The organism is Sphingobium sp. (assembly GCF_003248505.1).
Taxonomy (GTDB): Bacteria; Pseudomonadota; Alphaproteobacteria; order Sphingomonadales; family Sphingomonadaceae; genus Sphingobium.
Genome location: NZ_QFOA01000001.1, coordinates 57,672 through 245,567, shown reverse-complemented (window position 1 = coordinate 245,567; position 187,896 = coordinate 57,672). Strand labels below are relative to the sequence as shown.

Sequence of the window (187,896 nt, the reverse complement as noted above, 5' to 3'; positions counted from 1 at the left end):
ACCGCCGCCAGATGACCGTGGCGCGCCGCGTCGGGATGCCCGTCGAGGCGGTTGGGGTTGACGAGGGCGAAGCCTTCGGGAAGTTCGGTTGCGCATTTGTGATGATCGACCACCACGACATCGACGCCCACCGCCTTTGCCATGCCGAGCGCCTCGAACGCCTGCGCGCCGCAATCCACCGTTACGATGAGGGTCGCGCCCTCCCCCGCCAGCCGCACCAACGCTTCGCCCGAGGGACCGTAGCCTTCCATCAGGCGGTCGGGGATGTAGGGCTTGGCATCGAGGCCGAGATCGCGCAGCAACCGGATGAGCAGCGCCGCACTGGTCGCGCCGTCCACGTCATAGTCGCCGAAGATGCGAACCTGCTCCTTCCGCTGCACCGCGTCGGCAAGCCGCTCGGCCGCCGCGTCCATGTCGCGAAAGAGGCTGGGATCCGGCATGAAAGCGCGGATCGTGGGATGGCGATGCGCCTCTACCGCATCGCGCGCGCACCCCCGCGCCATCAGCAGCTGCGTCACCAGATCGTCGGGCAGATAGGCAGAATCGCGGCCATCGGCGGCCCCGCCGCGCCAGCGCCAGGGCTGCCCCGCGATGGACCGGGAAATGTTGAGAGCAAAGGTCATCCCCCCGCTCTACCCCTCCGCGAGTCGGGATGGAAGCGCGGGGAATCATGTCGCAGGCGGAACCGTGGCAACCCGTTGTGCGTATTGCTTCTTCGCCGGATATAGACAATGAGCACGGCACGAAGGGGGTCAAGCAGCGTGACGATGGGACGACCGGCATATCATGTCCGCCGCATGATGGCCCTTTTCCTGATTAGCGCGTCGCCTTTTCCCCTGATGGCGCAGACGCCTCCCCCCGCCACCGCGCCGGCTGGCGAGGCCGAAGAGCCGATCCTTCCAGACGACCAGTTCGACGCACGCCTGCCCAAAGTCGAGGGGACGGATGCCGGAGCGCCCCTTCCGTCCATGGACAACTGGATCGACCGGCAGATGCCGCAGCAGCCCTCCGCCGCGCCTGCCACGTTGCCACCGCCGATCGAGCCGGTCGAGGAACGGGAACTGGCGCAGCCGCTGCAACCGCTGGGCAGCGTCACCGTCCCGGACAACAGCATGTTGGGTGAAGATCCTGCCGAAAAACTGCCCGAAGTCCGCTATGCCACCAGCGTAGAGGGGTTCGGCAAGACGGAGCTGGAGGACGAATTCCGCGCCGAATCCGCCCTGATCGACGGAAAGGGCCGGGCCGAAACCGCTGCGATGGTACAAGCGCGCGCCGACGAGGACGAGAAGCTCGCCGTGCGGCTGCTCTATTCGGAGGGCTATTACGACGCGACCGCGATCGCCGGGCTCCATCAAGCCGGGGACGGCACGCTCAAAGCCGTTGTCACGGTGACGCCCGGCAAGCGGTACAAGATCGGCAATATCGTCATCGCCGCCGCGCCTACCGTGCCGCCGACGCTGGTGCGGGACAGCCTTCCGCTCAAGACCGGCGACTATATCGTTGCCGCCAACGTTGAGAGTGCGGAAGCCAATATCGGCGTCAAGCTGCCGGAAAACGGCTATCCTTTCGCCAAGGTGGGACAGCGCGACATCCTGCTCGATCCCGCGACCGTTACCGGCGACTATACCCTTCCCGTCGAAGTCGGGCCGCGTGCGTCCTTCCGCGCCATCGCAACGCGCGGCGAGAAGCAGGCGTTCGGCGCGGACCATATGGAAGTCATCCGGCGCTACAAGCCCGGCGAACTTTACGACAGCCGCAAGGTGGACGACCTGCGCAAGGCGCTGGTGGCGACCGGGCTGTTTTCCAGCGTCGGCGTGGAGCCGGTGCGGACCGGTGAGCCTGGACCGGACGGGACCGAATATGTCGACCTGATGGTCGATCAGGAAGCGGGACCGCCGCGCACGCTGGCGGGCGAGGCGGGCTATGGCACCGGGCAGGGTTTCCGGGCGGAAGGCACCTGGACGCACCGCAATCTCTTCCCGCCCGAAGGCGCGCTGATCGCGGGCGCGGTAATCGGCACACAGGAACAGGGCGTGTCAGGCACCTTCCGCCGGTCGAATGCCGGTAAGCGAGACCGCACGTTCCAGACCGGCATCACGCTCAACCACCAGAATTACAATGCCTATGAAGCCTTTACCGCCGGTGTGAACATCGGCTGGTCGCGCCAGTCGACGCCGATCTTCCAGAAACGATGGACCTACAGCTACGGCGCGGAAATCCTGGGCACCAACGAGCAAGTGGTGATCGATCCGGCGACGGCGGACAAGGTGCGGCGTACCTACCTGATCGCCGGGCTGCCGCTCCAGATCGGCTACGACCGGTCCAACGACCTGCTGAACCCGACCAAAGGGTTCCGCGCCAACCTGCGCGCCGAACCGGAAGGATCGTTGCAGGGCAATTTTTCTCCCTATCTGCGCGCGACGTTCGACCTGAGCGGCTATTTCCCGGTGAGCGACGGCATCGTCATCGCCGGGCGCACGCGACTGGGCACCATCAGCGGCGTGTCGCGCGACGACGTAGCGCCTTCGCGGCGCATCTATGCGGGCGGCGGCGGATCGGTGCGCGGCTTCGGCTTCCAGGAACTTGGCCCCAAGGACGCCAAAAACGATCCGATCGGCGGCCGGTCGGTCAACGAATTCGCGGTCGAAGGACGTTATCGTTTCGGCAATTACGGCGTGGTGGCCTTCGTCGATGCGGGGCAGGTCTATGACAGCCAGACCCCCAAATTCAGCGACATGCGGTATGGCGTGGGCATCGGCGGGCGCTTCTATACCAATTTCGGCCCATTCCGCGCCGATATCGCCATGCCGATCGACCGGCAGCCGGGCGAATCCAAATTCGCCGTCTATATCGGCATAGGACAGGCCTTCTGATGGCGCAGGACGATACCCCTCCCCCCGCAGAGGTCGTGACGGCGCGCGAAAAGCGTCCGCTGTGGCAGAAGATAGCCATCGGGATCGCAGGTGCGGTCATAGGATTGGTGCTGCTGGTGGGCGTCATGCTGCTCGGCCTCAATACCCAGCCGGGCAAGCGCTTCCTGATCGGGCAGATCGCCGCGCTCCAGCTGGAGTCGGGCATGAAGATCGAAGTCGGGCGGATCGACGGGTCGATCTACAGCGACATGGTGATCCACGACCTCGTGCTGCGCGATCCCAAGGGCGTGTTCGCCGTGTCGCCCCGCGTCCATGTCGTGTGGAAGCCTTTCCGCTATGCCAACAACCATCTGTCCGTCAGCCTGCTCGAAAGCCCCCTGATCGTGCTGGCGCGCAGTCCGCAGTTCAACCAGACCCCGACCGATCCCAACGCGCCGATCCTGCCCGACCTGGACATCGATGTGGACAGGTTGAAGATCGCCCGCTTCGTACTGGCGCGCCCGGTGATCGGGCAGAAGCGCGAGATTGCCATCGACGGCACCACCCATATCGCCGACGGACGCGCGCAATTGTCGGCCAGCGCCATCGTCGACAGCGGCGATCGCTTGCAGGCGAAGCTCGACGCTGTGCCCGCGCAGAATCGCCTGGCGATGAGCGGCACGCTGACTGCGCCCAAGGGCGGCGTCATCGCCGCGATGTCGGGGCTGACCGATGGGGTGACCGCGACGCTGGACGGGCGGGGAACGTGGCAGGCGTGGAACGGGAAGCTGATCGCGACCAGCCCCAAGGGCGAACTCGCCAACCTGTCGCTGGCCGCACGCAACGGCAATTTCGCAGTCAAGGGGCCGCTGCGTCCGGGGCTGGTGTTTGCGGGGACGGTCGATCGACTCACAGCGCCGCAGCTCGATGTCGATCTCCTCGCCGGGCTCAACGAACGACGCGTCAACCTCAAGGGCACGCTGCGCTCTCCCGCGCTGGCGGCCGATGCGCAGGGCCTGATCGACCTTGGCAAAAGTCAATTCAGCGCGCTGCGGATCAACGTCGCGCTCCTGACGCCCGGTGCGATCATGGATAAGGTGCGCGGGCGCGATGTGCGGGCGTCCGTGACCCTGGACGGGCCGATGGCCACGCCCTTCATCGACTATGATATCACGGCAAAGGCGCTGGCGTTCGATGCGACGGGCATCGAGAATTTGAAGGCCAGCGGACGCGCGGTGATCGACAGCGACCGCATCCGCATCCCGGTGAATGCGACCGCGAGCCGGGTCACCGGCCTCAACGCGGCGGCCGGCGGCCTGCTCACCCGGCTGCGCGTAAAGGGCGATTTCGCCTATGCCAGCGGCAAGCTCATCAGCGACAATCTGAAGATCGACAGCGACCGGGTGGATGCCACCGCCATCGTCCTCGCCGACCTTGATAAGGCCATTTATCGCGGTGCGCTCAAGGGCCGGGTCAACGACTATAAGATCGACGGGGTCGGTATCGTCAACCTCAACACCGACGTCGAACTGGTGCCGGGGCCGCGCGGCGGCTTCGGCCTTGCCGGGCGGTTCGGCGTGCGCACGGCGCGATGGGAGAATGCGTCCGTCCGCGATTTCCTCGGCGGCAATGCCGTTGCCAGCGGGCGAATCGGCATGACGCCCGAAGGCAAGTTCACGCTGACCGGGTTGAAAGGTGCGGCGCCCAATTTCACGATCCGTTCGGGATCGGGCAGCTACGATACGGATGGACGCATCGCCTTCGATGCGACCGCGTCTTCCAAACAATATGGTCCGCTCGCGCTGACGGTGCGCGGCACGATGGAGCGCCCGCAGGCCGTGCTGCGCGCGGCGCGGCCCAATGTCGGTGTGCAGCTTAACGATGTCGTTGCGAAGCTGAACGGAGAAGCGGCAGGTTATCGGTTGGAAGCGACAGGCGGCTCGCCCTATGGCCCCTTCTTCGCCAATGTGCTGATTCGCACCGCCAACGGCCCCCTGACGATCGACGTGACGAAAGCGCGCTTTGCCGGCGTAGACATGAACGGTCGCATTCAGCAGAGTGCCGCCGGGCCGTTCACAGGCCAGCTCGCCATGAACGGATCGGGCATTACGGGTCAGGTCCGGCTTGCGGCAGCGGGCAAGGTGCAGGGCGTCGACGTTAATGCCACCGCCAGCAACGCGAAGCTGCCGGGTGAGGCGGACATCGTCATCGGTCGTGCAATCGTCACCGCATCGGTGCTGCTGACCGAACAGCCGCAAATCCGCGCCGACGCGCAGATCGCGAATGCCGCTTATGGCGATTATGTCGTGCGCAAGGCGCGCGGGCGGATCGACTATCGCGGCGGACGCGGGCGCGCGCAGTTGGTTGCAGACGGATCGAGCGGCGTGCCCTTCTCCATCGCCGCCAACGCGGCGCTACGCCCAGACCTCTATGCCGTGGCATTGCAGGGGAGCGCCGCCAATATCGGTTTTCGCCTGGCGCAGCCTGCGATCGTCCGGATCGAACAGGGCGGCTATCGGCTGGAACCTGCGACGCTGGTGTTGCCGCAGGGCAAGGTCGACCTTGCCGGGCGTTTCGGCGGCACGACGGCGGTGCAGGCGCGGTTCAAGGATTTCGATCTTGCGATAGCCAACATCGCCGCGCCCGGCCTCGGCATCACCGGGCGGGCGACGGGCAGCCTCGACTATACGCAGCAGGGAAGCGCCTTCCCGACGGCGACCACCCGCATCGCTATCTCCGATTTCCGCCGGTCCAGTCTGACGGCGGTATCCAACCCCGTCTCGATGGCGATTGAGGGCAAGCTGTCTTCGGCAGGTGGCGACCTGCGCGGCCTGATCCGCCGTGGCAATGCGACGCTCGGGCGGTTCGTGGCGACGCTGGCGCCTCCGGGCGAAGGCGCAGGCTGGACGCAACGCTTGCAGAACGCACCGTTGAGCGGAGGCATCCGCTATTCCGGACCGGCGGACGTGCCCTTCTCCTTCGCCGGCCTTGCCGACCAGCAACTGCGCGGCGGCATCGCCATAGCGGCGGACTTCGGCGGGCGGCTGAATGCGCCGCAGCTCAACGGCCTCGTTCGCGCCAATGCGCTGACTTACGATAACGAAACGTTCGGCACGCGAGTGACGCAGATGCTGCTCGACGGACGCTTCACCAACGATCGTTTGGAAATCCGCAATTTTTCCGGGCGTGCCGGGGACGGCACCGTGCAAGCATCGGGCACGGTCGGGCTGGCTGCGGCAAGCGGCTTCCCCATCGACATTTCGGCCAAGCTGGATCGCGCACGGTTGGCGCGCAGCGAAGCGATCACCAGCGTGGTGAGCGGTACGCTATCCATCACCAACAGCGCGGCGAACGGCGGGCTCATCAAGGGCGATCTGCGTTTGCCGGAAACCCGCTATCGCGTGGCGTGGCAGGGCGGCACCGAAATTCGCCAGCTTACTGGCATCCGGCGCAAGGGCGATGTCGACGATCCGCTAGCGGCCCGCACCGCCTCCCGCCAGGCCGCCGCCGCGCCTGCCGTGTGGAAGCTCGACATCCGGGTGCGTGCGGACAACGAAATCTACGTGACCGGCATGGGGCTGGATTCGGAATGGAAGACCGACATGCGCGTCACCGGCACCACCGCCGCGCCGCGCGTCACGGGCCGACTTGAGGTGCTGCGCGGGCGCTACAGCTTCTCGGGCCATCAGTTCAATCTGGACGAGGGCGTCATCAACTTCAACGGGCCGATGACCAATCCGACGCTGAACATCGAAGCCACGACGCGGATCGATAGCGTGACGGCGGGCATTCGCGTCGCGGGCAGCGCGCAGCAGCCCGATATCAGCTTCATTTCCACGCCGACGCTGCCGCAGGACGAAATCCTGTCACGCATCCTGTTCGGCGACAATGTCGCCAACCTTTCGCCGCTTCAGGCGGTACAGCTCGCAGCGGCGCTGAACGGCTTGCGCGGCGGGGGCGGCGGGCTCAATCCGATGGGCAAATTGCAGGGTGCGTCAGGCATCGACCGCATCGGCATCGTCAGCGGGGACGAAGCGACCGGACGCGGTACGTCACTGGCAGTGGGCCAGCATATCTCCAACAACATCTATGTGGAGGTGGTGACCGATTCGCGCGGCTTTACCGCGACGCAGCTGGAAATCGCGCTGTCGCGGACGCTCAGCCTGCTGTCGAAGACGGGGACGAATGCCGGATCGTCGGCAAACCTGCGCTATTCGAAGGATTATTGAGGCCGAAGGAGCGACGGTTCAGGCGCGGGTGACAGTGATCGATTGCGCGTTCATCGTCGCATTGCCGAATGCCGTCATGAAAGCGATATCGGTAGCGTCGCGCCCCACCGCGATGCGGACCATCGATTCCACCGGCGCTAGACCGGTCGCGTCGACAATGTGCCAGGCTCCGTCGAGCCAGACTTCGACCACCGCATGGAAATCTGGCGGCGACAGGTCGAGCGCGTAGACGGACGCAAGCCGTGCCGGGATATCGCGCGAACGGATGAGCGCGGCGGTCAGATGAGCGTAGTCGCGACAGACGCCCTGCTGCGCGACGAACGTATCGGCAGCGGTCGTGCTGATGGTGGAGCTGCCCGGCACGTAAACGAGGTTTTCGCGAACCCAGTCGACCAACGCCTGCACCAGCGGTCCACCGTCGAGATTGCCGAAATGGCTGCACACGAAACTGACGAAACGGTCCGCCTCGCAGTAGCGGCTGGGCCAGATGAAGGGCAGCACGTCCTCCGGCAAGCTGGGCAGCGAGCTGCGCGACAGGCGCAAGAGGTCGATAGCGGATCGTTCGACATCGACGATCGCGTTGTAGCGGCTCACCATTCGTCCGACGCCCGTGCGAGTCCATGTGCGGCGACCGATGCCATTTCCGCCGAACTTGTTGGTGAGCGGCCCGGCATTGTCGATGACATGGGTCTGCTCGACGATGCGCTGGTCGGGAAGAGCCGCCGCCTCCACGGCGAGCAACACCTCGGTCTGCTCGGCGAAATCATAGTCGAGGATCGCTTCGATGGCGACGCGCATGGGGCAATGGTCCGGATGTCAGAGGAAGGCCGAATCGGCCAGATGAGCAGCTTCGGGCGGCAGCAAGCTGCTGGCAAGCGAGCAAACGCAAAGGCCGTCAGCCTGCGATAGTTTCACGTCATTTTCTATAGCGCCGCCGCCCACATCGTCGTTGCGAAGGGAGGCATGATCGGTAAAAGGCCCGCTGCGCACGGGAGCGCGGCGGGCCTTTTCGGGGTCGTGATGCGGCAGGCGAGCGAAGGCCCCATTCCTTGCCGGGTGATCCGTCCGGCAAGGAGACCGGGACTTATTCGCCGGCGTCCTCCGCATCGGGTCCGGCCATCATGCCTTCGGCGACTTCTTCGGTCTTGCCGCGAATCGCCTTTTCGAGCTTTTCCGCCATTTCGGGATGCTCGCGCAGGAAATTTTTGGAATTTTCGCGGCCCTGGCCGATGCGGACCGAGTCATAGGAGAACCACGCACCGGACTTTTCGACGATTCCGGCCTTCACGCCGATGTCGAGTAGTTCACCGATCTTGGAAATGCCCTCGCCATACATGATGTCGAATTCGACCTGCTTAAAGGGCGGGGCCACCTTGTTCTTGACCACCTTCACGCGGGTGGTGTTGCCTACGATATCGTCGCGATCCTTGATCTGGCCGGTGCGGCGAATGTCGAGGCGGACCGAAGCGTAGAATTTAAGCGCGTTGCCGCCCGTCGTCGTTTCCGGATTGCCATACATGACGCCGATCTTCATGCGCACCTGGTTGATGAAGATCACCATGCACTTGGAGCGGGAGATCGAGCCGGTCAGCTTACGCAGAGCCTGCGACATGAGGCGGGCCTGCAGGCCGACATGGCTGTCGCCCATCTCGCCCTCGATTTCGGCACGGGGCACAAGCGCCGCGACCGAGTCGATCACCAGCACGTCGATAGCGTTGGACCGCACGAGCGTGTCCACGATCTCCAGCGCCTGCTCGCCCGTATCGGGCTGAGACACGATCAGTTCGTCGATATCGACGCCCAGTTTCTTGGCATAGACGGGATCGAGCGCATGTTCGGCGTCCACGAAGGCCGCCGTGCCGCCATTCTTCTGCGCTTCGGCGATGGCATGCAGCGCCAGCGTCGTCTTCCCCGAGCTTTCCGGTCCATAGACTTCGATGATCCGCCCCTTGGGCAGGCCGCCGATGCCGAGCGCAATGTCGAGGCCGAGCGATCCGGTGGAGATCGCCTCGATCTCCATCTTGTCGCGACTGCCCAGCTTCATCGCGCTGCCCTTGCCGAAGGCGCGGTCGATCTGCGCCAAGGCCGCGTCCAATGCTTTCTGTCTGTCCATGTTTCCCGTCTTCTTGGAATCGATGAGTGAGAGCAGTGCTGTCATCGGTCGGTCCTTATGTCGGGCGAGCGTGCGAGTCGCCGTGTCGTACCGATGATGTATCCTTTTTGTTCTACTGGAACAAGAGGGGAACGGAAATTTCCTATTATCCCCTCTTCCCGGGCGCTTATTGGCTGAGAACCTTGTCCAGGGCCCGTTCCACCGCCCCGATGGTGAAAGGCTTGGCAAGCGTCGGGCGACCGGCATGGCTGGCGGGCAGATCGTCCGCCATGCCCCCTGTGGCGAATACGAAGGGGATGGCTTTTTCAGCGAGGATATCGGCGACGGGCCAGCTTTTCTCGCCTTGAAGGTTACAGTCGATCAGCGCCGCGTCGAACCCGCCCTCGCGCGCCTGGGCGCAGGCTTCCTCGACAGTGGCCGCAAGACCGTGGAGGCGATAGCCGAGCGCGTCGAGATAATCTTCCAGCATCATGCCGATCATCGCTTCGTCCTCGACGATCAAAATGCTCTTGCCGTCCGACATACCGTGTAATTTCCTTGATTAACCGAACGAATCGCTAGCGGATCGCAGGGCGCTTGGCGAGTGCCCATGGCTGCGCGACGGCAAGAAGCTGTCCTATTCAGCGACGGTGACCGCCCCCATCGCATCGCGCGCCGCCTCCGCCAGCTGGCTGACGGAGAAGGGCTTGGGCAGGAAAGCGACATTGGCGATGTCGATCGATTTGCGCAACTGCTCCTCGGCATAGCCGGACATGAAGAGCACGGGAAGGTGGGGATGCGTCTGCCGCGCCCGCGCCACCATCGACGGGCCGTCCATGTTGGGCATGACCACGTCCGAGATGAGGAGGTCGATAGTCCCCCCGCCATGCAGCACTTCAAGCCCCTGTTCGCCGTCGTTGGCGGTCAGCACCGTATATCCCTGCCGCGTCAGCGCGCGTTCGGCGACGGCGCGCACCATGTCCTCATCCTCCACCAGCAATATGGTGCCGGTGCCCCATGTTTCCGCCCGGCGCGGCGGTGTGGGGGCGGCGACAGGCGCTTCGGCATCGCCCCCGGTATAGACGGGCAGGTAGATGACGAAGCTCGCGCCGCGCCCCAATTCGGATTCGGCGAAGATATATCCGCCCGATTGCTTGACGATGCCGTAGACGGTGGAGAGGCCGAGGCCCGTGCCCTTTCCCAGTTCCTTGGTCGTGAAGAAGGGCTCGAAGATTTTAGCGAGGATATCCGGCGGAATGCCGAGGCCCGTGTCGGAGACGCGCAAAGCGGTATAGTCCCCGGCTGGCAGAATCTGCTGGCGCATTTCGCGCACCCTGACGGCGGGGACGGCATAGGTCTGGATGTTGAGCGTGCCGCCTTCGGGCATCGCGTCGCGAGCGTTGACCGCAAGGTTGACGATCACCTGCTCCAACTGGCCGGGGTCTGCGCGTACCGGGCCGAGATTGCGGCCATGCGTGACTTCCAACCGTACATTCTCGCCCAACAGGCGCTTCAACAGGTTGGAGACGTCGGCCACGATATCGGGCAGCTGGAGCGTCTGCGGGCGGAGCGTCTGCTGGCGGGAAAAAGCAAGCAGCTGGCGCGTCAGCCCGGCGGCGCGATTGCTGTTGGATTTGACCTGCTGGATATCGTCATAGTCGCTGTCGCCCGGCGTATGGCGCATCAGCATCAGGTCGCAATGGCCTATGATAGCGGTCAGGATGTTGTTGAAATCATGGGCGACGCCGCCCGCCAACTGGCCGATCGCCTGCATCTTCGTGGCCTGCGCCACCTGCCGCTTGAGCTTGCTTTCCTCGCTGTTGTCCTTGAGCGACAGCAGCACCGCCGCTTCGCCAAGTCCGCGCACGCCCGCAAGGCTAAGAGCGATGGGATCGTCGGGATTGTCGCGCATGCGCACGGCGATGTCGCCCGACATCTGCGGCCCCACGGCAAAGCGGCGCACCGCGTCGGCGACCGCCGCCTGGTCTTCCCGCACGACGAGATCGCCGGGATAGCTGGGCTTTTCCCCCGGCTTGATCCCGGCGGCGCGAGCGAAGGCGTTGTTGACGAAGAGGATGCGCCCGTCGCGGTCGGCCATGGCGAGACCGAAGGGCAGCAGCGACAGCAGCGTTTCGATGTAGGACAGGGCGGACGTGCCCCCACCGCCGCCCGGCTCGTCGATCAGGAGCAGGAGCATCGGACCGTCCTGCGCCGACGATTGCATCCCGTTGGGCTGGGCCGCGCGCTTGAGCGGCACCTGAAGCAGGCGCAGCGGCAGGCCGCCCTGCTCCTCGCGCGCCAGAAACAGGCGGCCCTTGTCGTCGACGCGCATCTGGGCGGCGAAATCGCGACCGGTGATGTTTGCGTCGATGCGGCCCGCGGCGCGCAGCAGGAATGCGCCGTTCGCCGCCCGGATACGCCCTTCCCCGCCGATCATCGCCGCCATGATGCCCGCTTCGCCCAGTTGGCGGCCCGCCTCCCCAGTCAGGAAGCGGTTGACGTCGTCGAGGGCGCTGGGCTGGCGGACGGGGGTGAAGCGCCAGAGGATATAATCTTCCGTCCGCCCGGTGCGCGCCGCTTCCACGTCGAGGCGGAGCGCGCCCTGCACCATTCCTTCATGCACGGCCTCGCCGTCGCGCCATGCGGCGCGAGCGACAGCGGATAGCGCTTCGGTCAAGCTGTGGTCGGCGGTGACGCCGGGCGGGGCGGGATAGCCGGGAAACCATTCGCCATAGAGGTCGCTGGCGCAAACCAGCCGACCGGTGCGGTCGGTGACGGCGATCGCCATATTGGATGCGTCCGCTGCCGCACGGGCGACGGTCCAGTCGGGCGTGGCTTCGGACGACAGCTCTGCGGCGGGAAAGAGATGCCGATACCACATCATCAGAGCGGCTGCGGTCAGGATCGTCGCGCCGAAACCGGCGGCAAGCGGCAAGCTGCCCGCAGCGTAGAAGACCAGGCCCGCCGAAGCCAACGCCGCCACGATCAGCAGCGGCAGCGCCCAGCGGGATCGCGGCGCGACCGCCCAGGCTTCTTCACCCCGTTTCAAACCCATAGCCTTGCAACCACCCGGACCCGGACCGCGCCGATGTTCAGACGCCCGCTTTCCCCAATGCGCTGCTTTGATGGACCTTGCCAATCCTCAATTTGCGCGCTTGCCATTTGCGGCCCATGCGGTGCCGCCAGAACCAGTCGGCGACGAAATAGCCGACAATCGCCGAAACGACCGAAATGAGGAACAGGCCCAGCAGCATCGCAGGCGCCGCTTCCGACAAAAGCCAGCTGGTCCACTGGCCGACGCTGGCATGGCCGTCGACAAGCGCCATGAAGCCGGAGGCGTCTGCGCTGCGCCCCAGCATCCAGTTGCCGAGCCACACGGAGGCCATGAGGATGAGCGGCGTCGTGGCCGGATTGGAAAGAAAGGTCATCGCGGCGGCAACCGGGATGTTCGCGCGAAAAGGCAAGGCCAGGAGCGCCGCGCCCGCCATCTGGACGCCGGGTATCAGCAGGAAAATTCCGACGAACAGGCCCAGTGCAACCCCGCGTGGCACCGAACGGCGCGTGAAGCGCCAGAGCGAGGGTTCGAGGACACGGTGCGCGACAGGCGCGAGAACCCGGCTTTGCTCAAGCGACTCGCGGGTCGGGCAGTTGGCATGCCACCAGCGGGTCAGCCTGCTCATCAGCCGTGGGCCTTCATGATGCGCTGTTGATCCCGCTTCCAGTCGCGTTCCTTGATCGTCTCACGCTTGTCGTGGGTCTTCTTGCCCTTGGCGAGCGCGAGTTCCACTTTCGCGCGGCCCCGGCTGTTGAAATAGATCGCCAGCGGCACCAGCGTCATGCCCTTGCGCTCCACCGCGCCGTGCATCCGCGCGATCTCGCGCTCGTGCAGCAACAGTTTGCGCGGACGCTTGGGCTCATGGTTGAAACGATTGCCGTGGCTGAATTCGGGAATGTTGCTGTTGACCAGCCACACCTGGTTCCCCTTCACCTCGGCATAGCTTTCGGCGATGTTGCCTTCGCCAAAGCGCAGCGACTTGACCTCCGTCCCTTGCAGCGCGATCCCGGCTTCGAACACATCCTCCAGGAAATATTCGAACTTCGCGCGCCGGTTTTCGGCGACGATCTTTTTCTTGTCGAAGGTTTCGGGACGGGGGCGGGCCATGACTGTCTAACTACTCACTTCACCATATGGGGACAGGCGACCCCGAAAAACAGCCCGATCAGACGAGACCCGCGATCTCCAGCGCCCGGTCGACCGCCGCCCGGCTCGATTCCGACGGCCAGGTGATGGGCAGGCGGACCTCGTCAGGCATGTCGGGTCGGACCCGGGTAAGCGCATATTTGACAGGGCCCGGTGAAGAATCGCTGAACAAGGCGTCGTGGAGAGGGTAAAGCCTGTCCTGTAGCGCCAGCGCGGCATCCCAGTCGCGCCGCGCGGACGCTGCCTGAAAATCGGCGCACAGACGTGGCGCGACGTTGGCGGTGACGGAAATGCACCCCCTGCCGCCCATCGCGTTGAACCCCAGCGCCGTTTCGTCATTCCCCGACAATTGGCAGAAATCGGAGCGGCAGGCGAGCCGCTGCGCGGTGACGCGCCCCAGATTTCCGGTGGCATCCTTGATACCGACCACGGATTGGAACTCTTCCGACAGGCGATGGATCACCGGCACGCCGATATCGGTAATGGTGCGGCTGGGCACATTGTAAAGCACGATGGGCAGGTCGCAACGTTCGGCGAGATAGGCGAAGTGGCGGTACACGCCGTCCTGGTTGGGCTTGTTGTAATAAGGCGCCACCACCAGCGCCGCGTCCGCACCCGCCGCCTGCGCCGCGTACATATGTTCAAGGGCGATGCGCGTGTCGTTGGACCCGCAACCCGCGATCACCGGCACTCGGCCAGCCGCCTGGTCGACGCAGATGGCGATGACGCGGTTATGCTCCTCCACCGTCATCGTCGCGCTTTCACCGGTGGTCCCGCAGGGCACCAGCGCGCTGGACCCCTCGGCGATCTGCCAGTCCACGAAGGCGCGAAATGCCGCCTCGTCCACCCGGCCGTCGCGAAACGGGGTCACCAGAGCCGGAATCGAGCCGGAAAACATCAATTTACTCCTTCAATTCTCCGGGCGGAGAAGGCATGATCGGCCAAGCGGGGCGCTATAGCGCGTCATTCAAGGCCTGATAAGGATGCAATGGGGATAATGTCCAGCATGCGCGCCTCATCCCATGTCGAAAGTTACCTGATACGCATGCCTATTATTGCTCTTCTGCTCATGACCGCCGGAGCCGGCGCCCAGACCGAAACCGTGCAGCGCATTCCGCCGGAATATGGCTCCACGGGCGGGGCGATGGTCCAGCCTTTGCCTGCGCAGAACAGCGGCCCTTCCCCCTGGCAACAGGCGCAAGGCCGCATCGGCATGGCGCAGGACGCAGGGATCGTCGGCACCATCAACCAGTGGCGCGCGCTGCAGCAGAGCGATGGCCTGGGCTTTTCGGCCTATTCCAGCTTCCTCGTCGCCAATCCCGGCTGGCCGGGCGAGGACCGGATGCGGCGGCTGGCCGAAACCGGGATCAATCCCGACAGCTTCGATCCGGCGCAGGTCGTCGCCTTCTTCGCCCGCTATCCCGCGCGCACGGCGACCGGCCATGCGCGCAACGCCGTCGCGCTGATGCAGATGGGACGCATGGGCGAGGCGCGGGTCGCGGCGCGCAATGCCTGGATCGGCGGCACGCTGTCGCCCACGGACGAAGCGCGGCTCCTGTCCCTGTTCGGCACCGGTTTCTCCGTCGCCGACCATGAGCAACGGGCGGACGCGCTGCTGTGGGCCAACGATGTGGCGGGCGCGACGCGTATGATCCCCTATGTCAGTCCCGCGCGCCAGCCGGTGTTCCAGGCGCGGATCGCCTTTCGCCGCAGAGCGCCCGAGGCTGCCGCACTGATCCCGACGACCGATCCCATCGGCGCGAGCGACGCAGGCTATGTCGCGGACAAGGCCATGTGGCTGCGCGACACCGGCAACTGGATCGGGGCGCGCCAATATCTGGCGAACCGCCCGGCGGCGGCCTATCGCCCCGCCAATGCCGAGAAATTCTACGAAGTTCTGCTGGGGCAGGCGCGCGCGTCGGCCAACGACAGCCAGTGGAGCTTCGCCTACGGGATCGCGAGCAAGATCGACGATGCCGTCGCTCCGGGCACGGACATGTCGAGCCAGCCGATCGGCGTGCGCGACGATTATACCAGCCTCGCCTGGCTGGCGGGCAGCACCGCTTTCTACAATCTTAACCGCCCGACCGACGCGGTGACGATGTTCCGCCGCTACGCCACCGGCGGCCAATCGCCGCAAGTCCGATCGAAGGGCTATTATTGGGCCGGACGAGCCGCGCTCCAGGCGGGCGATGCGGCCAGCGCGAACAGCTATTTTGCGCAGGCGGGCGCTTATCCCGACCAGTTTTACGGCCAACTCGCGCTCGAACGGCTGGGGCGACCCATTCCTGCTCCCTCCACAGTCGAGCGCGCCGTGCCGATCTCCGCTTCGGAACGCGCCGCGTTCGAGGGCCGGTCCGTCGTGCGCGCGGCCAGAGCGCTGGGGCAGATGGGCTATTGGGAGGAACAGAGCAAGTTCGCGCGCGCCATTGCAGGCAATGCCGACAGCGACGCCGATCATTATCTCGCCGTCGAACTGGCGCAAAGCCTGGGCCGCCCGGACATGGGCGTGATGGTGGGCCGCCGCGCGGTGTCGAGCGGCCTTACAGGCTATGGGGAAAGCGCCTTCCCGCGCGTGCCCGTGCCATCCGAAGCGCAGTATAACTGGACGATGGTCCATGCGATCGCACGGCAGGAAAGCCAGTTCGACAAGCAGATCGTCAGCCATGCAGGCGCGCGCGGTCTGATGCAGCTGATGCCCGGGACCGCGCGCGAGCAGGCGGGTAAGCTGGGAATGAGCTACAACCCCGCTTCGCTGAACGAGCCGAGTTACAACATCATGCTGGGATCGGCCTATTTCCAGCGGATGCTCGATTATTATGGCGGCAGCTATCCGCTGGCGGTGGCTGCCTACAATGCCGGGCCGGGCAACGTGAACAAGTGGATCGCCGCCAATGGCGACCCGCGCCTGCCGGGCACGGACATGCTGCGCTGGATCGAAAATATCCCGATCTTCGAAACGCGTAACTATGTCCAGCGGGTGCTGGAGAATGCGGTCGTCTATGAAGCGATGAACCCGGAACGCGCCAAATTCCGGGGCACGAACGCCGTGCTCAGCCGCTATCTGGGCAAGTCGACGCCGGGGTGAAAGCGCGATAGGGGACGGGAATGACCGTCCCCCATCCCAACTACATCACGCCCGAAGGCTTTGCGAAACTGCGTGCGGAATATGACCATCTGCTGGGCGTGGAACGGCCCCGGATCGTAGAGGTCGTCAGCTGGGCCGCGGGCAATGGCGACCGGAGCGAAAATGGCGACTATCTCTACGGTCGCAAGCGGATGCGGGAGATCGACGGGCAATTGAAGCGCCTGTCGAAGAAGATGAAGGACGCCAAGGTCGTCGATCCCCGGCAGCAACCGGATCGCAGCCGGGTCTATTTCGGCGCGACGGTCACCATCGTCGACGAGGATGACGCGTCACGCACGCTGACCATCGTCGGCAATGACGAAACCGATGTCGATGCCGGGCGCATCGGATGGGGATCGCCCATCGCCCGCGCGCTGCGAGGCGCGACCGTGGGCGACCTGCGTCGCGTCCGTCTGCCCGCGGGCGAAAAGGATTATGAGGTCATGGCGATCGCCTACCCCGACTGAGGGCTATTCGTGCGGGCGCAGAGCGCGATTGAGGCTTTCGAACACCGCGTCGATCGGTTCGGTCACGGTGACGCTGCGCCCTTCGCCGAAGCGGATGCGGGTGCCGTCATTGACCTGCGTGACGAAAGTGACCTGGGCGGGATTGATCGCGGTCTGGGTCCGGTCGGTGCCGACGAACATCACGAGCATGGCGTCCTCTCCTTGTCTTATGGTGCGCCAGCCTAGCGCGGTTGCAGCGGGACGCCAGCAAAGAATCGCGAGGCTGGTCAGGCCGCGCGCATCGCCGCAATGAAGCCGCCCGCGCGATGTTCCAGGCGGCGCGCTTCGCCTGCCAGCTGATCGGCGACATCGCGCATGTCGCGCGCGGTGGCGATGCGGGCCTGCGCATTGTCGCTGATCTGCGCCGCGCCCGCGCGGATATGCGTGCTGGCGGCCCCCGCCTCCGCCACATTTTCGGCAATCGAGCGACTGAAGGCCCCTTGCCGCCGTACCGCTTCGAACACGGCGGCGGACAGCCGGTCGGCGCGGGTCATCGTTGCGGTCATGTGCGCCTGTCCTTCGGCCACATCGGCGATGACCGCGCGCATATGGTCGATCCGCCCACCGATACCCGCCGCCGCATCGCGCGTCTGCTGGGCCAGCGCCTGCACTTCGGTCGCGACGACGGCGAAGCCCCGGCCCGCCTCGCCCGCCCGAGCCGCCTCGATGCCCGCGTTGAGGGCCAACATGCTGGTCGCGCGCGCTATGCTGTCGATAAGAGCGACGACTTCGCCGACCTGATCGGCTTCTGTCCGAAGCGCCTGGCTGCGGTGGAGGCCGGACCGGCTACGCTCGGCAGCTTCGGCGATGGCGACGCCTGCGTCCTGCGCTTCGCCCTCCATCGCGCGAAACAGCTGACCGAGGTCCGCGCCCGCCGCCGATAATTGCATCAGGCGTTCGGCGGTCTGGGCGGCGGCCACGGACATGGCCGCGCTGTCGGCATTGTCATCGTTCGCCCGCGTCGCAGCCTGCGTCGCGAGCGTTGCGAGCTGGTCCGCCATCGCCGCCATGCCGGTAATCATCGATGCGATATCCTGCCGGAAGTCCGCGCTTTCCCGTGTCACCCGCTCGGCCCTCTCGGCGCGTGCCAGTGCGACCCGCGCATCCCGCTCGGCGGTCAGGCGCAGCAGCACGGCGCTGCCCAGCACTCCGGCGTATCGGCCCGCGTCAGTCGCGATCAATCCCTCGCACGCCGAACCCTGCGCGGCATAGAGATCGACGAGCGCTTCGATACTCTCCGTGCGCTCGACCGTGGGACAGGGCCGCACATGATCGTCGAGTCGACCTCCGAAACTGGGATTACGCAGCAGGGCATGGCCGAAGGGGTTGAAGAGGATGCGCCGCATGTCGCGTTCGTAGATCGCCCCGGCAGGGCGCCCGTCATCGTCGACCACCGGCAGCAGGCGAAGCGTGGGGTCGTGCTGGAACCGGTCCACTGCCTCGCTGAGCGGCTGGCCGAGCTTCACCGCGGGGCAGGGATTCCCACGCGGCGCAGCCATAAGGGCATCGTCGGGACCGAGCGGGCGAGCGTTTGCGAACATGCCGCCCTCTTACTCACCCGATGGTAAATGCGGAGTTAGGATTTGATGACAGTTACGTGACAAACCCACATTTTCTGCGGCTTTCAGTCTTTGGCCGGTCGATAGTCGAAGGCTTTGCGGGCCAGGTCGACGACCGCAGGATCGGCAGCCGGAAAGTCCATAGGCACCGCCGCTTCCAACCTGTCGGCAACTTTTGTCAGCGCGGCGATCCGTCCCGCCTTGCGGTGATTATTGTCGATCACGTCCCACGGCGCGCGCTTGCTGTCGGTCTTTCTGAACATGGCGTGCATCGCGTCCAGATAGTCGGCGCGGCGAGCGCGGTTGCGATAGTCGTCCACGCCGGTCTTCCAGCGCTTCCACGGCGTGTCGAGCCGCTGGGCGAGTTGTTCGTCCTGCGTTTCCTGCGTGATGTGGACGAACAGCTTGACGATGTTGGTCCCGGCCTCGATCTGCTGCCGCTCGAAGGCGTTGATCTCGTCATAGGCGCGCTTCCATTCCTTTTTCGAACAGAAGCCCTCCACCCGTTCCACCAGCACGCGGCCATACCAGCTGCGGTCGAAGACCGCGATGTTGCGCCCGGCAGGCAGGCGCGTCCAGAAGCGCCAGAGGAAATGATGGTCGCGCTCGATAGGGGTAGGCGCGGAGATCGGATGGACCTGATAATAGCGCGGGTCCCAGTCGGCGGTCATCCGTTTGATGATGCCGCCCTTTCCCGCCGCGCCCCATCCTTCCAGCAGGACGACACTGCGCCTGTCGTGAAGAATGTGGGCGACCTGGATTTTCGCCAGCCGCTGCTGAAGCGCGGCGAGATCGGCGTCATAGTCGCCCTTGTATTTCGCCCCGGTTTCATAGTCGGCAAGTTCGATGGTCATGGGCGCGCGTCCTTTTTTCCTTTGCGCCATGCTGGACCGGCGGCCCGCCTGGCGCAAAGGGAAAAACTCACGCCTTGGCCTGGGGCTCCACGACTCGGATGTGAAGATCGCGCAGCTGCTTGAGTTCGGGCTGGCTGGGCGCGCCCATCAGCAGGTCTTCGGCACGCTGGTTCATCGGGAACAGCGTAATCTCCCGCAGGTTCTGCGCGCCGCACAGCAGCATCACGATGCGGTCGACGCCCGCCGCCATCCCGCCATGCGGCGGCGCGCCATATTGGAACGCGCGGTAAAGGCCGCCGAAGCGTTCCTCCACATCGGACTGGCTCAGGCCGACAAGTTCGAACGCCTTGACCATGGCTTCGGGCGACTGGTTGCGGATCGATCCCGACGCGATCTCATAGCCGTTGCAGACCATGTCGTACTGATACGCCTTGAGCGAGAGCGGATCGCCGCCGTTCAACGCTTCCAGACCGCCCTGCGGCATCGAGAAGGGGTTGTGCGCGAAATCGATCTTCTTTTCGTCCTCGTCATATTCGTAGAATGGGAAGTCGACGATCCAGCACAGCTCGAACCGGTCCTTGTCGATGAGGTCGAGCTGTTCGCCCACGCGGATGCGTGCAAGCCCGGCAAGCTTTGCCGCCTGGCTTTCCTTACCCGCCGCGAAGAACACGCCATCGTTGGGGCCAAGGCCGAGCGCGGCGATGAGCTTGGCTGTCGCTTCCTCGCCATGGTTCTTGGCGATGGGGCCGCCCGGCACGCCGTCCTTGATGTTGATGTAACCGAGGCCCGAATAGCCCTCGCCCCGCGCCCAGACGTTCATGTCGTCGAAGAATTTGCGGCTGCCGGCCCCTGCACCGGGTGCCGGGATCGCACGGATGACACTGCCGCTTTCGACAAGGCTGGCAAAGATGCCGAAGCCGCTGCCGTGAAAATGATCGGTTACGTCCTGGATCAGGATGGGGTTGCGCAGATCGGGCTTGTCGCTGCCATATTTCAGCATCGCTTCGGCATGGGGGATGCGCGGGAAGCTGCCTGCGGGCGTGACATGCTTGCCCTCTGCGAACGCTTCGAACACCTGGGCGATGACCGGCTCCATCGTGTTCCACACGTCTTCCTGCGTCACGAAGCTCATTTCGAGATCGAGCTGGTAGAATTCGCCGGGCAGGCGGTCGGCGCGCGGATCCTCGTCGCGGAAGCAGGGTGCGATCTGGAAATAGCGGTCGAAGCCCGCGACCATCAGCAACTGCTTATACTGTTGCGGGGCCTGCGGCAGGGCGTAGAACTTGCCCGCGTGGATGCGGCTGGGCACCAGAAAGTCGCGCGCGCCTTCCGGGCTGGAAGCTGTCAGGATCGGCGTCGAATATTCGGTGAAACCTGTGTCCTCCATCCGGCGGCGGATGTCGCGGATGATCTGCGTGCGCTTCACGATGTTCGCGTGCAGCGTTTCGCGCCGCAGGTCGAGGAAGCGGTAACGCAGGCGGATATCCTCGGGATATTCCTGTTCGCCAGCGACCGGGAGCGGCAGTTCGGCGGCGGTGGACAGCACGGTCACGCGGTCCGCCACGATTTCGATCTCGCCGGTCGGCATCCGCGGATTGATCGCCTCGGGCGCGCGGGCGACGACCTGGCCCTCGATCGTCACGACCGACTCCAGTCGCAAGGTTTCCAGCGTCTTGAGCGGCTCGCTGTCCGCCTTCGCCACGATCTGCGTGATGCCGTAATGATCGCGCAGATCGACGAACAGCACGCCGCCATGATCGCGCTTGCGATGCACCCAGCCCGATACGCGGACCGCGTTCCCGACGTCCGCGCTGGTCAGGACGCCGCAGGTGTGGGTGCGATAGGGATGCATGGCGTTTTGGTCTTTCGTGGACGTTTTACGGAAATGACAAATTGGCGCAGCCCCGCTATGGCCCGTCTGTCGACGTTTCGACGAGCCCGCCGGGGAGCGGGCCAGCCCATAATAAGATCGAAGACCATATGCAAATCCATCCGCTGATTACAGACAGCAAGACGCTTTCCGATTTCTGCGCGCGCATCGCCAAGTCGCCCTATATCGCCGTCGACACAGAGTTCATGCGCGAGAACAGCTACTGGCCCGAACTGTGCCTCGTACAGGTCGCTGACCCGAATGAGGCGGCGGCGATCGATCCCAAGGCACCGGGTCTCGACATGAAGCCCCTGCTCGACCTGCTGGTCGACAATGAGGATGTGCTCAAGGTCTTCCACGCGGGCGGTCAGGATATCGAGATCGTCCATAACCTGACCGGACGGACGCCCCACCCGATGTTCGATACCCAGATCGCCGCGATGGCGCTGGGGCTGGGCGAGCAGATCGGCTACGGCAATCTGGTCGACGCATGGATGGGCGTGCAGCTCGACAAGGGCGCGCGCTTCACCGACTGGGCCCGCCGGCCGCTCGACAAGCGGCAGATCGACTATGCCATCGGCGATGTCACCTACCTCATCCAGATTTTCCCCAAGATGCTGGACGAGTTGCGAAAAACGGGCCGCGGCGACTGGCTGGATCAGGAAATGGAACGGATCAGCGATCCGTCCAATTACGAAAACGACCCGCAGCAGGCATGGCAGCGCGTGCGCATCGCGAGCAAGAAGCCCGATGTGCTCGGTCGGCTGAAGGCGCTTGCCGCGTGGCGGGAAGTCGAAGCGCAGGACAAGAACCTGCCGCGCGGTCGCATCGTCAAGGACGAGACGTTGGCGGACATCGCCAGCCATCCGCCCCGCAGCCAGGAAGACCTTGGCAAGGTGCGCGGCCTGTCCGCCACGTGGAAGACCAACGATATCGGCGCGCGGCTGATGAACGCGCTGGCGCGGCACCAGCCCCTCGACCGGGACGAGATGCCCGATCGCGAGCCACGACGCCCCGGCCTGGGCAAAGACGGCGCGCTGGTCGCCGATCTTCTGAAACTGCTGCTCAAGATCCGCTCGCGCGACATCAACGTTGCCGCGCGGCTGATCGCGCGCACCGACGATATCGACGCGCTGGCGGCAGGTGTGCGGGAGGGGCTGTCGATCCTGGAGGGCTGGCGCTACGAACAGTTCGGGCGGGATGCCGTCGACCTGGTGGAGGGGCGTATGGCGTTCGCGGTAAAGAACGGGCGCCTGAAAATGACGCGCACCGAATGAGGAGAGCGGCGATGCGCGGAACGATGGCGATCGGATGCCTGCTGGCTTCGGCAGGATGCGTGGCGGGCAAAGGCCCGGCAACGCCGCCCGCCGCCGTCGAAGGCCCCTGCCGCAACGGTGGGCTGGACGGTTTCGTCGGACAGAAGGCCAGCGCCGAGACCGGCGCCGCGCTGTTGAAGGCTTCGGGCGCGCGGACGCTGCGCTGGGGCGGTCCCGGCATGGCCATGACGATGGACTATCGGCCCGACCGGCTGACCGTCAGCTATGACGAGAGGATGACCATCGTCTCGGCCCGTTGCGGATAGGCGTTCGCAGCGATGGCAGCATCGGCGGATATCGCCATCCGCATGGCGCGCGCGGCCTTTAACGCGGCCCTGGCACGGGGCGACCTGGCAGCCATCGGGCCGCTCCTCGCGCAGGACGTTGTCATGGTGACGGGCACGGACAGCGCCGTCATCGCCGGGCGCAAGGCACAGTTGATGGCCTGGAAGCGCGAGTTCGCGGCGAAGGATCGCATGGTCTATACGCGCACCCCCGACACCGTCGTTGCCTCAGCTGTCGAACCGATCGCGCTGGAGCATGGGCACTGGCAGGGCGTCATGGACGGGGCGGTGCAGGCGTCGGGCGATTATAGCGCCAAATGGCGGCTCGCAGGGGGTGCCTGGGTGATCGAAGCCGAAATCTACCTGACGATGACCTGACCGATCAGCGTTTCCAGCGTGCCCAGATGGCGGTAGGCAGCGCGATGCCGCGCGCTTCTTCACGCACCGCCAGTTCTCCGGCTTCGACGGTGCCGGGCAGGTCCGCAAACGCCTGACGCAGCAATTCGCCGATTGCGAGTGCCGACATGCGAACCGCATAGACGGTCAGGAACAGGAAACGGCTATCGGCATCCAGCAACGCGCGGCAGTGCGCGATAAGGCCGGGTAGATCCTCCTCCAGCCGCCAGACTTCGCCATCGGGGCCGCGCCCATATTTGGGCGGGTCGAGCAGGATGCCGTCATAGCGCCGACCGCGACGCCCTTCGCGCGCGACGAACTTGACGGCGTCCTCGACGATCCAGCGGACGGGCCTGTCCTCCATGCCGGAAAGCGCGGCGTTGGCCCGGGCCTGCGCCACCGACTTTTTCGACGCGTCGACATGGACCATCCGCGCCCCGCCCGCCGAAAGCGCCAGCGTACCGACGCCGGTATAGCCGAAGAGGTTCATCACCTCCGCATCGGGCTTGTCGGCGATGGCGGCGCGCAGGTCGTCCCAGACGGGTGCCATGTCAGGAAAGAAGCCGAGGTGACGGAACGGGGTGCAGCTGGACTGAAAAGTGACTTCCCGCCAGTGGAGCGGCCAGCCATCGGCAGGCACCGGTTCCTCATAAAACCAGCGACCGCCGCCGTCTTCGTCCGATCCCGGAATGAATTCGGCGGCAGCGCGCCAGTTCTGCGTCGCGGGCTGCCACATCGCCTGCGGTTCGGGGCGGATGAAGCGGTAGCGGCCATAGCGCTCCAGCTTGCGACCGTTGCCCGAATCGAGCAGGCCATAGTCCGCCCACGGTTCGCCGATGAGGGTTTTCAGTTCCAACGCCGCCCTCAGCCGCGCGGGGTCGCGCGTTCGGCGACATAGGCCGTCACCGCTTCGAACGTGCCGGGCAGCTTGGCATAGCTTTCCTCGCGGGCGAACAGATCGCCGACCCGCCCGGGGACCGGGGGCCGGATGCCGATGGCACGCTCGACCGCATCGCGGAACTTGGCGGGGTGCGCGGTGGCCAGTGTGACGACCGGGATCGTCGCGTCGATCTGCGCCTCGCGCGCCGCAGCGAGGCCGATGGCGCTGTGCGGGTCGATCACCTGCGCCGCCGCATCATAGGCCCACCGCATCGCCATCGTCATGCCGTCCGCATCCACTCGCGCCGATGCGAAGAGATGCGCCGCCCCCTCCCGCTGCGCATTGGTGAGGCGCATGGCACGGCTGGTTTCGAACCCGCGCATCTGATCCGCCAGCGCCGTTCCGTCACGCCCGCCGGCGTCGAACAGCAATCGCTCGAAATTGGAGCTGACCTGAATGTCCATGCTGGGGGTCGCGGTCGCCACCACCTTGCCCTGGCTGTAGTCGCCGTCGGACAGGGCGCGATGAAGAATGTCGTTGACGTTGGTCGCAACGATCAGCCGTGCGACAGGCAAGCCCATCTTGGCTGCGACATAGCCCGCAAAGACATCGCCGAAATTGCCGGTCGGCACAGAAAAGGCGACAGGCCGGTCCGGCGCGCCCAGCCGCACGGCGGCGTAGAAATAATAGACGACCTGCGCCATCAGCCGCGCCCAGTTGATGCTGTTCACCGCCGACAGGTTGAAACGGCGGGAAAAGTCCGCATCGTTGAACATCGCCTTCACCAGCGCCTGCGCATCGTCGAAGCTGCCGTCGATCGCGATATTATAGACGTTTGGCGCGCGCACCGTCGTCATCTGGCGACGTTGCACATCCGATACGCGGCCTTCGGGATGGAGCATGAAGATGTCGATCTTGGCCCGGCCCGCCACCGCGTCGATCGCCGCCGAACCGGTATCGCCCGATGTCGCGCCGACGATGGTGAGATGATCGTCCCGGCGCGAGAGGAACCGTTCGAACAACTGGCCGAGCAGTTGCAGCGCCACATCCTTGAACGCCAGCGTCGGCCCGTGAAACAGTTCGAGCAGCCAGTGTTGATGGTCGAGCTGCACCAGCGGCGTCACCGCGCCATGGCTGAAACGCCCATAGGCAGCCGTGCAAAGCTCGCGCAATTCGTCTTCGCCCAGCGCGCCTTCGACGAAGGGAGCCATCACCCGCACAGCCGTTTCCACATAGGAAAGGCCGTTCAGCGCGTGGATCTGGTCGAGTGTGAAAGCGGGCCATCGGGTCGGCAGATACAAGCCGCCATCGGACGCCAGCCCCGCCAGCGTCACATCCTCAAACCCGAGCGTCGGCGCGCTCCCCCTGGTGCTCTGATACTGCATGATGGGCAAGCGCGGTAACGCCCGCCACCGCCATGGGCAAGCAATTAAGGCTTTATCGGACCGACAGCGGAGATATTCCGACGCCGCAGCGCCAGGACATAGATGACGGCCGCGACGGCAGCGAAGAAGAACCACTGGACCGCATAGGCCAGATGATTGTTGGGGATATCGGCGACGCTGGGTGGCGCGAGCGGCTTGAGGCCCGATGGCGCGCTCGAAGCGATCAACATTGGCCTAAGCGGCGGCGCCTTCCCGATAAGGCGTGTCAGCAGCGCGCGATGATCGGGCTCTTCGCTGATCCAGCCCTGGACCAGCCCGCCGGTCCATTGAGGTTTGTCGTCGGGCTTCTGGCCGACGCCGATCGCCACCAGCACGCCCGGCCCCTCCGCCCCTGTCGCGCAATGGGCGATGTGCCGGTAGCCGGTCGAACCGTCCGCCGCCCGGCCCGCTTCCACCTGCCACTCCACCACGTTCAGGCAGTTGACCGAGGACGGGCGGAACAGGATGGCTGGATCGACCGGCGGCATGCGGGGGAAGGCGATGGCGGGATTGGCGGGATTGGACGCCGCCAGCGCAAGCGCGTGCGCCTTTTCCCCGCGGCGCTGCAACTGCCACACGCCAAGGCCGATCATGATCGCGATCGCGCACAGGACGACGATGGTGGCGAGGATGGGCACGGGTTTGCGAGTGGCGCTCATCCCTGTGTCCTAGCTTGCGCCGCCCCAAAAGAAAACGGCCGGAGCATCGCTGCGCCGACCGTTTGCAAAGAGGATGCGCGAAAGGCGATCAACCGGCGTGGATTTCCGCGCCCCAGCCACCCCAGACATAGATGGCGACGAAGAGGAACAGCCACACCACGTCGACGAAGTGCCAGTACCATGCCGCCGCTTCGAAACCGAAATGCTGACGCGGCGTGAAGTGCCCCTTGTAGGCGCGCACGAGGTTGACGATCAGGAAGATCGTGCCGACCAGTACGTGGAACCCATGGAAGCCGGTCGCCATGTAGAAGGCCGAACTGTAGGGGCTGCCGCCGAAGGGGAACGGTGCGTGGGCGTATTCGTAGGCCTGGATGCTGCTGAACAATGCGCCCAGCAGCACGGTGCACCACAGACCCCTGATAAGGCCGTCACGGTCGCCGTGGATCAGCGCGTGGTGCGCCCAGGTCACCGTCGTGCCGGAGCAAAGCAGGATCAGCGTGTTGAGCAGCGGCAGCTCGAACGCATTCATGACCTCTATCCCCTTGGACGGGAACAGGCCGTCGATGGGAGGCAGCGCACTGGGAAACAGGGAGAAATCGAAGAAGGCCCAGAACCAGCCGACGAAGAACATGACTTCGGATGCGATGAACAGGATCATGCCGTAGCGCAGATGCAACTGCACCACCGGCGTGTGATCGCCGGCATGGGCTTCGGCGATGACGTTGCCCCACCAGCTGTACATGGTGAACAACACACCCGCGACGCCGATCAGGAAGACCCAGCCGCCGCCCGGCCCCATGGCGTCGGGATGCATGTACATGATCGCGCCAAACGCCATCACCAACGCCGACATCGAACCGAACATCGGCCAGATGCTGGGCGGGAGAATATGATAATCGTGGGTCTTTGCGCCTGCCATGACCTGGTCTTCCCTGCTCCTGTTATCGTGCGTGCTTAGCTTGCCTTCTTATCCGGCTCAACAGGATAGAAAGTGTAGCTGAGCGTGATCTGTTGCGTGTCCCTGTTGTCCGGGTCGTCCAAAATTTTGGGATCGACATAATAAAGGACGGGCATCCGCACTTCCTGCCCCGGTTGCAGCGTCTGCTGGGTAAAACAGAAACACTGGATCTTGGTGAAATAGGCGCCGGCCTGAAGCGGCGTGACGTTGAACGCGGCGGTTCCCGTCACGGGCCGGTCGGACATGTTCTTCGCGATGAAGATCGCCATGGTTTTCGCCCCGACCGTGACGGTCTGGGTCGGCCGTTCGGGATGGAACTGCCACGGCATGCCGGGCGCGATGTTCGAATCGAACCGGATCGACATGCTGTGGCCGGTCGCGACCTTGACCTGCGTCGCGGCTTCGGCCCGCTGCGTGGTGCCGCCGAACCCTGTCTGTTCGCAAAATATGCGGTAGAGCGGCACCGACGCGAAACCCAGTGCCAGCATGCCGAGCCCCACCGTCGCGGCCGCCATCATCGTGCGGCGGTTGCGACGGTCGCGGTCGAAGGGGGACGGCGGAAGACTGGCCATCAGATCGCGTGGCTCGCACCGATCTTGGCCAGGGTGATGGCGAAGAAGAGGATGACGAGAAAGCCGAGCAGCAAGCCTGTGACGATCGCGCGGCTTTTCTGCCGGGCGCGGATCTGCTGCTGTTCCTCCGGCGTCATGCCAGTAGCCAGCGGTCGGCGACCACTGCCCCGAACAAGAGGAAAAGATAGAGGATCGAATATTTGAACAGACGCTTTTCCGGGCCCATCCGCGCAGGATCGCTTTCGCGGCGACGATAGACCTGAAAGGCGAAGACGGCGAACAGCGCCGTTCCCAACAACGCAGCCGTGCCATAGATGACGCCCGTCAGGCCCAGCACCACCGGCGCAAGCGCGGCCACCGCCATGATCGCGGTGTAGAACCAGATTTGGCGACGCGTTGCGACCTCACCCGAAACGACCGGCAGCATCGGGATTCCGGCGGCGGCGTAATCCGTCTTCACAAACAGCGCGAGCGCCCAGAAATGCGGCGGCGTCCAGAAAAAGATCAGCATGAAGAGCGAGACGGGAAGCGCGCTGACGTCGCCGGTCACCGCCGCCCAGCCGATTACCGGCGGAAAGGCCCCCGCCGCGCCGCCGATCACGATGTTCTGCGCGGTGCGCGGCTTGAGCCAGATGGTGTAGACGATGACGTAGAACAGGATCGAGACGGCCAGCACACCGGCGGCAAGCCAGTTGGTCGCCATCCCCATCAGGATGACCGAGAAGAAAGACAAACCGACGCCGAAATGCAGCGCCGCCTGTCGCTCCATCCGCCCGGCGGGAAGCGGGCGCGCGGCGGTACGCTTCATCTTCGCGTCGAGATCGGCTTCCCACCATTGATTGAGCGCGGCGGCCGCGCCCGCGCCAAGCGCGATGCAGAGGATCGCGGTGAAGGCCAGGACCGGGTGAATGCTACCGGGCGCCGCCAGCAGTCCGCATAGCCCTGTGAAGACGACCAGCGTCATCACCCGCGGCTTGGTCAACGCGACGAAGTCACGCCAGTGCGCGGGCATGGGCGCGGCGCGGGTTTCCGTCAGCATCGCGGCAGGCAGGATCGGCGAACTGGCCATGGTGTCCTCATCATATCAGCCGGCCTCGCGCGAGCGCGCCGGCCGATTGTAGCGATCGAGCAACTGGCCCCCTCCGACCGCTGCGCGATTGCGCGGATGCCCGGACGATCCGGGCATCCTCATTTCTCATTCGACGACCGGAAGGGTCTCGAACTGGTGGAACGGCGGCGGACTGGGCAGAGTCCACTCCAGCGTCGTCGCGCCCTCTCCCCAGGGATTGCCTTCCGCCTTGCGGCCCGCGACCAGCGACCAGATGACGTTCACCAGGAAGATAAGCACACCGGCGGCCATGATCTCATAGCCGAAGGAGGCGACCTTGTTCCAGTAGGCGAAGGCTTCCGGATAGTCCGGGTAGCGACGCGGCATGCCCGAAAGTCCCAGGAAGTGCATCGGGAAGAACAGCAGGTTCACGCCCACGAAGAACACCCAGAAATGCAGGTGGCCGAGAAACTCGTTGTACATGCGGCCCGACATCTTCGGAAACCAGTAGTAGAAGCCCGCGAAAAGAGAAAACACCGCACCCAGCGACAGGACGTAGTGGAAATGCGCGACGACATAATAGGTGTCGTGCAACACGTCGTCGACGCCGCCGTTCGCCAGAACGACGCCGGTGACGCCGCCCACGGTGAAAAGGAAGATGAAGCCCAGCGCCCACACCATCGGCGTCTTGAAGCTGATCGACCCGCCCCAGATGGTTGCGATCCACGAGAAGATCTTGATCCCTGTGGGCACCGCGATGACCATGGTGGCCGCAGTGAAATACATCTTCACGTTGACGCTCATGCCGGTCGTGAACATGTGGTGCGCCCAAACGACGAAGCCGACGACGCCGATCGCCACCATCGCGTAGGCCATGCCGAGATAGCCGAACACCGGCTTGCGGCTGAAGGTCGAAACGATCTGGCTGACGATGCCGAAGCCCGGCAGGATCATGATGTAGACTTCGGGATGGCCGAAGAACCAGAACAGATGCTGATAGAGTTCGGGATCGCCGCCGCCTGCCGCGTCGTAGAAGGTGGTGCCGAAATTGCGGTCGGTCAGCAGCATGGTGATGGCGGCGGCCAGAACCGGCAGCGCCAGCAGCAGCAGGAATGCGGTCACCAGCACCGACCATACGAACAGCGGCATCTTGTGCAGGGTCATGCCCGGCGCACGCATGTTGAGGATGGTGGTGATGAAGTTGATCGCACCCAGGATCGAGGATGCGCCCGCGATGTGCAGCGACAGGATCGCCATGTCGACCGCCGGGCCTGCCGAACCGCTGGTCGAAAGCGGCGCGTAGACGGTCCATCCCGTGCCGGCGCCGTTGCCTGTGCCGCCAGGCACGAAGCTGGAGCCGAGCAGCAGCAGGAAGGCCGGGATCAGCAACCAGAAGCTGATGTTGTTCATGCGCGGGAAGGCCATGTCCGGCGCACCGATCATGATAGGCACGAACCAGTTGCCGAAGCCGCCGATGATCGCGGGCATTACCATGAAGAAGACCATGATGAGACCGTGCGCGGTGATGAGCACGTTCCAGAGATGATAGGCCTGGTCCAGAGTCGCCTCCGGGCCGTCCATATATTGTGCCCAGGTGTGGAGATACTGGATGCCAGGCTGCGCCAGTTCTGCCCGCATCAGGCCGGAAATCGCACCGCCAATCAGCCCCGCCATGATCGCAAAGATCAGGTAGAGCGTGCCGATGTCCTTATGGTTGGTGGACATGAACCAGCGCTGGAAGAAGGCCGGCTTGTGATCGGCATCATGATGATCGTGCGCCCCGTGATCAGGCGCTCCGCCGTGATGATCGGCTGTGATGGTGGTCATGGCTTCCTACCCCTGGATCAGATCTTGGCCGGCGCGCCGGCGGGCGCGGCTTCGGCGGTCTTGGGCTGCGCTTTCACGGTGCCGCCCTGCGAGAGCAGCCACTGGTCGAATTGCGCGGGCGGCAGCGCCTCGATGGCGATCGGCATGAAGGCGTGACGCGCGCCGCACAGCTCCGAACATTGTCCGTAATAGACACCCGGCTTTTCGATCAGCACGCTCTTTTCGTTGAGACGGCCCGGCACGGCATCCATCTTGAGCCAGAGCGAGGGCACGGCGAAGCTGTGGATCACGTCCGCGCCGGTGATGATGAGCTTGATCGGACGACCGACCGGCAGCACGAGGCGATTGTCGGGTGCGAGCAGATAGGGCTCGCCATTCGCCTTTGCCTTGTCTTCGGGCAGCAGGTTCGACACGAACTCCGGCACGCCGTCGTCGGGATATTCATAACCCCAATACCACTGATAGCCGGTGACCTTGACGGTCAGCGCATCCTTGGGCGCGGGCTTGTACTGGTCGGCGAGCAGGCCGATCGAGGGCACAGCGATCGCCAGCAGGATGATGACCGGAACGACCGTCCAAAGCACTTCGATCAGCGTGTTGTGCGAGGTCTTCGACGGCACCGGATTGGCGCTGCGGCGAAAGCGGACCATGACATAAAGCATGAGACCCAGCACGAAGAGCGAGATGATGGTGATGATCGGCACCAGCATCTTGTCATGCAGCCAGCGGGCGGTGTGGCCGGTGGGACTGAACTGTTCCTGGAGGGTGATTTCGCCCGGACGCGGCATGCCGATGCCTTCGGTCGGCTTCATGCGCGGCGGGGCGGCAACCTTTGCGACGGGCGCCGCAGCGCTCGCGTTTGCGACGTTGGCATCCGCCGAATCGGCAGGCGCTCCCGGATCGGAGGATTTGGGATCGGCGTCCACGGGCGTCGCCAGCGCCGCACCGGCGGTGGCGGATTCATTGCCCTGCGCAAACGCCGCGCCATGCAGTCCCAGCGCGGGTGCGAAGGCCAATAACCCCGCAAGAACGAGCGATTTCACCTTGTTCATAGCGTCTTCGTACCCCTAACCCCTTGGCGCCGCTGCAACGAAGACACACCTGAGTGCGTATTGGTCCCTCGCCCGTACGGTTCTGCCGCGGCTTATAGGCACGCTTTTCCCATGCCTCAAGCATTGATGGAGCAGATTTTCTTCGCTGTTGCAACGCATGTCCACGCCGCCTATTCGGCAGTTCCGCGCACAGGGGCGCAATCATGGCGGGCGAAGGGCCGCACGCCATGGGGATTTTCAAGCGGCGAGGCAGCGACATCGCTGCCCTGCCCGGCATGGATGACAGGCGGCATGACTGACGAGGACGTATTGGCGGAATTCCGGGCGGCAGGGGCGCTGCTCGAAGGGCATTTCATCCTCTCGTCGGGGCGGCGCAGCGCCAATTACCTGCAATGCGCGCGCGTCCTTATGAATGCGGAACGCGCAGGGCGCCTTGCCCGCGCGATCGTCCAGAAGCTGCCCCGCGAATTGCGGCAGGACATCGACATGGTCGTGTCGCCCGCGATGGGCGGTCTCATCATCGGCCATGAAGTCGGACGGGCGCTGGGCAAGGACGCGGTGTTCCTCGAACGTCCCGAAGGCGTGTTCGAACTGCGTCGTGGCTTTGCTATTGCACCGGGGCAGAAGGTATTGATGGTGGAGGATGTCGTGACGACCGGCCTTTCGTCCCGCCAGGCGATCGAAGCGGTGGAAAAGGAGGGCGGGATCGTCGTCGCCGAAGCCGCACTGGTCGACCGGTCTGCAGGCGAAGTCGACCTGGGCGTTCCCTTCTACCCCCTCGTCTCGATCAATTTCCCGGTTTACGAAGCGGATGCCGTGCCGCCCGAACTCGCCGCGATCCCGGCCACCAAGCCGGGCAGCCGGAAGCAATAGGGCCATGGGCACGCCATTGCGCCTCGGGGTCAACATCGACCATGTCGCCACCATTCGCAACGCGCGCGGGGGCACCCATCCCGACCCGGTGAAAGCGGCGCTGCTGGCGGTCAAGGCGGGGGCCGACGGCATCACCGCGCACCTGCGGGAGGATCGCCGCCACATCCGCGACGAGGATATCGCGATGCTGATGGCGGCGCTCGACGTTCCGCTGAACCTGGAGATGGCGGCGACCCGCGAGATGCTGGACATCGCGTTGCGGCACAAGCCTCACGCCGCGTGCATCGTGCCGGAAAAGCGGGAGGAACGCACGACCGAGGGCGGCCTCGACGCCGCCGGCCATATCGACGCGCTGCGGCCCATCGTCGCGGCGCTGGGCGATGCGGGTATCCGCGTCAGCCTTTTCATCGAACCGGATGCCGCGCAGATCGAAGCGGCGATGCGCCTGGGCGCGCCGGTGGTGGAATTTCATACCGGGGCCTACGCGCATCTCGACGGATCGGCTCGAGCCGCCGAACTGCGCCGCATTGCCGATGCCGCAGCGCTCGCCACCAAGAACGGCATCGAACCCCATGCGGGCCACGGCCTCACCTTCGACAATGTCGCGCCGATCGCCGCCATTCCGCAGATCGCCGAGCTCAATATCGGCCATTTCCTGATCGGCGAAGCGATCTTCGGCGGTTTGGAATCGAGCATCCGCGAGATGCGGCGGCAGATGGACCTTGCCCGTTGATCGTCGGGCTGGGGTCCGACCTTTGCAATATCGAGCGGATCCAGAATTCGCTCGACCGGTTCGGCGACCGCTTCATCCAGCGTGTCTTCACGCCCGTCGAACAGGCCAAGGCGGCGCGCCGACCGCTGACGCGCGCGGGGACGCTCGCCAAGCGATTCGCGGCGAAGGAGGCATTCTCCAAGGCGGTCGGCACCGGCTTCAAGGCGGGCGTTTTCATGAAGGATATCGGCGTCGTCAACGCCGCTTCCGGTGCGCCCACGCTGAACCTCACGGGCGGGGCGAAGGCCCGGCTCGACGCGATGGTCCCGCCGGGGCATAAGGCAGTCGTTCACCTGACGCTCACCGACGATCATCCATGGGCACAGGCCTTCGTCATCATCGAGGCGCTGCCGCTTTGAGCGACCCGCGTCCTCCAGAAGAAAGCGCGCCCGTGACGGCCATCGACCAGCCTGAAAATCCGCCCGCCGCCGTCGGGCATGAGGCCAACCCGGACGGGAAGCGGATCAACTGGTGGCATGAGGTGCGCAGCATCACGCTTCTCATCCTTGCCGTGCTGGCGTTCCACAGCTTCGTCGCGAAACCCTTTTACATCCCGTCCGAATCGATGATGCCGGTGCTGCTCACCGGCGACCGGCTGGTCGTGAGTAAATTCCCCTATGGCTGGTCCTATGTATCGCCCAGCTTCCATCCGCTGCCTTTCCTGAAAGGTCGTTTGCTCGGCCGGCTGCCCGAACGAGGCGATGTCGTCATCGTGTCGCCGCAGAACCGGCGGGAAGATTATATAAAACGGGTCATCGGCCTGCCCGGCGATATCGTCGAGGTGCGCGGCGGTCAGGTGATCCTAAACGGTATGCCGGTGCGCCAGCGGATGCTGAAGCCGCTGCGCATTCCGGTCGACGGCAACGCACCCTGCCCGCCGATCCAGTTCCCCGGCGCGCTGGTGACGGATGCGTCGGGCAAAAGCTGGTGCGAATTGCCCGTGCGGCAGGAAATTCTGCCCAACGGTAAAAGCTACACCATCATCGATACCGGGCCGAGCGCGCTCGACTGGTACGGGCCGGTGCGCGTGCCTGCCGACCACGTGTTCCTGATGGGCGATAACCGCGACAACAGTGCAGACAGCCGCGCCCCGCTGGATGAAAACGGCCTTGGCGGACCGGTGCCCTGGGAAGCCATCGGCGGCAGGGCGGAGTTAATCACCTTCAGCCTGGACGGCGATGCGACATGGAATCCCATGAGTTGGCTCCATGCCTTCCGCAGCGGTCGTGCCGGGAACAGCCTGCGCCCGGAGAGCGTTACCCCGCCGAAATAATCGTCGACCGACGCAAGAGGGGGCTGCCATGACCGACACGCCAAGCCATGTCGAGGAGCCGGGCCCGAGCGACCTTCGCAGCCCGCTCGCCCAGCATGAAATGAAGCGCGCGGGCGTGTGGTTCGCCATCGCGGTCGCCATCGCGCTGGTCGTAGTGCTGGTGCAACCCCTGCTGCTGATCCTGGGCGCGCTGGTGCTGGCGACGATGATGGACGGGGGTGCGCGGCTGCTGGGCCGGGTGCTGCCGATTTCGCGGGGATGGCGGCTGACCATCGTGCTGGTCGGTGCGCTGCTCTTCCTCGCCTACACTTTCTATCTCACCGGATCGAGTCTGGCAGCCCAGGCGCAGGCGATGCGAACCATCGTCGAAACGCAGGTCGCGCGGATCGGCGGGTGGTTGCAGCAACTGGGAATCACCGCCACGCCAAGCGACCTCAAGGGCCTGGCGCAACAGGCCCTCGGGAGCGTCGGCCGAGTCACAAGGGCGGTGGGAACGGCGGTCGGCGCGATCACCGCCGGTGTCATGATGCTGGTCCTGGCGATCTTCATCGCCATCGAACCCAAACTCTACGAACGCGGCATCGCCTGGATGATGCCCATGGACCGTCGCACGCATTTCTATCGAATCGCCGACAAGATGGGCTGGACGCTTCGCCGCCTCATGTTCGGTCGGCTGATCGGCATGGCCGTGGAGGGGATCGGGACCTGGCTGCTGCTGTGGGCGGGCGGTGTGCCGATGGCCGGACTGCTCGGCATCCTCACGGGACTGCTCGCCTTCCTGCCCAATATCGGCGCTATCGTCTCGGGCGCGCTCATCGTGCTGGTGGGTTTTTCCGGCGGCACGAACACGGGCCTCTATGCGGTCGGCGTGTATCTCGCCGTGCAGATCGTCGATGGGTATCTGATCGTGCCGATGGTGGCGCGCCGGGCCGTGGACCTTGCGCCCGCACTGGTATTGGCGGCACAGATTCTAATGGGTGCCTTGTTCGGCATCCTCGGCCTGTTCCTTGCCGACCCGCTGGTGGCTATGATCAAGGTCTATCTGGAGGAACGCTCCCGCGCGCTCGACGCCGAGCATCGCGCAAAGATTTCAGGCGTGATCAAGGCCTGACCATCCGTTGCATGGTCGCGCTGCCGCCATGCGACGGAACGGGATGGAGTGCCGCGCGCTTTGTGGTAAACCGGAAAAAAGACGAGAGGAGCGACGTAGAGAAATGGCAATCGGGCTGGATCGGGAAAAGAAACTGCATTTCGACATGGCGAATGTGGGCCTGCGTGCCCATGCGACGGCGGCCGGCCTGCTGCAACTATGTCAGGAACTGCGCCGCGCTGGCATTCTGGACGAATCGGCGATCGAGCGGATCAAGACAGCCATCGCGTGCGACATCGAAGTATCGGCACCCCGGTCGGTCGCAACCGTCGGTTTCCGCCGTGACGTGAAAGCGCGGCTGGACCGGTTGTTCGCGGGGGAGGAAAAGCTGGGCTCCGCCGACGCACTGACCTTCGCTTCTTCGCCGGACGATCAAGACTGAAAAGGCATGAAAAAGGGGCCGTCGACGCGGCCCCTTTTTTTCGATCCGACGGCTTTGCCGATCAGTTGCCCGGCGGCGGCGCCATGCCCTGCTGCTGCATTTGCTGCTGGAGCTTTATGAGTTCCGCCTTGGACCGGAAGTCGTGCAGGGTCACGTCGAACACCAGCACCGACCCGGCGGGGATCGGACCGGCGGCCCGATCGCCATAGCCCAGCGCCGCAGGAATCCAGAGGCGATACTTGCCGCCCTTCTTCATCTTTTGAAGTCCCTCGGAGAAACCGGGGACCACGCCGTCGACCGGCATCGGGGCCTGCGGATTTTCGTCGAAGACGGTACCGTCGAGCAGCGTGCCCTTATAGCCGACCAAGGCGATATCCGACGTCGTCGGGCTGGCCCCCGTTCCTTCCTCCAGCACCTTGTACTGAAGGCCCGATTCGGTGGTGATCACACCCGAAGCGCGCGCGTTCTGAATCAGGAAAGCGGCCGGCGACGGCTCCACCCCCTGCTGCCCCGCCCAGGCGAGACCGCCCGCTGCCAGCGCGACCAGCGCCACGCCGATCCACAGGCGGGTCAGCGAACCCTTGGCGATGGGACGAAGGGGAACGGCCGTCGTGGACATGGGGTGTGCTCGCGATGAAGGGGCTGGGATCAGGCGAAACGCAAGCGGCAGGTGCGCCGCTTGCGTCAGAACAGCGTCTTAACGGACGCCGTCACGCTCGGCGCGCTTGCGCTCCATCTTGCGGGCGCGGCGAACGGCAGCGGCCTTTTCGCGGGCGCGCTTTTCCGACGGCTTCTCGTAATGACGACGCAGCTTCATTTCGCGATACACGCCCTCGCGCTGCAGCTTCTTCTTGAGCGCGCGAAGAGCCTGGTCGACATTGTTGTCGCGAACGATGATCTGCATAAGTCCGTCAATCTCCAATCGAAAACGGGCGGTTCGCCGGGATACCAACATCCTTCCCGACGGGCCGACCGAATAGCAAAGCCAGTGAGTCGTCGCAGGTCACCCTGCGCCATGTGCGGCGCGCCCTACCAGCGGTCCCCTGCAAATTCAACCCCCAAGGCCGCATTCTCGACTTAACCGTGCATCGTGGCATAGTACGCCCATAGATAAGGAGAGGATCGCCATGGCCACCGCCGCCACACATGCCGACATCAGCGTTGCCGAATGGGAGGCGCGCCAGCAGCTTGCCGCCTGCTACCGCATCTTCGACCATATGGGCTGGTCGGAACTCATCTACAACCACATCACGCTGCGCGTGCCGGGTGAGGACCACGCCTTCCTCATCAATCCGTTCGGCCTGACCTATGCCGAGGTGACGGCGTCTAACCTCGTCAAGATCGACATCGACGGCCATGTTCTGGACGGCAGCCCCCACCCCGTCAATCGCGCGGGCTTTACCCAGCACAGCGTCTTCCACCGACGGCTGCCCGACGCGCATTGCATCATCCATACGCACACGACCGCAGGCATGGCGGTGAGCGCCTGCGCCGAGGGGTTGCGCCCGATCAGCTTCTATGCCGCCGCTTTCATCGGGCAGATCGCACATCATGATTTCGAGGGGGTGACGATCCGGCCCGAAGAAGGCGAGCGCCTCATCGCCAACCTGGGGGCGAAGCGCGTGATGCTGCTGCGCAACCATGGAACGCTGGTCATGGCGTCGAGCATCCCCGAAGCCTTCCTCAAGCACTGGCTGCTCCAGCGTGCCTGCGAGATTCAGGTGGCGGCGGGCGCGGCGGGGACGCCGGTCGACATTCCGCCCGAAGTCATCGCCGTGCACCAGCGCGACCTTGCAGGGGTGCAACTGCCGGTCGGGCCGGGCGTGCCGGATTTCCAGGCGATGGTGCGGACCATCGACCGGATCGACCCCAGCTGGAGGAATTAGGAAGGCACTCCGAAGCCGCCGCCGCCGGGCGTTTCGATGACGAAGGCGTCCCCGGCCTGAAGATCGGCGGTGGCGGTGGGGCCAAGATGCTCCATCCGGCCGTCGGCACGCTCCACCCGGTTGCGACCGGGTGCGCCGGGCCGACCGCCGTCCAGGCCGAAGGGCGGAACGATACGCCGGTTGGAGAGAATGCCGGCCGTCATGTCTTCCAGAAAGCGGATGCGCCGTATCGCGCCGTCGCCGCCGCGATGCCGCCCCGCGCCCCCCGACCCGGCCCTGACCGAAAAGGATTCCAGCAGGACGGGGAAGCGGGTTTCGAGGATTTCGGGATCGGTAAGGCGGCTGTTGGTCATGTGCGTCTGAACGACGCTGGCCCCGTCGAAGTCGGGGCCAGCCCCCGCTCCGCCTGCAATCGTCTCATAATATTGATGGCGCGCATTGCCGAAAGTGAAATTGTTCATGGTCCCCTGCGCGCCCGCCATGACGCCCAGCGCGCCGAACAGCGCATCCGTCACCACCTGGCTCGTTTCCACATTGCCCGCGACCACGGCGGCGGGATGACGGGGGCGCAACATCGATCCTTCAGGCACGAGGATGGTGACCGGTTTGAGGCAACCGTCGTTCATCGGCACGGCTTCGTCGATCAGGGTGCGCACGACATAGAGCACGGCGGCACGAACGATGGAGGCGGGGGCATTGAAATTGTCGGGCTGCTGATCCGACGTGCCGGTGAAATCGATCGTCGCGGCGCGGGCTTCGCGATCGATCGAGACAGCGACGTGGACAGCTGAACCGTTATCCATCGCATAGGTGAACTGCCCTTCGCGCAGCGTGCCGATAAGGCGGCGAACGGCGGCTTCCGCCTGGTCCTGCACATGGCCCATATAAGCCGATATAGTTTCGATGCCGTAATTATCGCCGATGCGCCGCAGCTCGCTCGCGCCCTTGGCGCAGGCGGCGATCTGGGCGGCGAGGTCGGCGATATTCTGGTCGACATTGCGCGCAGGGAAAGGGCCGGACGCGAACAGCGCACGCGTTTCGGCTTCGCGCAGGCGGCCTTCCTCCACCAGCAGCCAGTTGTCGAGCAGGACGCCCTCCTGCTCCACGCTGGTGCTGCCGGGGGGCATGGAGCCGGGCGTGATGCCGCCGACATCGGCGTGATGCCCGCGCGCCGCGACGTAGAAGGCGGGCGCATCCTTCCCGACGAAGACGGGCATGACGACGGTGATGTCGGGAAGGTGCGTACCGCCGTCATAGGGCGCGTTGAGCGCGTAGACATCGCCCGGCTTCATGCCGCGCCCGTCGAGCGGAAGGCCGTCCGCGCCCGGTCCGCGCCGCCGCAGGATGGCGCGGATGCTCTCGCCCATGCTGCCCAGATGCACCGGCATATGCGGCGCGTTGGCGACCAGATGGCCGCCCGCGTCGAACAGCGCGCAGGAAAAGTCCAGCCGCTCGCGGATGTTGACCGAAGACGCGCTGTGCTGAAGCGCCGCGCCCATTTCCTCCGCGATGGCCATGAAAAGGCCGCCCATCACTTCGAGCCGGACGGGATCGACCGCGCCTGCCCCCACCGCTTGCCCATGCGGGCGCTCCCGGGGAAGATGGCGGTCGAGGATGAGGTTGCCGTGGCTGTCGAGCCGCGCGCGCCAGCCCGGTTCGACCACGGTGGTGGACACCGCGTCGACGATCAGAGCGGGACCGTCGATCCGGCTGTCGGGGCCAAGGCCAGAGCGGTCGTAAAGCGGGGCCGGCGCGCCCGCGATTTTCACCGTCGCGCGCGGCGGCGCGGCCTCCGCCGCGATGGCGACGAGGCCGGTCATGTCCTCATCCGTTTCGGCGATGGCCTCCACCCGCGCCATGTCGATGAGGATGCGCCCCTGCCCGTCGAACCCAAAGCGAGCGCGATGCTGCGCCAGAAAATCGGCGCGCATGGATGCGATGTCGGAAAGCGGCACGTCGAACAGGCTGTCGGTGCCCTCATGGCGCAGTTGCAGCAGCACCTCGACCCGGTCGGCGTCGGGAAGGTCCGCGCGCACCTGCACCGAAAGCGCCTCGACCGCGCGGGCGAGATCGTCGGTCGCGTCGAGCGGCAGCGCCAGCGTCCGCTCGCGCACCGCGCGCCGGTCGGCCAGGCCCATGCCATAGGCGGACAGCACCCCGCCCAGCGGATGGATCATCACCCGGTCCATGCCGAGCGCGTCGGCGACGAGGCAGGCATGTTGCCCGCCCGCTCCGCCGAAGCTCGCCAGCGTATAGCGTGCCACGTCATGCCCGCGTGCGACCGAGATGCGCTTGATTGCATTGGCCATGCTGGCGACCGCGACGGCGATGAAACCCTCCGCCGCCGCCCATGGCGCGATGGGCCGGCCCGTCTGCGCCTCCACCTGCGCACACAATTCGGCAAACCGCGCTTCCACGGCGGCGCGGTCGAGCGGCTGGTCGCCATGTGGGCCGAACAGGCTGGGAAAGACATCGGGCTGGATCTTGCCCAGCATCAGGTTGCAATCGGTGATGGTGAGCGGCCCGCCGCGCCGGTAGCAGGCGGGGCCGGGCACCGCGCCCGCGCTTTCCGGACCGACGCGGAACCGCCCATCTTCGAACGTGCAGACAGAGCCGCCGCCCGCCGCGATGGTATGGATGCGCATCATCGGCGCGCGCAGCCGCACGCCCGCCACCCGCGCCTCATTGTCGCGCTCGTAGCGCCCGGCATAATGGGACACATCGGTCGAGGTGCCGCCCATGTCGAAGCCGATGACATAATCGAAGCCCGCCTGCCGTGCGGTGCGGGCGAGGCCGACGATCCCGCCCGCCGGGCCGGAGAGCACCGCATCCTTGCCCCGGAACAGCGAGCCGCCGATGAGGCCGCCGCTCGACTGCATGAAGAGCATGTCGGCGCCGCCGCCCAGCGCTTCCTCCAGCCCGTCGACATAGGCACGCAGGACGGGCGAAAGATTGGCGTCGGCCAGCGTCGTGTCCCCGCGCCCGACCAGCTTGATGAGCGGGGCGACATCGTGGCTCATGCTGATCTGCGTGAAGCCGATCTCCGCCGCGATGGCACCCAGCCGCCGTTCATGGGCGGGATGGCGGTAGCTGTGCATCAGCACGATGGCGACCGCCCGTAACCCCCGGTCGAACGCGGCGCGGAGCGCGGCGCGCGCCCCCGCCTCGTCCAGCGCCACGCGTACCGTGCCGTCGGCCATGATCCGCTCGTCGATCTCGACCACGTCGGCATGAAGCGGCGGGGGCACGTCGATGGCGCGGGCGAACAGGTCCGGCCGTTCCTGCGTGCCGATGCGAATGGCGTCGCGAAAACCACGCGTGATCGCGAGCAGGGTCGGCTCGCCCTTGCGCTCCAGCAGCGCGTTGGTGGCGATGGTGGTGCCGATGCGCAGCGAACAGGGCGGGATCGCGCCGTCCGCCGCGCCGGTCAGCCGCCGCACCGCCTCCACCGCTGCGTCGGCGTAGCGTTCCGGGTCGCTCGACAGCAGCTTGGCGGTGTGCAGCCGCCCATCGGGGTCGCGCGCCACCACATCTGTGAAGGTGCCGCCGCGGTCGATCCAGAATTGCCATGTCATCGCCGCGTGATGAACGCCCCCGCCCGCCAAGGCAAGCGCCGCCCCTGTTCGTAGGGGCAATGTTGATCGAGATTGTGGACAGGGCGAGGACGAGAACCTATCGTGAACGCATGGCGCAGCTTTCCACCCGGCAGAAACTCGAAATCCTGGCGGACGCCGCCAAATATGACGCGTCCTGCGCATCGTCGGGGACGAGCAAGCGGGACAGCCGGGGCGGCAAGGGGATCGGATCGACCGAGGGCATGGGCATATGCCATGCCTATGCCCCGGACGGGCGATGTATTTCCCTGCTGAAGATCCTGCTGACCAACAGCTGCATCTTCGACTGCCATTACTGCATCAACCGGCGGTCGAGCGACGTGCGCCGCGCGCGCTTCACCGCGCAGGAAGTCGTCGATCTGACGCTCAGCTTCTATCGCCGCAACTATATCGAGGGGCTGTTCCTTTCATCGGGCATCATCAAGTCTTCCGACTATACGATGGAGCAATTGGTCGAAGTCGCACGGTCGCTGCGCGAGGACCATGATTTTCGAGGCTATATCCACCTTAAAACCATTCCCGACGCTGATCCGCAGTTGCTGAATCTGGCGGGCCTCTATGCCGACCGCCTGTCCATCAACGTCGAGCTGCCGACCGATGCGGGTCTGAAGCGGCTGGCCCCGGAAAAGGACGGCGGGCGGATCGAAGGCGCGATGGGGCAATTGAAGGGCGAGATCGAGGACAAGTCGGACGCACGACGCAAATATCGCAGCGCGCCGCGCTTCGCGCCTGCGGGCCAGTCGACGCAGATGATCGTGGGGGCCGACGCCGCCGACGACCGCGCGATCATCGCGCGGGCGAGCAGCCTCTATGACCGGCACAAGTTGCGCCGCGTCTATTACAGCGCCTTTTCCCCCATCCCTTCCCCCAGCGCGGTGCTGCCGCTCAAGCGCCCGCCGCTGATGCGGGAACACCGGCTTTACCAGTCCGACTGGATGATCCGCTTCTATGGCTATGACGCGGGCGAGATCGCGGCGGCGACGGATCGGGCGACGGGGTGCCTGCCGCTCGACATCGATCCCAAGCTTGCCTGGGCGCTCAACCACCGCGCCGCGTTCCCAGTGGACGTGAACCGCGCGCCGCGCGAAGCGCTGCTTCGGGTGCCGGGTCTGGGCGTCAAGGCGGTGAACCGCATCCTGATGAGCCGGCGACACCGGCGGCTGCGGCTCGACGATGTCGCGCGGCTGACCACGTCGATCAAGAAATTGCGCCCGTTCCTGATCGCGGCCGACTGGCGACCGTTGGCCCTGATCGACCGTATCGACCTCAAATCGCATCTGGTTGCCCCCGCGCAGCAGCTCGACCTGTTCACATAAGGGTTGATCGGCACGCCGACTCGTGGAATTCTGCGCGTCGACGGGATTTTCGGAGGAGCATGGGTCTTGGCGACCGTATTTGGCAACCGCACGCAGGCGCGTAAAGGCTTCGCCAAACGGATCAGCACGCATCTCGCTGCGGCGCTGGTGGTCTTCTGCCTGCTGCAAATCGGCATCGTCGCGAAGATGGGAGGATCGCTGGTCCTGCATCTGGGCGTCATCGTCGCCATCGGCGGCTATGCGCTCGCCGCGCGTGCGCTGGAGCATCGCTGGCAGATGCTGGAGCAGGGTGGCCTGTCGCAGAGCGGCCTTGCCCTGCGGTTCCGCCGCGACCTGGTGCAGCTGTGGGCGGCCAGCCTGATCGGCGCGCTGCTGTGGATTCCGGTGGCGATCATCTATCGCTTCCTCTTCGGGTAGTCCCGGACCCAAAAGCGTCGGCGGTCGTTCTTCTCTCCAAACCCCCGAGGAGAAACACCATGGCCGATGCCAGCATTTTCGACCGCCTGAAGCAGGACCACGACCAGCACCGCCAGCTTTTCGCCAAGATGGACGAGGCGAAGGACGATGCCGACCGGCTGGAAAAGCTGTTCGACCAGTTCAAGGTGGAGGTGAAGGCCCACGCCGCCGCCGAGGAAGAAACGCTTTACGCCACCATGCTCGCCAAGCCCGATCTGCGTGAGGACGCCCAGCACAGCGTGTCCGAGCATAAGGAGATCGAGGATTATCTGGAGGAGATGGAAGACCAGAAATTCAACGGCGACGAATGGCGCAAGACCTTTGCCCAGTTGAAGAAGCGCTACCTCCATCATATCGAGGAGGAAGAGGAAGAGATGTTCCCCGACGCCGCCAAGGATCTGTCCGACAAGGAAGAAAAGGCGCTGGGCGAGAAGTTCGCGGAGCGCAAGCCGGACGAGTTGGAGCGGGCGCAGGCCGAGGACTGATCCTCACCCGCGCTCACCTTCACCCCGATGTATCGTGTCGCTCTGCCCGCCCCCGACGATTTCGACGGTTGGCGGGCAGCGGCGCGGCGTCTGGCAACGGCGGGGGTAGACCCAGCCGATGTTGCATGGGACGACGGGGCGTCGCCCGGCGAGCTATTCTATGCCCAGCCGCTCCCCCCGGAGCCGTTGCGCGCGGCCTTTTCCGTTCCGCGCGCCTTTGTCGATTTGGCTGAAAAAGCGATCCTCCATAGCGATCCCGAGCGGTTCGCCTTGCTCTATGCCCTCCTCGTCCGGGTGCGCGACAAACCCGGTACGATGGAGGATAAAGCCGATCCGCTCCTGCGCCGGGTCGATGGGCTGGCCAAGGCGGTGCGACGCGATATCCACAAGATGCGCGCCTTCGTCCGTTTCCGCGAAGTCGAAGAGGATGGCGACACCCGCTTCGTCGCCTGGTTCGAACCGGACCATCATATCGTGCGCGCGAACGCCGGATTCTTCCTACGCCGCTTCGCCACCATGCGCTGGTCGATCCTGACACCGGCCATCAGCATTCATTGGGACGGCGAGACGCTGACCGAAGGGCCGGGGGCGAGCCGCGCCGACGCGCCCGACGGCGATCCGGTCGAAGCCTTGTGGAAAGGCTATTATGCCGCGATCTTCAACCCCGCCCGCCTCAAGACCGGGGCGATGCTGTCCGAAATGCCCAAGAAATACTGGCGCAACCTGCCCGAGGCCGCGCTTATCCCCGACCTTATCGCCGGGGCGCAGGCGCGAGAGGCTGCCATGATCGCGACCGCGCCGCTGCCCGAAAAGCCGCAAAAGAGGCAGGGCAATGCCGCGACCATATGGGCTGGCATCCGCGAAGCGGCGATGGGGTGCACCCGATGCGACCTGCACCGCGATGCGACGCAGACCGTGTTCGGCGAAGGGCCGCTCGACGCGCCGCTGCTCTTTATCGGCGAACAGCCGGGCGACCAGGAGGATATGGCGGGACGCCCTTTCGTCGGCCCCGCCGGGCAGCTGTTCGATCGGGCGCTGGGCGAGGCGGGCGTGGATCGTTCGCGCGCCTATGTCACCAACGCGGTCAAGCATTTCAAGTTCGTCCGGCAAGGCAAGCGCCGGTTGCACCAGTCCCCGGACGCAGGCGAAATCCAGGCGTGCCGCTGGTGGCTGGGGCAGGAGATCGACCTGATCCGCCCGCGCGTGATCGTCGCGCTGGGCGCTTCGGCGGCACGCGCCATGCTGGGCAAGGCGGTGACGATCGGTCGCACGCGCGGGAACGCCATCGCGTTGGAAAATGGCGCGGAAGGATGGGTGACGGTGCACCCGAGCTATCTGCTGCGCCTGCCTGACGAAGCGAAGCGGGCGGAGGAGCGCGCGCGCTTCGTCGAGGAACTGCGCGTGATCGGAGACCGGGTGAAGGCGCTGGCCTGAGGCGCTACCGCCGCAGCAGGAACACCGCATGTTCGGCAAACAGGTTCGCATTGGCGTGGGTCGTTTCCCTGTCGCCCTTCAAAAACCACTGGCCGTCGATATGCCAGCCCCGTTCCTTCACCAGCGCGCGGAAATCGTCGACCGTCACATGGTGGATGTTGAGCGTGTCGTACCATGTGTCGGGCAGCAGGCGCGTTACCGGCATCCGCCCGCCCCACATCAATGACAGCCGCCCGCGCCAGTGCGCGAAATTGGGAAAGGATACGAACGCCTGCGCCCCGATACGCAGCAGTTCCTCGACCACGAGGTCGGGCCGGCGCGTCGTCTGGAGCGTCTGGCTCAGGATCGCATAGTCGAAGCTTGCGTCGGGATAATAGGCAAGGTCGGTGTCGGCGTCGCCCTGCACCACCGACAGACCGCGCGCCACGGCGGCAGCGACATTGGACCCGTCGATCTCCAGCCCGCGCGCGTCCGCCCCCGCATTGTCGCGCAGCGCCGCCATGAGCGCACCGTCGCCGCATCCGACGTCCAGCACCCGCGCGCCCGGCCGCACGGTCCGCGCGATGAGGGAAAGGTCCGGGCGCAGCGCGCCGCTCATGCCCGTCCGCCCTTGAGGAAGCCGTCCACGACCCGATTCAATTCCGGGCTTTCCAAAAGGAAGGCATCGTGGCCGAACGGGCTCGACAGTTCGACGAAACTCGCCTGCGCGCCGCTGGCGTTGAGCGCGTGGACGATGATCCGCGATTCGGCGGTGGGGTAGAGCCAGTCGGTGTCGAAGCTGACGAGGCAAAAGCGCGCCTTCGTCGCCGTGAACGCCTTGGCCAGGCTGCCGCCATGATCCTCTGCAATATCGTAATAGTCCATCGCGCGGGTGATATAGAGATAGGAATTGGCGTCGAAGCGGTCGGTGAAGCTCAACCCCTGATGCCGCAGATAGGATTCGACCTGGAAATCGGCGTCGAAGCCGAATGTCTTGGCGTCGCGCCCCTGAAGACGCCGCCCGAATTTTTCGGTCAGGCCCGCTTCGGACAGATAGGTGATGTGCGCTGCCATCCGCGCCACGGCCAGCCCCGCCACCGGCGGCTGTCCATCGGCGTAATAATCGCCGCCGCGCCAGTTGGGGTCGGCCATGATCGCCTGCCGCCCCACTTCGTGGAAAGCGATGTTCTGCGCGCTGTGCCGGGCGGTGGAGGCGATGACGACGCAGCGCTCCACCCGGTCGGGGTAGAGCGTCGGCCACGTCAGAGCCTGCATCCCCCCCATCGATCCGCCGATCACCGCCGCCAGCCGATCCACCCCCAGATGATCGAGCAGCGCCGCCTGCGCGCGCACCATGTCGGCGATGGTGAGCACCGGGAACCGCATGGCGAAAGGTTCGCCAGTCGCCGGATCGATGCTGGCGGGGCCGGACGACCCCAGGCAGCTGCCGATGACGTTGGAGCAGACAATGAAATGGCGCGCGGGATCGATGGGCTTGCCCTCCCCCACCATGCGCCACCACCAGCCGGGCTTTCCCGTGACGGGATGTTCGGACGCCACATACTGGTCGCCGGTCAGCGCGTGGCAGAGAAGGATGACGTTGGATTTGTCCGCGTTCATCCGCCCGTAGGTTTCGTAGGCGATGTCCACCGGACCCAGCCGCGCTCCGCTCGACAGGGCAAGCGGTCCGGGCAGGCGTGCCTGCCGCCGCAGGCCGAAGCGGCTGTCGTCGCTGGAAGGAAGGCTGGCCATATGGCCGCGGGGCTAGGACCCGCGCGCGCGCCTGTCAATCTGGCGCGCGCGCGGCAACGCGACTAGAGCGAAGGGCATGACCCATCCCGATCGCCCCGATGTCGTCGCCTATGGCCCGCTCAACCCCTATCTCGATGCGGCACTGGCAGAGCGCTTTTGCGTCCATGCGGTGGCTGCCGATGCCGACCTGACTGAGTTGCCCGATGCGGCGCGGCGAGCACGGGCGCTGATAAGCTTCGGATCGGTGGGCGCGCCTGCCGCCGTCATGGACGCGCTTCCCGCGCTGGAGATGATCGCGCTGTTTTCCGTCGGCTATGACAAGGTCGATGTCGACCATGCCCGCGCGAAGGGCATCCGCCTCACCAACACGCCCGACGTGCTGACCGACGATACCGCCGACCTTGCCGTGGGGCTTCTTTACGCGACGGTGCGCAACATCGTCGCCAACGATGCGATGGTGCGGCGGGGCGACTGGGCGAGGGGCGAGAAGCCGCAATTGTCGGGCCGCGTGACGGGATCGCGGATCGGGATATTGGGGCTGGGCCGTATCGGTCGCGCCATCGCCGCGCGGCTGGAAGCGGCGGCGGGCGAAATCGTCTATCACAACCGCCGGGAAGCGCCCGGCGCGCCCTATCGCTACATCGCAGACCGGATCGCCTTCGCGCGGGAATGCGATATCGTCATGGTGGCGACATCGGGCGGGCCGGAAGCGGCGTGCCTGGTCGATGCCGCCATGCTCGACGCGCTGGGGCCGCAGGGGGTTATCGTCAACATCAGCCGGGGCAGCGTGATCGACGAGGACGCGCTGGTCGCGGCCTTGGCGCAGCGCCGCATCGCGGGTGCGGGCCTCGACGTGTTCGCGCACGAACCGCATGTGCCGCCCGCGCTGCTGACGATGGACCATGTCGTGCTCCAGCCCCATCAGGGCAGCGCGACCCGCCACAGCCGCCGGGCGATGGCCGACCTCGTCCTGGCCAATCTCGACGCGCATTTCGCGGGAGAACCGCTGCTGACGCCGGTGGTGTAGGCTTGGCCTTTCGACCTTCAGTCGCTACAGCGCGCGTCATGACAAAACCGCTTCCCAAGGACTGGATTCTCGGCATCTCCGCTTATGTGCCGGGCAAGTCGGCGGCTGACGATGGCCGCCCCCTCATCAAACTCAGCGCCAACGAGAACCCCCTCGGCACCGGCGAAGCCGCGCGCGCGGCCTTTCTGGCGGCGACGGCGGACATGGCCACCTATCCCGATCCGTCAGCGGCGAAGCTGCGCGAGGCGATCGGTGCGCATCACGGGCTGGATCCCGAACGGATCATCTACGGCACCGGATCGGACGAGCTGTTGCATCTCGCCGCCAGCGCCTATGCCGGGCCGGGGGACGAGGTGCTGTACGTTCGCTACGGCTTTTCGGTCTACGACATCGCCGCGCGGCGCGTGGGAGCGACGCCGGTGGTGGCGCCCGACCGCGACTATGCGACCGATGTGGACGCGCTGCTCGCCAGCGTGACGGATCGCACGAAGGTCGTCTTCCTCGCCAACCCCAACAACCCGACCGGCACGATGACCCCGCGCGCCGAGATCGCCCGGCTGCACGCGGGCCTGCGTCCCGACATCCTGTTCGTCCTCGACCAGGCCTATGCCGAATATCTGGAGGCCGGGGAGGACGATGGCGGGCTGGAACTGGCGAAGACCGCGTCGAACGTCCTTGTCACCCGCACCTTCTCCAAAATCTACGGCCTTGCCGCCGAACGGATCGGCTGGGGCTATGGCAGTGCGGAGGTGATCGACATCCTCCACCGCATCCGCGCGCCCTTCAACGTGACGACGGCGGGACAGGCCGCCGCCATTGCCGCCATCGCGGACACGGCGTGGGTAGACAAGAGCCGGGCGCACAACCGCCAGTGGCGCGAATGGCTGGCGGGCGAAATCGCCGCGCTATCCAATCACGGCCTGCGCGCGGTGCCCAGCCGCACCAACTTCCTCCTCATCCTGTTCGAAGGGGCGCTGAGCGCGGAAGCGGCGATGAAGGGCCTGTGGGACGAAGGCTATGCCACGCGCTGGCTGCCGGGACAGGGTCTGCCCAACGGCCTGCGCATCACCATCGGCACCGAAGAGCAGACCCGCGCCGTCGCGGCCAGGCTGCGCGCCATGGCGGAGGCCGCCTGAACGCGATGCTGCCCTTTTCCCGCATCACGATCGTCGGCCTGGGCCTCATCGGCTCTTCGCTGTGCCGCGCCATTCGAGCGGAGATGCCGACGGTGCGGGTGACGGGCCATGACGCCGACCCGGCGGTGCGGGACATCGCGCGGCGGATCGACCTGGCCGACGACGTCACCGACACGGCGGGCGCGGCGGTGACGGACGCCGACCTCGTCATCCTGTGCGTGCCGGTGCGCGCGATGGGCGCGGCGGCGGCGGAAATCGCCGACGACCTGCCCGCAGACTGCATCGTCAGCGACGTCGGGTCGTGCAAGGCAGACGTGCTCGCCCAGCTGAAACGCGCGCTGCCCGACCATGTCGTCATCCCCGCACACCCGGTCGCGGGGACGGAAAATAGCGGGCCGGAAGCCGGCTTTGCCACATTGTTCAAGGGCCGCTGGTCGATCGTCACCCCACCCGCCGGAGCGGACCCCGCCGCCGTCGAACGCGTGGCCGAACTGTGGCGGCGTCTGGGCGCGCAGGTCGAGACGATGGAACCGGCCCACCATGACCTGGTGCTGGCGGTCACGAGCCACCTCCCCCACCTCATCGCCTACACCATCGTCGGGACGGCCAGCGATCTGGAGGATGTGACGCAGAGCGAGGTCATCAAATATTCCGCGGGCGGCTTTCGCGACTTTACGCGGATCGCCGCGTCCGATCCGACGATGTGGCGCGACGTGTTCCTGGCGAACAAGGATGCGGTGCTGGAAATGCTCCAGCGCTTTTCGGAAGATCTGTCCGCGCTTCAGCGGGCGATCCGCTGGAACGACGGGGACGCGCTGTTCAACCTCTTCACCCGCACCCGCGCGATCCGCCGCTCGATCATCGAACAGGGACAGGACGACGCCAAGCCCGATTTCGGGCGCGCGCACTGACTAATTGAGCGCGTTGATGGCGGCGTGCACTTTCGCTTCCACGTCCTTGCGGTCGAGGCCGGGGGGGATCATCTCGCCGACCTTGTAGGTGATGATACCGGGCCGCTTGAGAAAGCGTCCGCGCGGCGACACGCGCCCGCTGTCGATGGCGATTGGCACCACAGGCAGGCCCAGCAGACCGTAGAGCCCGGCAAAACCCGACTTGAGCGGCGGCCGCTCCCCATGGGGCACGCGCGTGCCTTCGGGGAACAGGCAGATCGCCTTGCCCTTGGCCGTCGCTTCCCGCGCGGCGGCACGCAGCACGCGCAGGGCGCTGGCACCCGCGCTACGCTCGATGGGGATGAGGCCATAGCGGCGCGCGATATCGCCCCACAGCGGAATGTCGAACAGCTCGCGCTTCGCGCCGATGGCAGGTTTGTCGAACAGGCACAGCATGTCGATCGTCTCGAACATCGATTCATGCTTGCAGATGTAGAGGTAGGGACCGATCGGAAGATCGCCTTCGATCACCACTTTCTGTCCCAATATCCAGCGGGTGCAGCGGCGATGGAAACGGCTCCATGCCGTGGCGACGACCGGCACCGCCTCCGCGCGGAACATGCCCGCGAACATCGCGGCCAGCACGAAGATCAGGCTGCCGGGATAGAAGACCAGCATGAAGAGGAGAGAACGAAGCGCCGTCACGACCGGGCCTTTCAAATGCCGATCAGCGCGGCGAAACGCCGCAGCAGATATTTGTTATATTCCCGCAGCAGCATGGTGAGGCTGGGGCGGCTCGGCACGGCGTCATAGACGATGCTGATCCGCGCGGGCAGCGCCTGACGCAGTTCGAGCGCGGCCCGGCGCATGTGCCAGTCGGTGGTGATGAGGCGCACGGTTCGATAGCCCCGGCGTTCGAGCCAGCGCGCGGTCTCGATCCCGTTGGAGCGGGTGTCGATGGCTTCGCGGCCCAGCGTGATGCAGCAGGCGAACAGCGTTTCGGGCGTCTTATATTGCACGGCGAGTTCGGACGGGCGAACGGCGCGGTCGACGCCGGAAATCAGCATTCGCTTGGCCGCGCCTTCCTCCATCAGGGCAAGGCCCCGGTCGATCCGCCCCGCCCCGCCGGTCAGCACGACGATCGCGTCGGTCTCCCGCCCGTCGAGCGGTTGCGGCAGCAGGATCGCGAACCAGGCGAAACCCAGCATCCAGGCGAGCAGGACGAGCGCGGCGAAGCGGACGATCACAGCATCCGCCCCAGCGCGCGCAGGACGGTCCAGCGCGCGGTCAGCGTCGCCAGCGCGACACCCGCGACCGGAAGCAGCGCGAGGACGATCCAGTCCGCAGGCCCGATCCGCACGGTGGCGAGCAGGTCGGACCCCGCCGCCGTCAGGCGCAGGCCGATCAGCAGGATGACGAGCACCGCGAACGCGAAGCCCAGCGCGCTGCCGAGCAGGGCGTCGAGGCCGATGCGCCGCTGGAACAGACGCGCGATCTGCACGTCGGTCGACCCCATGAGATGCAATACGTCGATGGTGCCGCGATGGCTGTCATGCGCGCCGCGCGCCGCAAGCACCACCACCGCGCCCGTCGCCAGCGCCATCAGCAGGACGACCCCCAGCGCCAGCCAGCCGAGCGCGCCGAGCAACCCGGCCAATGGCGCGAGGAACGCCGCGTGCGGATCGATCCGCAGCGCGGGCGACAATGCCCGAAGCGAGCGGCGCAGGGCCGCCACCTTCGCGGCGGCATCGCCGGGTGTCAGCGTCACGTCGATGAGCGCGGGCACCGGCAGTTCCCCGCTGGTCGCCGCATCGCCGAGCCAGGGGCGCAACTGGTCGGCCAGTATCGCTGCGTCGACCGGCGTCGCGCTGCGCACCGCGCGTGAGGCGCGCAGGGCTCGCAGCGCTCGTTCCGCCAGCGCAGCGCGCGCCTGCGGATCGGCCTCCACCACCTGGACGCTGGCGCGCCCGGCAAGGTCGGCGCTCAAGGCCCGGACCGCCGCGCCGAGGCCGATCCCGGCGGCGGCGGACAGGACGGTGAGGAACATCATGATCGCGATGATCCACGGCATCGGGCCTGCCACCCGGCCTTCGGGCAGCAGCCGGCGTCGGGCGAGCGCCGCTGCCTTTCTCTGGGCACGCGGGATCATCCGTGCCGGTCCTGCGGACGCGGGGGATAGCGCAACATGCCGGTGGGATCGGCGAGCCGCCCCCGGTCGAGCCGCATCATCTGCGCGCCCTCCACCTGCGCGATCAGCGGCAGGTCGTGGGTCGCCACGACCAGCGTGGTGCCGAGGCGGTTGAGCGCTTCGAACAGCGTCAGGAGGCGGCGCGCCATGTCGGCGTCGACGTTGCCGGTCGGTTCGTCCGCGACCAGGATTTCGGGCCGCCCGATGACCGCGCGGGCGATAGCCACGCGCTGCTGCTCCCCGCCCGACAGCGTCGCCGGACGCGCCTGCCCCCGGTCGCCGAGCCCCACCCAGTCGAGCATTTCCGCAACCGGCGCCGCCACCTCGCTTTCCGCCATTCCGGCAACGCGCAGCGGCAGGGCGATATTGTCGTAGGCGGACAGATGGGGGACGAGGCGGAAATCCTGGAAGACGACGCCGATGCGACGGCGAAAGCCGGGAAGCCGCTGTCTGGGCAGCGTCACCACATCCTCCCCGAACAGGCGGATGACGCCGCGGCTGGGCCGCTGGGCGAGGTAGAGAAGTTTGAGCAGCGAGGTCTTGCCCGCGCCCGACGACCCGGTCAGGAAATAGAAGCCGCCGCTGGCCAGCGAAAAGCTGACGTCCGACAGGATCTCACTGTCCAGACCGTAGCGCAGCCCCACATTTTCGAACTGGACGATGGCGGACATGGCGTGAAATTGCGCGCGGCGGCGCTCCCTGGCTCCCAGAGAGACAAGCCATGGCACAGCCGCCCGCCTGCCGTAAAGCCCACCCGCGCAATCGCGCGAGTCGCGCGCCTCTTCTTGCCGCTTGCGCGCGAGTCCCTGCCATGCCTATGAAGCGTCATGATCCTGGTGTGCCCCAATTGCGCGACGCGTTATGTCGTGCCGGACAGCGCCGTCGGTGCGAACGGCCGCCAGGTCCGCTGCGCCTCCTGCAAGCATAGCTGGTTTCAGGAGCCTGCCGTGCTGCCGGACCGCGAAACCGTCGCGCAGGCGGCCCTCGCGCCCGCAGCGCCGCCGCCGCCCGAACCCGCTCCGCCGCCACCCGAGCCGGCGATCCCGCCACCGCCGCCCGCCCCGGTCGAGGAACCGGTCGCGGCGCAAGCGGCGTCCCCCGCCGAGGATCCGCCCGCCAACGCGCCCGTTGTCGCCGAAGCCCCCGCGCCGCCGCGCGACCATCGGTTCGACGATATCTACGCTGGCGCGCCCGCTCTTGCGGACGAAGAAGACTGGACCTTTCCCGCCGATCCGCAGGCAAAGCCGCGCCGCAATCGGCTGAAGCTGCTGACCTATGCGGCCGTGGCGTTCTTTGTCGTCGTCGGGAGCGCTGCGGGTGCGCTCAGCTATTTCGGGCCGCCCGGATGGATGGTGTCGATGGGCCTTTTCCCCGAAGAGGGCGATCCCGACCTGCTTTTCTACCTGTCCAAGCCTGCCGAGCGGCGCAAACTGCCTACGGGCGAGGAATATTTCGCGTTCGGTGCGCGGATCGTGAACAGCAGCGCGCAGACGCTGCCCGTGCCGCCGGTGCTGGTCCAGTTGCGCGACCGGCAGAACCGGCTGGTGTTCAGCTGGACGACGAAGGCGGACAAGATGCGCCTCAAGCCCGGTGAGGAAGCGTCGATCAACGAAAGCCGGATCGACATTCCCAAAAATGCCGAGAACCTGTCTCTGACCTTCGTCCAGTGACGGTCAGGGATAGCTGACCGTCTTGGGCCGCCCCTGCGGGATCGGGATGAATTCCCGGTCGTCGCCGGGGATGAGCGGGAAGCGCATAGCCTCCCAATCCTCGCGCGCCTGCATCAGCCGGTCGGGCCGCGACGACACGAAATTCCACCATACATGGCGCGGAGAGGCGAAGGCTTCGCCGCCGCACAGGACGATCCGACCGCCATCGACGCTCGCCAGCGTGGCCGCGGTGCCGGGGCGCAACACGTAAAGCGTCTGGGGCGTGAGCATCGTCCCGTCCAGCATGGCGTCGCCACCCGACACATAGAGCGCGCGTTCGTCCGCCGAAGCGTCGATGGCAATGCGCGCGCCGGGCATCAGCTGGATGTCGGCATAGATGGTGTGGGCGTAGGTGGTGACAGGCGACACGTGCCCCCAGAGCGATCCCATGATGATGCGGGCGCGCGCCCCGCCATCCTCGATCACGGGGAGCCCGCCCTCGCTCACATGCTCGAACGCGGGGTCCATTTCCTCGTCCCGGTCTGGCAGCGCCAGCCAGGTCTGGATCGCCGACAGTTTGGAAGGCTTCGCGCGATCCTCGTCGGGGGACCGTTCGGAATGGACGATGCCCTTGCCCGCCGTCATGAGGTTGACCGCGCCCGGTTCGATCAACTGCTCGGTCCCCAGCGAATCGCGATGCATGAACGCGCCGTCATACATGTAAGTCACGGTGGCGAGGTTGATGTGGGGATGTGGGCGCACGTCGATGCCATGCCCCGGGCCGATCTGCGCGGGGCCGGCCTGGTCGAAGAAGATGAACGGGCCGACCATCGTACGCCCCTTCACCGGCAACGAGCGATGGACCCGAAAGTCGCCCAGGTCGTGCGTCGTCGGCGTCACGGTCTGGAGGATGATATCGTCTGCGGTCATGGTGCGTCCAGTTCGGGATAGTGGCGGAAGATGTCGTCTTCGTTGAACGGCAGCCGCCGGTCGCTGCCGAGATAGTCCTGCAATTCGGGCAGTGCGGCAACCCTCTCGTACAATGCTGCGACACGCGGATAAGCGCTCGCCAGCGTCGCCATGCGCCGGGGGAAGGCGTAGCGCAGCCCGGCGATCAGATGGAACAGCGACAAATCGGCATAACTCCACAGGCTTCCCGCCAGCCAGTCGCCCTCCTGCGCCGCCAGCGCCCTTTCGAACCAGTCGAGATATTTGGGAATGCGCGCACTGCGAAACGCATCCGCGCGGCGCAGCGCCTCGGCCTTCTGATCCTCGTAGTAAAGGCCGACGCCGACCGGATGATGCACGTCATGCGCTTCGGCCACCATGTCCATGACGGTCATCTGCACCTGAAGCAGCCAGTAGCGTGCGCTCATCGACGAAGGCCCGCAATTGTGCCGTTCGCCAAGGTAGAAGAGGATGTTGGCGGTCTGCGCCACGGTGGTGCCGTCCATCGCCAGATAGGGCGGGGCGAAGGCCGGGCCGGCATCGTGCCCGGCCATGTCCGCGACGAGCGCCTCGGCACCGTCTTCGCGCGCGCAATCGCGATAGGGGATGCCGCACGCTTCCAGCATCAGGCGGACGAATTCGCCCCGCCCCGTTATGGTCGGCCAATACCAGAAATCGTAAGCCATGCGGGATCCTGCTCCTTTTCAGGCGACAACCCGCCAGCCCCCTTAAAGTCTCACGCTTCGCCCGGTGCCCGCGCCTTGATCGCGAGTGCGTGGATCTTGTCCCGCAACAGGTCGGCGAGCGCTGCGTTGACGAGGCGCTGACGCGCAACGCGATTCTGCCCCGCGAAGCGGTCGGACACGATCTCGACCGTGAAGTGGCTTTCGCCCGAGCCGTCATGGCCCGCATGGCCGCGATGCTTTTCGCTGTCGTCGACGACGGCGAGATGGACAGGAGAAAGGGCGGCGCGCAGCCGCGCTTCGATTTCCGTGGCGACAGGGCCTTTGAGGTCGGTGGTCATGGTCCCTATATAGACGCTTTGCCGTTATTTTCATCAGGACCGTCTTGTCTACCGACCCCTTTTCGACCCGCCGCTTCAACCGCTTCCACGGACGCGTGGAGAGCGACCGGCCCTGTGCGGTGGAGGGCTGCCCGGAACCCGGGGAATTCCGCGCCCCGCCGCTGGAGGGCGCGCGCGCCGCAGGCGAAGGGCCGCAATGGCGCTGGCTTTGCCTCGACCATGTGCGTGCGTTCAACCAGGGCTATAATTTCTTCACCGGCATGAGCCCGGACGAAATCGCCGCAGCGCAGCGCCCCTATGCCGGGTGGGAGCGGGAAACCCGCGCCTTTTCCTCCAACGCGGCCAGCCCGCCGCCGCGCTGGTCCGACTTTGCCGATCCGCTCGATGCCATCGGCGCCCGGTTCAAGGAGCGGGTCGCCAAGGCGCGTGAGGCAAACCGGATGCGGCAGGACGGAAAATTCCTGTCGGGCGAAGATCGCAAGCAACTGGACGTGATGGGCCTGCCCATCGACGCCGACCGCAAGGCGCTGCGCACCCGCTACACCGAATTGCTGCGGCGCTATCACCCCGACCACAATGGCGGCGACCGCAGCCACGAAAGCGCGTTACAGGGCGTGATCGAGGCCTATGGCCATTTGCGCAAGGCGCCCGCCTTCGCCTGATCAGAGCAGGAACCAGCCGATCAGTGCGCCTGCCTGAACGACGACGATCAGCCAGAGCCGGGTGGAGAACGGCTCCTTGCGCGTCTTGTGGCGGAAGATGCGCCGGGCCAGGAGTGCGCCCGGCGATCCGCCCAGCGCCGCAAGGGTGAGAAGGCGGCGTTCGGGAATCCGGCGCTGTCCCCGCGTCGCGAATCTCTTGTCCCATCCGAAACACAGGACGGTCCAGAGGTTGACGACCGACAGGGCCGCGACCCAGGCGAGGTTCGATGGGGTCATGCCACACCCTTAACCTACGCACGCACCGTGTCGAGCGTCGCCGCGCCCGACCCCGCGCGAGGGCCAATTCGTCCGAACGGGCGGCTTGATTGGCGTTGCAATCGCCCCCACTCTATCGACACGGCCCGAATCTTTCGTCTAGGGGCTGAGCCAAATCGCAGAGAGTTGACCGCCCGATGACCGACATTTCCAACGTCCAGCCCGACGCCCGCGCCGACACGCTGCTCGACGCGCCCGACCGCGAGGTGGACGCGCGCGAGATGTTCGGCGTCGATGTCGACATGAAGATCCCGGCCTTCAGCCAGGCCGACGAACGGGTGCCGGACCTCGACCCCGCCTATGTGTTCGATCCCGACACCACGCTCGCGATCCTGGCCGGGTTCGCCTACAACCGGCGCGTGATGGTCCAGGGCTATCACGGCACCGGCAAGTCGAGCCATATCGAACAGGTGGCGGCGCGGCTCAAATGGCCGTGCATCCGTATCAACCTCGACGCGCATATCAGCCGCATCGACCTCGTCGGGCGCGACGCCATCGTGCTTAAGGACGGGCAACAGGTGACGGAATTCCGCGAAGGGTTGCTCCCATGGTCGTTGCAGAGGCCCGTCGCACTGGTGTTCGACGAATATGACGCGGGACGCCCCGATGTCATGTTCGTGATCCAGCGCGTGCTGGAAACGGACGGCAAGATGACCTTGCTCGACCAGAACCGGGTGATCCGTCCCAACCCGCATTTCCGCCTGTTCGCGACCGCCAACACGGTGGGCCTGGGCGACACGACCGGCCTCTATCACGGCACGCAGCAGATCAATCAGGGCCAGATGGACCGCTGGAATCTGGTGGTGGCGCTGAATTATCTACCCGCCGCGACCGAAGCGCAGGTGGTGCTCGCCAAGTCGGGCGAATATGATCATGAGGGCGGCCGCAAGGAAGTCGAGAACATGATCAAGGTCGCCGAACTGACGCGGCAGGGCTTCATCAACGGCGATATCTCCACCGTCATGTCGCCTCGCACGGTCATCAGTTGGGCGCAGAATGCTCTGATCTTCAAGAATGTCGGCTTCGCCTTCCGCCTGTCCTTCCTCAACAAATGCGACGAGGCGGAACGGGCGCTGGTCGCCGAATATTATCAGCGCGTCTTCGGCAAGGATTTGCCCGAAAGCGTGGCGAGCCGGGCGAACTGAACGTGCGTCCCGGTCCATGGATGGCGGGAGGCAGCGCATGATCGTCGTCGAACGGATCGATGGCGTGGGCGGCACCGCGCACCGGATCAGCATCCGGGGGCATGAGATTGTTGCCGACATGGCCGCGCCCGACGGGCATGACGGCGGCCCCGACCCGCATGACCTGTATGACGCGTCGCTCGGCGCGTGCAAGGCGATGACGATGCTCTGGTATGCGCAGCGCAACAGTATCCCGGTCGAGGACATCCATGTCGGCGTGGTCCGCGACGCGAGTGAGGAGCGCAAGGGCGTCTACAAGCTCACCACCCGCATCGCCGTCACCGGCCCGATGACCGACGATCAGCACGACAAGCTGATCGCCGTTGCCGCCAAATGCCCGATCCACAAGCTGATGAGCGAGGTGGAGACCCAGATCGAGACGATCGCCGTCCCGCGCGTCGCAGGGCCGGAGGGCCGGTGACCGAACGTTCGCCCCTCGACGCGTTCAAGGACGTGCTGTCCGGCGCGGCCCGTGCGATCACGCGCGACACGGATGTGGAAGTGGGCTTCACCGCCGACAACCCCCACGCCGTGGGCAAGGCGATCAAGGTGCCGACGCCCGGTCGCGCCCTGCCCGCCGATCAGGTGGCGCTGGCGCGCGGCTTTGCCGACGCCTCCGCGCTCAGGCTGCGGCATCACGATGCGCGCGTCCACGCGGCCTCCGCGCCGGGCGAGGCCGTCGCGCGCGCGGTTTTCGACGCGGTCGAACAGGCGCGGGTCGAAGCGATCGGATCGCGATCCATGGCGGGCGTGCGCGCGAACCTCAACCATGCGCTCGACCTGCGGCTGAAATCCGATGCCATTCGCCGCGCCCGCGCCGCCGACGAAGTGCCGCTGTCCACCGCGCTCGCGCTCAAGGTGCGCGAACGGCTGACCGGACAGGCGATCCCCGGCGATGCGGCGGCGGGCGTCGCGATGGTCGACCGGTGGATCGAGGACAAGGCGGGCGGCGACCTCGATTCGCTGATGCTCGCGATCGACGACCAGCGCGCCTTCCAGCGGCTCACCACGACGATGCTGGAGCATCTCCAACTGATCGACGCCGACGTGCCTCCCGACACCGACGAGCCGGAGAGCGACGAGGAAGGCGAGGATCAGGAGGACCAGCAGGAAGAGGGCGAAAGCGGGCAGGAAGACGCCGGCGACAGCGACATGAACGCCGAGGCGCGCGCCGAGGACAAGGGCGGCGACACCGAGGACGGCGACACCGACTATAGCGACGAATTCGACGCCGACAGCGAAGAGGGCGCGGACGACATGGGCGAGGAAGGCATGATGCCCGTCCGCCCCAACCGCCCCATGTCCGACCTGCCGCCCGGCTTCGATTACAAGGCCTATACGACCAGGTTCGACGAGGTGGTGTCGCCCGAGGAACTGTGCGACGAGGACGAGTTGACGCGCCTGCGCGGCTTCCTCGACCAGCAGCTCGTCAGCCTTCAGGGCGCGGTGACGAAACTTGCCAACCGGCTTCAGCGACGGTTGATGGCGCAGCAGTCGCGGTCCTGGGACTTCGACCAGGAAGAAGGGCTGCTCGACGCCGCCCGGCTGGCGCGGATCGTGATCGATCCCACACGCTCGCTCAGCTACAAGATCGAACGGGACACCCAGTTTCGCGACACGGTCGTGACGCTGCTGATTGACAATTCGGGATCGATGCGCGGGCGGCCGATCAGCATCGCGGCGATCAGCGCGGACATCATGGCGCGCACGCTGGAGCGGTGCGGGGTCAAGACCGAGATACTGGGCTTCACCACCCGTGCGTGGAAAGGCGGACAGGCGCGGGAGGACTGGCTCGCCGCAGGCCGCCCGCCGATGCCGGGCCGACTGAACGACCTGCGCCACATCGTCTACAAGAAGGCGGACGATCCATGGCGGCGCGCGCGCAAGAATCTGGGCCTCATGATGCGCGAGGGGCTGCTCAAGGAGAATATCGACGGGGAGGCGCTTTTGTGGGCGCACGCCCGCCTGATCGCCCGGCCCGAGGAACGCCGCATCCTGATGGTCATTTCGGACGGCGCGCCGGTCGACGACAGCACCCTGTCGGTCAACAGCGGCACCTATCTGGAACGGCATCTGCGGCAGGTGATCGAATGGATCGAGAACCGGTCCCCGGTGCAACTGGTCGCCATCGGCATCGGCCATGACGTGACGCGCTATTATCGCCGCGCCGTGACCATCATGGATGCCGAACAGCTGGGCGGCACGATGGTGGAACAGCTGGCCGGGCTGTTCGACGAGGATTGACCGCCCGTCACGGGCCGGTTCCGGACATTGTCAGGAGAGAGAGATGAGCGTCGCCTTTCGTCGCGAGAGCGACGACGAGCATATGGAGCCCAAATTCGAGCTGCCGATCCCGCCCGGCCCCAATTGGGTGACCGCGCGCGGCCTTCGGCTGACGCGGGAGAAGGTCGCGGCGCTGGAAGCCGTCGATACGGGCGCAATGGAGGAGGAAGCCGCGAAGAAGCATCGCCGCGACCTGCGATACTGGCGCACCCGGCTGGCGACGGCGGAGTTGCGCCCCGTGCCGGACGACGAAGCGGTCGCGTTCGGCACGCACGTCACATACCGGCTGAACGGCAAGGACAATATGGTGGCACTCGTCGGCGACGACGAAGCCGATCCGCATGACGGACGGATCAGCTTTTCCTCGCCGCTCGCGCGCGCGATGATGGACGCCGAACCGGGCGAGCGGGTCGATTTCGCCGGACGAGCCGAAGCGGTGGAGATCGTCGCCGTCGCGCCCTTGCGGGAAGACTGATCGCGCGGGGCCACGCAAAAGCCCGCCGGATCGCTCCGGCGGGCTTTGTGTAGAGCCTTGCGCCGTCAGGCGCCTCGTGCGGCCTCGAACAGGAACCAGGCGCGCTCTTCGGCCTGATCGGTCCAGTCGTCGACGATGCCTTCGGTCGCATTGTCGCCCGCTTCGGTCGCCGCAGCCTTCACCGCGCGGAAGGTTTCCACCAGCGCGAGATTGTCGTCGCGCAGTTCCTTCAGCATGTCGACGGGGCTGACGAATTCGGCGTCATTGTCCTTGATCGTCTGATGACGGCTGATGTCGCTGATCGAACGAAGCGTGGTATTGCCGGTCTTGCGCACCCGTTCGGCGATGAGATCGGTCGTCGCGAGGATTTGCGTCGCCTGATCGTCGAACATCAGGTGATAGTCGCGGAAATGCGGTCCCGATACGTGCCAGTGGAAATTCTTGGTCTTGAGATAGAGCGCATAGCTGTCCGCGAGCGCGCCGTTCAGCGCTTCTGCAACGGTCTTGGTCTGGTTGCTCTTGAGGTCGGTGGGCGTCTTGAGATCGGGCGCGGTCATTGATGTCCTCCGTGATGCAGGAAACTGGTTTCGGACATATAATGATCTTTGCGCGATAAGGTGCCGGATTTTTTCTCGCAGTTTGCCGATCAGCGTGATGGACTGCGTCGATCAGACGAGCGCCGTCGCCTGCAGGGCGACGATCGCGCCGGTCGCCAGCAACAACGCGCCGCCCGCCAGCCGGATCGCGCGGATCGGGAGTATGGACAGGAACCTCTGGCGCAGCAGCACGACCGGCACCAGCGCGGCGACGATGCCCGCAGCGCCGCCGATCGCGGCAAGCACGGGATCGCCGGTGCGCGTGACGATGCCCAGGATCAGAAACTGGGGCCCGTCGCCGAACCCTAGGATGAAGAGGCCGAGCGCGCTGGTAAGGAACGGGCCGATGCGCCACCGCGCGAGCGGATCGGGCGGGGTCACGCGCCACACCATCCCTGCGCCCAGGAACAGCACGGAAAGGGCGAGAAACAGAAGCCGCGCGTCCGCCCCCATCATCGGGCCGATCCATGCGCCCGCCGCCGCGGACAGGGCCGCATTGGCGACCGCCGCCACGACGACGCCGGCGATGATGGCCCCGTCCCGGTCGAATCGCGTCGCCAGAACGAGCGCCAGCAACTGGCTCTTGTCCCCGATCTCCCCCAACAGGCACCCCAGCAGGGCGAGCAGCAGCGCGTCCATATGTTAGCGTTCAGCCCGGAAGGACAGAGACGGGCGCGGGCGAAGACACGCGCGACAGGCGTTCGCCGACCGCATCGCGCATGCGGTCGAGGTAGGACAGCACCACCCAGCCGAGGCCGTTCAGCGACAGCACGGTTTCCAGGCTGCCCGCCAGTTCCTCGACGCTGTCGAGATGCGCGATCCGCGCGCTGTGGCGGATGCCGTCGATTTCGTCGCACAGGCGCGCGGCCGTCAGGTGATGCCCCTGCCCGGCGAGCGCGTCGATGCGGCGGGCAAGGTCCGCAAGCTGCGCCGGTTCTGGATCATGTCGCATGACAACTTCCCTCGTTCTGCCGTCGATGACAGGATGCGCGCGGCGCGGTTAAAGCCGCGTAAAGGCTGCGCCGAACAGCGTCGAGCCTTGACAGCCAGCCGAATCTCGATCATGGGGCACGGCTGAAACGGGCGGTCCGCCAGTCACCATTGGCGAACCGCTTTTCTTTTTACGCATTTCAAAGACCAGGGAATAGGGCCATGGCCAAGCCGGCAACCGTCAAGATCCGTCTCGTCAGCTCGGCTGACACCGGCTTCTTCTACGTGACGAAGAAGAACCCCCGCACCAAGACCGAGAAGCTGAGCTTCCGCAAATATGATCCGGTCGTGCGCAAGCATGTCGAATTCAAGGAAGCCAAGATCAAGTAAGGCCGTCCGGGCGGATCGTCCGCCCGCGCGCCGATCGGCTGCCTGAAAAGGCGAAAGGTCCGCCCCGGCAAGGGAGCGGGCCTTTCGCCTTTTGGTGCGACGGCGCGATGGACTGGCGGAAAAAAGGGAGCGTCCCTGCGGACGCTCCCTTTCCCGTTTCTCAAGCAGGATCAATTGCCGACCGGCTGTCCGTCCGTGCGGCGCACCACGATGGTCGTGGAGCGGGGCGGCTGGCCCGCCACCGGCCAGTTGCCCTCCGGGTGCTGGATGTTGATGAAGAAGGATTTGAGGTCGGGCGTGTAGGCGATGCCGGTGATCTCACACCCGACCGGTCCCACGAGGAAGCGCTTCGACTGTTTGGTCGACTGATCGACATAATACATCGAATTGTTGCCGAACGCCTGCACCATCGTGGCCGCGCTGCCGTTGAGCGTGCCCGCCGTCCCGGTGAGGTTATGATCGGTCTGGACCCAGAGGCGCCCCTGCGGATCGATGCGCAGGCCGTCCGGACTGGAGAAATAGTCGCCGTTGATATTGCCCTTGAGGTTCGCCTCGGCAAGCGAGGGGTTCCCCGCCAGCAGGAAGATCTCCCAGGTGAAGCCGGTCGCCAGCGGCGAGTCGCTGTTTTCCCGGAACTTGAGGATATGGCCGTGCAGGTTGGTGACGCGCGGATTGGCGGCATCGGTCACCGCGCGACGGCTGTTGTTCGTAAGCGTGCAGAAGATCGCCTGGCGATTGGGTGCGACCGTCAGCCATTCGGGGCGGTCCATGATGGTCCCGCCGGCGACGCGGGCGGCGGCCTGCGTGTTGATGAGCACGTCGGACTGGGTGGCGAAATTCAGCTTGACCGGTGCGGGCGGCGTGGTCGACTGGCTGACATTGCCCGGATCGACAGCGCCCGGAACGAGGCCGTTCTGCCCCTGCACCAGTGCGAGCCACACGCCCGTGCCGTCGGCGTTGAAGCGCGCGACATAGAGCGTGCCATAGTCCAGAAGATTGGTGTTGGCGGCGCGGTTCGTCGTGCTGAACGCCTGATCGGGCACGAACTTGTAGATGCAGCCCGGCGTCGAATCGTCGCCCATGTAGAAGGCGACACGATTGTTGGCATCGGTCATGTGCGCCACATTTTCATGGGAGAAACGGCCCATGGCGGTGCGCTTGGTGGGGGGGGCGAGTTCCTGGTAGGGGTCGATTTCGACCACCCAGCCATATTGATTGGCAGGGCGCGACGGATCGAGATAGTTGTTCGTCGTTTCCTCGCAGGTGAGGTAGGTGCCCCAGGGCGTGCGCCCGCTGGAGCAATTGTTGAGCATACCGCGGATGGTCGTGCCCACCACGCCCGCGGCGGGGCCGCCCACGCGATAGTCGGTGTTGCCGCTGTACCGCTTGTTGAAGCGCGACCCCGCCTTGACCGCGAACTTGCCGTCGCTGCCCTTCGCCACTTCGATCACGCTGATGCCGACGGCCGACAGCGCGATCTCCTTTTGCGCCTGCGTCGCGGTCGCCGCGCTGTAAGACGCGCTGGCGAAGAGGATGTTGTAGTCGGGCAATTCATGGTTGATCGCAAGCAGGCCGCCGCCGTTGGCATCGATGCCCGACAGTTCGAAATATTCCATGCCGTCATGATTGCCGCCCGCCCAGGGCGCGGTCTGGCTGGCGCTGGTCGGGAAGGTGCCGGGTGCGAAGGCGGTGCCCGGTTCGACGAGGTCGCCTGCCTTGAGCAGCACGTCGACCGTATAGCCGCTGGGCACGGTGACCGTGTCGTTGGTGTTGATCGCGACCGGACCGAAGGCGATGGCGTAGCTGGGAGCCGGGGCGGGCGTCGGCGTCGGGGTGGGCGTGGGCCCGGACGTGTCGTTGTCGTCGTCGCCGCACGCCGCCAGCGATCCCATCAGGGGCAGCATCGACAGGCCGATGAGGCCGTTCTTGATAACGCTGCGACGGCCCGGATTGGCCGCTACGATCGCTTCCAGACTGGTGTCGCCAAGCTCGATGGTGGGCTGCGCGTCGCGATAGGGCGCGCGCGCCTCGTCGGTCAGATGAGACATGATCTTTTACCCCTGTGGTGCAGGCTGTCGGCGAAAGGCCGCGCCGTGACGCGAGGGGGGTTGGCAGATGGGGATGACGCGAGGGCGTCCGAACGGCGGCAAAGCCGTGAAAGGGGCGTGACAGTCGCGTGACGCCGCTACAGCAGGCCGTTCACCTGCTCGATGAAGCGCAGCACCGAAATCGGTTTGGAAACATAGGCCTGCGCGCCTGCCCCGCGCACGCGTTCCTCGTCCCCGTGTCCCGCATAGGCGGTGACGGCCATGATCGGCACATGCGCGAGCGCGGCGTCCCCCTTCAGCGAGACGATGAGGTCGATGCCGCTGACATGGGGCAAATGGATGTCGGTGATGACAAGGTCGGGCAGGAAGGCGCGCGCCTGCGCCAGAACGTCGCGTCCGTCGCGCAGCGGCAGCACTTCATGGCCATGCGCGCGCAGAAGGTCGCAAAAAAGTTTGAGATTGAGTTCGTTGTCCTCGACAACGAGCACGCGCTTTGCCACCAGTCACCCGCGTTTTCCGAAAAAAGACCCTGGAGCGCGTTGCACAGCCACAGCCCCCACGAGGACCGATCATGCGCTGCGACAAACCGAATGGCAAGCCGCATGGCGGAGGAGATAGCGCGACTTTGGCATTGATGGCGCTCGCCTGGACGGTCGCCGACGGTGCGCGGGCGGACCGGCTGCTGGCGTTGACGGGCCTGGATGCCGATGCGCTGCGCGCCGGGGTGGGCGATCCCGCCATTCTGGGCGCGGTGCTGGGCTTCCTTGCCGACCACGAACCCGACCTCGTCGCCTGCGCCGAGGCGATAGAAACCACCCCCGCCGCGCTGATCGCGGCGCAGGAGACCCTTATCCGATGACCCGTCCGCTTATCGTCACCGACTGCGACGAAGTGCTGCTGCACATGGTCGTTCCCTTCGGCCAGTGGCTGGACGAAACGCACGATGTCCATTTCGACCTGCGCGAGCGCGGCTTTGCCGAAGCGCTGCGGCACAAGGACAGCGGCGAGCCGGTCGAACGCACGCAGGTGTGGGAATTGCTGCTCGGCTTTTTCGAGACGGAGATGCATCGCCAGACGCCGATCGCGGGCGCGGTCGAGGCGCTGCTGCGCCTCTCGGACATCGCCGACATCGTCGTACTCACGAACATCACGCAGCGGCACCAGCAAGCCCGCGCGGCGCAGCTGGAAAGCCATGGCCTGCGCCTGCCCGTCCATTGGAACCAGGGGGGCAAGGGCCGTCCGCTGGCCGATATCCTCGCCGAGCATGGCGCGCAGACCGCAGTGTTCGTCGACGATCTTGCCGAACATCACCATTCGGTCGCGACCCATGCGCCCACCGTCTGGCGGCTGTATATGGTGGGCGAACCCGCCATCGCCGCCGACGTGCCCCCCGCCCCCTTCGCCCACGCCCGGATCGACGACTGGGCGTCGGCGGAACGCTGGATCAGGGAGCGCTTCGCCGAAGGCCCTGCCGCCGATTCCCTTTCCTCATCCCATGGAGCCATCGCATGAGCATCGACGCCCGCCTTGCCGAACTCGGCATCACCCTGCCCCAGCCCGCCGCCCCCGTCGCGGCCTATGTCCCTGCGGTCGAAGCGAACGGACTGCTGCACATCAGCGGCCAGATCGCGCTCGCGCCCGAAGGGCTGATGACCGGGCGTCTGGGCGAGGATCGCGACCTCGACTACGGCGTGGCGGCGGCGCGCATCTGCGGCCTCAACCTCATCGCGCAGATGAAGGCGGCGCTCGGGTCGCTCGACCGGGTGGAACGGATCGTGAAGCTGGGCGCCTTCATCGCGAGCGCGCCCTCCTTCACCGATCAGCCCAAGGTCGCGAACGGCGCTTCGGAACTGATGGTCGAGGTGTTCGGCGAGGCGGGCAAGCACGCGCGCAGCGCCGTGGGCGTGCCCGTGCTGCCGCTGGGCAGCGTCGTCGAAGTGGACGCCATCGTCCTTGTCCGACCGGCCTGACGGCCACTGGCTGACGGCACGCCCCTTCGCCCATCGCGGGTTGCACGGGGCGGGCCGCAGCGAGAACGGGATGGCGGCGTTCGAAGCCGCCGTCGCCGCGGGATATGGCATCGAATGCGACGTGCGGCTGAGCCGCGATGGCGTGCCCTTCGTCTTTCACGACCGCGACCTGGCCCGCATGACGGGAAGGCCCGAGCGGATCGACACGCTCGACGCGGCGACGCTGGACCGCGTGCGCCTGCCCGATGGCGGCACGATCCCGCGCCTGTCCGCTCTGCTGACGCTGTGCGACGGGGCGGTTCCGCTGCTCGTCGAGATCAAGGCGGAAGGATGCGACGCAGGGCCGCTCTGCCGCGCGGTGGCGGGGGACATGGCGCGCGGAAATGCGAATCGGGTGGCGATCATGTCCTTCGACCCGCGCGTGGTGCGCCGCTTTGAGCGACAACGATGTGGACAGCTGCGCGGGCTTGTCGTGACGGAGCGGGGCAAGGGCGATTGGCGCGGCAGGATCGAACGCGCCCTTGCGCTTTGGCTGGCGAAACCCGATTTTCTGGCTTGTGACATTCGCGACCTTCCCTCCGCCCTTTCCGTCCGCGCACGTGCCGGGGGCATCCCGGTGCTGAGCTGGACCGTCCGCACCCCGGACGATCGTGCGCGGGCCGCCGCCTGCGCCGACCAGATCATTTTCGAGCGCACCGATGGATGAAGTGACGGTGCGCATCGGGGCGGGAGTCGCGGATTTCGCGCGGGACGAATGGGACGCGTGCGCCGGGACGGGCAACCCGTTCGTCAGCTGGGACTTCCTCGTCGCGCTCGAACGGTCGGGCAGCGTGGGCGGCGACAGCGGATGGCAGCCGCTGCCCGTGGTGATCGACGGCGCAGACGGGCGCATCGCCGCCGCCGCACCGGCCTATGGCAAAAGCCACAGCCAGGGCGAATATGTGTTCGACCATGGCTGGGCCGACGCCTGGGCACGGGCGGGCGGACGCTATTATCCCAAGATTCAGGTCGCATCGCCCTTTTCCCCCGTGCCCGGCCCCCGCCTGCTGCTGCGCGACCCGGCGCAGGGTCCGGCGCTGATCGCGGGGATCGAAGCGCTGGTCGAACGGCACGGGCTGTCTTCGGCCCATGCGACGTTCGTCGATCCCGAACAGGTGCCTCTGTTCGAAGCGGCGGGGTGGCTGATCCGCGAGGACAGCCAGTTCCACTGGACCAATCGCGGCTATGGCAGCTTCGAGGATTTCCTGGCCGACCTGTCGAGCGAAAAACGCAAGAATATCCGCAAGGAAAGACGGCGCGCGGTCGAGGGGCTGGAGATCGTGCATCTGTCCGGTGCGCAGATCGGCGAGGCGCACTGGGACATCTTCTGGCAATTCTATCAGGATACCGGCGCGCGCAAATGGGGGCGGCCCTACCTGACCCGTGCCTTCTTCTCGCTGCTGGGCGAAACGATGGGGGACAAGGTGTTGCTGATGCTGGCGCTGCGGGACGGGCGGGCGATTGCCGGCGCCCTCAACCTCGTCGGCGCGGACGCGCTTTACGGGCGGTACTGGGGCTGCGTCGAGGACGTGCCCAACCTGCATTTCGAGCTATGCTATTATCAGGCGATCGACGCCGCCATCGCGCGCGGGCTGGCCCGTGTGGAAGCGGGCGCGCAGGGCGGGCACAAACTGGCGCGGGGCTATGCCCCCGAACCGACATGGTCGGCGCACCATATTCCGCACGACGGCTTTCGCCGGGCGGTCGCGCAGTTTCTGGCGGACGAGCGTGCGGGCGTGCAGGCCGACCGCGCATGGCTGACCGAACGGACGCCGTTCAGGAAAGGCTGATCAGGCCGCGCGCAACTGCATCGAGGCGAGAACGGCGCGAGCGGCACGCTGCGCCTCGGCGATTTCGCGCGCGGTCATTTCCTCGGCGATTTCGGCCCGCATCGCCTGCCCTTGCTCGCTGCCGCGCAGCGCCGCGAGGTTGAACCATTTATGCGCTTCCACCAAGTCGATCGGCAGATCGCCGGTGCCGCAGCTATAGGCGACGCCAAGGTCGAAACAATCGTCCGCCGTACCGTAAGCCGCGCGTGCCGCGCGGGCCTCCATCAGAAATAACGCGCTCTTGATACTGTTGCCCATGTCTTAACCCCTGTCATTCCTAGCCCAACGGATTTCGGCCCCTTTTCCGATGGCTCACAGAATGGCCGCAGAAGCGCAAAGAAATGGTTAACGCCGCATTTTCCATGCGGCAGGGCGGTCCGGCGACAGTCCTTGGCGGGGAAAAAGCGTGAGGCGGGACTGGCGTCGATCCGCCTTTCCCCCCATAGCCCCGCCATGACTGAGACGCCCGCTTCCCCTACGGCGCTGTCGCGCGACATCCATTTCCATGAATTCGTGCTGCTGTGCGCCTGCCTGATGGCGATGAACGCCCTGTCCATCGACCCCATGCTGCCCGCCCTGCCTGCCATCGGTCGCGATCTGGCGATTCCCCATCCCAACGACCGGCAGTTCATCATCAGCGTCTATTTCATGGGTCTGGGCATTGGGTCGCTGCTGTTTGGCGTGCTTTCCGACCGATATGGACGCAAAAAAGTGTTGGGCATCGCGATGGCGCTGTTCATCCTGTCGTCCATCGCCTGCGCGGGGGCGCAAAGTTTCGCGATGATGCTGATCGGGCGGGCCAGTGCGGGCTTCTTCGCAGGGGCAAGCCGGGTCATCACCGTCGGCATCGTCCGCGACCGCTTTCGCGGCGATGCGATGGCGCGGGTCATGTCGCTGATCTTTGCGGTATTCATGCTGATCCCCGTGCTGGCTCCCAGTTTCGGACAGGCGGTCCTCTGGTTCGCGCCGTGGCGCTGGATCTTCTGGGTGCTCGTGATCCTTGCGACGATGATCCTGGGGTGGATGCTGCTGCGCCTGCCGGAGACGTTGCTGCCGGAAAATCGGATTCGAATCACCGTCGGCGGCATTATGGAAGCGGTCGGCACGGTGGTGCGCACGCGCAGTTCGATCGGCTACATGCTGGCGAGCGGGGTGGTGATGAGCGGCCTCATCGGCTTCATCCTGTCGGTGCAGCAGATTTTCTACGACGTGTTCGATGCCCGCGCCTTTTTCCCGCTGGGCTTTGCGATGATCGCGGGATGCATGGGGATCGGCAGCCTCATCAACAGCCGCCTCGTATCGCGCTTCGGCGCGCGGCGGATGAGCCAGACCGCGCTGATCGCCTTCATCCTGATCGCGGCGGTGCACCTTACCGTCATCCTGACCGGCATGGAAACGCTGGTCACCTTCATGGTGCTGCAGGCGTTCACGATGCTGACCGTCGCCTTCACCGCGTCGAACTTCAGCTCCATTTCGATGGAGCCGTTCCACCGGGGTGCGGGCGTGGCGTCATCCTTCCAAGCGTTTCTGACAACCGCGGTGTCGGCAAGCCTGGGCAGCCTGGTCGGGCGCGCGTTCGACGGCACGACCCTGCCATTTACCGTCGGTCTGCTGGTGTTCGGGTCGGGATCGCTGCTGATCGTTGCCTGGGCGGAACGGGGTAAGCTGTTTACGCGGCCACATCTCGACGCGCTGCGCGAACCCGAAGTCGACTTCCACTAACGCAAACGGGGCGGTTGCCCGCCCCGTTTCACCATCGTCCCTCAGGCGTCCCGGCCGCCCGGCGTCGGCGCGCCCGGCAGCGGCGGCACCGGCTGGGGCGGCACGTCCGCGTCGTCCTCCGCCGTATCGAGGATGCCGCGACCCACATGGCTGCGGCTGCGGCTGTAGCCGAAATAGACGACCAGGCCGACCGCCGCCCAGCCCACGAACATCAGCTTGGTTTCGAAGCCCAGGCTGATGAAGAGGTAGAGGCAGCCCAGGATCGCGATCGGCGCGGTGACGTAGATCGCCGGGGTGCGGAACGGGCGTTTGCGGTTCGCGTCGGTCTTGCGCAGGCGCAACACCGCGATCGACACGGCGGCAAAGGCGAAGAGCGTGCCCGAGTTGGAAATGTCCGCGAGGATGCCGACCGGGAAGAAGGCGGCGAACAGGGCGACGAAGATACCGGTCAGGATCGTGATGACGTGCGGCGTCTTGTAGACCGGGTGCACCTTCGAGAACATGGCCGGAAGCAGGCCGTCGCGGCTCATAACGAAGAAGATGCGGGTCTGGCCGAACATCATCATCAGGATGACCGACGGCAGCGCGAGCCCGGCGGCAAGGCCGAGCAGGTTGCCGATCTGGGGCCAGCCGATCTCGCGCAGCGTCCAGGCGAGCGCTTCCTTCGAGCAGGTGACGGCTTCATGGCCCTGCGCGGCGAGCGCGGCGCATTGCTGCGACAGCGCGGTGGATCCGGGGGCGAGGACTTCGCCGCCGGGGCCGAACACCGGCTGCGCGCCGACCGTTCCGATCACGCCCGCTGCCACCAGCATGTAGAAGACAGTGCAGAAGGCGAGCGAGCCGATAAGGCCGATGGGCATGTTGCGTTGCGGGTTCTTGGTTTCCTCCGCCGCCGTCGAAACCGCGTCGAAGCCGACATAGGCGAAGAAGATCGAGGCCGCCGCCGCCGAAATGCCCGAAAAGCCGAGCGGAGCGAAGGGGGTGAAGCCGTCCATGTTCATGACCGGCACCGACAATGCGATGAAGAGCGTGAGCGCGGCGACCTTGATCGCGACGAGGACGGCGTTGACGGTGGCGCTTTCCTTCGTGCCGATGACCAGCAGCCAGGTGACCAGCGCGGCGATCAGCATCGCGGGCAGGTTGACGAGGCCGCCGTCGAACGGTCCGCGTGTCAGCATGTTGGGAATGTCGAGGTGGAAGCTGTGTTCGATGAGGCCCACGACATAGCCGGACCATCCCACGGACACCGCGCCCGCCGCGACCGCATATTCGAGGATCAGCGCCCATCCGACCATCCAGGCGATCAGTTCGCCCATGACCGCATAGCTGTAGGTATAGGCGGACCCCGATACCGGCACCATCGCCGCCATTTCGGCATAGCAGAGCGCGGCGACCGCGCACACGAAACCGGCGATGACGAAGGAGAGCATCATGCCCGGCCCCGCCTTTTGCGCGGCTTCCGCCGTCAGAACGAAAATGCCGGTGCCGATGACGGCCCCGATACCCAACATGGTAAGCTGGAACGCGCCCAGCGAACGATGCAGCGATTTCTTTTCCGCTGTCGCCAAAATCGCGTCCAGAGGCTTAACGCGCCCGAAGATCATGCAACTCTATCCCTATTGCCCGGTGCGCTGCTCGTCGGCCGCGCACCTCTTTTGCTTATGGGAGGGGGAGACTATCGCCTAATCCGTGCCGCGCAAGTATATTGCGCGGCTGTGACATGCCGGTCGATGGGAGCGGCGGACGCAAAGGAGCCATGCCCATGATCGAATTGCTGCGCGCGCCGGGTCTGGAGGGGGTGCCCCACGGCTTTGCCGGGCGGCGCGGCGGCATGTCGGGCGGCGTTCATGCGGGGCTCAATGTCGGCCTGGGGTCGCAGGACGAGCGCGAGGCGGTGATGCGCAATCGCGATCTGGCGGCGGACGCGCTGTTGCCCGGCGCGGCGCTGGTGACTGTGCGGCAAGTGCATTCGCCCGATGTCGTGACGGTGCGCGACCCCATAGCCGAGGCCGACCGCCCCGAGGCCGACGCGATGGTGACGAACCGCCCCGGCCTGATCCTCGGCATTCTGACCGCCGATTGCGTTCCCGTGCTCTTCGCCGACATGGAGGCGGGCGTGGTGGGTGCCGCCCATGTGGGGTGGAAGGGCGCGATCGCGGGCGTCACCGACCGGACTCTTGCGGCGATGGCGGCGCTGGGCGCGCGGGCGGACCGCATCGCCTGCGCCATCGGCCCTTGCATCGGCCGCGCTTCCTACGAGGTGGACGACGCCTTCGCCGCGCGTTTTGCCCGCAACGACCCTGACAATGAGCGTTTCTTCACGCCGGGACGGGCCGGTCATCACCAGTTCGACATTGCCGCCTATGTCGCTGCGCGGCTGGCGGCGGCCGGTATCGCACGGATCGCGATGCTGGACGAGGACACCTACAGCCAGCCGGACCGGTTCTTCAGCTATCGTCGCGCCTGCCACCGGGGCGAAAGCGACTATGGCCGACAGATTTCGATGATCGCGCTGCCCTGAGCGACTCCGGCGAGCGGCGTCCGCGTGAAAACGGCCCGTATCGCGGCGTCATGGCCGAACGGGCACGTTGCGCGGGAATAAGTGCACCCCACCTGTCAGCCATGGCCCATATTCCTCCCCCCGCCGTCACGGTCTGGTATGACGGCGCATGTCCGCTCTGCCGCCGCGAAATCGCGCTGATGCGGCGGCTCGACCGGCGCGGGCGCATCGCTTTCGTGGACGTGGCGTCGGAAGAGGGCACCTGCCCGATCGACCGGGCCGCCCTGCTCGCCCGCTTCCACGCGCGGGAGGGAACGCAAATGCTGAGCGGAGCGGCGGCCTTTGCCGCGATGTGGCGCGCGATCCCGCTGCTGCGCCCGCTGGGACTGCTCGCGCGCCATCCCGCGATGCTGCGGCTGCTTGATCGCGCCTATGCCCGCTTCCTGCGCTGGCGCCCGGCGTTGCAGCGGTGGGCGGCATGAGCGGCCCGCATCGCAAGGTGCCCTCGGCGCGCCTGTCGCGACTGGCCGCCTTCGGGCAGATGGCGGGCGGGGTCGCAGGCGGCGTCCTGGCGGAAGGGGCGCGGCGGCTGGTGCGGGGCGAACGTCCCCAGCTGCCCGATCTGCTGCTGACGCCCGGCAATGTCGGGCGCGTGACCGAACAACTGTCGCGCCTGCGGGGCGCGGCGATGAAGCTGGGGCAGATGATCTCGCTCGACGCGGGCGACATGCTGCCGCCCGAACTGACGGCGATCCTCGCGAAGCTGCGCGATTCGGCCCACCATATGCCGCCCCGTCAGCTTCAGCAGGTGCTTGCCGCCGAATGGGGGGCGGACTGGCGCAGCCGCTTCGCGCATTTCGAAGCGACGCCGGTCGCGGCGGCCTCCATCGGCCAGGTGCATCGCGCACGGCTGCCCGATGGGCGGGTCGTCGCGGTGAAGGTGCAATATCCCGGCGTCGCCGCCAGCATCGATGCGGATGTCGACAATGTCGCGACCCTGCTGCGCCTGTCGGGTCTCCTCCCCGCCAGCCTCGACATCGCGCCGCTGCTGACCGAAGCGAAGGCGCAACTCAAGGAGGAAGCGGACTATCGCCGTGAGGCCGCGCAGATGCGCCGCTACGCCGAACTGTTGAAGGACGACGCCCGCTTCGTCGTTCCCCGGCCGGTCGAGGATCGCAGCACGCAGCGAGTGCTGGTCATGGACTTTATCGAAGGTCGATCGATCGAAACGCTGGCCGATGCCCCGCAGGATCGCCGGGACGCCGCGATGACGGCGATGCTCGACCTCGTCCTGCATGAATTGTTCGTGTTCGGCTATATGCAGACCGATCCCAACTTCGCCAACTATCGCTGGCAGCCCGACAGCGGACGGATCGTCCTGCTCGATTTCGGCGCGGCGCGACCGGTGCCGGTCGATACCACGCAGGGCTATCGCGGCTTGCTGCGCGCCGGGCTGGCGGGGGATCGCGCGGCGCTGCGCACGGCGCTGGTGGAGGTGGGCTTCGTCTCGCCCGCCCTGCTTGCGAACCATGGCGAGCGGCTGGACGCGATGATCGACGTGATCCTCGATCATGTGCTGCGCCCAGGCCTGTTCGACTTTGCCGACCGCGCGTTCGTCGGCAGGCTGCGCGAACTGGCGATGCCGGTCGCGAAGGACCGCAGCCTCTGGCACCTGCCCCCGGTCGAGACGCTGTTCGTGCAGCGCAAGGTGAGCGGCACCGCGCTGCTCGCGGTACGGATGCGCGCGCGGGTGCCGCTGATCGACATGGTGCGGACGATGGCTTGAAACCCGGAACGCATGGCGTCAGGAAAGAAGCGATGGACGCTCGCCCTTCCTCGCCGCCGCTTGCCGCGCCCGCCTTCGCCGAGGGCGCGAGCGCGCAGCTGTTCGATCTGGGCGACGGGCGAGTGCTGAAGCTGTTCCGGGCCAGCGTGTCGGACGAGATGATCGCACGGGAAGCCGCCGCGTCGGCCCATGCCGCCCGCTGCGGCATTCCGACCGCCGCCGCCATCGAACGACAGGACCGCGACGGGCAGCGCGGCATCGTCTATCCCCGGCTGGAAGGCCCGACGGCGATGGCGTGGATCAGGAAATATCCGATGCGGGCGGCGCAGATGATCGACCGCATGGGCGCGATGCATCGCGCGATCCATGCCGCGCCCGCTCCTGCCGACCTGCGCGACCTGAAGCAGGTGATCGCGACCGACATCGCCTATGGCCCGGCCCCCGCCACGCTGCAACGCGCGGCCATCGCCTATCTGGAATCGCTGCCCGACGGCAAGGCGCTCACCCATGGCGACTTCCACCTGGGCAATGCGATGATGACGCCGCAGGGACTGGCCGTCATCGACTGGTCGAAGGCGGCGGCGGGGCATCGGGCGGCGGACGCCGTTCGGTCCGAAATGTTGATGCGTTTCGGCGTGGGGCCGGACGACTGGATCACCGGCCTGTGGCGCGACTGGGCGGCGCGGCGGATGCTGCGCGCCTGGCTTGCGGGCGGGACGGTCGGCGCAGATGAGCTCGACCGGTGGCGTCCGGTCGTGGCGCTGGCGTGGCTGCGCGCCCGCGACGCCGGCCGCACGCCAGCCTTCCGCCGCTACCTGAACGCCGCGCTGGCGCGCGCGGGCCTGCCGCAGATGTGATCCGACATGGCGGTGAGGGGCGCCTATGTCCCGCGCGATATTCGGTCTATCGTCGTGCGATGCGGCACGCGATGACGCGGGGAGAGAAGAGGCAAGCGCTCGTGCGGCGGGTGGGCTGGTCCCTTCCCGCGATGCTGCTGCTGGCCGCCTGCTCCAGCTTTCCCGCCATGCGTTACGATCCCTCCGCCGCGTCCGACGCCCGCCACCCCACGGTCGCTGCAGATGGGACCGGCGTCACGCTCGACGTGCTCACCTATAATATCGAGGGGCTGCAATGGCCCGCGCGCAGCGGCAGGGCGTCCGACCTGGGACGGATCGGAAAAATCCTCAAAGCCCTGAACGCGTCCGGCGACGCGCCCGACGTGGTCCTGTTCCAGGAGGTCTTCTCCCGCTCCGCCATCCGCTCGGTCAAGGGCAGCGGCTATCGGGTGATGGTGGGCGGCCCGACCCGCACGCAGACTAGCAAGATGCGGGTCGCCGCGAAAAGAACGGGCCGCGTGCGCCCGACCAAGGGCGAACTGGGCATCCGGCTGACCGGTTCGGGCCTCGTCATCGCGAGCCGCTATCCGGTCATCGCAACGGAAATGGACGCCTATTCGCGCAAGACCTGCGCCGGGTTCGACTGCCTGTCGAACAAGGGCGTCCTGCTGGTCCGCATCGCGGTGCCGGGCGTCCCGACCCCGGTCGACATCGTCAACACGCACATGAATTCGCAGCGTGCGTCCAAGGTCAGGCTGGAGCGGCATCTGACCGCCCACCGCTTCCAGACGGAGGAACTGGCGATGTTCCTGCGCCGCTATAGCGCGCCGGACGCACCGCTGATCCTGGGCGGCGACTTCAACATGCGGCGCTCCCAGGATCGTCACGATGCTTTCGCGGCGAAGCTGCCGCTGGCGGAGGTGCACCGCTTTTGCCCGTCGAACCCGCGGTGCGACGTGCGCATGTCCTGGGATGGCGATGCGCCATGGATGGATACGCAGGACCTGCAATTCTTTGCGCCGGGTCGCACGGTGGGCATCGTCCCTGTCCGGGTGGAGGCCATGTTCGACGGCGCGCCGGGCAGCCCACGCCTGTCCGACCATGACGGGCTGCGCGTCACCTTCCGATTGACGTGGACGGCATCGGCGGACGCCGGACACGCGCGGTGATTTCCGTGCGATCGCCGACCATATCTCGGTCGGGGAAGGCCAGCGGGCGCTGAAGCGCATCCCCGGTCCCATCGGTTTTGACGCCGGGGCGGCACGGATCGCCTTGTCGAGGCCGCTGCCGCGACGCGTCGACACCCTCCGGCACGCATCGCTTCGTCGCTCGCAAGACGGCGTGCATCGCAACAGGCTGAATTTTTCGGCAACTCCGGCGACGGGATTGAGCGACGAGCGGAGCGCCATCCTCTCTCGCGACCTATCGCCCGACAGGCACCGGCAGATTTATCGACATTAGGGGCATTGGTAGCTTTGTACAGGGTAGCCAATGATAAACTCTTATTTCTGCGCAAGAACTTTTGCCTTCGCCGTCCCGGCCTTCGCCCTGCTGTCGGTCCCCGCCCACGCCCAGTCCGCAGAGCAGGGCGAGGTGGCGGCCCAGGCCCCATCGCCGGAACAGGTGCCCTCGACCGTGACCGCTCTGCCGGAGAAGGACGCGCCGCCGCCGACCAACCCCTACAAGCGGTTCGACGATCTTTCGCTCAAAGGATGGATAATGCCCTTCCCGAAAGTGGCGGACTCGGTGCTGAAAGATGCCGGCGGCGTCCGGTCGGCGCTGGCCGATGCCGGCGTCGGAATCTTCGCGCTCAGCACCAACCGCTTCGTCTACAATGTCGCGAAGGACGGAATTTCGGGGCGCAAAGTTTATAACGGGCAGGAACCGACCTATAATAACGGCCTTTAGGCAGTGTTCCTGACATATGATCTGGGCAAGATCGGGATCGACAATGGCCAGTTCTTCATCGTCGGAGCCGCCGCGACCAACGGGCTGGAGCGCATCAACGGTCCGCGCACGGCCCGGATCGCGAACCTTGGATATTATCAGACGCTCGCCAACGGCCATGTCGAATTGAAGATCGGATATTTCGACAATAGCAACGAATATGTCGGACCGGCCGTGGGCGGCAGCATTGCCGGCGGCAGCCTGGGCCCCACTGCGCGAATCCCCGTTCAGGTCGGATTCGGCTATGCCATATTCGGAACGCCCGCCATCAACGTGCGGTTGAATGCGGACAATTTCCTCTACACGAAATTCGGCATTCAGCGCAGCATTCCACCGGGCGCCGGCCCCGCCGAATATCGCGAGAACAAGGGCCTTGGCCTGCGCTTTTCCGTACCGGACGCCAAAGTGCTGTTCGTCGATGAGGTCGGCTTCAACCGGCCCGCAAGCCCCGGACGGATGTCGACCTGGATCCGCGGCGGCGCCATCTACAACACCTGCAACTTCAAGGATTTCCGCACGGGAGCCAATGTGGACAACTGGGCTGTGTATCTGTCGGGCGATCGGCAGCTTACCCAGCCAGACCGGAAGCGTCCCTTCCGCGGCCTCTATGCAGGCGCGAGCTTCAACTACGCTCCGACCAAGCAGAACCTCTACAGCCAATATTACGAGGCCCGGCTCTACGGCGTCGGCCTCATCGAATCGCGACCGTTCGATCTGGCTTCGGTCGTGGCGACCTACAATCGGCTGAGTTCGACGGCGCTGCGTGCCATCGCACCGGGCCTGGATACCGACAAGGACACCGCGTCCGTCACCGCCAGCTACGCTTACCGGTTCCATTCGGGAATATATCTGCAGCCAGGGCTCGGCCTGACGTATCACAGCACATATTATCCCAAACTGCCGCTGGCCGTGAACCTCAATCTGGCCGTCACGTTCCTGATATGATGCGCGGTGCCGGGGTCACCGGGGGAGGGCGAACGCGGCCCATTGCCCCGGCGACTTCGGTCCGGACGTTCCATCCCGGCCGGGCTTTGCAACGCAGGCCCGGCGGGCCTAAAAAATCTCGCCCGGTTACAGCGTGCGCACCCAGCCCGCCGGATCGGCCACCGTCCCGCGCTGGATACCCGTCAGTTCGGCTCGCAGCGTGTCGGTGACGATCCCGCCGTCGCCATTGCCGACAGTGAAGTCTCCGTTCGCGCTCTTGACCGTGCCGATGGGCGTCACCACCGCCGCCGTGCCGCAGGCGAAGGCTTCGCGCAGGCGACCGCTCGCCGCATCCTCGCGCCACTGGGCGAAGCTGTACAGTTCCTCCCGCACGTCATGCCCTTTGGCGCGTGCGAGGCGGATGATCGAATCGCGGGTAATGCCCGGCAGGATCGTGCCGGTCAGCGGCGGCGTCACGATCGACCCGTCCTCCATCACGAAAAAGACGTTCATGCCGCCCAGTTCCTCGACCCATTTATTCTCGGCAGCGTCGAGGAAGACGACCTGGTCGCACCCGTGCGAGATCGCTTCCTTTTGTGCGACCAGGCTCGCGGCGTAGTTGCCGCCGCACTTGGCCGCGCCCGTGCCGCCGCGTGCGGCGCGCGTGAAATGCTCCGACACCCACAGCGTCACGGCCTTCTTGCCACCCTTGAAATAGGCACCGGCGGGCGACGCGATCACGCAAAAGATATACTCGTTCGAAGGCCGCACGCCCAGGAACGCCTCGCTCGCGAACTGGAAGGGGCGCAGATAGAGGCTGCCCTCGCCGCCGGGAATCCAGTCGCCGTCGATCTTCACCAGTTCCGCGCACGCTTCTAGGAACAGCGCCTCGGGCAGCACCGGCATCGCCAGCCGTTCAGCCGACGCTGCGAAGCGGCGCGCATTCTCCTCCGGACGGAACATGGCGATCTGCCCGTCCGACAGGCGATAGGCCTTCATGCCCTCGAAGATTTCCTGCGCATAATGGAGCACGGCGCAGGCGGGGTCCATTTCGAAGGGCTTGCGCGGCTCGACCCTGTGGCTGTGCCAACCCTGCCCTTCGGTATAGCGGATGGTCACCATATGGTCGGTGAAAATCCGTCCGAAGCCAGGGTCTTCCAGAAGCACCGCGCGCTCGTTCGCCGCGACAGCCTGACTGTTGCGGGTGACGGTGAAGCGCGACGTCTGCTCGGCGGCCATGGTGAGTCTCCTTGTTCTGGCTCGAAGGCGCCGCCTATGTCACAGAGCGACGCATGAAACAATGGGTCATCTATACTGACCTATATGCCGAATGAAGTGCCATCCCCGCCGCGCTGGCCTCTTCCCGCGCCCGCATGACGCCGCTATCGCATGCGCCATGCACTTCTTTTCCGACAACGCCACCCCCGTCAGCCCGCAGGTGATGGCGGCCATCGCGGATGCCGACCGCGCCGACCGCGGCTATGACGGCGACGCGTGGAGCGCGCGGCTCGACAGGTCGTTTTGCGACCTGTTCGAAACGGAGCTGAAGGCGCTCTGGGTATCGACCGGCACGGCGGCGAACTGCATCGCGCTCGCCACGCTATGCCCGCCCTATGGCGGCATCCTCGCGCATGAAGAGGCGCATATCGTCGTGGACGAATGCGGCGCGCCCGGCTTCTTCACCCATGGCGCGACGCTCATGACGCTGCCCGGCGACGGTGCGAAGCTGACGCCCGACACCGTTGCCGCCCGGATCGCCGCCATCCGCCCCGACGTGCACCAGTCGCCCGCCCGCGCGCTCAGCATCACGCAGGCCAGCGAATATGGCCGCGTCTACACGCCCGACGAAGTCGCCGCGCTCGGCGATCTCGCCCGTGCGCACGGCATCGGCTTCCATATGGACGGCGCGCGTTTCGCCAATGCGGTGGCGCATCTGTCTTGCGCACCCGCCGACATCACATGGCGCGCGGGTGTCGACGCGCTTTCCTTCGGCTGCGTCAAGAATGGCGGGATGGTGGGCGAAGCGCTGCTCTTCTTCGGCCCGCAGGCATCCGCCCGCGCGGACGAAGCCCGACGCTGGCGCAAGCGGTCGGGTCATCTCTTCTCCAAGGGCCGCTATCTTGCCGCGCAAATCCTCGCCATGGTGGAGGACGGGCTGTGGCTCGCCAACGCCCGCGCCGCCAATGCCGCGGCACAGGCGCTGGCCGCCGCCGTTCCGGGCCGCCTGATGCATCCGGTGGAAGCCAATGAGCTGTTCGTCCGCCTCACCGCCCCGGAAGCGGCGACCCTGCGCGAGCAGGGCTTCGATTTCTACGACTGGGGCGAAGGGGCGGCGCGCCTCGTTACCAATTGGGCGCAGGACGAAACCACCGTCGCCCCGCTCGCCGCCGCGCTCGAAGCGCTCGATCCGTGAGCGGGCGGCAGGGCGGGATCGTCGTTCCCTTCATCCTCGTCACGCTTATCTGGAGCTCCACCTGGATCGTCATCCGCGACCAGATCGGCAGCGTCCCGGCAAGCTGGTCGGTCTGCTACCGTTTCCTGCTGGCGGGCATCGCGATGGCGATATTCGCCAGGCTGCGCCGCGTGCCGCTGTCGCTGGGCGGCGCGGGCATCGCCTTTGCCGCCGCCATCGGCGTGACGCAGTTCGTGCTGAACTTCAACTTCGTCTATCGCGCCGAATATCATCTGACCTCGGGCGTGGTCGCGGTCATCTACGCGATGCTGCTCATTCCCAATTCGATCCTGGCATATCTGTTCTTCCGACAGCCGGTCAGCCGCGCTTTCATCGGCGGATCGGTCGTCGCGGTCGCAGGGATCGTCCTCATGCTGCTGCACGAATATCGCGCCGCCGCCGTGCAGCCGGACAAGGTGCTGCTGGGCGTGGCCTTTTCCCTGGCGGGATTGTTCAGCGCCTCGGCGGCGAACGTCATGCAGGGGACGGAAATCGCGCGGCGGCTGCCGATGGTGGCGGTGCTCGCATGGGCGATGCTGATCGGCGCGGCGCTCGACGCGGCGCTGGCCTGGGCCACGACCGGGCCGCCGGTCTTCGATCCGCGCCCCGGCTATCTGCTGGGCGTCGCATGGCTCGGCATTGCCGGATCGGTCGTCACCTTCCCGCTCTATTTCACCCTGATTCAGCGGATCGGCGCCGGCCGCGCAGCCTATACCAGCGTTCTCATCCCCGTCATCGCCATGCTGATCTCGACCGTGGCGGAGGGCTATCGCTGGTCGACGCTCGCCCTTGCAGGCGCGCTGCTCGCAGTCGCGGGCATGGCCATCGCCCTGCGCGCCAAGGCTCGGTGATCGAAGCATCGGCTGCGATCCGATGCCCGATGCTCGCGGATGACTAGCGCGGCTGGTAACGCGCCTTGGCCGCGTTCACCCGGTCGATCAGGCTTGCGATCGGGATCGTGCCCCGCCCCGTTCCCGAAGGCGCGGACAGGCCGGTCATGCGATGGCTGAGGGCGGCGAAATTCTTGTCGAAGCGGGTCATGCCCCTTGTGTGGAGCCAAGCGGTTAACGGCCCGTAAACCACGCGGCGAGCCGTTTCTAGAGGCAGGCGCGCAGCCCTTGGGCATAGGTCGGATAGACCAGCCGCCACCCCAGCAACCGCTTCGCCCGCCCGTTCGCCACGCGCCGGTTTTCGGCATAAAAGCCCCGCGCCATCGGCGACAGCTGCGCTTCGTCCATCGACAGGAGCGGCGGCAAGCCCCTGCCCAGCAGATCGCACGCCGCTTCGATCACGCGGTTTTGCGAACAGGGCAGGTCGTCCGCCAGGTTGAAGATGCCCGGCGGCCCCCGGAACGACGCGATCACGCCCGCAACGATATCGTCCACATGTACGCGGCTGAACACTTGTCCGGGCAGGGCGATGCGATGCGCGCGCCCTTCGCGCACGCGATCCAGCGCCGACCGCCCCGGCCCGTAGATGCCCGGCAGGCGAAAGCGGCGCATGTCGCGGCGCAGCGCCCCCCATTGCGCGTCCGCGTCCGCTCGCGCGGTGCGGCGGCGCGTGCCGGTGGCGCAGCCTTCGTCGACCCAGGCCCCGCCCGCATCGCCATAGACCCCGGTAGATGAAAGATAACCCGTCCAGACCGCCGGAGAGGCGGCGATGGCGTCGCCGTAGCGCGCAAGGACCGGATCGCCCTCGCCCTCCGGCGGCACGGAGGACAGGATATGGCTCGCCCCCATGATGGCCGCCCGCACCGCATCCTCGTCATCGAACGCCAGTGTCTCCGGCCCCGCCGCGCGCCGCACGCCGACGACATGCCAGCCCTCGCGCCGCAGCCGCTCCGCCAGCCGCCCGGCGGTGTAGCCCAGCCCCAGGATCAGCATGACCGGCATCGCGCGCGTCAGACCGTGAAGCTTTCTCCGCAACCGCAGCTGCCCTTGGCATTGGGATTGTTGAAGACGAACCCTGCGGCGAAATCGTCCTCCACCCAGTCCATCGTCGATCCGACGAGATAGAGCACCGATGCGCCGTCGATGTAGAAGGTGCCGCCCGGCGTTTCGATCTTTTCGTCGAACCGCGCTTCCTCGCTCACATAGTCGACCGAATAGGCAAGGCCCGAACAGCCCCTTCGCGGCGTCGACAGCTTGACGCCGATCGTGCCTTCGGGCGCCTGCCGCATCAGGTCGGCGATCCGCGCTTCCGCGCTCGGCGTCAGGAGGACGGCGGCGGGCCGCGCACGGGTCTTCGTGTCGGTGCTCATCACAGCATCCCCAGTTCGAGCTTCGCCTCGTCGCTCATCTTCTGCGGGTCCCATGGCGGGTCCCAGACGAGGTTGACCTGCGCATCGCCCACGCCCGGCACGGCGCCGACACGCAGTTCGACTTCGCCCGGCATCGATTCGGCAACCGGGCAATGCGGCGTCGTCAGCGTCATGGTGACGACCGCATGGCCGTCCTCCGTCACGTCGACGCCGTAGATAAGGCCGAGATCGTAGATATTGACCGGGATTTCCGGGTCGTAGATTTCCTTCAGTGCATCGACGATCCCGTCATACAGGCTGCCGCCCGGCTCGCCCGCAGGGGTTTCAACGGGTTTCTGCGCCGGAAAGCCGTCCAGATAGTCGCGCTGGCGCGGCGCATCCTCGACGCGCGCCTTGGGCGGAGTGTCCACCGCGGCGACTTCCTCGACCATGATCTTGCGTTCCTCAGTCATCCGAATATCTTCCTGACCCGTTCCAGTCCCGCGACCAGTGCATCCACGTCGCTTTCGTCGCTGTAGATGCCAAAGCTCGCCCGCGCCGTCGCCTCGACGCCCAAATGCCGCATCAACGGCTGCGCGCAGTGGTGGCCGGCGCGGATCGCCACGCCGCCTTCGTCCAATATGGTGCCGACATCGTGCGGATGCACCCCCTCGACTTCGAAGGAGAGGATGCCCGCGCTGTCCTCCGGCCCGAACAGCCGCACGCTGTTCAGCCCCTCCAGCGCCGCGCGCGCCTTCGCCACCAGCGCGCATTCATGCGCATGGATACGGTCGAGGCCGATGCCCTCGACATAATCGATCGCGGCGGACAGGCCGACCACGCCGGTAATATGCGGCGTTCCGGCCTCGAACCGCGTCGGCGCGGGGGCATAGGTCGTCTTTTCGAACGTCACCTTGTCGATCATCGACCCGCCCCCCTGATAGGGCGGAATCGCATCGAGCAGTTCCTTGCGCCCCCACAGCACGCCGATCCCGGTCGGGCCGTAGAGCTTGTGCGCGGAAAAGACGTAGAAGTCGCAGCCCAGCGCAGCCACATCCACCGACAGGCGCGGCACCGCCTGACACCCGTCGATCAGGATCTTCGCGCCGACCCCATGAGCGATATCGACGGCGCGACGCACGTCGAGCACACTGCCCAGTACGTTCGATACATGGGCCAGCGCGACCATCCTGTGCGCGGGCGTGATCGTCGCCGCCATCGCGTCGAGGTCGATGCGGCCGCTGGCGGTCAGCGGCACGACATCGATCTGCGCGCCCACGCGCTCCGCCACGATCTGCCACGGCACGATATTGCTGTGATGCTCCAGCATCGAGAGCAGGATGCGGTCCCCCGCCTTGAGCTGCGTCCCGGCCCAACTGTGCGCGACGAGGTTGATCCCCTCGGTCGCGCCCCGGACATAGACGATCTCGCTGTCCGACTCCGCGCCGATGAAGGACGCGACCTTCCGCCGCGCCGCTTCGTAGGCGAGCGTCATGTTGGCGGAGCGTTCGTACACCCCGCGATGCACCGTCGCATAGTCGGGGCCATAGGCCCGCGCGATCGCGTCGATCACCGCCTGCGGCTTCTGCGCCGTTGCCGCGCTGTCCAGATAATGCCAGTCGCCGACGCCGGGAAAATCGTCCCGCAAGCGAAGGCCTTCCGCCAGTCCGCTCATGCCAGCGCCTCCAGCTTGCCCAGCGCCGCCGCTTCCAGCCGGTCCTTCACGTCCTCATCCCCGACCGCATCGAACACGCCCGCGACGAAAGCCTTCAAGAGCAGCGTCCGCGCCGTTGCCGGGTCCATCCCGCGCGACGCCATGTAGAACAGCGCCGCCCGGTCCAGTTCGCCGACCGTCGCGCCATGGGCGCACTTCACGTCGTCGGCGAAAATCTCCAGCTCGGGCTTGGCGTTGGCGGTCGCCGTCCGGTCCAGCAGCATGGCCTTGATAGACTGGAAGGCATCGGTCCGCTGCGCGTCGCGCGCGACGTTGATGGAGCCGAGATAGCTGCCCGTCGCCCGTTCCGCCAGCACCGACCGGATCGTCTGGCCGCTGGTCGCGTCGGGCTGCGCATGGGTGACTTTCGTCACGATTTCCAGCACCTGGTCGCCCGCGCCGATGATCGCGCCGCCCAGTTCGAAATGGCTGCCCTTGCCCAGCGTCACGTCGAACGTCACGCGGCCCAGCTTCCCGCCGATATTGAGCACATGGAAATCGCACCGCGCGCCGTCCGCGACGGTGATGACATAATCATGCACCGCCGTCGCGCCGTCCGCCGCGTCCTGCAACAGATGATGCGCGGCGCTTTGCCCCGCCGCCACGGCGATGCGCGTGGGCGCGGGCAGCGGCCAGGCGGCGGCCAGCGCGTCGAGATCGCTGTAGCGCCACGCCTCGTCGCGCCGGGTCGGAAGGGCGAGCGCGTTCACGCGGCCACCACCTCGGCATAGCCTTCGCGCTCCAGTTCGAGCGCAAGGTCTGGCCCGCCCGACTTTACGATCCGCCCGCCGGCCAGAACATGGACGAAGTCCGGCTTCACATAATCGAGCAGCCGCTGATAATGGGTGATGAGCAGCACGGCCTTGTCGGGCTTGCGCATGATGGCGTTGATGCCCGCGCCCACGATCTTGAGCGCGTCGATATCGAGCCCGCTGTCGGTTTCGTCGAGGATCGCCAGCTTCGGGTCGAGGATGCCCATCTGCACCATTTCGGCCCGCTTCTTCTCGCCGCCCGAAAAGCCGACATTTACCGGACGCTTCAGCATCTCCATGTCGAGGCCGAGCAGGCCCGCCTTTTCCTTGGCCAGGCGAATGAATTCGCCGCCGTTCAGTTCCGCCTCGCCCCGCGCGCGCTTCTGGCTGTTGAGGCTTTCGCGCAGGAACTGGAGGTTCGAGACGCCCGGGATTTCGACCGGATACTGAAAGCCCAGGAACAGGCCCGCCGCCGCGCGCCGGTGCGGTTCCATGTCGAGCAGGTCCGCGCCTTCGAACGTCGCGCTCCCGCCCGTCACGTCATAGCCCGGTCGCCCGCCCAGCGTATAGGCCAGCGTCGATTTGCCCGCACCGTTCGGCCCCATGATCGCATGGACCTCGCCCGCGTTGAGCGTGAGCGACAGGCCCTTGAGAATGGCCTTGCCGTCGATGGCGTTGGATAGATTGTCGATCGTCAGCATCAGTCTTCAACCCTTGTGCGCGCGCTGGAGCGTCCGCGCGGTCCAGAACGCCATGTCGCGCACGTCCCCCGGCGCGGGGAACAGCGTGTCGATATGGCGCTTGATCGGCATGTAGGGCCACCAGTCGGCCCCCGGTTCGGGCGCGCCCTTTTCCAGCACGCCGGTCACGAATTCCGTCACCGGCCCCATGCGGGCGAGGTTGGGCGCTTTCGCCTTGTGGAACGCCTTGTCGGTCCGGAGTTTCTCGGTGAAGGCGACATCGCCCTGCTCCAACGCCGCGCGCGCTTCCGCCTGATAGGCGTCGAGATCGCCGAAATCCTTGCGCGCCCGCGCTTCCAGTTCGCCCTCTTCCAGTTCGTAATCCTCGGTCAGGATGCGAATGGCGGCGGTCCATGCCTGCCCGTTGCCCACATCCTCCGCGAAATCGGCGAGGGCGTCCTGGATATCGTCTTCGTCGCTCAAAATTCTTGTCCCTAGTCTGTCCGTGGCGGGCGTTAGCCCACCGATCCTTCAAGAGAGATGCCCAGCAGCTTCTGCGCCTCGACCGCGAATTCCATCGGCAGCTGTTGCAGCACCTCGCGGGCGAAGCCGTTGACGATGAGGCTCACCGCCGCTTCCTGGTCCAGCCCGCGCTGCATCGCGTAGAACAGCTGGTCGTCGCTGATCTTCGACGTGGTCGCCTCATGCTCGATCTGTGCGCTCGGATTGCGCACCTCGATATAGGGCACGGTATGCGCACCGCATGCGTCGCCCAGCAGCAGGCTGTCGCACTGGGTGAAGTTGCGCACCCCTTCCGCGCCCGGCGCCACGCGCACCAGGCCGCGATAGGTGTTGTTGCTCCGCCCCGCGCTGATCCCCTTGGACACGATGGTCGACCGCGATCCCTTGCCGTTGTGGATCATCTTGGTGCCGGTATCGGCCTGCTGCATGTTGTTGGTGAGCGCGACCGAATAGAATTCGCCCACGCTGTTCTCGCCGTTCAGCACGCAGGAGGGATATTTCCAGGTGATCGCCGATCCCGTCTCCACCTGCGTCCAGCTGACCTTGCTGTTGCGCCCCTGGCACAAGGCGCGCTTGGTCACGAAATTATAGATGCCGCCCTTCCCCTGCTCGTCGCCGGGATACCAGTTCTGGACGGTCGAATATTTGATCTCCGCATCGTCCAGCGCGACCAGTTCGACGACGGCCGCGTGCAGCTGGTTCTCGTCGCGCATCGGCGCGGTGCAGCCTTCGAGATAGGACACATAGGCCCCCTCGTCCGCGACGATCAGCGTGCGTTCGAACTGCCCGGTATTTTCCGCGTTGATGCGGAAATAGGTGGAAAGCTCCATCGGGCAACGCACGCCCTTGGGAATGTAGACGAACGTCCCGTCGGAAAAGACCGCGCAATTGAGCGTCGCGAAATAATTGTCGTGCATCGGCACGACCTTGCCCAACCACTTGCGGATCAGGTCGGGATATTCCTTCACCGCCTCGCTGATGGAACGGAAGATGACGCCGGCTTCCTCCAGTTCCTTGCGGAAGGTGGTGGCGACCGACACGCTGTCGAACACGGCGTCGACCGCGACCTTGCGCGCGCCCTTCACCCCGGCCAGCACTTCCTGCTCGGCGATGGGGATGCCCAGCTTCTGGTAGGTGGCGAGAATTTCGGGATCGACCTCGTCCAGGCTGTTGAGCTCCGCCTTCTTGCGGGGCTCGGCATAATAATAGGCGTCCTGATAGTCGATCGGCGGCACGTTGAGCCTGGCCCAGTCCGGCGCTTCCATCTCCTTCCACATGGCGAACGCCTTCAGACGCCAGTCGAGCAGCCACTGCGGCTCGCCCTTCTTCGCCGAAATGAAGCGGACCGTGTCCTCGTTAAGGCCCTTGGGCGCGAAATCCTGTTCGATCGACGATGACCAGCCATGCTCATAGGCCGACGCGCGCTGCGCCGCCTCATGGGCTTCCTGGTTGCGAATGGTGGTCAGGTCGTCGGTCATGCCATCTCTCTAGTCAAACTCGCGATCGTGACGCCGGCCAGCGCCGACCGGATCGCATTGTTCGCCACGTTCATGTGCGAGCGGATGCGGCAATCGGTTTCCAGATTGCAGTCATGCGCGCCCAGTTCGCTGCATGCGGTCATGGCGATGGGGCCTTCCACCGCCTCCACCACGTCCACGAGCGTGATCGTAGCGGGCGGGCGCGACAGCCGCACCCCGCCGCCCGTCCCGCGACTCGATTCGAGCAGCCCCGCCGCCGACAGCCGGCTCACCAGCTTTTGCGCCGTGGGCAGCGGGATGCCGGTTTCCGCGCTCAGCGTCGTCGCGTTCATGCGCGTCATGCCGCAATGGCGCGCGGCGGCGCTCATCAAAACCACGGCATAATCGGCGAAACTCGACAAGCGCATTGCGAACCATTCTCAAATCGGACGGAATCGATCCGATTGCGCATGTGGTCCCGCGCGGGGGGAGAATCAAGGCATTTATGACAGGCGGTTGATGACCGCGATATCCGCGCCCAGCAACCGGCGCAGCAGTGTCAACTGCGCCACGGCGGTCGGCTCGGTCTGCAACTGGTGCGGGGTGAGGCCGATGAAATGCTTGATTTCGCGGATGAAGTGCGACTGGTCGTAAAAGCCGCCTTCCTCGCACAATTGCTGCCAGCTCGTCCCGTCGAGCGCGATCTTGGCCGAACAGCGCAGCGCGCGATATTTGCGCGCCAGCAGCTTGGGCGGCGCGCCATAATAGCGATTGGTGAGCCGCGCGACCTGGCGCGGCGACAGCCCCGTCGCCTCGACCAGCGCCTCCAGCCGGGGCGACCCGTCCCCCATCAGCCATTCGTCCACCGCCGTCAAAAGGTCCCAGGTCGCCTGCCGCATCGGGCGCATCAGCGGACCCAGCGTCGCCCAGCATTCCGCCGCCATCGCGTCGATATCGTCGCCCAGCGGGCGCAGCCGGTCCAACAGCGCGGCCAGCACGCCGCCCTTCGCCGCGCTCATGTCGCCCAGCCGATCCGCCATCGCGTCCGCGTCCCCGCCATGCAGCGCGATCCATCCTGCGGGCAATAGCGATATGCCCAGCACCCGCGCCGGGCGGTCCAGCACGAAACGGGTCGCGCCCATGGTGGGGCCGAGCAGGCAGACGGACGGCGTCGCCATGACGGTGCCGTCGCGGAAATGATAGTTGCCCCCGCCCTCCAGCATGAAGCGCAATTGCGGCACATCCGCCCGCGTCTGGTCGGCGTAGTTCGGAACGGACACGGTAAAGAGATAGAGCGATCCGATATAGGCGCGCACCGTCGCGGGCGGCACGATATAGCGCAACCGCACCGGCCCCTGCACGCCGCCTATCCCATCGGATAACAGCTCGCCGCCGCCGGTCAGCACCTGACTGCCGCCGCCGTGATCACGTGATGCAACCCCATGTTTTCACCCCACCTTCACCTGTAATCGCGGAAACGCGGGCGATGCAAGCGATGTGACGTCATGGCTGCGATTTTGCCGGTTTGTAACAGCGGAAAAAAAATGACCCGGCGGTTTGGGCCGCCGGGTCAGGAAAAGGTCCCTTCGGCAAAAAGCCTCGGAGCCTTCGGGTCGCAGCCGCGCTTTACGCCCGAATCGCACCGCATTTATTGGATGGATCGGACATTTTTTGCGACCAAATGAGGCTGGTGACGCTCTCATTCGTTCCTGACGGGAACTTTTTCGGCAATCTTGTTTTCCTGCGCGCGCCGACTCGACGCACCGGGGGTGCGATGGCATAGCCCCGCCATGTCCTACCGCCTGCTCCGCCCGCTGCTCTTCGCTCTGGATGCGGAGCGCGCGCATCACCTCTCCATTGCCGCGCTGCGCTTCATGCCGGTCGCATCCATGCCCGCTCCCGATCCCGCGCTCGAAACCACGGTCGCGGGCATCCGCTTCCCCAATCCGGTGGGCCTGGCTGCGGGCTACGACAAGGACGGGCGGATCGCGCACAAGATGCACGGCCTCGGCTTCGGCTTCGCCGAACTCGGCACGCTCACCCCGCTGGCGCAGCCCGGCAATCCGCAGCCCCGGCTTTTCCGCCTCGTGGAGGATCGCGCGGTCATCAACCGCTTCGGCTTCAACAATGGCGGGCAGGGCGCGGCAGCCGACCGGATCGCCCGCTATCGCCGCCCCAAGGGGGACGGCCCGGTCATCGGCGTCAACATCGGCGCGAACAAGGAAGCGACCGCCGCTGGGCGCGGCATCGCCGACTATGCGGTCGGGGTCCAGGTCATGGCCCCGCTCGCCGACTATCTGACCGTCAACATCTCCTCCCCCAATACGCCCGGCCTGCGCGCGCTCCAGGGTCGCGCCGCGCTCGACGATCTGCTGGGCGCGGTGATGGCGGCGCGGGGGGCGGACCGCACGCCGATCTTCCTCAAGGTTGCGCCCGACCTTGAACCCGCCGATGTGGAGGATATCGCCGCCGCCTGCCTCGATCACCGGGTCGACGCGCTGATCGTGTCCAACACCACGATCGCCCGCCCCGCGCTTCGCTCGCCCCATGCGCAGGAAACAGGCGGCCTCTCGGGTGCGCCGCTCACCGACCTGTCGCACCGCCGCCTTACGGACTTCCGCCGCCTTTTGGGCACGCGCCTTCCGCTGATCGGGGTCGGGGGCATCGCAACGGCCGATCAGGCCTATGCCCGCATCCGCGCCGGGGCGTCCCTCGTCCAGCTTTACAGCGCCATGGTCTATGAAGGGCCGTATCTGGCGCGGCGCATCAACCGGGGGCTGAAGACCCTGCTGAAACGCGACGGCTTCGCCACCGTCGCGCAGGCCGTGGGGGTCGACGCCTGAGGGCCTCGCCAAAAATGTTGCAGCGCACAGGCCAGCGGCTATCGTGCCTGCCATGACATTCCGCCGCCTTGGCCTGCTGGCCCCGCTCGCCCTCATCGCCCTCGCGCCGCAGCCCGCGCTTTCGCGGACGCCGGTCGCCACCAACGCCACCGTTTCCGCCGCCGATCCGCGCGCGGCGCTCGCGGGGCAGGAAATATTGCGCAAGGGCGGCAGCGCGACCGACGCCGCCATTGCGATGATGCTGACGCTGGGCGTGGTCGAACCGCACAACAGCGGCATCGGCGGCGGCGGCTTCATCCTGCATCATGACGGGCGCACCGGCGCACTCGAATCGATCGACGGTCGCGAAACCGCCCCCGCCGCCGCCCGCCCCGACCGCTTCATGAAGGACGGCAAGCCCCTGTCCTTCCGCGACGCGTGGCCGGGCGGCTATTCGGTCGGCGTGCCGGGCAATCTGCGCATGGCGTGGGACGCGCACCGCAAATGGGGCAAGCTTCCCTGGGCCGATCTGTTCCAGCCCGCGATCCGCTACGCCGAAGACGGCTTCCAGCTGGGCGAGCGCACCGCCACGGCGCTGCGCGCCACGCAACAGGTCTGGGCCGACTTTCCCGACATCCAAAAGCTGTTCTGGGTGAACGGCGCGCCGCCGCCGGTCGGCACCGTGCTCAGGAACCCGCCGCTCGCCGCCCTCTACAAGCGGATCGCCGCCGAAGGCCCGGACGCCTTCTACGCAGGGGAAAATGCGCGGCTGTTGAGCGCTGCGGTCACGAACGCACCCAAGAACCCGGTGCCCATGACGCCGGCGGACCTCGCGGCATACAAGGCGCTGCCGCGCGATCCGGTCTGCGGCATGTATCGCGCCTGGAAAGTCTGCGGCATGGCTCCCGCGTCGGCGGGCGGCATCACCGTGCTCGAAATCCTCGGCATGGTCGAACGCTTCCCGCTCAAGACATGGGGCAAGGACGATCCGCGCAGCTGGCACGTCATCGCCGAAGCGATGCAGCTCGCCTATGCCGACCGCGACACCTGGCTCGGCGACCCCGCTTTCGTATCGGTGCCGGTAAAGGGCATGATTTCGCCCGCCTATCTCAAGCAACGCTCCGCCCTCATCCGCCTCAACAAGGCGCTGAACGACTATCGCCCCGGCACACCGCCCGGCGCGCAGCGGCGCACCGCCGCCCGGCCCCAGCCCGAAGAAGGCACCAGCCACTTCGTCGCGGTCGACCGTGAAGGCGACATCGTCGGCTGGACCTCCACCATCGAAAGCTTCTTCGGCAGCCAGCTCGTCGCCAACGGCGTCATTCTGAACAACGAACTGACCGACTTCAGCTTCACCCCGGATCGCAACGGCGCGCCGGTCGCCAACCGGGTGGAACCGGGCAAGCGCCCGCTGTCCTCCATGTCGCCCACCATCGTCTACGACGCGAGCGGAAAGCCTGTCTTCACCGTGGGCGCGGCAGGCGGCAAGACGATCATCATGCAAGTGGCCAAGGCGCTGATCGCCCATTTCGACTGGGGGCTCTCCGCGCAGGATTCGATCGCGCAGGGCCTCGTCTTCTTCAACGGCGACGGCCTTGTCCTGGAACAGGGCACCGGGATCGAAGCGATGAAGGCTCCGCTCGAAAAGCTCGGCCACCGCGTCAGCGTCACGCGCCTCGGCCTTAAGGCCAACGCCGCCGAGCGTCTGCCCGACGGTCGCTGGCAGGGTGCCGCGGATCCGCGCAGCCCCGGCGTCTCGTTGCAGGAGTAGGGGCTCAGCCCTTGAGGTTCAGCCCCGACACGTCGAACGTGAAGGGCGCGACCTTTTCCTTGCCGTCGACGATCAGGTTCACCTTGACGCGCTTGGCGTCGCGGATCGCCTCATAGGCGCCCTGCGACGGCAGGATCGCGATGCCGTCGTCGTTGGTCGCCATCCGACCCTTCCACTCGTGGCTCTTGCCGTCGTCGGTGGTGGCGGTGATGCGGCAATCGGACATGTCGCAGGTAAAGGGCGCGCCGACCAGTTTCACCGTCACGTCCGCTCCGCCTTCCTTCAGCGGCTGGACCAGCAGCACCGAAAAGGTGTCGGGCGCGGTCATGGTCTGCACCGTATTCTGGCTGCCGATATAGGCCAGGCGGGGCCGCCCGTTTTCGCCCCCTTCATATTTCCACGTCTGGCCGATCTGCTCGCGCTGGGTCGGTCCTTCGTCTTTCTGTCCCGAACAGGCCGCCAGCATCGTCGTGGCAGCCGCGATCGTCAGGATGGCGCGCATCGCTCGTCTCCTCAAGCTTTAGTTACGCAAGGATAATGTTCGGACCGCCCCGAAAGTTGCCTCAATCGTAGCGGGCGGCGGTTTCCCGGATCAGCGCGATCATGTTGGGGATGCCCTGCGTGCGGTTGGAACTCAGCTGGTTGCGCAGGTCGAAGGGGGCCAGCGCATCCTCGATATCGGTCGCCCCGATGTCCGCAGGCGCGCGGTCCTGCACCGTCAGCAGCACGAGTGCGATGATCCCCTTGGTGATCGCCGCATTGCTGTCCGCCAGGAAATGCAGCCGCCCGTCCTCCAGCCGCGTCGGATAGACCCACACCGCCGCCGAGCATCCGCGCACCAGCGTCGCGTCGGTCTTGAGCGCGTCGGGCATCGGCTCCAGCTGTTTGCCAAGGTCGATCAGCAGCCGATAGCGGTCGTCGGCGTCGAGGAATGCATATTCCTCCTCCAGATCGGCGATGGACGGCATAGCGGAGGGGGTGGAAGCGGGCATGTCGGTCATGCCCGCCATATAGGCGCAAATCCCGCCAGGGAAACCTTCAGGTCGCGGCAGGGCCGCAGAGGCGGTCAGCCGACCTTGCAGCCCTTCACCGCCGCCATGCCGCGCAGGAAGCCGCGCCGCGCGATGCCCGCCGTCACCGCCGCCTGCAACCGGCGCTCGGCAGGGGCTGCCCCGCTGATCTCGCGTACCAGCCCGCGGAACGGGATCAGCGAATTGACGACGGTCTTTCCCACCGCCTCGGCGATCTTGCCGGTGCGATTCTCGTTCGCCTCGCGCCCGACGGTGAAATCCGCGCCCAGCACCGCGTTCAACTCCTTGAGCGAGGCGTTCAACCCCGCGCAACTGCGCGAGGGGGGCGGCGCATAGGGATTTTCGACCGCCTTCGTCAGCACGGGGGGAATTTCGTCCTTGTCGAGGCCGATGTCCTTGGCGGGCTGGCTGGCGATCTTGCCGGCCTTGTCCATGGTATCGTCCCTCTTTTCTTCCTGCTTGCTCTTGTCCTGCGCATAGGCGGCAGGCTGGGCCAGTATCAGGCCCCCTGCTAGGCAAAGCGCGGCGGTGGCGGTCTTCATCATCATGGTCGTCCTCCCGCCCCTCAAACCGCCGATGGGCGCCAACGGTTCCCGAACCGAAACGATCATGGGGCAAGACAGCCGCCCGCACGCGGGCTATGCCGGGCCGAACGCCATCTGGAGCCGCCCTCTTGTCCGACACCGACGCTCGCTTCACCATCGCCTCGCCCGCGCTATCCGCCTGCATCGACCCGTTGGGAGCCGAATTGCAATCGCTGACCGACGCTGCGGGGCGTGCCTTGATGACGGACGCCGATCCGCGCTGGTGGACCGGCCACGCGCCCCTGCTCTTCCCGTTCGTCGGTCGGTCGCGCGGGGACGTGTACCGCCTTAACGGGCGCGAATGGCCGATGCCGCAGCACGGCTTCGCCCGCCGCAGGCCCTTCACCCTCGTCCACCGTTCCGAAACGCAGGCCACGCTGCGTCTCGACGCCGACGAAGACACGCTCGCCGTCTACCCGTTCGCCTTCCGGCTCGACATGGACTTCGCGCTCGACGGCGCGACGCTCCATATGACCGCGACGGTCCGCAACTTGGGCGACGCGACGATGCCCTTCGCCTTTGGCTATCACCCCGCCTTCGCCTGGCCGCTCCCCTATGGCGGCAGCGTCGAGGACCATCGCATCGTCTTCGAACGGGCAGAGCCCGCCCCGATCCGCAGGGTCGGGGACGAACCCGGCCTCATCGCGCACGAACGCTTTCCGACACCGGTCGAGGGCGACACGCTCGCCCCCACGCACGCCCTGTTCGAAGGGGACGCGCTCATCTGGGACGATCTTGCCAGCCGCGCGCTGACCTGGGGCGTGCCGGGCCGCCCCCACCTCGCCATCGCCTTTCCCGACACGCCCTGGCTTGGCCTGTGGCAGAAACCGGGCGCGCATTATCTGTGCGTCGAACCCTGGGCGGGCATGGCCGATCCGGTCGGGTTCGAAGGCGACGTGTGGGACAAGCCCGGCATCATGGCCCTCCCCCCCGGCGAGGCTCGCAGCTTTCGCATGGATGTGACGCTGGTCGGGGCGGACGCGGACCGGTAACGCGCGACTCGCCTTGACCGCAAAAATCCCTATATGGGCGCGCCATGACCATCCCTTCGCGCCGCACCTTCGCCATCATCTCGCACCCCGACGCCGGTAAGACCACGCTGACCGAAAAGCTGCTGCTGGAAGGCGGCGCGATCCATCTCGCAGGGGAGGTCAAGGCGCGCGGGGCCAATCGCCGCGCCCGGTCCGACTGGATGAAGATCGAGCAGCAGCGCGGCATTTCCGTCACCTCTTCGGTCATGACGTTCGAGCGGACGCGCGACGGGGAAACGATCACCTTCAACCTGCTCGACACGCCGGGCCACGAGGATTTCAGCGAGGATACCTATCGCACGCTGACCGCCGTCGACAGCGCCGTCATGGTGATCGACGCGGCCAAGGGCATCGAACCGCAGACCCGCAAACTGTTCGAGGTATGCCGCCTGCGCAACGTCCCCATCATCACCTTTGTCAACAAGGTGGACCGCGAAGGGCGCGAGATATTCGGCCTGCTGGACGAAGTCGCCGACCAGCTCCAGCTCGACGTGTGCCCGATGAGCTGGCCCGCCGGCATGGGCGGGGAGTTCGAGGGCATCTACGATTTCGCCACCGACCGCCTGCGCCAGCCGACCGGCCCGTCGCGCGAATATGAGGGCAGGGAAACGCATGTCCGGGGCCTCGACGATCCGAAGCTTGGCGAGTTGCTGTCGACCCGAGCGCTCGACCGGTTACGCGAGGAAGCGGAACTGGCGCAGGGCGGCTATGCCGAATTCGATCTCGACCGCTATCGGGCGGGCGACCTGACGCCGGTCTATTTCGGATCAGCGCTCAAGCTGTTCGGCGTCACCGAATTGATCGACGCGCTCGGCCAGCATGCGCCGCCGCCCCGGCCGCAGCCCGCCGAACCCGCCGCCGTGACGCCGGACCAGAACGAAGTCACCGGCTTCATCTTCAAGGTGCAGGCGAACATGGACCCGATGCACCGCGACCGCATCGCCTTCATGCGGCTGGTGTCGGGCAAGTTCCGGCGCGGCATGAAGCTGACGCCGTCGGGATCGGGCAAGCCGCTGGCCGTCCACTCGCCCATCCTCTTCTTCGCGCAGGACCGCGAACTGGCCGACGAAGCCTTTCCCGGCGACATCATCGGCATCCCCAACCATGGCGCGCTGCGCGTGGGCGATACGCTGTCCGAAAAGCCTGGGCTGCGCTTCACCGGCCTGCCCAACTTCGCGCCGGAAATCCTGCGCCGCGTCGCGTTGAAGGATCCGACCAAGACCAAACAGCTGCGCAAGGCGCTCGACGATCTGAGCGAAGAAGGCGTGATCCAGGTCTTCTACCCCGAAATCGGCAGCCAGTGGATCGTCGGCGTGGTCGGCCAGCTTCAGCTCGAAGTGCTGATCTCGCGGCTGGAGGCGGAATATAAGGTCGCGGCGGGCCTCGAAGCCTCGCCCTTCGACACCGCGCGCTGGATCGGCGGGGACGAGGCGGCGGTCAGGGACTTCGTCTCCTACAATGGCGCCAACATGGCCAAGGACCGCGACGGCAACCTCGTCTTCATGGCAAAAAGCGCGTGGGACATCGGTTATCAGCAGGAACGCCACCCGCAGGTGACGTTCAGCGCGACCCGCGAACGATAGGACATATTCGTGCCTCGGGCGCACCGATCGCGCCAATTCGTTCCGCCGGTGTCGCAATCGAAAAACAGCGTTCAGCTGTCTACTTCGCCGTCGCGTTCCGCCACCCAGTCGCCCCTCAGCGCCCGTCCCCCCAGCGCCATGAACAGCCCTGCGGCGAGGTAGAAGCCGAGCGCCGCGACGATGGCGTAACGCAGCGCCTCGACCCCGAAGCGGGGCGTCAGCGCGTCCGACAGACTGCCCACCGCCCAACTGCCAAGGCCGAGGCCGACGAGGTTGTTGATAAGGAGGAAGGTCGCCGCCGCGCTGGCCCGCATATGGGCGGGCACCAGATGCTGCACGGCGGTCAGCACCGGGCCGAGCCACACATAGACCAGCGCCTGAGGGATCAGGAACAGCGCGAACGCCGTCTGCACACTGCCCGACAGCACGCCCGCGACGAACAGCGGCATCCCCGCGACATAGCTGATCGCGGGCACCCAGGCGTACCAGGCCTTGTCCCCGCCGCCCATCCGGTCACCCAGCCATCCACCCAGCAGCACGCCCGCCACTCCGCCCAGCAGCAGCAGCGCGCCCAGAAACTGTCCCGCGCCGATCAGGTCGAGAGCGAAGCTGCGCATCAGCAGGCTCGGCAACCAGAACGCCACGCCATAGCCGCACATCGAACTGCACGCCGCGCCCAGCGCCAGCAGCCAGAAGCTGCGCTTGGCGGCGAGGATGCCGAACACCGCCGACACCGGCACCGCATCGCCGCCGCGCTGCGGTCGGACCGGTTCGCGCACCACCAGGCGGAAGACAGGCGCGATCAGCAGGCCGATCAGGCCGACGACGATGAACGCCGTCCGCCACTCCACCGCCTGCGCGATATAGCCGCCCAGCAACACGCCGCCCGCCGACCCCAGCGGAATGCCCAGCGAATAGATCGACAGCGCCCGCGCCCGCTGATGCTGCGGGAAATAGTCGGAGATGACGGCATAGGACGGCGCGACGCCTCCCGCTTCGCCCACCCCCACGCCGATGCGGAACAGGAACATCTGGACGAAGCTGCCCGCCACCCCGCACAACGCGGTAAAGCCGCTCCACACCGCGAGGCTGACGGTGATGACCCAGGTCCGGCTCGTCCGGTCGGCGAGCAGCGCCAGCGGGATCGCCAGCGTCGAATAGAGGAGAGCGAAGGCAATCCCGCCCAGCGCGCCGAGCTGCGTGTCGGTCAGCGCCAGTTCCGCCTTGATCGGCCCGGCCAGGATACCCAGAATCTGCCGGTCGAGAAAATTGAACGTGTAGACGAGCAGCAGCATCGCCAGCACGACGCCGCGATAGGCGGGGGTAGCGGTCCGGTCTGTCATGCGGCCTCCTTGCATCCCCGCCCGCGCACCGCAACGGCGCAACGGGCGGGAGGGCGGATCAGAATTTGACCGTGCCCGTCACGAACACCTGACGCGGATTGCCGTAAAAGGCGGTCAGCGTGCCCTCGCGCCCCAGCGAAGGCGTGGGGAACCCGGCGGCGTTGTTGACGATCGCGCCCGTCACCGGGTTCGCCGCGACGAAGGTATAGCCCGACGTCTTATATTCCTTGTCCAGGATGTTCTTGCCATGCAGGCCCAGCGACCAGCGATCGTTCGGCGCGGTGTAGACGATGCTGGCGTCCCACAGCGCATAGCCCTTCTGGTCGATATAGGGGTTGGGGATTTCGAACTGGTAGGTCTTCGACCGCCACGACAGGGTGGTCCCGGCATAGATGCTGCCATCCCCCACCGGCGCCTGGTAGGAGAGCGTCCCGCTCGCCGTCCATTTGGGCGTGTTCTGCACCCGGCGGAACGCCGCCACATCGGTCGGCACGCCGCCGATATTGGTGATATACTCGCGATATTGGGCGTCGATATAGCCGATGGCGGTCTGAAGGTTCAGCCGGTCCCCGCTCGCCATCATGTCACGGCCGAGGCGCGCGTTGCTTTCGAACTCCAGCCCCTTGAACCGCGCCTTGCCCGCGTTGGACACGACGCCGCAGAAGGACGGGATCGGGCGCGGCGGCGTGCCGCCCGTAACGGTGCAGGCGACCGATCCGGGGATCTGCACATCCTTGTAATCGGCATAGAAGCCCGCCAGCGCCACATAGAGCGCCCCGTCCATCAGATTGCCCTTGTAGCCCACTTCGTAACTGTCGACCTCCTCGGGGCGGAAGGACAGGAAGGATGCGACTTCGCTGTCCTGCCGGATGCCGTCGCCGTTAAGGTCGGGCGCATTGGTGCCGACCCCGCGCGGATCGAAGCCGCCGCCCTTGAAGCCCTTGGAATAGCTCGCATAGATGTTGTGATCCGGGGTCGGCTTGTAACTGACCGAAACGCGCGGCGTGAACTTCTTGTAGGTCGCATCGCCCCGGAAATCGGTGCTCGGCGCGCCGAAGGGCAGGCCCGCGCCGCCGAACACCGGCGATCCCCCGCCCAGATAGTTCTGGCGCAGTATGTCGGCCTTGCGCTTGTCCCACGTATAGCGCCCGCCCGCCGATACGCTGAACTGCGGGCTGAAATCATAAGTGAAGTCGCCGAAGATCGCGTAGGTTTCCGTATCCACATCCGCCTGGGTGAAGGCGGTGAGCCCGTTCAGCGTCGTAAAGATCCGCGTGTCGAACTGCGTGTCGGCGCTGGCGTCGAGATAGTAGAAGCCGATCATGCCCTTGAGCGGCCCGGCATCCACCTGCAACTGCACTTCCTGGCTCAACTGCTCGTTGCGGTAATAGGCCGGCACGTCGACATCGACGGCGGGCAGCGCATCGAAATCGATGGGGGAAGCGCTGTCGTCCTTGCGCCAGGCGCTGATCGACTTGAGGGTAAAAACGTCGTTCAATTCGGCGGTGACGTTCATCGACAGGCCGTAGGACTTCACCTGCTGGCGCGGATCGCGCAGGCCCCCGCGGGTGTCGAACACATCGTCCAGCACCGGCGCGCCGGAGAACTGGCCGGGGATCAGGCGATGCCCGCCGCGCGGATTGCTCTTGTCCTTGCTGTAATCGCCGGTGATCCGCACCAGCACCGGCTCGCCATAGCCGCCCATTTCGAACGTGGCGCGCCCGGCCCAGATGTCCTTGTTGTAATTGTCCTGCCCCGTGGTCAGATTCCGGCCGAAGCCGCCACGCGAAAGGCGGGCGAACGCGCCGCCCACGCGGACGATGTCGCCCAGCGGCGCCGACACGCTGACGATGCCGTCAGCCTGATCGTAGCTGCCATAGGTGCCCTTGAGCTTGAGCGCGAAGTCCTGCGGCAGCATCTTGGTCACATATTTGACCGCCCCGCCGATGGTGTTGCGCCCGTAAAGCGTCCCCTGCGGGCCGCGCAGCACTTCGATCCGCTCCACGTCATAGATGTCCAGCAACGCGCCCTGCGGACGGTTGAGATAGACATCGTCGAGATAGATGCCCACGCCCTGTTCGAACCCGGACACCGGGTCCTGCTGTCCTACACCGCGAATGAATGCTGTAAGCGTCGAATTGGTCCCGCGTGAGGCTTCCAATGTCGTGTTGGGCGTAACGTTCGCGATTTCGGTGATGTCGATTGCGCCGCCCCGCTCCAGCTGCGCGCCGGAAAAGGCGCTGACCGCGATGGGGACGCTGACCAGGGTTTCCTCGCGGCGGCGGGCGGTGACGACGATAGTGCCCGCGTCATCCTGAGCAGCGGCCTGCGGCGGCGTCGCGTCCTGCGCGAAGGCGGGCGCGGCCAGTGCGCCGCTCCACGCGGCGGAGGCGAGGGCAAGAGCGCGAATGCTGTGTCGAGACGGCATGGAAACGGGTCCTCTCCTGAAAAATGCATGCGTCCGGTCTGCCGGATCGCCTGTCGCAGATTCGATAATGAAAGTTGAACCATGTTTCAACTTCAAATAGAGGGGTGTCGACGAAGGCGTTCGAACGCTGCAAAAAGAACACAGCCGATCAGGAGTGGCGATGCCCGACCCCGCGCCAGACAAGGACCAACCGAAAAAGGACGGCAAGACGCCGCGCACCGCGCGCGGCGAGCGCACCCGTCGCGCCCTCCTCTCCGCCGCCGCGGCGGAGTTCGGCGAGAAGGGATTTCACGAAGGATCGATCAGCGGCATCACGCGGCGGGCGGGCTGCGCGCTCGGCAGCTTCTACACCTATTTCGCCAGCAAGGACGATATCTTCCGCGCGCTCGTCAACGACATGTCGGGGCAGGTGCGCGATTATGTCTCCCCCCGCATCGCCCAGGCGCGCGACGGGATCGAGGCGGAGCGGATCGGCCTGTTGAGCTTCCTTCAGTTCGCCCGCGAACACAAGGAAATCTACCGCATCATCGACGAGGCGGAATTCGTCGATCAGGCCGCCTTCCGCGCTCATTATGAAAACACCGCCGCGCGCATGGCCGCCCGCCTTTCAAGCGCGGCGGAAAGGGGCGACGTGAAGGGGCCGGTGGACGAAGTTCACGCCTGGGCGATCATGGGCATGAACGTGTTCCTGGGGCTGCGCTACGGCGTGTGGGACGACAGCCGCCCGGCAGAGGATATCGCCGCTATCGCCAACGCGCTCGTCGAACGCGGCATCGGTCGCGATCGCTAGAGCAGGCCGAGCCGCGCCAGTTCGCCCAGCATGGCAGGTGGCATCGCTTCCAAATCGTCCGCCTCGTCGCCCGTCAGGTCTGGCGGCGCGTCCTTTTCCTCCAGATAGCGCCATCCCTGATGCGCGCGCTTGGGCGTGGAGCGCACGCCGATCAGTCGCGGCTCCAGCCGGATCCAGTGCCGTCCCGTTCCGGTTTCCTCGAACCCGACGATCGGGCTGCGTCCCACGATGCGGTGCTGGTGAATCCAGAAAAGCGACCCGCCCGTCATCTCCGCGACCCGTTTGGGCAAATAGCGGGTCGAAGTGCGCGCTTCACCCGCCTGCTCTTCCAGCCAGGCGCGAAGGGTGGCGGGGCTTTGCGCGCCGAAGGCGATCTTGGTCATGTTGAGCGGCATGGCAGCCTCTAGATGGGCGCTTGCGTCAGCCCGTCAATCCCGCCGCCGTCGCAAGGCCCAGGAAAGCGAGGAAGCCCATCGAATCGGTGATCATCGTCACGAAGATCGACGATGCGACCGCAGGGTCGAGGTTGAGCCTGTCGAACGCCAGCGGCACCGCTGCCCCGGCCAGCCCCGCCGTTACGATGTTGGTGACCATGGCCGCCGCGATGACCCCGCCCAGATGCGGGTTCTGGAACACCAGCGACACCCCGATGCCCAGCACGACCGCGACCGTCACCCCATTCAGCAATGCGACGCGAATCTCGCGCACGATGGTGCGCCGCGCATTGGACCCGGTAATCTGGTTGGTCGCCAGCGCGCGCACGGTCACCGCCATGGTCTGGCTGCCCGCATTGCCCCCCACGCCCGCCACGATCGGCATCAGCGTCGCCAGCGCGACCATTTTCTGGATCGTGCCTTCGAAAAAGCCGATGATGGTGGACGCGACCAGCGCGGTCAGCAGATTGGTCAGCAGCCAGCGCACCCGTGCGCGATAGCTGTCGAGCACCGGTTCGTTGATGTCGCCTTCGCCCGCACCCGACAGGCGCAAGATGTCCTCGCCCGCCTCTTCGGAAATGATGTGGACGACATCGTCCACCGTGATCATGCCGACCAGCCGGCCAGACCCGTCCACCACGGCGGCGGAAATGAGCGCATATTTCTGGAAGCGCAGCGCCACTTCCTCCTGATCCATGTCGACCGGGATCAGCGTCTGTTCGCGCTTCATGAGGTCGGCCATGGCAATCCCGCGCGGGCAGGTCAGCACCCAGCTCAATTGACAGGTGCCGATTGGCTTGTGCGCCGCATCCACGACGAAGATTTCCCAGAAGTCGCGCGTCAGATCGTCGCTGTCGCGCAGATAGTCGATTACCTGGCCGACGGTCATATGCTCGGGCACCGCGACGAGATCGCGCTGCATCAGGCGGCCGGCGGATTCCTCGGGATAGGCGAGCGCGGATCGGATGGCGGCGCGGTCTTCCGGCTCCATCGCGTCGAGGACAGCCTGCTGGTCGGCCTCCTCCATGTCCTCGATGATCGCAACGGCGTCGTCGGTGTCGAGTTCGGCGGCGAATTCCGCCACCTGCTCGGGCGCGAGCGCGCCGATCAGGTCGTCGCGAACATAGTCGTTGAGTTCGGAAAGGACTTCCGCGCCGACGATATCGCCCAGCGCCGCCGCCACTTCGCCGCGCCGTTCGGACGGGGTCAGTTCCAGAAGGTCTGCGATGTCCGCCGGGTGCAGCGGAGACACAAGCTCACGCGCCGCTTCGTCATCGCCTTCCTCGACCGCATCGAGCACCGCAGTGACGAAGCCCGGCTTCAGCCGATCGTCCTCGTCCAGGCTGGCCTCGACCGTCTCGGTCAGGACGTCGTCAAATTCCTCCCCGTGACCGGGGGGCTGGGCCGGTTCGCCGCGCTCGCTCATCGCGCCCCCTACTGTCCGGTTCCTGTAACATGGCCCCGCTTTCGCCCATGCATCGGCGAATTGCAATGGCCGCGCGCTGCATGGAGGCGCCGGGGAACAAGTTTCTTTGCCCCGCCGCCTACCTTCCCTATATGGGGCGTCCATTCCTTCCCCGGCACCGAAAGAGGATCATCCATGGCCGACGACACCCTGACCCTTACCCTCGACAGCGGCGGCGATGTCGTCATCAAGCTGCGTCCAGACCTTGCGCCCGGCCATGTCGCCCGCATCGTCGAAAATGCGAAGGAGGGCTTTTACGATGGCGTGGTGTTCCATCGCGTCATTTCCGGCTTCATGGCGCAGGGCGGCGATCCGACCGGCACCGGCATGGGCGGCCATCCCGACAAGCCCGACCTCAAGGCCGAATTCAGCCGCGAACCCCATGTCCGGGGTGTGTGCTCGATGGCGCGCTCGTCCAACCCGAACAGCGCGAACAGCCAGTTCTTCATCTGCTTCGACGACGCCACTTTCCTCGACGGTCAATATACCGTGTGGGGCGAAGTGACGTCGGGCATGGAGCATGTCGACGCGCTGCCCAAGGGCGAGCCGCCCCGCACCCCCGGCAAGATCGTCAAGGCGACGGTCGCCTGACAAAGCGTAGGAAGGGCGGAACCGCATGAGGTTCCGCCCTTTTCCTTATCGCGCCTTGCGCGCCATGCCATCGGTCGCGGAGATCGCGGTCGTACCCGCGCCGTCTTCCGCCGGCGGCGTTTCGGGCGCGACATAGGGGCCGATCGCCTCGATATGCCAGCGCCGCTGCTCGGCGGTCGATCCGTCCACGTCGTTGACCCGCCGCAACGTCACCTGCCGCAGCGTGTGGAAGGGCTTCCCGGTCGCAGCGATACGGCCATAGACCTGCACCGGCACCGTAACGTAGAGCGAGCCTGCGGCCCCTTCGGGATCGGACGGCGCGCCGACATGCGCATGGATTTCGCTGAACCCTCGGAAACGCGCGCCGAAATGCGCATCGTCCTGCGCCCCGATCTCGCCAGTCTGATTCCACAGGTCCTGCGCATCGACGAAACGCTTTTCCTCCAGCAGGCCATAATAGCCCTGAACGACCTGCGCCGCGCCTTGGGCGCTGTCCGGATCGATCGTGCCCTCGGAAATCGGCGTGGGATCGACCGGCAGACCGCCGGGGGTTCCGGGCGCGGGGGGATCGAGCGGCTCCATCACCGCCATGGCCTCCGCCCGGACATTATTCTCGACCTGGGTCTGGTTCGCTCCGTTGGCGAGATTGTCGATCGCGCTTTCCTCCCGCCCGTCGCAGGCGGCGACGAGCAGGAGCGGGAGCAGCGTCAATGATCCGATCGATTTCCGCATTACCGGGGTTGCACCCTTGGAGCGGGATTGCGGCGGTCGCCGCCGCCGGACCTCATCGGTCTGGATTCCAGCGAGGGGCGCTGGGGTCGCTCCATGCGCGGCCCGCCTTGCTGCGGATCGCGCAGCCCCGGCTGCATACCGCCACGACCGGAACCGTCCCCGCGCCACCGGCCCGGACCCCGCGTACCGTCCTGTCCCTGCGGGGGACGGCCCTGCCAGTTGCCGTCGCGGGGCGAGCGACCCCGCCAATTGCGGTCGCCGTCGCGGGGTGGGCGACCCTGCCAATTTCCATCGCGCGGGGAGCGGCCCTGCCAGTTGCGATCGCCATCCCGCCAGCGACCGCGATCCCACCGCCCATCGGGCCGACGATCGCCGCGCCGCGCTTCCCAATAGCGCCGCTGCGCATCGCTCCAGCGCTGCCGCCGTCCGCCACGGTCATACACATAATAACCGGTCCCGGGATAATAGAAGCCGTCATTCCAGCCATAGCCGCCGGGATAATAGCCGCCGCCGTTCCAATAGGGATCGGCATAGCCGCCGCCATAATAGCCGCTGCCTACGCTCACCCCGCCATAGCCGTAGCCATCGTCATAGCAGCCGCCGAGGGTCAGCGCGCCCACAAGGCCCACCGCCGCCCATATCCGATGTCGGAAGCCCGTCATCGTCTTTCTCCTTATCGCCATCCTGCACGGGATAACGCGGCACGGTTGAATTGGTTGTGAATGGAAACAGGAGCGAAACAGTTCAGCCGCTGTTGCGCAGAGCCGTCGCGATGGCGTTGATCGACAGTTCGATCCCCTCCTTGATCCGGGCGTCGTCCTCGCCCGCGCGATGGCGCTTGAGCAGTTCCACCTGAAGGAGGTTCAACGGCTCGATATAGGGCAACCGCAGGCGGATCGAGGTTTCGAGCGCCGGGCTCTTTTCCAGCAGTCGGGACTGGCCGGTGATCGTCAGCAGCCCGTCATGCGCCTGCCCCCATCCTTCCCGGATGCGGTGGAAGATCGCCTCGCCCTTGGCCTGATCCTCCACCAGCGGCAGATAGCGCGCGGCGATGCCGAGGTCCGATTTCGCCAGCACCATCTCCAGATTGGCGAGCGCGGATTTGAGGAAGGCCCAATGCTGCGCCATGTCGGCGAGCAGCGCCTTGTCGCTGAACTGCGCGATCGCCTGCCCGACACCGTACCATCCCGGCAGCATCACGCGTGCCTGCGCCCAGCTGAACACCCAGGGAATCGCGCGCAAATCCTCGATGGCGCTGCTTTTGGTGCGGCTGGCCGGACGCGATCCGATCTTGAGGCCGGAGATTTCCTGGATCGGAGTCAATTGGCGGAAGAAGATGTTGAACCCGTCCGTACCGTAGACGAGATCGCGATAGGCGGTGAACGCAGCCTTCGAAAGATCGTCCATCGCGGCAGAGAAACGGGCATGGTCGCGCGGCGACACGCCGTCGGGTTCGAGGCTGGCGAGCAGGGTCGCGCTGGTCATCGCTTCCAGATTGGTCATGGCGACGTCGCGCGTGCCGAACTTGGCCGCGATCACCTCCCCCTGTTCGGTGATGCGGATGCGCCCCTGCACGCTGCCGCGCGGCTGCGCCTGGATGGCGGCGAAGGCGGAGCCGCCGCCCCGCCCCACCGCGCCGCCCCGTCCATGGAACAGTTGCATCGCCGCGCCCGCCTGCGCGAACACAGGTTCCAGCGCCTCGCTCGCCTTGTAGAGGCTCCAGGTGGAAGTCAGGTATCCGCCGTCCTTGTTGCTGTCGGAATAGCCGATCATCACTTCCTGATGGCCCCGCGCCTTCACCACGCCCGCGATTTCGGGCAGGGCGAAATAGGCGGTCATGATGCCGGGTGCCGCTTCGAGGTCGGCGATGGTCTCGAACAGCGGGATCGCCATGATCGCGGCTTCGGGCGGTGCGCCGTCGACGCCGGCGCGCCACAGGCCCGCTTCCTTGAGCAGGATATTGACCTCCAGCAGGTCGGACACGCTTTCCGCCTTGGAGATGATATAGTGGCTGATGCATGCCGTTCCGTATGTCCGGTGCGCCTGCGCTGCGGCATGGACGATCGCGAGTTCCGACGCCGTCTCTTCGGAATAATCGGAAAACGGCGCGCCCAGTGGGCGGTTGTTCGCCAGTTCCTGGCGCAGAAGTGCGACGCGCGCTTCTTCGTCGAGCGCGAGATAGTCCGCCTCGACCCCCGCCTGTTTGAGCAGTTCGGCCACGACCCGCTCATGCACGGCGCTGTTCTGCCGCATGTCGAGCACGGCCAGATGGAAACCGAATGTCTCCACCGCACGGATGAGCCGCCCAAGTGCGCCGCCCGTCGCCAGCGCGCCGTCGCCCCCGCTCGCCAGCCCCTGCGCCAGGGTGACGAGATCGCGGCGAAAATCCTGGGGATCGGCATAGGCCTCGCCCCGAAGCGCCGAGGGGCGCGGCGGCGCCTTGCCGACCAGCGCCGAATAGGTCGCGGCAAGCCGGGCGTAGATGCCCGACAGCGCGCGCCTGTAGGGTTCGTCCTGCCGACTGGCGGATGCGTCGCCGCTGCCCTGCGCAAGATCGATCACCGCCTGCGGCACCGGGGCCAGTTCGGTCGAAACCGACAGTTCCGACCCGAGGCCATGCACCCCGTCCATGTAGAAGGCGAGCGCGGCCTCGCATCCCCGGCCGAGCGCCGATTTCAGCTGCGGCGCCTGAACGAAGGGATTGCCGTCGCGATCACCGCCGATCCAGTTCCCCACCCGCAGAAAACTCTGCGGTCGCGCGCCCAGCACCCGCTCCCACCGCGCATAGAGCGCCGGCAGAACGGGCAGGAAGATATCGCGGAAATAGGTCAGGACATTGTCGATTTCGTCCTGAACGAAAAGCTTTTCGCGCCGCAGCGGACGCGTCTGCCACAGCAGCGCGATCTGGCGGAAAATCGCTTCGTCCAGATTTTCGCCCTCCGCCGTTTCCGTCCGGCCCGCATCCTTGAGCAGCATGAGGTCGGCGATGCGGTTCTTGTGGTCGATCATGCTCTTGCGCCGCACCTCCGTCGGGTGCGCGGTCAGCACCGGGACGATGAGGGCATGGGACAGAAGCTCCAGGATCGCGTCGCGCCCGACGCCTTCGCCCTCCAGACGCTTCACTGCCGAAGCGACATCCGCGCCCGGTTCGGCGGCGACGCCCTGCCGGTCCTCCGCCAGGTTCGCCAGCATCGAAAACAGCATGAACCCGCGTGTGAAGTTCAGCGTGTCGTCCAAGCTCAGCGCATCGAGCCCGGTGTCGGTGAGGTCCGCCCCCTGCAAACCCCGCGCCCTGTCGACGGAAGCGGAGCGGATATATTCGGTCTGGTTGTAAAGCTTCTCCCCCCCGTAAGCACGGATGACATCGCCAAGCAGACGCCCCAGATAACGAATGTCGGGGTTCTGCGCGATCGCGGGCGCGGACGGATTGGGTTCGAGAGTCGCCATGGCCTGATGCTGCATCGCACCAACACGATGGTCAAGGCGTTCCGGACTTGCGCCCCGCCCCCCTGCTGGGCCAAAGGATGCCCCGTGACCGCCAGCATCAGCATAGGAACCGACAGCCACGGCAAGGACGTGCTGGTCGACGTGGAGGAATTGCTCGCCACCCGCCTGCTCGTTCAGGGCAATTCGGGGTCGGGCAAATCGCATCTGCTGCGCCGCCTGCTGGAGGAAAGCGCCGCCATGGTGCAGCAGGTGGTGATCGACCCCGAGGGCGATTTCGTCACGCTGGCCGACGAATATGGGCATGTCGTCATCGACGCGGGCGACTATAACGAGCGTGAGATCGTCAAGATGGCGACCCGCATCCGCGAACATCGCGCATCTGTTGTGCTGAGCCTCGACGCGCTGGAACTCGAAGCGCAGATGAAATGCGCCGCGACATTCCTGTCCACCCTGTTCGACGCCCCGCGCGATCACTGGTATCCAGCCCTCGTCGTGGTGGACGAAGCGCAGATGTTCGCCCCCGTCGCCGCAGGCGATGTGTCCGACGAAGCGCGCCGCCTGTCGCTCGCCGCCATGACCAACCTCATGTGCCGGGGACGCAAGCGCGGTCTTGCGGGCGTCATCGCCACCCAGCGCCTCGCGAAGCTCGCCAAGAATGTCGCCGCCGAAGCGTCCAATTTCCTCATGGGCCGCACCTTCCTCGACATCGACATGGCGCGCGCCGCCGACCTGCTCGGCATGGAACGGCGGCAGGCGGAGCAGATTCGCGACCTTGAGCGCGGTCGGTTCCTGGGCCTTGGCCCCGCCATCGCCCGCCGCCCCGTCAATGTAAGGATCGGCCCGGTGAAGACCGGCACGCGCGGCGGATCGCACAAGCTGATGCCTCCGCCCGTCACCACGGGGGAGGATTTCCAGGAACTGCTTTTCGCGCGGGTCGAGGACGATGCGCTGCCCCCGCCGCCGCCCCGCGCCGATCCCCCGCCCCGGCCTGCGGAGGATATCATGCGCCAACTGGCCGATGCCCCGCAGGCAAGGCCTGCCGCACCCGAACTCGACTTCGGCCAGAACGAACCGGTCGTCATTGCCGTGCTGGAAGATATCGTCGCGGACCTGGACGACGCCGCCCCGTCCGTTTCGGCATTGTTCCAGGATTTCGGCGTGCGTTGCCGCATGAGGGGACTGAAACAGTCGCCGCTCGACCTTCCCGCTTTCCGCCGGCGGCTCGCGATGGCGCAGGCCGGGATGGCCGATGGCGACGACCCGCGTTGGCAAGATGCGCTCAAGGCCGCCGCACCGGTGCCGGAAGACATGCTCGCGCCCTTCCTCCTGATCGCCCGCGCGGCGCTCGACGGGCGGCCATGCCCGGACGATGGCGCGCTTGCGCGTGCCTATGGGACCAGCTCGCCGGGCCGCGTGCGACGGCTCATCGACTATATGGAAAAGCTGGGCGTCATCGTCGCCCGCACCGATTTCTCCGGCAAGCGTTCGATCGGGGTTCCGGGCCTTGGTCTTTCTACCGCTGCGGCTGACGGATGACCGCGCCTGCCGTCCTGTTCGTCTGCCTCGGCAACATCTGCCGTTCGCCGCTGGCGGAAGCCGCGTTGCGGGCCGAAGCGGCGCGATCCGGACTGACGCTGACCGTCGATTCCGCCGGGACGGGCGGCTGGCACGCAGGCGATCCGCCAGATCCCCGCGCCCAGCGCGAGGCGTTGCGGCACGGGATCGACATCGCAGAATATAAGGCGCGGCAGGTGGAGCCGGGAGATTTTCACCGCTTCACGCATATCTTCGCGCTCGATCCCGACAATCTGCGCGACCTGCGCCGTATTCGCCCGGCGGATGGAACCGCGCAGCTCACGCTGTTGATGGACATGGTCGAGGGGCGGCAGGGATCGGGCGTCGCCGATCCATATTATGGCGAAGATACGGCATTTGCCGTCACCTGGGCCGATGTGGATCGCGCGGCAAAAGCGATCGTGACGCGTCTGTCGGCACGCTAGGCCCATCGTCCCACCATCTTGACGCGGCCAGCCGGGGCTGTAGCTTCACCGTTTCTATTCTCAGCCGGCTGGAGCGCGTTTCATGTGCCATGCCCCGATGCTGATTGCCGCGGTGCCCGACGCCGGACGCATGTCCTCCGGCCACCTGCGCCCCTGTGCTTCGCCCGCCCGTCATTCCCTGCGGAGCGGTCGATGATCGCATAACAAAAGGGGGAGAGGAACAAGCATGGATATCGTCATCATCGCAATGGGGTGCGGCCTGCTGGCCGTGCTCTATGGATTATTCACCAGTCGACAGGTGCTGAGCGCATCGCCCGGCAACGAAACCATGCAGGCGATCGCGGGCGCGATCCAGGAAGGGGCGAAGGCCTACCTCGCCCGCCAATATACGACCATCGCCATCGTCGGCGTGGTCGTCGCCGTGCTGGTCGCCCTCTTCCTCGGCATGACGTCTGCCATCGGCTTCCTGATCGGCGCGATCCTGTCCGGCGCGGCCGGCTTTATCGGCATGACCATTTCCGTGCGCGCCAATGTCCGCACCGCCGAAGCCGCGCGCGGGACGTTACAGGCCGGTCTGACCGTCGCTTTCCGCTCAGGCGCAGTTACAGGGATGCTGGTGGCGGGCCTGGCGCTGCTCGCGATCAGCTGTTTCTTCTGGTATCTTGTCGGACCGGCGGGCCATGCGCCCGATGACCGGCTCGTCATAGACAGCCTCGTCGCGCTGGCCTTCGGCGCGAGCCTCATTTCCATTTTCGCGCGGCTGGGCGGCGGCATCTTCACGAAGGCGGCGGACGTGGGCGCAGACCTCGTCGGCAAGGTGGAAGCCGGCATCCCGGAGGACGATCCGCGCAACCCCGCCGTCATAGCGGACAATGTCGGCGACAATGTCGGCGACTGCGCGGGCATGGCCGCCGACCTGTTCGAAACCTATGTCGTCACCGTGGGCGCGACGATGGTGCTGACCGCACTGCTCGTCACCGGCGTCGACAACGCCTTCCTCCTCAGGCTCATGGCGCTGCCGCTGGCGGTGGGCGGCATCTGCATCATTACGTCCATCATCGGCACCTACATGGTGCGGCTCGGCGCGAGCCAGTCGATCATGGGCGCGCTCTACAAGGGTTTCTGGACGACGGCGATCCTGTCGATTCCGGCGATCTACTATGTCACCGCGCAAGTGTTGGGCGACATGAACGCCGTCTTCGGCGCCGACTTGGACGGCGTGGGCGGCTATACCGGCATGGCCCTGTTCTGGGCGATGATGGTCGGGCTGGCCGTCACCGGACTCATCGTCTGGATTACCGAATATTACACCGGCACCGACCATCGCCCGGTGCGCAGCATCGCGAAAGCATCGGAAACCGGCCACGGCACCAACGTCATCCAGGGACTGGCCATCAGCCTTGAGGCGACAGCGCTGCCGACGCTGGTCATCGTCGTCGGCATCGTCGTCGCCTATCAGCTTGCGGGACTGATCGGCATCGCTTTCGCAGCGACCGCGATGCTGGCGCTGGCGGGGATGGTAGTGGCGCTGGACGCCTATGGCCCGGTAACCGATAATGCAGGCGGCATCGCGGAGATGAGCCATCTCGACGAAAGCGTCCGGGCAAAGACGGACGCGCTCGACGCGGTCGGCAACACGACGAAGGCGGTGACGAAAGGCTATGCCATCGGGTCGGCGGGCCTTGCCGCGTTGGTGCTGTTCGGCGCCTATACGGAGGATCTCAAATTCTACAATTCGGCGCTCGGCCTCACCGCGCCCGTCGATTTCAGCCTGTCCAATCCCTATGTCATCGTCGGTCTGCTGCTGGGTGCGCTGCTGCCCTATCTGTTCGGATCGATGGGCATGACTGCCGTCGGCCGCGCGGCAGGCGACGTGGTCAAGGACGTGCGCGACCAGTTCGCCAGCAACAGGGGCATCATGGAAGGAACGTCGCGCCCCGACTATGCCCGGACGGTGGACCTGGTGACGCGCGCGGCCATCAAGGAAATGATCGTCCCCTCGCTGCTTCCTGTGCTCGCCCCGATCGTCGTCTATTTCGCGATCGCCGCCGTGGCGGGAACCGCCAACGGCTTTGCGGCGCTGGGCGCCCTGCTGCTGGGCGTCATCGTCTCGGGATTGTTCGTCGCGCTTTCGATGACATCGGGCGGCGGTGCCTGGGACAATGCCAAGAAATATATCGAGGACGGCCATCATGGCGGCAAGGGCAGCGAAGCCCATAAGGCCGCGGTGACCGGCGACACCGTCGGCGATCCGTACAAGGACACAGCGGGACCCGCAGTCAATCCGATGATCAAGATCACCAACATCGTCGCCCTGCTGCTGCTCGCCGCGCTTGCGCACGGCGGTTGACGCCACGACGATGAGGGGCCGCCGCCCGGTGCGTCGGCCCCTTATTTGACCTCCGAAACGGTCCAGTCGCCTTGATGGCGACAAGGGCGGGTCGTCTTGCCGCTGTCCACGGGCGGGCCTATAGCGCGCGCCATGACTGCTGAACCCTTCCGGTCGCAGCTCGCCGCGCTGGAGCAGCGCGGAAGGCTGCGTCGACTCGCTCCGCGTTCGGGGCGCGACTTTGCCTCCAACGACTATCTCGGCCTGGCGGGCGATCCCATCATCGCGCAGGCCGTGTCCGACGCGGTGGCCCGGGGCGTACCGCTGGGGTCGGGAGGATCGCGCCTGCTGCGTGGCAACGCGCCAGAACATGAAGGACTGGAAGCCAAGGCAGCCGATTTCTTCCGGACTCAGGCCGCCCTGTTCGTCGCCAATGGCTATGTCGGCAACTTGGCGCTGTTCTCCACGCTGCCCCAGCGCGGCGACCTGATCGTCGCGGACGAACTGATCCACGCCAGCGCCCACGACGGCATTCGCATGAGCAAGGCGACCGCCGTCTTCGCGCGCCATAACGATGTTCAGAGCTATTCCGATCTGATCGTCGCCTTTCGCGGCGAAGGCGGAAAGGGGCGGATCTGGATCGCGGTGGAAACGCTGTATTCGATGGATGGCGACATGGCTCCCCTGGCCGACCTCGCCAAGCTGGCCGCAGTGCACGACGCGATGCTGCTGCTCGACGAAGCGCATGGCACCGGCGTGTTCGGTCCGGGCGGTCGGGGGCTGTCATCGGGGCTCGACGGGCTTCACAACGTCATCACTCTGCATACCTGCGGCAAGGCGATGGGGGCGGAGGGAGCATTGATCTGCGGCCCCCGCACTCACATCGACTATCTCGTCAACCGCGCACGCCCCTTCATCTATTCGACGGCGCCATCGCCGCTGATGGCGGTGGCGGTGTCCGCCTCGATCGACCGGATCGAGCAAGCGAGCGACCTGCGCGACCGGTTGAAAACGTTGCGGCAAGACGCGGCCGAGGCGATCTGCGCGCCGTTGCGCCTTCCCGCGCCGCGCAGCCAGATCGTGCCGGTGATCCTGGGCGACGACAGTCGCGCCATGGCCGCCGCCGCCGCCTTGCAGGAATCCGGGTTCGACGTGCGCGGCATCCGCCCCCCCACCGTCCCCGCAGGTACCAGCCGTCTTCGCATTTCCCTGACGCTCAATGCCAGCCGGGCGGACGTGGCGGCATTGGGAGAGGCGCTGCAAAGGATCGTCGCATGACCGTCTTCGTGGTCACGGGCACCGATACCGACATCGGCAAGACCGTGTTCGCCGCCGGACTCGCCGGCGCGCTGGACGCTTACTACTGGAAGCCGATCCAGGCGGGCATCGATCCGCGGGGCGACCGGGAAACCGTCGCCGCCCTTTCCGCGCTTCCCGCCGAACGCATCCTGCCGGAGGCCTACCGCCTCGCCACGCCCGCCTCACCACATCTTGCCGCGCGGATCGACGGGGTGGAGATCGCGCTCGATTGCCTTGCGTTGCCGCGGGTAGACGGCCCTCTGGTGGTCGAAGGCGCGGGTGGCCTGATGGTCCCGATCTCGGAAAAGCATCTGATGATCGACCTGTTCGCCCATTGGGGCAAGCCCGTCATCCTGTGCGCGCGCACCGCTCTCGGCACGATCAACCACAGCCTGCTCAGCATCGAAGCACTGAAGACCCGGCAAGTGCCGATCGCCGGTATCGCGTTCATCGGCGACCCCCATGAGGAAAATGAACGCATCATCCCGCAGCTTGCCGGAATCCGGTCGTTGGGGCGCCTGCCGGTGCTCAATCCTCTTACCGCCCCAGCTTTGGCCGCCGCGTTCGCGCAAAACATCAGCCTTTCCGAAACTTTCAACGGTCGATAATTTTCGACCAACGACATGGACAAGGATGTTTGACGGGCGTTCAAGTCCGCATCATCCTCCATGCGCGACAGCGCGCTTTACGAGATTTGCAAGGGACGCATCGATGAAGACCTTTTTCCTCAGCGCCGCCGTTGGCGCGCTCACCCTGGCTACCGCCGCCGCGCGGGCCGAACAGGCTGCGCCGACCGCCGCGCAGGCGAGCGCCAAGCCGACCTACGGCACCTATGGGTTCGATACGGCGGGCATGGACCGGTCGGTCAAGCCCGGCGACGATTTCTACGAATATGCCAACGGCACCTGGGCAAAGAACACGCCCATTCCAGCGGACAAGTCCAACTTCGGGGCATTCACCGTGCTGGAGGAATTGTCGCAAAAGCGGACGCGCGGCATATTGGAAACCGCACAGAAGGACCGGACGAGCAAGATCGGCAATGCCTATGCCAGCTTCATGGACAAGGCGGCGGTAGAGGCGAAGGGGCTTGCCCCCATTCAGCCTTGGCTCGCCGAGATCAAGGGGATCGCGGACAAGAACGCCTATGCCAAAGTCGCGGCCAAAGCGGCTCGATCGGGCGTCCGGGGGCCATTCCGATTCTATGTCGGGCAGGACGACAAGGATCCTGAAACCTACATCCTTTCGATGATGCAGGGCGGCCTCGGCCTTCCCGACCGCGATTATTATCTCGACGCGGGCGAAAAGATGGCGGCAATCCGCACCGCCTATGTCGCCCATCTGGAAAAGATGCTGACTCTGGCCGGGGAAAGCGACGCCAAGGCACGCGCCGCCGCCCTGATGGCGTTCGAGACGGAAGTGGCCAAGGTCCATTGGACCCAGATCGACAGCCGCGACGCGGACAAGACCTATAACAAGCTGACACTCGCCCAGCTTCAGCAGGCGGCACCCGGTTTCGATTTTGCCGGCTATTATGCCGCTAACAACCTGAAGCCGGCCACCTTGATCGTGGCGCAGCCCAGCGCCGTCACCGGCGAAGCCGCGCTGATCGCCAAGGCCCCGCTTCAGGTGCTGAAAGACGGTTTGCTGCTGTCGAGCCTGCACGCCTATGCCGATTACCTGCCCGACAGCATCGCCGACGCAGACTTCGCTTTCTACGGCACAACCCTGTCGGGCACGCCTCAGCGTCCGGAACGCTGGAAGCAGGGCGTCGACTTCCTCAAGGAATCGCTCGGCGAGGAAGTGGGCAAGGTTTATGTCGCGCAATATTTCCCGCCGGAAACCAAGGCGGCCATGGACGAACTCGTCCGCAACGTCATCGGCGCGATGGGTCGCCGGATCGACGCGCTGACATGGATGAGCCCGACCGCGAAAGCGCGTGCGCACAAGAAGCTCGCCGCCTTCACGCCCAAGATCGGCTATCCCGACAAATGGCGCGACTATACGGGGCTGGAGATCAGGCGTGACGACCTGCTCGGCAATGCGATGCGCTCCAACGCTTTCGAATTCGACTATAATGTCGGCAAGCTCGGCAAGCCCATCTATCGCTGGGAATGGGGCATGACGCCGATGGAGATCAACGCCTACGCCAATTTCGGCATGGTGGAGATCGTCTTCCCCGCCGCGATCCTGCAACCGCCCTTTTTCGATCCCCATGCCGATCCGGCAGTCAACTATGGTGGCATCGGCGCCGTCATCGGGCATGAACTCAGCCACCATTTCGACGATCAGGGTGCGAAATATGACGAGACCGGCAAGCTCGACCAGTGGTGGACCGACAAGGACGTCGCGAGCTTCAAGGGCCTGACCGACAGGTTGGTCAAACAATATGATGCCTACGAACCCTTCCCCGGATCGCATGTGAAGGGCGCGTTTACGCTGGGTGAGAATATCGGCGATCTGGGCGGCCTGACGGTTGCGCTCGATGCCTATCATGCCTCGCTCAAGGGCAAGGAAGCGCCGGTGATCGACGGTACGACAGGCGACCAGCGCTTCTATCTGGGCTGGGCGCAGGTGTGGCGGCGCAACTATCGCGAGGCGAACCTGCGCCAGCGGCTGGTGACCGATCCCCATGCGCCGTCGCAATATCGCACCGACATCGTTCGCAACTTCGACAGCTGGTACGAAGCCTTCAAACCCGCGCCTACCGGCAAAATCTATCTTGCACCCAAGGACCGGGTGAAGATCTGGTGACATCAACCAAGGCTGGCGATGGTATCGCCAGCCTTTTTGCCCGCCCCGCCAACCGTTTCTCTCACGCGACGAGCCGTTATTCTTCGGCTCGTCATCCCCTGAATCGCACGACTCGCCGTTCCATCCTTCCAACTGCGGAACGGATTTCCCAGTTAGTCCGTCTGATGATCAGTGTGTGATCGAAGAGGAGAAGAAAGTTGACGGGTCTCAACACGAAGTTTCTGAAAACCGGAATCGCGTCGGTCGCCTTGTTCGCCGCGTTCCCCGCTCTTGCGCAGCCTCAGCCCGCGGCCCCCGCGCCGTCGGCGGCCACCCCGGCCCCGGCCGCAGGCGCGAGCAACTTCAGCGATGCCGACATCAAGCAGTTCGCTGCCGCCGCTGTCGAGGTCACAAAGATCCAGCAGGATACGTCGATCCCAGACGCCGACAAGCAGCCCAAGATGGTGGCTGCGCTTCAGGCCTCGGGCATTGCGCCTGAAAAATTCAACCAGATCGGGCAGGCTGCTGCCGCCGATCCTGCGCTCCAGCAACGGATTCAGGCGGCCGCGCCGCCAGCGCCCGCTGCCGCGGCTCCCGCTCAGCCTTCCGCTCCCGCCGCCCCGGCCGCTTCGCCGCAACAATAGTCGCGGAGTGCGGAACGTAGATGCAATTTGGGGGAGGCTCTTGGCCTCCCCTTTTTTGCGCGATAAGCGCTTGGGCCATGACCTCCCCTGTCTGGCATCCCTTTTTTCAGCACGGCCTTAACGAGCCGATCCCCCATGTGACGAGAGCGCAGGGGGCGTTGCTGCATCTGGCCGACGGCAATACTTTGATCGACGGCATTTCGAGCTGGTGGGTCACGACCCATGGTCATTGCGAGCCACGCATCGCCGCCGCCATCGCGCGACAGGCATCGACGCTCGATCAATTGATCTTCGCGGGCTACACTCACGATCCGGCAGAGCAGGTGGCAAGCGGCCTCGTCGCTATGGCACCGCGCTTCGACGATCAACCCCGGCTCGAACATGTCTTCTATTCCGACAGCGGATCGACCGCCGTAGAAGTGGCGCTCAAGATGGCGCTGGGCTACTGGCATAATATCGGCGAAGCGCACCGGCACCGTATCCTCGTCATGGAGCATAGCTATCATGGCGACACGATCGGCGCGATGTCGATCGGGGAACGTGGCGTCTACAATGCCGCCTGGGAACCGTTGCTGTTCGATGTGGGAACGATCCCCTTCCCCGCTCCCGGTCGTGAGCAAGCCTGTCTCGACGCATTGGAAGCGGCCTGCGCCGATAGCCCTTCGGCCTTCATAGTCGAGCCCCTCATTCTGGGCGCGGGGGGGATGCTGATCTACGATGCCGCCATGTTGCGCGCCATGGCGGCGATCTGCCGACGATACGGCGTGCTGTTCATCGCCGACGAGGTGATGACCGGTTGGGGGCGCACGGGCACGATGTTCGCCTGCGAACAGGCGGGCGTGGTTCCCGACATCATGCCGGTCGCGAAGGGGATCACAGGCGGCGCGCTGCCGCTTGCCGCGACTCTGGCGAGCGCGCCGATTTTCGAGGCGCACCGCTCTACCGATCGCGCCCGGCTCTTCTACCATTCGTCCAGCTATACCGCCAACGCCATCGCCTGCGCGGCGGCGGCGGCCAATCTTGCGATCTGGCGGGAGGACGATGTGCTGGGCAGGATCGACAATCTGACCCGTGCCATCGCAGACCGCATGGACAAGCTGGCATGCCAGCCCGCCTTCACGAATGCCCGGCAACTCGGCACGGTCGCCGCGATAGACCTTGAAGCACGCGACGCGGGTTATCTTTCCGACCTTGCGCCGAAGCTGCGTGCCTTCTTCATGGAGCGCGGCCTCTTGCTCCGTCCGCTGGGCAACACCATTTACCTGATGCCGCCCTATTGCATCGATGCGACACAGCTCGACGCGATCTTCGCGGCACTGCATCAGGCAGGCGAAATCTTCGGCCTGCACGCCTGACTTTCATTTTGCACCATTTGGCGCTATGGCGGCGCGATTTTACGTATTCCCGGGATATTATGGCCAAAGAAGAATTGCTTGAGATGCGCGGACAGGTTGTGGAGTTGCTTCCCAACGCGATGTTCCGTGTGCGACTGGAAAATGATCACGAGATTCTCGGCCATACGGCCGGCAAGATGCGCAAAAACCGCATTCGTGTGCTTGTCGGTGACGAAGTGCTCGTCGAACTGACGCCCTACGACCTGACCAAGGGTCGGATCACCTATCGCTTCAAATAAGCCGCTGGCATCGATGCGGCTCATTTTGGCTTCGGCTTCGCCCAGACGGTTCGACCTGCTGGGACAGATCGGCGTGATCCCAGATTGCGTCGACGCTGCGGATATCGACGAAACGCCGCACAAGGCGGAACTGCCCGCGCTTTACGCCGCTCGCGTGGCGGCTGAAAAGGCCGTCCCGGTGGCGCAGCGTCATCCGGGCGCCCTCATCCTTTCGGGCGATACGGTCGTGGCGGCGGGCCGCCGCATTCTGCCCAAGGCGGAAAGCGAGGAGGAGGCGCGTTCATGCCTTACCCTTCTTTCGGGACGGCGGCATCGCGTGTTCAGCGCCGTAACGCTGGTCGATGCCGACGGCCATGCGCGGCATCGTCTTTCAACGAATGTCGTCATTTTCAAACGGCTCGACGCTGCCGAGATCGACGCCTATGTCGCCAGCGGAGAATGGCGGGGCAAGGCAGGCGGCTACGCCATCCAGGGCCGTGCCGCCGGACTGATTCGCGCTATTCAAGGCAGCCACAGCGCCATCATGGGGTTGCCGCTTTATGAAACCCGCGCGCTGCTCAAGGCAGCGGGCTATCCACTGGACTGAACCCATGGCCGAATGGCTTTACGAGGAAGGGATTGGCGAGGCTCGGGCCGCGTTGATCGAAAATGGCCGACTGGTCGAAGCGCTGATCGAGCGGGAAAGCGACGCCGCGCGCGCAGGTGCGGTTGTGCAAGGTCGACTGATCAACACAGTTATCCCCAGAAAGCGCGGCATCGTAAGACTGGTATCGGGCGAGGAAGCGCTGCTCGAACCGCTGCCGCCGCGCCTGGCCGAAGGCGCGAACGTACTGGTCGAAATCCTGCGGGAAGCCATATCCGAGGAAGGCCGCCCAAAACGCGCCAAGGCGCGCGTCGCCCCCCCCGGCGTCAAGCCGCATCCCGGCGCCAGCCTGCTTCAGCGCATTCGCGCCACCGGCGTTCCGGTCGTTCCATGCCCTGCGCATGAAGAGGACAGGCTGGAGGCGCACGGGTGGAGCGAACGTCTCGAAGAAGCGATGAGCGGCGAGGTTGGGACAGAGGCCGCCGCCCTGCGCCTTTTTCTGACGCCTGCCATGTTGCTGATAGACGTGGACGGATCGCTTCCCCCCGCACAACTCGGCCCCAAAGGCGCGAAGCTGGCCGCCCAGACGGTTCGGCGCATGGGGCTGACCGGTTCCATCGGCATCGACCTGCCGACGATGAACAACAAGGACGAGCGAATGATCGCCGCGGCGCAGATCGACAAATATCTGCCCCTGCCATTCGAACGTACGGCAGTGAACGGCTTTGGCTTCCTTCAGATCATAAGGCGGCGCGAGCGCGCCAACCTTATGGAACTGATGCGTGAAGACCCGGTGCTGGCCGCTACGCTGGCGCTGCTACGCCGGGCGGAGCGCCACGGCAATGGCGGCCCTGTGACGATGACCGCTGCCCCGGCTGTCGTCGGCCTGCTACGCAAGCGATCCGACTGGATTGATCTACTCGCACGGCGGCGCGGCGGCGACATCGGCTTGCAGGCCGACCCGGCACTCTCCCTCTCCGGCAGCCATGTCGGCTAAATCCGCCCGCTGCCCGATCTGCGGCCAGCCCGCGCAGGCCGCCACTCGCCCTTTTTGCGGACCGGCGTGCCGCGACCGCAACCTGTTGCAATGGCTGGGCGAAGGATATCGCGTGCCAGGCACTTCAGCGTCCGAAAACCTTCAAAAAAATGACATCGAAGGGCTGGACAGCGAAGCGGATTGACGCTTATAGGCACGCCTCCATCCGGCGGCCCACTGCCGAAGACCCATGCCCGGGTAGCTCAGTTGGTAGAGCATGCGACTGAAAATCGCAGTGTCGGCGGTTCGACTCCGTCCCCGGGCACCACCTTCCTTTACGCGTTGGTTCATAGACATCCAAAAATTGGCTGAAATGCGACGCGGCGTGGACCCTGCTCCCGAAACAGTTGGCGAGCGGAACGTAGCGATTGGCGATTGCGCGGTTGATTTTCAAACGACCGAACATGCGCTCGATGCAGTTGCGTTGCTGGTAGAGCGGCCGGTCGCGTTCGGTCTTCACGCGGCGGTTCGGTCGGGCTGAAATAACGGCCTGGATATCGCGGCTCGCAAGGTCTGCGGATAGCGTCGACATCATATGCCTTGAGGATCGATCGCCGCCCAAGCTTGATCCGACATCCAAAACAATGACCGCGACATTTCCAACGCCCCCCGCTTGAGCGGCGTTCCCGTGAATCAGCAAGCGTGCGTATTTCCAAAAGGCTGATTGAGTTTGGACTCAAACAGGCTGCGGCTAGTTAGTTCGCAGCAAGAAAGGCTTTCATATCATTGAGGAACTGCTCCGGCTGACGAGCTCTTTCTGTGAGAACATCGTATACATTTTCATTAGTAGGCAGAAAGAAGCGCCTGTCACGAATGGCTTCCAAAACCATCATGCCAACCTCTTCTGCGGTGCGCGTAGCGAAATGGGATGTCGCATAGGGCGCAAGCTGGCCGATGGGACCGCTCGGTCGGATTTGTTCGACGATGTTCGTTGCGACCGGACCGGGTATCAGACAGGTCACGCCAATTCCCTTGGGTTCCAATGCGAGTGCGAGGCCCTCGCTCAAACTCAGTACGGCTGCCTTGCTTGCATTATATGCCAGCGTCCCCGGTTCGTAGGCAAATGTTGCCGCGAGCGACGCAGTGTTGACGATATGCGCATCGCCGGTCGCAGCCAGATCGGGCAGGAAGGTCTGAACACCGCTCACGACTGACAGGAAATTCACGCGGAATACGAGTTCCCACTCGCTCATCGGTGTATTTTCGAAATCGCCGATCGGCAAGATGCCGGCGTTGTTCATAAGAATATCAACGCGACCTAGCTGATCGAGCGTTTGCCGCCGCAGTTCGACAATCTCTTCCGGGCGGCCGACGTCGCAGGGAATGGCAATGGCCTTTACGCCACTAGATCTGAGTTCTGCCGCCGTCGCTGCCAGCCTTTCTTCGTTCACATCGGCGATGGCGATATGCACGCCCGCACGTGCCAGAGCTAACGCCGTGGCTCGTCCTATTCCGCTGGCGCCGCCGGTTATGACGGCAACTTTCCCCGCAAAATGCTTCACGATCCGGCCCCGGCCGCTTGAGTCGAGTGCGTTGTATCAGCAGCGACGATCGCCACCCATTCTGCCCAGGTTTCGATCCGCTTCCAGAACAACTCGCGCGTACTGGCGAAATTATGCATGTGGCCCATTCGAGGGCAGATGAAGAGGTCAACCGAGGTGGCCGATAGATAAGCGCGCGGCTCGCCCTTCGGATCGGCCGATACGTCCCGTTCCCCCATGGCGAACAATACCGGACATCTGATTGCCGCCGCTTCGGTAGCGACGACGCCCGGCGACAAGGATGACGCGGAAACGACTGTAGGCAAAGTCAGCGATGACCAGGGGGATGCCTCGAACCCGCCCCGCTCCTCTTCGGGGCGCTGCGCCATCTCGAAATTGATGAGGTCGCCCTCTGCAATTTGACGATCGACATCGTCGTAGTGGAACCCCCAGACGAACTTACGACCCGCATCTTTCGCAAGCAATTTGGCCTCCGCCAATGCTTGCGGATTCATGATTGCCAATGGCTCGTCCAACTGCGTGTCGCGGGTAAACCAAGGCGTCGTGAAAGGGGTGGTTCCAGGCTCATGCTGCGGGTGGGTGTGGACGGCGCTGTACCCCAGAATGGCGACACCGTCATAGCAGTGGTGGCGGCCCTGCTGCACGATTGTCATCATGCCGCCCATCGACTGTCCGATGCCCAGCTTGAGAGGATTGTCGATCCGCGGAAAGCCTGTGTTCAGCGTACCGGCAGCAAGGCGCTCCAAAAGCTGGCGTTCAGCGTCATGAGCCGCAGCGGCGAGCGTCGATGGATTGAGGCGCTTACCGTCACCGTGCAGGCTGCTTTCACCGACCCCGAGGTGATCGACCGCGACGAATATCCACCCGCGCGCGACGTGCCAATCGGCTTGCGCGCCCTTGGCTGGTCCCGGCAGATCTACGGTGTAGTAGCCCTTCGAATAGCCGCCTCCCGGCTTTGCGAAGCAGACGATCGGGCGATCCGGCATGTCAGCAGGGTCAGGGAGGATCACCGTCATCGCAATATGTGCCGGCTCACCCAGCGCTGCTGCTTCCGTCACGTCGATCTTCAGGTCGATCCGCGCCATCCTCGTCCTCCGTCATGTCGTTCTGTGCAGAAGGTGTGCAGTCGTACACCCCTTTCGTCAAGGGCTTGTTGCGGTCCGCTGAGTGACGCTAAGGGAAGACATGTCATCGGCAGTCCTCCCATCGGCAAAGGTGCGGCCCAGCGAAGCTGCTATTTTGGCCGAAGCCCAGCGCATGTTCTCCGCTCGCGGTTATGCCGAGGTTGGCTTGCGCGATATCGCTACCGGTGCTGGCGTCAGTGTGGCGCTGGTACAAAAGCGCTTTGGGACCAAAGCCGACCTTTTCGAAGCCGCGCTCCGTGACGCTCAGCGGCTGGATCCCTTGCTGGAGTGCCACAAAGACGATTTCGGACGACATGCGGTCGGCCAAATGGTGGCCCCGCCTGCGCGTCATCCCATGGCGATACTGATACGCGCGGCGGCCCATCCAGAGACGGCGACGATAGCGACGCGGCTGCTCAACGAGGAGGTAATCGCACGGCTCAGCCAATGGCTTGAAGACGGCGAAGCGCGAAAGCGGTCTATCATCGTCACGATGATGTGTTCCGGTTTCATGATGTACAGACACATGTTGCCGCTGACGACCCAGGGCCCCGAAGAGTCGCAAAAAATCGCGGAGCAGATGGCAGATATGTTGCAACATATTGTCTCTGCACGCTGAACGTTCGCAAATGCGCAGTCCGACAAGCGAGGCCCCATTGCCATTCCAAGACCATCGGTGCGCCACTTGCGCTAAACCCCTGACGAAATCCTATCCGTCGCCATCCCCGAAATTCTGATGATTGCCAGGAGAATATCATGCTGACCGTGCATCACTTGGGCGTTTCGCAGTCCGATCGGATCGTATGGCTCTGCGAGGAACTCGCCATTCCATATGAACTGGTGCGCTATGACCGTGATGCCGTTACGCGGCTGGCGCCTGCCGCTTACAAGGCCTTGCATCCATCGGGAACGGCGCCCGTCATTACCGACGAGGGGCTGTCGCTCGCGGAATCGGGCGCCATCATCGACTATATCGTGGCAAAGCATGGTGACGGCCGGCTGACATTGACGGTCGACCATCCGAATTTCGCGCAGTATCTCTATTGGTATCATTTCGCCAATGGCTCGCTCATGCCCGCCATGATGGGTCTTATGGCCGGCGGAGCGGTGCAGCCCCTCATGCGCAACCGCGTCGATCGCGCGCTGGCCGCTTTGGAGGCTCATCTAGCGGACGGCCATATATGGCTTGCGGGCGACACCTTCACCATAGCCGATATCATGATCCTGTTTCCGCTGACGACGATGCGGGCATTCGTTCCGCTGGACCTCGCTCCCTATCCTGGGATTGGCGCTTATCTTCGGCGCGTGGTGGAACGGCCCGCCTTTCAAGCAGCGAAAGCAAAGGCCGACCCCGATCTCATCCTGCAAGTCGACTGAGCCAGCCGACTATGCCGGATTTTCCAGCCTGCCGGAAATCAAGGTCGCTCCGGTTGCCGAAACACAAGATTGCGGAAGGCTGTGGCGCAAATCCAAAACTATTTCCGTCGCACGCCCTGCTGCGCCGCCGTGTCGCCGCCTGAAAAATACCGTCATATTGCCCGGGTGCACGACAACCCGTCTGGCGACGTTTGCCGTCGGCTGTTTCGTGCCTCTTGGAATCGCTCGACGTTTCATACGCCATCGACCTGGTTGCCCCAAATCGACGCGAGCGCCAGAAACAGATTAGGTTTTTAACGGTCGCCGGATCGAACGTCAGAAAGCTTTCGCCATTTGCGGCTTTCTTTGTCCGTTGCGGACCGGCGATCGGTGCGCGTCTAAGGCTGAAGAACTATGACAAGATTATGCGTGGCGCGAAAGCGTGCGCGAGTTGGTCTTGACCTTTGCCCAGCACAAGAGCCGCCCCTGCGCGGCGGAGTATGTCGGAACGCGACTCTTCCGCCGCGCTCGCGGTCGTGGATCGGGCAGCCTGCGGAACTGCCCCGGCCGATGCGCCGTTCCCGTTAGGACGATCCAGACCGATCACGGCTATAGAGGTATCCCGATGGAAGCAGACCATAATCTGGTGATCGTAGGTGGAGGCGTCGCTGGCCTCGACATCGCCACGCGCCTAGCCGGCAAACGCGCTCATGGCCGGCACCTGAGAGTCACTCTCATCGATCGGGAAACGGCGTATGTCTGGAAGCCGATGCTTCACACCATCGCCGCAGGCACGTCGGAAGCCAGCGCGCAGCAGACCGTTTATGCAGCCCAAGCGGCCAGGCTTGGGTTTCGGTACGAACTGGGAGAAGCTCTTGGGATCGACCGTCATGCCCGCCAAGTGCAGCTTGGCGCCATCTGCGTCGACGGCGAGGAAATCGTGCCCGAACGGACGATTGCCTACGATACGCTCGTCCTGACGGTCGGAAGCCGTGCCAACGATTTCGGTACGCCGGGCGCCGCCGAGCATGCCGCGCGGATCGATTCGCGATCCGACGCCATGGCGTTCAACGATCGTCTGCGCGCAGGTCTGGTGCAAAGCACACTCGCCGGCAAGCCGTTGACGGTAGGCATCGTCGGCGGAGGCGCGACGGGTGTCGAACTCGCCGCCGAATTGATCCAGATCGCCGGATTAATCGAAAAATACGGAATGAGTCGCGCCTCCGAGCACATCAAGGTCGTGCTGATCGAGGCCGGCCCTCGCCTGCTTGGCACGTTTCCGGAGCGCCTGGCGGCGGCGTCCCGGATCAAGCTGGAGCAATTGGGCGTGATCGTGCGCACCGACACGAGGGTCTCTTCTGTGGAGAAAACGGGCTTTCAGCTCAACGGGAATGAATATCTTCCGGTCGATTTGAAGGTTTGGGCAGCAGGCGTAAAGGCGCCCCCGTTGATCGGTGGGTTGACCGATCTCGAACGCACCCGGAATGGCCAGCTCGTCGTCGGGCCATCCTTTGCCGCGCCCGGCGATCCCCACATCTATGCCGTCGGCGACTGCGCCAGCCCCCGCCTCCCCGGCCTCGAAGGCCCGGTCCCTACCACGGCGCAGGCCGCGAGCCAGCACGCCCGCTATCTTTGTCGCCACCTGCCCGCGCTGATCGCCGGCAAAACGGTGCCGCCTGCGCGTTATCGTGACTTTGGAGCACTTGTATCATTGGGCGGCTATGACGCTTTTGGCACTCTGGGGCGCTTCGGCTTCTTCGAAGGCGGGTTTCTCAGGGGAAGGGTTGCGCAACTGGGGCATGCGATGCTCTACCGCAGCTATCAGGCGCGTTTGCATGGGGTAGGCCGTGGCACGCTTCTGTGGCTGGTGGACACGATCAACCGGCGTGTCCGGCCCACGGCGCGGCTATCGTGACGGGGCTTGCCCTCCGATGACATTCCACGAAACATACAGGAGAATTTCATGCTAGCCGTACAGATAACGAAATTTGGTGGGCTGGAATGTATCGTCGTCCAGGAAAGCGACGTTCCTGTCCCTGGCCCGGGCGAAATCCTCGTAAAGGTATCCGCCGCGGGCGTTAACCCGGTCGACTGGAAAATACGCGAAGGTCATATGAAGGACATGCTTGCCTTCGCCTTTCCGACCACGCTGGGCAGCGAACTGGCGGGAACCGTCGTCGCGCTGGGTGAGGGCGTTACGGACCTTGCGCCCGGTGATCGCGTCCACGGTTCGACAGGAGCGCTCGGCGCGTTCGCCGAATTCGCTGTCATCGCCCGCAACGCGATAGCCAAGATTCCCGACAAACTGGATTTCAGCGAAGCAGCCGCCCTGCCGGTAGGGGTGCTGACAGCCACCGCCGCGTTCAAGGCGGGCGCCGTCGGGCGCGACACGCGCCTGCTGATACACGCAGCCTCGGGAGGGGTCGGAACCGTCGCCATCCAGCTCGCGCACGCATTGGGAGCCGAAGTGACGGCGCTGGGTTCTGCGAGCAATCTCGATTTATTGCGCAGCCTTGGTGCCCACCATGCCGTCGATCGGACCACCTCGTACGAGACACAAATCGGCGACTTCGACGTGGTGCTCGACGCATTCGGTCCCGAAGCCCAGGCACGATCCTGGGGCCTCATGAGGCCGGGGGGCATTCTGGTCTCCCTGGTTGCTCCCCCCGATCAAGGGCAGGCACAGGCACATGGCGTCAGAGCAACGATGAGCTTTGGGGTGCCGGAAAGCGCGGCGCTGGAAAACGCGGACCGCCTGGTAGAGCAAGGGTTGCTCCGCCCGATCCTGCATCGAACCTTCCCGATCGCGAAGGCAGCCGAGGCGATCGCGGAAGTCGAAGCGGGCCACGTCCGCGGCAAGAACATACTTCTTCTCTGAAGATGCCGGCGCCATAGCCGGGGCCGCAGCGGCGCGCAGTTCGGTCGGGCCATCGTCGGTTTCCAGCGCCTTCACCTGCTCCGCACGATGCGAGGTCAGGCCATATTGCAGGTTGATCCCGGCAAACGGTGCGCCGGGAGCCTCTCTTGCGGCCTTCAATCCGTCACGGGAAATCCCCTCAGAATTCTACCTTTCGCGCGACGAGATCATACGCTTGGAGCGATGCGACGCCGAAGCGAAGCATTCCGAAGGGCTATCGAACGCGGGCGGGCGGATCGCTGAGAAAAAGCATCGCGACGGTTGGCGTTTTAGGCGGATGCGATTGGAAAGGCCCGCCGATTGCACGCCGGAGATGCCCAAAGACGCCCGGACAGCCTATAACGTCCTCATTACTTTGCCCCCGGCGACGGGAGCGCGTAATAATATTATACGCATCAGCAAAATTCTAGATGACTGGTTTTCCTTAGGAAAACTGGAGCGGGCGAAGGGATTCGAACCCTCGACCCCAACCTTGGCAAGGTTGTGCTCTACCCCTGAGCTACGCCCGCTCTGGCGGCCGGAGGGAAACTCCCTCTCGGCGGGTGGCGGGGAACTAGCAGCGGTCGGCTTAGGGGGCAAGGGCTGAATTGCAGAAAAATGAAAATCTGCGCCAAAAGACGATTATCCCATTAATATCAGCATGTTGTTCAATGGCATGCCGCCGGACGTTCATCGCCGCGCTCCGGCTCATCCTGGGGCGAAGGCAACAAGCCCCTGATTCGGCGTTTCGTTCGGCACCGCCGCGATGATAAACCGTCATGGCCGAAACCGCAGCGGGATCGAATCCGCGCGTGCTTCGTAATGAGAACGCAAACAGGGAGGAGCTTTCCATGTCATCCAACTCGATGACGCGTCGCGGGCTGTTGGCGGGCGGAGCGGCGGTTGCCGCCGCGACACCGCTGGCAACCTGCGCCCATGCGGCGACACCCGCGCCATCGGGCGCATCTCAGGAAGGAGCGCGGATGCATTCCGTCGAATTGACCGTCAACGGACGCGACGTCCATTTGCAGATCGACCCGCGCACCAGCCTGCTGGACGCGCTGCGCGAACATCTGCACCTGACCGGCACCAAGAAGGGCTGCGACCACGGCCAGTGTGGCGCGTGCACCGTCATCGTCGAAGGGCGGCGGATCAACAGCTGCCTTACGCTGGCGGTGATGCACGATGGCGATAAGGTGACGACCATCGAGGGGTTGGGCACGCCCGAGGCCCTGCATCCGATGCAGAAGGCGTTCATCGTCCATGACGGCTACCAGTGCGGCTATTGCACGCCGGGCCAGATCTGCTCGGCGGTCGCCGTGCTGGACGAGATCGAGGCGGGCATCCCCAGCCACGCCACCGCCGATCTCGACAAGGTCGCCATGGACGACGCCGAACTGCGCGAACGGATGAGCGGCAATATCTGCCGCTGCGCCGCCTATTCCAACATCATCGCGGCGATGAAGGATGTCGCCGGGGAGGCCAAGGCATGAGACCCTTCACCTACGAGCGCGCGACGAGCGTGCAGGATGCCGCCCGCGCGGCGGGATCGGTTCAGGGCGCGCGCTTCATCGCGGGCGGAACGAACCTGCTCGATCTCATGAAGCTCCAGATCGAAACGCCCGCTCACCTGATCGACGTCAATCATCTCGGCCTCGACAGGATCGAGGAGACGGCGGAAGGCGGCCTGCGCATCGGCGCGCTGGTCCGCAACACCGATCTTGCCGCCGACGCGCGCGTGCGCCGCGACTATGCGGTGCTCAGCCGCGCACTGGTGTCCGGCGCGTCCGGGCAGTTGCGCAACAAGGCGACGACCGGGGGCAATCTGCTTCAACGCACGCGCTGCGTCTATTTCTACGACACGCGGATGCCCTGCAACAAGCGCAAGCCCGGCAGCGGATGCGGCGCGCTCCAGGGGGTCAGCCGGGCGCTGGCGATCATGGGAGTCAGCGACGCCTGCATCGCCCAGCATCCCAGCGACATGGCGGTCGCGATGCGGCTGCTCGACGCCAATGTCGAAACGATGGACGCCACCGGCGCGCAACGGGCGATCCCCATCGCCGATTTCCACCTTCTGCCCGGCGACACGCCGGAAAAGGAGACGGCGCTCAAACCCGGTGAGATCATCACAGCGGTGACGCTGCCGAAGCCGCTCGGCGGCACGCATGTCTACCGCAAGGTGCGCGACCGCAGTTCCTACGCTTTCGCACTGGTGTCGGTCGCGGCGGTGTGGGGCAAGGACGGCAAGACCCGCTTCGCCTTCGGCGGCATCGGTGCCAAGCCCTGGCGCGTCGCGGAGGCGGATGAGGCCGGGCGCAAGGGCGCAACAGCCGTCGCCGAAGCGGCGCTCGCCGGTGCGCGCACCACGTCCCATAATGATTTCAAGAAAGTGCTGGTCGAACGGACGCTCGCGTCGGTCTACCGGAACAAGGAGGCAAGGGCATGAAGTTCGATACGCCCGCAGGGCCGAACCCCCTCGACCGGGGCCGGGTGATCGGTATCGCGCATGACCGCCTCGACGGTCCGGCAAAGGTGACGGGCACCGCGCCCTATGCCTACGAACGGCACGATGCCGCGCCCAAGGCGGCCTATGGCTGGATCGTGGGTTCGGCGATCGCCAAGGGGCGCATCGCGTCTATCGACACCCGCGCGGCGGAAGGCGCGCCGGGCGTTCTGGGCATCGTCACCCACGCCAATGCCGGAAAGCTCGGCAAGGGCCAGATGAATACCGTCCCGCTGCTGGGCGGCCCGCAGATCGACCATTATGATCAGGCGGTCGCACTGGTCGTCGCCGATACGTTCGAAAACGCCCGTGACGCGGCCAAGCTGGTGCGCATCGACTATACAGGCGAAGGCGGCAAGTTCGACCTCGCGGCGGAACAGGGGACGGGCGTCAAGCCCAAGAGCGGCGACCCGGATACTAAGGCAGGCGATTTCGACGCGGGCTTCGCCGCCGCGCCGGTAAAGATCGACCGGACCTACACCACCCCCGATCAGAGCCACGCGATGATGGAGCCGCATGCCACCACGGCGGCGTGGAACGGCGACAAGCTGACGCTGTGGACATCGAACCAGATGATCGCATGGGGCGTGGGCGAAGTCGCCAAGACGTTGGGCATCCCCAAGGAGAATGTCCGCCTCGTCTCGCCCTATATCGGCGGCGGTTTCGGGTCTAAGCTGTTCCTTCGGGCCGATGCGCTGATGGCGGCGCTGGGCGCGCGCAAGGTCGGTCGTCCGGTCAAGGTCGCACTGGCCCGGCATCAGATTCCCAACAACACCACGCATCGTCCCGCCACCATCCAGCGCATCCGGCTGGGTGCGAACAAGGACGGCGTGATCGACGCCATCGCGCATGAAGTATGGTCGGGCGACCAGCCGGGCGGCGGGCCGGAAACGGCGGCGATGCAGACGCGGCTGCTCTATGGCGGTGCCAATCGCATGACCGCGCATCGGTTGGTGACGCTCAACCTCCCCGAAGGCAATGCGATGCGCGCGCCGGGCGAAGCGGTCGGCTTGCTCGCGCTCGAAGTCGCGATGGACGAACTGGCCGAAGCGTGCGGCGTCGATCCGGTCGAACTGCGCATCCGCAACGATGTGCAGTTCGATCCCGAAGCAGGGTCGCAACGCCCCTTCTCCAGCCGCAAGCTGGTCGAATGCCTGCGCGCGGGCGCGGACCGGTTCGGCTGGGCCAGGCGCAATCCCAAACCCGGTCAGGTGCGGGACGGGCGCTGGCGGGTCGGCATGGGCATGGCATCCGCCTTCCGCAACAATCTCGTCATGAAATCGGCGGCGCGGATCGGCGTCGATGCCAAGGGGCATGTCACGGTCGAAACCGACATGACCGACATCGGCACCGGCAGCTACACCATCATCGGCCAGACCGCCGCCGAAATGCTCGGCGTGCCGCTGGAGCAGGTGACCGTGCGCCTGGGCGACAGCCGCTTTCCGCCGGCAGCGGGATCGGGCGGTCAGTGGGGCGCGAACAGCTCCACCGCAGGCGTCTATGCCGCCGCGATGGCGCTGCGTGCCAAGCTTGCGCAAAAGGCGGGCTACGCGCCCGATCAGGCACAGTTCGAGGATGGCCTCATCCGTCAGGGCAACCAGTCGCAAACGCTCGCTACCCTCGCCGGGCGCGAGGGGCTGTGGGCCGAGGACGCGATGGAATATGGCGATCTCGACAAACGCTATGCGCAGGCGACCTTCGGCGCGCATTTCTGCGAAGTCGGCGTCGACATGGATACGGGCGAAGTGCGCGTCCGGCGCATGGGAGGGGCCTTTGCCGCAGGGCGCATCCTCAATCCCAAATCGGCGCGCAGCCAGGTGATCGGCGCAATGACCATGGGCGTGGGCGCAGCGTTGATGGAGTCGCTGGATGTCGACACCCGCTTCGGCTTCTTCGTCAACCACGACATGGCCGAATATCTGGTGCCGGTTCATGCCGACATCCCCGAACAGGACGTGCTCTTCATCGACGAACTCGACGACAAGAGCTCGCCCATGAAGGCGAAGGGCGTGGGCGAGCTCGGCATTTGCGGTGCGGGTGCGGCGGTGGCGAACGCCATCTACAACGCCACCGGCATTCGCCTGCGCGATTATCCGCTGACCATCGACAAGATCCTGAAGGCGCAAACGGCCTAGCCATCGTTAGTTAGCTAACTAACGATGGCAATTATATCGTTTCGGTTGTCTACATCGCTGTCGCCTTAACCGGTCATTTTCCTGTCGTATCAGGCAGATGACCGGTTTTCAGCGCGCATCGCACCCCGCCGCGATCAGCACCACGCTGTCGTCGCCGAACCGCACATCGTCGAGCCGTTTCGCCAGACCGCATTCGCCCGCCGCAATCCGCTCCCCGCCAATCTCGACCGCCCCTTCGCGCGGGATGACCAGGAACGAACCGGGGTAGCGCGCCGCGACTTCGTCCGAGGGGGCGCCCTTCACCTGATCCAGCCGGAAATAGGGGCCGTCGACCAGTTGGACGCTGTCCCGTTCGCCTACCGTCCGTTGCCAGCGACCGGTATCGTATCGCTCTCCCTTCGCGACCGCCATCCCCTCGTCCAGATGCAGTTCGCGCGGGCGGCCATAATCGTAGAGCCGATAGGTGATATCGCTGTTCTGCTGCACCTCGATCAATGCGATGCCGCCGCCGATGGCATGGACCGTGTTCGCCGGAATGTAGAAGAAATCGCCCGGCGCGACCGGATGCCATGTCATGCGCTGCTCGATCGACCCGTCCACCGCCGCTGCCCGCATCGCGTCGGCCCCGATCGGCTCGTCGAACCCGATGCCCAGGGTCGCGCCCTCATCGGCGGCGATCACCAGCCAGCATTCCTCCTTACCCTGCGAGCCCAGCCCCTTGGCCTGCGTCTGCGTGTCGGAGGGATGGACCTGCACCGACAGCTTCTCGCTGGTGAAGATATATTTGACGAGCAGGTCGGGCAGGTCGGCAGGCGGCTCGAACCAGATTTCGCCGACGCGCTCGCCCGCCGGGGCCTTGAAGGGGGATGGCAGTTCGTCGCGCCCCCAGGGCTTTTCCACCTGTCGTATCGGTAACTGCGCACGCATGCCTTGTTCGTCCTTCCTTACGCCCGGCCCCGCCGGGCCACCCTGCGCCCGCATCCGCCATGTCCTGCCCCGCGCCGCGATGCAAGGCTTGACGCCCGCGTCGGCAAACGCGACAGAACGGGCCGGAAACGTCCGGCAAAGCGAAGGGTTCATCGATCATGGCGGCTGTCCTGCTGCTCGCGGCGTGCGGCTGCGTGCTGATCTTCCTGCATCCCTATATGATCTATCCGCTTTCGTTGCGCTTCTTCGCGCTCCGGCCCGTGCGCGTCGATCCCGCAGCCCCCCTGCCCCCGGCCACGCTCGTCTTCTCCGCCTTCAACGAGAAAGCCTCGCTTCCTGCCAAGATCGCCAATCTGCGCGCGATCAGGGATCGGCACCCCGGCATCGAGTTCCTCGCCTATTCCGATTGCAGCACCGACGAAACGCTCCCCATGCTGCTGGCGCAGGCGGACCTCCTGCGCGTCGTCCCTTCGACAGAGCGCACCGGCAAGGCCACGGGCATGCGCCGCATGGTGGAGCAGGCGAGGGGGGAGATCATGATCTTCACCGACGCCAACGTCCTGCTCGATCCCGAAGCCATCGCCCCTCTCCTGCGCTATTTCTCCGACCCCGAAGTCGGCGGCGTCGCGGGGACGCTGCGCTATATCAACGAGGATGCGGGCGCGGTGGCGAAGGTCGGCGGCCTCTACTGGCGGCTGGAGGAGGCGATCAAGCAGCGCGAGTCGGCAGTGGGATCGATCATGGGCGCGGACGGATCGATCTTCGCCACCCGCCGCCATCTCTACCCTGCGGTGCCGCCCCATCTGCTCGACGACATGACCGTGTCGATGACCGTCACGCTCAAGGGCCAACGCCTCATCCACGCCACCGATGTCGTTGCCTATGAAAAGAACGCGACCGAAAGTCGTGACGAATTTCGGCGCAAACGGCGCATCGCCTGCCGCGCCTTCAACACCCACCGCTATCTCTGGCCGTCGATCCGTGCGGCGTACGGGGCGGGCGACCTCTACAAATATGTTTCGCACAAGCTCCTGCGCTGGTTCGGCCTCGTGCCCTTGATCGCAGGTGTAATTCTGGGCCTTGCGGGCCTGGTCGCAGCGGGGCAGCCCTGGCTTGCGGCTGCCGCGTTCGGCCTTGCAGCCTTGGCGCTGCTGCTCGGCCGCGCGGGGGTTCCGCTGCTCGGCAGCCTCTACCAGATCCTGCTGTCGATCGTCGCGACGCTGCTCGGGGTTGTCGATGCCCTGCGCGGGCGCACCTACCAAATCTGGACCCCGGCGGTGTCCCGCAACTGATCCGCCGTCAGTCGGACCCGAAAAGATCGCGGGTGAAGACCTTGTCGCCCGCCGCCTCCAGTTCGGGCGTCATGCGGTTGGCGATGATGACGTCCGACGTCGCCAGAAACTGATCGAGGTCGCGGATCACGGGAGACCCGAAGAAAGCATCCTCGCGCATCGCCGGTTCGTAGATCACGACCGATATGCCCTTGGCCTTCACCCGCTTCATGATGCCCTGGATCGACGACTGGCGGAAATTGTCCGACCCCGCCTTCATCACCAGGCGGAATACGCCCACGGTGTCGGGCTTGCGCGCGATGATCTGGTCGGCAAGGAAGTCCTTGCGCGTTCGGTTCGCCTCCACGATCGCGTGGATCAGGTTCTGCGGCACCTGGGCGTAATTGGCCAGCAACTGCTTGGTGTCCTTGGGCAGGCAATAGCCGCCATAGCCGAAGCTGGGATTGTTGTAATGCGCGCCGATCCGGGGGTCGAGGCTGACGCCGTCGATAATCTGGCGCGTGTCCATGCCACCCGCGATGGCATAGCTGTCGAGTTCGTTGAAGAAAGCGACCCGCATCGCGAGATAGGTGTTGGCGAACAGCTTGATCGCCTCGGCTTCCCGCGCATCGGTGAAGAGGATTTGGGTATCCTTCTTCTGCGCGCCCTGAAGCAGCAGGCCCGCAAACACCCGCGCCCGCTCCGACCGTTCGCCCACGATGATGCGGGAGGGGTGAAGATTGTCGTAGAGCGCGCGCCCTTCGCGCAGGAATTCGGGACTGAAGATCACCTGGTCGGTGTTCATCGACGCCCGCACATCGTCGATGAAGCCAACGGGGATCGTGGACTTGACGATCACGGTGACGGTGGGGCTGGCGGCGATGGCCGTCGCGATCACCGCGCGCACGGAACTGGTATCGAACTTGTTGGTATCGACATCGTAGTTGGTAGGGGTCGCGACGATAGCGAAATCGGCTCCCGCCAGCGCTTCCTGCGCGTCGGTCGTCGCCCGCAGGTCGAGCGTCCGGTTGGCGAGGAAATCCTCCAGCTCCGCGTCGCTGATCGGCGATTGCCGGGCGTTCAGCTTGGCGACGCGGTCCTCCGATATGTCGACCGCCACGACCTCGTTATGCTGCGCGAGCAGCACCGCGTTGGACAGCCCGACATAACCGAGGCCGAAAACAGCAATCTTCATATCAGGTTTCTCGCTCGAAAGAGGACGCGCGCCGATAAAGCCGCCTCCGGATGGAAAATCCAGAGGCATCGCCTCTCATGGGGTGGATCGTTCTGAAACACCGACACTGTCCGGTGCGAAGGCGGTCAGGTCAATATCCTTGTTCCGCCTTTCGCACCGGTCGATGACATATACGTGATGGGCGGGCGCGGTCAGTCGTGCTCGCGTCCGCCCGCCCCCATGTAGAGTTCGCTGCCCTTCTCGCGGAAGACCTCGCTCATCTGCTGCATCCCGGCCTCCGCCTCGTCCGCTGCGATGAAGGTGTCGGCGGGCTGGTTCTGCCTGGCGGCAAAGTCGCGCACTTCCTGCGTGATCTTCATCGAACAGAATTTGGGGCCGCACATCGAACAGAAATGCGCGGACTTCGCGCCCTCCGCCGGCAACGTCTGATCATGATATTGTTCGGCGGTGTCGGGATCGAGCGACAGGTTGAACTGGTCGCGCCAGCGGAACTCGAACCGGGCGCGGGACAAGGCGTCGTCGCGCACCTTGGCCGCCGGATGCCCCTTGGCAAGGTCCGCCGCGTGGGCGGCCAGCTTGTAGGTGACGACGCCGACCTTCACGTCGTCGCGGTCGGGCAGACCCAGATGCTCCTTGGGCGTGACATAGCAGAGCATCGCCGTGCCGTACCAGCCGATCATCGCCGCGCCGATGCCGCTGGTGATATGGTCGTATCCCGGCGCGATGTCGGTGGTCAGCGGCCCCAATGTGTAGAAGGGCGCTTCGCCGCACGCTTCCAGCTGCTTCTCCATATTCTGCTTGATCTTGTGCATGGGCACATGGCCCGGCCCTTCGATCATGACCTGCACGTCCTGCTGCCAGGCGCGCTTGGTGAGTTCGCCCAGCGTATACAGCTCGGCGAACTGCGCTTCGTCGTTGGCGTCGGCGATGGAGCCGGGACGCAGACCGTCGCCAAGCGAATAGGCGATGTCATACGCCTTCATGATCTCGGTGATCTCGTCGAAGCGCTCGTAGAGGAAGCTCTCCTTGTGGTGCGCCAGGCACCATTTCGCCATGATCGACCCGCCGCGCGACACGATACCGGTCACGCGCTTTGCCGTCATGGGGATGTAGGGGAGGCGGACGCCTGCATGGATGGTGAAATAATCCACGCCCTGTTCGGCCTGCTCGATCAGCGTGTCGCGGAAAATGTCCCAGGTCAGCTCCTCGGCGATGCCGCCGACCTTTTCCAGCGCCTGATAAATGGGGACGGTGCCGATGGGCACCGGCGAATTGCGCAGGATCCACTCGCGCGTGTCGTGGATGTTGCGGCCCGTCGACAGGTCCATGACCGTGTCCGCGCCCCAGCGGATCGACCAGACCAGCTTGTCGACTTCGCTCGCGACATCCGATGCGACGGCGCTGTTGCCGATATTGGCGTTGATCTTGACCAGGAAATTCCGGCCGATCGCCATCGGCTCGCTTTCGGGATGGTTGATGTTGTTGGGGATGATCGCTCGCCCCCGCGCCACTTCGTCGCGCACGAATTCGGGCGTCACATAATCCGGGATCTCCGCGCCCCAGTCCTGCCCGTCGCGCACATATTCGGCGAGCCGTTCGCGCCCCAGATTCTCGCGCACGGCGACATATTCCATCTCGGGGGTGATAATGCCGCGGCGGGCGTAGTGCATCTGGCTGACATTCATGCCCGCCTTGGCCCGCAACGGCCGCTTGACCACGTTGGGGAAGGGCTGGACGCCGCCGGACCGGTCCGGCCCCTTCATGCCGTTGTCTTCGGGCTTGAGCGCACGTGCATCATATTCCTCGACGTCGCCGCGCGCCATGATCCATTCGCGGCGCAGCGCGGGCAGGCCCGCCATGATGTCGATGCGGGCATCGGGATCGGTATAGGGACCGGACGTGTCATAGACGCGCACCGGCGGCTCGCCGCTGCCCGGCTCCAGCGTGATCTCGCGCATTGCGACACCCAGGGGGCCGACATGGATTTTCTTCGATCCCCGGATGGAGCCGGTGGTGACGCGCATTTCGGTACGGGCTGGAACGTCGGCCATGACAGATACCTTTCAGATAAGGGCGGTGGCACGGCCCGTGAGGCCGGCAAGAAACAGAAGAATACCGAGCAGGAGCGAGAAGACCGCCCAGGCGCGGGTAAAGACGACGGAGCCGCTGCCGATACGGATCAAAGGCCCGGGCACCGCGAGCAGCAGCGCGCCTTCGATCAGGACGACATAGCCGATGGTGCTGACCAGGATTGCCAGCGGATCGGTCCAGCGGCTGTGGATCATGACCAGCGTCACGCCCACGGCGAAGATAGCAAATCCCAGCGTGACGACCAGCGCGGGCGAGCGATGCAGGTCCTCCATGACCGTTCGCCATCGCTGCGGGTTGGCAAGACCGCCGATCCCCATGACGATCATATAAAGGCCCATCGCCTCGGCCAGACGCAGGGTCAGGAGGGAAATCGTATCCATCGCACTCTTTCCTCCTTCATCAGGGCGGAAAGCGGGTGCGGACTGCGGTTGAGACAGGCGCTCCCTCCCTCCGCCGGTGTCAACCGGATCAGGTTCAGCGGGTCGCGGCCACGTCAGCCGCCTCTCAACCGTCTGTGAACGGTCCCCCGGGGAATGCTGGACAGGATAGGATGCAATCGGCACAAGGTCCAGCATCTTATGTTTGGTTCGCCGCCCTCCGATCTCAGCACCCGACCGGGCCGCAAGGCGTGGCGGCACGACATGCGCATGGTCGCCGTTCGTCCGCGCCGGTGGGGCCTGTGGCTGATGACGCTGGGGTTCCTGCTGATGGTGATGCCCTCGGCTATGGATATCCATGCGCTCTTCGGCTGGTCGCCCAGCCTGGTCGGGATCGCCCTCATCGCAGCGGCGTTACCGCTGTTGCTCGTGAGCGTCGTGCTGAAACGGCGTAATCGGACAGGGCGGGCGGGACTGCAAAAAGGGGACAAGCTGCGATGAAGAAAAGGATTTTAAGCCTCGTGTCTGCAACCTTGCTGACCGGCGCGGCTGCGCCTGCCGCGACCGCGCCCACAGACGATCCCTTCGTCTGGCTGGAAGACTGGACCGGTCCACGCGCGATGCAATGGGTGGAGGCGGAGAACAAGGCGACGGAGGCTGCATTCCGCAACGATCCCCGGTACGACAATTACTATCGGCAGGCGCTTGCCATCGCGTCGGCCAAGGACAGGATCGCCATGCCGATGCTGGTCCATGGGCGCATCTATAATTTCTGGCGCGACGCCGATCACCCCCAGGGCATCTGGCGCTGGACCAGCGAAGCCGATTACGCGTCCGCCAACCCGGGCTGGACCACCGTGATCGACCTCGACGCCTTGTCGAAGGCGGAAGGAAAGAAATGGGTTTGGAAGGGCGCCGATATTCTCGATCCTGAAGAACGGCTGGCGTTGCTCCACCTGTCCGACGGGGGCGAGGATGCCGTGACTTTGCGTGAATTCGACCTCGAAACCGGACAATTCGTCAAAAACGGGTTCAACATTCCCACGTCGAAGCAGAACGAGGCTTGGCTGGACCGGGACACGCTGCTGATCGCGCGCGACTGGGGCGACGGAAGCCTTACCAAATCGGGCTATCCGTTCGTCGTCAAGACGCTGAAGCGTGGCCAGCCGCTGGCCGCCGCGCAGGAAATCTATCGTGGCGCGCCAAGCGATCAGGTCGGCGTCTCCCCCTCCATTCTCTCGGATGGATCGGGCAACCGCGCGGCCTTCATCTATCGCGGCGTCACCTTTTTCACCAACGAGACCTATCTCGTGACGCCCAGCGGCGTGAAGAAACTGCCGCTCCCCGCCAAAAGCCAGTTGCAGGGCATGGTGGACGGTCACGTGCTGATCCAGACCAGCCAGGAATGGACGAGCGGCGGGGTGACGGTTCCGAGCGGCTCGCTGGCCGCCGTACCCCTCAAGGCCCTTCAATCGGGCGAGACACTGACGCCGCAGATCCTTTTCGCGCCGAACCCGCGACAATCGGTCGACGGCGTCGCTGCGACGAAGGACCATGTGATCCTGTCCTACAACGACAATGTGCGCGGGCGGGTAATGGTTCTCACGCCCGGCGCGCAAGGCTGGACCGAAAAGCCGGTGTCGTTGCCGGACAATGCCACCATCGGCATCGCCACCGCGACCGAAAAGAGCGATCGCGCCTATCTGTCGGTCGCCGGTTTCCTTGCGCCTACGACGCTCTGGTCGCTCGACGCCGCCAACCCTTCGCCCCGACAGGTCAAGGCGATGCCTGCCCGCTTCGATGCGAGCGGGCTTGTCGTCGAACAATATGAAGCGACTTCGACAGACGGGACCCGGATTCCCTATTTCATCGTCCATCGCAAAGACATGAAGAAGGACGGTTCCACGCCCACGATCATGACAGCCTATGGCGGGTTCGAAGTGCCGATGACGCCGAGCTATGCCGCGATCACCGGCAAATTGTGGCTGGAGCGGGGCAATAGTTTTGTCTTGGCCAACATCCGGGGCGGCGGCGAATTCGGCCCCGCGTGGCACGAAGCTGGCCTCAAGACCAAACGCCAGATCGTCTACGACGATTTCGCTGCAGTGGCTAAGGACATCTTTGCCCGCAAGCTGTCCTCGCCCGCCAAGTTCGGCATCTATGGCGGCTCCAACGGCGGACTGCTGATGGGGGTGGAATTCAACCAGCATCCCGATCTGTGGAACGCGGTGACGATCCAGGTCCCGCTGCTCGATATGATCCGCTACGAACAGATCGCCGCAGGCGCGTCATGGGTTGACGAATATGGGAGCGTGTCCGTGCCTAAGGAAAAGGCATTTCTCGAAACGATCTCTCCCTACGCTAACATCCGCAAGGGGGTGCGCTATCCGACGCCCTATATCTGGACCACAACCAAGGACGACCGCGTCGGCCCGCAACATGCTCGCAAGTTCGCCGCACGCCTCAAGGAATATGGCATTCCCTATCATTTCTATGAAGACACCGCAGGCGGTCACTCGGGCGATGCCGACATCGAACAGGGCGCACGGCTCCAGGCCATGCAGATGGTCTATTTCAGCCAGCGTCTGGAAGGGAAATAGCCACGGCGGACGCTAATCGGGTGTCGCCGATTGCTTCTGGCGGGGATCACGGGCTCGATTTCGACCCTGTGCATTTCCTCGCCGATGGCATTGGCATCATGACGTGCACGGCGGGGCCGAGGAGAAAGGTCGCGTCGGCACCCGGGCGCAGCGGCACCCCTTGATCGGTCGCAGCCGCAGTGCGCGTCTACACCGGATCGACCGCGACGACCTTTCCGCCCAAGGCCCGCCGGGCGCGAACTGTGTCCATGACATCGCGACCGATCAATACGCGGTCCCGTGCATGCCTTAGGTTATGCGAGCCTGCTCATCGCCAAGCCTTGTTGCGCCTCGCATTCGCCGCACATCACATCATCGCGTTGATCGCACCACAGGTTGCGAGGCCGACGATGACATTCATCGGTACGCCGATCTTTACGAAATCGGAAAAGCGATAATCAGCCGCGGCGTAGACCATCGTGTTTGTCTGATAACCGATCGGCGTTGCGAAACTTGCCGACGCTGCGAACATCACGGCGGTGATCAAAGCTTTGGGCTCCGTTCCGGTTACCTGACCAACGCCGATAGCCACCGGGGTCATGATGACGGCAACGGCGTTGTTCGTGACGGTTTCGGTCAGCAGGGACGTCAGAAAATAAAGCACGATCAATACTGCAAAAGGCGACAAATCATCGAGCCAGGGTGACGCAACGTCGACGATCAGTCGCACCGTCCCGATCGCTTCGAGCCCGCTACCGATGCCCAGCATGGCGAAGATGAGCACCAGCACGCTGCCATCGACGGAGCGCCATGCCTCCTCCGGATCGACACAGCGGGTAACGAGCACGATGCCGACGCCGATCATCGCAAGCGCGACGACCGGCAGCACCCCAAATGCCGCGAGCGCTACGACACCAACCAGCGTGAGGACCGCGATCGGGGCGCGATCCCGCCGGAAACGGCGGACATGGCTGGTGTCTTCGGCGATCAGATTTGTGTTCTCATGCAACGCGGCGATCGCCGGTGCTTCGGCGGCGACGAGCAGGCTGTCGGCGGCGCGGAGGCGGACACTGCCCAAATCGGGTCCGGGCACGTGCCGGGCACGGCCGATGCCAAGGACCCGGGCGGGGAGATTGGACAGGAAGGGAATGTCGCGCAGTTCGCGGCCGAGCGCAGGATGCGTCGGGGCAATCGTCAGACCGATCAGACGCACATCGTCAGACCGCTCGTTGGCAGCCAGCCGGATAGGCCGACCGACATTCTGAAGGCCGACGATCACGCCATCGCTGCGCGCCAGGTCGTCGAGTTCATCGGCAGAACTTGCGACGACCAACCGATCGCCTGGCGCGAGTTTCATTGCCGGATCGGGATTGCGAAGCGTTTGGATACCACGGCGCACCGCGATCAAGCGCACTTTGTCCCGCTTCAGAAATTGCAGGTCGCTGAGCCCCGGCAGCCTTTCGCCAGCATCGGGCGGAACGGCGAGTTCGGTCAGATATTGCAGTTCGTGCCGGTCGGCAATCTCATTGTCGGGCCGGTCGGGAAGAAGGCGCGGGCCGAGCAGCAGCATGGTAACCGCACCGGCGGCCATCGTGACCAGCCCGACGGCGGTGATCTCGAAAATGCCAAAGCCCGGTTGCCCGTTGGCGCGCGCCACGCCATCGACCAACAGATTGGTCGACGTGCCGATCAATGTCAGCGTGCCGCCCAGGATCGAAAGATAGGAGAGCGGAATGAGCAACCGGGTTGCCGGGATGCCGACCGTGCGTGCAAGCCGCCTGACAAGCGGGATCAGAATGATGACCACGGGCGTATTGTTGATGAAGGCCGGAGCGATGGCAGCGCCGGTCAGCATCTCGGCGACCGTCCTGCGCGGATGGCTTGCCGCGCGGCGCGTGATCAAACTGGCTATCGCCTCGATCGCACCAGTGCGAACCAGAGCACCGGACAGGATGAAGAAGGCGCCGATCGCTATGGGCGCCGAATTGGAAAACGCTTTCGTGATCAGGGCGGGCGTCAACCAGCCGAGGGCGATCATCGACGCGGCACCGCAGACGGCGACGGTCACAGGTGGAAAGCGTTCCGTCGCAAAAGCGATGAACAACAGGACGATGAACACTAGGCCAAGCATCGGAAGGTGCGGCGTAAGCGCGCTCAGAAGGTTGGTCGCCATCGGCAATCTGTAGCTGGATCGAACGAGCTTGCCACCGCAAACAATCGCGCGACTGTGATTGGCCGATCCTTTCCCTAATCTGTGAGAAGTCCGATGAACGCTCGCGCATCGAAACCGCGCGTTTTACGGGGCGCGTCCGACCTTGCGTTTGGCGCAGCGTAATCTTGGGCAATTTTAACGCTAGGCTGACTGCACCAAAAAAGCCGCAGCCAGGCGTTAGTATCGTCCGCTAGCACTGGCGCGAAGTCCCGCATCTTGCCCTGACGGGATCGTCGGGCGAAAAGATCGTTATCGACGCCCTGACGGAGCTTGAGATCTGGCGCCCAAGGCGCGAAGGGTCGGTGCGGTGACGGCCTTCACCCGTTGAGTTGACGGATTGGAGCGCGACTATGCCATTTCGAAAGGCGCACATCAGGACGATGACCGATCAAAGACACATCCGTCGCCAATGCGGAGCAATGCCGCGAGAGCTTCGTTGTTCAGCGATCCGATGCGACGAACCGCACGTCCGCTTTATCGATCGTCCCGGCAGGCAGTCGCCGATAGGCTGCACATTGCGATGAATATGGCGAAAAAAGCGAGCCGCGCCGCAAACTCCCGATGGCGCTGGCTCATTCGCGTGCTTTTCCGACGCATCTGGTTCCGCGCCGCGCTGTTCTCGTTATCCGCCGTGTTACTGGCATTGCTGTCGGCCGTCATCGCCCCCTTCATCCCCTATGATATGAGCGCCAAGATCGGTGCCGATGCGGTCGACAACATTCTGGGCATCCTCGCGTCGAGCATGCTGGCGGTTACGACCTTCTCGCTGACCGCGATGGTTTCGGCGGTCTCAGGGGCCAGCAGCACGATTACGCCGCGAGCGACCCAGATACTGGTGGCGGACAGCACGGCGCAGAATGCCCTGTCGACGTTTCTCGGTGCGTTTCTCTTCGCGATCGTCGGCATCTGCGCGTTATCGACGGGTCTGTATGGCGCCTCTGGCCGTGTCATCCTGTTCGCCGGTACATTGCTCGTCATCGCGATCATCGTTGTCACGCTGCTCCGCTGGATCGAGCATTTGTCCACCTTCGGGCGTGTCGCCAGCACGATCGAACGAATCGAACACGTGACACTCAGCGCCATCGAGCGATCGGCCTGTCGAGTGGCACTGCACAGCGGCGATCCGTCGGAGCCCGACGCGGGATGGACTATATGCTTCGACGGCATAGGTTATATCGCACATATCGATGTCGCAGCGCTCGAAGCGATTTCGCGCCGCCGCGATTGTCCGATCGACGTTCTGGTCCTGCCTGGCACCTTCGTTACGCCAACGCGCCCCATCCTGCGGACGCATCACGCTGCGAAGGAGAGCGAAGCGGAAATTCGCGCCGCCTTTACGGTCGACAGACAACGCAATTACGATCACGATCCAAGGCTGGGGCTGGTCGTACTGGCAGAAATAGCGTCGCGCGCGCTATCCCCGGCAGTCAACGATCCGGGCACGGCCATCGCGGTCTTGACGACATCCACGCGCGTGATGGCGAGATTCCTCAAAGGTGCCGGAGATCGGCAGGCTGACAATGGTGTCGGGGTCACCCTGCCCGCCATTCACGTTCACGATTTGCTGGAAGACATCTACCGGCCGATCGCACGCGACGGCGCTGGCTGCGTAGAAGTCGCGCTGCGGCTGCAAAAGACGCTGGGCGATCTCGCCGCACTGGCGCCATTTGCGCGCGGCACGCTGGTTCTCGCCGGCACCGAAGCACTGGCCCGGACCCAACACGCGATGGCGCTGGAAATCGACCGGGAGCATGTGCGCGCGGCCTATCGTGCATGGGCCACGCTCCCTTCGCCAGACGAGGGCGCGCGTTGATCGGTCGGTTCAGGTAGGAGTGCGGCGGACCTCCGCCGCTGCGGAGGTGAAGGCTCGCCTGCGGGTGCTGTTCACGAAGAAGCGAGTTGCGGCATCGGCGATCTGTTCACGGATGGTGCGGCGCTGGAATATAAGCTGCGCAAAGAGGGATGGATGCGAAGAACAACCACCGCTGCCTCATCAAGTAAGCCACAAAGATGTTTGTCGCCGCATTTGGCACGGAATTCTATACTCCGGGCGATGGGGCATGGCCCCTCATGCAAACGGCGAGAAGCGCTATCTATTCCTCGCCGTAATAGTCCCGATACCATTGCACGAAGGCGCGCACACCTTCTCCAAAGGGCGTTTGCGGCGCATAGCCCGTCAGCGACCTAAGCAATGTTGCGTCGGCCCAAGTGGCAGGCACATCGCCTTTTTGCAGATCCATGAGATTGCGGATGGCGGGGCGACCGCATTCTGCCTCGATCGCATCGATGAAGTCGGTGAGCTTCACTTTGGCATTATTGCCAATGTTAACGACGCGCCAGGGGGCAACATCGCTCAGCGTGTCGCCGGGTAGCGGGTCCCACCCTTCGCGCTCATCGACCGCAAGCGGCGGCGTGTCGATCAGCAGGCGAATGCCGCGCACGAGATCGGCGACATAAGTGAAGTCGCGATACATCTCGCCATGGTTGTAGACATCGATGGGCGTTCCTTCGAGGATGCCCTTGGTGAATTTGAACAACGCCATGTCAGGCCGCCCCCAAGGGCCATAGACAGTGAAGAAACGGAACATGGTGGTCGGCAGCCGCCAAAGATGGGCGTAACTGTGCGCCATTGCCTCATTCGCCTTCTTCGTCGCAGCGTAGAAAGTCAGCGGCATGTCCGCCTTGTCGGTTTCGGCATAAGGCATCTGAGTGTTTCCGCCATAGACCGAGGAGGTGGATGCCATCAGCAGGTGATCGACCTGAAGTTCGCGTGCGCATTCGAGAATGTTGAAGCTGCCCACCAAATTGGAATCGAGATAGGCGCGAGGGTTTTCGAGGCTGTAACGCACACCCGCCTGGCCCGCGAGGTGGACGATCACCTGCGGCCGCTCCGCCTCGCACAACGAACGGAGCAACGCTGTGTCTTCCAACTGGCCTTCGACCGCGTGGAAATGCGGGTTCTGAAGCAGCATCTGGTGCCGCCGGCGCTTGAGCGCCACGTCATAATAATCCGACATGCCGTCGAATCCTACGACGCGAAACCCGTCACGCAGCAGCAGGTGAGCGAGGTGATAGCCGATAAAACCCGCCGATCCGGTCACCAATATCGTCTTCACCCGATCCCCCATATTTACCACCTTTTGCAAAACGCTTCGCGCGAAAAGCCGTTTGTCCCTTTCCTCCAATCGGGGAACGAAGCCAATCGGTTAATCGCACCGCTACCGCAGACGACAGATAGCAGAGGGCAAAAAGGAGGGCCATGGAGCGCCAAAATCCCGATCGGCGTGATTCGGGAATATCCGAATCCGTGCAAAAAGAGTTCGGGGCCGATTACCCCCCTGCTCCGACCCCAGCACCCAAAGGTTTACAACCGCGACAGGGCAATGGTTGCATACACCACCCCAGCCCAAATGCGTTGTCCAGACGATCCGCCCATTGTTTCGCCCTGCCCTCAACCGACTTCGTCCGATGTCGCGTCGCCCAACAACTACCAGATCCGGTTAAGCGGTCGGTAAGCCTGACACGGCAGTAACCATCGGTCTTTATCCTGTCGCAGCGCTTGCCCGTTAGGATCGCGTCAATCCAACAAGGGCATTATTTCTATGGCTTATCTCAACGCGAAGGGTCGCGCCCTCGTGCTATCGTCGACTGCCAATTCCTATCCTCCGGCGGGCCCTGTCGCGTCGGTCCGCTATGGCACTGCGAAAAATGACGCGATGTATTCGCAATGGGGCGAAACGCTGGCCGGCGGTGCGGGAGACGACAGCTATTATCTGTGGCAGCCCAAGGCCACCGTGAGGGAAGCAGCGGGCGAAGGTATCGACACCGCATATGTACAGTTCGGCGGCACCTACACCCTGCCGGAAAATGTGGAGAACCTGTTCCTGATGGGTGCTTGGTCGACGGGCGGCACCGGCAACGCGCTCGACAACATCGTGTCTGCGGGCAAGACCGGCGCGCGGTTGGACGGCGGGGCGGGCGACGATGTCCTGATTGGCGGCGAAGGCGCGGACATCTTCACCGTCGCCAAGGGTAACGGATCGGACGTGATCCAGAATTTCCAGATTGGCTGGGATGTCATTTCACTGCGGAACTACGGCTTTTCGAATTGGGACGATCTTAAAGGACGCATCGCGCAGACGGGCGCGGACACGACCGTCGATCTTGGCGGCGGCGAGGTGCTGGTGCTGCGCGATACGCAGGCGTCGGCGCTGAGCGCGGCCGACTTCGGCCTGGCGCTGGGCACCCCGGTGCTGAACGCGGCCAAGGGCGCGATCGCCGACGTGGCGACGCTGGCGAACGCATCGAATGTGCAATTCGGCCATGGTTGGTACGTGCTCAACAATGCCTGGGGATCGAGCGGGCTGGTCGAGGGCAAGGATTACACACTGAGCAGTGTCGTAGACCGAGCCGACCTGACGGGAGGAACCAGCTTCAGCTGGAGCTATCCTGCCGCGCTCGCCACCGAATATCGCATCCTCGCCTATCCTGCGCTGTCCTACGGCGTGTCGCCTATGGCGCCCGGCGCCAATCCCAACAGCACCCTCTTCCCAATGAAGGCCGGCGACATCAAGGGCATGACGCTGGACTACGATCTCGCCTATGGCGGCACGACCAGCGGGTTCAACGTCGCCTTCGACATCTGGTTCACATCGGCGCCGCGCGGCGACGCGAGCACGATCTCCACCGAACTCATGATCTGGGTGCACAAGGGCGCGCTCACCCCCTCTGGCAACGCGGTCGGCACATACAGCGACGGGGACTTCAGCGCCACCATCTACCAGAAGGGCACTTATGTGGCGCTGGTGAGCGACAAGGACATCCCGGCGGGCAGCATCGACCTGGCCGATATCATTTCATCGCTGAGCGCGAAGGGGATCATGTCTACGGACAGCTATCTGGCGTCGCTGGAGTTGGGGGCAGAAGTCACGTCGGGCAGCGGCAACCTCACGATCAACAATCTCGATATGAGAGTTCAGCATCTCGACGCGAACGGCAGCGCCGTCACGACGACCATCGACGGCAGCGGGGCGCACACCCTCCTGCCCCCCCTGCCCGAGGTCGCGCCGCCCGCGCAGGAGGAGGCAGTGCTCGCGCCCGCTCCGGTCTTGCCGGCGGACTTCAGCGTCAAGGCGGGAAGCGATCACAGCGCCATGCTGACCGGAACAAGCGATCAGGACCGGCTGACCGTCGATTTTTCGGCGCTGTCACGAGGAATCGTCTTCAAGGCGCCCAAGCCCGACGGATCCATCGACATCGGGAGCGGGCACATCGACTATCTGTCGATAGAGCATTTCTCCGTCATCGGAACGGCCTTTGCCGACGAACTGAACGGCGGGGCGGGCGACAACCAGCTGATCGGCGGTGCGGGCGACGATGTGCTGCGCGGCGGGGCGGGCCATAATATCCTGGACGGCGGCACGGGTAACGACCGGTATGTCGTGATGAACAGCGATGACGTCGTCATAGACGAAAGCGGCGACGACTTCGTCACAACCTATGCCGATTACACCATCCATGCGGGGATCGAGACCGTCGCCCTCGCCAAGGCGGGTCTCACCGTCACCGGGAATGCGGAAAATAACCGCATCTGGGGCAGCGAAGGCCGCGACGTGATCCACGGCATGGGCGGCGACGATTATATCGACGGGAAGGGCGGAGACGACCTCATCCACGGCGGCGAGGGGAACGACATCCTCTATGGCGGGGCGGGGAACGACATCCTCCATGGCGATGCAGGCAACGATCAGCTCTATGGCGGAGATGGCGACGACACACTCTACGGCGGGGACGGCGACGATCTGCTGGATGGCGGAGCGGGCAACGATGTCCTCGCAGGCGGCGCGGGTAACGACCGCTACGTGATCCGCAGCACGACCGACGTGGTGATCGACGAGAGTGGCGACGACTTCCTCACCACCTATGTCGACTACACCGTTCATGCCGGGATCGAGACGGTCGCGCTCGCAAAGGCGGGCCTGACCGTCACCGGCAATGCTGAGGATAACCGCATCTGGGGCAGCGCAGGCAGAGACGTGATCCATGGCATGGGCGGCAACGACTATATCGGCGCCAAGGACGGCGACGATCTGGTCGATGGCGGTGACGGCGATGACACGATCTTCGGCGATGGCGGCAACGACATGCTTTACGGCGACGCCGGCAACGACCAGCTTTACGGTGGCGACGGCAACGATCAGTTGTTCGGCGGCGAGGGCCATGACGTACTGAACGGCGGGGCGGGTGACGATGTCCTGGTCGGTGGTGCGGGCATGGACCGCTTGATGGGTGGGGTCGGCGCGGACCGGTTCGTCTTCAATGCGGTATCGGATTCGCTGCCACAGGCTAAAGACACGATCCTCGACTTCAATTTTTTCGAAGGCGACCGCATCCTCCTTGGAGCGATAGATGCCAATGCTGGAACGACGGTGGACGACCCGTTCCGCTGGATCGGAACCGACAGCTTCCACAAGGTTGCAGGGGAGTTGCGATACAGCGTGGTAAACGGCGACGCAGTCGTCGAGGGCGACGTCAACGGCGACGGCGTGGCCGACATCGCCTTTGTCCTAAAGGGCATCGCCAATGTTCACGCTGGCTATTTCCAGCTCTGACCGCAAGCGCGAAAAAGGGAGCCGGAAGGGGAAAGGTCCTTCCGGCTCCCTTTGTGTCGCCCGGCAGCTTCGCGTCATTCGCGAAAGGCGCGGGCGAACTGGTCCTGGAATGGCTTGGTGAGGTAAGAGATCATGGACCGGCTTCCGGTCTCGATGAACAGCTCTGCGGGCATCCCAGGCTTGAGCGCCAAGCCGCGATTGGCCTTGAGCGCCGCTTTGTCGATGACGACGCGCACGGGGAAGAAGGTACGACGGCTTGCCCCCTCGCCATCGGTGACGGGATCGCTGCCGACATAGATGACGCGGCCCTTCAGCTCTGGCGTTGCCGTATTGTTGAGCGAGGACAGGCGAACCCGCGCGGGCAGGTCGCGGCGGACCTGGTCGATGTCGGACGGGTTGATCGCCCCTTCGATCACCATCTGGTCCTTGTCGGGCACGAGCGCCAACAGGGGTTCGGCCGGACGGATCACGCCGCCGATGGTAGCGACGCTCATCTGTTCGACCACCCCGTCGACCGGGGCACGCACTAAAGTGCGATCCCGCTGATCGATCGCCATGACGCTGCGGCTCTTCTGCTGGTTGAGCTGAGTGTTGATCTGCGCAAGTTCGTTGCCCGCCTCGCTACGACGGGTTTCGCCCAGTTGGATGATTTGCTCGCGCGTTTCGGAGATGCGCGCCTGCGTCGCGGCGACCTGGGCACTGAGCGCACCCATCGAACCGTTGAGGTCGACGGCGGTGCGTTCCAGCTGGTTAAGCCGGGACAAGGTCACCAACTTCTTGTCGTAGAGGCGCTGCATGCTCTGGCGTTCGGGTTCGATCAGGCCCTGCTGTTGGTTGAGAGCCGCCATTTGCGCACGGAAACCGGCGATCTGGCGATCATATTGTGCGATCCGCGCGACAAGCTGCGCGCGCATGCCTGCCTGTTCGGACCGGCGCAGATCGAACATGCGCTGTTCATCCGCCATCGCCTTGCGCGCCGACCCATCGGTGCGAGCCGTGAGAATTTGGGGGAAAGAGACCGAGGGCGCACCCAGCCGTTCGGCCTCCAGTCGCGCCTTTTGAGCCAGCATCTGGTCAACGGTCAAAGCCGCCATGGCGGCATCGGTGCCCGCGACCTTGTCGTCAAGCCGGATCAGCACCTGTCCCTTGCGCACATGCTGGCCGTTGCGCACCAGGATGTCGGATATGGTGCCGCCGGTCGGATGAGCGATGTGCTTGACCTGGCTGGCGACGCCGACCTGGCCCGAAGCGATCACCGCCGACCCGATCGGGATCAGCGTGCCCGCCGCGCCGAAGCCGACCACCAGCACGCCCATCAGCAACAGCGACCGCCGCAGCGCGCCGGCCATGCGCACGTCGGGATCATAAGGCTGGAGCAGCGCCTGCGCGGCGGGACCGGTGGGAAGGAGAGAAAGGCTGGTCATGACAGGCGGTCCTCAGGCGACGTTGCGGGTGGCCGGGGCGGAAACCGGGGCGGGAGTCGGCGCGGGCTGCGGCGCCTGCATTGCGACGAGCCGCTGGAGCACCTCGACGCGAGGGCCAAGCATTTCCATGCGCCCGTCCCGCATCATCAGCACCAGATTGACATTAGCGAGAGCGGAGGGGCGGTGCGCGATGATCACGACGATGCCACCGCGCGCCCGGATGCCTGCGATCGCCCGCTCCAACGCTGCGTCTCCTTCGGAGTCGAGATTGCTGTTGGGTTCGTCCAGCAGCACTACGAAGGGGTCCTTGTACAGCGCCCGCGCAAGCCCGATGCGCTGCTGCTGCCCGCCGGACAGATTGCGACCGCTCATGCCGACCTGCGTTTCGTAGCCGTTAGGAAGACCCACGATCATATCGTGGACACCCGCCTGGCGCGCCGCCGCGATCACGTCTTCGGGCGTGCAGTCGGGATCGAAGCGCGCGATATTCTCGGCGACTGTGCCTTCGAACAGCTCAACCGTCTGGGGAAGATAACCCAGATATCGGCCCAGCACATCCTCGGGATATTGGTCGAGCGCCGCGCCATCGAGGCGGATGGCGCCGCGGATCGGGCGCCAGATGCCCACCAGCGCGCGACCGAGCGAGGATTTTCCCGCCGCGCTCGGCCCGATGATGGCGAGGCCATCGCCCGCGTTGAGCGAGAAATCGGCGGCCTGCACAGTCAGTTGCTGCGAACCTGGGGGCGCGACGAAAAGATTCTGGACCTGAAGGGACGTCTCGGGGCGCGGCAGGATGTTCGCGGTCGCAGGCTCGGGCGGCACCTTCGCCAGCAATTCGGACAAGCGCGACCAGCCGGCACGCGCCGCGATCATCGACTTCCAGTTGGCGATCGCCTGATCCACAGGGGCCAGCGCGCGCCCCGCGAGGATCGAGGAGGCGAAGATCGCCCCGCCCGAGGCCTGTCCCTTGATGACGAGGATCGCGCCGACGGTAAGAATCAGCGATTGCAGCAGCATCCGACCGATCCGGCTCATCGCGCCTAGCGTCGCGACCGATCGGTTCATGTTCCGCTGCGCCGCGAGATAGTCGGAATTCACCTGTTGAAGACGGTCGAGCAGACGCCCCCGCATCCCGAGCGCCGAGAGGACCTCTGCATGGCGCACGCCTACTTCGGCGATGGCATAACGGTCGGCGGACGTGCGACTGGCGGTTTCGCTTGGTCCCTTGACCATGCGATTGGTCGCGATGGTGAGGCAGACGAGGATCGCGCCCCCCACCAGTGCGGTGAAGCCGGTCCAGAAATGCAGAAGCATCAGGACGCCGATGAAGAAAAGTATCCAGGGAAGATCGATGAGCGTCGTCGGCCCCGGCCCCGCAAACCACGCCCGCACCGCTTCAAGATCGCGCATGGGGCTGAGCCCGTCGCCTGCCGGCGACCCGCGATGCAGAGCCACATCGGTCATGGCGCGCTGGACCCGCCGCGCCAAAGCACGGTCGAGCGAATTGCCGACGTCGCTGAGCAATCCGCTGCGGTAATTCTCAAAAATGCCTTGGCAGGCGTAGACTCCCACCAGCATCGCCAGCAGGCCGAAGAGCGTCGGCAAGCTATGACTTGGCAGCACCGAATCGTACACCATCATCATGTAGATCGAGCCGCCCAACACCAGCACGTTCAAAACCGCGCTTAACAAGGCGACGGTAAGAAAGGCTTTGCGATAGCGGCGGACGACCGCGCGGAGTTCTTCGGGCATGGGCGACGCCGCAGACTGGCTCATGGAGGATTCCTTAGGGACCGGCCCCATCGACGGAAGGAGCGCAATCGTTCTGAATCGTTCCTAGGCAAAAGAGGTAAACAACGGGTCAACCAGAGCAGCGGAAATCCCTTGTTTTCAACGGTTCGTCGCAAATCCGGCACGCGTTGGGCAGCCAGAGGGGCGCTGTCGTCGCAAGAAAATACATGCCCGCCGCGGAAACGGAATCGCCTTATTTTAAGTCTGAGCCATGATTCAACTTCAGTTCGTCTCAAACGATCGCAGTTGCCAAAGCGAAACGACCCGTCGTCGAACTCACTTATTCCGCAGGTTTAACGAAAATAACAGAACTAGCGGTCGATTAACCACGGCGCTTCAGCCTATTTTTCCCGCCGCCGCTTACGATGGCCCTGACTCCTGACAGCGGTAGGGCAATAGCAATGACGGTCGCATCGAACATCGGCTTCGCGCCGAAATCCATGGAAATTGGCAAGGGTCCGGACAGCTTCGTCCTGACCGTCTCGCAGGACGCCTACCTCGGCAATGCGCGATATCTGGTATTCGTCGACGGCAAGCAGGTCGGCGATCTGTTCGAAGCATCGGCGCTGCGGTCGTCGGGCGTCACCGACACTCTGACCATCAAGGGCGATTTCGGGTCCGGCGCGCATCAGGTGACGGTGCAATATGTCAACGATATCCGCAATCCGCTGGCCCCCGACAACAGCCAGGATCGCAATCTCTATGTCCACAGCGTCGCCTATAACGGCGCGCTGGTCAGCGACACGCGAACCAACATGTTCAGCAATGGCGCATCCACCTTCGCCGTGCCTGCCAACGCCACCTCCACGACCGGCAGCTTCACGCTGGGGAACGGCCCCGACACGCTGACACTCAAGATCGCGCAGGACGCCTATGTCGGCAACGCGCGGTATCAGGTGTTCGTCGACGGCACGCAGGTCGGCGGCACATTCGAAGCGCAGGCATCGCGCCGCGACGGGGCAAATGACGAAGTCACGCTGAAGGGCGACTGGGGCAACGGCGCACACGACATCGCGATCAAATATGTGAACGATACGCGCAATGCCGCCGATTTGACCTTCGTGCAGGACCGCAACCTCTATGTGAACGGCATCACCTATAACGGCGCTGTCGTAAGCGACGCGCGCACCAACATGTTCAGCAATGGCACGACCACCTTCAGGGCGCCCGAGCAGATCGTCGACAAGACGCTGATCGGCACCGATGCAAGCGACGTTCTGCTGGGCGGCAAGGGCAACGACGTCCTGCGCGGTGGCAAGGGCAACGACATGCTGACCGGCGGCGCGGGCAGCGATACCTTCGTTCACTACAAAGGCGACGGCGCCGACACGATCACAGACTTCACCGCCAGGGGCTTGCAGGCGGACATGATCGATCTTGGCAACTATGGCTTTGCCAAGTTCGAGCAACTGTCCTCCCGCATCGCGCAGGCGGGCAAGGACACGGTCATCACGCTGAACGGCAGCGACAGCCTGAAGTTGCTGGGCGTCAAGGCGACCGACCTGTCCACCGCCAACTTCAAGTTCAGCGATGTTGTGTCGCCCAATACGAGCGGCCTCAATATCGGCATCAATATCAACGGTGCTGAGTATATCGGGCCCAAGGGGCAAAAAACGGGTATCGACTATTTCCCCACAACAGAAGAAATCACCTATTTCGCGGCGAAGGGGATGAACGACCTGCGCCTCCCCATCGCGTGGGAAAGCCTGCAACCCACATTGGGCGGCGCATTCGATGCCGCCTATCTGGCAAAAATCCACGCCACCGTCGACTATGCCAAGTCCCTGGGCATGAACGTCATCATCGACGTGCACAACTACGGCAAATATAACGGCAATCTGATCGGCAGCGCATCGGTGCCCACCAGTGCCTTTGCCGACCTGTGGTCGAAAATTGCGACATCGTTCGCCGGCGACAGCAATGTGTCCTTCGGCCTTATGAACGAACCGCAGATTACGTCTGCGAACGCGTGGCTGGGCATGGTCAACGACGCGATCGGCGCCATTCGCGCGACCGGCGCGACCCAGCAGATATTGGTGCCCGGCGTCGACTGGAGCGCGGGCGACCGCTGGCTGACCAACGGTAACGCGTCCGTGCTGGGCAAGGCTGGCGCGATCGTCGACCCGCTCAAGAACTTCGCCTTCGAAGTGCATCAGTATCTGGATGCCAACACATCGGGCACAGGTTCCTCTGTCGTGTCCGAGACGATCGGGGCCGACCGCCTGGCCGCAGTCACCGACTGGGCGCGCGCCAACGGCTACAAATTGTATCTGGGCGAAACGGGCGTCGCGGACAACCAGCCTTCGCTGGCGGCTCTCGACACGATGATGCACTTCCTCAAGGGCAACGAGGATGTGTGGCAGGGCGTGTCCTACTGGGCTGCAGGTTCGGTGTGGCAGGGCAACTATATCTACTCGGTCCAACCGATGAAGGGCGCGATCGACAGCGGGCAGATGGATGTGCTGGATAAGTTCATCAATGCGCCTGCGACAAAGACGGTGCTGGCGGACGGCACGACCCAGGTCGATGTGCACGGATATGCCAAGGAAGCGGTGTCGATCCGCGACCTGCTGAACAGCGACGGGGATCTTGTATCCCGAACCGTCTACGATATCAGCGGCCATGCCACTACGCAGTCGATCCTCAACAAGGACGGCACGGTAAAGGCCTATCATTTCGCCACCGACGGTTCGGGCACAGGTACGGTATACGCCGCCGGATCGGACAGCGTAATCCGCACCGAAAAGCTGGGGATTGCAGGCCTGATCACCGAATCGACCGACTATCTCAACGGCGGCTACGTCCAGTCCAGCTACACCAAGGGCGTCGTCAGCCAGTCGACCGAATATGACAAGAACTGGTCGATGGTCGGCAGCAGCAGCTATTATAACGACGGCAAGGTCAAGCAGCACAGCTACAAAGAAGCCGACGGCGACTGGATCATCGATTATTTCAGCACCGCGGGACAGTTGACCAGCAAGGGCGAATTCAGCAGCGGTTGGTCGATGAAGAGCTGGATTTCCTATCTGGCTAACGGCGGATGGGACAAAACCATCGTGCACGACAATGGCAGCAAGGACATCGGCCATTATCAGGCAGGCGCGGATTCCCCATACAAGGTCGATCATTTCGACATGACCGGCAAGTTCCTCCAGTCCGACATGTCCTTCATCCTCTGATCCGAAATGATGCCGTTAAAAAGCCGGGCCATTCCCATGGCCCGGCTTTTTCCGTCCCGGCCAGGGTCAATTCGCTCCAGAATTGGGCAAGGTTACCTTGACAATATCCCCGCACATGGGAAGGCTATCTCTTTTGCGCTGCCTATTGGACAACCAACGGATGCGACTGGACGATGAGCGATATCTTTATGCGCGTCTCCCGCGCCTGCGCTTCATGCTTCGCCGCGCCCTGCGGCGCCCTACGCTAGACCCCGCACTTTATGCCGACGCCGGAATAGAGGACGGGGAGCGCCGCCATCTCGAAGCCGTCGCCGCGTCCGCGCAGAAACGCTTCGAGGACAGGCAGTTGCTGTTCATCTATGGCGTGATGCCGCGCAGCGGGACGAACTTCCTCTACGAACTGCTGCTGCGAGTTCCGCCGTTCGTGCGCAGCCGGATCGCTTTTGCTGAAATGCCCATCCTTGCGGGCGAGAGCTATTTCCGCGGCCCGACCGACCTCATCGGGCGAGTGCATCCGCCCAGCGGTGCAGCGTTCGGCCGGATGGAGTGGATGAGCTATGCCGTGTCGGGGTTTCGCAACCGCCTTCTGGATATGGCCGATCCAGCCAGCGTCACGCTGATCAAGACCCCCTTGGTCTATAACATCGAACTCTTCCCCACCCTGTTCCCACAGGACAGGATGATCTTCATCGTGCGCGACGCACGCTATATCGTCGACAGCTTCATGCGCACCTTCGCCCGCACCCGAATGAGCCGGACGTTCGAGGATGTGTGCCTCGAAACGCGCATGGCGATGGAAAAGAGTGAAGCCTTCCTGGCGCACCAGCCCGCCGACCGCGTGATGCCGCTGCGGTACGAGGACGTGGTGCGCGACAAGGGTGGCGCGCTGCGTGCGATTTTTGCGTGGATGGGAATTGAGCCCGGCGCGATCGACGGCGCAATCGAGCATCTGCCGATCTACGGCTCCTCTACGCACTCGCGCGGGGATGGGGGCGCGGTCGAGTGGAAGCCCGTGGAGGCCGATGGCAGTTTCGATCCGACCAGCCGTCCGCTCGACTGGAGCGACGCACACAAGCGGATTTTTACCCGCACGTGCGGCGCGGCGAACCGGCGGCAGGGCTACCCCGAACGCTAAAGCTCGCCTTAGCCCTCGATTTCCTCGCGTCCGAAATAGCGTTGGACCATGCGCGGCGCGGGGGCCGTCACGACGCTGCGCCATTCTGCCGGATTCCGGCGATCCTGCACGCGCAGCCAGACATAGTCGACCTCGCTCCAACGGCGGACCCGCGCGCTGAGGCTGTCGAGGACGAAATCGCCCTCGGGCAAATGCGCAACCAGCACCGAATGAAGGCCGAAGCGGCGGGAATAGACCACCGCTATGGCGAGATCGTGCGGGTCCATGCCCATGTCGACCAGCCGCAGTCTTTTTTCCAATGCGATGTCTTCGCAATCGCCCATGGGTTTGCCCTGCCCCACCGGCAGGCTCCACCGTTCGCCCACGCCGTAGATGTCGATGTCGGGAAGCTGGAGGATGGACCGGTTTACACGGTTGTTGAAGGCGACAAGATATTTGCGGGTGAAAGAGGCCGTGGCAGAGACCGAGTGCGCCCGTGCGGTCCAGGGCGTATCGACGATCGGCGCGAGGGCCATGGTCGGCCGCGCCGTGCCGCGCGTGGCGCGTGCCCGACCCAGAAGCGATTGGCGCGCCATATCGGTCGCACGCAGCAGCGCGGGCGTGGTGGCCATGGCCCGCCCGTCCTGTTGCGGCATGGCCGTACCACCGGTTGCACTTGCCGCAGAAGCGTCCGCGACGTGCACGGTCGTTTGCGTCACTGAAGCGATCACGTCCGATTCGCTGCGCCCTTCCAGATAAGCGCAAAGTCCCGGCTGCCGTTGGCAAAGGTCAATATAACCCTGCGGCGCGTCGGAGGACGCACCCAGAGTCAAGAACGGGGAGAGGCTGCGGGACGCCGCATGGGCCGTGCAAGGCAAGGCGACTGCAAGCGACAGGGACAAAAGAATCGAGATCGAACGCACGCAAAAGCCCTTCCGATTTCAGTCCCGAAAGTGCTTTGCCATCCAAGGTAAGAAGGGTTGGTTGCCCGACAGGGTAACTGGGAAATTAGGCATTACCTGTGGGTCATCGCGATCCGATGTCGGGGAACGGCTTGACGCTGTCCTACAGCCGCCCGGCCCGCGTAAGCCGGGGAGCACATCGAGAAAGAAGGAGCAGTCATGCCACAGCCTAACGAGATACTGGCGCCTGCGGGGTTCGTGCCGCAGCAGGCCGTTGTTTTCGCCCGTCCGGACGGGACGCCTACGACCGTCAATCCCGCCAACCCCCTGCCTGTCGCAACGGCGGCAGGCCGGGCGGCGCTTTCCGCGCCGCTGTCAGGTTCCACCGGCACCGGTATGATGGCCGGTCCCTTTATCCCCGATTTGGGGCGCGAAGTAATCTTGACGCTATCGGGCAATTTTTCCGGCACGGTGACGCTGATGCGGTCGGTGAACGGCGGCGCATCGATGCTACCCGCCACGCTCGCCGGGCGAGCGCTGGCATGGACCGGCGCTTTAAACGAGATCGTGTGGCTGGAAACCGAAGCGGCAGCCGGCCTCTATCTCCAGATCGCCGTGTCGGCAGGCACCTTGACCTATCGGGTGGCGCAATGAGCGCGGCGCTGGCCATCCAAGCGAAGGCGATTGCCGCCCGCGCAGCACGCAACCAACTGGCTCAAGGGGCGATCCTCACCAATCCGGCGGGCCTGCGCCGGTTCCGCGCGGCTTTGGGCGACGCCTTGTACGCACCGGTGCATATCGCCTGCTGGGGCGACAGCATCACCGAAGGCGTGGGCACGGAAAATTCCAGCAATATCCTGTCCAACCTCGTCGCAGACACGCAAGGCTGGCCCGGTCAGATACGCGCCCTTCTGGCTGCGCGGTTGGGCTTGCCCGGCGGCGGCGCGATCACGCCCTTCTTCACCGGCAGCGACAGCCGCGTCGCAAAAACGGGATCGCCGGTAGCCGACAGTGTCATCGGTCCGATGAAATGGGGCGCGCGGATCAAGTCCGCCGACATGGTGGAGTTCACGACTCCTGCCTGCACCGCCGTCGACATCCTCTATTGGGCGGGCGGCAGCGCGGACGGGAGCGTGATCGGCGGCTTCACCTATCAGGTCGACGGGGGAACAGTGACGACCGGCCTTGTCGGCGGAGCCAATGCGACGCCGGGCTACCGTGTGCTGAGCCTAACCGGTCTGGTAAACAGCGCGCATGTCGTGCGCCTTGTCGGCGGCCATGCGAGCAACGTCCAGCATATCAGCGCCATCCGGTATCATAACAATCAGGGGATCGTCGTCAGCCGGTGGGGTCGCGCAGGCTGGACGGTTCCGGACATGCTGGGCATCGGCGAGGCGAGCAGGAACAATGCAGCGACGGGCAGCGCCTACAGCCGCGCCCGTCTGCTGGCTGCCATCGGCGGCTATGGCGAGCATCTGACCATCATCGCGCTCGGACAGAACGACGCGACGCTCCAGAATGTCGCGATGGGCGGGGGGTCCGGCGGCGAAGCTGTGGGGATAGTCTATCCCAACGTAGAGACCTACGAAACCAGCCTCCGTTCCGTGGTGAATAGCGTTACTGCCGCGGGCGGATGCTGCCTGCTGCTCAACACCGCGCTGCCGCCACCCGGAGGTGCGACGGTGCCGGCAGGTGGCCAGCCTTATTACGCCTATCATGAGGCAGCACGCCGCATCGCGGCCGACACCGATCATGTCGCCCATCTTTCGATTGCCGATCGATGGGGCCTGTCCGGCGACATGAGCCTGGCGGAGAATGTGTCGATGGGCCTTCTGTCGGCTGCGACATCCGTCCATCCGTCGCGGCGCGGCCATGGCGACATCGCCGGCGCACTGGCGCAGACTTTGCTTCGTCCCGATCTGGTCACAGCGTAACGCAAGGGGGCCATGAGCCCCGTTGCATCGCACAAGGGCAGAGCGTCACATTGCGGGACGCTCTGCCCTTCCGCATTTTTAGGCTATATTGCGGCGCGAAATCCGGTAGGAATGCCGGACGATCGGCGAGACGGGCACCGCAGTGACGAATACGGGGGTTTCATGATCGACGCGCATCGCCGCACGCTCGTTCGCACGACGCGCCTGACAATCGCATATGGAGCGGTTGGGACGGCGTTTGGCGGCGAGCAAGAAGGATCGCCATGCTGATCGACGGGATCGAGGGTCTTACCGATCAGCGCGGGCGCGTTGTGGTGATCGGAAGCGGTCCGGTGGGACTGGGACTGGCGGTCGACTTGGCGCGGCGCGGCATTCCGGTGACGGTGCTCGAATCAGGCGAGGGCGCGGCCAATCCGGTCGTCCAGCAATTGTCGGACGCGCAATTGACAGACGCACGCCGCCATGACGAGATGGCGGTCGCCGTTGCCCGCCGCCTGGGCGGCACGTCGAACCTGTGGGGCGCACGGTGCCTGCCCTTCGACCCGATCGATTTCACGCCGCGCGCCTTCGTCGACGCGCGCTGGCCCATCGGCCATGCCGATCTTGCCCCTTATTGGCACCGTGCAGTCCAATCGACGGCGTCAGGCGCCGACCGGTTCGAAACCGGCCCGCTGCTGGGCCGCGAGGCGGACAACAGTTTTACGGTCGACCGCCTGGAACGCTGGGCCAATGTCCAGGCGGCGCAGAATGTCCATGCAGAGGCGATCCGTTCGTTACCCGCGCTGGAAGTGCGCACACGATGCACCGTGACCGAGATCAAGATGGCCAGCGGCCGTGCCGATGGGCTAACCGTCGCCCATTCCCTGTCCGGCGAGACGGTGGACATCGCGGCAGACACCATAGTCGTTGCCGCCGGGGGCATCGAGACAACGCGGTTGCTGCTTGCCGCGCGCAAGGTTCATCCTGCGCTCTTCGGCGGCCCCGACGGCCCGCTCGGTCGCCACTATATGGGGCATTTGATCGGCGAGATCGCCGACGTGACTTTCGCCTCCAATGACATCAGCCGCGCCTTCGACTTCCATGTCGATGAACACGGGTCCTACGTCCGCCGCCGTTTGGTGGCATCGGACCGGACACAGATCGACAACCGGCTTCTCAACTGCGCCTTCTGGCCGGTAGTGGCACCGGTTGCCGATCCCCGGCATCGCAGCGCCATATTGTCGATGGTCTATCTGGCGCTCAGCATCGGGCCGCTGGGTCGCATGATCGTTGCAGAAGCGATCCGCCGCCGCCACGCCCTGGACAAGCCGCACCGCATCGCGGCGCACATCCGCAATTTGATCGTCGGTGCGCCTTCAGCCGCCGCCTTTGCCGCTCAATTCTTCTGGCGACGCTATTTCCGGCCGGAGCGTTTGCCCGGTTTTTTCGTGCAGAACGCAGCCAACCGATACGGACTCTTCTACCATAGCGAGCAGGCACCGCACCCGGACAGCCGGGTGTTCCTGACCGACCGGATCGACCGGCTCGGGCTGCCCAAACTGGAAATAGACTTGCGCTTTTCCGATCAGGACGTGGATTCGGTGGTCCGTACCCACGATATGCTCGACCAGTGGCTGCGCAAGGTCGGCATGGGCGCGCTTCACTACCGGATGCCGCAGGAGGAACGGGGCGCGGCGGTGATGGCGCAGGCGGCGCACGGCACGCATCAGGTAGGGCTGACGCGCATGGCCGCCGACCGAACGCGCGGCGTCGTCGACGCGGACCTTGCCTGTTTCGATGTGCCTAACCTGTTCCTCGCCACCACAGCCGTGCTGCCGACATCGGGCCAGGCCAACCCGACTCTGACTGCCGTCGCGCTCGCGCTGCGACTGGGGGACAGGCTGGCGGAACGGATGACGGGCAAGACCGAAATCCGCACTCCGATGGACAAGGTGGCGTCACTGTGACGGATGCCCCCGCAACGACGGTCGCGCCCCCAAAAGAAATCCGGCTGCTGGGCTTTCGCCTGCATCCCATGACGGGGCAGGAGGTGATCGCGCAGGTTGACGCTGCCGTGACGGAGCGCCGCCGCCTCATCATGAGTAACCTCAACCTGCACGGCATGGCCCTTCTCTATGAAAGCGAGCCGATGGCGCGCCTGCTGTCGCAGCGCGACGCGCAGGTGATGATCGACGGAATGCCGATCATCTGGCTCGCGAACCTCCTCGGGCACGGGCTGTCCCGCGCCAAGCGCACGACCTCGCTCGAATTTTACGACGCGATGTTCGTGCTGGGGCGCGAGCGGGGATGGCGGTTCGGCTATGTCGGCGGTGCGCCCGACACGCTCGAGCGCGGCATGGAAACACTGCGCGCGCGCTTTCCCGGACTCGATATCGATGGGCGGCACGGCTATTTCGACGTGAACGACTACAGCCCGCAATCCAAACAGTCCGAAATCGTCGAATGGATGCGCGCACGGGCGCACGATGTCCTGATCGTGGGGATGGGGATGCCACGACAGGAAGAATGGATTGCGGCCATCCAGTCGCGCGTACCCACGACCGTGCTCATGCCTACAGGGGCCTATCTGGACTATCAGGTGGGTGCGCAGAAACTGACGCCCCGCTGGATGGGCCAGTTGGGGATCGAATGGCTTTATCGCCTTGTCAATTCACCGCGGCGGCTGGGCTATCGCTACCTTGTCGAGCCAAGCATATTGTTGACCCGCATCGCGCTGCGCCGCCATCCGCAGAAACGCTGGCTGGAGCAGGTAGGATGAGCGATCTGCAACTCGGCCTGGGGTGCGCCTCCATGGGATCGCGCAAGTCGCGCGCCGAGAGCGTGGCCGCTCTAGAGCGCGCCTATGAGGCAGGCATCCGCTGGTTCGATGTCGCGCCATCCTATGGCGACGGCGCTGCCGAAGAAGTGCTGGGGCGCTTCGCAAGCGTGCGGTCGGATATTACCGTCGCTACGAAGGTCGGCATCCTGCCCGGCCATGTCGGTCTGGCGAAGAAATTGATCAGACCCGCCGTCCGCATGGCCCTGACAATGGCACCGGGATTGCGGAACGTGGTCAAGCGCAATCGTCCCGCCGCCATGAAGCAGCCGCTGACGCCGTCCCTGATCGCGGCGAGCGTCGACGCCAGCTTGCGCAGGTTGCAAACGGAGCGGATCGGGATGCTGTTTCTGCACGGTGCCACGGCGCAGGAAACGGCGGACCCCGCGGTGATCGAGGCAGCCGGGCAGCTTATCGCCAACGGCAAGGTCGCGCGCATCGGCATCGCCTCCTCGCCCGACGCCATTCGGGCGGGACTGGCCGCCAGCCCCCTCTACACCGCCGCCCAGTTCGCCAACAATCCGTTCGAACCGGAACTGGAAGAACTCCGTCCGCTGCTCGACAGCAGGCCCGAAATTCTCGTGAGCACCCACAGCGTCATCGGCAGTGCGGGGATGGTCGAGGCGATCGCGGCCCAGCTGGGCCGCGACGCCGCCCTGGCCGATGCCTTCGGTCAAGCTGGCTATACCGGCACACCGCGAGCTATGGTATCCGCCTTCCTCGCCGACTATGCAATTGCACCGTCCCGGACCGGGATCGTCTTGATGTCTATGTTTTCTCGCGCCAATCTGGAAAACAATATGGCACGGCTCTCGCGACGCCGCGATTACGATGCCATGTTAGAACTCGCGAGTCGGATCGAAACGCCTGCGAAAGTATTTTCGCAGGAAGATCGTAAGCAAAGATAAAGTCATTTCATGCCAATAAATGCTGGCTCCATGGAGATCGGATAGCCCTCAACGTGACGACAGGCACAAATTCATCGCGCGAAACCAAGCGCCGCAGACTGCTCGTCGTAGGTGGATCGCACGACCATCTGGGTGGCGTGGAAGCGTTCTGCGAGCGTGGCTGTATCGCATTGGAAGCGCGCGGTCGCTGGTCGTGCGACAGGGTGACGGCGGGCAGCGCCTACCTGACGATGCGGCGTATTCCGTTGTTCCTGCGAAGCATCGGCCAGTTGATCCACCGGGGCTTCGTGCGGCGACCGGATGTCGCGTGGATTCAGTATGTGAACCTGCCCGACCTGTTCTATGTCGTGGTGGCCAGGGCGATGGGCATGCGCGTCATGGTGACGCCGCATCTGGGATCGAACTGGCGGTCGCAGATGAACCCCTTCATGCGCCGCCTCAGCAAATTGCTGTTGCATCTGACGGACCGGCTTGCGCTGATCAGCTGGACGCAGGAAAAGGAATTGTTGCTGCCCCGGTCGGTGCCGCGCTCCCTGATCCGCAACTTCCTGCCCGACACGGTACTGTCGGCCCCGCTTATCGACGGAGAACAGCTTCCCGCACCGATCCAGCTGATCCATTCCAGCCGCCTGTCCGAGGGCAAGGGCACGTTCATGGTCGTCGACGTCTGCCGCCGACTGCGGGACGCGGGCGTTCCATTCTTCGCTCGCATTACGGGCACCGGCGACGCCGGAACCATGCAGCGGCTTCACCGCATGATCGCTGACGCCCGTCTGGAGAGCCAAGTAGCGGTTCTGGGCCGCGTGCCAGAGAACGAACTGCTCGACCATCTGCGTCACTCCGACGTGCTGATCCACCTGTCCCGGATCGATTCCTATCCTCTGATCGTGCTGGAGGCGATGTCCTGCTCGACGGTCCCGGTCGTCATGGAACTGGCAGGTGCGCGTGACATGGTCGAAACCTATCGCGGCCATGTCGTGAGCGTTTCGGGCGCTGTCGACGAAACCGTCGCCTGGCTTGAGGCTTGCGATCTCCAGGCGCTCCGCCGCGAAAGGCGCGAAACGGCGGAGCGGGTGCGGACCGATTATAGCTGGAGCAACTGCGCCAGTGCGCTGTCACGGGCGCTCGATGCCTGCATGGACGAGCAACGCGAGACAATCGACGAACCGCGTTCCGACTCGCGAGTGACGGCGGACGCGCCTGCCGTACAGGCGGAACCGGTCACGGCATCCTCCGGCACGAACCTGTCTTAAGTCGAGCACGGTCGGTCCTGCCGCGATCAGGCCGGTCGCGGATCGGCCTTTTCGATCGCGCTCGCCAGCGCCGCCCATATGTCCTTGGGCTTATAGTCGTCGTCGCGCAACGTGGGCCGCAGCGGCTGTCCATCGGATCGCGCGCGGTCGGGCGATTGCCGCAGCCAGCTGTAGCGGTCGACATTGCCCCAGGTCAGGACGCCCAGACATTCGGGATAACTCAGCATCACGCCGAGCAAACGGCTCGCCAGCCCCGCTGCCGCTTCGTCCCGCCGCCCGGCGTTGCCGATGATCCCACCATCGTCCACATCGAGTTCGGTAATCATCAGCTTCAGCCCCATGCCGGTCAGATGATCGCAAAAAGCTCGCCAGCGCGTTTCGGAAAAGCCGTAGGCAGTGCGCAGATGGCCTTCGAACCCGAAGCATTGGATACGCGCGCCCCTGCTCATCAGACGATCCATCAGGCGGACGGTCGAATCGAGTTGCGCCTGCTGATACCAATGATCCTGTGCGATAAGATCGTGGTTCAGTACGCGCAACGTATCGGGATCGGCATCCGCCGCCGCCTCGAACGCCAGGTCAATATAGCGTTCCCCCAGCTTCGGGCCGAACAGCCGGTCGAGCAGCACGTCCTTCGCTCCAATGGGTTCGTTCACCACATCCCACTGCACCAGCCGACCGCGCCAATAAGTGGCAACCGCGTGGATATAGGTTTGAAGATAATCGCCTGCCTTGCCCGCGCTCATCGCGCCGATGTGATCGGCGGCCCAGGCCGGCTGGCTGTTCCACCACGATAAAGCATGGCCACGCATCGCCATATTGTTGGCGCGTGCGAAAGCATAGACTTTCTCCGCGCCGCTGAAATCGAGCGGCCCGCCCGGGGTCGCTTGCACCACGCCCCATTTGAGTTCGTTTTCCGGAACCAGGATGTTGCAGTCGCGCCGCAGCGTTTCGACCAGCTTTTCATCCGTCGCAATCGCTTTCGCGGTCACTGCCGTGCCGCACAGCAGCCCCTTGCGATCCGCCTTGCCGCGAAGATCGCCGCTCAGGTCGACAGGCTTGAAGGCGGAAAGCTCCGCTTCTTCCCCCAGGACGAGAGACGTGACGCCGGTCAGCGCCACCGCAGCGGCGGCGAGCGACAGAAAATCCCTCCGCTCCACCGTTTGGTTCATGCTGTGCGGCCCCTAGCTATGCCTTTCGCACTAGCAAAATGCGGAACCGTTCGAAAGGGCCGTCGATAAAATGCGCGAAACGTGGACGCGCCTTTCGGCATGATCGACAGGGCGGAAGAATTTGCGTGGCTTTTTCCCCCGGCACGCCATAACAGACGGGCCGTTCTTTGGCGCAGTGCAACAAAAGCCCGCGCTTTTATGGGAGCGATGTTCCGCATGTTGTTCAGGCAGACGCTTCTTTTTCTTCCAGCACAGCTGCTGCCCGCGCTCTGCCAATTTGTGCAGCTGATCGTCTGGTCCCATCTCGCGCCTGCCAGCGTGATCGGGGTGGTGACGTTGTTCACGTCCATCCAGGAATTCCTGAACATCGCCTTCATGGGGTTCTGGAACCAATATACCCAGCGCTATATGCTCAAGCATGGCGAAACGCCCGAAGGGCAGGTGCGCATGCGCCATGCATCCACCCTGGTGGTGATCTTGTCGGTCGCTTTCCAAATCGTCATCGCGCTGCTTTGCTTTGCGCTCATGATCGACCGGGCGATGTCGTTCGCCATGGCAGCGGCGCTGGCAGGCCTGGTGGGATGCCGGGCGCTCAACCTGTTCCAGGCGGAGCGCGCACGTGCTCGGGGCGACGTGCTGGGCTATTCGGTCGCGGTGATGAGCGGGCCGGTCATCGGCTTTCTCATCGGCCTTGCGCTGCTCTATCGGTTCGGCGGCAGCGCGTTGCTCATCTTCAGCGGTTTTGCCGTGGCCCAGCTGGCGGGTGTGCTGTTCAGCCTGACGCGGGACCGCAGCTGGATCGGCTTCGGGCGCCCCGACACGGCGCTTATCCGCCATGCGCTGGGTTATGGGATGCCGATCATCGTCAGTTCCGTGCTCGCCTGGGTCAGCCAGAATGCGTCGCGGTTCGCCGTCAGCTATGCCTTTGGCTTGAGCGCGGTGGGCGTTTATTCGCTGGGCATGGGCCTTGGCTATCGCGCGTCGCTCGTGTCCGCGATGATGGTGAACGCGGCGGCCTTTCCCATCGCGGTGCGGATGGCAAACGCCGGCGACCTGCCCGGTGCTCGGCGGCAGCTTGCGACCAACGGAGCGTTGCTCTTCGCCGTGCTGGCCGCATCGGTGGCAGGGCTGGCCCTGGTGTCGGGCGATGTCGTAAGGCTCTTCGTGTCCAGCCGAATGGACGGGCCGGTGCAACCGGTCATGCTCTGGTCGCTGCTGGCAGGCGGATGCATCTGCCTGCGACAATATTTCCTCAACCAGTTCTTCCTGCTGGAAGGCAATACGCGCCCAATTGCCATCATCTCGATCGCCGAGGCGGTCGTCGCCGTGCTGTTGGCGGCCATTGCCGTGCCTTTGGGCGGCCCGGTCGGCGGAGCCATCGCACTGGCGGCGACATCGGCCATCGGCATGATCGCAACTTATATTTGGGCAGGGTCGGCCGGGCGGCAGGTCGCTGGCCAGGCATGGGCGCGGATCGCACTGGCGACCGCTGCAATGGCGGGCGCGGTGCTGATGACGCCGCCGGCCGGCGATGCCGCGCATCTGGGCATAAGGATCGCGGCGGGAGGGCTTGCCTTCTGCGCCGCACTTGCCCTTCTCTTTGCAAAAGACGTGATGCCCCGGCTGAAGCGCCTGCGCCGCTCCTGAGCTATTTCAGAGTGCCGCCGTCCGTTCCCAGTACATAGCGTCCCGGCGCCACCGCCGGTGGGGCCGGGGATGAAGCGACCGGGGCCGCCCCGACCCGCACAGCGCCGCCTTGCGCGGGGGTGGCGAGCGAACCGTTAGGCATCAGCACGCCGCGCTCTTGCGGCAGCGGCACTGCAGCGGTTGCATTCCCCGCTTCCGGCAATTGCGCCACATCGCTCGCCATCGCCATCAAAAGCGCCCGGGCACGTACGCGCGCGCCGCTTAGGGCGCTCCATTCGGCTGCCTGATACACCCCGTTGAACGCAGCCTTGGACCCAAGGCCACCGGGCATCCGGTAGAAAAGATGGTGACCGATCACCAGTGACTTCACCAATGTCGGTGCCCAATAGGGAAACACATAATCGGCATGATAGTGGGTCGCGAGCCCTACGGGCGCGTAGACGAGGCCCGAAAGCGCGGCGACCGCGACCTCGCGCGCCTGCCGCCATAGCGAAGGCACAGGCGCACGCCCCAACGCACCGTCGCACACGAAGGTGAACTGGCAACTCCGCCCCCGTTCAACCCCCTGGTAGACGACGCCGCAAATCGTCTTGGGATAGGCGGGGTGCCTGACCCGGTTGAGGATGACTTGCGCCACCGCGCGCTGTCCGTCGATCGGCTCCTTCGCAGCCTCGTAATAGATTGCTTCGGTCAGACAATCGACGCCAGCGGTATGGTTGAGTCGATCCGCCAGCGAGAGCATGAGCGGCGACGCAGGCGGATTTTTCGCGGTGGAGACAGGAAGCCTGGCATTCAACCGGGCGGCGGCGTCACTCGACACCGGCTGCAATTGCTCGGGGTTCGTCGTCGTCCAGTCGCTGACGGTGCGCTGCAAGGCAGCACGCCCTTGGGGTGTCTTGATGTTGAAGGTCGCAAGGTCGAACCGATCTTCCACCTGCGGCGGGCGGTCATCCAGCGCGAATGACAAAAGCGTCGCCAAGGCACCGGCGCAGATCAGGAACGCCACCGCCAGCACCACAATCGCCTTCCACCGGCGACGACGCCCGCCCAACGGAGCGTCGATCTTGACGACATCGACTTTCATACCGATTTTGGCATACAGATCTGATCCCTAGCGGTCTCCGCGACCTGGCTTCCGGCCTCAGCCCGGCTTGCAGGGGTAGCGAGTTTTAAGCGCCACCACCACGACCGAGGCAGCCTGACCCTGTCCATTCTTGGGATAGGCATTGAGATAGGCGAGAAAATCCTTGCGCAGGTCGCCCTGCGAAACATTGGCGTCAGGACAGAATTCCTTCTGCCCCAACCATCTTTCATAGGCCTGCATCGTATCGTTCACGCCGGTGATGAAGGCAAAGCAGTAGCTCGTGCCCGCCGTCGATCCGTCGGTGCAGCGTGCGCCCAGTTGGGTCGCGGTCAGGTAGCCGATGCCCCGGTCGGGAGGAACGGGTGTGTTGGGTGGCTTGACCGCGGGAACCGGCACGACCGGCGGGGGGACGGCTGCCGCCATCGACGGGCCGTGCGCGCACAGCACCGCCGCAAGCGGAGCGAAACGCGTCCGGCGCCACATCAGGCGATACCCGCCTTCCCGCCCGTGACCGACGCACCGGGGGGCATCAGATCGAAGACGCCATCGTCCGCATCGGCACCGCCCAGATCGCTTTCACGGATCGAGATGACTTCCCGCAGTTCGTCTTCCAGATACAGCACCGACAGGACGCCCGACATATAGGCACCGGTGTCGATACCGATCCGATTGGGGCGCATTTCCAGTTCCGCCGACACGCTGTGCCCGTGCACGATGACGGCACCATGATCGCGGGTGCTGCCCAGAAACTCCTCGCGAATCCACAAAAGGTCGTCGCGCGCCTGTTTCTTGATCGGCACGCCCGGGCGGACACCGGCGTGGCAGAAGAGATAATCGCCCGATTGCGCCGTCAGCGGCAACGCACGCAGCCAGTCGATGATCTCCTGCGGCAGGCGCTGCCGCAATTCCGCCACGACCCGGGCGGTGTCATGGCTGTCGACGGGAGGCTGGATGCCAAGGCTGCGCAACGTGTCCATGCCGCCCGACTTCAGCCAGGCACGCATGACGCCCGGCTCCCCGTCGATGACGCGGATCATCATCTCTTCGTGGTTCCCGCGCAGCACGATCATCTGCTGCGTGCGCGCCTGCACCTTGTGCACGAGGTGCAGCACCTTTGCGGAGTCGGGGCCGCGGTCGATCAGGTCGCCCAGCAGAACGACATAGATTTGGCGCGGCTTGGGACGCTGCGCATGATGGGCCTCGATCCGGTCCAGCGCCACGCGAAACAGGTCGAAGCGACCGTGAATATCCCCGATGCAATAGACGCGGTCGCCTTTCCCCGTGCGGGGCGTAGCAGCGGCCGCGCCACGATTGAACAATCCAAGGACCACCTGAAACCTCATTTGCAGCGCACATAAACGCCCTCCGCGATTCGCGGGGCGGCTTCTGTCTAGCGGACGCGAATGAACCCAGCATTTCCCTGGCATGGCCGCCTTAACCTGAAAGATATCGCACGAATCGCTCGATGGTCACAATGCTGCATTTGCTCAAAAGACGCATGCGCCTGCAAAAGATGGTGTATGGCCCGCCGGTCATCACCCAAACGGGTGATTTCAGTTGCCATAATCTTCCGGCGCAGCGATATTCCACCCGAGATATTGTGAATTGGAGAATCTTAATGCGTCTGCCCGCCCTGGTAGCGGCCTTTCTGTTGGGACTCTCTGCGTGCGCGAGCACGCCGACCGGATTGGTGGAAGCGGGTGAACGCTATCAGCCCGCCAATGACGGTATCGAGCAATATCGCCTGGCCGCAGGCGACAAGGTTAAGCTGACCATCTTCAACGAACCGACGCTGTCCGGCGAATTCGCCGTGTCGACCGACGGCAACCTGTCCCTGCCGCTGGTGGGAGAGGTGCCCGCCAACGGCAAGACGGTGACGGAAGTGGCCGGCATCGTCCAGAACGCGCTGGGCAACGGCTATCTTCGCGATCCCAAGGTCAGTCTCGAAGTGTCGGCCTATCGCCCATTCTTCGTGCTGGGCGAGGTGAAGATGCCGGGGCAATTCCCCTACGCCAACAGCATGACCGCCCTTAACGCGATCGCTCTGGCCCAGGGCTTTTCTCCGCGAGCGCAGCGCTCGACGGTCTACATCCGCCGCGCGGGCAGCGAAACGGAACAGGCTTACAGGCTGACGCCCGATCTTCGCGTCATGCCGGGAGATACCATTCGCATCGGGGAACGTTACTTCTAATCGGCGCGGGCGCGGTGGGGCGCCTTCGGCCGGTCAACATGGCTAGGTACAGTGAACCACAAAGGCATCCGCATCCTTCTGCTCGCCGGCGCTGCGCTGGCGGCGGCAGCCACCACTCCGGGCTTCGCCTGGCGTCCCTTCTTCGCGCAGCAGGGCGGTGATGGCGGCGGCCCCGGAACGGCTGCGTCCGACACTGCCGTGGCCGCACGGCTTGCCGCAGCGATCAATACGGAACTCGCGCAGCAACCGGGCACTGCATCGCCTGAAGATCTGGAGGCCATCATCGTCTTCGTCGTCAACCAGGGCGACTATTCCGATCCGGTGATCGATGCCGCGCTTAACCAGGTCGCATCGGGCGCTGACCAGCGTCTGGCGACCGCCGTCGAGAATGCGCGAGCGGCCCTCCTTAAGAAGAGGCGGCGCGGCACCGGCGCGACGATCGGTCCGGCTATCGGAGGTTTCGGCAGCTTCACCTCACCGGGCGTTGCGCCGGGTGGGGGTTCAAATTACCAGCAGTGACCGGACGGCGGCATTTGCCAATTCATTCCGCACTGCATGATTCCGTCGGGCGTCAAAGGCCACAGAAGCCGGCGCCAAAAAGGGGCATCGAACATGAGGGTTAAGGTTTACAGGCTGATCGCCGCTGCGCTGACCACAGCGACCTGGCCGGTCGCCGCCTGGGCGCAGGAGTCGGTGCTCGTCGACACGGCGATCCCAGACAGCTTCAATCGTGATCGCAACGTATCGGTCACGGAACGCGCCCGGCCCGATTTCGACCCGCTCGGTATCATACGAGGCGCCTTCACGTTCCTGCCGCAGGTGCAGGCGGGTGTCGGGGTGTCGGACAACGTCTTCCTGACCCGCGATTCCAAGCGCAGCGACGGATACGGCTATTTCGCGCCGGCCATCACCATGACCAGCGACCTTCCGCGCGATGAAATCCGCGCATCGGCGCGGGCCGTACTGGGCCGATGGTTCAAATATGACAACCGCAATCAGAACACGTTCGATCTGCGCCTGCTGGGCCGCAAGGACATCGGCGATGCCTATTCGGTCACGGGCGAAGCGCAATATGCGCGCATCTACGAACAGCCAAACAGCGGTGCGGTCGATCCGTCTACGGCGGTGCTCTCCGCCTTCAACCGCAGCTATTTCGCGGTTCGGGGGCGCTATGCCTTCGGTCGGGTGCAGGCGACGGTGGGCGTCGATCGCACAGCTTTCACCTTCGACGATCTGACACTGGCGAACGGCACGCCGATCAACCAGGATTCGCGCGACCAGGTGCAACAGCGCCTGACCGCCGAACTGCAATATGCGCTGTCCCCCAGCCTGTCGATCTACGGTCAGGTCGGTGGATCGAAGATCGAATATAGTACGATGCTCTTCAATGTGGAGAATCGCGATTCGAAGGGCTTGCGCATCGTCGGCGGCTTTAATTTCGATCTCGCGGGACTGATGCGCGGCAAACTGGGCGCTGGCTATATCGAACGCGATTACGATTCGCCCCTCTATAAGGACGCACATGGCGTTTCCGTCGAAGGTCAGGTGGAATTTTTCCCGACCGAACTGACGACTGTCGGCGTTGCGGTGGCGCGGACGTTGCGCGATACCAATCTTGCCTTCAACACAGGTGCTTTTTTCGACAACAGCGTAACGGCGCGTGTCGATCACGAACTCCTCGTCAACCTGCTGCTGGGCGCTTCGGGCGAATATCGCCATCAAGTGTATCTGGGCACGCCCACTCGCGCGGACTATTATCGTGCGAGCGGCACCGCCACCTATTTCGCCAACCGTTCCATTGTGCTGCGGGGCGAAGCCGGGTGGCAGCGGCGGACGATCAACGACAATGCGACCAACCGCTTCAGTGAATTTCGCGGCGAACTCAGCATCACTTTCCGACGCTGATCTCCTTCACTCCAGTAGAACGGACCCGTTCAGGCATGCAAGTTTCGCACGACGCCAAAGTCGAGGATGGACAGCTTTCCGATATCGTAACCCGGATTCGCGATGTCATTCGCCGCCGGTGGCTGACGCTCGCCTTGGTGGTGGGCGGCGTGTTCGCGATCGGGGTGGTTTTCATCATGCTGATGACGCCCAAATATACGTCGACCACGCATGTGCGGATCGACCCCAGCCGCACGCCGGTAATGGGTGCCGACAGCCCGAGCCAAGCACTTTCGCCCGAGGCGATCGAAACCGAAGTAGCGATGATCACCTCCAACGAGGTGGCGACTGAGGTCGTCAAGAAACTGAACCTCGTCAACGATCCCGAATTCGCCCCCGAAGCCAAGGCGGGCGCCGTGCTGAGCCCGGCGGACAAGGTGGCGATCGTGGTTGGCAACGTGCTCGACGGCGTGAATGTCAGCCGCAACAAGCTCAGCTACATCCTTGGCATTTCCTATACGTCGCCAGATCGCGCCAAATCCGCAAAGATCGCCAATGCGTTCGCCACCGCCTACATCAGTACGAAGGTCGGCACCGGCGCGAACACGGCGTCCAAGAAGGCCGAATTTCTGAAGGCACAGCTCGACCAGCTCGGTGCCGATATCCGCGGCAAGGAAGCACAGCTCGCCTCCTATCAGGCGCAGACCGGTATCGTCACCGGCACGAACTCTTACGGTGGCAACACCGGGACCGTGGTGGATCAGCAGCTCGGCCCGCTTTCGGGCGAACTCGCGCAGGCCCAATCGGCCTCCGCCCAGACATCCGCCGCGCTTGCGGCTGCGCAGGCGCAGGTCGCCCGCAGCGGCATCGACTCCGTGGGCGAAGTGCTCGCTTCGCCTGTGGTCGGCAATCTGCGGACGGCCCGCGCCGCCGCATTGCGCGACCTTGGCAACGTGCTGTCCCGCTATGGCGACAAGCATCCCGACACCATCGCCGCCCGCGCTAACCTTGCCGATATCGACCAGCAGATCAGTGCCGAATCTTCGCGCATCATGAATTCGCTACGGTCCAACGACGCCGCCGCCAAGGCGCGCGTCGCGCAGTTGCAGTCGTCGATCAACGGCCTCGCCGGAGCGCAGGCGGACAATGCCCGCAAATCCGTCCTTGCCAAGAGCCTCGACGCCGAAGTCACCACCGAGCGTGCGCAGTTCGACAAACTGTCGCAGAACCTGATGGAAATGCAGCAAGCCGCGAACAATTCGATCGCGCAGGTGGAGATCGTAGACACCGCCGCGCCGCCGCTGCGCCCGACATCGCCCAACAAGCCGCTGCTCATGGCGCTGGCGCTGCTCGTCGCGCTTTCGGCAGGCACGGCGACGGTGACCGTGCAGGAGATGCTGGTGCAGGGTCTGCGGTCTGTCAGCGAGGTCGAGGAACTGCTCGGCGTCAAGGTGCTCGCTGCAATCCCGCGCGAAAAGCACGCCGCCCCAGCCGACATTCTGCTCGAAAAGCCCACGTCGCTTTTCGCCGAAGCATTCCGAATCGCGCGTGCATCCCTGCTGGGCGTGCGGTCCGACCAAAGCCCCAAGGTGATCGCGATCACGTCGGCATTGCCGGCGGAAGGCAAGACCACTTCGGCGGTCGCCTTTGCCCGGACGCTGGCGCTCAACGGTCAGAAGACGCTGCTCATCGACTGCGACGTGCGTCGTGCGAACGTGCGCCAGATCGTGCGCAATGCGCCCGATATCCCGGGCCTCGTCGAGGTGCTGCACGGCGAAGCGCCGGTACTGAGCGCGATCAGCGGCGGCGATACCGAACATCTTGACCATTTGCTGGTGCGAACGCCTTATTTCAGTTCGGAAAATCTGTTCGGCGACGGCAAGATGCTGGATGTGCTCAAGAGCCTGCGTGGACGTTATGAAGCCATCGTGCTCGATCTTCCGCCGCTCATGGGCCTTGCCGACGGTCGTTTCCTTGCGGCGATGGCCGACGCGGTCGCGATGGTCGTGCGTTGGGACGAAACCCCGGCGCAGGCCGCCGCTTCGGCGGTCAACAGCCTGCGGACGGACGGATCCAATATCGCCGGCGTCATCTTCACGCTGGTCGATGCCGGTTCCGAAGCGGTCGGAGGTTATTATTACTCCAAGAAATACACCGGCTACTATCAGGCTCCCTGAACCGGTGGCTTCTGCCATCCCGTCGCGCCCCATCAAGGCGGTCGCGGCGGGCGTCCCCCTGGCCTGCGTCGCGGCGGCCTCTTTTCTGGCGCTCTATCAGGCATGGGGCGAAGGCCGTGCCATCGCCGCTCTGGCCGTGCAGGACAGGATGCTGGCGCAGGGCCTCCCCCTCCTTCCCCAGCACGCGCCCTCCCTCCCACCGCAATCCGCGCGGGCCATCCTTGCCGATATCCTGCTGCGGGCGCGCGCGGCGCAGCTCATGCGCGACGACGACCCGCGCCGCGTCCTGCTGCTTGGTCAGGCGCAGGGGCAGTTGGATCGGATCGAGGGGGCCCGTCCCTATTGGGGCGAATATTGGGCGGTTCGCGCTTTCGTCATGGCGATGCTGAAAGGCGACCGGTCGCCCAACACCGTCGGTGCGTTCAACCGCAGCTATCGCGAAACGCCTTATATCTATCAATCGGCAGACTGGCGGGTCGACTATGCACTGCGCAACTGGGGCAGCCTGTCGCCAGACATTCGCCCGCACGCCATCCGGGAAATGGTGTGGCTGGCACGGCGGGAGTTCACCGACCGCGACCGCCTGATTCCCCAAATCCGTGAGACGGATGCCTACCGCCTCTTCATGATCGAATGGTTAGCCGTCCGCAGCCGTGATGCGGATTTCTCTCCGGTCGAGGGCCTGCCCCCACAATAATCCCGCCAGGAACAGGAACAGCGTTAGCGGCGCGGGCATGTCGAGCGTCAGGTCGATCATGCCGCATCCCAGCAGCAATCCCAGCAGCGCGAGGATCAGCCCGGTGTCCCGCGTCCAGCGCCGTCGCATGATCTGCGCGATCTGCCATCCGCCCAATGCGAAGCCTGCAATCGTCAGCAGCGTATAAGGCAGCCCCCCCTGCAAGAGCAGCTGCAACACCACGTTATGTGGCGAGTTAACCGCCCAATTTGCCTGGGCGTAGCGTGGCGTCGTCAGGAAATGGGCGTTGAGGGCGGGGAAGGAGCCGAGCCCATATCCCAGCCATGGTTGCCGCCAGGCGACATCCCATAAATGCGCCCAACTGTCGAAGCGGTCATCCCATCCCGCTTCGAGTTGCGCGTAACGTTGCAGGACCACGGTCGAAAAAAGGAAGGCGAGCGCGACCTGTACCAGCACCGCGCTGCTCGCCAGCACAAACCGCCAGCGCGTCATCCGCCTTCGTCGCACCCAATGGACGAGATAGGCGAACAGCACCCCCGCAAGCATTACCAATGTGAAGCGCGATCCGGTGATCAGCACGATCCCGGTGGCCAGGGTGAAGAATAGCAGATGGATCGGAAACTGGCGCAGGCGCGGGCTCATCCAGGCGGGCGTGCGCTGCCGCCCCGTCATGCGGACGAAGGCGATCAAGGCGCAGCAGGCGGCGACCGCCGCGCTGACATTGGCGTTGGCCCCGAAGCCTGCGAAGCGGCCTTTGACCGAAAGCTGCCAGTAATCGGTATAATTTTCGAGGCCCGACTGACGCGCAGCCAGCGCGAGTGCGAACAAGGCCATGTGAATGAGCAGCAACCAGTCGAGGATCGCGCGCAACCGCCGCCGCTCCCGCGCCATCATCGCGCCGGTCATCAGCGCGCAGAAGGCGGCGGACAGGGACAAGAGCTTGCCCATCAGATAGTCCGGCACGCCGTCCGACACATGCAGGGTGGCGAACAACGCCCAAAGGAGGGCAGCGGCAAAACACGCCAGCGGCCCTGCGGCGCGGCGCCAGAAATCCCCCGACACGGGCGCCCGCATTAGCGCAACATAGAAAAGCAGGCCGTTGATGAGCGCGGCACAGGCCTGTCCCGCCAATCCATCGAAAGCCCGAAACGCCATTCCCGCGCTGATGCCCGCCGTCGCCAGCCATACCGGTAGAGGCACCGCCGAGATCGGATGATGATGCGCCGGATCGGCCAGCACCCGGCGAAGACCCGTCGAAATATCCCCGGCTACGGGTACGCGGAGTGATGCGGCGGCGGCATCATGCCCGCGTGCCCGAACACGGGAACGACGCTGCCGCAGCGAACGTGCGTCCTTCCCCTCGCCCTCTCCCACCCTCATGTCCTGCTTTGCACCATCGGACGAGCCTAGCATGGCCGCGCAAAAGAATAAGGGTAAAGTCCTGCTGCAACGCAAAATTTAAGCTGCTATACGCACCCCGGCGACCGCGCGGGGCGGTCCGGGTCGATGGGTGAAACCGCGTGTTGGGAAAATTGCTGCCGATCGCGCGCACATCCCGACGCCATGTTTTGGCTCTGGTGGGTCCCGTCGCCACCGCCGGATCGCAACTGCTGCTTTCCATCCTGCTGATGCATATAATGGACGTGCGGGATTTCGGGCGGCTTTCCTTTCTCCTGTTGCTGACGCAATTGAGCTGGGGCGTGTGGAGCGCGCTGTTCTGCGCCCCGCTATCCTCCCTGCTGAAGCAAGGGACATCCCAATCCCGCATCGTCGCGCAGCATCGCCTGTTCAGCGCCAATCTGATCGGCGCGGCGATGGCGGCAGCGGTCTTTGCCGTAATCGGTCGGGTGCTCGGCTTCGCCATGCCGACCGCAATCCTCTTTGCCCTTTATGCCGGGGCTGCGCTGCTTCGATGGTATGGGCGGGCGCAAGCCTATGTCGAGGGGCGACAACTGGCCGTCACCCGATCAGACACAGCCTATGCGCTGGTCGTGCTCCTGTGCCCGTTGACGGTGCGCCTTCACCCGGCACAACCGATGCTGACCGTCAGCTTCATGCTGCTGGTGGCCGTCCTCTTCGCCATGGCGGCGCTGCAACCCCGTTCGCTGGGTCGCCAGCTTCGCGGCTTTTCGCTCCGCGCCGCTCGCGATTATCGGGTTATCTGGCGCAGCCATGGCCAATGGGCGCTGCTCGGCGTCATCACCACCGAAGCCACCGCCAACGCCCACGCCTATCTTATCACCTTGCTGCGCGGGCCGAGCGCCTTTGCCCCGATCGCGGCGAGTATGATCCTCATCCGGCCGCTGACGATCGGCACCAACGCGCTGTCCGAATTCGAAAGGCCGCGCCTTGCCGGCATCATTGCCGATGGCGACATAGCGCAGGCGCGGCGGTCCTTGTCCTTTTTCCGCCTGCTGCTGTCTGCCGTCTGGCTTGCGACCCTGCTGCTGGCGGCAGGCGTGATGCTGATGCGGCCGCGGCTGTTGTTCCCCGCCCACTACGCGCTGGACGAACTGGCCGTGGCGGGTGGCCTGTGGATGATCGTCGGCATTGCGCGCATGGTGCGAACCCCCGACAGCATCCTGTTGCAGGCGGCAGGCTCCTTCCGCCCGCTGGCGATGGCGAGTGTCGCATCGGCGGCGGTTTCGATCCTTGGCGTCGCATTGCTCGTCGCGGTGGCGGGGCCGCTCTGGTCCATCGTCGGTATCATCGCGGGGGAAGCGGTGTTCGCGGCAATGACATGGGCGCAGGGAAAACGCTGGCTGCACGGATCGAGTCGCGCCGAGGATCATCCGCCTGAAAGGGAGCGTGTCGCATGACCATGACGCCGTCACCCGATCCCACCGTCAGCGTGGTGATCCCGACCTTCGGGCGGCCCGACCTGTTACTCCGCGCGATCCGCAGCGTTCAGGCGCAGACCTATCGCGATTTTGAGCTGATCGTCGTCGTCGACGGCGACGATCCGGCTACCATGGCGGCGCTGGCGGGCGTGCAGGACCCGCGCCTGCGCACCATCGTGCCGCAGGAGAAATGCGGAGCGGGCGGCGCGCGCAACCTGGGCGCGGCGCAGGCGCGGGGGCGCTGGGTCGCATTCCTCGACGACGATGACGAATGGCTGCCCGAAAAGTTGGAGAAGGTGCTGGCCGCCGCCCCGCACGACCGTTGCATCCTGACCAGCCTTATCCGAGTGGTCGCCCGGCATGGCGAGCGCGTCAATCCGACCACGCCCTATGACGATCGCCAACCGATCGACGAATGGATGTTCGACCGCCACAGCTGGCTGCGCGGCAGCGAAGCAATGATCCAGACTTCCGCGCTTGTCTTTCCCCGCGCGCTGTTCGACGAAATGCAATTCGTCGAACCGCACGAGGAATGGCAACTCTGTTTTCGTGCGGTCAAGCATCTCGGCTATCGGTATGTGACGGTGAAAGAGCCGCTGGTCGTCTATTATGTGCCGGTCGCCATCGCATCGCTCAGCAACAGTTATCGGCTGACCCGGACATTGGGATGGCTCGACGCGAATCGTGAATTGCTGACGCCACGCGCCTATAGCGGCTTCGCGCTTACCGTCGCGAGCCAGGTAAGGCCGGAGGGAAGCCGCAACCGTGCGATGATGCGCCTGCTGCGCGCCGCCTTCGCTTATGGCGCACCGACAGCAAAGCAGCTCTTCGCCTTCGCCTTCATCTGGGCGGTGCCTCAGGAACGACGCGTCCGACTGCGCTCACTGTTCGGGCGCAACAGCTATGCGGGCGCGGATCAGTCGGAATAGATGATGGTCGTGCCGATCATGTCGAGCCGCACGTCATAGGGCGCGTAGGGGCGCAGAGCGTCGATGACCGCATCTCGCGTGCCGTTGGGACAGTAAAAGAGCAGGAAGCCCGATCCCCCCGCACCCAGCAGCTTGCCCCCGGTCGCGCCTGCCGCAAGGGCACGCGCATAGGCGTCGTCGATATGCGGCGCGCTGATCCCCGCGCTGATCCGCCTTTTGCGTTGCCATCCTTCGTCCAGATAGGGGCCGAGGCAATCGATGTCGTGGATCAGGTCGCCGCGCAGCGCCGCTGCCTGCGCCGCCATCGCCTTCAGATCGTCGATGACGCTTCCGCCGCTGTCGATCGCGCCGGCCTGCGTCTGGAGAATCGCGCTCGCCGAGCGTTGGCCGCCCAGATACAGCATCACCAGATTGTCCTCCAGCGTCCGGCGCTGTGCATGGGTCAGCGGCACCGCTTCGTAGGTTACCGAATCGTCAGGATGGAATTCGATGAAGTTCAATCCGCCGATGGCGCAGCCATATTGATCCTGCTTTCCGATCGGTTCGCCCAGGCGATCGATCTCAACATCGCACGCCTGCGCGGCAAGATCGGCCCGCCCCACATAGCGACCGAGATAGGCGTTACACAGGTTCAGCAACCCGACGGTGAACGCACTGGAAGAACCAAGGCCGGTGCCCGACGGAACATCGGCGCTGGAGTTGAAATCGACGCCCTCGATACCGTGCGTGGAAAAGACTTCGCGGATGATCCGGTGCTGGATGGCGTCGCGCGATTCGGGCGTTTCGAGTTGAGAATATTTCAGGATGAAGCCGTCACCGTGGAAATAGGCGTGCATCGAAAGATACACATAGCGCGCAATCGACATGCTGAGCACCGCGCCGCCATATTTGCGATAGAAATTGGGCAGATCGGTGCCGCCGCCGCAGAAACTGACGCGCAGCGGAGTGCGGGAAATGATCATGCCATGACCTCCATCAGATAACCGACCGCGCTCGCCAGGTCGGGCGCGACATGGTCGGGCTTCACGTCGGGATACCGTGCCGCGTCGTTGCCGCCATGCCCGGTTTCGACGAGGATTGCGCGTGCGCCTGCGGCGTGGGCAGCCGCGATGTCGGCATGGCGGTCGCCCACCAGCCAGGACGCGGAAAGGTCCAGCCGGTGCCGCGCCGCCGCCTCGACCAACATGCCCGGACGCGGTTTGCGACATTCGCACTCGATCTTGAGTTCGGACACCTCCCCCGGCCACCCCGCTTCGGGATGGTGCGGGCAAAGGAAAAGGTCGTCGAGATACGCCTTGCCTGCCGCAAGTTGCGTATCGAGCGCCGCGTGGACGGCGCGCAAGCCTTCGAACGTCACCATGCCCTTGGCGACGTCGGGCTGGTTTGTGACGCAGATCGCGGGGATACCCGCCAGGTTGATCCGCCGTACCGCATCGGCCACGCCGGGCAACAGCGCCAGATCGGCGGCTTTGTGGATGCCGTTGCGCTCGATGTTGAGCACGCCGTCCCGGTCCAAGAAGATGGCGGGCTTGGGATGCCGCAGGCTGAGGCGCGCGACCCGCCCTGATGCGATGTCTGCCTCGCCCCGCGCCAGACGGTCGGGCGTGCCCATATCCTTTACATATTCAAGGCTGCGATAGGCATGAAGCCGCTTGCCCGCCCGCAGCATGGCCGGAAACACGTCATGCGCCCAATCCGACGCCCGGTCGGCAAGCACATGGTCGATGGCCTCGGGCGACAGGACATACAGCGCCGCGCTCACCAGGTTGGGCAGCAGCACGCCGTCGGGATGCGGCTTGGCCATCAGGCGCAGCACCCGCCCCCCCTCATCCACGTCCAGCACGTCGCTGTCATAGGGGTGGTCGTTGGGGTGCGCGAAGATCGTCCCGACTGCGCCGGAGCGGCGATGCAGATCGGCCATGTGCGCCAGATCCACGTCGATCAGCGTATCGCCATACAGCACGACGAAGGGTTCGTTCAGCAAATGCCGCGCCGCCCGCAGCGCGCCTGCCGTACCGAGCGGTTCGGGCTCCCGGAAATGGGTGATGGCCACACCCATGGCAGTGCCGTCGCCGAAATGATCCTCGATCACATGGGCCATGTGGCCGGTCAGGAACAGGAAATCTGCAAACCCGTGATCGCGCGCCGCTTCCACCTGCCGCTGCAACAAGGGCTTGCCCGCCACCGGCACCATGGGCTTGGGACGGTCGGTCAATCCCAGGCGCGTTCCCTTGCCGCCTGCAAGGATGACGATCTTCATGCGTCGGAGGCCTGACGCACCTGCCCGATCGCCCAGCGCGCCGCAGCGCGAACGGCCTGCGCGGAGGTCATTCGCGGAGTCCAGCCCAGCGCGCGAATACGCGACACGTCATACTCGACACTCGGCACGTCACCCACCCAGCCGCGATCCCCGCCGGTATAGTCGATCCGGGCCTCCAGTGGCCATTCCTCGACCGTGATCTCCGCCATCTCGCGCACGCTGCACCGCGTGTCGCCACCGACGTTGAACAGATTCACCGGCGCCGCGCCCTTGTCCCAGGCGACGAGGATCGCGTCGACCAGATCGTCGACATGGATATAGGGTTTGATCTGCTCGCCATTGCCAAGCACTTCCAGCCGGTCGGGCGTGCGCGCCAGCTTGCGTGCCCAGTCGTAGATCGCGCCATGGGTCGAACGATCCCCCACCACATTGGGGAAGCGCGTAATCCAGGCCTGAAGCCCATAATTTGCGACGTAGGAGGATATGAACGCCTCCGACGCGAGTTTTGCCGCGCCATAGTGCGAGATCGGCAGCAACGGCCCGCGATCCTCGCGGAGCACGCCCTGTGCCTCGCCGTAGACCGCCGATGTCGACGCGAAGACGATCTGCCGCGTCCCGTGCCGCCGCATCGCATCGAGCACCGCATAGGTCGTATCGAGTGTGGCGACGAAATCGACCCCCGGATCGGCATGGCTGCGCGCGATATCGCTATTGGCGGCGAGGTGGACCACCGCATCGAAGCGCCCCTGTTCGAACAGCGCGTCGAGCGCGGCTCGATCCGTCACGTCCATTTCCCTGAACATAAAGCTGTTGCTGCCCGACAGCGCCGACAGATTGTCGCGCAGGCCCAGCACCAGATTGTCGGCGGCAGTGACCTGATGTCCGCGCTCGACCAGCCGCTCGCACATATGACAGCCGATGAAGCCGGCACCGCCGGTGACGAGAATGTTCAGCATGGACGCGTATGACCCCTATTCGCCAGCGCAACAAAATAGCGCCCGCTCTCCAACTGCATAGCCCTTCCCGCCATCATGCGCGCGCCTAATTGCCCGATTTCGGTACAAGTTCAGGCGACAGCCTTCGCCAGCCGCTCGCCGCGCCGGGTGAAGAGAGCCAGCAACGGCTTTTCGACCAGATGATAACAGATAATCCCGCCCATGATCGCGGCCCCGACATCGAGTAGCGCGTATATGACCATGGCACCGGGGAAATCGCCCGGGCCCGCCCGGAACCACAGGAAACGGAACGCCGCCATCGTGATGAGCTGTGTGAGGTAGATCGAATAGGATGCGTCGCCCAATATGCGCGGTACGGTCCAGTCGCCGACCCACCCGCGTCCTTCGAGCGAGATCGCGCCCGCCACGATACCCATGCTCGCGATGCCGAAACGCAGTAGCCAGATCGCATCGGGCAACGGATCGGTCAGCAGCACGACAAATCCGCCGAATAGGCAAAGGAGCGCGGCCCATGTGGGAAGGAGCCGCGCCGCGCCCCGGCGGTACGCGACTGCGCCCAGCCCGAGCCCCGCCGCGAACTCCAGCAGGACAGGAGACGTGTAGAAGCTGGCCATCGTCAGCGCCGGGGGCCTGAACTCCAGCCCCGCCATGACCAGCAGCGCCAGCACCGTCACGATCCCGACCAGCCGCACCGCCGGACGCGTCACGAGGAAAAGGCCGAAGAGCAGATAGAAGAACATCTCATAATTCAACGTCCATCCGGGAAACAGGAGCGGCTCCATCGCCGCCTTGCCCGGATTGCGCATCGGCACGAACAGATAGGACGCAATCACATGCGGCGCACGAAATACCGCTGTGTTGAACGCGCTCGGCATGACCAGAAGCAGCGCCGCCATGACACTGGTCAGCAGCCAATAGAGCGGAACGATGCGGATCAGCCGCTTGCGATAGAATGCGCCCGGCGTCACCGTGCGACCCACGGTCGATGTCCACATCACAAAGCCGCTGATGACGAAAAAGATGTCGACGCCCGCCGACAGGCCGATCGGCCATTGTCCCCCATAGCCCATCTGCTCCAGCGGCGGGGCGAGGTGGAAGATCACGACCAGGATCGCAGCGATCCCGCGCAGATACTGAATGCTGTTATAGGTCGTCACGGCTTCGCGAGCCGCTTTATCGCTGCCGGTCGCGACCGGCAGCGATATATTGTGCGATGACGTGCATCACCGCCTGATGAGCGTCCTCCACGATACCGTAATTGGCAACGTCGACATGGATCGAAATGTCGGCCTCTTCCCGCAGGCGACCGCCGGTGAAGCCCGACAGGCCGACCGAAATTACCCCCGCCGTCTTCGCCGCAGCGACAGCTGCCAGGATGTTCGGGCTGTTGCCGGAAGACGATATCGCGATCAGCACATCGCCCGCCTTGGCGAAAAATTCGATCTGCTTCGCAAAGGCCGTTTCGAATCCGAAATCGTTGGCCAGTGCCGTATAGAGCGGGACGTTGGCGCTCAACGACATGGATTCGATCGCCGGATGACCGATGGCGTGGGTGCCTTTCGTCCAGTCGCAGCAGAGATGGTCGGCGATGGCCGCCGATCCGCCGTTGCCGATGGCGAAGATACGATTGCCGGATGCCGAAGCCCGCTCGATCGCGTGCCGCGCCCGGTCGACCGCGTCCACGTCAATCGCAGTCATCGCCGCATGCAGTCCGTCGGCATATGCCCCGAAATAGGTGGCAAGCGAATGAGTGTCGAAAATGTCGTTGCGAAACCGGGGGTCCATCTTGTCCGCCATGATCTGTCCTTCACCCACGTCGCCATGCCAAAGGACGCAACGTCCCGGCGCTTTTGCCTTATTGGGCAAAAGCGCCGGTCGCGCCACGGAAAAACGGCGCTGCCAAGCCGCCGCCGCACATCGTGGTCCGATTGACCCTGCGCAGGCGAAACGCTAGCCCGCTTGCCGGCCAGCCCGGCCCTGGAGGCATCCGACCATGGCACGCTCTGGCATCTTCGTTTTCCTGAGCGGACGGCTCCTTTCCCTTGTGCTGCTGATGGCGTTCCAGCTTGTCGTCGTGCGGCTGCTGGCGCCGGTCGAATATGGCCGCTTTGCCATCGTCTTTGCCTTTGCGGTGCTGATGCAGACGGTGTTGTCCTTCGGTGTGCCGCGCCTCATCCCGAAATATGTGGGGCAGGCGGGATGGACGCTGCGCCCTGCGACCGTCGGTCGACTGATCGCCGCGATCCTGGCCTTTCGCCTGCTGGCGAGCATGCTGACGATGACGGCGGCGCTCGCCATCGGCGCGGCATGGGGATGGATCGGGCCGGGCGATCTGGGGATGCCCTATGTGGCGGGCGCCATGGCCTATATCCTCGTCAGCGTGGCGCAGGTGGACACGGACGCGATGGCGCTGGCGCTGGGCCTGCAACAGGCGTCGCGATCGGCGCTGGTAGGGGAAGCGCTGGTTCGCCTTGCGCTCATATCGGCAGCGGCTGCGGCAGGGTGGATATCGACTGCATCCACGCTGTTATGGATCGGCACGGCCACCGCGCTCGCGGCGGTATGCCTGCTGTTGCTGCGGATCCGGGGCGCGCTACGGACGATGCCCCCGCAACCGGAACAGGCTCGCCCGCTCGACCGTGAGGAATTCCGCGCCATCGCCGCGAGCGGTTATGCCAGCGCGCTCGCCTGGTTCGCCTCCAGCCCGGCGACGATCCGCCTGGTGGCAAGCCGCACGCTGTCGGTCGCCGCCTTTGCTGGCTTTTCCTTCATTCAGACGCTTGCCGTCAGCTTCCAGCGCTATACGCCGGGCATGCTCGTCTTTCCGTTCGTCGAACCCGCCGTCATGCGACATTTCAGTCGCACCGGCGACCAGTCGCGGCTGGAGGCGACGCTGGCCCTCGTCATCAAGATCGACCTTATCGTCATCGGTGCCGCAATCGTCGGCACGGCGATAGCAGGCGAATCGATTGTCGGGCTGATGACCGGGGGGCGTTATGTCGCCGCCGCCTATGGCCTTCCCTGGCTGCTCGCCTATCTGATCACCACATCGACCTATCGCGCGTTCGAGATCGTGGCCGTGGCGCTCAATGCGACCGCGGTGCTGGGCAAGACACTGGTCCTCTCCCTGCTATGGATCGGCGCCGCGATTTTGCTGACGCCGCGCTACGGCTTGATCGCGCTGTTGGCATGTCCTGTGGGCGATTCGGTCAGCCGGCTGGCGGTCATGCATTGGGCGCTCGGTCGGGTGGGTATCCGCCGTACCGTAGATCTGCCCGTGACGGCGTCTATCGCGTTGCTCATGCTGCTGCTGGCCGGCGGTGGTGCGGTGCTGATACGAGCGGTCGGGATCGGCGCGCCGGGCGCTTTGGCACTTGGAAGTGCGGGCGGCACCGTCTTCCTGCTACTGATCGCGCTGGGTCGCCCGTTGCGAATGGGCGAAGTCGCGCCGATGCTTCCTGCCCTGCCGGGCTTCGCCTCCCGCCTGCTCCGCCTGATAGTCCGCGACTGACCCCGACCGTTTAACCCTGCGTCGCGCGCGCGCGCATTTCGGCGAACGGATTGTGGCCGCCCGACGCAGCCGCTCTTTCCCGATGCCGGGGCAGGGAAATCAGTGCCGCCATCGCGAACAGGCCCAGTCCCCCCATCGCCGTCAGCGGGCGGCTGCTCGATTCGGTAAGCCCCGACACCAGCCATCCGATCGTGATGCTGACCAGCATCAACGCCGCCTGCCTTTCGCCCCCGCCCATGAGGTAGAGCCGCCGCGCAGCATACCAGGCAAAGGGAAGGATGAGCAGGAACAGCGCCAGACCTATCAGCCCCGTGCCCAGCGCCAGGTCGAGATAGGCGCTATGCGGATCGAACACGCCTGCCTGGTGCATCAGGCTGTAGGAGAAGCTGCCGTAGGAAATCGACACGAAACCATAGCCCTGCAACGGCCGGGTCAGGATCGAATCGATGGCGATCTGCCAGATTTCGGTGCGACCGGTAAAGGTCATGTCGCGCCCCAAAGCTGTCAGGATCGCGGTCGTGCCCCAATAGAGCGCGACCACGGCAGGAGCCAGCACGAGCAGCGCCTTCACCCTCTGCTTGGGATCTGCAATGACCAATATCCAGACGAGCGCGCCGGTGATGAGGATGATCGGCACCGCGCTGGCGGAAGTCGACTTGACGACCAGCACGAGCAAAAGCGCGATCAGCCCCCATTTGAGCGGCGGCCACGGGATCGTCGTGCGATCCGCCCAGAAGATCGCCACCGCGAAAAATCCCGCGACATGGCCCAGGAAATTCTTGTGCTGATAAACCCCGCGCCATGCCCCGGCATGCACGAACTGCGTCGCGTCGGTAAGCTGGTGGATGGCATAGGCGGGATCGGCCACCACATAGCCAAGGCAGGTGACCGCCACCAGCGCCCCACCGCCCACAACCGCCCGCGCGGCGGAGGTTCCCTCCAGCCGGACGGCAAAGAAATAGGCCCCCGCCCACAACACCGCCAGCGTCGTTACGCTACGCGCGGTGACGCCGAAATCGTCGGACCAGAGCGCCGAAAGCGCCGCCCACACCAGGAAGGGCATCAACGGCAGCAACTGTCGCGCGTTGGCTTTGAGCTGACGCAACCGGCGCGCGACATAGACGGCACCGATCAGCGCCACGATCCCGCGCACGGCATAGACCAGCAGCATGGATTGGGTTTCCTGCTGCATCGTCGCGACATTGATCAATGCGGGCAGGTTGGGGTTCTGCCGCGTCAGGACGAACAGGAACGGTGTCGTGGTCAGATAGACGCACAGCGAAAATAGCAGGAGTTCGATCGGCCCGGCCTGCTGCCGCCAACCATATGGAGCGTCTTGCGCGTCCCGGTGCCGTTTCATCATACCCCTTTCGCGCAAGCGCGCGCCGTTTGGCGGCGAGGTTAAACACGATTGGCGGGCCACGCGCCAGATCGAAAAACGGTCACGCCTCAACTTCCCCCACGGGGCCTCTTGCAATAGCTTGTCGAAAAGACCGCCTGAGCCGCCTCCCGGGAATCGTTTCGGTAGCGAATACGTTCAGCGCATCGTCCGGAAACAGGAGTCGCCGCAATCGCATGGCAACCGCCGAATTGCGCGGTGAAAGAATTTTAAGTCGACGATGCCATAGTTCGTCCGTCGCCGCCGACGGGCGGTTCCCTCGTGGCAGGCAGGGGCGCGGGGAGTAGGATGGATAGCCGGGGAAAAGCGAATATGCCGACCATGCGTCAACCATTCCGTTTCGTGACTGGCTCCAACCGCGAAGCGGAAGAAAATCCAAAGAAATTTTTGTTCCTGAATGGATTAAGACGCTTCCCCTCGGAAAAAATGAATGCGACAAGTCGGATGCCCCATAGGAAGCTGAAGATGGAGCCATCTGATCACTTCGATTCTGCGCCGGGTCGTCATTGTCGTGACAATGTTTGTTAGGGTGGGTGATGTCGACGAATCCCG

Annotated in this window: 176 protein-coding genes, 2 tRNA genes and 1 riboswitch (1 of these 179 cut by a window edge); of the genes, 92 read left to right on the top strand and 86 right to left on the bottom strand. The window is 65.0% G+C overall.

Annotated elements, in window-relative coordinates; translation table 11 throughout:
* Nucleotides 1-623, bottom strand: a 623-nt coding sequence (locus tag DI606_RS01125) for a DHH family phosphoesterase (protein WP_293979098.1), incomplete at its 3' end; no start/stop codon positions are given.
* A gap of 174 nt (nt 624-797) precedes the next feature.
* Here DI606_RS01125 and DI606_RS01120 point away from each other — a divergent pair.
* Both DI606_RS01120 and DI606_RS01115 read left to right on the top strand, forming a co-directional pair.
* The gene (locus DI606_RS01120; RefSeq protein ID WP_293979115.1) at nt 798-2,873 is read left to right on the top strand and encodes an autotransporter assembly complex family protein; all 2,076 of its coding nucleotides are present in this window, start codon (nt 798-800) and stop codon (nt 2,871-2,873) included.
* On the top strand, nt 2,873-7,081 hold the full coding sequence (locus tag DI606_RS01115; RefSeq protein WP_293979097.1) for a translocation/assembly module TamB domain-containing protein: 4,209 nt from the start codon (nt 2,873-2,875) through the stop codon (nt 7,079-7,081). The genes DI606_RS01120 and DI606_RS01115 overlap by 1 nt, the downstream gene beginning before the upstream one ends.
* Nucleotides 7,082-7,099: 18 nt before the next feature.
* On the opposite strand, the gene DI606_RS01110 is transcribed toward DI606_RS01115, so the two are convergent.
* The 7 genes from DI606_RS01110 to dapA all read right to left on the bottom strand — a co-directional run bounded on the left by DI606_RS01110 (nt 7,100) and on the right by dapA (nt 14,272).
* Nucleotides 7,100-7,879 carry a transglutaminase family protein gene (locus tag DI606_RS01110; protein WP_293979096.1) on the bottom strand — a complete coding sequence of 260 codons (780 nt, stop codon included), beginning with the start codon at nt 7,877-7,879 and terminating at the stop codon, nt 7,100-7,102.
* A 286-nt stretch (nt 7,880-8,165) separates the two neighbouring features.
* Nucleotides 8,166-9,239, bottom strand: a complete 1,074-nt coding sequence (gene recA / locus DI606_RS01105; protein WP_293979095.1) for a recombinase RecA — start codon at nt 9,237-9,239, stop codon at nt 8,166-8,168.
* Between the two features lie 121 nt (nt 9,240-9,360).
* Complete coding sequence (locus tag DI606_RS01100; protein WP_293979094.1) at nt 9,361-9,717, bottom strand: response regulator; 357 nt, start codon at nt 9,715-9,717, stop codon at nt 9,361-9,363.
* Between the two features lie 93 nt (nt 9,718-9,810).
* On the bottom strand, nt 9,811-12,222 hold the full coding sequence (locus DI606_RS01095; protein ID WP_293979093.1) for an ATP-binding protein: 2,412 nt from the start codon (nt 12,220-12,222) through the stop codon (nt 9,811-9,813).
* A gap of 43 nt (nt 12,223-12,265) precedes the next feature.
* Nucleotides 12,266-12,856 (bottom strand): DUF2062 domain-containing protein, encoded by a 591-nt coding sequence (locus DI606_RS01090; RefSeq protein WP_293979114.1) that lies wholly within the window; start codon nt 12,854-12,856, stop codon nt 12,266-12,268.
* Nucleotides 12,853-13,335 carry an SsrA-binding protein SmpB gene (smpB, locus tag DI606_RS01085; RefSeq protein ID WP_293979091.1) on the bottom strand — a complete coding sequence of 161 codons (483 nt, stop codon included), beginning with the start codon at nt 13,333-13,335 and terminating at the stop codon, nt 12,853-12,855. Before smpB ends, DI606_RS01090 begins: the two co-directional genes overlap by 4 nt.
* 58 nt (nt 13,336-13,393) lie before the next feature.
* Nucleotides 13,394-14,272, bottom strand: a complete 879-nt coding sequence (gene dapA, locus DI606_RS01080) for a 4-hydroxy-tetrahydrodipicolinate synthase (RefSeq protein WP_293979090.1) — start codon at nt 14,270-14,272, stop codon at nt 13,394-13,396.
* A gap of 99 nt (nt 14,273-14,371) precedes the next feature.
* Between dapA and DI606_RS01075 the strand changes: the two genes are divergently transcribed.
* Complete coding sequence (locus DI606_RS01075) at nt 14,372-16,462, top strand: lytic transglycosylase domain-containing protein (RefSeq protein WP_293979088.1); 2,091 nt, start codon at nt 14,372-14,374, stop codon at nt 16,460-16,462.
* A 20-nt stretch (nt 16,463-16,482) separates the two neighbouring features.
* A complete protein-coding gene (greB, locus tag DI606_RS01070) occupies nt 16,483-16,968 on the top strand; it encodes a transcription elongation factor GreB (RefSeq protein WP_293979085.1) in 486 nt (161 codons plus the stop codon).
* Nucleotides 16,969-16,971: 3 nt separating this feature from the next.
* Here the strand turns inward: greB and DI606_RS01065 are convergent, their stop codons facing one another.
* The 4 genes from DI606_RS01065 to aspS form a co-directional block, all read right to left on the bottom strand.
* Nucleotides 16,972-17,157 carry a hypothetical protein gene (locus DI606_RS01065; protein WP_293979084.1) on the bottom strand — a complete coding sequence of 62 codons (186 nt, stop codon included), beginning with the start codon at nt 17,155-17,157 and terminating at the stop codon, nt 16,972-16,974.
* A gap of 77 nt (nt 17,158-17,234) precedes the next feature.
* The gene (locus DI606_RS01060; RefSeq protein WP_293979082.1) at nt 17,235-18,548 is read right to left on the bottom strand and encodes a methyl-accepting chemotaxis protein; all 1,314 of its coding nucleotides are present in this window, start codon (nt 18,546-18,548) and stop codon (nt 17,235-17,237) included.
* Nucleotides 18,549-18,631: 83 nt separating this feature from the next.
* Complete coding sequence (locus DI606_RS01055; RefSeq protein ID WP_293979080.1) at nt 18,632-19,420, bottom strand: polyphosphate kinase; 789 nt, start codon at nt 19,418-19,420, stop codon at nt 18,632-18,634.
* 67 nt (nt 19,421-19,487) lie between these two features.
* On the bottom strand, nt 19,488-21,272 hold the full coding sequence (gene aspS, locus DI606_RS01050; RefSeq protein ID WP_293979078.1) for an aspartate--tRNA ligase: 1,785 nt from the start codon (nt 21,270-21,272) through the stop codon (nt 19,488-19,490).
* A gap of 128 nt (nt 21,273-21,400) precedes the next feature.
* Between aspS and rnd the strand changes: the two genes are divergently transcribed.
* From rnd to DI606_RS01035, 3 genes are read left to right on the top strand one after another with little or no spacing between them, the layout of a single operon-like run.
* Nucleotides 21,401-22,567, top strand: a complete 1,167-nt coding sequence (rnd, locus tag DI606_RS01045; protein WP_293979076.1) for a ribonuclease D — start codon at nt 21,401-21,403, stop codon at nt 22,565-22,567.
* An 11-nt stretch (nt 22,568-22,578) separates the two neighbouring features.
* Nucleotides 22,579-22,872, top strand: coding sequence for an I78 family peptidase inhibitor (locus DI606_RS01040; protein WP_293979074.1), 294 nt, complete (start codon nt 22,579-22,581; stop codon nt 22,870-22,872).
* A gap of 12 nt (nt 22,873-22,884) precedes the next feature.
* A complete protein-coding gene (locus DI606_RS01035) occupies nt 22,885-23,268 on the top strand; it encodes a nuclear transport factor 2 family protein (RefSeq protein WP_293979072.1) in 384 nt (127 codons plus the stop codon).
* A 4-nt stretch (nt 23,269-23,272) separates the two neighbouring features.
* Here DI606_RS01035 and DI606_RS01030 read toward each other — a convergent pair whose 3' ends face one another.
* The 9 genes from DI606_RS01030 to coxB all read right to left on the bottom strand — a co-directional run bounded on the left by DI606_RS01030 (nt 23,273) and on the right by coxB (nt 31,706).
* Nucleotides 23,273-24,142 (bottom strand): class I SAM-dependent methyltransferase, encoded by an 870-nt coding sequence (locus tag DI606_RS01030; RefSeq protein ID WP_293979070.1) that lies wholly within the window; start codon nt 24,140-24,142, stop codon nt 23,273-23,275.
* An 8-nt stretch (nt 24,143-24,150) separates the two neighbouring features.
* A complete protein-coding gene (thrC, locus tag DI606_RS01025) occupies nt 24,151-25,551 on the bottom strand; it encodes a threonine synthase (RefSeq protein ID WP_293979113.1) in 1,401 nt (466 codons plus the stop codon).
* A 44-nt stretch (nt 25,552-25,595) separates the two neighbouring features.
* Complete coding sequence (locus DI606_RS01020) at nt 25,596-26,249, bottom strand: SURF1 family protein (protein WP_293979068.1); 654 nt, start codon at nt 26,247-26,249, stop codon at nt 25,596-25,598.
* 88 nt (nt 26,250-26,337) lie between these two features.
* Nucleotides 26,338-27,168: a cytochrome c oxidase subunit 3 gene (locus DI606_RS01015; RefSeq protein ID WP_293979067.1), complete on the bottom strand. Its 831-nt coding sequence runs from the start codon at nt 27,166-27,168 to the stop codon at nt 26,338-26,340.
* 35 nt (nt 27,169-27,203) lie between these two features.
* A complete protein-coding gene (locus tag DI606_RS01010) occupies nt 27,204-27,779 on the bottom strand; it encodes a cytochrome c oxidase assembly protein (RefSeq protein WP_293979065.1) in 576 nt (191 codons plus the stop codon).
* Nucleotides 27,779-27,916 carry a hypothetical protein gene (locus DI606_RS01005; RefSeq protein ID WP_293979064.1) on the bottom strand — a complete coding sequence of 46 codons (138 nt, stop codon included), beginning with the start codon at nt 27,914-27,916 and terminating at the stop codon, nt 27,779-27,781. The genes DI606_RS01010 and DI606_RS01005 overlap by 1 nt, the downstream gene beginning before the upstream one ends.
* Nucleotides 27,913-28,848: a heme o synthase gene (locus DI606_RS01000; RefSeq protein ID WP_293979063.1), complete on the bottom strand. Its 936-nt coding sequence runs from the start codon at nt 28,846-28,848 to the stop codon at nt 27,913-27,915. Before DI606_RS01000 ends, DI606_RS01005 begins: the two co-directional genes overlap by 4 nt.
* Nucleotides 28,849-28,974: 126 nt before the next feature.
* Nucleotides 28,975-30,654 (bottom strand): cytochrome c oxidase subunit I, encoded by a 1,680-nt coding sequence (gene ctaD, locus DI606_RS00995; protein WP_293979062.1) that lies wholly within the window; start codon nt 30,652-30,654, stop codon nt 28,975-28,977.
* 17 nt (nt 30,655-30,671) lie between these two features.
* Nucleotides 30,672-31,706 (bottom strand): cytochrome c oxidase subunit II, encoded by a 1,035-nt coding sequence (gene coxB, locus DI606_RS00990; protein ID WP_293979060.1) that lies wholly within the window; start codon nt 31,704-31,706, stop codon nt 30,672-30,674.
* 291 nt (nt 31,707-31,997) lie between these two features.
* Between coxB and pyrE the strand changes: the two genes are divergently transcribed.
* The 6 genes from pyrE (at nt 31,998) to DI606_RS00960 (ending at nt 36,156) form a co-directional block, all read left to right on the top strand.
* Nucleotides 31,998-32,579 carry an orotate phosphoribosyltransferase gene (gene pyrE / locus DI606_RS00985; RefSeq protein ID WP_293979058.1) on the top strand — a complete coding sequence of 194 codons (582 nt, stop codon included), beginning with the start codon at nt 31,998-32,000 and terminating at the stop codon, nt 32,577-32,579.
* 4 nt (nt 32,580-32,583) lie between these two features.
* Nucleotides 32,584-33,312: a pyridoxine 5'-phosphate synthase gene (locus DI606_RS00980; protein ID WP_293979056.1), complete on the top strand. Its 729-nt coding sequence runs from the start codon at nt 32,584-32,586 to the stop codon at nt 33,310-33,312.
* A complete protein-coding gene (gene acpS / locus DI606_RS00975; RefSeq protein WP_293979055.1) occupies nt 33,309-33,710 on the top strand; it encodes a holo-ACP synthase in 402 nt (133 codons plus the stop codon). The genes DI606_RS00980 and acpS overlap by 4 nt, the downstream gene beginning before the upstream one ends.
* The gene (lepB, locus tag DI606_RS00970) at nt 33,668-34,624 is read left to right on the top strand and encodes a signal peptidase I (protein ID WP_293979053.1); all 957 of its coding nucleotides are present in this window, start codon (nt 33,668-33,670) and stop codon (nt 34,622-34,624) included. Before acpS ends, lepB begins: the two co-directional genes overlap by 43 nt.
* Nucleotides 34,625-34,652: 28 nt before the next feature.
* Nucleotides 34,653-35,735: an AI-2E family transporter gene (locus tag DI606_RS00965; RefSeq protein WP_293979052.1), complete on the top strand. Its 1,083-nt coding sequence runs from the start codon at nt 34,653-34,655 to the stop codon at nt 35,733-35,735.
* A 103-nt stretch (nt 35,736-35,838) separates the two neighbouring features.
* On the top strand, nt 35,839-36,156 hold the full coding sequence (locus DI606_RS00960; RefSeq protein WP_293979051.1) for a hypothetical protein: 318 nt from the start codon (nt 35,839-35,841) through the stop codon (nt 36,154-36,156).
* Between the two features lie 61 nt (nt 36,157-36,217).
* On the opposite strand, the gene DI606_RS00955 is transcribed toward DI606_RS00960, so the two are convergent.
* Nucleotides 36,218-36,775, bottom strand: a complete 558-nt coding sequence (locus DI606_RS00955; protein WP_293979050.1) for an FKBP-type peptidyl-prolyl cis-trans isomerase — start codon at nt 36,773-36,775, stop codon at nt 36,218-36,220.
* Nucleotides 36,776-36,853: 78 nt separating this feature from the next.
* Nucleotides 36,854-37,060 carry a 30S ribosomal protein S21 gene (rpsU, locus tag DI606_RS00950; protein WP_021226581.1) on the bottom strand — a complete coding sequence of 69 codons (207 nt, stop codon included), beginning with the start codon at nt 37,058-37,060 and terminating at the stop codon, nt 36,854-36,856.
* 223 nt (nt 37,061-37,283) lie between these two features.
* Between rpsU and DI606_RS00945 the strand changes: the two genes are divergently transcribed.
* A complete protein-coding gene (locus tag DI606_RS00945; protein WP_293979049.1) occupies nt 37,284-38,042 on the top strand; it encodes a class II aldolase/adducin family protein in 759 nt (252 codons plus the stop codon).
* Here DI606_RS00945 and DI606_RS00940 read toward each other — a convergent pair.
* Nucleotides 38,039-41,617, bottom strand: coding sequence for a hydantoinase B/oxoprolinase family protein (locus DI606_RS00940; protein ID WP_293979048.1), 3,579 nt, complete (start codon nt 41,615-41,617; stop codon nt 38,039-38,041). The two genes, DI606_RS00945 and DI606_RS00940, sit on opposite strands and share 4 nt — an antisense overlap.
* 110 nt (nt 41,618-41,727) lie before the next feature.
* Here DI606_RS00940 and DI606_RS00935 point away from each other — a divergent pair, with 110 nt between their 5' ends.
* From DI606_RS00935 to DI606_RS00920, 4 genes are all read left to right on the top strand, one after another.
* Nucleotides 41,728-42,972 (top strand): putative DNA modification/repair radical SAM protein, encoded by a 1,245-nt coding sequence (locus DI606_RS00935; RefSeq protein WP_293979047.1) that lies wholly within the window; start codon nt 41,728-41,730, stop codon nt 42,970-42,972.
* Nucleotides 42,973-43,038: 66 nt separating this feature from the next.
* Complete coding sequence (locus tag DI606_RS00930) at nt 43,039-43,389, top strand: hypothetical protein (RefSeq protein WP_293979045.1); 351 nt, start codon at nt 43,039-43,041, stop codon at nt 43,387-43,389.
* Nucleotides 43,390-43,448: 59 nt separating this feature from the next.
* Nucleotides 43,449-43,913 carry a hemerythrin domain-containing protein gene (locus DI606_RS00925; protein WP_293979043.1) on the top strand — a complete coding sequence of 155 codons (465 nt, stop codon included), beginning with the start codon at nt 43,449-43,451 and terminating at the stop codon, nt 43,911-43,913.
* Nucleotides 43,914-43,940: 27 nt separating this feature from the next.
* A complete protein-coding gene (locus tag DI606_RS00920) occupies nt 43,941-45,347 on the top strand; it encodes a UdgX family uracil-DNA binding protein (RefSeq protein WP_293979041.1) in 1,407 nt (468 codons plus the stop codon).
* 4 nt (nt 45,348-45,351) lie between these two features.
* On the opposite strand, the gene metW is transcribed toward DI606_RS00920, so the two are convergent.
* Nucleotides 45,352-45,945 carry a methionine biosynthesis protein MetW gene (metW, locus tag DI606_RS00915; RefSeq protein ID WP_293979039.1) on the bottom strand — a complete coding sequence of 198 codons (594 nt, stop codon included), beginning with the start codon at nt 45,943-45,945 and terminating at the stop codon, nt 45,352-45,354.
* Nucleotides 45,942-47,078 (bottom strand): homoserine O-acetyltransferase, encoded by a 1,137-nt coding sequence (locus tag DI606_RS00910; RefSeq protein ID WP_293979038.1) that lies wholly within the window; start codon nt 47,076-47,078, stop codon nt 45,942-45,944. The genes metW and DI606_RS00910 overlap by 4 nt, the downstream gene beginning before the upstream one ends.
* A 76-nt stretch (nt 47,079-47,154) precedes the next feature.
* Here DI606_RS00910 and DI606_RS00905 point away from each other — a divergent pair, with 76 nt between their 5' ends.
* From DI606_RS00905 to DI606_RS00895, 3 genes are read left to right on the top strand one after another with little or no spacing between them, the layout of a single operon-like run.
* Nucleotides 47,155-48,105, top strand: a complete 951-nt coding sequence (locus DI606_RS00905; RefSeq protein ID WP_293979036.1) for a 2-hydroxyacid dehydrogenase — start codon at nt 47,155-47,157, stop codon at nt 48,103-48,105.
* A gap of 38 nt (nt 48,106-48,143) precedes the next feature.
* Nucleotides 48,144-49,241 carry a histidinol-phosphate transaminase gene (gene hisC, locus DI606_RS00900; protein ID WP_293979035.1) on the top strand — a complete coding sequence of 366 codons (1,098 nt, stop codon included), beginning with the start codon at nt 48,144-48,146 and terminating at the stop codon, nt 49,239-49,241.
* A 5-nt stretch (nt 49,242-49,246) separates the two neighbouring features.
* On the top strand, nt 49,247-50,152 hold the full coding sequence (locus tag DI606_RS00895; RefSeq protein ID WP_293979034.1) for a prephenate/arogenate dehydrogenase family protein: 906 nt from the start codon (nt 49,247-49,249) through the stop codon (nt 50,150-50,152).
* Here DI606_RS00895 and DI606_RS00890 read toward each other — a convergent pair whose 3' ends face one another.
* Genes DI606_RS00890 through ftsE form a run of 4 tightly spaced genes read right to left on the bottom strand, consistent with a single transcriptional unit; the run spans nt 50,153 to nt 52,990 of the window.
* Nucleotides 50,153-50,809, bottom strand: a complete 657-nt coding sequence (locus DI606_RS00890) for a 1-acyl-sn-glycerol-3-phosphate acyltransferase (protein ID WP_293979112.1) — start codon at nt 50,807-50,809, stop codon at nt 50,153-50,155.
* 38 nt (nt 50,810-50,847) lie between these two features.
* The gene (locus DI606_RS00885) at nt 50,848-51,378 is read right to left on the bottom strand and encodes a YdcF family protein (protein ID WP_293979032.1); all 531 of its coding nucleotides are present in this window, start codon (nt 51,376-51,378) and stop codon (nt 50,848-50,850) included.
* A complete protein-coding gene (locus tag DI606_RS00880; RefSeq protein ID WP_293979030.1) occupies nt 51,375-52,280 on the bottom strand; it encodes a cell division protein in 906 nt (301 codons plus the stop codon). The genes DI606_RS00885 and DI606_RS00880 overlap by 4 nt, the downstream gene beginning before the upstream one ends.
* The gene (ftsE, locus tag DI606_RS00875; RefSeq protein WP_293979110.1) at nt 52,277-52,990 is read right to left on the bottom strand and encodes a cell division ATP-binding protein FtsE; all 714 of its coding nucleotides are present in this window, start codon (nt 52,988-52,990) and stop codon (nt 52,277-52,279) included. The genes DI606_RS00880 and ftsE overlap by 4 nt, the downstream gene beginning before the upstream one ends.
* A 156-nt stretch (nt 52,991-53,146) precedes the next feature.
* Here ftsE and DI606_RS00870 point away from each other — a divergent pair, with 156 nt between their 5' ends.
* Nucleotides 53,147-53,989: an MJ0042-type zinc finger domain-containing protein gene (locus DI606_RS00870; protein ID WP_293979029.1), complete on the top strand. Its 843-nt coding sequence runs from the start codon at nt 53,147-53,149 to the stop codon at nt 53,987-53,989.
* A gap of 3 nt (nt 53,990-53,992) precedes the next feature.
* Here DI606_RS00870 and DI606_RS00865 read toward each other — a convergent pair whose 3' ends face one another.
* From DI606_RS00865 to DI606_RS00855, 3 genes are read right to left on the bottom strand one after another with little or no spacing between them, the layout of a single operon-like run.
* Complete coding sequence (locus tag DI606_RS00865; RefSeq protein ID WP_293979028.1) at nt 53,993-54,898, bottom strand: pirin family protein; 906 nt, start codon at nt 54,896-54,898, stop codon at nt 53,993-53,995.
* The gene (locus tag DI606_RS00860; protein ID WP_293979027.1) at nt 54,895-55,602 is read right to left on the bottom strand and encodes a glutathione S-transferase; all 708 of its coding nucleotides are present in this window, start codon (nt 55,600-55,602) and stop codon (nt 54,895-54,897) included. The genes DI606_RS00865 and DI606_RS00860 overlap by 4 nt, the downstream gene beginning before the upstream one ends.
* 50 nt (nt 55,603-55,652) lie before the next feature.
* The gene (locus tag DI606_RS00855) at nt 55,653-55,940 is read right to left on the bottom strand and encodes a BolA family transcriptional regulator (RefSeq protein ID WP_293979025.1); all 288 of its coding nucleotides are present in this window, start codon (nt 55,938-55,940) and stop codon (nt 55,653-55,655) included.
* Between the two features lie 44 nt (nt 55,941-55,984).
* Here DI606_RS00855 and DI606_RS00850 point away from each other — a divergent pair, with 44 nt between their 5' ends.
* Entirely contained in the window at nt 55,985-56,602 is a 618-nt protein-coding gene (locus tag DI606_RS00850; protein ID WP_293979023.1) for a J domain-containing protein, read from the top strand.
* On the opposite strand, the gene DI606_RS00845 is transcribed toward DI606_RS00850, so the two are convergent.
* Nucleotides 56,603-56,878: a DUF1294 domain-containing protein gene (locus DI606_RS00845; RefSeq protein WP_293979021.1), complete on the bottom strand. Its 276-nt coding sequence runs from the start codon at nt 56,876-56,878 to the stop codon at nt 56,603-56,605. It abuts the gene before it with no gap.
* 176 nt (nt 56,879-57,054) lie between these two features.
* Between DI606_RS00845 and cobS the strand changes: the two genes are divergently transcribed.
* The 4 genes from cobS to DI606_RS00825 are packed head-to-tail and all read left to right on the top strand — an operon-like array spanning nt 57,055 to nt 60,859.
* Nucleotides 57,055-58,062, top strand: a complete 1,008-nt coding sequence (gene cobS, locus DI606_RS00840) for a cobaltochelatase subunit CobS (protein ID WP_293979019.1) — start codon at nt 57,055-57,057, stop codon at nt 58,060-58,062.
* Nucleotides 58,063-58,099: 37 nt separating this feature from the next.
* Complete coding sequence (locus tag DI606_RS00835; protein ID WP_293979018.1) at nt 58,100-58,522, top strand: OsmC family protein; 423 nt, start codon at nt 58,100-58,102, stop codon at nt 58,520-58,522.
* Complete coding sequence (gene cobT, locus DI606_RS00830) at nt 58,519-60,345, top strand: cobaltochelatase subunit CobT (RefSeq protein ID WP_293979016.1); 1,827 nt, start codon at nt 58,519-58,521, stop codon at nt 60,343-60,345. The genes DI606_RS00835 and cobT overlap by 4 nt, the downstream gene beginning before the upstream one ends.
* A 43-nt stretch (nt 60,346-60,388) precedes the next feature.
* Nucleotides 60,389-60,859, top strand: coding sequence for a GreA/GreB family elongation factor (locus DI606_RS00825; protein WP_293979014.1), 471 nt, complete (start codon nt 60,389-60,391; stop codon nt 60,857-60,859).
* Nucleotides 60,860-60,924: 65 nt separating this feature from the next.
* On the opposite strand, the gene DI606_RS00820 is transcribed toward DI606_RS00825, so the two are convergent.
* The 3 genes from DI606_RS00820 to DI606_RS00810 form a co-directional block, all read right to left on the bottom strand.
* On the bottom strand, nt 60,925-61,416 hold the full coding sequence (locus tag DI606_RS00820) for a DNA starvation/stationary phase protection protein (RefSeq protein ID WP_293979013.1): 492 nt from the start codon (nt 61,414-61,416) through the stop codon (nt 60,925-60,927).
* A 111-nt stretch (nt 61,417-61,527) separates the two neighbouring features.
* Nucleotides 61,528-62,094, bottom strand: coding sequence for a TMEM165/GDT1 family protein (locus DI606_RS00815; protein WP_293979012.1), 567 nt, complete (start codon nt 62,092-62,094; stop codon nt 61,528-61,530).
* A 10-nt stretch (nt 62,095-62,104) separates the two neighbouring features.
* Nucleotides 62,105-62,407, bottom strand: a complete 303-nt coding sequence (locus DI606_RS00810; protein ID WP_293979011.1) for a hypothetical protein — start codon at nt 62,405-62,407, stop codon at nt 62,105-62,107.
* 200 nt (nt 62,408-62,607) lie between these two features.
* Here DI606_RS00810 and rpmG point away from each other — a divergent pair, with 200 nt between their 5' ends.
* Nucleotides 62,608-62,775 carry a 50S ribosomal protein L33 gene (rpmG, locus tag DI606_RS00805; RefSeq protein ID WP_007687342.1) on the top strand — a complete coding sequence of 56 codons (168 nt, stop codon included), beginning with the start codon at nt 62,608-62,610 and terminating at the stop codon, nt 62,773-62,775.
* A 170-nt stretch (nt 62,776-62,945) separates the two neighbouring features.
* Here rpmG and DI606_RS00800 read toward each other — a convergent pair whose 3' ends face one another.
* Together DI606_RS00800 and DI606_RS00795 are read right to left on the bottom strand one after the other, a co-directional pair.
* Nucleotides 62,946-64,823 carry a PhoX family phosphatase gene (locus DI606_RS00800; RefSeq protein WP_293979010.1) on the bottom strand — a complete coding sequence of 626 codons (1,878 nt, stop codon included), beginning with the start codon at nt 64,821-64,823 and terminating at the stop codon, nt 62,946-62,948.
* Nucleotides 64,824-64,960: 137 nt separating this feature from the next.
* A complete protein-coding gene (locus tag DI606_RS00795) occupies nt 64,961-65,323 on the bottom strand; it encodes a response regulator (RefSeq protein WP_293979009.1) in 363 nt (120 codons plus the stop codon).
* A gap of 71 nt (nt 65,324-65,394) precedes the next feature.
* Between DI606_RS00795 and DI606_RS00790 the strand changes: the two genes are divergently transcribed.
* Genes DI606_RS00790 through DI606_RS00770 form a run of 5 tightly spaced genes read left to right on the top strand, consistent with a single transcriptional unit; the run spans nt 65,395 to nt 68,622 of the window.
* Complete coding sequence (locus tag DI606_RS00790) at nt 65,395-65,682, top strand: DUF3572 domain-containing protein (RefSeq protein WP_293979008.1); 288 nt, start codon at nt 65,395-65,397, stop codon at nt 65,680-65,682.
* Complete coding sequence (locus DI606_RS00785) at nt 65,679-66,335, top strand: HAD family hydrolase (protein WP_293979007.1); 657 nt, start codon at nt 65,679-65,681, stop codon at nt 66,333-66,335. Before DI606_RS00790 ends, DI606_RS00785 begins: the two co-directional genes overlap by 4 nt.
* On the top strand, nt 66,332-66,793 hold the full coding sequence (locus DI606_RS00780) for a RidA family protein (protein ID WP_293979006.1): 462 nt from the start codon (nt 66,332-66,334) through the stop codon (nt 66,791-66,793). The genes DI606_RS00785 and DI606_RS00780 overlap by 4 nt, the downstream gene beginning before the upstream one ends.
* Nucleotides 66,777-67,499, top strand: coding sequence for a glycerophosphodiester phosphodiesterase family protein (locus DI606_RS00775; RefSeq protein WP_293979005.1), 723 nt, complete (start codon nt 66,777-66,779; stop codon nt 67,497-67,499). The genes DI606_RS00780 and DI606_RS00775 overlap by 17 nt, the downstream gene beginning before the upstream one ends.
* Nucleotides 67,492-68,622, top strand: a complete 1,131-nt coding sequence (locus DI606_RS00770) for a GNAT family N-acetyltransferase (protein ID WP_293979003.1) — start codon at nt 67,492-67,494, stop codon at nt 68,620-68,622. Before DI606_RS00775 ends, DI606_RS00770 begins: the two co-directional genes overlap by 8 nt.
* Here DI606_RS00770 and DI606_RS00765 read toward each other — a convergent pair whose 3' ends face one another.
* Nucleotides 68,623-68,919, bottom strand: coding sequence for a hypothetical protein (locus DI606_RS00765; protein WP_293979002.1), 297 nt, complete (start codon nt 68,917-68,919; stop codon nt 68,623-68,625).
* A gap of 195 nt (nt 68,920-69,114) precedes the next feature.
* On the opposite strand from DI606_RS00765, the gene DI606_RS00760 reads away from it, so the two are divergent.
* The gene (locus DI606_RS00760) at nt 69,115-70,383 is read left to right on the top strand and encodes a multidrug effflux MFS transporter (RefSeq protein WP_293979108.1); all 1,269 of its coding nucleotides are present in this window, start codon (nt 69,115-69,117) and stop codon (nt 70,381-70,383) included.
* 41 nt (nt 70,384-70,424) lie between these two features.
* On the opposite strand, the gene DI606_RS00755 is transcribed toward DI606_RS00760, so the two are convergent.
* Nucleotides 70,425-71,987: an amino acid permease gene (locus DI606_RS00755; protein ID WP_293979001.1), complete on the bottom strand. Its 1,563-nt coding sequence runs from the start codon at nt 71,985-71,987 to the stop codon at nt 70,425-70,427.
* A 158-nt stretch (nt 71,988-72,145) separates the two neighbouring features.
* Here DI606_RS00755 and pgeF point away from each other — a divergent pair, with 158 nt between their 5' ends.
* The 7 genes from pgeF to DI606_RS00720 all read left to right on the top strand — a co-directional run bounded on the left by pgeF (nt 72,146) and on the right by DI606_RS00720 (nt 78,397).
* Nucleotides 72,146-72,904 (top strand): peptidoglycan editing factor PgeF, encoded by a 759-nt coding sequence (gene pgeF / locus DI606_RS00750; protein WP_293979000.1) that lies wholly within the window; start codon nt 72,146-72,148, stop codon nt 72,902-72,904.
* 101 nt (nt 72,905-73,005) lie between these two features.
* Nucleotides 73,006-73,365 carry a thiol-disulfide oxidoreductase DCC family protein gene (locus DI606_RS00745; protein WP_293979106.1) on the top strand — a complete coding sequence of 120 codons (360 nt, stop codon included), beginning with the start codon at nt 73,006-73,008 and terminating at the stop codon, nt 73,363-73,365.
* Nucleotides 73,362-74,669, top strand: coding sequence for an AarF/ABC1/UbiB kinase family protein (locus DI606_RS00740; RefSeq protein WP_293978999.1), 1,308 nt, complete (start codon nt 73,362-73,364; stop codon nt 74,667-74,669). Before DI606_RS00745 ends, DI606_RS00740 begins: the two co-directional genes overlap by 4 nt.
* A 32-nt stretch (nt 74,670-74,701) precedes the next feature.
* Complete coding sequence (locus DI606_RS00735; protein WP_293978997.1) at nt 74,702-75,526, top strand: phosphotransferase; 825 nt, start codon at nt 74,702-74,704, stop codon at nt 75,524-75,526.
* Nucleotides 75,527-75,597: 71 nt separating this feature from the next.
* A complete protein-coding gene (locus DI606_RS00730) occupies nt 75,598-76,674 on the top strand; it encodes an endonuclease/exonuclease/phosphatase family protein (protein WP_293978995.1) in 1,077 nt (358 codons plus the stop codon).
* Between the two features lie 322 nt (nt 76,675-76,996).
* Nucleotides 76,997-77,413 carry a hypothetical protein gene (locus DI606_RS00725; RefSeq protein ID WP_293978994.1) on the top strand — a complete coding sequence of 139 codons (417 nt, stop codon included), beginning with the start codon at nt 76,997-76,999 and terminating at the stop codon, nt 77,411-77,413.
* Between the two features lie 3 nt (nt 77,414-77,416).
* Entirely contained in the window at nt 77,417-78,397 is a 981-nt protein-coding gene (locus DI606_RS00720) for a carbohydrate porin (RefSeq protein WP_293978992.1), read from the top strand.
* 126 nt (nt 78,398-78,523) lie between these two features.
* Here the strand turns inward: DI606_RS00720 and DI606_RS00715 are convergent, their stop codons facing one another.
* Nucleotides 78,524-79,615 carry a branched-chain amino acid aminotransferase gene (locus tag DI606_RS00715; RefSeq protein WP_293978991.1) on the bottom strand — a complete coding sequence of 364 codons (1,092 nt, stop codon included), beginning with the start codon at nt 79,613-79,615 and terminating at the stop codon, nt 78,524-78,526.
* Nucleotides 79,616-79,772: 157 nt separating this feature from the next.
* Between DI606_RS00715 and DI606_RS00710 the strand changes: the two genes are divergently transcribed.
* Entirely contained in the window at nt 79,773-80,789 is a 1,017-nt protein-coding gene (locus tag DI606_RS00710; protein WP_293978990.1) for a low specificity L-threonine aldolase, read from the top strand.
* Entirely contained in the window at nt 80,786-81,679 is an 894-nt protein-coding gene (locus DI606_RS00705; RefSeq protein ID WP_293978989.1) for a DMT family transporter, read from the top strand. The genes DI606_RS00710 and DI606_RS00705 overlap by 4 nt, the downstream gene beginning before the upstream one ends.
* A 43-nt stretch (nt 81,680-81,722) precedes the next feature.
* Here the strand turns inward: DI606_RS00705 and DI606_RS00700 are convergent, their stop codons facing one another.
* The 11 genes from DI606_RS00700 to DI606_RS00650 all read right to left on the bottom strand — a co-directional run bounded on the left by DI606_RS00700 (nt 81,723) and on the right by DI606_RS00650 (nt 89,598).
* Complete coding sequence (locus tag DI606_RS00700; protein WP_293978988.1) at nt 81,723-81,869, bottom strand: hypothetical protein; 147 nt, start codon at nt 81,867-81,869, stop codon at nt 81,723-81,725.
* A 56-nt stretch (nt 81,870-81,925) separates the two neighbouring features.
* The gene (locus tag DI606_RS00695) at nt 81,926-82,720 is read right to left on the bottom strand and encodes an SDR family NAD(P)-dependent oxidoreductase (RefSeq protein WP_293979105.1); all 795 of its coding nucleotides are present in this window, start codon (nt 82,718-82,720) and stop codon (nt 81,926-81,928) included.
* 8 nt (nt 82,721-82,728) lie between these two features.
* Complete coding sequence (locus tag DI606_RS00690; RefSeq protein WP_293978987.1) at nt 82,729-83,088, bottom strand: iron-sulfur cluster assembly accessory protein; 360 nt, start codon at nt 83,086-83,088, stop codon at nt 82,729-82,731.
* The gene (locus DI606_RS00685; RefSeq protein ID WP_293978986.1) at nt 83,088-83,540 is read right to left on the bottom strand and encodes an SUF system Fe-S cluster assembly protein; all 453 of its coding nucleotides are present in this window, start codon (nt 83,538-83,540) and stop codon (nt 83,088-83,090) included. Before DI606_RS00685 ends, DI606_RS00690 begins: the two co-directional genes overlap by 1 nt.
* On the bottom strand, nt 83,537-84,742 hold the full coding sequence (locus DI606_RS00680) for an aminotransferase class V-fold PLP-dependent enzyme (RefSeq protein WP_293978985.1): 1,206 nt from the start codon (nt 84,740-84,742) through the stop codon (nt 83,537-83,539). Before DI606_RS00680 ends, DI606_RS00685 begins: the two co-directional genes overlap by 4 nt.
* Nucleotides 84,739-85,491: a SufD family Fe-S cluster assembly protein gene (locus tag DI606_RS00675; protein WP_293978983.1), complete on the bottom strand. Its 753-nt coding sequence runs from the start codon at nt 85,489-85,491 to the stop codon at nt 84,739-84,741. The genes DI606_RS00680 and DI606_RS00675 overlap by 4 nt, the downstream gene beginning before the upstream one ends.
* A complete protein-coding gene (gene sufC, locus DI606_RS00670; RefSeq protein ID WP_293978982.1) occupies nt 85,488-86,234 on the bottom strand; it encodes a Fe-S cluster assembly ATPase SufC in 747 nt (248 codons plus the stop codon). The genes DI606_RS00675 and sufC overlap by 4 nt, the downstream gene beginning before the upstream one ends.
* 6 nt (nt 86,235-86,240) lie before the next feature.
* Nucleotides 86,241-86,696 (bottom strand): hypothetical protein, encoded by a 456-nt coding sequence (locus DI606_RS00665; RefSeq protein WP_293978981.1) that lies wholly within the window; start codon nt 86,694-86,696, stop codon nt 86,241-86,243.
* Between the two features lie 32 nt (nt 86,697-86,728).
* Complete coding sequence (gene sufB, locus DI606_RS00660) at nt 86,729-88,213, bottom strand: Fe-S cluster assembly protein SufB (protein WP_293978980.1); 1,485 nt, start codon at nt 88,211-88,213, stop codon at nt 86,729-86,731.
* Complete coding sequence (locus DI606_RS00655; RefSeq protein WP_293978978.1) at nt 88,210-88,620, bottom strand: Rrf2 family transcriptional regulator; 411 nt, start codon at nt 88,618-88,620, stop codon at nt 88,210-88,212. The genes sufB and DI606_RS00655 overlap by 4 nt, the downstream gene beginning before the upstream one ends.
* Before the next feature lie 75 nt (nt 88,621-88,695).
* On the bottom strand, nt 88,696-89,598 hold the full coding sequence (locus DI606_RS00650; protein WP_293978977.1) for an AraC family transcriptional regulator: 903 nt from the start codon (nt 89,596-89,598) through the stop codon (nt 88,696-88,698).
* Nucleotides 89,599-89,982: 384 nt separating this feature from the next.
* Here DI606_RS00650 and DI606_RS00645 point away from each other — a divergent pair, with 384 nt between their 5' ends.
* Both DI606_RS00645 and ggt read left to right on the top strand, forming a co-directional pair.
* Entirely contained in the window at nt 89,983-91,035 is a 1,053-nt protein-coding gene (locus tag DI606_RS00645; RefSeq protein ID WP_293978976.1) for a quinone-dependent dihydroorotate dehydrogenase, read from the top strand.
* Nucleotides 91,036-91,087: 52 nt separating this feature from the next.
* The gene (gene ggt / locus DI606_RS00640) at nt 91,088-92,785 is read left to right on the top strand and encodes a gamma-glutamyltransferase (RefSeq protein ID WP_293979103.1); all 1,698 of its coding nucleotides are present in this window, start codon (nt 91,088-91,090) and stop codon (nt 92,783-92,785) included.
* Nucleotides 92,786-92,789: 4 nt separating this feature from the next.
* On the opposite strand, the gene DI606_RS00635 is transcribed toward ggt, so the two are convergent.
* The 3 genes from DI606_RS00635 to DI606_RS00625 form a co-directional block, all read right to left on the bottom strand.
* Nucleotides 92,790-93,287, bottom strand: a complete 498-nt coding sequence (locus DI606_RS00635) for a hypothetical protein (protein WP_293978974.1) — start codon at nt 93,285-93,287, stop codon at nt 92,790-92,792.
* A 61-nt stretch (nt 93,288-93,348) separates the two neighbouring features.
* On the bottom strand, nt 93,349-93,795 hold the full coding sequence (locus tag DI606_RS00630) for a SufE family protein (RefSeq protein ID WP_293978973.1): 447 nt from the start codon (nt 93,793-93,795) through the stop codon (nt 93,349-93,351).
* A gap of 56 nt (nt 93,796-93,851) precedes the next feature.
* On the bottom strand, nt 93,852-94,361 hold the full coding sequence (locus tag DI606_RS00625) for a hypothetical protein (protein ID WP_293979102.1): 510 nt from the start codon (nt 94,359-94,361) through the stop codon (nt 93,852-93,854).
* A 128-nt stretch (nt 94,362-94,489) separates the two neighbouring features.
* Between DI606_RS00625 and DI606_RS00620 the strand changes: the two genes are divergently transcribed.
* Nucleotides 94,490-95,392, top strand: a complete 903-nt coding sequence (locus DI606_RS00620; protein ID WP_293978972.1) for an aldose 1-epimerase family protein — start codon at nt 94,490-94,492, stop codon at nt 95,390-95,392.
* A gap of 44 nt (nt 95,393-95,436) precedes the next feature.
* Complete coding sequence (locus tag DI606_RS00615; RefSeq protein ID WP_293978971.1) at nt 95,437-97,014, top strand: peptide chain release factor 3; 1,578 nt, start codon at nt 95,437-95,439, stop codon at nt 97,012-97,014.
* 71 nt (nt 97,015-97,085) lie between these two features.
* On the opposite strand, the gene DI606_RS00610 is transcribed toward DI606_RS00615, so the two are convergent.
* Entirely contained in the window at nt 97,086-98,357 is a 1,272-nt protein-coding gene (locus DI606_RS00610) for an MFS transporter (RefSeq protein ID WP_293978969.1), read from the bottom strand.
* Between the two features lie 58 nt (nt 98,358-98,415).
* Nucleotides 98,416-100,785: a TonB-dependent receptor gene (locus DI606_RS00605; protein ID WP_293978968.1), complete on the bottom strand. Its 2,370-nt coding sequence runs from the start codon at nt 100,783-100,785 to the stop codon at nt 98,416-98,418.
* A gap of 160 nt (nt 100,786-100,945) precedes the next feature.
* Here DI606_RS00605 and DI606_RS00600 point away from each other — a divergent pair, with 160 nt between their 5' ends.
* On the top strand, nt 100,946-101,575 hold the full coding sequence (locus DI606_RS00600) for a TetR/AcrR family transcriptional regulator (protein ID WP_293978967.1): 630 nt from the start codon (nt 100,946-100,948) through the stop codon (nt 101,573-101,575).
* Here the strand turns inward: DI606_RS00600 and DI606_RS00595 are convergent.
* Together DI606_RS00595 and mgtE are read right to left on the bottom strand one after the other, a co-directional pair.
* The gene (locus DI606_RS00595) at nt 101,572-101,970 is read right to left on the bottom strand and encodes a DUF1489 domain-containing protein (protein ID WP_293978965.1); all 399 of its coding nucleotides are present in this window, start codon (nt 101,968-101,970) and stop codon (nt 101,572-101,574) included. The two genes, DI606_RS00600 and DI606_RS00595, sit on opposite strands and share 4 nt — an antisense overlap.
* Nucleotides 101,971-101,995: 25 nt before the next feature.
* Nucleotides 101,996-103,435 carry a magnesium transporter gene (mgtE, locus tag DI606_RS00590; RefSeq protein WP_293978964.1) on the bottom strand — a complete coding sequence of 480 codons (1,440 nt, stop codon included), beginning with the start codon at nt 103,433-103,435 and terminating at the stop codon, nt 101,996-101,998.
* 174 nt (nt 103,436-103,609) lie between these two features.
* Here mgtE and DI606_RS00585 point away from each other — a divergent pair, with 174 nt between their 5' ends.
* Entirely contained in the window at nt 103,610-104,065 is a 456-nt protein-coding gene (locus DI606_RS00585; protein ID WP_293978962.1) for a peptidylprolyl isomerase, read from the top strand.
* 45 nt (nt 104,066-104,110) lie between these two features.
* Here the strand turns inward: DI606_RS00585 and DI606_RS00580 are convergent, their stop codons facing one another.
* From DI606_RS00580 to ppc, 3 genes are all read right to left on the bottom strand, one after another.
* A complete protein-coding gene (locus tag DI606_RS00580; protein WP_293978961.1) occupies nt 104,111-104,797 on the bottom strand; it encodes a hypothetical protein in 687 nt (228 codons plus the stop codon).
* Nucleotides 104,797-105,459, bottom strand: coding sequence for a peptidase (locus DI606_RS00575; RefSeq protein ID WP_293978959.1), 663 nt, complete (start codon nt 105,457-105,459; stop codon nt 104,797-104,799). The genes DI606_RS00580 and DI606_RS00575 overlap by 1 nt, the downstream gene beginning before the upstream one ends.
* An 82-nt stretch (nt 105,460-105,541) precedes the next feature.
* Nucleotides 105,542-108,244, bottom strand: a complete 2,703-nt coding sequence (ppc, locus tag DI606_RS00570; RefSeq protein ID WP_293978957.1) for a phosphoenolpyruvate carboxylase — start codon at nt 108,242-108,244, stop codon at nt 105,542-105,544.
* A gap of 84 nt (nt 108,245-108,328) precedes the next feature.
* Between ppc and DI606_RS00565 the strand changes: the two genes are divergently transcribed.
* The 13 genes from DI606_RS00565 to DI606_RS00505 all read left to right on the top strand — a co-directional run bounded on the left by DI606_RS00565 (nt 108,329) and on the right by DI606_RS00505 (nt 120,766).
* Nucleotides 108,329-109,780 (top strand): ATP-binding protein, encoded by a 1,452-nt coding sequence (locus tag DI606_RS00565; protein WP_293978955.1) that lies wholly within the window; start codon nt 108,329-108,331, stop codon nt 109,778-109,780.
* The gene (locus DI606_RS00560; RefSeq protein WP_293978954.1) at nt 109,777-110,244 is read left to right on the top strand and encodes a low molecular weight protein-tyrosine-phosphatase; all 468 of its coding nucleotides are present in this window, start codon (nt 109,777-109,779) and stop codon (nt 110,242-110,244) included. The genes DI606_RS00565 and DI606_RS00560 overlap by 4 nt, the downstream gene beginning before the upstream one ends.
* Nucleotides 110,245-110,470: 226 nt before the next feature.
* Nucleotides 110,471-112,594 carry a sodium-translocating pyrophosphatase gene (locus DI606_RS00555; protein WP_293978952.1) on the top strand — a complete coding sequence of 708 codons (2,124 nt, stop codon included), beginning with the start codon at nt 110,471-110,473 and terminating at the stop codon, nt 112,592-112,594.
* A 132-nt stretch (nt 112,595-112,726) separates the two neighbouring features.
* The gene (locus DI606_RS00550) at nt 112,727-113,851 is read left to right on the top strand and encodes an 8-amino-7-oxononanoate synthase (protein ID WP_293978950.1); all 1,125 of its coding nucleotides are present in this window, start codon (nt 112,727-112,729) and stop codon (nt 113,849-113,851) included.
* Nucleotides 113,848-114,480: a dethiobiotin synthase gene (gene bioD, locus DI606_RS00545; protein ID WP_293978948.1), complete on the top strand. Its 633-nt coding sequence runs from the start codon at nt 113,848-113,850 to the stop codon at nt 114,478-114,480. Before DI606_RS00550 ends, bioD begins: the two co-directional genes overlap by 4 nt.
* 103 nt (nt 114,481-114,583) lie before the next feature.
* Complete coding sequence (locus DI606_RS00540) at nt 114,584-116,623, top strand: M13-type metalloendopeptidase (protein ID WP_293978947.1); 2,040 nt, start codon at nt 114,584-114,586, stop codon at nt 116,621-116,623.
* Between the two features lie 197 nt (nt 116,624-116,820).
* Nucleotides 116,821-117,246 carry a DUF4168 domain-containing protein gene (locus tag DI606_RS00535; protein ID WP_293978946.1) on the top strand — a complete coding sequence of 142 codons (426 nt, stop codon included), beginning with the start codon at nt 116,821-116,823 and terminating at the stop codon, nt 117,244-117,246.
* A gap of 77 nt (nt 117,247-117,323) precedes the next feature.
* A complete protein-coding gene (locus DI606_RS00530) occupies nt 117,324-118,601 on the top strand; it encodes an adenosylmethionine--8-amino-7-oxononanoate transaminase (protein WP_293978945.1) in 1,278 nt (425 codons plus the stop codon).
* Nucleotides 118,602-118,660: 59 nt separating this feature from the next.
* Nucleotides 118,661-118,879: a translation initiation factor IF-1 gene (gene infA / locus DI606_RS00525; protein WP_003049127.1), complete on the top strand. Its 219-nt coding sequence runs from the start codon at nt 118,661-118,663 to the stop codon at nt 118,877-118,879.
* A 13-nt stretch (nt 118,880-118,892) separates the two neighbouring features.
* Nucleotides 118,893-119,465: a nucleoside triphosphate pyrophosphatase gene (locus tag DI606_RS00520; RefSeq protein WP_293978943.1), complete on the top strand. Its 573-nt coding sequence runs from the start codon at nt 118,893-118,895 to the stop codon at nt 119,463-119,465.
* Between the two features lie 4 nt (nt 119,466-119,469).
* On the top strand, nt 119,470-120,459 hold the full coding sequence (locus tag DI606_RS00515) for a ribonuclease (protein WP_293978942.1): 990 nt from the start codon (nt 119,470-119,472) through the stop codon (nt 120,457-120,459).
* Entirely contained in the window at nt 120,449-120,643 is a 195-nt protein-coding gene (gene yacG / locus DI606_RS00510) for a DNA gyrase inhibitor YacG (protein ID WP_293978940.1), read from the top strand. Before DI606_RS00515 ends, yacG begins: the two co-directional genes overlap by 11 nt.
* Nucleotides 120,644-120,690: 47 nt before the next feature.
* Nucleotides 120,691-120,766: transfer RNA gene (locus DI606_RS00505), tRNA-Phe, on the top strand.
* Nucleotides 120,767-121,193: 427 nt separating this feature from the next.
* Here DI606_RS00505 and DI606_RS00500 read toward each other — a convergent pair.
* Together DI606_RS00500 and DI606_RS00495 are read right to left on the bottom strand one after the other, a co-directional pair.
* Nucleotides 121,194-122,000, bottom strand: coding sequence for an SDR family oxidoreductase (locus tag DI606_RS00500; protein WP_293978938.1), 807 nt, complete (start codon nt 121,998-122,000; stop codon nt 121,194-121,196).
* Nucleotides 121,997-123,085 carry an alpha/beta hydrolase gene (locus DI606_RS00495; protein WP_293978936.1) on the bottom strand — a complete coding sequence of 363 codons (1,089 nt, stop codon included), beginning with the start codon at nt 123,083-123,085 and terminating at the stop codon, nt 121,997-121,999. The genes DI606_RS00500 and DI606_RS00495 overlap by 4 nt, the downstream gene beginning before the upstream one ends.
* A gap of 100 nt (nt 123,086-123,185) precedes the next feature.
* Here DI606_RS00495 and DI606_RS00490 point away from each other — a divergent pair, with 100 nt between their 5' ends.
* The 4 genes from DI606_RS00490 to DI606_RS00475 all read left to right on the top strand — a co-directional run bounded on the left by DI606_RS00490 (nt 123,186) and on the right by DI606_RS00475 (nt 127,358).
* The gene (locus DI606_RS00490) at nt 123,186-123,743 is read left to right on the top strand and encodes a TetR/AcrR family transcriptional regulator (RefSeq protein ID WP_293978935.1); all 558 of its coding nucleotides are present in this window, start codon (nt 123,186-123,188) and stop codon (nt 123,741-123,743) included.
* Nucleotides 123,744-123,880: 137 nt separating this feature from the next.
* The gene (locus DI606_RS00485) at nt 123,881-124,501 is read left to right on the top strand and encodes a glutathione S-transferase family protein (protein WP_293978934.1); all 621 of its coding nucleotides are present in this window, start codon (nt 123,881-123,883) and stop codon (nt 124,499-124,501) included.
* Between the two features lie 604 nt (nt 124,502-125,105).
* On the top strand, nt 125,106-126,395 hold the full coding sequence (locus DI606_RS00480) for an NAD(P)/FAD-dependent oxidoreductase (RefSeq protein ID WP_293978932.1): 1,290 nt from the start codon (nt 125,106-125,108) through the stop codon (nt 126,393-126,395).
* 48 nt (nt 126,396-126,443) lie between these two features.
* Nucleotides 126,444-127,358, top strand: coding sequence for an NADP-dependent oxidoreductase (locus DI606_RS00475; protein ID WP_293978929.1), 915 nt, complete (start codon nt 126,444-126,446; stop codon nt 127,356-127,358).
* A gap of 473 nt (nt 127,359-127,831) precedes the next feature.
* Here DI606_RS00475 and DI606_RS00470 read toward each other — a convergent pair.
* A tRNA-Gly gene (locus DI606_RS00470) sits at nt 127,832-127,906 on the bottom strand.
* A 321-nt stretch (nt 127,907-128,227) separates the two neighbouring features.
* On the opposite strand from DI606_RS00470, the gene paoA reads away from it, so the two are divergent.
* The 3 genes from paoA to paoC are packed head-to-tail and all read left to right on the top strand — an operon-like array spanning nt 128,228 to nt 132,014.
* Nucleotides 128,228-128,869 carry an aldehyde dehydrogenase iron-sulfur subunit PaoA gene (paoA, locus tag DI606_RS00465; protein ID WP_293978926.1) on the top strand — a complete coding sequence of 214 codons (642 nt, stop codon included), beginning with the start codon at nt 128,228-128,230 and terminating at the stop codon, nt 128,867-128,869.
* Nucleotides 128,866-129,822 (top strand): xanthine dehydrogenase family protein subunit M, encoded by a 957-nt coding sequence (locus DI606_RS00460; RefSeq protein ID WP_293978923.1) that lies wholly within the window; start codon nt 128,866-128,868, stop codon nt 129,820-129,822. Before paoA ends, DI606_RS00460 begins: the two co-directional genes overlap by 4 nt.
* Nucleotides 129,819-132,014 (top strand): aldehyde oxidoreductase molybdenum-binding subunit PaoC, encoded by a 2,196-nt coding sequence (gene paoC / locus DI606_RS00455; protein ID WP_293978921.1) that lies wholly within the window; start codon nt 129,819-129,821, stop codon nt 132,012-132,014. Before DI606_RS00460 ends, paoC begins: the two co-directional genes overlap by 4 nt.
* A 108-nt stretch (nt 132,015-132,122) precedes the next feature.
* On the opposite strand, the gene DI606_RS00450 is transcribed toward paoC, so the two are convergent.
* Nucleotides 132,123-132,941 (bottom strand): class I mannose-6-phosphate isomerase, encoded by an 819-nt coding sequence (locus tag DI606_RS00450; protein ID WP_293979100.1) that lies wholly within the window; start codon nt 132,939-132,941, stop codon nt 132,123-132,125.
* 158 nt (nt 132,942-133,099) lie between these two features.
* On the opposite strand from DI606_RS00450, the gene DI606_RS00445 reads away from it, so the two are divergent.
* Nucleotides 133,100-134,233 carry a glycosyltransferase gene (locus tag DI606_RS00445; protein WP_293978919.1) on the top strand — a complete coding sequence of 378 codons (1,134 nt, stop codon included), beginning with the start codon at nt 133,100-133,102 and terminating at the stop codon, nt 134,231-134,233.
* Nucleotides 134,234-134,240: 7 nt separating this feature from the next.
* Here DI606_RS00445 and DI606_RS00440 read toward each other — a convergent pair whose 3' ends face one another.
* From DI606_RS00440 to DI606_RS00430, 3 genes are all read right to left on the bottom strand, one after another.
* A complete protein-coding gene (locus DI606_RS00440) occupies nt 134,241-135,407 on the bottom strand; it encodes a nucleotide sugar dehydrogenase (RefSeq protein ID WP_293978916.1) in 1,167 nt (388 codons plus the stop codon).
* A gap of 191 nt (nt 135,408-135,598) precedes the next feature.
* Nucleotides 135,599-137,458: a phosphomethylpyrimidine synthase ThiC gene (gene thiC, locus DI606_RS00435; RefSeq protein WP_293978913.1), complete on the bottom strand. Its 1,860-nt coding sequence runs from the start codon at nt 137,456-137,458 to the stop codon at nt 135,599-135,601.
* A gap of 12 nt (nt 137,459-137,470) precedes the next feature.
* Nucleotides 137,471-137,878 carry a DUF2065 family protein gene (locus DI606_RS00430; RefSeq protein ID WP_293978911.1) on the bottom strand — a complete coding sequence of 136 codons (408 nt, stop codon included), beginning with the start codon at nt 137,876-137,878 and terminating at the stop codon, nt 137,471-137,473.
* A gap of 48 nt (nt 137,879-137,926) precedes the next feature.
* Nucleotides 137,927-138,036: riboswitch (TPP riboswitch) on the bottom strand.
* Nucleotides 138,037-138,076: 40 nt separating this feature from the next.
* On the opposite strand from DI606_RS00430, the gene DI606_RS00425 reads away from it, so the two are divergent.
* Complete coding sequence (locus tag DI606_RS00425; RefSeq protein ID WP_293978909.1) at nt 138,077-138,376, top strand: hypothetical protein; 300 nt, start codon at nt 138,077-138,079, stop codon at nt 138,374-138,376.
* Nucleotides 138,373-140,475: a prolyl oligopeptidase family serine peptidase gene (locus DI606_RS00420; protein ID WP_293978907.1), complete on the top strand. Its 2,103-nt coding sequence runs from the start codon at nt 138,373-138,375 to the stop codon at nt 140,473-140,475. Before DI606_RS00425 ends, DI606_RS00420 begins: the two co-directional genes overlap by 4 nt.
* Before the next feature lie 346 nt (nt 140,476-140,821).
* On the opposite strand, the gene DI606_RS00415 is transcribed toward DI606_RS00420, so the two are convergent.
* The gene (locus DI606_RS00415) at nt 140,822-142,627 is read right to left on the bottom strand and encodes an SLC13 family permease (protein WP_293978905.1); all 1,806 of its coding nucleotides are present in this window, start codon (nt 142,625-142,627) and stop codon (nt 140,822-140,824) included.
* A 565-nt stretch (nt 142,628-143,192) separates the two neighbouring features.
* Between DI606_RS00415 and DI606_RS00410 the strand changes: the two genes are divergently transcribed.
* On the top strand, nt 143,193-144,479 hold the full coding sequence (locus tag DI606_RS00410) for a DUF2254 domain-containing protein (protein WP_293978903.1): 1,287 nt from the start codon (nt 143,193-143,195) through the stop codon (nt 144,477-144,479).
* Between the two features lie 280 nt (nt 144,480-144,759).
* Here DI606_RS00410 and DI606_RS00405 read toward each other — a convergent pair whose 3' ends face one another.
* The gene (locus DI606_RS00405) at nt 144,760-145,794 is read right to left on the bottom strand and encodes an NAD-dependent epimerase/dehydratase family protein (RefSeq protein WP_293978901.1); all 1,035 of its coding nucleotides are present in this window, start codon (nt 145,792-145,794) and stop codon (nt 144,760-144,762) included.
* A 474-nt stretch (nt 145,795-146,268) separates the two neighbouring features.
* Between DI606_RS00405 and DI606_RS00400 the strand changes: the two genes are divergently transcribed.
* A complete protein-coding gene (locus DI606_RS00400; RefSeq protein ID WP_293978899.1) occupies nt 146,269-149,277 on the top strand; it encodes a hypothetical protein in 3,009 nt (1,002 codons plus the stop codon).
* A gap of 74 nt (nt 149,278-149,351) precedes the next feature.
* On the opposite strand, the gene DI606_RS00395 is transcribed toward DI606_RS00400, so the two are convergent.
* Both DI606_RS00395 and DI606_RS00390 read right to left on the bottom strand, forming a co-directional pair.
* Complete coding sequence (locus DI606_RS00395; RefSeq protein ID WP_293978897.1) at nt 149,352-150,701, bottom strand: HlyD family type I secretion periplasmic adaptor subunit; 1,350 nt, start codon at nt 150,699-150,701, stop codon at nt 149,352-149,354.
* A gap of 12 nt (nt 150,702-150,713) precedes the next feature.
* On the bottom strand, nt 150,714-152,477 hold the full coding sequence (locus DI606_RS00390) for a type I secretion system permease/ATPase (protein WP_293978894.1): 1,764 nt from the start codon (nt 152,475-152,477) through the stop codon (nt 150,714-150,716).
* Between the two features lie 416 nt (nt 152,478-152,893).
* Here DI606_RS00390 and DI606_RS00385 point away from each other — a divergent pair, with 416 nt between their 5' ends.
* Together DI606_RS00385 and DI606_RS00380 are read left to right on the top strand one after the other, a co-directional pair.
* Complete coding sequence (locus tag DI606_RS00385; RefSeq protein ID WP_293978891.1) at nt 152,894-155,671, top strand: cellulase family glycosylhydrolase; 2,778 nt, start codon at nt 152,894-152,896, stop codon at nt 155,669-155,671.
* Between the two features lie 160 nt (nt 155,672-155,831).
* On the top strand, nt 155,832-156,806 hold the full coding sequence (locus tag DI606_RS00380) for a sulfotransferase (protein WP_293978889.1): 975 nt from the start codon (nt 155,832-155,834) through the stop codon (nt 156,804-156,806).
* Nucleotides 156,807-156,814: 8 nt separating this feature from the next.
* Here DI606_RS00380 and DI606_RS00375 read toward each other — a convergent pair whose 3' ends face one another.
* Nucleotides 156,815-157,516 (bottom strand): transglutaminase-like cysteine peptidase, encoded by a 702-nt coding sequence (locus tag DI606_RS00375; RefSeq protein WP_293978887.1) that lies wholly within the window; start codon nt 157,514-157,516, stop codon nt 156,815-156,817.
* A gap of 390 nt (nt 157,517-157,906) precedes the next feature.
* Here DI606_RS00375 and DI606_RS00370 point away from each other — a divergent pair, with 390 nt between their 5' ends.
* From DI606_RS00370 to DI606_RS00345, 6 genes are all read left to right on the top strand, one after another.
* Complete coding sequence (locus tag DI606_RS00370) at nt 157,907-158,341, top strand: hypothetical protein (RefSeq protein WP_293978885.1); 435 nt, start codon at nt 157,907-157,909, stop codon at nt 158,339-158,341.
* Entirely contained in the window at nt 158,338-159,621 is a 1,284-nt protein-coding gene (locus DI606_RS00365) for a hypothetical protein (protein ID WP_293978883.1), read from the top strand. The genes DI606_RS00370 and DI606_RS00365 overlap by 4 nt, the downstream gene beginning before the upstream one ends.
* A 263-nt stretch (nt 159,622-159,884) precedes the next feature.
* Nucleotides 159,885-161,567 (top strand): FAD-dependent oxidoreductase, encoded by a 1,683-nt coding sequence (locus DI606_RS00360; protein ID WP_293978881.1) that lies wholly within the window; start codon nt 159,885-159,887, stop codon nt 161,565-161,567.
* A complete protein-coding gene (locus DI606_RS00355; protein ID WP_293978878.1) occupies nt 161,564-162,379 on the top strand; it encodes a WecB/TagA/CpsF family glycosyltransferase in 816 nt (271 codons plus the stop codon). Before DI606_RS00360 ends, DI606_RS00355 begins: the two co-directional genes overlap by 4 nt.
* Nucleotides 162,376-163,344: an aldo/keto reductase gene (locus DI606_RS00350; RefSeq protein ID WP_293978875.1), complete on the top strand. Its 969-nt coding sequence runs from the start codon at nt 162,376-162,378 to the stop codon at nt 163,342-163,344. Before DI606_RS00355 ends, DI606_RS00350 begins: the two co-directional genes overlap by 4 nt.
* A gap of 53 nt (nt 163,345-163,397) precedes the next feature.
* A complete protein-coding gene (locus tag DI606_RS00345; protein ID WP_293978873.1) occupies nt 163,398-164,597 on the top strand; it encodes a glycosyltransferase in 1,200 nt (399 codons plus the stop codon).
* A gap of 26 nt (nt 164,598-164,623) precedes the next feature.
* Here the strand turns inward: DI606_RS00345 and DI606_RS00340 are convergent, their stop codons facing one another.
* Entirely contained in the window at nt 164,624-165,769 is a 1,146-nt protein-coding gene (locus DI606_RS00340; protein ID WP_293978869.1) for an endo-1,4-beta-xylanase, read from the bottom strand.
* A 207-nt stretch (nt 165,770-165,976) separates the two neighbouring features.
* Between DI606_RS00340 and DI606_RS00335 the strand changes: the two genes are divergently transcribed.
* Entirely contained in the window at nt 165,977-167,416 is a 1,440-nt protein-coding gene (locus DI606_RS00335; RefSeq protein WP_293978866.1) for a lipopolysaccharide biosynthesis protein, read from the top strand.
* A 1-nt stretch (nt 167,417) separates the two neighbouring features.
* On the opposite strand, the gene DI606_RS00330 is transcribed toward DI606_RS00335, so the two are convergent.
* The 3 genes from DI606_RS00330 to DI606_RS00320 are packed head-to-tail and all read right to left on the bottom strand — an operon-like array spanning nt 167,418 to nt 169,831.
* Nucleotides 167,418-168,500: a cell wall hydrolase gene (locus DI606_RS00330; protein ID WP_293978863.1), complete on the bottom strand. Its 1,083-nt coding sequence runs from the start codon at nt 168,498-168,500 to the stop codon at nt 167,418-167,420.
* Nucleotides 168,501-168,557: 57 nt separating this feature from the next.
* Nucleotides 168,558-168,983, bottom strand: a complete 426-nt coding sequence (locus DI606_RS00325; protein ID WP_293978860.1) for a Rap1a/Tai family immunity protein — start codon at nt 168,981-168,983, stop codon at nt 168,558-168,560.
* Nucleotides 168,983-169,831, bottom strand: coding sequence for a metallophosphoesterase family protein (locus tag DI606_RS00320; RefSeq protein WP_293978858.1), 849 nt, complete (start codon nt 169,829-169,831; stop codon nt 168,983-168,985). Before DI606_RS00320 ends, DI606_RS00325 begins: the two co-directional genes overlap by 1 nt.
* Before the next feature lie 287 nt (nt 169,832-170,118).
* On the opposite strand from DI606_RS00320, the gene DI606_RS00315 reads away from it, so the two are divergent.
* The 5 genes from DI606_RS00315 (at nt 170,119) to DI606_RS00295 (ending at nt 175,449) form a co-directional block, all read left to right on the top strand.
* Entirely contained in the window at nt 170,119-170,691 is a 573-nt protein-coding gene (locus DI606_RS00315) for a polysaccharide biosynthesis/export family protein (RefSeq protein WP_293978856.1), read from the top strand.
* Nucleotides 170,692-170,742: 51 nt separating this feature from the next.
* A complete protein-coding gene (locus DI606_RS00310) occupies nt 170,743-171,210 on the top strand; it encodes a hypothetical protein (protein ID WP_293978853.1) in 468 nt (155 codons plus the stop codon).
* 93 nt (nt 171,211-171,303) lie between these two features.
* A complete protein-coding gene (locus DI606_RS00305) occupies nt 171,304-172,596 on the top strand; it encodes an outer membrane beta-barrel protein (RefSeq protein WP_293978850.1) in 1,293 nt (430 codons plus the stop codon).
* Nucleotides 172,597-172,631: 35 nt separating this feature from the next.
* Nucleotides 172,632-174,752, top strand: coding sequence for a GNVR domain-containing protein (locus DI606_RS00300; protein ID WP_293978848.1), 2,121 nt, complete (start codon nt 172,632-172,634; stop codon nt 174,750-174,752).
* Nucleotides 174,753-174,756: 4 nt separating this feature from the next.
* A complete protein-coding gene (locus tag DI606_RS00295) occupies nt 174,757-175,449 on the top strand; it encodes a hypothetical protein (protein WP_293978846.1) in 693 nt (230 codons plus the stop codon).
* Here DI606_RS00295 and DI606_RS00290 read toward each other — a convergent pair.
* Nucleotides 175,390-176,829 carry an O-antigen ligase gene (locus DI606_RS00290; protein WP_293978844.1) on the bottom strand — a complete coding sequence of 480 codons (1,440 nt, stop codon included), beginning with the start codon at nt 176,827-176,829 and terminating at the stop codon, nt 175,390-175,392. The genes DI606_RS00295 and DI606_RS00290 overlap by 60 nt on opposite strands.
* A 140-nt stretch (nt 176,830-176,969) precedes the next feature.
* Between DI606_RS00290 and DI606_RS00285 the strand changes: the two genes are divergently transcribed.
* Both DI606_RS00285 and DI606_RS00280 read left to right on the top strand, forming a co-directional pair.
* On the top strand, nt 176,970-178,268 hold the full coding sequence (locus DI606_RS00285; protein WP_293978842.1) for a hypothetical protein: 1,299 nt from the start codon (nt 176,970-176,972) through the stop codon (nt 178,266-178,268).
* The gene (locus tag DI606_RS00280) at nt 178,265-179,218 is read left to right on the top strand and encodes a glycosyltransferase family 2 protein (protein WP_293978839.1); all 954 of its coding nucleotides are present in this window, start codon (nt 178,265-178,267) and stop codon (nt 179,216-179,218) included. The genes DI606_RS00285 and DI606_RS00280 overlap by 4 nt, the downstream gene beginning before the upstream one ends.
* Here the strand turns inward: DI606_RS00280 and DI606_RS00275 are convergent.
* The 5 genes from DI606_RS00275 to DI606_RS00255 all read right to left on the bottom strand — a co-directional run bounded on the left by DI606_RS00275 (nt 179,206) and on the right by DI606_RS00255 (nt 184,231).
* Nucleotides 179,206-180,180: a hypothetical protein gene (locus tag DI606_RS00275; protein WP_293978837.1), complete on the bottom strand. Its 975-nt coding sequence runs from the start codon at nt 180,178-180,180 to the stop codon at nt 179,206-179,208. The two genes, DI606_RS00280 and DI606_RS00275, sit on opposite strands and share 13 nt — an antisense overlap.
* A complete protein-coding gene (locus DI606_RS00270; RefSeq protein ID WP_293978835.1) occupies nt 180,177-181,478 on the bottom strand; it encodes an HAD-IIIA family hydrolase in 1,302 nt (433 codons plus the stop codon). Before DI606_RS00270 ends, DI606_RS00275 begins: the two co-directional genes overlap by 4 nt.
* Nucleotides 181,475-182,434 (bottom strand): SDR family NAD(P)-dependent oxidoreductase, encoded by a 960-nt coding sequence (locus DI606_RS00265; protein ID WP_293978832.1) that lies wholly within the window; start codon nt 182,432-182,434, stop codon nt 181,475-181,477. The genes DI606_RS00270 and DI606_RS00265 overlap by 4 nt, the downstream gene beginning before the upstream one ends.
* 110 nt (nt 182,435-182,544) lie before the next feature.
* Nucleotides 182,545-183,591 (bottom strand): acyltransferase, encoded by a 1,047-nt coding sequence (locus DI606_RS00260; protein ID WP_293978830.1) that lies wholly within the window; start codon nt 183,589-183,591, stop codon nt 182,545-182,547.
* Nucleotides 183,592-183,607: 16 nt separating this feature from the next.
* Nucleotides 183,608-184,231 carry an SIS domain-containing protein gene (locus tag DI606_RS00255; RefSeq protein WP_293978827.1) on the bottom strand — a complete coding sequence of 208 codons (624 nt, stop codon included), beginning with the start codon at nt 184,229-184,231 and terminating at the stop codon, nt 183,608-183,610.
* 196 nt (nt 184,232-184,427) lie between these two features.
* On the opposite strand from DI606_RS00255, the gene DI606_RS00250 reads away from it, so the two are divergent.
* The gene (locus DI606_RS00250; protein ID WP_293978825.1) at nt 184,428-185,945 is read left to right on the top strand and encodes a hypothetical protein; all 1,518 of its coding nucleotides are present in this window, start codon (nt 184,428-184,430) and stop codon (nt 185,943-185,945) included.
* Between the two features lie 10 nt (nt 185,946-185,955).
* Here DI606_RS00250 and DI606_RS00245 read toward each other — a convergent pair whose 3' ends face one another.
* Nucleotides 185,956-187,305 (bottom strand): O-antigen ligase, encoded by a 1,350-nt coding sequence (locus DI606_RS00245; protein ID WP_293978822.1) that lies wholly within the window; start codon nt 187,303-187,305, stop codon nt 185,956-185,958.
* A gap of 575 nt (nt 187,306-187,880) precedes the next feature.
* Here DI606_RS00245 and DI606_RS00240 point away from each other — a divergent pair.
* On the top strand, nt 187,881-187,896 hold the 5' portion of the coding sequence (locus tag DI606_RS00240) for a glycosyltransferase family 4 protein (RefSeq protein WP_293978820.1). 1,211 nt of this gene lie beyond the right edge of the window; only the first 16 of its 1,227 coding nucleotides appear in the window; it begins with the start codon at nt 187,881-187,883; its stop codon lies beyond the right edge, outside the window.

Coding starts and splice junctions, on each gene's coding strand:
- DI606_RS01120 (WP_293979115.1), top strand. CDS start 798: ATGATGGCCCTTTTCCTGATTAGCGCGTCGCCTTTTCCCCTGATGGCG.
- DI606_RS01115 (WP_293979097.1), top strand. CDS start 2,873: ATGGCGCAGGACGATACCCCTCCCCCCGCAGAGGTCGTGACGGCGCGC.
- DI606_RS01110 (WP_293979096.1), bottom strand. CDS start 7,879: ATGCGCGTCGCCATCGAAGCGATCCTCGACTATGATTTCGCCGAGCAG.
- recA (WP_293979095.1), bottom strand. CDS start 9,239: ATGACAGCACTGCTCTCACTCATCGATTCCAAGAAGACGGGAAACATG.
- DI606_RS01100 (WP_293979094.1), bottom strand. CDS start 9,717: ATGTCGGACGGCAAGAGCATTTTGATCGTCGAGGACGAAGCGATGATC.
- smpB (WP_293979091.1), bottom strand. CDS start 13,335: ATGGCCCGCCCCCGTCCCGAAACCTTCGACAAGAAAAAGATCGTCGCC.
- dapA (WP_293979090.1), bottom strand. CDS start 14,272: ATGTTTTCCGGCTCGATTCCGGCTCTGGTGACCCCGTTTCGCGACGGC.
- DI606_RS01075 (WP_293979088.1), top strand. CDS start 14,372: ATGTCCAGCATGCGCGCCTCATCCCATGTCGAAAGTTACCTGATACGC.
- greB (WP_293979085.1), top strand. CDS start 16,483: ATGACCGTCCCCCATCCCAACTACATCACGCCCGAAGGCTTTGCGAAA.
- DI606_RS01065 (WP_293979084.1), bottom strand. CDS start 17,157: ATGCTCGTGATGTTCGTCGGCACCGACCGGACCCAGACCGCGATCAAT.
- DI606_RS01060 (WP_293979082.1), bottom strand. CDS start 18,548: ATGTTCGCAAACGCTCGCCCGCTCGGTCCCGACGATGCCCTTATGGCT.
- DI606_RS01055 (WP_293979080.1), bottom strand. CDS start 19,420: ATGACCATCGAACTTGCCGACTATGAAACCGGGGCGAAATACAAGGGC.
- aspS (WP_293979078.1), bottom strand. CDS start 21,272: ATGCATCCCTATCGCACCCACACCTGCGGCGTCCTGACCAGCGCGGAC.
- rnd (WP_293979076.1), top strand. CDS start 21,401: ATGCAAATCCATCCGCTGATTACAGACAGCAAGACGCTTTCCGATTTC.
- DI606_RS01040 (WP_293979074.1), top strand. CDS start 22,579: ATGCGCGGAACGATGGCGATCGGATGCCTGCTGGCTTCGGCAGGATGC.
- DI606_RS01035 (WP_293979072.1), top strand. CDS start 22,885: ATGGCAGCATCGGCGGATATCGCCATCCGCATGGCGCGCGCGGCCTTT.
- thrC (WP_293979113.1), bottom strand. CDS start 25,551: ATGCAGTATCAGAGCACCAGGGGGAGCGCGCCGACGCTCGGGTTTGAG.
- DI606_RS01020 (WP_293979068.1), bottom strand. CDS start 26,249: ATGAGCGCCACTCGCAAACCCGTGCCCATCCTCGCCACCATCGTCGTC.
- DI606_RS01015 (WP_293979067.1), bottom strand. CDS start 27,168: ATGGCAGGCGCAAAGACCCACGATTATCATATTCTCCCGCCCAGCATC.
- DI606_RS01010 (WP_293979065.1), bottom strand. CDS start 27,779: ATGGCCAGTCTTCCGCCGTCCCCCTTCGACCGCGACCGTCGCAACCGC.
- DI606_RS01005 (WP_293979064.1), bottom strand. CDS start 27,916: ATGACGCCGGAGGAACAGCAGCAGATCCGCGCCCGGCAGAAAAGCCGC.
- DI606_RS01000 (WP_293979063.1), bottom strand. CDS start 28,848: ATGGCCAGTTCGCCGATCCTGCCTGCCGCGATGCTGACGGAAACCCGC.
- ctaD (WP_293979062.1), bottom strand. CDS start 30,654: ATGACCACCATCACAGCCGATCATCACGGCGGAGCGCCTGATCACGGG.
- coxB (WP_293979060.1), bottom strand. CDS start 31,706: ATGAACAAGGTGAAATCGCTCGTTCTTGCGGGGTTATTGGCCTTCGCA.
- pyrE (WP_293979058.1), top strand. CDS start 31,998: ATGACTGACGAGGACGTATTGGCGGAATTCCGGGCGGCAGGGGCGCTG.
- DI606_RS00980 (WP_293979056.1), top strand. CDS start 32,584: ATGGGCACGCCATTGCGCCTCGGGGTCAACATCGACCATGTCGCCACC.
- lepB (WP_293979053.1), top strand. CDS start 33,668: ATGGGCACAGGCCTTCGTCATCATCGAGGCGCTGCCGCTTTGAGCGAC.
- DI606_RS00965 (WP_293979052.1), top strand. CDS start 34,653: ATGACCGACACGCCAAGCCATGTCGAGGAGCCGGGCCCGAGCGACCTT.
- DI606_RS00960 (WP_293979051.1), top strand. CDS start 35,839: ATGGCAATCGGGCTGGATCGGGAAAAGAAACTGCATTTCGACATGGCG.
- DI606_RS00955 (WP_293979050.1), bottom strand. CDS start 36,775: ATGTCCACGACGGCCGTTCCCCTTCGTCCCATCGCCAAGGGTTCGCTG.
- rpsU (WP_021226581.1), bottom strand. CDS start 37,060: ATGCAGATCATCGTTCGCGACAACAATGTCGACCAGGCTCTTCGCGCG.
- DI606_RS00945 (WP_293979049.1), top strand. CDS start 37,284: ATGGCCACCGCCGCCACACATGCCGACATCAGCGTTGCCGAATGGGAG.
- DI606_RS00940 (WP_293979048.1), bottom strand. CDS start 41,617: ATGACATGGCAATTCTGGATCGACCGCGGCGGCACCTTCACAGATGTG.
- DI606_RS00935 (WP_293979047.1), top strand. CDS start 41,728: ATGGCGCAGCTTTCCACCCGGCAGAAACTCGAAATCCTGGCGGACGCC.
- DI606_RS00925 (WP_293979043.1), top strand. CDS start 43,449: ATGGCCGATGCCAGCATTTTCGACCGCCTGAAGCAGGACCACGACCAG.
- DI606_RS00920 (WP_293979041.1), top strand. CDS start 43,941: ATGTATCGTGTCGCTCTGCCCGCCCCCGACGATTTCGACGGTTGGCGG.
- metW (WP_293979039.1), bottom strand. CDS start 45,945: ATGAGCGGCGCGCTGCGCCCGGACCTTTCCCTCATCGCGCGGACCGTG.
- DI606_RS00910 (WP_293979038.1), bottom strand. CDS start 47,078: ATGGCCAGCCTTCCTTCCAGCGACGACAGCCGCTTCGGCCTGCGGCGG.
- DI606_RS00905 (WP_293979036.1), top strand. CDS start 47,155: ATGACCCATCCCGATCGCCCCGATGTCGTCGCCTATGGCCCGCTCAAC.
- hisC (WP_293979035.1), top strand. CDS start 48,144: ATGACAAAACCGCTTCCCAAGGACTGGATTCTCGGCATCTCCGCTTAT.
- DI606_RS00895 (WP_293979034.1), top strand. CDS start 49,247: ATGCTGCCCTTTTCCCGCATCACGATCGTCGGCCTGGGCCTCATCGGC.
- DI606_RS00890 (WP_293979112.1), bottom strand. CDS start 50,809: ATGCTGGTCTTCTATCCCGGCAGCCTGATCTTCGTGCTGGCCGCGATG.
- DI606_RS00880 (WP_293979030.1), bottom strand. CDS start 52,280: ATGATCCCGCGTGCCCAGAGAAAGGCAGCGGCGCTCGCCCGACGCCGG.
- ftsE (WP_293979110.1), bottom strand. CDS start 52,990: ATGTCCGCCATCGTCCAGTTCGAAAATGTGGGGCTGCGCTACGGTCTG.
- DI606_RS00870 (WP_293979029.1), top strand. CDS start 53,147: ATGATCCTGGTGTGCCCCAATTGCGCGACGCGTTATGTCGTGCCGGAC.
- DI606_RS00865 (WP_293979028.1), bottom strand. CDS start 54,898: ATGACCGCAGACGATATCATCCTCCAGACCGTGACGCCGACGACGCAC.
- DI606_RS00860 (WP_293979027.1), bottom strand. CDS start 55,602: ATGGCTTACGATTTCTGGTATTGGCCGACCATAACGGGGCGGGGCGAA.
- DI606_RS00855 (WP_293979025.1), bottom strand. CDS start 55,940: ATGACCACCGACCTCAAAGGCCCTGTCGCCACGGAAATCGAAGCGCGG.
- DI606_RS00845 (WP_293979021.1), bottom strand. CDS start 56,878: ATGACCCCATCGAACCTCGCCTGGGTCGCGGCCCTGTCGGTCGTCAAC.
- cobS (WP_293979019.1), top strand. CDS start 57,055: ATGACCGACATTTCCAACGTCCAGCCCGACGCCCGCGCCGACACGCTG.
- DI606_RS00835 (WP_293979018.1), top strand. CDS start 58,100: ATGATCGTCGTCGAACGGATCGATGGCGTGGGCGGCACCGCGCACCGG.
- DI606_RS00825 (WP_293979014.1), top strand. CDS start 60,389: ATGAGCGTCGCCTTTCGTCGCGAGAGCGACGACGAGCATATGGAGCCC.
- DI606_RS00820 (WP_293979013.1), bottom strand. CDS start 61,416: ATGACCGCGCCCGATCTCAAGACGCCCACCGACCTCAAGAGCAACCAG.
- DI606_RS00815 (WP_293979012.1), bottom strand. CDS start 62,094: ATGGACGCGCTGCTGCTCGCCCTGCTGGGGTGCCTGTTGGGGGAGATC.
- DI606_RS00810 (WP_293979011.1), bottom strand. CDS start 62,407: ATGCGACATGATCCAGAACCGGCGCAGCTTGCGGACCTTGCCCGCCGC.
- rpmG (WP_007687342.1), top strand. CDS start 62,608: ATGGCCAAGCCGGCAACCGTCAAGATCCGTCTCGTCAGCTCGGCTGAC.
- DI606_RS00800 (WP_293979010.1), bottom strand. CDS start 64,823: ATGTCTCATCTGACCGACGAGGCGCGCGCGCCCTATCGCGACGCGCAG.
- DI606_RS00790 (WP_293979008.1), top strand. CDS start 65,395: ATGCGCTGCGACAAACCGAATGGCAAGCCGCATGGCGGAGGAGATAGC.
- DI606_RS00785 (WP_293979007.1), top strand. CDS start 65,679: ATGACCCGTCCGCTTATCGTCACCGACTGCGACGAAGTGCTGCTGCAC.
- DI606_RS00780 (WP_293979006.1), top strand. CDS start 66,332: ATGAGCATCGACGCCCGCCTTGCCGAACTCGGCATCACCCTGCCCCAG.
- DI606_RS00770 (WP_293979003.1), top strand. CDS start 67,492: ATGGATGAAGTGACGGTGCGCATCGGGGCGGGAGTCGCGGATTTCGCG.
- DI606_RS00765 (WP_293979002.1), bottom strand. CDS start 68,919: ATGGGCAACAGTATCAAGAGCGCGTTATTTCTGATGGAGGCCCGCGCG.
- DI606_RS00760 (WP_293979108.1), top strand. CDS start 69,115: ATGACTGAGACGCCCGCTTCCCCTACGGCGCTGTCGCGCGACATCCAT.
- DI606_RS00755 (WP_293979001.1), bottom strand. CDS start 71,987: ATGATCTTCGGGCGCGTTAAGCCTCTGGACGCGATTTTGGCGACAGCG.
- pgeF (WP_293979000.1), top strand. CDS start 72,146: ATGATCGAATTGCTGCGCGCGCCGGGTCTGGAGGGGGTGCCCCACGGC.
- DI606_RS00745 (WP_293979106.1), top strand. CDS start 73,006: ATGGCCCATATTCCTCCCCCCGCCGTCACGGTCTGGTATGACGGCGCA.
- DI606_RS00740 (WP_293978999.1), top strand. CDS start 73,362: ATGAGCGGCCCGCATCGCAAGGTGCCCTCGGCGCGCCTGTCGCGACTG.
- DI606_RS00735 (WP_293978997.1), top strand. CDS start 74,702: ATGGACGCTCGCCCTTCCTCGCCGCCGCTTGCCGCGCCCGCCTTCGCC.
- DI606_RS00730 (WP_293978995.1), top strand. CDS start 75,598: ATGACGCGGGGAGAGAAGAGGCAAGCGCTCGTGCGGCGGGTGGGCTGG.
- DI606_RS00725 (WP_293978994.1), top strand. CDS start 76,997: ATGATAAACTCTTATTTCTGCGCAAGAACTTTTGCCTTCGCCGTCCCG.
- DI606_RS00715 (WP_293978991.1), bottom strand. CDS start 79,615: ATGGCCGCCGAGCAGACGTCGCGCTTCACCGTCACCCGCAACAGTCAG.
- DI606_RS00710 (WP_293978990.1), top strand. CDS start 79,773: ATGCACTTCTTTTCCGACAACGCCACCCCCGTCAGCCCGCAGGTGATG.
- DI606_RS00700 (WP_293978988.1), bottom strand. CDS start 81,869: ATGACCCGCTTCGACAAGAATTTCGCCGCCCTCAGCCATCGCATGACC.
- DI606_RS00695 (WP_293979105.1), bottom strand. CDS start 82,720: ATGCCGGTCATGCTGATCCTGGGGCTGGGCTACACCGCCGGGCGGCTG.
- DI606_RS00690 (WP_293978987.1), bottom strand. CDS start 83,088: ATGAGCACCGACACGAAGACCCGTGCGCGGCCCGCCGCCGTCCTCCTG.
- DI606_RS00685 (WP_293978986.1), bottom strand. CDS start 83,540: ATGACTGAGGAACGCAAGATCATGGTCGAGGAAGTCGCCGCGGTGGAC.
- DI606_RS00680 (WP_293978985.1), bottom strand. CDS start 84,742: ATGAGCGGACTGGCGGAAGGCCTTCGCTTGCGGGACGATTTTCCCGGC.
- sufC (WP_293978982.1), bottom strand. CDS start 86,234: ATGCTGACGATCGACAATCTATCCAACGCCATCGACGGCAAGGCCATT.
- sufB (WP_293978980.1), bottom strand. CDS start 88,213: ATGACCGACGACCTGACCACCATTCGCAACCAGGAAGCCCATGAGGCG.
- DI606_RS00655 (WP_293978978.1), bottom strand. CDS start 88,620: ATGCGCTTGTCGAGTTTCGCCGATTATGCCGTGGTTTTGATGAGCGCC.
- DI606_RS00645 (WP_293978976.1), top strand. CDS start 89,983: ATGTCCTACCGCCTGCTCCGCCCGCTGCTCTTCGCTCTGGATGCGGAG.
- ggt (WP_293979103.1), top strand. CDS start 91,088: ATGACATTCCGCCGCCTTGGCCTGCTGGCCCCGCTCGCCCTCATCGCC.
- DI606_RS00635 (WP_293978974.1), bottom strand. CDS start 93,287: ATGCGCGCCATCCTGACGATCGCGGCTGCCACGACGATGCTGGCGGCC.
- DI606_RS00630 (WP_293978973.1), bottom strand. CDS start 93,795: ATGGCGGGCATGACCGACATGCCCGCTTCCACCCCCTCCGCTATGCCG.
- DI606_RS00625 (WP_293979102.1), bottom strand. CDS start 94,361: ATGATGAAGACCGCCACCGCCGCGCTTTGCCTAGCAGGGGGCCTGATA.
- DI606_RS00615 (WP_293978971.1), top strand. CDS start 95,437: ATGACCATCCCTTCGCGCCGCACCTTCGCCATCATCTCGCACCCCGAC.
- DI606_RS00610 (WP_293978969.1), bottom strand. CDS start 98,357: ATGACAGACCGGACCGCTACCCCCGCCTATCGCGGCGTCGTGCTGGCG.
- DI606_RS00605 (WP_293978968.1), bottom strand. CDS start 100,785: ATGCCGTCTCGACACAGCATTCGCGCTCTTGCCCTCGCCTCCGCCGCG.
- DI606_RS00600 (WP_293978967.1), top strand. CDS start 100,946: ATGCCCGACCCCGCGCCAGACAAGGACCAACCGAAAAAGGACGGCAAG.
- DI606_RS00595 (WP_293978965.1), bottom strand. CDS start 101,970: ATGCCGCTCAACATGACCAAGATCGCCTTCGGCGCGCAAAGCCCCGCC.
- mgtE (WP_293978964.1), bottom strand. CDS start 103,435: ATGAGCGAGCGCGGCGAACCGGCCCAGCCCCCCGGTCACGGGGAGGAA.
- DI606_RS00585 (WP_293978962.1), top strand. CDS start 103,610: ATGGCCGACGACACCCTGACCCTTACCCTCGACAGCGGCGGCGATGTC.
- DI606_RS00580 (WP_293978961.1), bottom strand. CDS start 104,797: ATGCGGAAATCGATCGGATCATTGACGCTGCTCCCGCTCCTGCTCGTC.
- DI606_RS00575 (WP_293978959.1), bottom strand. CDS start 105,459: ATGACGGGCTTCCGACATCGGATATGGGCGGCGGTGGGCCTTGTGGGC.
- ppc (WP_293978957.1), bottom strand. CDS start 108,244: ATGGCGACTCTCGAACCCAATCCGTCCGCGCCCGCGATCGCGCAGAAC.
- DI606_RS00560 (WP_293978954.1), top strand. CDS start 109,777: ATGACCGCGCCTGCCGTCCTGTTCGTCTGCCTCGGCAACATCTGCCGT.
- DI606_RS00555 (WP_293978952.1), top strand. CDS start 110,471: ATGGATATCGTCATCATCGCAATGGGGTGCGGCCTGCTGGCCGTGCTC.
- DI606_RS00550 (WP_293978950.1), top strand. CDS start 112,727: ATGACTGCTGAACCCTTCCGGTCGCAGCTCGCCGCGCTGGAGCAGCGC.
- bioD (WP_293978948.1), top strand. CDS start 113,848: ATGACCGTCTTCGTGGTCACGGGCACCGATACCGACATCGGCAAGACC.
- DI606_RS00540 (WP_293978947.1), top strand. CDS start 114,584: ATGAAGACCTTTTTCCTCAGCGCCGCCGTTGGCGCGCTCACCCTGGCT.
- DI606_RS00530 (WP_293978945.1), top strand. CDS start 117,324: ATGACCTCCCCTGTCTGGCATCCCTTTTTTCAGCACGGCCTTAACGAG.
- infA (WP_003049127.1), top strand. CDS start 118,661: ATGGCCAAAGAAGAATTGCTTGAGATGCGCGGACAGGTTGTGGAGTTG.
- DI606_RS00520 (WP_293978943.1), top strand. CDS start 118,893: ATGCGGCTCATTTTGGCTTCGGCTTCGCCCAGACGGTTCGACCTGCTG.
- DI606_RS00515 (WP_293978942.1), top strand. CDS start 119,470: ATGGCCGAATGGCTTTACGAGGAAGGGATTGGCGAGGCTCGGGCCGCG.
- yacG (WP_293978940.1), top strand. CDS start 120,449: ATGTCGGCTAAATCCGCCCGCTGCCCGATCTGCGGCCAGCCCGCGCAG.
- DI606_RS00495 (WP_293978936.1), bottom strand. CDS start 123,085: ATGGCGCGGATCGACCTGAAGATCGACGTGACGGAAGCAGCAGCGCTG.
- DI606_RS00490 (WP_293978935.1), top strand. CDS start 123,186: ATGTCATCGGCAGTCCTCCCATCGGCAAAGGTGCGGCCCAGCGAAGCT.
- DI606_RS00485 (WP_293978934.1), top strand. CDS start 123,881: ATGCTGACCGTGCATCACTTGGGCGTTTCGCAGTCCGATCGGATCGTA.
- DI606_RS00480 (WP_293978932.1), top strand. CDS start 125,106: ATGGAAGCAGACCATAATCTGGTGATCGTAGGTGGAGGCGTCGCTGGC.
- DI606_RS00475 (WP_293978929.1), top strand. CDS start 126,444: ATGCTAGCCGTACAGATAACGAAATTTGGTGGGCTGGAATGTATCGTC.
- paoA (WP_293978926.1), top strand. CDS start 128,228: ATGTCATCCAACTCGATGACGCGTCGCGGGCTGTTGGCGGGCGGAGCG.
- DI606_RS00460 (WP_293978923.1), top strand. CDS start 128,866: ATGAGACCCTTCACCTACGAGCGCGCGACGAGCGTGCAGGATGCCGCC.
- paoC (WP_293978921.1), top strand. CDS start 129,819: ATGAAGTTCGATACGCCCGCAGGGCCGAACCCCCTCGACCGGGGCCGG.
- DI606_RS00450 (WP_293979100.1), bottom strand. CDS start 132,941: ATGCGTGCGCAGTTACCGATACGACAGGTGGAAAAGCCCTGGGGGCGC.
- DI606_RS00445 (WP_293978919.1), top strand. CDS start 133,100: ATGGCGGCTGTCCTGCTGCTCGCGGCGTGCGGCTGCGTGCTGATCTTC.
- DI606_RS00440 (WP_293978916.1), bottom strand. CDS start 135,407: ATGAAGATTGCTGTTTTCGGCCTCGGTTATGTCGGGCTGTCCAACGCG.
- thiC (WP_293978913.1), bottom strand. CDS start 137,458: ATGGCCGACGTTCCAGCCCGTACCGAAATGCGCGTCACCACCGGCTCC.
- DI606_RS00430 (WP_293978911.1), bottom strand. CDS start 137,878: ATGGATACGATTTCCCTCCTGACCCTGCGTCTGGCCGAGGCGATGGGC.
- DI606_RS00425 (WP_293978909.1), top strand. CDS start 138,077: ATGTTTGGTTCGCCGCCCTCCGATCTCAGCACCCGACCGGGCCGCAAG.
- DI606_RS00420 (WP_293978907.1), top strand. CDS start 138,373: ATGAAGAAAAGGATTTTAAGCCTCGTGTCTGCAACCTTGCTGACCGGC.
- DI606_RS00415 (WP_293978905.1), bottom strand. CDS start 142,627: ATGGCGACCAACCTTCTGAGCGCGCTTACGCCGCACCTTCCGATGCTT.
- DI606_RS00410 (WP_293978903.1), top strand. CDS start 143,193: ATGGCGAAAAAAGCGAGCCGCGCCGCAAACTCCCGATGGCGCTGGCTC.
- DI606_RS00405 (WP_293978901.1), bottom strand. CDS start 145,794: ATGGGGGATCGGGTGAAGACGATATTGGTGACCGGATCGGCGGGTTTT.
- DI606_RS00400 (WP_293978899.1), top strand. CDS start 146,269: ATGGCTTATCTCAACGCGAAGGGTCGCGCCCTCGTGCTATCGTCGACT.
- DI606_RS00395 (WP_293978897.1), bottom strand. CDS start 150,701: ATGACCAGCCTTTCTCTCCTTCCCACCGGTCCCGCCGCGCAGGCGCTG.
- DI606_RS00390 (WP_293978894.1), bottom strand. CDS start 152,477: ATGAGCCAGTCTGCGGCGTCGCCCATGCCCGAAGAACTCCGCGCGGTC.
- DI606_RS00385 (WP_293978891.1), top strand. CDS start 152,894: ATGACGGTCGCATCGAACATCGGCTTCGCGCCGAAATCCATGGAAATT.
- DI606_RS00380 (WP_293978889.1), top strand. CDS start 155,832: ATGCGACTGGACGATGAGCGATATCTTTATGCGCGTCTCCCGCGCCTG.
- DI606_RS00370 (WP_293978885.1), top strand. CDS start 157,907: ATGCCACAGCCTAACGAGATACTGGCGCCTGCGGGGTTCGTGCCGCAG.
- DI606_RS00365 (WP_293978883.1), top strand. CDS start 158,338: ATGAGCGCGGCGCTGGCCATCCAAGCGAAGGCGATTGCCGCCCGCGCA.
- DI606_RS00360 (WP_293978881.1), top strand. CDS start 159,885: ATGCTGATCGACGGGATCGAGGGTCTTACCGATCAGCGCGGGCGCGTT.
- DI606_RS00350 (WP_293978875.1), top strand. CDS start 162,376: ATGAGCGATCTGCAACTCGGCCTGGGGTGCGCCTCCATGGGATCGCGC.
- DI606_RS00340 (WP_293978869.1), bottom strand. CDS start 165,769: ATGAACCAAACGGTGGAGCGGAGGGATTTTCTGTCGCTCGCCGCCGCT.
- DI606_RS00335 (WP_293978866.1), top strand. CDS start 165,977: ATGTTCCGCATGTTGTTCAGGCAGACGCTTCTTTTTCTTCCAGCACAG.
- DI606_RS00330 (WP_293978863.1), bottom strand. CDS start 168,500: ATGAAAGTCGATGTCGTCAAGATCGACGCTCCGTTGGGCGGGCGTCGT.
- DI606_RS00325 (WP_293978860.1), bottom strand. CDS start 168,983: ATGTGGCGCCGGACGCGTTTCGCTCCGCTTGCGGCGGTGCTGTGCGCG.
- DI606_RS00315 (WP_293978856.1), top strand. CDS start 170,119: ATGCGTCTGCCCGCCCTGGTAGCGGCCTTTCTGTTGGGACTCTCTGCG.
- DI606_RS00305 (WP_293978850.1), top strand. CDS start 171,304: ATGAGGGTTAAGGTTTACAGGCTGATCGCCGCTGCGCTGACCACAGCG.
- DI606_RS00300 (WP_293978848.1), top strand. CDS start 172,632: ATGCAAGTTTCGCACGACGCCAAAGTCGAGGATGGACAGCTTTCCGAT.
- DI606_RS00290 (WP_293978844.1), bottom strand. CDS start 176,829: ATGAGGGTGGGAGAGGGCGAGGGGAAGGACGCACGTTCGCTGCGGCAG.
- DI606_RS00280 (WP_293978839.1), top strand. CDS start 178,265: ATGACCATGACGCCGTCACCCGATCCCACCGTCAGCGTGGTGATCCCG.
- DI606_RS00275 (WP_293978837.1), bottom strand. CDS start 180,180: ATGATCATTTCCCGCACTCCGCTGCGCGTCAGTTTCTGCGGCGGCGGC.
- DI606_RS00270 (WP_293978835.1), bottom strand. CDS start 181,478: ATGAAGATCGTCATCCTTGCAGGCGGCAAGGGAACGCGCCTGGGATTG.
- DI606_RS00265 (WP_293978832.1), bottom strand. CDS start 182,434: ATGCTGAACATTCTCGTCACCGGCGGTGCCGGCTTCATCGGCTGTCAT.
- DI606_RS00255 (WP_293978827.1), bottom strand. CDS start 184,231: ATGGCGGACAAGATGGACCCCCGGTTTCGCAACGACATTTTCGACACT.
- DI606_RS00250 (WP_293978825.1), top strand. CDS start 184,428: ATGGCACGCTCTGGCATCTTCGTTTTCCTGAGCGGACGGCTCCTTTCC.
- DI606_RS00245 (WP_293978822.1), bottom strand. CDS start 187,305: ATGAAACGGCACCGGGACGCGCAAGACGCTCCATATGGTTGGCGGCAG.